The organism is Borborobacter arsenicus, assembly GCF_003934165.1.
Classification (GTDB): domain Bacteria; phylum Pseudomonadota; class Alphaproteobacteria; order Rhizobiales; family Rhizobiaceae; genus Pseudaminobacter; species Pseudaminobacter arsenicus.
Window position 1 is genome coordinate 56,771 of record NZ_RKST01000001.1, and the last position, 230,686, is coordinate 287,456.

The 230,686-nt window shown below is 60.9% G+C and carries 198 protein-coding genes, 1 tRNA gene, 4 pseudogenes and 1 riboswitch (2 of these 204 cut by a window edge); of the genes and pseudogenes, 72 read left to right on the top strand and 131 right to left on the bottom strand.

Features of this window, described 5'->3' with window-relative positions:
• Positions 1-464, top strand: partial view of a glycerophosphodiester phosphodiesterase gene (locus tag EET67_RS07945; protein ID WP_128625632.1) — the 3' portion only. The gene continues 265 nt to the left of window position 1, outside the view; 464 of the gene's 729 nt are visible here — the last part of the coding sequence; the start codon falls outside the window, past its left edge; its stop codon occupies positions 462-464.
• 46 nt (positions 465-510) lie between these two features.
• Positions 511-1,731, top strand: a complete 1,221-nt coding sequence (locus EET67_RS07950) for a GNAT family N-acetyltransferase (RefSeq protein ID WP_128625633.1) — start codon at positions 511-513, stop codon at positions 1,729-1,731.
• Here the strand turns inward: EET67_RS07950 and EET67_RS07955 are convergent.
• Positions 1,721-2,056 (bottom strand): DMT family transporter, encoded by a 336-nt coding sequence (locus EET67_RS07955; protein ID WP_128625634.1) that lies wholly within the window; start codon positions 2,054-2,056, stop codon positions 1,721-1,723. The two genes, EET67_RS07950 and EET67_RS07955, sit on opposite strands and share 11 nt — an antisense overlap.
• Before the next feature lie 78 nt (positions 2,057-2,134).
• Between EET67_RS07955 and EET67_RS07960 the strand changes: the two genes are divergently transcribed.
• Both EET67_RS07960 and EET67_RS07965 read left to right on the top strand, forming a co-directional pair.
• Positions 2,135-2,560 carry an HIT family protein gene (locus EET67_RS07960; RefSeq protein WP_128625635.1) on the top strand — a complete coding sequence of 142 codons (426 nt, stop codon included), beginning with the start codon at positions 2,135-2,137 and terminating at the stop codon, positions 2,558-2,560.
• Between the two features lie 44 nt (positions 2,561-2,604).
• Positions 2,605-3,024, top strand: coding sequence for a VOC family protein (locus EET67_RS07965; RefSeq protein WP_128625636.1), 420 nt, complete (start codon positions 2,605-2,607; stop codon positions 3,022-3,024).
• A 161-nt stretch (positions 3,025-3,185) separates the two neighbouring features.
• On the opposite strand, the gene clpA is transcribed toward EET67_RS07965, so the two are convergent.
• The 3 genes from clpA to EET67_RS07980 all read right to left on the bottom strand — a co-directional run bounded on the left by clpA (position 3,186) and on the right by EET67_RS07980 (position 6,578).
• Complete coding sequence (gene clpA / locus EET67_RS07970) at positions 3,186-5,645, bottom strand: ATP-dependent Clp protease ATP-binding subunit ClpA (RefSeq protein WP_128625637.1); 2,460 nt, start codon at positions 5,643-5,645, stop codon at positions 3,186-3,188.
• A gap of 8 nt (positions 5,646-5,653) precedes the next feature.
• Positions 5,654-5,983 (bottom strand): ATP-dependent Clp protease adapter ClpS, encoded by a 330-nt coding sequence (gene clpS, locus EET67_RS07975; protein WP_165899853.1) that lies wholly within the window; start codon positions 5,981-5,983, stop codon positions 5,654-5,656.
• A gap of 265 nt (positions 5,984-6,248) precedes the next feature.
• Positions 6,249-6,578, bottom strand: coding sequence for a phasin family protein (locus EET67_RS07980; RefSeq protein WP_128625638.1), 330 nt, complete (start codon positions 6,576-6,578; stop codon positions 6,249-6,251).
• Between the two features lie 274 nt (positions 6,579-6,852).
• Between EET67_RS07980 and EET67_RS07985 the strand changes: the two genes are divergently transcribed.
• Positions 6,853-8,214, top strand: a complete 1,362-nt coding sequence (locus tag EET67_RS07985; protein WP_425359516.1) for an SPOR domain-containing protein — start codon at positions 6,853-6,855, stop codon at positions 8,212-8,214.
• A gap of 43 nt (positions 8,215-8,257) precedes the next feature.
• Here EET67_RS07985 and EET67_RS07990 read toward each other — a convergent pair whose 3' ends face one another.
• From EET67_RS07990 to EET67_RS08080, 19 genes are all read right to left on the bottom strand, one after another.
• The gene (locus EET67_RS07990) at positions 8,258-8,956 is read right to left on the bottom strand and encodes a DnaJ domain-containing protein (RefSeq protein ID WP_128625639.1); all 699 of its coding nucleotides are present in this window, start codon (positions 8,954-8,956) and stop codon (positions 8,258-8,260) included.
• Positions 8,953-9,690, bottom strand: coding sequence for a vWA domain-containing protein (locus tag EET67_RS07995; protein WP_128625640.1), 738 nt, complete (start codon positions 9,688-9,690; stop codon positions 8,953-8,955). Before EET67_RS07995 ends, EET67_RS07990 begins: the two co-directional genes overlap by 4 nt.
• Positions 9,691-9,741: 51 nt before the next feature.
• On the bottom strand, positions 9,742-10,179 hold the full coding sequence (locus tag EET67_RS08000) for a DUF1489 family protein (RefSeq protein ID WP_128626122.1): 438 nt from the start codon (positions 10,177-10,179) through the stop codon (positions 9,742-9,744).
• A 92-nt stretch (positions 10,180-10,271) separates the two neighbouring features.
• A complete protein-coding gene (locus tag EET67_RS08005) occupies positions 10,272-11,675 on the bottom strand; it encodes an L-serine ammonia-lyase (protein WP_128625641.1) in 1,404 nt (467 codons plus the stop codon).
• A 559-nt stretch (positions 11,676-12,234) separates the two neighbouring features.
• On the bottom strand, positions 12,235-13,029 hold the full coding sequence (locus EET67_RS08010; RefSeq protein WP_128625642.1) for a YdcF family protein: 795 nt from the start codon (positions 13,027-13,029) through the stop codon (positions 12,235-12,237).
• Positions 13,030-13,062: 33 nt separating this feature from the next.
• The gene (gatA, locus tag EET67_RS08015; protein WP_128625643.1) at positions 13,063-14,544 is read right to left on the bottom strand and encodes an Asp-tRNA(Asn)/Glu-tRNA(Gln) amidotransferase subunit GatA; all 1,482 of its coding nucleotides are present in this window, start codon (positions 14,542-14,544) and stop codon (positions 13,063-13,065) included.
• Between the two features lie 49 nt (positions 14,545-14,593).
• A complete protein-coding gene (gene gatC, locus EET67_RS08020; protein ID WP_128625644.1) occupies positions 14,594-14,881 on the bottom strand; it encodes an Asp-tRNA(Asn)/Glu-tRNA(Gln) amidotransferase subunit GatC in 288 nt (95 codons plus the stop codon).
• Between the two features lie 136 nt (positions 14,882-15,017).
• Entirely contained in the window at positions 15,018-15,827 is an 810-nt protein-coding gene (locus EET67_RS08025; RefSeq protein WP_128625645.1) for an ABC transporter ATP-binding protein, read from the bottom strand.
• A 134-nt stretch (positions 15,828-15,961) separates the two neighbouring features.
• Positions 15,962-17,296, bottom strand: coding sequence for an ABC transporter substrate-binding protein (locus tag EET67_RS08030; RefSeq protein WP_128625646.1), 1,335 nt, complete (start codon positions 17,294-17,296; stop codon positions 15,962-15,964).
• A 100-nt stretch (positions 17,297-17,396) separates the two neighbouring features.
• Positions 17,397-18,473 carry a branched-chain amino acid ABC transporter permease gene (locus EET67_RS08035; RefSeq protein ID WP_128625647.1) on the bottom strand — a complete coding sequence of 359 codons (1,077 nt, stop codon included), beginning with the start codon at positions 18,471-18,473 and terminating at the stop codon, positions 17,397-17,399.
• 59 nt (positions 18,474-18,532) lie between these two features.
• Positions 18,533-19,426: a branched-chain amino acid ABC transporter permease gene (locus EET67_RS08040; RefSeq protein ID WP_210211114.1), complete on the bottom strand. Its 894-nt coding sequence runs from the start codon at positions 19,424-19,426 to the stop codon at positions 18,533-18,535.
• A 52-nt stretch (positions 19,427-19,478) separates the two neighbouring features.
• Positions 19,479-20,324, bottom strand: coding sequence for an ABC transporter ATP-binding protein (locus tag EET67_RS08045; protein WP_425359521.1), 846 nt, complete (start codon positions 20,322-20,324; stop codon positions 19,479-19,481).
• Positions 20,325-20,329: 5 nt separating this feature from the next.
• Positions 20,330-22,276 carry an AMP-dependent synthetase/ligase gene (locus tag EET67_RS08050; protein ID WP_128625650.1) on the bottom strand — a complete coding sequence of 649 codons (1,947 nt, stop codon included), beginning with the start codon at positions 22,274-22,276 and terminating at the stop codon, positions 20,330-20,332.
• An 89-nt stretch (positions 22,277-22,365) separates the two neighbouring features.
• The gene (gene meaB / locus EET67_RS25870) at positions 22,366-23,616 is read right to left on the bottom strand and encodes a methylmalonyl Co-A mutase-associated GTPase MeaB (protein ID WP_128625651.1); all 1,251 of its coding nucleotides are present in this window, start codon (positions 23,614-23,616) and stop codon (positions 22,366-22,368) included.
• Positions 23,616-25,304: an acyl-CoA mutase large subunit family protein gene (locus EET67_RS08060; protein ID WP_128625652.1), complete on the bottom strand. Its 1,689-nt coding sequence runs from the start codon at positions 25,302-25,304 to the stop codon at positions 23,616-23,618. Before EET67_RS08060 ends, meaB begins: the two co-directional genes overlap by 1 nt.
• 1 nt (position 25,305) lies before the next feature.
• The gene (locus tag EET67_RS08065; protein ID WP_128625653.1) at positions 25,306-25,737 is read right to left on the bottom strand and encodes a cobalamin B12-binding domain-containing protein; all 432 of its coding nucleotides are present in this window, start codon (positions 25,735-25,737) and stop codon (positions 25,306-25,308) included.
• Positions 25,734-26,390, bottom strand: a complete 657-nt coding sequence (locus EET67_RS08070; protein WP_128625654.1) for a TetR/AcrR family transcriptional regulator — start codon at positions 26,388-26,390, stop codon at positions 25,734-25,736. The genes EET67_RS08065 and EET67_RS08070 overlap by 4 nt, the downstream gene beginning before the upstream one ends.
• Before the next feature lie 454 nt (positions 26,391-26,844).
• Complete coding sequence (locus EET67_RS08075) at positions 26,845-28,095, bottom strand: M20/M25/M40 family metallo-hydrolase (RefSeq protein WP_128625655.1); 1,251 nt, start codon at positions 28,093-28,095, stop codon at positions 26,845-26,847.
• Entirely contained in the window at positions 28,092-29,000 is a 909-nt protein-coding gene (locus EET67_RS08080; protein ID WP_165899828.1) for a LysR family transcriptional regulator, read from the bottom strand. The genes EET67_RS08075 and EET67_RS08080 overlap by 4 nt, the downstream gene beginning before the upstream one ends.
• Before the next feature lie 114 nt (positions 29,001-29,114).
• On the opposite strand from EET67_RS08080, the gene EET67_RS08085 reads away from it, so the two are divergent.
• From EET67_RS08085 to EET67_RS08105, 5 genes are read left to right on the top strand one after another with little or no spacing between them, the layout of a single operon-like run.
• Positions 29,115-29,897 carry an amino acid ABC transporter ATP-binding protein gene (locus tag EET67_RS08085; RefSeq protein ID WP_128625657.1) on the top strand — a complete coding sequence of 261 codons (783 nt, stop codon included), beginning with the start codon at positions 29,115-29,117 and terminating at the stop codon, positions 29,895-29,897.
• Positions 29,898-29,919: 22 nt separating this feature from the next.
• Positions 29,920-30,729 carry an ABC transporter substrate-binding protein gene (locus EET67_RS08090; RefSeq protein ID WP_128625658.1) on the top strand — a complete coding sequence of 270 codons (810 nt, stop codon included), beginning with the start codon at positions 29,920-29,922 and terminating at the stop codon, positions 30,727-30,729.
• 60 nt (positions 30,730-30,789) lie between these two features.
• A complete protein-coding gene (locus tag EET67_RS08095; protein WP_128625659.1) occupies positions 30,790-31,455 on the top strand; it encodes an amino acid ABC transporter permease in 666 nt (221 codons plus the stop codon).
• A gap of 30 nt (positions 31,456-31,485) precedes the next feature.
• Positions 31,486-32,442 carry an arginase family protein gene (locus tag EET67_RS08100; protein ID WP_128625660.1) on the top strand — a complete coding sequence of 319 codons (957 nt, stop codon included), beginning with the start codon at positions 31,486-31,488 and terminating at the stop codon, positions 32,440-32,442.
• Positions 32,439-33,650: a M20/M25/M40 family metallo-hydrolase gene (locus EET67_RS08105; RefSeq protein WP_128625661.1), complete on the top strand. Its 1,212-nt coding sequence runs from the start codon at positions 32,439-32,441 to the stop codon at positions 33,648-33,650. Before EET67_RS08100 ends, EET67_RS08105 begins: the two co-directional genes overlap by 4 nt.
• Positions 33,651-33,769: 119 nt before the next feature.
• On the opposite strand, the gene EET67_RS08110 is transcribed toward EET67_RS08105, so the two are convergent.
• Positions 33,770-34,477: a metal-dependent hydrolase gene (locus tag EET67_RS08110; protein WP_128625662.1), complete on the bottom strand. Its 708-nt coding sequence runs from the start codon at positions 34,475-34,477 to the stop codon at positions 33,770-33,772.
• Between the two features lie 78 nt (positions 34,478-34,555).
• On the opposite strand from EET67_RS08110, the gene ruvX reads away from it, so the two are divergent.
• Positions 34,556-35,041 carry a Holliday junction resolvase RuvX gene (ruvX, locus tag EET67_RS08115; RefSeq protein WP_128625663.1) on the top strand — a complete coding sequence of 162 codons (486 nt, stop codon included), beginning with the start codon at positions 34,556-34,558 and terminating at the stop codon, positions 35,039-35,041.
• On the opposite strand, the gene EET67_RS08120 is transcribed toward ruvX, so the two are convergent.
• Positions 35,008-35,319 (bottom strand): DUF6105 family protein, encoded by a 312-nt coding sequence (locus tag EET67_RS08120; protein ID WP_128625664.1) that lies wholly within the window; start codon positions 35,317-35,319, stop codon positions 35,008-35,010. The genes ruvX and EET67_RS08120 overlap by 34 nt on opposite strands.
• A gap of 233 nt (positions 35,320-35,552) precedes the next feature.
• Positions 35,553-37,178 carry an acyl-CoA dehydrogenase family protein gene (locus tag EET67_RS08125; protein ID WP_128625665.1) on the bottom strand — a complete coding sequence of 542 codons (1,626 nt, stop codon included), beginning with the start codon at positions 37,176-37,178 and terminating at the stop codon, positions 35,553-35,555.
• A 168-nt stretch (positions 37,179-37,346) separates the two neighbouring features.
• Here EET67_RS08125 and EET67_RS08130 point away from each other — a divergent pair, with 168 nt between their 5' ends.
• The 10 genes from EET67_RS08130 to rpmG all read left to right on the top strand — a co-directional run bounded on the left by EET67_RS08130 (position 37,347) and on the right by rpmG (position 49,436).
• Positions 37,347-38,312 carry an aspartate carbamoyltransferase catalytic subunit gene (locus tag EET67_RS08130; RefSeq protein ID WP_128625666.1) on the top strand — a complete coding sequence of 322 codons (966 nt, stop codon included), beginning with the start codon at positions 37,347-37,349 and terminating at the stop codon, positions 38,310-38,312.
• Complete coding sequence (locus EET67_RS08135; RefSeq protein ID WP_128625667.1) at positions 38,309-39,595, top strand: dihydroorotase; 1,287 nt, start codon at positions 38,309-38,311, stop codon at positions 39,593-39,595. The genes EET67_RS08130 and EET67_RS08135 overlap by 4 nt, the downstream gene beginning before the upstream one ends.
• Before the next feature lie 13 nt (positions 39,596-39,608).
• Positions 39,609-40,202: a glycerol-3-phosphate 1-O-acyltransferase PlsY gene (plsY, locus tag EET67_RS08140; protein ID WP_128625668.1), complete on the top strand. Its 594-nt coding sequence runs from the start codon at positions 39,609-39,611 to the stop codon at positions 40,200-40,202.
• Positions 40,199-41,329 (top strand): DNA-processing protein DprA, encoded by a 1,131-nt coding sequence (dprA, locus tag EET67_RS08145; RefSeq protein WP_128625669.1) that lies wholly within the window; start codon positions 40,199-40,201, stop codon positions 41,327-41,329. Before plsY ends, dprA begins: the two co-directional genes overlap by 4 nt.
• A gap of 442 nt (positions 41,330-41,771) precedes the next feature.
• Positions 41,772-44,390, top strand: coding sequence for a type I DNA topoisomerase (gene topA / locus EET67_RS08155; RefSeq protein ID WP_128626123.1), 2,619 nt, complete (start codon positions 41,772-41,774; stop codon positions 44,388-44,390).
• Between the two features lie 6 nt (positions 44,391-44,396).
• Positions 44,397-46,718, top strand: a complete 2,322-nt coding sequence (rnr, locus tag EET67_RS08160; protein WP_425359517.1) for a ribonuclease R — start codon at positions 44,397-44,399, stop codon at positions 46,716-46,718.
• Entirely contained in the window at positions 46,718-47,140 is a 423-nt protein-coding gene (locus EET67_RS08165; RefSeq protein ID WP_128625671.1) for a DUF983 domain-containing protein, read from the top strand. The genes rnr and EET67_RS08165 overlap by 1 nt, the downstream gene beginning before the upstream one ends.
• Before the next feature lie 72 nt (positions 47,141-47,212).
• Positions 47,213-47,953 carry an NUDIX hydrolase gene (locus EET67_RS08170; protein ID WP_128625672.1) on the top strand — a complete coding sequence of 247 codons (741 nt, stop codon included), beginning with the start codon at positions 47,213-47,215 and terminating at the stop codon, positions 47,951-47,953.
• A gap of 64 nt (positions 47,954-48,017) precedes the next feature.
• Positions 48,018-49,163 (top strand): MFS transporter, encoded by a 1,146-nt coding sequence (locus tag EET67_RS08175; RefSeq protein WP_128626125.1) that lies wholly within the window; start codon positions 48,018-48,020, stop codon positions 49,161-49,163.
• Positions 49,164-49,268: 105 nt separating this feature from the next.
• Entirely contained in the window at positions 49,269-49,436 is a 168-nt protein-coding gene (gene rpmG, locus EET67_RS08180; RefSeq protein WP_128625673.1) for a 50S ribosomal protein L33, read from the top strand.
• Between the two features lie 384 nt (positions 49,437-49,820).
• Here the strand turns inward: rpmG and EET67_RS08190 are convergent, their stop codons facing one another.
• On the bottom strand, positions 49,821-51,194 hold the full coding sequence (locus EET67_RS08190; RefSeq protein WP_128625674.1) for a PleD family two-component system response regulator: 1,374 nt from the start codon (positions 51,192-51,194) through the stop codon (positions 49,821-49,823).
• A 36-nt stretch (positions 51,195-51,230) separates the two neighbouring features.
• Positions 51,231-51,587, bottom strand: coding sequence for a response regulator (locus EET67_RS08195; protein WP_281011059.1), 357 nt, complete (start codon positions 51,585-51,587; stop codon positions 51,231-51,233).
• Positions 51,588-51,841: 254 nt separating this feature from the next.
• Here EET67_RS08195 and EET67_RS08200 point away from each other — a divergent pair, with 254 nt between their 5' ends.
• The 3 genes from EET67_RS08200 to EET67_RS08210 are packed head-to-tail and all read left to right on the top strand — an operon-like array spanning position 51,842 to position 53,225.
• A complete protein-coding gene (locus EET67_RS08200) occupies positions 51,842-52,276 on the top strand; it encodes a hypothetical protein (RefSeq protein ID WP_128625676.1) in 435 nt (144 codons plus the stop codon).
• Positions 52,273-52,575 carry a DUF3572 domain-containing protein gene (locus EET67_RS08205; RefSeq protein ID WP_128625677.1) on the top strand — a complete coding sequence of 101 codons (303 nt, stop codon included), beginning with the start codon at positions 52,273-52,275 and terminating at the stop codon, positions 52,573-52,575. The genes EET67_RS08200 and EET67_RS08205 overlap by 4 nt, the downstream gene beginning before the upstream one ends.
• Entirely contained in the window at positions 52,572-53,225 is a 654-nt protein-coding gene (locus EET67_RS08210) for a hypothetical protein (RefSeq protein WP_128625678.1), read from the top strand. The genes EET67_RS08205 and EET67_RS08210 overlap by 4 nt, the downstream gene beginning before the upstream one ends.
• A gap of 10 nt (positions 53,226-53,235) precedes the next feature.
• Here EET67_RS08210 and EET67_RS08215 read toward each other — a convergent pair whose 3' ends face one another.
• Positions 53,236-53,811 (bottom strand): GNAT family N-acetyltransferase, encoded by a 576-nt coding sequence (locus tag EET67_RS08215; protein WP_128625679.1) that lies wholly within the window; start codon positions 53,809-53,811, stop codon positions 53,236-53,238.
• Between the two features lie 67 nt (positions 53,812-53,878).
• Here EET67_RS08215 and EET67_RS08220 point away from each other — a divergent pair, with 67 nt between their 5' ends.
• Positions 53,879-55,243 (top strand): DNA polymerase IV, encoded by a 1,365-nt coding sequence (locus EET67_RS08220; RefSeq protein ID WP_128625680.1) that lies wholly within the window; start codon positions 53,879-53,881, stop codon positions 55,241-55,243.
• 655 nt (positions 55,244-55,898) lie between these two features.
• Here the strand turns inward: EET67_RS08220 and EET67_RS08225 are convergent.
• The 4 genes from EET67_RS08225 to EET67_RS08240 all read right to left on the bottom strand — a co-directional run bounded on the left by EET67_RS08225 (position 55,899) and on the right by EET67_RS08240 (position 64,325).
• Complete coding sequence (locus tag EET67_RS08225) at positions 55,899-57,134, bottom strand: saccharopine dehydrogenase family protein (protein ID WP_128625681.1); 1,236 nt, start codon at positions 57,132-57,134, stop codon at positions 55,899-55,901.
• A gap of 46 nt (positions 57,135-57,180) precedes the next feature.
• Complete coding sequence (locus EET67_RS08230) at positions 57,181-58,284, bottom strand: carboxynorspermidine decarboxylase (protein WP_128625682.1); 1,104 nt, start codon at positions 58,282-58,284, stop codon at positions 57,181-57,183.
• 225 nt (positions 58,285-58,509) lie between these two features.
• Entirely contained in the window at positions 58,510-62,016 is a 3,507-nt protein-coding gene (gene dnaE / locus EET67_RS08235; RefSeq protein WP_128625683.1) for a DNA polymerase III subunit alpha, read from the bottom strand.
• Between the two features lie 296 nt (positions 62,017-62,312).
• Positions 62,313-64,325: an acetyl-CoA carboxylase biotin carboxylase subunit gene (locus EET67_RS08240; RefSeq protein WP_128625684.1), complete on the bottom strand. Its 2,013-nt coding sequence runs from the start codon at positions 64,323-64,325 to the stop codon at positions 62,313-62,315.
• A 193-nt stretch (positions 64,326-64,518) separates the two neighbouring features.
• On the opposite strand from EET67_RS08240, the gene EET67_RS08245 reads away from it, so the two are divergent.
• The 9 genes from EET67_RS08245 (at position 64,519) to parE (ending at position 75,200) form a co-directional block, all read left to right on the top strand.
• The gene (locus EET67_RS08245) at positions 64,519-65,643 is read left to right on the top strand and encodes an S-(hydroxymethyl)glutathione dehydrogenase/class III alcohol dehydrogenase (RefSeq protein WP_128625685.1); all 1,125 of its coding nucleotides are present in this window, start codon (positions 64,519-64,521) and stop codon (positions 65,641-65,643) included.
• Between the two features lie 10 nt (positions 65,644-65,653).
• On the top strand, positions 65,654-66,124 hold the full coding sequence (locus EET67_RS08250; RefSeq protein ID WP_128626126.1) for a YaiI/YqxD family protein: 471 nt from the start codon (positions 65,654-65,656) through the stop codon (positions 66,122-66,124).
• Entirely contained in the window at positions 66,121-66,777 is a 657-nt protein-coding gene (locus EET67_RS08255) for a DUF1345 domain-containing protein (RefSeq protein WP_128625686.1), read from the top strand. Before EET67_RS08250 ends, EET67_RS08255 begins: the two co-directional genes overlap by 4 nt.
• Positions 66,778-66,795: 18 nt before the next feature.
• Positions 66,796-67,632, top strand: coding sequence for an S-formylglutathione hydrolase (fghA, locus tag EET67_RS08260; protein ID WP_128625687.1), 837 nt, complete (start codon positions 66,796-66,798; stop codon positions 67,630-67,632).
• 177 nt (positions 67,633-67,809) lie between these two features.
• Complete coding sequence (locus EET67_RS08265; protein WP_128625688.1) at positions 67,810-68,199, top strand: helix-turn-helix domain-containing protein; 390 nt, start codon at positions 67,810-67,812, stop codon at positions 68,197-68,199.
• 209 nt (positions 68,200-68,408) lie between these two features.
• Positions 68,409-68,495: riboswitch (glycine riboswitch) on the top strand.
• A gap of 150 nt (positions 68,496-68,645) precedes the next feature.
• Positions 68,646-69,746, top strand: coding sequence for a glycine cleavage system aminomethyltransferase GcvT (gcvT, locus tag EET67_RS08270; protein ID WP_128625689.1), 1,101 nt, complete (start codon positions 68,646-68,648; stop codon positions 69,744-69,746).
• A gap of 7 nt (positions 69,747-69,753) precedes the next feature.
• Positions 69,754-70,122 (top strand): glycine cleavage system protein GcvH, encoded by a 369-nt coding sequence (gene gcvH / locus EET67_RS08275; protein WP_128625690.1) that lies wholly within the window; start codon positions 69,754-69,756, stop codon positions 70,120-70,122.
• A gap of 17 nt (positions 70,123-70,139) precedes the next feature.
• The gene (gene gcvP / locus EET67_RS08280) at positions 70,140-72,950 is read left to right on the top strand and encodes an aminomethyl-transferring glycine dehydrogenase (protein WP_128625691.1); all 2,811 of its coding nucleotides are present in this window, start codon (positions 70,140-70,142) and stop codon (positions 72,948-72,950) included.
• A gap of 201 nt (positions 72,951-73,151) precedes the next feature.
• Positions 73,152-75,200, top strand: a complete 2,049-nt coding sequence (parE, locus tag EET67_RS08285; RefSeq protein WP_128625692.1) for a DNA topoisomerase IV subunit B — start codon at positions 73,152-73,154, stop codon at positions 75,198-75,200.
• 87 nt (positions 75,201-75,287) lie between these two features.
• On the opposite strand, the gene EET67_RS08290 is transcribed toward parE, so the two are convergent.
• Complete coding sequence (locus tag EET67_RS08290) at positions 75,288-76,415, bottom strand: DUF2336 domain-containing protein (RefSeq protein WP_128625693.1); 1,128 nt, start codon at positions 76,413-76,415, stop codon at positions 75,288-75,290.
• Positions 76,416-76,563: 148 nt separating this feature from the next.
• Between EET67_RS08290 and EET67_RS08295 the strand changes: the two genes are divergently transcribed.
• Together EET67_RS08295 and EET67_RS08300 are read left to right on the top strand one after the other, a co-directional pair.
• Positions 76,564-77,016: a MaoC family dehydratase gene (locus tag EET67_RS08295; RefSeq protein ID WP_128625694.1), complete on the top strand. Its 453-nt coding sequence runs from the start codon at positions 76,564-76,566 to the stop codon at positions 77,014-77,016.
• 2 nt (positions 77,017-77,018) lie between these two features.
• On the top strand, positions 77,019-77,894 hold the full coding sequence (locus tag EET67_RS08300) for an HpcH/HpaI aldolase/citrate lyase family protein (protein WP_128626127.1): 876 nt from the start codon (positions 77,019-77,021) through the stop codon (positions 77,892-77,894).
• A gap of 1 nt (position 77,895) precedes the next feature.
• Here EET67_RS08300 and EET67_RS08305 read toward each other — a convergent pair whose 3' ends face one another.
• A complete protein-coding gene (locus EET67_RS08305) occupies positions 77,896-78,480 on the bottom strand; it encodes a nitroreductase family protein (RefSeq protein WP_128625695.1) in 585 nt (194 codons plus the stop codon).
• A gap of 104 nt (positions 78,481-78,584) precedes the next feature.
• Between EET67_RS08305 and EET67_RS08310 the strand changes: the two genes are divergently transcribed.
• On the top strand, positions 78,585-79,550 hold the full coding sequence (locus EET67_RS08310; protein WP_128625696.1) for a hypothetical protein: 966 nt from the start codon (positions 78,585-78,587) through the stop codon (positions 79,548-79,550).
• Positions 79,551-79,711: 161 nt separating this feature from the next.
• Here the strand turns inward: EET67_RS08310 and thrS are convergent, their stop codons facing one another.
• The 3 genes from thrS to EET67_RS08325 all read right to left on the bottom strand — a co-directional run bounded on the left by thrS (position 79,712) and on the right by EET67_RS08325 (position 82,668).
• A complete protein-coding gene (gene thrS / locus EET67_RS08315) occupies positions 79,712-81,691 on the bottom strand; it encodes a threonine--tRNA ligase (RefSeq protein ID WP_128625697.1) in 1,980 nt (659 codons plus the stop codon).
• Positions 81,692-81,844: 153 nt separating this feature from the next.
• Positions 81,845-82,183: a membrane protein insertion efficiency factor YidD gene (yidD, locus tag EET67_RS08320; RefSeq protein WP_128625698.1), complete on the bottom strand. Its 339-nt coding sequence runs from the start codon at positions 82,181-82,183 to the stop codon at positions 81,845-81,847.
• Positions 82,184-82,221: 38 nt separating this feature from the next.
• Positions 82,222-82,668 carry an iron-sulfur cluster assembly scaffold protein gene (locus tag EET67_RS08325; RefSeq protein ID WP_128626128.1) on the bottom strand — a complete coding sequence of 149 codons (447 nt, stop codon included), beginning with the start codon at positions 82,666-82,668 and terminating at the stop codon, positions 82,222-82,224.
• A 286-nt stretch (positions 82,669-82,954) separates the two neighbouring features.
• On the opposite strand from EET67_RS08325, the gene folE reads away from it, so the two are divergent.
• The 3 genes from folE (at position 82,955) to EET67_RS08340 (ending at position 85,245) form a co-directional block, all read left to right on the top strand.
• A complete protein-coding gene (gene folE / locus EET67_RS08330; RefSeq protein ID WP_128625699.1) occupies positions 82,955-83,599 on the top strand; it encodes a GTP cyclohydrolase I FolE in 645 nt (214 codons plus the stop codon).
• Between the two features lie 126 nt (positions 83,600-83,725).
• Positions 83,726-84,184 (top strand): phosphoribosyl-AMP cyclohydrolase, encoded by a 459-nt coding sequence (gene hisI, locus EET67_RS08335; protein WP_128625700.1) that lies wholly within the window; start codon positions 83,726-83,728, stop codon positions 84,182-84,184.
• A gap of 89 nt (positions 84,185-84,273) precedes the next feature.
• Positions 84,274-85,245 carry a patatin family protein gene (locus EET67_RS08340; protein WP_128625701.1) on the top strand — a complete coding sequence of 324 codons (972 nt, stop codon included), beginning with the start codon at positions 84,274-84,276 and terminating at the stop codon, positions 85,243-85,245.
• Positions 85,246-85,251: 6 nt separating this feature from the next.
• On the opposite strand, the gene recJ is transcribed toward EET67_RS08340, so the two are convergent.
• The 5 genes from recJ to EET67_RS08365 form a co-directional block, all read right to left on the bottom strand.
• Complete coding sequence (gene recJ, locus EET67_RS08345; protein ID WP_128625702.1) at positions 85,252-87,042, bottom strand: single-stranded-DNA-specific exonuclease RecJ; 1,791 nt, start codon at positions 87,040-87,042, stop codon at positions 85,252-85,254.
• 73 nt (positions 87,043-87,115) lie between these two features.
• Entirely contained in the window at positions 87,116-88,099 is a 984-nt protein-coding gene (glpX, locus tag EET67_RS08350; protein WP_128625703.1) for a class II fructose-bisphosphatase, read from the bottom strand.
• A gap of 130 nt (positions 88,100-88,229) precedes the next feature.
• Positions 88,230-89,543, bottom strand: a complete 1,314-nt coding sequence (locus EET67_RS08355; protein WP_128625704.1) for a homoserine dehydrogenase — start codon at positions 89,541-89,543, stop codon at positions 88,230-88,232.
• Positions 89,544-89,583: 40 nt separating this feature from the next.
• Positions 89,584-90,801 carry an LL-diaminopimelate aminotransferase gene (locus tag EET67_RS08360; protein WP_128625705.1) on the bottom strand — a complete coding sequence of 406 codons (1,218 nt, stop codon included), beginning with the start codon at positions 90,799-90,801 and terminating at the stop codon, positions 89,584-89,586.
• A gap of 69 nt (positions 90,802-90,870) precedes the next feature.
• Entirely contained in the window at positions 90,871-91,242 is a 372-nt protein-coding gene (locus tag EET67_RS08365) for an NADH-quinone oxidoreductase subunit E (RefSeq protein WP_128625706.1), read from the bottom strand.
• Positions 91,243-91,349: 107 nt separating this feature from the next.
• Between EET67_RS08365 and EET67_RS08370 the strand changes: the two genes are divergently transcribed.
• The 3 genes from EET67_RS08370 to EET67_RS08380 all read left to right on the top strand — a co-directional run bounded on the left by EET67_RS08370 (position 91,350) and on the right by EET67_RS08380 (position 94,754).
• Complete coding sequence (locus EET67_RS08370) at positions 91,350-93,182, top strand: PHA/PHB synthase family protein (RefSeq protein ID WP_128625707.1); 1,833 nt, start codon at positions 91,350-91,352, stop codon at positions 93,180-93,182.
• Positions 93,183-93,444: 262 nt separating this feature from the next.
• Positions 93,445-94,605, top strand: coding sequence for a YcbK family protein (locus tag EET67_RS08375; RefSeq protein ID WP_128625708.1), 1,161 nt, complete (start codon positions 93,445-93,447; stop codon positions 94,603-94,605).
• Between the two features lie 74 nt (positions 94,606-94,679).
• Positions 94,680-94,754 (top strand) — tRNA-Glu (locus tag EET67_RS08380).
• Positions 94,755-95,264: 510 nt separating this feature from the next.
• Here the strand turns inward: EET67_RS08380 and EET67_RS08385 are convergent.
• Positions 95,265-96,401, bottom strand: a pseudogene (locus EET67_RS08385) (recombinase family protein); the annotation flags it as partial.
• Positions 96,402-96,497: 96 nt separating this feature from the next.
• Positions 96,498-96,824 (bottom strand): hypothetical protein, encoded by a 327-nt coding sequence (locus EET67_RS26065; RefSeq protein ID WP_245450786.1) that lies wholly within the window; start codon positions 96,822-96,824, stop codon positions 96,498-96,500.
• A 404-nt stretch (positions 96,825-97,228) separates the two neighbouring features.
• Between EET67_RS26065 and EET67_RS08395 the strand changes: the two genes are divergently transcribed.
• Positions 97,229-97,912, top strand: coding sequence for a DNA methyltransferase (locus tag EET67_RS08395; protein WP_245450788.1), 684 nt, complete (start codon positions 97,229-97,231; stop codon positions 97,910-97,912).
• Positions 97,913-97,997: 85 nt separating this feature from the next.
• Here the strand turns inward: EET67_RS08395 and EET67_RS08400 are convergent, their stop codons facing one another.
• The 6 genes from EET67_RS08400 to EET67_RS08425 form a co-directional block, all read right to left on the bottom strand.
• Positions 97,998-98,510 (bottom strand): hypothetical protein, encoded by a 513-nt coding sequence (locus EET67_RS08400; RefSeq protein ID WP_128625709.1) that lies wholly within the window; start codon positions 98,508-98,510, stop codon positions 97,998-98,000.
• 117 nt (positions 98,511-98,627) lie between these two features.
• Positions 98,628-99,092 (bottom strand): hypothetical protein, encoded by a 465-nt coding sequence (locus EET67_RS08405; RefSeq protein WP_128625710.1) that lies wholly within the window; start codon positions 99,090-99,092, stop codon positions 98,628-98,630.
• Between the two features lie 266 nt (positions 99,093-99,358).
• Positions 99,359-99,694 (bottom strand): hypothetical protein, encoded by a 336-nt coding sequence (locus EET67_RS08410; RefSeq protein WP_128625711.1) that lies wholly within the window; start codon positions 99,692-99,694, stop codon positions 99,359-99,361.
• A gap of 128 nt (positions 99,695-99,822) precedes the next feature.
• A complete protein-coding gene (locus tag EET67_RS08415; protein WP_128625712.1) occupies positions 99,823-100,320 on the bottom strand; it encodes a hypothetical protein in 498 nt (165 codons plus the stop codon).
• Positions 100,321-100,378: 58 nt separating this feature from the next.
• Positions 100,379-101,089, bottom strand: coding sequence for a hypothetical protein (locus EET67_RS08420; protein WP_128625713.1), 711 nt, complete (start codon positions 101,087-101,089; stop codon positions 100,379-100,381).
• A gap of 3 nt (positions 101,090-101,092) precedes the next feature.
• Positions 101,093-101,734, bottom strand: coding sequence for a hypothetical protein (locus EET67_RS08425; protein WP_128625714.1), 642 nt, complete (start codon positions 101,732-101,734; stop codon positions 101,093-101,095).
• A gap of 279 nt (positions 101,735-102,013) precedes the next feature.
• Here EET67_RS08425 and EET67_RS08430 point away from each other — a divergent pair, with 279 nt between their 5' ends.
• Positions 102,014-102,412, top strand: coding sequence for a helix-turn-helix domain-containing protein (locus EET67_RS08430; RefSeq protein ID WP_165899829.1), 399 nt, complete (start codon positions 102,014-102,016; stop codon positions 102,410-102,412).
• A gap of 22 nt (positions 102,413-102,434) precedes the next feature.
• On the opposite strand, the gene mobF is transcribed toward EET67_RS08430, so the two are convergent.
• The 24 genes from mobF to EET67_RS08545 all read right to left on the bottom strand — a co-directional run bounded on the left by mobF (position 102,435) and on the right by EET67_RS08545 (position 130,960).
• A complete protein-coding gene (gene mobF, locus EET67_RS08435; RefSeq protein WP_245450790.1) occupies positions 102,435-105,182 on the bottom strand; it encodes a MobF family relaxase in 2,748 nt (915 codons plus the stop codon).
• A gap of 18 nt (positions 105,183-105,200) precedes the next feature.
• Positions 105,201-106,982 (bottom strand): helicase HerA-like domain-containing protein, encoded by a 1,782-nt coding sequence (locus tag EET67_RS08440; RefSeq protein WP_165899830.1) that lies wholly within the window; start codon positions 106,980-106,982, stop codon positions 105,201-105,203.
• Positions 106,979-107,614 (bottom strand): hypothetical protein, encoded by a 636-nt coding sequence (locus EET67_RS25605; protein ID WP_165899831.1) that lies wholly within the window; start codon positions 107,612-107,614, stop codon positions 106,979-106,981. Before EET67_RS25605 ends, EET67_RS08440 begins: the two co-directional genes overlap by 4 nt.
• On the bottom strand, positions 107,604-108,461 hold the full coding sequence (locus EET67_RS08445; protein ID WP_128625717.1) for a hypothetical protein: 858 nt from the start codon (positions 108,459-108,461) through the stop codon (positions 107,604-107,606). The genes EET67_RS25605 and EET67_RS08445 overlap by 11 nt, the downstream gene beginning before the upstream one ends.
• A 194-nt stretch (positions 108,462-108,655) precedes the next feature.
• On the bottom strand, positions 108,656-109,651 hold the full coding sequence (locus EET67_RS08450) for a DNA cytosine methyltransferase (RefSeq protein WP_128625718.1): 996 nt from the start codon (positions 109,649-109,651) through the stop codon (positions 108,656-108,658).
• A 120-nt stretch (positions 109,652-109,771) separates the two neighbouring features.
• Complete coding sequence (locus tag EET67_RS08455; RefSeq protein ID WP_128625719.1) at positions 109,772-111,319, bottom strand: hypothetical protein; 1,548 nt, start codon at positions 111,317-111,319, stop codon at positions 109,772-109,774.
• Positions 111,320-111,333: 14 nt separating this feature from the next.
• On the bottom strand, positions 111,334-111,774 hold the full coding sequence (locus EET67_RS08460; protein WP_128625720.1) for a hypothetical protein: 441 nt from the start codon (positions 111,772-111,774) through the stop codon (positions 111,334-111,336).
• Positions 111,775-112,195: 421 nt separating this feature from the next.
• Entirely contained in the window at positions 112,196-113,371 is a 1,176-nt protein-coding gene (locus EET67_RS08465) for an acetyl-CoA C-acetyltransferase (RefSeq protein WP_128625721.1), read from the bottom strand.
• Positions 113,372-113,396: 25 nt separating this feature from the next.
• The gene (locus EET67_RS08470) at positions 113,397-114,818 is read right to left on the bottom strand and encodes an aldehyde dehydrogenase family protein (protein WP_128625722.1); all 1,422 of its coding nucleotides are present in this window, start codon (positions 114,816-114,818) and stop codon (positions 113,397-113,399) included.
• A gap of 20 nt (positions 114,819-114,838) precedes the next feature.
• Positions 114,839-116,008, bottom strand: a complete 1,170-nt coding sequence (locus EET67_RS08475) for an MFS transporter (protein WP_245450792.1) — start codon at positions 116,006-116,008, stop codon at positions 114,839-114,841.
• 34 nt (positions 116,009-116,042) lie between these two features.
• Positions 116,043-116,498: a MaoC family dehydratase gene (locus EET67_RS08480; RefSeq protein ID WP_128625724.1), complete on the bottom strand. Its 456-nt coding sequence runs from the start codon at positions 116,496-116,498 to the stop codon at positions 116,043-116,045.
• 20 nt (positions 116,499-116,518) lie between these two features.
• Positions 116,519-116,929: a Zn-ribbon domain-containing OB-fold protein gene (locus EET67_RS08485; RefSeq protein WP_128625725.1), complete on the bottom strand. Its 411-nt coding sequence runs from the start codon at positions 116,927-116,929 to the stop codon at positions 116,519-116,521.
• Positions 116,926-118,008, bottom strand: coding sequence for a thiolase family protein (locus tag EET67_RS08490; protein ID WP_245450794.1), 1,083 nt, complete (start codon positions 118,006-118,008; stop codon positions 116,926-116,928). The genes EET67_RS08485 and EET67_RS08490 overlap by 4 nt, the downstream gene beginning before the upstream one ends.
• A 77-nt stretch (positions 118,009-118,085) precedes the next feature.
• Positions 118,086-120,041: an acetoacetate--CoA ligase gene (locus EET67_RS08495; RefSeq protein ID WP_128625727.1), complete on the bottom strand. Its 1,956-nt coding sequence runs from the start codon at positions 120,039-120,041 to the stop codon at positions 118,086-118,088.
• Positions 120,042-120,062: 21 nt separating this feature from the next.
• Entirely contained in the window at positions 120,063-122,063 is a 2,001-nt protein-coding gene (locus EET67_RS08500) for a heterodisulfide reductase-related iron-sulfur binding cluster (RefSeq protein WP_128625728.1), read from the bottom strand.
• Position 122,064: 1 nt separating this feature from the next.
• Positions 122,065-123,024 (bottom strand): electron transfer flavoprotein subunit alpha/FixB family protein, encoded by a 960-nt coding sequence (locus EET67_RS08505; RefSeq protein ID WP_128625729.1) that lies wholly within the window; start codon positions 123,022-123,024, stop codon positions 122,065-122,067.
• Entirely contained in the window at positions 123,024-123,794 is a 771-nt protein-coding gene (locus EET67_RS08510; RefSeq protein ID WP_128625730.1) for an electron transfer flavoprotein subunit beta/FixA family protein, read from the bottom strand. Before EET67_RS08510 ends, EET67_RS08505 begins: the two co-directional genes overlap by 1 nt.
• Positions 123,795-123,812: 18 nt before the next feature.
• The gene (locus EET67_RS08515) at positions 123,813-124,244 is read right to left on the bottom strand and encodes a hypothetical protein (protein ID WP_128625731.1); all 432 of its coding nucleotides are present in this window, start codon (positions 124,242-124,244) and stop codon (positions 123,813-123,815) included.
• Positions 124,241-125,881 carry a GMC family oxidoreductase gene (locus EET67_RS08520; RefSeq protein ID WP_128625732.1) on the bottom strand — a complete coding sequence of 547 codons (1,641 nt, stop codon included), beginning with the start codon at positions 125,879-125,881 and terminating at the stop codon, positions 124,241-124,243. Before EET67_RS08520 ends, EET67_RS08515 begins: the two co-directional genes overlap by 4 nt.
• Positions 125,882-125,913: 32 nt before the next feature.
• A complete protein-coding gene (locus tag EET67_RS08525) occupies positions 125,914-126,687 on the bottom strand; it encodes an ABC transporter ATP-binding protein (protein ID WP_210211106.1) in 774 nt (257 codons plus the stop codon).
• Between the two features lie 86 nt (positions 126,688-126,773).
• Positions 126,774-128,186 carry an ABC transporter substrate-binding protein gene (locus EET67_RS08530; RefSeq protein WP_245450798.1) on the bottom strand — a complete coding sequence of 471 codons (1,413 nt, stop codon included), beginning with the start codon at positions 128,184-128,186 and terminating at the stop codon, positions 126,774-126,776.
• Entirely contained in the window at positions 128,183-129,247 is a 1,065-nt protein-coding gene (locus tag EET67_RS08535) for a branched-chain amino acid ABC transporter permease (protein WP_210211107.1), read from the bottom strand. Before EET67_RS08535 ends, EET67_RS08530 begins: the two co-directional genes overlap by 4 nt.
• A gap of 6 nt (positions 129,248-129,253) precedes the next feature.
• Positions 129,254-130,135 (bottom strand): branched-chain amino acid ABC transporter permease, encoded by an 882-nt coding sequence (locus EET67_RS08540; RefSeq protein ID WP_128625734.1) that lies wholly within the window; start codon positions 130,133-130,135, stop codon positions 129,254-129,256.
• Between the two features lie 36 nt (positions 130,136-130,171).
• Positions 130,172-130,960 carry an ABC transporter ATP-binding protein gene (locus EET67_RS08545; RefSeq protein WP_128625735.1) on the bottom strand — a complete coding sequence of 263 codons (789 nt, stop codon included), beginning with the start codon at positions 130,958-130,960 and terminating at the stop codon, positions 130,172-130,174.
• A 470-nt stretch (positions 130,961-131,430) separates the two neighbouring features.
• Here EET67_RS08545 and EET67_RS08550 point away from each other — a divergent pair, with 470 nt between their 5' ends.
• A complete protein-coding gene (locus EET67_RS08550) occupies positions 131,431-132,006 on the top strand; it encodes a TetR/AcrR family transcriptional regulator (RefSeq protein WP_210211108.1) in 576 nt (191 codons plus the stop codon).
• A gap of 184 nt (positions 132,007-132,190) precedes the next feature.
• Complete coding sequence (locus EET67_RS08555; RefSeq protein ID WP_128625737.1) at positions 132,191-133,411, top strand: MFS transporter; 1,221 nt, start codon at positions 132,191-132,193, stop codon at positions 133,409-133,411.
• A gap of 21 nt (positions 133,412-133,432) precedes the next feature.
• Here EET67_RS08555 and EET67_RS26610 read toward each other — a convergent pair whose 3' ends face one another.
• The 3 genes and pseudogenes from EET67_RS26610 to EET67_RS26505 all read right to left on the bottom strand — a co-directional run bounded on the left by EET67_RS26610 (position 133,433) and on the right by EET67_RS26505 (position 134,944).
• Positions 133,433-133,753: a HupE/UreJ family protein gene (locus EET67_RS26610; RefSeq protein ID WP_128626134.1), complete on the bottom strand. Its 321-nt coding sequence runs from the start codon at positions 133,751-133,753 to the stop codon at positions 133,433-133,435.
• A gap of 40 nt (positions 133,754-133,793) precedes the next feature.
• Positions 133,794-134,628: pseudogene (locus EET67_RS26395) on the bottom strand (alpha-hydroxy acid oxidase).
• Positions 134,629-134,665: 37 nt separating this feature from the next.
• Positions 134,666-134,944, bottom strand: coding sequence for an alpha-hydroxy-acid oxidizing protein (locus tag EET67_RS26505; RefSeq protein WP_128625739.1), 279 nt, complete (start codon positions 134,942-134,944; stop codon positions 134,666-134,668).
• Positions 134,945-135,019: 75 nt separating this feature from the next.
• Between EET67_RS26505 and EET67_RS25875 the strand changes: the two genes are divergently transcribed.
• Positions 135,020-135,343, top strand: a complete 324-nt coding sequence (locus tag EET67_RS25875) for a hotdog family protein (RefSeq protein ID WP_210211109.1) — start codon at positions 135,020-135,022, stop codon at positions 135,341-135,343.
• A 94-nt stretch (positions 135,344-135,437) separates the two neighbouring features.
• A complete protein-coding gene (locus EET67_RS08590) occupies positions 135,438-136,205 on the top strand; it encodes an MFS transporter (RefSeq protein WP_342634664.1) in 768 nt (255 codons plus the stop codon).
• Between the two features lie 66 nt (positions 136,206-136,271).
• On the opposite strand, the gene EET67_RS08595 is transcribed toward EET67_RS08590, so the two are convergent.
• Both EET67_RS08595 and EET67_RS08600 read right to left on the bottom strand, forming a co-directional pair.
• Positions 136,272-136,538, bottom strand: a complete 267-nt coding sequence (locus EET67_RS08595) for an NAD(P)-dependent oxidoreductase (RefSeq protein WP_128625740.1) — start codon at positions 136,536-136,538, stop codon at positions 136,272-136,274.
• 393 nt (positions 136,539-136,931) lie between these two features.
• Complete coding sequence (locus EET67_RS08600; RefSeq protein WP_128625741.1) at positions 136,932-137,807, bottom strand: LysR family transcriptional regulator; 876 nt, start codon at positions 137,805-137,807, stop codon at positions 136,932-136,934.
• Between the two features lie 104 nt (positions 137,808-137,911).
• Between EET67_RS08600 and EET67_RS08605 the strand changes: the two genes are divergently transcribed.
• Together EET67_RS08605 and EET67_RS26615 are read left to right on the top strand one after the other, a co-directional pair.
• The gene (locus tag EET67_RS08605; RefSeq protein ID WP_128625742.1) at positions 137,912-139,033 is read left to right on the top strand and encodes an alkene reductase; all 1,122 of its coding nucleotides are present in this window, start codon (positions 137,912-137,914) and stop codon (positions 139,031-139,033) included.
• A 315-nt stretch (positions 139,034-139,348) separates the two neighbouring features.
• A pseudogene (locus tag EET67_RS26615) lies at positions 139,349-139,581 on the top strand (IS30 family transposase); the annotation flags it as partial.
• 56 nt (positions 139,582-139,637) lie between these two features.
• Here EET67_RS26615 and EET67_RS08615 read toward each other — a convergent pair.
• The 12 genes from EET67_RS08615 to EET67_RS08665 all read right to left on the bottom strand — a co-directional run bounded on the left by EET67_RS08615 (position 139,638) and on the right by EET67_RS08665 (position 153,129).
• A complete protein-coding gene (locus EET67_RS08615; RefSeq protein WP_128625743.1) occupies positions 139,638-140,627 on the bottom strand; it encodes a C-terminal binding protein in 990 nt (329 codons plus the stop codon).
• Positions 140,628-140,807: 180 nt separating this feature from the next.
• Positions 140,808-141,377, bottom strand: a complete 570-nt coding sequence (locus EET67_RS08620) for an OsmC family protein (RefSeq protein WP_165899835.1) — start codon at positions 141,375-141,377, stop codon at positions 140,808-140,810.
• Positions 141,378-141,463: 86 nt separating this feature from the next.
• Positions 141,464-142,891, bottom strand: a complete 1,428-nt coding sequence (locus EET67_RS08625) for an aldehyde dehydrogenase family protein (RefSeq protein WP_128625745.1) — start codon at positions 142,889-142,891, stop codon at positions 141,464-141,466.
• A gap of 37 nt (positions 142,892-142,928) precedes the next feature.
• Complete coding sequence (locus EET67_RS08630) at positions 142,929-144,821, bottom strand: (Fe-S)-binding protein (RefSeq protein WP_128625746.1); 1,893 nt, start codon at positions 144,819-144,821, stop codon at positions 142,929-142,931.
• 32 nt (positions 144,822-144,853) lie between these two features.
• The gene (locus tag EET67_RS08635) at positions 144,854-145,807 is read right to left on the bottom strand and encodes an electron transfer flavoprotein subunit alpha/FixB family protein (RefSeq protein WP_128625747.1); all 954 of its coding nucleotides are present in this window, start codon (positions 145,805-145,807) and stop codon (positions 144,854-144,856) included.
• Positions 145,800-146,570, bottom strand: coding sequence for an electron transfer flavoprotein subunit beta/FixA family protein (locus EET67_RS08640; RefSeq protein WP_165899836.1), 771 nt, complete (start codon positions 146,568-146,570; stop codon positions 145,800-145,802). The genes EET67_RS08635 and EET67_RS08640 overlap by 8 nt, the downstream gene beginning before the upstream one ends.
• Positions 146,567-147,052, bottom strand: a complete 486-nt coding sequence (locus EET67_RS25615) for a hypothetical protein (protein WP_165899837.1) — start codon at positions 147,050-147,052, stop codon at positions 146,567-146,569. Before EET67_RS25615 ends, EET67_RS08640 begins: the two co-directional genes overlap by 4 nt.
• Positions 147,052-148,719: a GMC family oxidoreductase gene (locus tag EET67_RS08645; RefSeq protein WP_128625749.1), complete on the bottom strand. Its 1,668-nt coding sequence runs from the start codon at positions 148,717-148,719 to the stop codon at positions 147,052-147,054. The genes EET67_RS25615 and EET67_RS08645 overlap by 1 nt, the downstream gene beginning before the upstream one ends.
• 37 nt (positions 148,720-148,756) lie before the next feature.
• Positions 148,757-149,851, bottom strand: coding sequence for an ABC transporter ATP-binding protein (locus EET67_RS08650; protein ID WP_128625750.1), 1,095 nt, complete (start codon positions 149,849-149,851; stop codon positions 148,757-148,759).
• Between the two features lie 10 nt (positions 149,852-149,861).
• Positions 149,862-150,746 carry a carbohydrate ABC transporter permease gene (locus EET67_RS08655; protein ID WP_245450800.1) on the bottom strand — a complete coding sequence of 295 codons (885 nt, stop codon included), beginning with the start codon at positions 150,744-150,746 and terminating at the stop codon, positions 149,862-149,864.
• A 5-nt stretch (positions 150,747-150,751) separates the two neighbouring features.
• Entirely contained in the window at positions 150,752-151,774 is a 1,023-nt protein-coding gene (locus tag EET67_RS08660) for a carbohydrate ABC transporter permease (protein ID WP_128625751.1), read from the bottom strand.
• A 23-nt stretch (positions 151,775-151,797) separates the two neighbouring features.
• Positions 151,798-153,129 (bottom strand): ABC transporter substrate-binding protein, encoded by a 1,332-nt coding sequence (locus tag EET67_RS08665; RefSeq protein ID WP_165899838.1) that lies wholly within the window; start codon positions 153,127-153,129, stop codon positions 151,798-151,800.
• Positions 153,130-153,361: 232 nt separating this feature from the next.
• On the opposite strand from EET67_RS08665, the gene EET67_RS08670 reads away from it, so the two are divergent.
• The 7 genes and pseudogenes from EET67_RS08670 to EET67_RS26620 form a co-directional block, all read left to right on the top strand.
• On the top strand, positions 153,362-154,552 hold the full coding sequence (locus tag EET67_RS08670) for a mandelate racemase/muconate lactonizing enzyme family protein (RefSeq protein ID WP_128625753.1): 1,191 nt from the start codon (positions 153,362-153,364) through the stop codon (positions 154,550-154,552).
• A 131-nt stretch (positions 154,553-154,683) separates the two neighbouring features.
• Positions 154,684-155,367 (top strand): GntR family transcriptional regulator, encoded by a 684-nt coding sequence (locus tag EET67_RS08675; RefSeq protein ID WP_128625754.1) that lies wholly within the window; start codon positions 154,684-154,686, stop codon positions 155,365-155,367.
• Positions 155,368-155,449: 82 nt separating this feature from the next.
• Entirely contained in the window at positions 155,450-156,583 is a 1,134-nt protein-coding gene (locus tag EET67_RS08680) for an alpha-hydroxy acid oxidase (RefSeq protein WP_128625755.1), read from the top strand.
• Positions 156,584-156,706: 123 nt separating this feature from the next.
• On the top strand, positions 156,707-157,135 hold the full coding sequence (gene tnpA, locus EET67_RS08685; RefSeq protein ID WP_128625756.1) for an IS66-like element accessory protein TnpA: 429 nt from the start codon (positions 156,707-156,709) through the stop codon (positions 157,133-157,135).
• On the top strand, positions 157,132-157,488 hold the full coding sequence (tnpB, locus tag EET67_RS08690; protein ID WP_128625757.1) for an IS66 family insertion sequence element accessory protein TnpB: 357 nt from the start codon (positions 157,132-157,134) through the stop codon (positions 157,486-157,488). The genes tnpA and tnpB overlap by 4 nt, the downstream gene beginning before the upstream one ends.
• Positions 157,489-157,557: 69 nt before the next feature.
• Positions 157,558-159,090: an IS66 family transposase gene (tnpC, locus tag EET67_RS08695; protein ID WP_128625758.1), complete on the top strand. Its 1,533-nt coding sequence runs from the start codon at positions 157,558-157,560 to the stop codon at positions 159,088-159,090.
• Positions 159,091-159,169: 79 nt separating this feature from the next.
• Positions 159,170-159,638 (top strand): annotated as a pseudogene (locus EET67_RS26620) (HAD-IA family hydrolase); the annotation flags it as partial.
• Positions 159,639-159,935: 297 nt separating this feature from the next.
• Here the strand turns inward: EET67_RS26620 and EET67_RS08700 are convergent.
• Positions 159,936-160,847, bottom strand: a complete 912-nt coding sequence (locus tag EET67_RS08700) for a LysR family transcriptional regulator (protein ID WP_128625759.1) — start codon at positions 160,845-160,847, stop codon at positions 159,936-159,938.
• A gap of 154 nt (positions 160,848-161,001) precedes the next feature.
• Here EET67_RS08700 and EET67_RS08705 point away from each other — a divergent pair, with 154 nt between their 5' ends.
• The 5 genes from EET67_RS08705 to EET67_RS08725 all read left to right on the top strand — a co-directional run bounded on the left by EET67_RS08705 (position 161,002) and on the right by EET67_RS08725 (position 166,665).
• Positions 161,002-162,387: an MmgE/PrpD family protein gene (locus EET67_RS08705; protein ID WP_128625760.1), complete on the top strand. Its 1,386-nt coding sequence runs from the start codon at positions 161,002-161,004 to the stop codon at positions 162,385-162,387.
• A 40-nt stretch (positions 162,388-162,427) separates the two neighbouring features.
• Entirely contained in the window at positions 162,428-163,600 is a 1,173-nt protein-coding gene (locus tag EET67_RS08710; RefSeq protein WP_128625761.1) for an acyl-CoA dehydrogenase family protein, read from the top strand.
• Between the two features lie 10 nt (positions 163,601-163,610).
• Positions 163,611-164,729 carry a CaiB/BaiF CoA transferase family protein gene (locus tag EET67_RS08715; RefSeq protein ID WP_128625762.1) on the top strand — a complete coding sequence of 373 codons (1,119 nt, stop codon included), beginning with the start codon at positions 163,611-163,613 and terminating at the stop codon, positions 164,727-164,729.
• Positions 164,730-164,731: 2 nt separating this feature from the next.
• Entirely contained in the window at positions 164,732-165,589 is an 858-nt protein-coding gene (locus EET67_RS08720; RefSeq protein WP_128626137.1) for an HTD2 family dehydratase, read from the top strand.
• Between the two features lie 182 nt (positions 165,590-165,771).
• Positions 165,772-166,665, top strand: a complete 894-nt coding sequence (locus EET67_RS08725) for a LysR substrate-binding domain-containing protein (protein ID WP_128625763.1) — start codon at positions 165,772-165,774, stop codon at positions 166,663-166,665.
• 163 nt (positions 166,666-166,828) lie between these two features.
• Here the strand turns inward: EET67_RS08725 and EET67_RS08730 are convergent, their stop codons facing one another.
• Positions 166,829-168,475, bottom strand: coding sequence for a hydantoinase B/oxoprolinase family protein (locus EET67_RS08730; RefSeq protein ID WP_165899839.1), 1,647 nt, complete (start codon positions 168,473-168,475; stop codon positions 166,829-166,831).
• A 1-nt stretch (position 168,476) separates the two neighbouring features.
• On the bottom strand, positions 168,477-170,516 hold the full coding sequence (locus EET67_RS08735; protein WP_165899840.1) for a hydantoinase/oxoprolinase family protein: 2,040 nt from the start codon (positions 170,514-170,516) through the stop codon (positions 168,477-168,479).
• Positions 170,517-170,741: 225 nt separating this feature from the next.
• Here EET67_RS08735 and EET67_RS08740 point away from each other — a divergent pair, with 225 nt between their 5' ends.
• Positions 170,742-172,034 carry an NAD(P)/FAD-dependent oxidoreductase gene (locus EET67_RS08740; protein ID WP_128625766.1) on the top strand — a complete coding sequence of 431 codons (1,293 nt, stop codon included), beginning with the start codon at positions 170,742-170,744 and terminating at the stop codon, positions 172,032-172,034.
• A gap of 61 nt (positions 172,035-172,095) precedes the next feature.
• Here EET67_RS08740 and EET67_RS08745 read toward each other — a convergent pair whose 3' ends face one another.
• The 17 genes from EET67_RS08745 to EET67_RS08825 form a co-directional block, all read right to left on the bottom strand.
• Positions 172,096-173,226, bottom strand: coding sequence for an NADH:flavin oxidoreductase/NADH oxidase (locus EET67_RS08745; RefSeq protein WP_128625767.1), 1,131 nt, complete (start codon positions 173,224-173,226; stop codon positions 172,096-172,098).
• 70 nt (positions 173,227-173,296) lie between these two features.
• Positions 173,297-174,241 (bottom strand): CobW family GTP-binding protein, encoded by a 945-nt coding sequence (locus tag EET67_RS08750; protein ID WP_165899841.1) that lies wholly within the window; start codon positions 174,239-174,241, stop codon positions 173,297-173,299.
• A complete protein-coding gene (locus EET67_RS08755) occupies positions 174,238-175,881 on the bottom strand; it encodes an amidohydrolase (RefSeq protein WP_342634659.1) in 1,644 nt (547 codons plus the stop codon). Before EET67_RS08755 ends, EET67_RS08750 begins: the two co-directional genes overlap by 4 nt.
• Before the next feature lie 54 nt (positions 175,882-175,935).
• The gene (locus EET67_RS08760; RefSeq protein WP_128625770.1) at positions 175,936-176,685 is read right to left on the bottom strand and encodes an SDR family NAD(P)-dependent oxidoreductase; all 750 of its coding nucleotides are present in this window, start codon (positions 176,683-176,685) and stop codon (positions 175,936-175,938) included.
• The gene (locus EET67_RS08765) at positions 176,682-177,698 is read right to left on the bottom strand and encodes a ketopantoate reductase family protein (protein WP_128625771.1); all 1,017 of its coding nucleotides are present in this window, start codon (positions 177,696-177,698) and stop codon (positions 176,682-176,684) included. The genes EET67_RS08760 and EET67_RS08765 overlap by 4 nt, the downstream gene beginning before the upstream one ends.
• 21 nt (positions 177,699-177,719) lie before the next feature.
• Complete coding sequence (locus tag EET67_RS08770; RefSeq protein ID WP_245450802.1) at positions 177,720-178,541, bottom strand: polysaccharide deacetylase family protein; 822 nt, start codon at positions 178,539-178,541, stop codon at positions 177,720-177,722.
• A gap of 98 nt (positions 178,542-178,639) precedes the next feature.
• Positions 178,640-180,247: an ABC transporter substrate-binding protein gene (locus tag EET67_RS08775; protein ID WP_128625772.1), complete on the bottom strand. Its 1,608-nt coding sequence runs from the start codon at positions 180,245-180,247 to the stop codon at positions 178,640-178,642.
• Positions 180,248-180,348: 101 nt separating this feature from the next.
• Entirely contained in the window at positions 180,349-181,380 is a 1,032-nt protein-coding gene (locus EET67_RS08780; RefSeq protein WP_128625773.1) for an ABC transporter ATP-binding protein, read from the bottom strand.
• Positions 181,377-182,363: an ABC transporter ATP-binding protein gene (locus EET67_RS08785; protein ID WP_128625774.1), complete on the bottom strand. Its 987-nt coding sequence runs from the start codon at positions 182,361-182,363 to the stop codon at positions 181,377-181,379. The genes EET67_RS08780 and EET67_RS08785 overlap by 4 nt, the downstream gene beginning before the upstream one ends.
• A gap of 1 nt (position 182,364) precedes the next feature.
• Positions 182,365-183,252 carry an ABC transporter permease gene (locus tag EET67_RS08790; protein ID WP_128625775.1) on the bottom strand — a complete coding sequence of 296 codons (888 nt, stop codon included), beginning with the start codon at positions 183,250-183,252 and terminating at the stop codon, positions 182,365-182,367.
• Positions 183,249-184,247, bottom strand: a complete 999-nt coding sequence (locus EET67_RS08795) for an ABC transporter permease (RefSeq protein WP_128625776.1) — start codon at positions 184,245-184,247, stop codon at positions 183,249-183,251. The genes EET67_RS08790 and EET67_RS08795 overlap by 4 nt, the downstream gene beginning before the upstream one ends.
• A 400-nt stretch (positions 184,248-184,647) precedes the next feature.
• Positions 184,648-185,007 (bottom strand): cupin domain-containing protein, encoded by a 360-nt coding sequence (locus EET67_RS08800; RefSeq protein WP_128625777.1) that lies wholly within the window; start codon positions 185,005-185,007, stop codon positions 184,648-184,650.
• Positions 185,008-185,192: 185 nt separating this feature from the next.
• Positions 185,193-185,969 (bottom strand): amino acid ABC transporter ATP-binding protein, encoded by a 777-nt coding sequence (locus tag EET67_RS08805; RefSeq protein ID WP_128625778.1) that lies wholly within the window; start codon positions 185,967-185,969, stop codon positions 185,193-185,195.
• A complete protein-coding gene (locus tag EET67_RS08810; protein ID WP_128625779.1) occupies positions 185,969-186,679 on the bottom strand; it encodes an amino acid ABC transporter permease in 711 nt (236 codons plus the stop codon). The genes EET67_RS08805 and EET67_RS08810 overlap by 1 nt, the downstream gene beginning before the upstream one ends.
• A gap of 80 nt (positions 186,680-186,759) precedes the next feature.
• Positions 186,760-187,617, bottom strand: a complete 858-nt coding sequence (locus EET67_RS08815) for a substrate-binding periplasmic protein (RefSeq protein WP_245450806.1) — start codon at positions 187,615-187,617, stop codon at positions 186,760-186,762.
• A 38-nt stretch (positions 187,618-187,655) separates the two neighbouring features.
• Positions 187,656-188,894, bottom strand: coding sequence for a M24 family metallopeptidase (locus tag EET67_RS08820; protein WP_128625780.1), 1,239 nt, complete (start codon positions 188,892-188,894; stop codon positions 187,656-187,658).
• 90 nt (positions 188,895-188,984) lie between these two features.
• Entirely contained in the window at positions 188,985-189,596 is a 612-nt protein-coding gene (locus EET67_RS08825; protein WP_165899842.1) for a cupin domain-containing protein, read from the bottom strand.
• A 125-nt stretch (positions 189,597-189,721) separates the two neighbouring features.
• On the opposite strand from EET67_RS08825, the gene EET67_RS08830 reads away from it, so the two are divergent.
• The 3 genes from EET67_RS08830 to EET67_RS08840 all read left to right on the top strand — a co-directional run bounded on the left by EET67_RS08830 (position 189,722) and on the right by EET67_RS08840 (position 193,621).
• A complete protein-coding gene (locus tag EET67_RS08830; protein ID WP_281011061.1) occupies positions 189,722-190,984 on the top strand; it encodes an NAD(P)/FAD-dependent oxidoreductase in 1,263 nt (420 codons plus the stop codon).
• A 51-nt stretch (positions 190,985-191,035) separates the two neighbouring features.
• Entirely contained in the window at positions 191,036-192,457 is a 1,422-nt protein-coding gene (locus EET67_RS08835) for an amidase (RefSeq protein ID WP_128625783.1), read from the top strand.
• A 63-nt stretch (positions 192,458-192,520) separates the two neighbouring features.
• The gene (locus tag EET67_RS08840) at positions 192,521-193,621 is read left to right on the top strand and encodes an NAD(P)/FAD-dependent oxidoreductase (protein WP_128625784.1); all 1,101 of its coding nucleotides are present in this window, start codon (positions 192,521-192,523) and stop codon (positions 193,619-193,621) included.
• A gap of 55 nt (positions 193,622-193,676) precedes the next feature.
• Here EET67_RS08840 and EET67_RS08845 read toward each other — a convergent pair whose 3' ends face one another.
• The gene (locus EET67_RS08845; protein ID WP_128625785.1) at positions 193,677-194,162 is read right to left on the bottom strand and encodes a hypothetical protein; all 486 of its coding nucleotides are present in this window, start codon (positions 194,160-194,162) and stop codon (positions 193,677-193,679) included.
• Positions 194,163-194,366: 204 nt separating this feature from the next.
• On the opposite strand from EET67_RS08845, the gene EET67_RS08850 reads away from it, so the two are divergent.
• Positions 194,367-194,945 carry a transglycosylase SLT domain-containing protein gene (locus tag EET67_RS08850; protein ID WP_128626140.1) on the top strand — a complete coding sequence of 193 codons (579 nt, stop codon included), beginning with the start codon at positions 194,367-194,369 and terminating at the stop codon, positions 194,943-194,945.
• 334 nt (positions 194,946-195,279) lie between these two features.
• Here EET67_RS08850 and EET67_RS08855 read toward each other — a convergent pair whose 3' ends face one another.
• The 14 genes from EET67_RS08855 to EET67_RS08920 form a co-directional block, all read right to left on the bottom strand.
• Positions 195,280-196,383 (bottom strand): NAD(P)/FAD-dependent oxidoreductase, encoded by a 1,104-nt coding sequence (locus tag EET67_RS08855; protein WP_128625786.1) that lies wholly within the window; start codon positions 196,381-196,383, stop codon positions 195,280-195,282.
• A 91-nt stretch (positions 196,384-196,474) separates the two neighbouring features.
• Positions 196,475-197,134, bottom strand: a complete 660-nt coding sequence (locus EET67_RS08860) for a YiaD family glycine zipper/OmpA-like lipoprotein (RefSeq protein WP_128626141.1) — start codon at positions 197,132-197,134, stop codon at positions 196,475-196,477.
• 95 nt (positions 197,135-197,229) lie between these two features.
• Complete coding sequence (locus EET67_RS08865) at positions 197,230-198,456, bottom strand: MFS transporter (protein WP_128625787.1); 1,227 nt, start codon at positions 198,454-198,456, stop codon at positions 197,230-197,232.
• Entirely contained in the window at positions 198,453-198,956 is a 504-nt protein-coding gene (nusB, locus tag EET67_RS08870; RefSeq protein ID WP_128625788.1) for a transcription antitermination factor NusB, read from the bottom strand. Before nusB ends, EET67_RS08865 begins: the two co-directional genes overlap by 4 nt.
• 2 nt (positions 198,957-198,958) lie before the next feature.
• Positions 198,959-199,414 (bottom strand): 6,7-dimethyl-8-ribityllumazine synthase, encoded by a 456-nt coding sequence (gene ribH, locus EET67_RS08875; protein WP_128625789.1) that lies wholly within the window; start codon positions 199,412-199,414, stop codon positions 198,959-198,961.
• Positions 199,415-199,466: 52 nt separating this feature from the next.
• Positions 199,467-200,081 carry a riboflavin synthase gene (locus tag EET67_RS08880; protein ID WP_128625790.1) on the bottom strand — a complete coding sequence of 205 codons (615 nt, stop codon included), beginning with the start codon at positions 200,079-200,081 and terminating at the stop codon, positions 199,467-199,469.
• A complete protein-coding gene (ribD, locus tag EET67_RS08885; RefSeq protein ID WP_128625791.1) occupies positions 200,081-201,193 on the bottom strand; it encodes a bifunctional diaminohydroxyphosphoribosylaminopyrimidine deaminase/5-amino-6-(5-phosphoribosylamino)uracil reductase RibD in 1,113 nt (370 codons plus the stop codon). Before ribD ends, EET67_RS08880 begins: the two co-directional genes overlap by 1 nt.
• 3 nt (positions 201,194-201,196) lie before the next feature.
• Entirely contained in the window at positions 201,197-201,664 is a 468-nt protein-coding gene (gene nrdR, locus EET67_RS08890; RefSeq protein WP_128625792.1) for a transcriptional regulator NrdR, read from the bottom strand.
• A 102-nt stretch (positions 201,665-201,766) separates the two neighbouring features.
• Positions 201,767-203,080, bottom strand: a complete 1,314-nt coding sequence (gene glyA / locus EET67_RS08895; RefSeq protein WP_128625793.1) for a serine hydroxymethyltransferase — start codon at positions 203,078-203,080, stop codon at positions 201,767-201,769.
• A 210-nt stretch (positions 203,081-203,290) separates the two neighbouring features.
• Positions 203,291-204,565: an ATP-dependent Clp protease ATP-binding subunit ClpX gene (clpX, locus tag EET67_RS08900; protein WP_128625794.1), complete on the bottom strand. Its 1,275-nt coding sequence runs from the start codon at positions 204,563-204,565 to the stop codon at positions 203,291-203,293.
• A gap of 283 nt (positions 204,566-204,848) precedes the next feature.
• Positions 204,849-205,490, bottom strand: a complete 642-nt coding sequence (locus EET67_RS08905; RefSeq protein ID WP_128625795.1) for an ATP-dependent Clp protease proteolytic subunit — start codon at positions 205,488-205,490, stop codon at positions 204,849-204,851.
• 146 nt (positions 205,491-205,636) lie between these two features.
• Complete coding sequence (gene cckA, locus EET67_RS08910) at positions 205,637-208,225, bottom strand: cell cycle histidine kinase CckA (protein WP_128625796.1); 2,589 nt, start codon at positions 208,223-208,225, stop codon at positions 205,637-205,639.
• A 136-nt stretch (positions 208,226-208,361) separates the two neighbouring features.
• Positions 208,362-212,528, bottom strand: coding sequence for a cytochrome P450 (locus tag EET67_RS08915; RefSeq protein WP_128625797.1), 4,167 nt, complete (start codon positions 212,526-212,528; stop codon positions 208,362-208,364).
• A 109-nt stretch (positions 212,529-212,637) separates the two neighbouring features.
• Positions 212,638-214,425 carry an adenylate/guanylate cyclase domain-containing protein gene (locus EET67_RS08920; RefSeq protein WP_128626142.1) on the bottom strand — a complete coding sequence of 596 codons (1,788 nt, stop codon included), beginning with the start codon at positions 214,423-214,425 and terminating at the stop codon, positions 212,638-212,640.
• Positions 214,426-214,687: 262 nt separating this feature from the next.
• Here EET67_RS08920 and EET67_RS08925 point away from each other — a divergent pair, with 262 nt between their 5' ends.
• The gene (locus EET67_RS08925; protein WP_245450810.1) at positions 214,688-215,461 is read left to right on the top strand and encodes a response regulator transcription factor; all 774 of its coding nucleotides are present in this window, start codon (positions 214,688-214,690) and stop codon (positions 215,459-215,461) included.
• Positions 215,462-215,734: 273 nt separating this feature from the next.
• Here the strand turns inward: EET67_RS08925 and EET67_RS08930 are convergent, their stop codons facing one another.
• From EET67_RS08930 to EET67_RS08945, 4 genes are all read right to left on the bottom strand, one after another.
• Positions 215,735-216,439 carry a response regulator transcription factor gene (locus EET67_RS08930; RefSeq protein ID WP_128626144.1) on the bottom strand — a complete coding sequence of 235 codons (705 nt, stop codon included), beginning with the start codon at positions 216,437-216,439 and terminating at the stop codon, positions 215,735-215,737.
• Positions 216,440-216,950: 511 nt separating this feature from the next.
• A complete protein-coding gene (locus EET67_RS08935; protein ID WP_128625798.1) occupies positions 216,951-217,682 on the bottom strand; it encodes a Crp/Fnr family transcriptional regulator in 732 nt (243 codons plus the stop codon).
• Positions 217,683-217,781: 99 nt separating this feature from the next.
• The gene (locus EET67_RS08940; protein WP_128625799.1) at positions 217,782-219,008 is read right to left on the bottom strand and encodes a polysaccharide pyruvyl transferase family protein; all 1,227 of its coding nucleotides are present in this window, start codon (positions 219,006-219,008) and stop codon (positions 217,782-217,784) included.
• On the bottom strand, positions 219,005-220,375 hold the full coding sequence (locus EET67_RS08945) for a hypothetical protein (RefSeq protein WP_128625800.1): 1,371 nt from the start codon (positions 220,373-220,375) through the stop codon (positions 219,005-219,007). The genes EET67_RS08940 and EET67_RS08945 overlap by 4 nt, the downstream gene beginning before the upstream one ends.
• Before the next feature lie 317 nt (positions 220,376-220,692).
• On the opposite strand from EET67_RS08945, the gene EET67_RS08950 reads away from it, so the two are divergent.
• The 3 genes from EET67_RS08950 to EET67_RS08960 form a co-directional block, all read left to right on the top strand.
• Entirely contained in the window at positions 220,693-221,487 is a 795-nt protein-coding gene (locus EET67_RS08950; protein WP_128626145.1) for a glycoside hydrolase family 16 protein, read from the top strand.
• Positions 221,488-221,898: 411 nt separating this feature from the next.
• Positions 221,899-223,770, top strand: coding sequence for a non-ribosomal peptide synthetase (locus EET67_RS08955; RefSeq protein ID WP_245450814.1), 1,872 nt, complete (start codon positions 221,899-221,901; stop codon positions 223,768-223,770).
• Positions 223,767-230,686: the 5' portion of a hybrid non-ribosomal peptide synthetase/type I polyketide synthase gene (locus tag EET67_RS08960; RefSeq protein WP_128625801.1), read on the top strand. It continues 1,141 nt past the right edge of the window; 6,920 of the gene's 8,061 nt are visible here — the first part of the coding sequence; it begins with the start codon at positions 223,767-223,769; its stop codon lies off the right edge, out of view. Before EET67_RS08955 ends, EET67_RS08960 begins: the two co-directional genes overlap by 4 nt.

A 230,686-nucleotide genomic window follows, 5' to 3' on the forward strand; every position in this document is an offset into this window, starting at 1 on the left:
CCGACCATGCGCCTTCGCTGCGAGAATTGCTCGACCTCGTGGGCGGGCGCGTACCGCTGGTGATCGAGCTGAAGGGCACTCCCGGACGGGATGAGGGCCTGGTGGAGCGGGTGTGCGAAACGTTGCGCGCCTATCCTGGCAAGGCCGCAATCATGTCCTTCGACCACTGGCTGATCCGGCAATTTCCTGCCCATGCCGGCGACATTCCAACCGGACTGACCGCCTATGGCACCAGGGATCAGGACATCGAGGCGCATTTCTCGATGCTGGCGCATGGCATTTCCTTCGTCTCCTACCATGTTGCGGACCTTCCCAACCGCTTTGTCGGCTTCGTTCGCGAAAATTTGAACATGCCGGTGATCACCTGGACGGTTCGGGACCAGGCCTCCGTGAAGGCGACTTTTGCCCATGCCGATCAGATGACTTTCGAGGGCTTCGAGCCACAGGCGCGCTTGACCGCGTAGGCCGCCGCCTCTTGCGCGCCACAACCAGCGGCGTATCTAAGACGTCATGGACAGCAGAAGCGATGGCGGCGGGAAACAGACGGATGGCGAATACGCCATCCGTATCGTGCCGACCCTTGGCGGCTTCACCAAAGCCGAGTGGAGCAGTTTCTCAGGCACATCGCGCGATAGTTCGGCTTCTCCATATAACCCGTTTATCTCATTTGACTTTTTGAGCATCCTTGAAGAGTCCGGCTGCGCTGTCAGGCGCACCGGCTGGCAGGCACATCATCTGCGGTTGGATGCATCCGACGGAACAGTGCTTGGCGCCGTGCCCTGCTATGTCAAATCGCACAGCCAGGGCGAATATGTCTTCGACCATGGCTGGGCCGATGCCTTCGAGCGCGCTGGCGGACGCTATTATCCAAAGCTGCAGGTTTCCGTGCCGTTCACTCCGGCGACCGGGCCGCGGCTTCTGGTCAATCGCTCGGCCAATGAGGAAGCGGTCAAAACCGCCCTCGCCTCCGGATTAAAAATGGCGACCGACCAGCTTGGCGTTTCCTCGGCTCACGTCACCTTCGCCGAGCATGCAGACATGTCGGCATTGCAGCAGGCCGGCTTCCTGCATCGGACCGACCAGCAATTCCATTTCTTCAACGAGGGCTATTCCACCTATGACGATTTTCTCGCCACGCTCGCCTCTCGCAAGCGCAAGGCGCTGAAGAAGGAGCGGCGCGAAGCACTCGCTGCCGGCATCTCTATCGACTGGCTGACGGGCTCTGACCTCACCGAGCGTGTCTGGGACGATTTCTTCGCCTTCTACATGGACACCGGCAGCCGCAAATGGGGCCGACCCTATCTCGACCGGACCTTCTTCTCGCTAATCGGCGAGCGCATGGCCGGCGACATCCTGCTGGTCATGGCCAGGCGCGGCGGTCGCTACATCGCCGGCGCCATCAATTTCATCGGCTCGCAAACGCTGTTCGGCCGTAACTGGGGCTGCATCGAGGACCACCCCTTCCTGCATTTCGAGGTCTGCTACCACCAGGCAATCGATTTTGCGATCCACAAGGGCCTGAAGGTGGTGGAGGCCGGCGCACAGGGCGAACACAAGCTCGCGCGCGGATACCGGCCGGTGACGACGCATTCCGCCCACTACATTGCGCATCCGGGCCTGAGGAATGCCGTCGCCGACTATCTTGCGCGCGAGCGGAGCGAGGTCGCGCAGATCGGCGAATATCTCGACGAGCGCACCCCGTTCCGCAAAGGCTCCGGGCTCAATGAATGAGCGTTTTTGAAAACAGGTTTATGATCATCACCCCCGCCATGATGAACCCCATGCCGATCAGCGCAGGCAGGTCGAGCGCCTGGCGGAACCAGACCCAACCGATCATGGTGATGAATATGATGCCCGCGCCGCACCAGATGGCATAGACCACGCCCACCGGCATGGTGCGCAGCGTCAGAGAGAGGAAATAGAAAGCCAGGGCATAACCCACAATCGCGACCAGCGAAGGGATCAGCCGGGTGAAGCCATATGTTTCCTTGAGCGCGGTGGTAGCGACGACCTCGAACAGAATGGCGACAAGCAGATAAACATAGTTCCAATACATATAAACCCCTCGGCTCTTGATTCGGCACCGACCCTTCGAGGACTATGGGGTAAGCGTGAAAATGGCGAGAGGCAGATTATGGCTTATGACGATACCAATGTGTTTGCGAAGATCCTGCGCGGCGAATTGCCCGCCCACAAGCTCTATGAGGATGACGATACATTCGTCATGATGGACATCATGCCGCGCGGCGACGGCCACTGCCTGGTCATCCCCAAAAAGCCATCCCGCAACATATTCGATGTCGAACAAGAAAGCCTCGCAGCCGTCATGCGCACGGTGCAGAAACTGTCGCGCGCGGTAATGAAGGCCTTCCAGGCCGACGGCGTTACGATCCAGCAATTCAACGAGCAGGCAGGAGGCCAGGTGGTGTTTCACCTGCATGTGCATGTGTTGCCGCGCTTTGAAGGCGTGGCGCTCAAACCGCACACGGGCGCTATAGAAAAGCCGGAGGTGCTTGCCGCCAATGCCGAAAAGATCCGCGCAGCGCTGGCCGGCGAATGAACGCCCCCTAAATTGAACGGGTGCGAAACGCAGGGAGTGACGCAATGCAGCAGCAAATCTCGGTTATCACGCTGGGCATCGCCGACCTTCCCCGGTCACGGCGCTTTTATGTGGAGGGCTTTGGCTGGGCACCCGTATTCGAGAATGAGGAAGTCGTCTTCTACCAGATGAACGGCCTGATGCTGGGGACCTGGCTGGAGAGCGCCCTGTCGGCGGATATGGGACGCAAGCTGGCGAGGCCGGGAGCGTTCGCCCTCGCCCACAACGTGCCCACCCGTGACGACGTTAAACCGGCGATGGACCAGCTCGTCGCGGCCGGTGGCAGCCTGCTCAGGGCGCCGGTCGCGCCGCCTCATGGCGGCTATAACGGCTATATTGCCGACCCAGATGGCCACGCCTGGGAAATCGCCTGGAACCCGGCCTGGACCATAAGCCCTGAAGGTTTTGTGACATTCGGCACATAGAGCAACGGGCATCCTGACGGATGCACAACCGTTGCTCTATCTATTTGTTTAGCCGCATTTCCGGACGCAAAACCGTTTCACACTTTTGCTGGAAATGCTCTAAGAAAAACCGCCGGCCAGATGGCCGGCGGTTTCTTAATCTTGCAATCGTTCGGGACTGATCAGCCCTTGCGCGGCAGTTGCGGCACGAGGCTGCGCTTGGCTCCATCCTTGCCCTTAGGCTTCTGCGCCGCGGGCTTCTTTGCAGCGGCTTTGCGTGCAGCCGGCTTCTTGGCCGCGGGCTTTCTGGCCTCTTCCTTTTTCGGCTTGACCGGCACCTCGTCGGCCAGGGCCTCAAGCTTCAGGCCGCTTTCGCCCGCCTCGTTCGTCTCCAGCGTCACGCGCACGGTGCCGCCCTTCTTGAGTTTGCCGAACAGCACCTCTTCAGCCAGCGGCTTCTTGATGTGCTCCTGGATCACCCGGCCAAGCGGCCGCGCGCCCATGCGCTCGTCATAGCCTTTCTCGGCAAGCCAGGCGATCGCTTCCGGCGACAGGTCGAAGGTGACGCCACGCTCCGAAAGCTGGGCCTCCAGCTGCATGACGAATTTCTGCACCACCTGATGCACCACCGGCACCGGCAGCGAGCCGAACGGAATGATCGCATCGAGACGGTTGCGGAACTCAGGCGAGAACAGCCGGTTGATCGCCTCCATGTCGTCGCCTTCGCGCTTGGACGAGCCGAAGCCGATGGCCGCCCTGGCCATGTCGGAAGCGCCCGCATTCGTCGTCATGATCAGGATGACGTTGCGGAAGTCGATCTGCTTGCCGTTGTGGTCGGTCAGCTTGCCGTGGTCCATGACCTGCAACAGGATATTGAACAGGTCCGGATGCGCCTTCTCGACCTCGTCGAGCAAGAGCACGCAATGCGGATGCTGGTCGACACCGTCGGTCAGCAGGCCGCCCTGGTCGAAGCCAACATAGCCCGGAGGCGCGCCGATCAGACGGCTGACCGTGTGGCGTTCCATATATTCGGACATGTCGAAGCGCAGCAGTTCGACACCGAGCGAAGCGGCAAGTTGCTTTGCCACCTCTGTCTTGCCGACGCCGGTCGGGCCAGAGAACAGGTAGGAACCGATCGGCTTTTCAGGCTCGCGCAGGCCCGCCCGCGCCAGCTTGATCGCCGAGGACAATGCGGTGATGGCCGTATCCTGTCCATAGACCACTCGGCGCAGTTCCGTTTCCAGACCAGCCAGAACCTGCTCATCATCGGCAGAAACCGTCTTGGGCGGAATGCGCGCCATGGTGGCGATGGTCGCCTCGATCTCCTTGATGCCGATCGTCTTCTTGCGCCTTGTTTCGGGCAACAGCATCTGCGAGGCGCCGGTCTCGTCGATAACATCGATCGCCTTGTCCGGCAGCTTGCGGTCGCTGATGTAGCGCGCCGACAGCTCCACCGCCGCCTTGATGGCGTCGTTGGTGTATTTCACCTTGTGGAACTGCTCATAGTAAGGCTTGAGGCCTTTCATGATCTCGATGGCGTCATCGACCGTCGGCTCGTTGACGTCGATCTTCTGGAACCGGCGCACCAGCGCGCGATCCTTTTCGAAGAACTGGCGGAATTCCTTGTAGGTGGTCGAGCCGATGCAGCGGATCGAGCCGGAAGAAAGCGCCGGCTTGAGCAGGTTCGACGCATCCATGGCGCCGCCAGAGGTGGCGCCGGCACCGATCACCGTGTGAATCTCGTCGATGAACAGCACCGCGCCCGGATATTCTTCCAGTTCCTTGACGACCTGCTTCAAACGCTCCTCGAAATCGCCGCGATAGCGGGTGCCCGCCAAAAGCGTGCCCATGTCGAGCGCAAAGATGGTCGCGTCAGCCAGCACGTCCGGCACATCGCCCTCGACGATGCGCTTGGCCAAGCCCTCCGCGATGGCGGTCTTGCCGACGCCGGGATCGCCGACATAAAGCGGGTTGTTCTTGGAACGGCGGCACAGCACCTGAATGGTCCGATTGATCTCGGACTCGCGCCCGATCAGCGGATCGATCTTGCCCGCCCGCGCCTTCTTGTTGAGATCGACGCAATAGGCCGTCAGCGCATCCTGCTGCTTTTTCTTGCCGTTATCCTCCGAAGAATCGCTGCCGCCCTGAGCGCCGGACTGGTCGTCCTCGGCGCCGCGCGGCGTCCTCGATTCGCCGGCACCCGGCCGCTTGGCGATGCCGTGCGAGATATAGTTGACCGCGTCGTAACGGGTCATCTGCTGTTCCTGCAGGAAATAGGCGGCATGGCTCTCGCGCTCGGCAAAGATAGCGACGAGCACATTTGCGCCCGAAACCTCATCGCGCCCGGAAGACTGGACATGAATGACCGCGCGCTGGATGACCCGCTGGAAACCGGCCGTCGGCTTGGAATCCTCGTCATAGCCGGTGACCAGATTATCGAGTTCGGTGTCGATATAAGTGAGGACCGTGTGCTTCAGGTCATCGAGATCGACATTGCATGCCCGCATGACGGCGGCGGCTTCCGCATCGTCGATCAATGCGAGCAGGAGATGTTCCAGCGTCGCATATTCATGATGGCGCTCATTGGCGAAGGTCAACGCCTGATGAAGCGCTTTTTCCAGGCCCTGGGAGAAAGCCGGCATTCAATACCTCATTTCTTCTCCATCACGCATTGCAGCGGATGTTGATTCTGGCGGGCGAAATCCATGACCTGAGACACTTTGGTCTCGGCCACCTCAAATGTATAGACCCCGCATTCACCGACGCCGTGATTGTGAACGTGCAGCATGATGCGAGTCGCCGATTCCCGATCCTTCTGGAAAAACCGCTCCAGGATATGGATGACGAATTCCATCGGCGTGTAGTCGTCATTGAGGATCAGGACCCGATAAAGACTTGGCTTCTTCGTCCTCGTCTTGGTTCGTGTAATGACGGCCGTGCCCCGGCCCGGACCATTGTCCCGACCTGCGCCGTTCTGCATGCGTGCCACTCGCATTTCCGTGGCTTCCCCGCCTTTCGTCACAAACACCATGCCTTTCGTCGGATCCTCACCCGAAGCTCGAATGTAGGTAGTCGATATTGGATTTTAAGCCCTTCTCGCACGGTGACAATACGCACCGCGGCGAGTGCCGGATGATTTCCGTTAATCGTGAACGCGGCCATGGTCCGGCTGCATACGAAAAACCCGGCTGCGCAGGGCAACCGGGTTTCAAATAAGCCGCAGGGGGCTCGATTGGTTCAGGAAGTTACTTCGACTTGGCGATGACCGATTCGAACGGGGTATAGGCTTCCTTGGCAAGATCGGCATAGAGCTCGCCGAGCTTGGTCGCCTCGGCCACGAAACCCTCATAGGACTTGCGGGCATAATCGGTTTGGATTTCAAGCGCCTTCTCAAGCGAGCCGGCCGACAAAACCTTCTCCAGCGCGGCAGTGCCGGCTTCGAACGACTTCTTGGTGTATTCGGTGGTTTCCACCGCAATGGCCTGGGCGCTCTTCGACACTGAAGCAAAGCTCTTCAGGCTGGTGTCGACGAATTCCTTGTTGAATTTGCTCGCATTCTCGAATGATTGCAGCATATGCGCGTTTCCCTTTCGACGTATTGACGGTCGCGGTACGGATTTGTGCGATGCATCTATCTATTGTGCGACGCACAAAAAGTCAATTCGGAAATGCCCTTGCGGAAGCCGCAGGCCGCCGTCGCAAATCTAAATTCATTCTAAAGGTCGAATAAAAAAGTGAACGTCCTGGTTACCATAAACGGATTGGTAACGCGGCACGCCTAGTGTCGGGGAATGTGAGGCTGGTGCCTTTGCCGCCTCGAACGGAACAAAAATCTCAAAGGGTGTGGCGGTGCGTCAGGCGTTAGCAGGCATTTTCCTTGGCAAAATATTTTGCGCAAAAACGGTGGTCGCCGGCATCATTGCCGTGGCGATGAGTATTGCCGCTACGGGATCGTCGGCTGCGAACTCGAAATATGCAGCGATCGTAATCGATGCCAACACCGGCAAGACGCTGTTTTCCGCAAACGCGGACTCGCGGCGCTATCCGGCCTCGCTGACCAAGATGATGACGCTCTACCTGACGTTCGAAGCGCTGTCGCGTGGCAAGATCACCAAGGAAACTCGCGTACCCATTTCCGCGCAGGCGGCCGCGGAGCCGCCGACCAAGCTGGGTGTCAAGGCCGGCGGGTCGATCACCGTCGAGACGGCAATCTATGGTCTGGTGACCAAGTCTGCGAATGATGCGGCCACCGCCCTGGGCGAAATGCTTGGCGGGTCGCAGGACCAGTTTGCCCGCATGATGACGGCCAAGGCGCGCAGCCTGGGCATGAACGGCACCGTATTCCGCAACGCGCACGGCCTGCCCAATACCGGCCAGTTCACCACCGCTCGCGACATGGCCACGCTGGGCATCGCGCTCAAGGAACACTACCCGCAATATTACGGTTATTTCTCTACCCGCTCCTTTACCTTCGGCCGTACCCGCATGCCCAATCACAACCGGCTGCTCGGGCGCGTGAAGGGCGTTGACGGCATCAAGACCGGCTACACCCGCGCTTCCGGTTTCAACCTCGCGTCCTCCGTCTCGGACGGCAATCGCCGTATCGTCGCGGTGGTGATGGGTGGAACCAGCGGTGCCAGCCGCGATAACCACATGGTGGAGCTGATCAAGAAATACCTTCCCAAGGCCTCCACCAGGGGCAAGAGCGAACCTTTGGTCGCCAGCGCAGGGGGCACGTCGTTCAACGTCCTCAATAAGCTGTTGCTGCCCAAGAAAGACGCTCCCACCCCGGATCAGCGGCCTGATACCGACGCGGCGGTTGCCGAAGTCGAAGACTCCGTCTTCGTTTCTGAAGCATCCGTGCAGGCCTATGCCAACCCGACGCCGCGGCCACAAATCAACATCGAGCAGAAGATCGCCCCTCAGGAGAAGGTCGATCCTGTCAGCACCGCTTCTCTGAACAAGTCCGGCTGGGTCGTCCAGGTCGCCTCCTCGCCCAGCCGCGCGGAAGCGCAGGCCTTTCTGGAGACGGCTTCCAAGCAGGCGCCGGCGGTCCTGGCGAATGCATCCGGATTCACCGTGCAGTTCGAGAAAGGCGGCGTCACCTATCACCGGGCACGGTTCGGTGGCTTTGAATCCAAATCCGCTGCCTGGGATGCCTGCGCGGCGCTGAAGAAGCAGAAAATCTCCTGTTACGCCGTCCAGAACTAGGCGGTGTCAGAAATCTCCCCGGTTTGTTTTGCGTCGAAGGAGACTAGTCGTGATTGGTGAGCAGGACGTCCTTGGCTTCGTTGATACGCGCCGCAAGGAAAGACGTGCCTCCGAGATCGGGGTGCAGGCGTTGCATCAGGCGGCGGTGCGCCTTGCGGATATCCGCCGCGGAGGCCCCCGCTTCAAGACCAAGGATCTTGTAAGCCTCCTCCTCAGTCATGGCGCCAGAACCTGGCGAAACTCCCTGCCTGTCGCTACGTTGCGCATCAAAGTCTTCGCGCCAGACGGGAAACCGGCCATCAAGATACGTCTCTAGCAGCTGCCGGCTTTCCGGATCGCCGGAAAGATCGATATAGAGTTCCCGCAATTCAGGCAGCGTCATATTTCCAAGCGTCTTTTGAACGTGGCGTCCGGCAAGGACCAGCCCTTCCAACTTGCCGCTGTCGTGGTCTAGTTCCATCTCCAGCGCTGCCGTGCGTACGGTCGAATGCTTTCCGGGTGTCTTGCCCCGTCTTGATCTGCGCACTCGTGCGGACGTGTACCAGGCCAGTGCCGCCGAGATCAGCATGCCGCCGATCCCTGCCCGCCCGAGAAGCAGAAGCCCGACACCGAGCAAGCCAACCAGCACGGGACCTATCAGGCGCGCATTGCTAGCAAGCCTGGCCGGGTCTGCTCTCAGCAGCACCATCGCCGCCAGCACGAGCAGGATGAGCACACCCAGGCCACCGAGGAGGACTGTCATCGGTTTCCACCCCCTCGCAAATGCTCGATCATCAGGAGGTCTTCGGCACGGCCTCGCGCGCTGAGCGCCTTGAGGCCGCCGGTGGCGAAAACGGCAACCGCAGACAGGAGTTTTGCCAGGGTCGTGGCAGCGTTGCGGTCGAACCGGAACCACGCGCCCCTGGAAAGACGCGCCAGTTCCTTGAAGGCGGCTTCGGCGACAGGATCGCGACCTTCCTGAAAAACGAAGATCGGCACGCCACGCAATCCGAGATTTCCTGCCTTGGCGGCAAGCTCGTCGACGTCTTCCTCCATGGCGTCGCCGATATAGACCAGCGCTCCAATCTTGCCGCGCTCGACTTCCTTCAGCGCATGCGACAGGACCTTGCCGATCTGCGTATAGCCGCCATGGCATTCAATGCGCGTCATCAACGCTTTCAAAGAAGCCGTGTCGGCGACGAATTTCGAGGCCCGGCATTCGCCTAGCCCGCGAAAATAGACCAGTTGCACATTGAGCGAAGAGGCACTTCGCACCGCGTCGAACATTTCCGCCTGCAGACTGCAGGCCAAATCCCAGGTCGGCTGACGGCTCATCGTAGCGTCAAGGGCAAGGATCAGCCGCCCGGCCCCGCCCTGTCTGGCCGCACCCACCGAACGCGCCTGCCGGACAAACGCATCAATGTCCTGCGTGCTCGACCGTGGCGAAGACGGAGGAGCCTTCTTCTCGACCCGGACCGGTGGCTTCTCGTTACTCATCTACCGAGAACATGTGGCCTGCCGATCAAGCTTGCAAGTGCTGTTGCGCTTTCAGAGAAGACCAAGCTCGGCAAGTTCGCGCCGCAGTTTTGGCGGCATCTCCATCAGTGCCGACCCGCCGGCCCCGAGATCGGCCGGAGCGTCGGCCGCCTTCAGGTAACGCCAGCCCTGGAATGCACGCCTTGGCTGCCATTGCGTGCGAATGACAACGGGATCAAGAATGAGACGGCAGCGCGATATCCCCTCGCCATCCACGAAGGGCCTGATCTCCAGCAACCGCTGGCGGCACTGGACATTGCCCTTGACGACCCAATAGAGCGATCCGCCATCGAGCAGTTCGGCGTCTCGCGTCGGCGTCATCCGGGTCGTGTGATAGTCCTCCACCGGCTTGCCCAGCCGGCGGCTTTCCTCCAGATCGGATGCGATCCAGGCCTCCAGGTCTTCGACGCTGTCGCAGCCGACGCAGAGCTTTATGAGGTTGAGGGCCATGGCCAAAGGTTTAGCGCCGGCAGCACGCCGGTCAACGGTCAATTTTTATTGTCCACCGGCGCAGGGATCATCCAGCCGCGCCGTTGGCGGGATCAGCACTCCACGACATTGACGGCAAGGCCGCCAAGGCTCGTCTCCTTGTAGCGCTCATTCATATCCATGCCGGTCTGGCGCATCGTCTCAATTGCCGCATCGAGCGGCACGAAATGCTTGCCATCGCCCTTGATCGCCAGCGAGGCCGCCGTCACCGCCTTGACGGCCCCAAGCGCATTGCGTTCGATGCACGGCACCTGTACCAGTCCGGCAACCGGGTCGCAGGTCATGCCCAGGTGATGTTCCAGCGCGATTTCGGCGGCATTTTCCACCTGCTCGGGCGTGCCGCCCATCACGGCGCATAAACCGGCTGCCGCCATTGCCGAAGCCGAGCCAACCTCGCCCTGGCAGCCGACTTCCGCGCCCGAGATCGACGCGTTGGTCTTGATGATGCCGCCGATTGCGGCCGCCGTCAGCAGGAAATCACGGATGCTAGCCTGATCGGCCTCGTCATGGAAATGCAGCCAGTAGCGCAGCACCGCCGGCAAGGTGCCGGCCGCGCCATTGGTCGGGGCGGTTACAACCCGTCCGCCGGCGGCATTCTCCTCGTTCACCGCCATTGCGTAGATTGACAGCCAGTCATTCGCCAGCAGCGGGTTGGGCCGGTTTTTGCGCCAGTCTTCCTGCAATTTCTCATGGAGCTGGCGCGCGCGACGGCGCACCTTCAACCCCCCGGGCATGATGCCTTCCTGCGACAGGCCGCGATCGATGCAGCTTTTCATCGCCTCCCAGATTCCGTCGAGGCCGGCGTCGAGTTCCTCGCGTGATTGCCGCGTCTCTTCATTGGCGCGCTTCATCTCGGCGATCGACAAGCCGCTGCTGGCGGCCATCGACAACATCTCGTCGGCGCTCTTGAACGGGTAAGGCACGGCGTTGCCCGATGCTTCTTCGTTGCCGCGCGTCTTCAGCCGCTGCAACTCCTCCTCGGAGACGACGAAGCCGCCGCCGATGGAATAATAGATCCGCTTCAACAGCAGCCTGTCGTCGGCATCATAGGCATAGAACGCCATGCCATTGGCGTGCCCCAGCAAGGGCGTCTTCTTGTCGAGCACGAGATCGATCGCCGGGTCGAAGCGATAGGACGGGTGGCCCGGCGGCAGGGTGCGCTTGTCCGCAGTGATTCGTTCGATGATCGCATCCGAGCGATCGGGATCGACAGTCGTTGGAATCAATCCGGCAAGGCCGAGAATCACGGCCCGGTCGGTGCCGTGGCCGACGCCGGTATAGGCAAGCGAGCCATGCAGGCTGGCAGCAAGGCGATCCACCTTGGCGCCGACAGGTCGCGGCCAATCGTCCTCAAGGATTTCCTTCAGGAAACGGGCGGCCGCCGTCATCGGCCCCATAGTGTGGGAACTCGACGGACCGATGCCAATCTTGAAAAGATCGAATACCGACAGAAACACGACTAGCTGGCCTCCACACGCGATGCGAATCCTACCGCATATTCCAGGAGAGATTATGGGTGTTTGGCGGGCAAACCTCTCGACCCTTGCCGACCTCCAATGCCTTCCCCCCGACATTTGCCGGATGCCTCATAAAGCAAAAGACACGGAGCGTGAACTCCGTGTCTTTTGCAGAATTAGAAATATCCTGAATTCAGTTTGCGGCCAGCATCGCCGAGGTCTCGGAACCGCCAACCAGCCAAACCAGAAGGATAAGGCCTGCAATCCCAATCACTGCCTTTGCTGTTAGGCTCCAGCAGGATTTCTGAACGCTATCGTCCATGATTTCCATCAAATCCCGTCGTCATGCGAGAGCAGCTTGGCGCTGCTTCTTTCTTATTCGCAGAGGGCCTGCTGGATACGCTTTTGCGCATCTTTTCGCAACTGCGAAAAAGGCGAAAGCAAGGCAGATTTCGCATAGCTGCCATGCAGCTAATGGCAGAATTTTAATAAAATCAGATATTTATGCGAGAACCGGCATTAATATTGGAGTAACGCATGTGACGGGACTGTGTCACACTCATGCCGGACCCGGAAAAGGCGTCTCGATCCGTCCGGATATCCAATAGGCGAGAAGTCCGACCCATTCTCGAATCGCCGTAGTCAGATTGCGCAGCGAATCCAGCGGATTGTCTCGGGCAAAGCCGATCCCTTCGGCACCGGACGTGCGGTAGTCTGCCGGCCAGGGCAGGACCGCGAAATCCGCCTTGCGAAATAGTGCCATCGAGCGCGGCATATGGAAGGCGGAAGTCACCAGCAGCCAGGTTTCACCCGGCTTGGGCGACACCATCGCCTTGGTGAATTGGGCGTTTTCGTAAGTGTTCCGCGATTTGTTCTCCAGAACCAGCCGTTCCGGCGCCACACCCAGTGCAGACAGAAGACGCGGCGCGGTATCGGCATCGCCCTCCCCGTCAAGGATCAGCGTGCCGGTGCCGCCAGAGACAACAATGCGGGCATCAGGAAAGCGGCGCGCCAGCACCGCCGTCTCGACCAGCCGGTCGCCGCCCGCGTTCAGTTCGTAGCCGCCCCGGACGAGATTGATGCCACCTTCCAGACCACCTCCAAGCAGGACAATGCCGTCGATCCGCTCAGGCAATGCCGGACGCTGAAAGCGCTCTTCAAGCGGATTGAGCATCAGCGCGCCGAGTGACGTCCACACGCCGAGAGCAAGGATAAGAAAGGCGCTGCAAGATACCGCCAACGACACGCGCTTTCGGCCCAAAAACAGGGCGACAATGCCGAACAGCAGCAGGAACAGAGCAAGATTCAACGGTTGAATAAAGAACCCGAAGATCTTGGAAAGATAGAAGAACATCCCGTCATCCAATCATTTGGCGGGGGATGCCTCCTACCACCATTTCGCAGGCTCGAACCGCCCCGCCGCCTGTTCGATGACATGGGCCGTCTGGAACAGCGTTTCCTCGTCGAAGGGCCGGCCGATTAGCTGAAGCCCAAGCGGCAGGCCGCGCTCGTCGAGACCAGCCGGCACGGAGATGCCCGGCAGTCCGGCCATGTTCACGGTGACTGTGAAGATGTCGTTCAAATACATCTTGACCGGGTCGGCCGCCATTTCCTCATCGGCGACGCCAAAGGCAGCCGAGGGCGTTGCAGGCGTCAGGATGACATCGACACCGGCGGCAAAGACATCCTCGAAATCCTTCTTGATCAGCGTGCGTACTTTCTGCGCCTGCAGATAATAGGCGTCATAATAGCCGGCCGAGAGAACATAGGTGCCGATCATGATGCGCCGCTTGACCTCGCGGCCGAAGCCGGCAGCGCGGGTCTGCTCATACATATCGGCAATGTCCTTGCCCGGAACGCGCAGGCCGTAGCGCACGCCGTCATAGCGGGCGAGGTTCGAGGAAGCTTCCGCCGGCGCAACGATATAATAGGCCGGCAAGGCATACTTGGTGTGCGGCAGCGAGATTTCGACGATCTCCGCACCGGCTTCCTTCAGCCAGGCGATGCCTTTCTGCCAGAGCGTCTCGATCTCCTGCGGCATGCCGTCCACGCGGTATTCGCGCGGAATGCCGACTTTCATGCCCTTCACCGACTTGCCGATCGCTGCCTCGTAATCCGGAATGGCCAAATCGACCGAGGTCGTGTCCTTCTGGTCGACCGAGGCCATCGACTTGAGCAGGATTGCGGCATCGCGCACGTCACGCGCGATCGGGCCAGCCTGGTCGAGCGAGGAGGCGAATGCGACCACGCCCCAGCGCGAGACGCGGCCATAGGTCGGCTTGATGCCGACGGTACCGGTAAAGGCCGCTGGCTGGCGGATCGAGCCGCCTGTATCCGTCGCGGTCGCGCCAGCACAAAGCCATGCCGAAACCGCCGCGGCCGAGCCACCGGAGGAGCCGCCGGGCACCAGCTTCTTGTTCGACCCGTTGGCACGCCACGGATTGGTGACTGCGCCGTAATACGATGTCTCGTTGGACGAGCCCATGGCGAACTCGTCCATGTTGAGCTTGCCGAGCATCACCGCGCCATCCGCCCACAGATTGGCGGTCACGGTCGACTCGTAGCGCGGCTTGAAGCCGTCCAGTATGTGGCTGGCGGCCTGGGTGTGAACGCCCTCGGTCGCGAACAGGTCCTTGATGCCGAGCGGAATGCCTTCAAGCGCGCCTGCCTCGCCCTTGCCCAAGCGCTCATCTGACGCGGCAGCCATTGCGCGTGCCTTGTCGTGGGTCACGGCGACATAGGCATTGAATGTCGGGTTGGCGGCGTCGATGGCGCCGAGATAGGCGTCGGTCAGTTCGAGCGCGGAAAATTCCCTGGCGCGAAGCCGGTCGCGGGCCGCAGAAATGGTCAGTTTAGTGAGTTCAGTCATCTTGGTTCCGTTCGGCCTGCATCATCAGTCGCGGTATGAGGTTGTGGTGCTATTCCACGACCTTCGGCACCAGGAAAAAATTCTCCTCGCTGGCCGGCGCATTGGCGACGATGTCGTCAGCCTTGCCGCCATCCGTCACGAGATCGGTGCGCTGCCGCATCGCCATCGGCGTGACCGAGGTCATCGGTTCGACGCCGGCAACGTCCACCTCGTTCAGTTGTTCGACAAAACCGAGAATGGCATTCAGTTCGCCGGTCATCCGCTCGGCGTCCTCATCGGTCACGGCGATGCGGGCAAGATGCGCGACGCGCTTGACGGTGGCTGTATCAACGGACATCAAAAACTCTCCGGAGAACCGGGCTGGTTGTCATGTCCGGGCTATAGCGGCGCAGCACGCGGCGTGCAACAGCGATGTCGGTTGAAGAGGACGTCCCTGTCCCGCCCGGATGCGCGGATGCGCGACCCGCCGCACCTCAAGTCAGCCAGCGCTTGCGGCGCTTGTAGCTCTTGAAGTTCCGGTAGGACTTGCGTTCCTCGCCATACATGCCGAGATAGAATTCCTTGACGTCCTCATTGTTGCGAAGCTCGTCAGCCGCACCGTCCATGACGATACGCCCCGATTCCATGATGTAGCCGTAATCGGCATATCTGAGCGCCATATTGGTGTTCTGCTCTGCCAGCAGGAAGGTGACGTTTTCCTTCGCGTTGAGGTCGCGGACGATCTCGAACACCTCCTCCACGATCTGCGGTGCAAGACCCATGGACGGCTCGTCGAGCAACACGACACTGGGATTGGTCATCAAGGCACGCCCGATGGCGCACATTTGCTGCTCCCCGCCCGACGTATAGGCGGCCTGAGACGTGCGGCGTGCCTTCAAGCGTGGGAAATAGTTGTAGACCTTCTCCAGATTGGCTGAGATTTCTCCCCTGTCCCTTCGGGTGTAAGCGCCCGCCAGGAGGTTTTCTTCAATCGTAAGATGAGCGAAACAATGCCGGCCTTCCATGACCTGCACCACACCGCGCTGCACCAGGTCGGAAGGCGTCATATTCTCGATGCGCTCGCCCCGCAGTTCAATACTGCCCTTGGTCACGGCGCCACGTTCGCCTTTGAGAAGGCTAGAAACCGCACGCAACGTCGTTGTCTTGCCGGCGCCATTGCCGCCGAGCAGCGCCACAACCCTGCCGGCCGGCACGGTCAGCGACACGCCCTTGAGCACGAGAATCACGTGGTTGTAGATCACCTCGATCCCATTAACGTCGAGGACGATGTCTTGATTGCTCATATCTTCTCTCAACTCGCTACGGCGTCGGCGGCTGGATGCAACGAACCATTCCAGCCGAGGCGGCTAGCATGCCGCCTCGGCAACCGGATCGCCCTAGAGACAAGTGCCTCGGGGAGATATCGGCCGCGGCCTGCTTACGATTGGCAGTCGTCCGCTCTGCGCCGCTCCAGCTTTTTCTCGGCCGCATAAGCGTCGGCCGACGTTTTCACGAGCGGGTCCAGAATGCTCATATCCGCCTGGAACCAGGTGTCGGAAGCGAGCTTCCATCTGGTGCCATCCCAGACATAGGCTCGCGCCCAGGAAGAGCCCATATGGTCGGCGCAGGAAGTTTTGACCTCGCGCATCACATCATGGAAACCCAGCGCATCGAGCTTCTCCTGGGTGAGATCGAGATGCTCATAGCCCCAGCGCGCCTGTTCACCGGTCACGGTCTTGCCGACACCGAATTTTTCCTGTGCCGCGCGCACCCCCTCAACCGACAGCATGGCATTGACCACACCGCGCATATAGACGGCCTCGCCAACCTCTTCCTTCGGCCCGGTGCCCTCGCCCTTGGCATGGACGAGTTCAAGGATGTCCTTGACCACCTGAGAATCCGGTCCCGAACCGGGCTGCAGCAGCACAGCGCTGTAGCCTTCGGCGCCGCTGATACCCTTGACATCGGATTCCGAGCCTGACGGCCACACGCCGACGATCTTGTCACGCGGGAAGCCCGTCGCCTGCGCCTCCTTGAGTGCGGTGCTGTTCATGACACCCCAGCCCCAGAGCAGCACAAAGTCGGGGCGGTTCTGGCGGATTTGCAGCCAAGCCGATTTCTGCTCCACTCCCGGATGGGTGACCGGGATCATCGACAGGTCAAAGCCGTGCATTTCCGCACGCTTCTGCAGGATCGGAATCGCTTCCTTTCCATAGGGGCTGTCGTGATAGAGAAGGGTGATCTTCTTGCCCTGGAGCTTGTCGAGGCCGCCGACCAGGCTGGCGACATATTGGAGTTGCGTATCGGCCGAAGCTGCATGGGTTCCCGTCAGCGGGAAGTTCCACTCGAAGACGCCACCATCGGCGCTGTCGCTACGGCCATAGCCGGGCGTCAGGATCGGAATCTTGTCGCCGGGAGCTTTTTCGGTCAGCGCAAAGGTGATGCCCGTGGACATCGTCTGAAAGAGCGTCGCGCCGCCGTTCTTGCCCTTCAGGCGCTCATAGCATTCCACACCGCGATCCGTCGCGTAGCTGGTTTCGCACTCCTCCCAGACCGCTTTGACACCGTTAATGCCGCCCCTGGCATTCACGAGCTTGTAGTAGTCCACGAAGCCGTTTGCCCATGGCACGCCGCTCGGTGCGTAGGGGCCGGTGCGAAACACCAGCAGCGGAAAGAACTGCTCTTGCTCCTGAGCGAATACCGGAGTCGTCAAAGATGACGAAAAGCCCGCTGTCATCACGACTGCGGCAAGTAGAGCATTTCGAACTCTCATGAATTTTCCTCCCGTTAGAAATTTGTCCGGTCTCTATCCATCCGGTGATTGCGAAGCGTCACGCGTCATGAATTCGCAGCTCAGGTCGGCCGACCTGAAATCAGTGTGGGAACGGCCATAGCCGCAGTTTCTGCTTGCCTGTGCTCCAGAGCTTGGCCAGGCCGTGCGGCTCCACGATCAGGAACCACACGATAAGGGCGCCGAAGATCATGAACTCGGCATGCGATATGGCGGCTGTCGACACCTCGAAACCGACCAGGTTGCCCAATGCCGGAAGCGTCTGGCTCAAGACGATTGGCAAGATCACGATGAAGGCAGCGCCGAAAAAGCTCCCCATGATGGAGCCCATGCCGCCGATGATGACGATGAAAAGCAGCTGGAACGAGCGATCCAGGCCAAACGCTGCTGGTTCCCAGGCGCCCAGATGCACGAAGCCCCACAGCGCTCCGGCCACGCCGATGATAAAGGAACTGACGGCGAACGCGCTGAGCTTTGCATAGGTGATGCGAATGCCGATAACGGCGGCTGCGACATCCATGTCGCGCACAGCCATCCACTCACGCCCGATCGCACTGCGCACGAGGTTCTTGGCAAGGACGGCAAACACGATGAGAAAGCCGAGGCAGAAGAGATATTTTTCCACGGCGGTGTCGATGCGCCAGCTGAACATTTGCAGTTCCGACACCATCACCGAGCCGGAGGTCGAGTTGTTGGTGAACCAGGGCACGCGCAGGAAGGCCCAGTCGGAGAGGAACTGGGCAGCCAGCGTCGCCACGGCCAGATAAAGACCTTTGACCCGCAGGCTGGGAATGCCGAAGAACATTCCGACGACCGTTGCAAAGAAGCCACCCGAAAGCAGCGCCAGCAGCAGAGGCATGCCGTCTATTCGCACCAGCGTGTTGTAGGCCGCATAGGCGCCGACGGCCATGAAAGCGCCCGAACCCATGGAGATCTGCCCACAATAGCCGACCAATATGTTCACGCCGAGCGCTGCCAGCGAGAGGATCAGGAACGGGATGAGAATTGCGCTGAACGTATATTCATTGGCCAGCAGCGGCACTGCGACTATCGCAAACAGCACCAGGCCGATGATCGCCCAGCGGTCCTGCGCAATCGGAAAAATCTGCTGATCCGCCTGGTAGGAGGTCTTGAGCTGACCGTTTTCTCTGTAGAACATTCGTTTTCCCTGTCCTTCTGGCAGGCATGGACCCGCCACACAGATGCAGCCGCCGGGTTTCAGACGCGGTCGATTATTTTCTCACCAAACAGGCCCTGCGGACGAAACAGCAGGAAGACCAGCGCCAGCACATAGGCAAACCAGATCTCGATGCCGCCGCCGATCAGCGGGCCGAGATAGAGTTCGGAAAGCTTTTCACCCACGCCGATGATCAATCCACCGACGATGGCGCCGGGAATGGAGGTCAGGCCGCCAAGGATGATCACCGGCAGAGCGCGCAGCGCAACCGTCGACAGGGAAAATTGCACGCCAAGTTTCGAGCCCCAGATCACGCCTGCGACCAGGGCGACACCCCCGGCCACGCACCAGACGATGACCCAGATGCGGTTGAGCGGGATGCCGATAGATTGCGCAGCCTGGTGGTCGTCGGCAACGGCGCGCAACGCCCGTCCGGTCGTCGTTTTCATGAAAAACAAGGTGAGCAGCCCGACCAATGCGGTCGCGATGACAGTAGCGATCAGGTCTTCCTTGTTGAGCAGGATTCCGCCCGGAAAGACCGATTCCAGCACGAAGATCGGGTCCTTGGGCATGCCGACATCAATCGTGTAGATGCCGCTGCCAAACCCGCTCTGTCCCAAACCGTCGAGGAAATAGGCGACGCCCAGCGTGGCCATCAGCAGCGTGGCATCGCTCTGATTGACCAGATGCCGAAGCACGAGCAGTTCCACCAGCCATGCCACCACGCACATTATCGCGCCGGCGATCAAGAAAGCGACGATGTTGGCCAGAAGCGCGCTTTCGAAGCCGAGCCACTGCGGCAGCCACTCAGCAAAGCGCGCCATCGCAAGTGCTGCAAACAACACCATAGCGCCCTGTGCGAAGTTGAAAACGCCCGACGTCTTGAAAATCAGCACAAAGCCAAGGGCAACCAGTGAATAGAGGACGCCCGACATCAGACCGGCAAACAGCGCTTCAAGAAAAAAACCCACGTCTACTCCCCCACCGTCAATGGCTGTTTCCCAGGTAGGCGTTGATCACATCTTCATTGTTGCGGACCTCGTCGGGGGTTCCGTCACCGATTTTCTTGCCGTAATCGAGCACGACGACACGGTCGGAAATGTCCATCACCACGCCCATGTCGTGCTCGATCAGCACCACGGTGGTTCCGAACTCGTCATTGATGTCGAGGATGAAGCGGCACATGTCCTGCTTTTCCTCGACATTCATGCCGGCCATCGGCTCGTCCAGCAGCAGCATCTTGGGTTCCATGGCCAGGGCCCGGCCGAGATCGACCCGCTTTTGCAGGCCGTAAGGCAATTGCCCGACCGGTGTGCTGCGATGTTGCTGGATCTCCAGGAAGTCGACGATGTGTTCGACGAATTCGCGGTGGCGAACCTCTTCCCGCCCTGCCGGCCCCAGGCGCAGCGCCTGGAGAAGCAGATTGCTTTTCATGAAGAGATTGCGGCCCGTCATGATGTTTTCGATCACGCTCATTCCCTTGAACAGAGCGAGATTCTGAAAGGTCCGTGCGATGCCCATCTCGGCCACCGCGCGGCTGTTCATGTGCTTGAAGGTCCGCCCCCGAAAGGTAATCGACCCCTCCTGCTGGGCATAAACGCCATTGATGCAATTGAGCATGGAACTTTTGCCGGCGCCGTTCGGCCCGATAATGGAGCGCACCTCATGCTCGCGCACGTCAAAGGAGATATCGGTCAAGGCCTTCACGCCGCCGAACCGTAGGCTGATGTTCCTGACGTCCAGAATGACGTCGCCGATTTTCTTGGTCTGGCCGGCTTCCTGTGGTGCCAGGAAGGCGCCGGCGGGCCGATCAGCGCAATTGACTGGGTTGATGTAGCTCATGCGGCTACCTTTGCGGGGGTATAGGTACGAACGTCGTCAATCCTGATATTTGCGCTGATGGTGCCGGTGCGGCCATCTTCGAACTTGATCTGCATCGAAATGAACTGCTCCGGCTTTCCGGTATAGAGCGCATCCACGAGTTCGTGATAGCGCTCCCCGATAAAGCCGCGGCGCACCTTGTTGGTGCGCGTAAGTTCGCCGTCGTCGGCGTCCAACTCCTTGGTCAACACCAGAAAGCGGTTGATCTGGTTGCCGGCGAGCAATTCGTCCCGGCTCAGGTCCAGATTGACCTTTTCGATGCACTCCCGAACCAGGGCATAGACTTCCGGCTTTTGGGCGAGGTCGGAGTAACCGGTGTAAGGGATATTGCGTCTCTCGGCCCAGTTGCCGACAGCTTCGAGGTCAATATTCAACATCACACATACCTTCTCGCGCTGATCACCGAAGGCCACGGCCTCCTTGATGTAGGAGAAGAACTTGAGCTTGTTCTCTACATATTTGGGCGCGAACATCGTGCCATCATATGGGCCGCCCTTCAGCCGACCGACATCCTTGACCCGATCGATGATCTTGAGATGGCCCGCAGCATCCAGAAGCCCTGCATCGTTGGTGTGATACCAACCATCGGCGGTCAGGACCTCGGCCGTCGCCTCGGGATTCTTATAGTATTCCTTGAACATGCCGGGCGACCTGACCAGTACCTCGCCATTGTCGGCCAGCCTGATCGAGACCCCTTCGCAAGGCACCCCGACCGTATCCATCTTCACTTCGTGATCCGGCTGCAAGCAGACAAAAACCGCCGTCTCGGTCGATCCGTAGATCTGCTTGAGATTGATGCCGATCGAACGGTAGAAGCTGAACAGGTCCGGTCCTATGGCCTCACCGGCGGTATAGGCGACGCGGATACGCGACATGCCGAGCATGTTGCGCAGCGGGCCATAGACCAGCACATTGCCAATACCGTAAAGCAGGCGATCAATGGTACCGACCGGTTTGTCGTCAAATTTCCGTGGGCCAACCCGGCTCGCTACACCCATGAAGTAGCTGAAAAGACTGCGCTTGATAAGGCCGGCGTCCTCCATGCGGATCATGACGCTGGTCAGCATGCCTTCAAACACGCGCGGCGGCGCAAAATAATAGGTGGTGCCGACTTCCTTGAAGTCGATGCCAATTGTCGATGCATCTTCCGGACAATTAACGACGTAACCCGCGACGAGCCACTGCGCATATGAAAAGATGTTCTGGCCGATCCAGGCAGGCGGCAGATAAGCGAGAACCTCGTCGGTTTCGTTGAGCTTGTCGAACTTCGTCACCACCGCGGCACGGTCGATCAGCGCATGATAGGTGTGCACCACGCCTTTCGGCACGCCAGTGGTGCCGGAGGTAAAAAACATCGCCGCGACGTCGGAAGGCTGTCCCTTTTCCACCTCGGAGAGGAAAAGGTCAGGATGGGTACGCGCGTGAGACCGCCCGGCTTCGATCAGACTGGTCAGTGAGGCGAGCCCCGGGCTGGAATAATTGCGCAGGCCGCGCGGCTCATCATAGTACAGATTTCGAAGCTGCGGACAGCGATCGGAAATCTCGAAAATCTTGTCGACCTGCTCCTGGTCTTCTACGATCGCGAAACGGACGTCGGCATTATTGATGGGAAAGACCCACTCCTCTGCCACCGCATCCTGATAGAGCGGGACGGGAATGGCTCTGAGTGCCTGGGCCGCCAACATGGCGGCATAGAGCCGAGGCCGGTTGTCGCCGATAATGACGACATGCTCGCCACGCCTGAGGCCCGCCTCATGCAGTCCGTGAGCAAGATGCTCCACCATTCGAGCCATGTCGGCCCATGTGGTCGTCTGCCAGATGCCGTAGGCCTTCTCGCGCATTGCCGGCGCACCAGGACGCTTGGCTGCATGTTCGAGCAAAAGGCGCGGGAACGTGGACTGCATTTTACCTCCCGTTTCAGTGTCCCTAGAGCTGTTACGAATATTCCAATGCGCTACTCAGTTAACCCTCGAATAATAATCTCTATGTAAAACTACTGTTTTATATAGACTGTGCCGGTAAAAGCAGAAACTGGCGTTTCTTTATTCTCTTTTTCTATACGTAAAACTTCGGTACGATAAACACCGATACGCTTACTTCTGCTGTATTCATAGGCGCGAGCGATCAACCTGTCGCCGGGTCGAACGCCAACCTGAAAGGTGATGTGCGCATCGATCCCGGACGCCAACGCGCCATGGGAGTTCGAAGCGAGGCCGAATGCGGCATCCGCGAGCGCGAAAATCGTTCCGCCGTGACAGCCGCCGTTGAAGTTCATGTGGCGGGCATCGACCGTCATGGCCACTTCCGCCCGCCCCGGACCACCCGCGACGACAGAAATCCCCAGCGTCGCGCACAGACCGTCACGCTCCGTCAGCGCCGACAGGCGCTCGCGCCAGACATCGGCATCGCCACTGTTTTCCAGTGTGCCATGCCCCTGCCGAATATCGAGCGCGGGGCTCTTCAGCCGACGGCCATGCCCGTTGACCCTGCCGTGCTCTTCCACGGCCTCGATAAGTTCGGCAATGCCCTTCATTTCCGGCGCACTGACCAGCATGACCCTGGTTTTCCAGGCCTGATCAGGATTGGCGCGCCGCAGCGTCAACATTTCGCGCAACTCGTGCGCCGTCTCCCCAGCCCGAGGCAAATCCGCCTTGCTGACCGCAAGGACGTCGGCAATCTCCAGGATGCCCGCCTTGATCGCCTGGATGCCGTCGCCCAGACCCGGAGGACACAGGACCACACGCGTATCGGCCATGGCAGTAATCGCCGTCTCGGATTGCCCGGCTCCGACGGTTTCAACGATCACGCGGTCGAAGCCGGCCGCATCGAAGCAATCGACGGCCGCGCGCGTGGCACGAGACAGGCCGCCCAATTCACCACGCGCGGAAAACGAGCGGATGAACGCATTGGGATGCGAACCATGTTCCCCCATGCGAATGCGGTCGCCCAGAACAGCGCCACCGCTGATCGGGCTCGATGGGTCGATCGCAAGTATTGCAACCTTGTGCCCACGCTCCAGCCAGGCCCCCAGCAGAGCGTTGACCAATGTGGACTTGCCCGCGCCAGGCACCCCGGTAATACCCACCACCAGGGCACGCCCGGCGTGGGCAGCCAAACTGCCGGCTGCCTCACGACTGCCGGGGCTGGCATCGTCGAACAATGTCAGCATCCGCGCGATGGCGCGACGGTCGCCATCGAGCACGCCTGCGACCAGGCCTGCGTGGTCCAAATCCAGCACCTCCATCAGACAATCGTCAGCGGCTGGCCGAAGCCGAGATCGCGGCGCAACCGCTCGCAAATCTCCCCATGCGTCAGATTGGCCCGCGCGCCATCGACAATGGCGCCGAACAGATTTCCGGACGGGTCTTCGGCCGTACGGGTCAGGTGATCGAGGGCCTTTTCGACCTCGACCGCAGAACGCTCGCGCTTCCACGCAGCAAAACCGTCCAGATGCGCTTGCATGGAAGCAGGATCAGGGCGCTCGACAATTGTATGTGCGCTGGCGTCTTCGTCCACCCGGTAGGCATTGACGCCGACCACAACCTGCTCGCCGGAATCGACCCGGTTCTGGAAGCGCTGGGCGGACGCGCCAAGCATGCGCTGCACCAGGCCGCTCTCGACGGCCTTGTACATGCCGCCGGCCTCATCGACGATCTTCATGATGGACAAGATCTTCTCTTCCATCTGATCGGTAAGCGCCTCGACATAGAAGGAGCCGCCGAGCGGGTCGATCACGTCGGTCAGATGCGATTCTTCGCGCAGGATATTCTGGGTTGCCACTGCGATGCGGGCGCCGAACTCACTCGGGCAGGCCAGGGCCTCATCATAGGCATCGGTGTGCAGCGATTGCAGGCCGCCAAAGATGCCGGCCATTGCCTGCACGGTGACGCGGGAAATGTTGTTGAGCGGCTGCTGCCGGGTCAGGTCGACGCCGGAGGTCTGCCCGTGGAACTTGAACCGGCGCGAACGCGGGTCCTTGGCGCCCAGACGCTCCTTGGTGATGCGCGACCAGATGCGGCGTCCAGCACGGAACTTGGCGATTTCCTCGAAGAAGTTGAGCGAAATATCGAAGAAGAAGGTGAAGCGCGGCAGGAAATCATCAGGCTGCATTCCCCGCGCGATGCAATCCTCGGCGTTCTGAATGGCCGTGGACAGGGTGAAGGCCATGGCTTCCGCAGGAGTAGCGCCGGCCTGCTGCATATGCTGGCCGACCACCGACATCGGGTTCCAGCGCGGCACATATTGCTTGCAATAGGCGATGTGGTCGAGCAGGACGCGGCGCGCGCCCGGCAGCGACAGCCGATAGAACATGTGGTTTGCGACGAAGTGGGAAATGTAGTCGCTCTGGTTCGACGTGCCTGTGATCGAGCGCCAGTCCGTTCCGCGCCGCTCGGCAGCGACCAGCAGGAACGCCAGCAAGGTGAATGGTGAAGGATCGTTCAGCGCACAGGAGATCTTGCCGACATCGACCCCCTCAAGGCTGCGCTCCATATGGTCGACATTGTTGAGAACAACGCCGCATGTGCCCAGCAGTTCGGCATCGACTGTATCCATGTCGTAGCCGCGGAAAACCGAGTTGCAGGGAATGAGCGAAACGGCCGTGGCGCCATCATCCATCAGCGAGCGCAGCCGGGCATTATAGTCGGCGGGCGTGCCAAGCCCGATCAACTGCCGCTGCGTCCAGGTGCGCCCACGATGCATGGTCGCGTAGATTCCGCGCGTATAATCGCTCTGCCCGGGATAGCTGAGCGGATTGTCGTGACCGTAGCGCTGCCAATCCTGCGGCCCATAGAGAGGTTTGATAGGAATGCCGGAGACATTCTCGACCGGGCGATCTTCGCCGATCGACTCGCGATATTCCTGCTCCCAGGCGAGATAAGGGGTGAGTTCGACAGCATCCTGCTCGATCGAGGATGAAAGGGATTTGTTCATGTCAAACTCCTGTCTCGGCGGCTGCAAGCCGCGCCTCGCTCGCATAGGTGGAAATCTGTGTGGTGATTTCGTCGAGGGTCGTGCCGGGATGGAATATCTGGCGTACGCCGCTTTGAAACAGTTGCGGCTGCTCGTTGTCGGGCACGATGCCCCCCACCACCACGCGAACCCGGTCGAGACCAGCCTCGCGCAGCGCTGCCATGAGTTTGGGGACGATCAGGTGGTCAGTCGCAAGAGACGAGATGCCGATGACATCGACGTCCTCCTCCAGCGCAAGCTTCACCACTGCCGGAATGCTCTGCCATGGCGGGGTATACACCACTTCCATGCCGGCATCCCGACAGGCCGCCGCGACAATGCGGCTGCCGCGATCATGGCCGTCCAGCCCGATCTTTGTCACCAGCACGCGAGGGCGAAAATCCTTTGCGGTCATGAGCCACCCTTATTTTCGATAGAATTGAGTTTGAGCAGGCCAACAAACCGACGCGCGATTTCTTCGGGCTCCAACTCGCCGCCCTCGCGATACCAGGTCTGGCTCCAGTTCATGGCGCCCATCAACAGCAGGCGCAGGTCGCGGCGATTTACCGAAGCATCCAGCGGAAGCTCGGCGACAAGCTTGTCAAACCGCGCCTCATAGGCATTTCGCAGAACTGAAAGCTCCGCGGCGGCGTCCGGCGCATCGCTGGGCCGTATCCGGATCACGACACTGGAATAATCCGTTCGATCGAGCACGGACGACAGATGCGCCACGCAGGCGGCCTCAAGACGCTGCCACGGCCCGTCCGCGGCTTCGATGGCGGCATCGACATTGGCGGAAATGCGCTGCACACCCTCGCGGTAGACTGCCGCCAACAAGTCTTCCTTGGTCTGGAAGTGGTAGTACAGCGAGCCCGGCAGCATCCCTATCGGGCGCACGATGTCGCGCACAGACGCCGCGGCGTAGCCATGCTTGGCAAACACCTGGGCAGCCTGGTCGAGCAGTTGGGGCAACCGGTTGTGTGCACGACGCGAGGCCGTTTCCTTGCTGCGGCCGGCTGAGTCCGCCTTGCTACGCACAGCCTTCTTTACAGTGACACCGTCACTCATGCCGTGACCCCGATTGTCGCGTAGCAAGCCATCTCCATCGGGCGGACACAGCCGGGGAACCCACGCCCAAACCGGATAGAAATTCGTCGCTCATCATGATCTTGCATCGGCCCGGATATCCATAAACAAAAACGAACGATTGTTTGGTTAAGTGAATTATGCACAACCTCGGATCCTTTGCAAGACACGACACAGGGCAAACCCCTTTACTTTTTCAGACCTGACTGAAGGTGATGGGGACGGCTGGCAGTTGTCGCGGCACAATCCACCCGCATCAAACGCCCTGCCCGCGTCTGACTCCGACTTTCAGGCACCCGCCATGAATTCTTTGAGTCACCCGAAGCGCGGAGAGCAGGTCCGACAAACGCTTTTGCTGAAACAAGGCATGCCATCACGCGGCAGGCGCATGACAACGCCCTACAGTAGTGCCGTCATCCGCAGGTCGCAGACGTTGTTAGCTGGACCTCTGGCGCCACGCTCGTGCCCGGCCGCTTTCAATGCTGGTTGCTTGCGAGACGATTTCCGCGGACAGGCGGGCAGTGCGGAGCAACTGATCTTCAGTTGCCAGATCACGCCGGTCACGCGGTGTCAGTACATATCTGGCATCGGCCTCATGGTCGTTGAAGCCATCCACCAGCCGGAAGGCTGGAATTCCAGCCCGCGCGAAATTGCCGTGATCCGAATTCATCTGCAAAGGCCGGAACAACCCGAGCGGAATGCTGACTTGCGCGGCACATCCGAGCAGGAAGGGTTCGATGGCATCGAAACCGGAGGTCAAAGCGGTCAGCCTTCTACCCCCGGCAACAGAGTCCAGATTGACGTTCAGCATGACGGAATCACGTTCCTCTGCCGTCATCGATTCGACATGAAAGGCCGATCCGGTCAGCGCCCACTCCTCGGCATTGAAGAAAGCCAGGCGAATTCCACGCCTCCTCTCCTGGCCTGACAAACGCAACGCTCGCGCAACCGCAAGCGCCGCCGCAAGACCGGAGGCATTGTCGAGCGCACTTTCCCCCAATGCATGACCATCGATATGCGCCGAAAGGACGACCCATTCGTCGGCGCGCCCCGGCAGGTCAAAGATCAGATTGTCGGCACTCTCGACGTGCTCGCGTCCCTCCACAAACAGTCTCACCCGGGTATACCCGGCTGCGGTGCGGGCGAGGGCCAAAGCCGTCTCCGGCGAGATACCTGCAGCAGGAATACCTGGCTCCTCCCCTCGCCCCGACGACCCGGCGACCAATTCGCCGGCCAAAGGACCCGCGATAAGAAAACCGGCGGCGCCTGCCTTGACGGCGGCCTCGTATTTCAACCGGCGGTGCACGGTGCCCGCTGCAAACATCAGTTCATGGCGCACGAGGACGATGCGACCGGCGATTTCATGGCGATGCGCCTCAAACTCGTCGGAAGTACCCCTTCCCAGGTCTATGACCTCGGCTTCCAATCCGCCACTTGGCGTGGAGGCAGAGCGCAGCAGAGGATTGGCCGGCAGCCGCTCCCCGGACGCCAGCACAACCTCGCCAGAGACGGCAGACCACCCGCTATAGGGGAAGCTTTCGGTGCGCGGCGCCACTCCAGTGGCCTCCTCACCCATTTTCGCCAGCAGCAAGGTGGCGGCCGCTTCCGATTCGGTGCCGGTCTGACGCCCCCCGCAATCACAGATGGCTGCGAAGTCTGCCCAAAGTCGCTCTCTGTCCAGGATCAACTGCTTTCCCCATGAATGCGTTCGTCGCGTAGGTTAAGTCTTTGATGAAGAAGGGCCGCCAGTTCATCCATCAGCGGCGTGGGCGCAGGATTGGCCCTTCGGAACACCCCGATTTCGTAGCTGATATGCGGTTGGAAAGGGCGGACCGCGAGCCCCAGCGGACGGAACGTCTCAGCCGACCAGCGATCCACGATCGCCACCCCGCAACCGGCCGCGACCATGCCGCAGATGGTGCTGAAATATTCGCTTTCCGCCACGGGCAGATAGTCGATGTGATGCTCGACGAAGGCGTTGCGTATCTGGTGCCCGATCAACCTGGCAACAGGCATTCCGACGAGCGGCACGCCCGACAGATCGCCGGGATTGATCACCGTTTTCTCAGCCAGCTCATGTTTTTCGGGCACGATTGCGACGCACGGAACCATATAGCGCTGCAAGTGAATGTCCGGGATATGGATCGGCCACTCCGCAATCGCGATATCTGCAGCCCCCGCTTCGAAAATCGCGCGCACCTCCTCGGAGGTGCGGTTGATCATGCGAATGCGCGCCAAGGGGCGCGTTCGCATCAGTTCGGCTATCACGCCCGGCAGGATCGAGATCGAACCACTGGGGTGGCTTGCTATGGTGACCGACTCTGCAACGCCCGCCCGGATATTGTCAGCTTCCTGCGCCAGCTGCTCGATCATCCCCAGCGCATTGCGAACCTCGGCGTAAAAAAGCCGCCCCTGGTGGCTGGCCTTTAGCCGGCCGTTCACCCGCTCGAACAAGGCGAATCCAACCTGCGATTCCAGCCGCGCGATCTGGGAACTGATCGCAGGCTGGGTCACCTCCAGCAGCCGTGCGGCGCCCGTCATCGACTGGGTCTCGATTACAGCCCGGAACGTTTCAAGGAGTTTTACGTCCATAACCATAAAATTTCTTTATTGACTTTCCTTTTGTTTTGCAGGTAATTTTTTTCTAAGCAAGAGAAAAAGATAAAACCCATCATAATATCTTATAGCTCTGCATAGGGAGGATACATGGCCGAACCCGCCATTCCGGCGCAGCCCGGCAAGAGCCTGATTGCCGCAAAAAACCTGAGCAAGAGCTTCGGGGCAATCGACGTGCTGAAGAACGTCAGCGTGTCGATCGATGAAGGAGAGGTCGTCTGTGTCGTCGGCCCGTCCGGATCGGGCAAAACCACGCTCTTGCGCTGCTTTGCCCTGCTCGAACAACCGACCGGCGGCGCTGTGATAATGCGCGGCAAAACCATTGCCGCGTCGGGTGCGTCGACCGAAGTCCGTCAAGCCGCAAAGCGTGTTCGCAGCGACATCGGGATGGTGTTCCAGCATTTTAACCTGTGGCCGCATTTCACCGTCCTGCAAAACATCATCGAGGCGCCGCGACGCGTAAAAGGAATAGGCCGCGCGGAAGCCGAGGCAGACGCTGTGAAACTGCTGGAAAAGGTCGGGCTTGCGGATAAACGCAACGAGTACCCATCCCGCTTGTCCGGTGGACAGCAGCAGCGTGTCGCCATCGCGCGCGCCTTGGCCATGCGGCCGAGCGTCATGCTCTTTGACGAGGCAACCTCCGCGCTCGACCCTGAACTCAAACACGAAGTCCTGCTGGTCATGCGTGACCTCGCGGCAGAAGGAATGACGATGCTCGTGGTCACTCACGAGATGGGGTTTGCCCGCAATGTCGGCTCGCGCGTCATATTCATGGACCAGGGCGACATCGTCGAAGACAGCAGCCCAACGTCCTTCTTCAGTGCACCGAAAACCGACCGAGCGCAGCGGTTCCTGCGTCAGTTGCAAGATTGATCATTGAGCCGGGAGTCCAACGATGAATAAGCCCCTTCAACTTTTTGCTGCAATAACCGCAACCTTGGCCGTCTCGTGGGCCGCTGCAGTGCCTGCAGCCGCCCAGCAGGTCGATTCTCGTCTCTACAAGGTCACGAGCAGCGGCAAATTGCGCGTCTGCCAGTATCCGCTCTATTACTCGATTTCCTTCCGCAATCCGGCGACCGGCGAAATCGAAGGCATCGATGCAGACCTGGCGAAGGAACTGGCAAAGGAACTGAACGCGGAACTGGAAATCGTGGAGTCCAGCTTCGGCACCTTCATCGCCGATCTCCAGGCCGACAAATGCGACATCGGCATGTTCGGCATTGGCGCGACCATGAAGCGTGGTGAAGCCGTCGCCTTCACCCAGCCTTACCTGATCTCCGGCCTCTATGCCGTGACGCGCTCGGAAGGCGAGATCAAGAACTGGGCCGATATCGATCAGCCTGGCCGTCGGGTCGCCGTGATGCTCGGCAGCTACATCGAGCCGTTCATGCGCGACTACCTCAAGCAGGCGGAACTGGTGGTCGTCGCGCCTCCTGCAACGCGCGAAGCGGAGCTGGTGGCCAACCGCGCCGATGTCATCATGACCGACTTTCCAACCGCAGTTAAGGTCACCGACGAGTTCGACTGGGCAGCCTCCATCGAACCCGATGAGAAACTGTTGCTGACGCCCTATTCCTATGTCGTTCCGCACGGTGACCAGATCTGGCTGAACCACATCAACCTGTTCATCGACACGATCAAGCGTGATGGCCGGCTGAAGCAATTTGCCGAGAAGAACAAGCTTGGCCCCATCGTGGCCCCATAACCGGCAATTGGTGTGCGCAGTCCGTTGATCGGCATGTCTTAACAGGACGAGGAATTTACGATGGGTGGATATCGTTTTCGTTGGGATGTCATTCCCCAGAACCTTGATTTCCTGCTGGCCGGACTGCAGCAGACGCTGACCATTTCTGCGATCACACTGTGCCTGGCCATGCTTGGCGGATTGCTGATCGCAGTCCTGGACATGTCGCGCTTTGCAGCGCTGCGCTTCCTCGGGCTGGCGTCGGGCGAGATCATCCGCAACACGCCGATCCTGGTGCAGTTGCTGTGGATCTACTACGTCCTGCCGGTCGTGATGGGCATCAATCTCGACGCGTGGTGGGCTCTGGTGATCGGCCTGAGCATCTATTCGTCCGCCTTCATTGCCGAAGCATATCGCGCAGGCATTCAGGCGGTACCGAAAGGCCATCGCGAGGCCGCCCAGGTGCTCGGCCTGTCTCCCCTGCAAAGCTTCGCACGGATCGTACTGCCTCAGGCCATCCGCCTGACTCTGCCGCCGCTGGCCGCGAATTTCGTGCAGTTGATCAAATACTCCTCGCTCGGCGCAGTCATTTCTGTTGGCGAGATCACCCGGCGCGGCATGGAGTTGTCGTCCTCCATCTTCCGTCCGCTCGAGGTCTTCACCTTCATCGCGGTGATCTACTTCCTGATCTGCTGGCCCCTCGCCATGGGTATCCGGCTTTGGGAACGCCGCCTGTCGCGCCGCTGATCCGCTTCTCCTTCCTGAACAGAGCATAGCATGACATCGAGCAGTCATATCCCTGCCGACGAGTTGTACGGCAGCCCGCCCACATTCATGGGAGTGCCCTTTAGCACCGACGCGACCGGGGCCAAGGCGGCGATCCTTGGATGCCCCTTCGATTGCGGGACACACAAGTTCCGCATTGGCGCAAGGCAGGGGCCGGCCGCGATACGCGCCCAGTCGGGCCTGGTGCGGCGCTATCAATCCGAAATCGCCGACTGCGATGCCATTGCAGAGCTCGGCGTCATCGATGCGGGAGACGTCGTCCTGACGCCATCGAGAGCCGAGGAAGCCTTCCCGCTCATCGAGGAAGCTGCCTACAGGATAGCCGCGGCCGGTGCGGTCCCTGTCGGATTTGGCGGCGACGGAAGCGTTTCCCTGCCTCTGATACGTGCTGTCGCACGGGTTCATCCAGGTGTCGCGGTACTCCATGTCGACAGTCATACCGACGCCTATCCGATCGACCCGGTACATCGCTACGACGCTTCCACGCAGTTTACCCATGCTGCCTTGGAACAACGCGTGCTGGCTACCGCTTCCTGGCACGTCGGGTTGCGTGGTTCGACCACGCGAGCCGGCGTCTACGGCCACACCAAGGAACTCGGCTACAACATCATGTCGATGACCGAGCTCCAGAAAATGGGCATCGAGGAAGCCGTCGGCGCGCTACGGCAATCGCTTGAGGGTCGGCCTGTATATTTGTCCTGGGACATGGACGTCTTCGACCCGTCATGCGCTCCGGGCGTCTGCACGCCGGTCTGGGGCGGCCTGTCGGCGCGCGAAGGCCTTGACCTGATCCGTATGCTCGAAGGTCTGAATATCGTCGGCGCCGACATCAACACGGTGAGCCCGCCGCACGATGTGGGCGAGATGACGGCTTTCCTTGCGGCCGCAGTGACTTACGAGATTCTACTTTTGATCTGGCGTGCTCAACGTGATGGCGGCGCCACATGATCACCAGTTGGGACAGGAAAGCACTGGTGGCAATGACGCAAGCGCTGGTGCGGATCGACAGCCAGACGCCGCCAAGCGCCACCGGCGCCACGATCGAGGCTGTCCAGGCGTTTCTCGCCGGCGTACCTGGTCTGACCTTCAGGCACTATGTCAGCGAAGCGCCGGTCGAAAATCTTGTGATTGAACTGGATGGCGGGACGCCCGGCCCCCGCACGATCCTCAACGGCCATCTCGACACCTATCCGATCGGCGATGTTTCGTCCTGGACGCACGAGCCGCTTGGTGGCGCGCTGGAAAACGGGCGCATCCACGGCCGCGGTGCCGCAGACATGAAGGGTGGCGTGGCGGTCCTGGTCGCCGCCCTGGCCCGGTTTGCGCAGCGAGGCCCCTTCCCCGGCAGCATTGTTCTAGCGCTCGCCGGCGATGAAGAGCGGATGGGCGAACTGGGCACCCAATGGCTGATCGACCATGCCGACGAAATCCATGGTGACGCGGTGCTGGTAGCCGATGTCGGCGGAGCCTCCACCATCCGCCTGGGTGAAAAGGGCATGCTCTGGCTCGATATTCATGCCGAGGGACGCCAGGCGCATAGCGCGCATGTCCACGCCGGCACCAATGCGGCAGACCAGCTCATCGATGCCCTGACCGCCTTGCGGGCGGTTGAAGACCTGATCCCGACACCTCCTGACGACGCCGTGCAGGTCATGCAGGCGGCAGGCAGGATCAGCGGGGAAAACCAGGAGGTACGCGACACGATGGGGCGTGTGACGGCCAATGTCGGTCTCGTCAGCGCCGGCACGTCGTCAAATCTTATTCCTGCCACCGCCTTTGCCGGGGTGGACATTCGAATTCCACTCGGCCTGACCACCGCCCAGGTTGAAGAGGCAGTGGCCAGGCAGCTTGATCACCGCGAAGCGATTTCGTGGACCGTGGTTCGACGCTATGAGCCGAGTTGGACGTCGTCCAGTTCGGATTTGGCCAAAGCCTGTCTCAAGGGTGCCAGCAGAGCGATTGGGCACGAAGCCTGGTTCGACAATCGGATTGGCGGCTCGGACGCCCGATTGTGGCGCCGTGCAGGCTACCCCTGCGTGGTGATCGGCCTGACACCACACAATCTGGGAGGACCGGACGAATCTTGTGAGGTCGATGAACTGGAAACGCTACTGGATGTCTATCTCGACATATTGGAAGAAATACACATAGGCTGAGCGCCTTTTTAGAGCGTCGTGCGTCTAATCAGACGCACAAAAGACGCTCTAACACTTTGATTGAACATCGGAATAATCCGAAAATCGATTCTACTTTTCGGTCCGATGCTCCAGGCCCGCTAAACCTCCTTCGTCTCGCCGACCTTCGGCACCACGACATTCACGCCGGACCCTTCCATGCCGGCGACGAATTTCTCCGCTGTCTGATCAAGCAGGGGGAAGGTCGCATAGTGGCAGGGGAATACCGTCTCGAACTTGAAGAAGCGCCGGCAGGCAAGGGCTGCAACCGCACCGCCCATGGTGAAGCGGTCGCCGACCGGCACCAGCCCGATCTTCGGTTCATGCAACTCGTTGATCAGCGCCATATCGGAGAAGATGTCCGTGTCGCCCATGTGGTAGAGCGTGGGGTCATTGCCGAAATGCAGCACAAGCCCGTTCGGGTTGCCGAGATAGGTGTTCGAGCCGCCGCCCGCCCCGAACGAGGAAGAATGCAGCGCCTGCACGAATGTCGTGGTGAAGGAGCCGCAATCGACCGTGCCGCCGGTGTTGCCCGGATTGATCTGGCTGTCGGACACGCCCTGCCCGACAAGATACATGCAGACTTCGAAATTGGAGACGAGCATGGCGCCCGTCTTCTTCAATATGGCGGCGGCATCGCCGACATGGTCATTGTGGCCATGTGTGAGGAGCAGATGCGTGAGGCCTTCGGCCGGCCCCTCCCAGCTTTTGCCCCATAGCGGATTCTGGCTGAGGAACGGATCGATCAGGATTCTGGCATCGCCCGTCTCGATGCGAAAGGCGGATTGGCCGTACCATGTCACTTTCATCGCTGTCGTCTCCTCGATTTCTTCATCGTTGAAGGATAGAAGGCGGCACATCCATGTCAAAGGAAAGCTGGACCGAGCTTGAACATCGTTGCCATCCAAGATCTGCCGCCGCTACTGCAAAAGGCAAAGACGCTTGCCGGTCTGGATCTCGGCGAAAAGACGATCGGTGTCGCCGTCTCCGATCCAGGGCTCTCATTCGCGCATCCGCGCCCTGTCATCATGCGGCGGAAGTTTTCACTTGATGCGGCAGCCCTCCTCGACCTGCTGGCCAGGGAAAACTGCGCCGCCGTCGTCATCGGCCTACCGGTCAACATGGATGGTAGCGAGGGGCCGCGCGCGCAGGCAACGCGGGCTTTCGTGCGCAACATTTCACGAATGACCGACCTGCCCTTCGCCTTCTGGGACGAGCGCCTATCGACGGTGGCGGCCGAGCGCAGCCTGATCGAAATGGATTTCTCGCGCGCCAAGCGCAAGACGAAGATCGATTCGGCCGCCGCCGCCTTCATTCTTCAGGGCGTGCTGGACCGCATTCATGCCCTGGGAGAAGACGCCTCCCCCGAATAGCGCGCCCTTTGTGCTTTCAGCCACTCGCTTATGCGGCGGCGCCGGCGAAATGCGAGGATGCCAGCAAGTAGGAAACTGTCGAATATGCATGCCTTGATGAGCATGGACGGAATGATGGCGGGGTCGATGCCCAGCATCTCGCCGTAGAGCTCGAAGATGAGGTCATGCGCCTGGCGCGTCAGCAGCACATAGCCGAAATTCATGTTGAAGTAAGACAGGCTGAACCAGCCCCAGAAGAGCACCAGCGGCGCCAGCCACAGCGCAATGAGATAACGCATCACAGCACCTCACGGGCTGCGAGAGCACAGCGCAGCGCACCCCACCGAGGCGTGGGCTGGGATTTGAAATCTATGAGCGGGTCGTGGCGCATGGAATCTCTGCCGATTTCTTTCGACAGTGGAACCAGCACGCCCGCGCTGCAATGGAAACCCTTTGTTAAGGTTAACGCGACGGCGCGGCCTGTTAACAAATCCGGCGCAGCAGGGCATGGCAGAGCCACGCCACCTTGCGCTCAAACGGCAGGAAAGAGGGTGTCGATGATCATGCGCGCATCATGGCGCGCATCGAGCATGCCATAGGTGCCGCGCCACTGTCCGGCAAGCCGTGTTTCGATGAAGGCGTCGGCAATGCGCCCTGCCCCGAGCCGCTTGAGTTCGGCGGCGGCGGCCGAAAGCGCAAGCTGCTCGGTCAATATGCGCGCAGAACCCTCATCGGATGTCGCCACCTGCATAGCGGCACGAAGCACGCCGATCGTGCCCGGCCCTCCTGCCCCGAGATCGCGCTCGATGCCGGCAAGCACATCGTCGAACAGCGACGGTGCCCGGCCGAGCACGCGCAATACGTCGAGCGCCATGACATTGCCCGACCCTTCCCAGATCGCATTGACCGGCGCTTCCCTATAATAGCGGGCAAGCGAGGTTTCCTCGACATAGCCATTGCCGCCCAGGCATTCCATCGCCTCATAGAGCAGCGCCGGCGCGATCTTGCAGACCCAATATTTGACCACCGGCGTCATCGCGCGGGCAAAGGCCGCCTCGCCGCGATCGCTTGCCGCCTCGTCGAAGGAGCGGGCTAGCCTGAGCGAAAGTGCGGTCGCGCCGGCGACATCGAGCGCCATGTCGGCCAGCACCCGCTGCATCAACGGCTGATCGACCAGATTGGCCCCGAACACCTGGCGGTGGCGGGTATGATGCACGGCTTCCGCTAGCCCCGCGCGCATGATTCCGGACGAGGCGACCGCGCAGTCGAGCCGGGTCAGCGTCACCATATCCATGATCGTCTTGACGCCGGCGCCCGGCTCCCCGACCATTTCGCCGATGGAACTGACCAGCTCAACTTCCGAGGACGCATTGGAGCGATTGCCGAGCTTGTCCTTGAGACGCTGAAAGTGCAAGCCGTTGCTGCTGCCGTCGCCAAGAATACGCGGCACAAGAAAGCAGGAAATGCCCTCGCGCACCTGCGCAAGCACCAGAAACGCATCTGACATCGGCGCGGACATGAACCATTTGTGGCCGGTGAGCTTATAGAAGCCGCCCGAGACACGCTCGCCCCTGGTGACATTGGCGCGCACATCGGTGCCGCCCTGCTTTTCGGTCATGCCCATGCCGAGCGTCAACCCGGTCTTTTCCACCGGCGGCTTTTGCGCCTGGTCGTATTTGCGGGTGGTGACACGCGGCGCCCATTCGCGAAACAGTTTCGGGCTCGCCATCAATGCCGCCAGCGAGGCACTGGTCATTGTGACCGGGCACAGATGACCTGATTCCAGCTGCGCCGTCAGGTAAAAACGGGCAGCGCGGACCTGATGGCGCTTGCCGGTTTCAGAGGCACCGTTTTCCCAGACCGAAGAGTGCAGGCCCAGGGCAACCGAACGCCGCAAGAGCGCGTGATAGGCGGGGTGGAACTCGACAAGGTCGATCCGCCGCCCCTGCCGGTCATGCGTCTTCAGCTTCGGTGTCTCGGTATTGGCAAGCCGCGCGAGATCCTGCGCTTCCGTTGTCAGGACGAAACGGCCGAGGCCGTCGAGTTCCTTGCGCACGGAGTCGGAAAAATCCTCCGCAAGCTGCACCAGCAACGGATCGCCCCGCCAGGCATTGCTTCCGGTCAGCGGCGGAGACTGGTTCGTTACCTCGTCGGTCACGCGGATTCCTTACTTTGTTTGGATCGCCCCTCGCGAATCCGATGCGGCCTCGCCGGCTTTATAGCGCAAGCTTCGGCCGCCGCACGATGAAAATCCCGGGGGAAATCGATGTGAGTCGGAGCGAGCGCTTGCGGTGACATTCGCGCACGCCTATAGCACGGCCTTGCGATGACAGACACCTCGTCCCTCCCCGTCTATCCACACCGCCACTTGCTTGGCATCAGGGAGCTATCTCCCGTCGACATCGAGCTTCTGCTCGACCGTGCGGACGCGGCCGTCGCGATTTCGCGCCGGCACGAGAAGAAGACCTCGACATTGCGCGGGCGCACGCAGATCAACCTCTTCTACGAGGCCTCCACGCGCACCCAATCCTCCTTCGAGCTTGCCGGCAAGCGGCTGGGCGCCGACGTCATGAACATGTCGGTGGCCAGTTCCTCGGTGAAGAAGGGCGAAACGCTGATCGACACGGCCATGACGCTGAACGCGATGCGGCCTGACATATTGATCATCCGCCACGCCTCGGCCGGTGCCGCCGCATTGCTGGCGCAGAAGGTCGGCTGCTCGGTGGTCAACGCCGGCGACGGCGCGCATGAGCATCCGACCCAGGCGCTGCTCGACGCACTGACGATCCGCCGCGCCAAGGGCCGGATCGCCGGTCTTTCGGTCGCCATCTGCGGCGATATCCTGCATTCGCGCGTGGCTCGCTCGAACATATTGCTGCTCAACGCGCTTGGCGCCGGCGTGCGGGTGGTTGCCCCCTCGACGCTTCTGCCTTCCGGCATCGCGCAGATGGGCGTCACCGTCTGCCCGACCATGGCCGAGGGCCTGAAGGGAGCGGATGTGGTGATGATGCTGCGCCTGCAGCGCGAGCGCATGCAGGGCGCATTCGTGCCCTCGATCCGCGAATATTTCCGCTATTTCGGTCTCGACGCCGAGAAACTGAAGGCAGCGAAGGACGACGCGCTGGTCATGCATCCAGGCCCGATGAATCGCGGCGTGGAGATCGCGTCTGAAATCGCCGATGGGCCGCAAAGCGTCATTCAGGAACAGGTCGAGATGGGGGTTGCCGTGCGCATGGCGGTGATGGAGGCGCTGCTCGACCCTCGCCGCCGACCCAGCGAGGACTATGCATGAGCGCCACGGTTTTCAGCCATGCCCGCATCATCGACCCGTCGCGCGGCCTCGATGAGATTGGAACCGTCATCGTCGATGGCAAGAAGATCGTCGCTGCTGGGGCCGCTGCACTGAACCAGGGCACGCCGGCCGGCGCCGAAATCATCGACTGCAGCGGCAAGGTCGTCATCCCCGGATTGGTCGATGCCCGTGTCTTCATCGGCGAACCGGGAGCCGAGCACCGCGAAACCATCGCCTCGGCCAGCATTGCCGCCGCAGCCGGCGGCGTCACCTCGATCGTCATGATGCCCGATACCCACCCGGTAATCGACGATGTCGCACTGGTGGAATTTGTGTTGCGAACGGCGCGCGATACCGCGATCGTCAATGTCCATCCGGCCGCCGGCATCACCAAAGGCCTTGAGGGCCGCGAGATGACCGAATTCGGCCTGCTGCGCGAAGCCGGCGCGGTTGCCTTCACCGACGGTCGCCGCACCATCGACAATGCGCTGGTGATGCGGCGGGCCTTGACCTATGCGCGCGACTTCGGCGCGACCGTCATGCATGAAACGCAGGACCGCGACCTTGCCGGCGCCGGTGTCATGAATGAAGGGCTCTATGCAAGCTGGCTCGGCCTTTCGGGCATTCCGCGCGAGGCGGAGGCCATTCCACTGGAGCGCGACCTGATGCTGGCGCGGCTGACCCGCGGCAACTATCATGCGGCCAAGATCTCGACCGCCATGTCGGCAAATGCCGTTGCCCGCGCCAAGGCGGATGGGGCGAAGGTCAGCGCAGGCGTCTCGATCAATCATCTGGCGCTCAACGAGAACGACATCGGCGAATACCGCACCTTCTTCAAGCTGTCGCCGCCATTGCGTGCCGAGGATGACCGGCTGGCGATGGTGGAAGCCTTGAGAGACGGCACGATCGATATCATCGTCTCCTCGCACGATCCGCAGGACGTCGACACCAAGCGACTGCCTTTCGCCGACGCCGCCGACGGCGCGATCGGCCTGGAGACACTGCTGGGGGTAGCACTTCGGCTCCATCACAATGGCGACGTGCCGCTGTTGCGGCTGATAGAGACGCTTTCGACCGCCCCGGCCAGGCTTTTCGGCCTGCCCGGAGGCACGCTGAAACCCGGCGCGTCCGCTGATTTTGTGCTGGTCGATCTCGATGAACCGTGGATCGTGCGCGAGGATGCCATCCGCTCACGCTCCAAGAACACCTGCTTCGAAGGCGCCCGGCTGCAAGGCAAGGTCTTGCAAACGCTGGTTGCAGGCCGCACAGTCTTTTCGGCCTGAGTTGGGGGACTGAATGGCTGGGTTTTTCACGCTGCTGCTTGCGCTGATCTTCGGCTATCTGCTCGGCTCCATTCCGTTCGGCCTGCTGATCACGCGCGCGGCAGGACTGGGCGACGTGCGCAACATCGGCTCGGGCAATATCGGCGCCACCAATGTGCTGCGCACCGGCAACAAGGGGCTTGCGGCGCTGACCCTTCTGCTCGACGCGCTGAAAGGCACGGCAGCGGTGCTCATTGCCGGCTTCTTTACACCCGAAGCAGCGCTAGCCGCCGGCTTCGGTGCGTTTTTCGGACACCTGTTTCCGGTCTGGCTCGGTTTCAAGGGCGGCAAGGGCGTTGCCACCTATCTCGGCGTGCTGACCGGCCTGGCATGGCAGGGGGCGCTGGTCTTTGCCATCGTCTGGCTCGGAGTTGCCTTCACCACGCGCTATTCGTCATTGGCCGCGCTGGTGGCTGCGGTTGCCGTCCCGGTCGCGCTTTATCTGTGGGGCATCAGCGCCATTGCAGCCCTGTTCACGGTGATGAGCATCATCGTGATCGCAAAGCACCGCAGCAATATTTCCCGCCTGCTTGCTGGCACCGAATCGCGGATCGGAGCGAAGGGATGAACGCCCCCGCCGGTCCTCGCCTCAGTGACCGGCAGCGGCTGAACTGGCTTCGACTCATCCGCACGCCGAATATCGGCCCGGCCAGTTTCCGCGATCTGATCAACCGTTTCGGCTCTGCAGAAACCGCCATCGAGATGCTACCCGAACTGATGCGGGCGGGCGGGGCGCGACGCATGGCACGCATTCCTTCCCTCGCCGAGGCGGAAGCGGAGATGGAGACGGCGCAAAGCCTCGGTGCGCGCTTCATCTGCATCGGCGAGCCGGAATACCCGCCGACATTGCGCAAAATCGACAACCCGCCACCGGTGCTTGCGGTCAGGGGCACGAGTGCCATTTTTGGCTTGCCGCCTGTAGCCATCGTCGGCGCACGCAATGCCTCGCTTGCCGGCATGAAGATGGCGCGCGGGCTGGCCGCCGATCTCGGCCGCGAAGGCTATTGCATCGTGTCGGGGCTGGCGCGCGGCATCGACACTGCCGCGCACCAGGGCAGCCTTTCCAGCGGCACGATCGGTGTGCTGGCAGGCGGCATCGACCGCCCCTACCCGCCGGAAAATGTCGGCCTGTGCAACGAGATTGCGCAGTCCGGCGGCGTGATCGTCTCCGAAATGCCTTTCGGCTGGGAGCCTCGAGCGCAGGATTTCCCGAGGCGCAATCGTATTGTCGCCGGCCTATCGCTTGGGCTCGTTGTGGTCGAGGCAGCCATGCGTTCCGGTTCGTTGATCAGCGCCAGGCTGGCGGGAGAAATGGGTCGGCTGGTGTTTGCGGTGCCCGGTTCGCCGCTCGATCCACGAGCAGCGGGCACCAATGGGCTTCTGAAGGACGGTGCCATTCTGGTTACGGACGCTGCCGACGTGACCGGAGCGCTAGCGCCTTTGACCAGCCTGCCCACCGCACCCACCTCCCTTGACGAGCCACCCGACTTTTCCGCCACACCGCCACCGGCTGACGATGAACGCTCACGGCTGATCGAGGCACTGGGGCCGGTTCCGGTTGGCGTGGACGAGATCATCCGCCACACCGGCCTTCATCCGGCCCAGGTCTTCATGATCCTGCTGGAACTCGACCTCGCGGGACGTCTGGAACGCCATTCAGGCGGAGCTGTTTCTCTTGTGCTGCCCGAGTCGTGACGGCCGCTCACCGCGCACGATGTCGCTTGCTTCGACATATGCCATCTCGATGAGGTAGGCCAGCATGTCACAGCGTTCTGCCTCTGCCATCGTACGCAACTGCCCCAGCATGGACTGCATGTAATCGAGCGAGTCGGTACGTCGCGTTGTAAAGACCTGACGCATGGGCAATACTCCGTCATGTTCCGCGCCACGCCGAACGGTTGGGCGAAACCGAGGGGTTCCTAATAGATAGAAATTTGCAAAAGTTACGTTAGGTGAATCATACTTCGTCCATTACAAATTGCAATCAGTTTTATATCTAACGCATAAGTTGTATTGGAGGTGAATTCCCCTCTCTCCCCTTGACCGGACGGAAAACGAAAGCCATGTGACGAACCGACTGCAAGGAACCGGCGCGTCACAGACTTCCTCTGGCGCCACAATGGAAAATCATACGCATATGGACGTCGTCGTCGTCGAATCGCCGGCTAAAGCGAAAACAATCAACAAATATCTGGGACGGAACTATAAGGTTCTGGCCTCCTACGGCCATGTCCGCGACCTGCCGGCAAAAGACGGATCGGTGAAGCCCGATGAGGATTTCGCCATGTCCTGGAGCGTCGACGGCCCCTCCTCCAAGCGCCTGACGGAGATCGCCAAGGCGGTCAAGGACGCTGACGGCCTTATCCTCGCCACCGACCCTGATCGCGAGGGCGAGGCCATTTCATGGCACGTGCTGGAGGTTCTGCGCCAGAAACGCGCGCTCAAGGACAAGCCGGTAAGCCGCGTCGTCTTCAATGCCATCACCAAGCAATCCGTTCTTGATGCGATGGCCAATCCGCGCCAGATCGACGCGCCGCTGGTCGATGCCTATCTGGCGCGCCGCGCGCTCGACTATCTGGTCGGGTTCACACTGTCGCCGGTGTTGTGGCGAAAACTGCCGGGCGCGCGCTCGGCCGGTCGCGTGCAGTCGGTGGCGCTGCGCCTGGTCAACGACCGGGAACTGGAGATCGAGCGTTTCATCCGCGAGGACTACTGGCAGATAGCCGCCGTTCTCGGTACGCCGCGCGACGATAAATTCGAAGCCCGGCTGACGGCCTTCGATGGCAAGAAGCTGCAGAAGCTCGATATTTCCTCGCAGGCGCAGGCAGACGACATCAAGGCGATGCTTGATGGGGCGACCTTCAAGGCGCTGTCGGTTGAAGCCAAGCCGACCAAGCGCAACCCCGCGCCACCCTTCACCACCTCGACGCTGCAGCAGGCGGCATCCTCACGCCTGGGCTTTTCGGCGAGCCGCACAATGCAGGTGGCGCAGCGCCTCTACGAAGGCATGGATATAGGCGGCGAGACGGCCGGTCTCATCACCTATATGCGTACCGATGGCGTGCAGATGGCGCCGGAAGCGATTTCGGCCGCCCGTAGCGCGATCGACAAGGAATTCGGTGCAAAATACCTGCCTGAAAAGCCGCGCTACTACACCACCAAGGCCAAGAACGCTCAGGAGGCGCACGAGGCGATCCGCCCAACCGACTTTTTCCGCACGCCGGATTCGGTACGCAAATATCTCGATGCCGATCAGGCCAGGCTCTATGAGATGATCTGGAAGCGCGCCATTGCCAGCCAGATGCAGCCGGCAGAAATCGAGCGCACCACGGTCGAGATCGAGGCGACCAACGCGGCCCGGACCGCAGGGCTTCGCGCCGTTGGCTCGGTGATCCGCTTCGACGGCTTTATCGCAGCTTACACCGACCACAAGGACGAGGATTCAGAGGACGAGGAAAACCGCCGCCTGCCCGAAATCCGCCAGGGCGAGCAGCTTTCCCGCGACAAGGTCGTCGCCACCCAGCACACCACCGAACCGCCCCCGCGCTATTCGGAAGCTTCGCTTATCAAGAAGATGGAAGAGCTCGGCATCGGCCGCCCCTCGACCTATGCATCGACGCTGAAGACGCTGGAAGACCGCGACTATGTGACGATCGACAAGCGCAGACTGGTTCCGCAGGCCAAGGGCCGGCTGGTCACCGCCTTCCTTGAAAGCTTCTTCCGCAAATATGTCGAATACGACTTCACGGCAGCGCTCGAAGAAAAGCTCGATGATATTTCCGACGGCAGGCTGGCCTGGCGCGATGTGCTGCGTGATTTCTGGAAGGACTTTTCGGCGGCGGTCGGCGAGATAAAGGAACTTCGCGTCACCGATGTGCTCGATGCGCTGAATGAAGAACTCGCGCCACTCGTCTTCCCGGCCCGAGAAGATGGCTCCAACCCGCGCATCTGCCCCAAATGCGGCAGTGGTAATCTCTCGCTGAAGCTCGGCAAATACGGCGCTTTCGTCGGCTGCTCCAACTATCCCGAATGCGGCTATACCCGCCAGCTCGGTGATGCTGCCAACGGCAATGGCGAGGCAGGCGGCGGAGAGGACGGCGTCAAGGTGCTGGGCTCCGACCCCTATACGTCCGAAGAGATAACGCTGCGCAGCGGTCGGTTCGGCCCCTATATCCAGCGCGGCGAAGGCAAGGAAGCCAAGCGCTCAAGCCTGCCGAAGGGCTGGACACCGGCAAGCATCGATCACGAAAAAGCGCTGGCGCTGCTGGCATTGCCGCGCGATGTCGGCAAGCATCCGGAAAGCGGAAAGATGATTTCGGCCGGCCTCGGCCGATACGGACCCTTCGTGCTGCACGAAGGCACCTATGCCAATCTGGAAAGCATCGAGGATGTGTTCTCGATCGGCCTCAATCGCGCCGTATCCGTGCTTGCCGAAAAGCAATCCAAGAGCAAGAACCGAAACGGCGGCACGCCGGCGGCGCTGAAGGACCTTGGCGAGCATCCCGATGGCGGCGGCAACATCACGGTTCGCGACGGCAGATACGGACCCTATGTCAATTTCGGCAAGATCAACGCCACCTTGCCGAAAGGCAAGGATCCGATGGCGGTGACCGTCGAGGACGCCGTTGCGCTGATTGCCGAAAAGGAAGCCAAAGGCGGCGGCAAGAAGCCGGCAAGAGCCAAGGCAGCCACCGCCAAAAAGCCCGCCGCCAAGAAAGCCGCGGCGAAGAAAACCGCAGCCAAGACAGAGGACTAGCGTAACTTGGCAAAAAGCAACTCCGGGCGCGGCAATGGTAGCGGCAAGAGCCGCCCGTCCCGCATGTCCGCCGCCGGAGGCGTGAAGGCTGACTTTCGGCCTTCGCGCGACGACATATTGCGCTACATCGCCGACAATCCCGACAAGAGCGGCAAGCGCGAGATCGCCAAGGCCTTTTCCCTGAAAGGCGACGCCAGAATCTGGTTGAAGGACCTGCTGCGCGATCTCCAGGACGAGGGCCTTTTGGAGAAGGACCGCAAGCGGCTGGTGCGCGCGGGCGCCCTGCCCCACGTCACCGTGCTCGACATCTTCTCGCGCGACGTGGACGGTGGCCTGCTCGCCCGCCCGGTGGAGCAACCTGAAGGCGCCGTGCCGGTGGTGGTTGCGATCAAGTCTTCGCGCAACGGGCCGAGCGCCGGCATAGGCGATCGGGTGCTGGCAAAGACGTTCCCGACACACGCCGAGGCAGGCCCCGCCTATACCGGGCGGGTGATGAAGGTTTTCGAAAAGCGCAACGATGCCGTGCTTGGCGTCTTTCGCATGCTCAAGGATGGAACTTTCCGCATCGAGCCGGTTGAGCGGCGGCAGCCTGAACTGGTCGTGGAGAAGGAGCATCAGAACGGTGCGAAGAACGGCGACCTCGTCGAGGTCGAACCGCAACGCGCTTCCCGCTACGGCCTGCCACGTGCCAGGGTTGTGACCGTCATCGGTTCGCTGACCAGCGAAAAGGCGGTCTCCATGATCGCCATCCACGCGCATGACATTCCGCATATTTTTCCCGCAGAGGTGATTGCCGAGGCAGAGGCGATGAAACCTGCCACGCTTGCCGGCCGCGAGGACTGGCGTAACGTGCCGCTGGTCACCATCGACCCAGCCGACGCCAAGGACCATGACGACGCCGTCTTTGCCGAGCCGGACACGGACGAGAAGAACCCCGGCGGAGTGGTTGCCATCGTCGCAATCGCCGATGTCGCCGCCTATGTCACCTATGGCAGCGCGCTCGACCGCGAGGCCTTGAACCGCGGCAATTCCGTCTATTTTCCCGACCGCGTCGTGCCGATGCTGCCCGAGCGTATCTCCAACGATCTCTGCTCGCTGAAGGAAGGCGTCGACCGGCCCGCACTCGCGGTTCGAATGGTGTTTTCGGCTCAAGGCCGGAAAATCCGCCACTCCTTTCACCGCATCATGATGCGGTCGGCGGCGCGCCTTGCCTATTCGCAGGCGCAGGCGGCAATCGATGGAGCGCCGGACGATGCGACCGGTCCGATCCTCGAATCGATCCTGAAGCCGCTCTGGACGGCCTATGGCGTGCTGAAGCGCGACCGCGACTCACGCCAGCCGCTGGAACTCGAACTTCCGGAGCGCAAGATCCTCCTCAACGAGGATGGGCAGGTCGACCGCGTGATCGTTCCCGACCGGCTCGACGCCCACAAGCTGATCGAAGAATTCATGATCCAGGCCAATGTGGCCGCCGCCGAGACGCTTGAGGCCAAGAAGCAGAGCCTGGTCTACCGCACCCATGATGCGCCGTCGCTCGCCAAGCAGGAATCCCTGCGCGAGTTCCTGGCGACGCTCGGGCTGTCGCTGGCACGCGGCGCGCAGATGAAACCGTCGCAGTTCAACCAGATCCTGAGCCAAGTCAAGGGCGCCGAGCATGAGGCACTGGTCAACGAGGTCGTGCTGAGGGCCCAGAGCCAAGCTTTGTATTCGCCGGAGAATCTTGGCCATTTCGGCCTCAACCTGCGTCGTTATGCGCATTTTACCTCGCCTATCCGCCGCTACGCCGACCTGATCGTCCACCGCGCGCTGATCGGGGCACTGCAGCTTGGCGCAGGCGGGATTTCCCGCTCCGAGGAAGAGCGGCTCGAAGATATTTCCGAGCTGATATCGGCAAGCGAGCGGCGCGCCATGGCTGCTGAGCGCGACACCGTCGACCGGCTGATTGCCGGTTATCTGGCCGGCCACATCAACGACACGTTCGACGCACGCATTTCCGGTGTCACCAAGGCAGGACTATTTGTCCAATTGCCGCAGTTCGGCGCAGATGGCTTTATTCCGGTGTCATCTCTCGATGGCGACTACTATATCTACGATGAAACTGCCCGCTCGCTTTTCGGAGAACGTACAGGAAAAGGCTATCAACTCGCTGATCGCGTCGAGGTACGCCTTGTCGAGGTCGCTCCGCTTGCCGGCGCCATGCGTTTTGAAATGCTGACCGACCCAAAGCCTCTGTCGGGATCGAAACGATCCTTCCACAAGGGCAAGACGCAGAGATCCCGGGCTCGCGCATCGCAATTGCGCCAAACCGCCCGCACCAGGAGACGATGATGGAACAACAGGTTTTCGGCGGCGAATACCAAACGGGCCGGCCCGCACGTCCCTTGTGGACGGCGATGAAGCGCGGCTTTCTCGGCCGCTGCCCGCATTGCGGCGAAGGCAAGCTTTTCGCGTCCTTTCTGAAAATCGCTGAAAAATGCGACCATTGCGGCGAGGAAATGTTCCACCATCGTGCCGACGACCTGCCAGCCTATCTGGTTGTGGTGATAGTTGGCCATATCGTGGTTGGCGCATTCATGGGTGTGGAAGCAAACTACATGCTCGAGACCTGGCAGCATCTGGCCATCTGGGCGCCGATGACGGTCATCCTCGCGCTCGCCCTGTTGCGCCCCATCAAGGGCGCTGTCGTCGGCCTGCAATGGGCGCTCTATATGCATGGCTTTGGCGGCGAAGAGGATGTGATCGAATCCTGACCTGCAGGTTGCTGTGACTGTCATCACAACCACCCTTTTCGCCCGGCCGTCGGTTGGCCTATAGAGGTTCGCATGGAAGGGATGACCAGATCACAGGTGGACAAGGCGGAGTCACGTGACTTTGCGCTTGGCCAAGGTCCGAAGCGGCCACGCGATGCCGCCACACTGATGCTGCTCGACCGCAAGGGCAATGATGTGCTCGTGCTGATGGGGCGGCGTCATTCCAGCCATGCTTTCATGCCGGGGAAGCTGGTTTTCCCGGGCGGCCGGACTGATCCGGCCGATAGCCGGATCGCTGTCGCCGACAGGCTTCCTGCCCCTGACGAAGCCCGGCTAATCGCCACGACTTCCCGCGCGAGTGCCGCCCGAGCCCGCGCGATAGCGCTTTCGGCAATCCGTGAAACCTATGAGGAAGCAGGCCTTCTGATTGGTCGCCGGACGCCGTTTGCCACCACCAAACCGGACTGGCAGGGCTTTGTCGACCACGAAGTCCAGCCGATGTTGGCGCCGCTGCGCTTCATCGCACGAGCCATAACGCCGCCAGGACGGGTTCGACGTTTCGACACGCGCTTTCTGTCGGCCTGGCGGGAAAGCGTCGCCGTCGAACTGCCGGATGGCGGGCCGACCAATGAGTTGGAAGAGCTGGTATGGCTGCCGCTTGAGGAAGCAAAACAGGCAGACGTGCCTGCCATCACCCGCACTGTGCTTGAAGAACTCCAACAGAGGCTGGCACAAGACCCTCACCTCCGACCGGGTGGGGCGGTGCCCTTCTATCGCATGATCCGCAATCGATTCGTGCGCGATCTCCTCTGATCTTTCTTCAAGCGCCGGACCGAAGATGACAGGCCTTTCCCAACCGACGGACGACGATACGCCAATGCTCTGGCTGCCGATCGCAGCCGCCATCTCCTCGATCAGCGTTGTCGGCATCGCAATCGGCCTGGGCATGCCGCTGCTCAGCATCATCCTGGAAACACGCGGCTATTCGGCCAGCATGATCGGCCTTAACACAGCCGTTGCCGGGATTGCCTCCATCGCAGCCGCTCCGTTGGCAACCCCGCTTGCGGTGCGCTTCGGAGTGGTCTGGACGATGCTGGCGATGATATTGCTCGGCGCGGCTTCCTTTGTCGGCTTCTATTTCGCGCCGTCATTCTGGATGTGGTTTCCGCTGCGGGTCACGCTGCACCTGTCGCTGACGGTTCTGTTCATCCTGTCCGAGTTCTGGATCAGCACCTCGGCTCCGCCGCATAAGCGCGGGCTGGTGCTCGGTATCTATGCGACCGTACTTTCGCTGGGCTTTGCCGCGGGACCCTGGCTGTTCGCGCAAATGGGAAGTTCGGGCTTCCTCCCCTTCGGTGTGGTTTTTGCCCTGGTCATGCTGGCTGCGATCCCGGTGCTGGCGGCTTGGCGCGAGAGTCCACAGATCGTTCCTGAAGGCGGATCAACGGGCTTCATTCGCTATATCTGGGCGGTGCCCACCGCAACCGCCGCCGTGCTGGTCTTCGGGGCGGTTGAAACCGGAGGCTTCGCGCTGTTTCCTGTCTACGGAAATCGCATCGGCTACTCCGAGGGCGATGCGGCGCTGCTGCTGACCATGGTGGGGCTGGGCAATGTCATCATGCAAATCCCCCTTGGCATGATTTCCGATCGGGTGCGCGACCGGCGCCATCTGCTGCTCCTATGCGCCGGCGTTGGCCTGGCCGGCATGATTCTGCTGCCTCATATACATCTCAACTGGCATGTGATGGCCGGCGTTCTTTTCATCTGGGGCGGTGTGGTGGCCGCTCTCTATACGGTTGGCCTGGCTCATCTGGGTTCACGCCTCTCCGGCCACGAACTGGCAAATGCCAACGCCGCCTTCGTGCTTTGCTATGGCCTCGGCATGGTGCTTGGGCCGCAGGCTATAGGCCTTGGAATGGACCTGTTCGGCACCGACGGATTCGGCTGGTCGCTCGCCCTGTTTTTCGCGATCTATATCGTTCTGGGCGGCAGCAGGCTGTTCGTCGGCGGCAAGCAGGGTTGACTTTCCGTGCGCGTTCTTTATGTGTCGCGGCAAGTTTCCCGCGTCCGGGCTGTTTTGCCGTGGTCAGGCGGTCCGAACTCATCAGAAATTTAACGGACGAAAATCATGGCCAAAGCCGCTAATATCAAGATCAAGCTTCTGTCGACCGCCGATACCGGTTTCTTCTATGTGACGAGCAAGAACAGCCGCACCAAGACCGACAAGCTGTCGTTCCGCAAGTATGATCCGATTGCCCGCAAGCACGTCGAGTTCAAGGAAACGAAGATCAAGTAATCTTCGGACCTTCTCGATGCATGAAGCGCCGCCCTCGGGCGGCGTTTTCGTTTCCGGCAACGGCGTGCGATGCCGTTGAATCGTCGATGTCAGGAAAAGGGGGCCGGTCGGCGTTCTGGCAGCGGTACGAGGAGGCCACTATGTGCCAGTGCCGGCCGGCCGACCCCATGGACCCAGGAGATGCGGCGGACCTGAGCATCATGGGGTTTCAACCGGAACTATCCGCTAATTCTCCTCGCGCGGACGTCCATGTGTACTGCCTCTAACAGTCGCGCAAGACCACTTCAAAATCAATAGTTTCTTAACCAAATCTGCCGAATCGGTTGGATTAAGGTAAATGGCTAACCATGCCGCCTTGACGCCGGCCGGCAGTGGATCGCCGGATCAGGCCGCTTTGGCGACCACGCGGTTTCGGCCGCCTGTTTTTGCTTCGTAAAGCGCAAGGTCCGCCCGCTTCATCAGATCCTCGACCGTATCGGCGCCACGGCGCAGCGACGACACCCCGATGCTGATGGTGATGTCCAGCGAGCGTCCGTCCTTTCCGATCACAAACGGCGTCTGAGCGATCTCGGCCCGGATGCGCTCGGCGACCTTTTCGGCGATGCCGGCTTCGGTATCGGGCATGACGATCACGAACTCCTCGCCACCATAGCGGCAGGCCAGGTCGATTCCGCGCACATTCTTGCGCAGGCGGCGTGCAAATTCGCGCAGCACGTCGTCGCCGCCATCATGCCCGTAAGTGTCGTTGACGGCCTTGAAGCGATCCAGATCGGTGATCATGACCGACAGCGCGCGGCGGCGGGCAACGGCACGGTCAAACAAGGTGTGAAGATGGCTGTCGAGATAGCGGCGGTTGTGCAGGCCGGTCAGCCCGTCCGTCACGGCCATCTCGATTGTCTGCGTAACGCTGGCGCGCAGATGGTCGTTATAGCGCTTGCGCCTGACCTGGGTGCGCAGGCGCGCGGTCAGTTCCTGCTGGTCGATGGGCCGGACCAGATAGTCGTTTACGCCAAGATCGAGCCCACGGATGATGCGCTCTTCCTCGCCCTCGTCGGCAACCAGGATGATGGGAAGGAATCGCGTGCGGTCCATAGAGCGCAGTTGCGAGCACAGGCGCAGCGGATCGAAATCGGCAAAACTCGTAGAGACGATGATGCATTCATAGGACTGCTCGGCGGCCTGGAAAAAGCCCTGATGCGGATCGGTGGCTAGCTCCACTTCGGCAACGGGACGGAGCATCTTCTGGATGCGCTCATAGGATGAAGGCCGCTCGTCCACCAACAGCACCTTGGGCATGGCGTCACCTGCCGGTAGCCGACGGCTCAACAGCTCCTCAATGCCGATATTGCGGGTGGTGGAGGCGCGCAGGCGCAATTCGTCAGTCAGCATCTTCAGCCGCACCAGGCTCCTGACCCGCGTCATGAGTTGCAGGTCGTTGACCGGCTTGGTCAGGAAATCATCTGCGCCGGCTTCCAACCCGCGGATGCGGTCAGACGCCTGGTCGAGTGCCGTGATCATGACGACGGGAATATGTGAGGTGGCCGGATCGCTCTTCAGCCGCCGGCAGACCTCGAAGCCGTCCATGTCCGGCATCATCACGTCGAGCAGCACGACGTCGACCTTGCCGTTCTCGCAGGTTTCGATGGCGTCCGCGCCATTACCGGCTGTCAGCACCTCGAAATATTCGGCAAGAAGCCGCACTTCGAGCAGTTTTACATTGGCGGGAACATCGTCGACGACGAGAATGCGCGCAGTCATGGCACTACCTGCTCTGAGAATGCGGGCGGAGAGGCATCACGCATCGCCCAGATAGGATTTGATCGTTTCGATGAAGCGCGGCACCGAGATCGGCTTCGAAATATAGGCCTCGCAACCGCCCTGGCGGATACGCTCCTCATCGCCCTTCATGGCGAATGCCGTAACCGCGATGACCGGTATAACATGGAGGTCGTCATCCTCCTTCAGCCACTTCGTCACCTCCAGGCCCGACACTTCCGGGAGTTGAATATCCATGAGGATGAGGTCCGGCCGCTCGGCGCGCGCCAAATCCAGCGCCTCGAGACCATTGCGCGTGCGCACCGTCTCATAGCCGCTTGCTTCGATCAGGTCGCGGAAGAGCTTCATATTGAGCTCATTATCCTCGACGATCATCACCTTCTTAGCCATAGATATCCCGTCCCAACTGCCGATCGCGCCGACTGCAAATCTATCGACGTGCCTGCCGATGGCACCAAACCCGTCGCGAGACTAACCCAAGATGATTGACGAAACGCAAACCGCCAATCCGCCAGGCGCAATGTTTCAACTGTCCGAAATCTGCCCCGTGCCATGCTGCGATGGTGCCACTGGACTCCGTCCTCCCGATAGATACGGTGTCAGCGGGGTATATCAGGGGATGGGCAGTTATGAAAATCAAAGCCGCTTGCGCCATGGTCGCGCTGACATTTGCATTGGCCGCGTGCGCAACGCCGCCAAAGCAGGTTTCCTTCAAGAATTCGGAGACATACAATCTGGGCAAGGACGAAACCTGGGAGAGGCTGCTGTCGTACTTCACCAGCAACCATGTACAGATCAAGACGATCGAAAAGGACAGCGGCGTCATCTATGCCGAGAGATCGACGATCGACGCCAGCATGGCCGATTGCGGGGAAGCGCCGCTGATGGCCGAAATAGCCCGGACGGGGACGCTCAATGTTTTCGTCCGACCGAAAGGCGGGCAGACAGAGGTCACCGTCAATTCCGAGTTCAAGGTGATTCGCATGTTCGACAACCAGACCTTCACTGTAGCGTGCTTCTCGACCGGTGTGCTCGAAACGTCGATCCTGGCGAGCATCCGATGAAGGCAACCGCGACATCGGGCCGCGAGGGCGCCGAGGCCATCGCGATACAGGCACTCGGCTTCATCGCTGCCGATCCGGAACTGCTGCCGCGGTTCCTGGCCCTCACCGGCATCGAAGCTTCGGCAATAAGGCAGGCGGCAATGGAGCCGGGCTTTCTTGCCGGCGTGCTGCAATTCGTCCTCGCGCATGAGCCGACGCTGATGCGCTTTTCCGAAGAATCCGGCATCGCGCCCGCGATCATTTCCGGTGCCCTGCGACACCTGCCTTTGGGCGACGACCACCACCAGACATCGATATGAGCGACGATCCCGAAACCGCCCGGCAGATCGCCGAGCTTGCACGCGATGACCGCCCGCTGCTGGCGCTGGACGTCGATGAAGTCGTGCTCGAATTCCTGCGGCCGCTCACCGGCTTCCTTGACGCGCAAGACCTCGAACTCAGGGTCAAATCCTTCCATCTGCACGGCAATGTCTTCGATCGCCAGAGCGGTGAAGCGGTGGAGGACGAGCGCGTGTCGGCCATGATGGAGCAGTTCTTCCTGGTGCAGGACGAATGGCAGACAGCCGCCGAAGGTGCCGCCGACGCGCTGGCGCCACTGGCCGAAAAGGCGGAGATCGTGATGCTGACCGCCATGCCGCACCGGCACCGGGCACGACGCCGGGCATTGCTCGACCAACTCGGCTTCCCCTACCCGCTGGTGACGACCGAACGCGCCAAGGGCCCGGCCATCCGCCAATTGCGCGGCCACCATTTGCGCCCGGTCGCCTTTGTCGACGATCTTGCCAACAATCTCGTCTCGGTACGCACCTCGGTGGCGGATGCGCATCTGTTCCACCTGATGGCGCATACCGGCTTCCGCGCCCTGATGCCGCCGCTGCCGGATGGGATCGAACCCGTGAAGAATTGGCGCGAAGCCGGTCCGCGGATCGCCGCCTCGCTCGGCATCTGAGACGGCCCGGTCAGATCGCAAGGCGCATCAGCGGCCGCCCTGGCTTGCGCTCGACCACCCGCTTGAAGCCGGCCTTTTCGAACACCCTGGTCGAGCCGACGAACAGGCCGATCGAACGCGAATCCTTCGACAAATCCATCGGGCAGGCATCGAGAGTAAGCGCGCCGTTCTGCCGGGCAAAATCGATGCCCGCGGCGACGAGACGGTGGGTAAGGCCATGCCCACGCGCCTTGCTGCGAATGAAAAAGCACGAGATCGCCCAGACGGCCGGATCGGCGGCTTCTTCAGCCAACAGGGGTGCGGAGCCCCTGCCCGCATTGTTCCACTCCGGCACATCGGCGCGCGGCCCGATCTGCATCCAGCCCACCGCCCGATCGTCCTCGAAGGCGAGCAGGCCCGGCGGCGGTCCTGATTCGATACGGGTGCGGATGAACTGCTTGTTGCTTTCGCGGTCGTTCTCGCGCCGCTTTGCCGGCGGCAGCCGGAAATGCGTACACCAGCAGCCATAGCAGGCACCCTGCTTGCCGAACAAATCCTCGAATTTCGGCCATAGGTCAGCCGTCAGCGGCACGATTTTCGATGTCATGGCTCACCTCTGCGCATCCTGCCTTGTGGGCGTCGAACGGGTAGCCTAAAATTGCGATGTTCTCATTATGTTCGCAGTCATGGCCGCTTCTGTCAACGATCCCAGCCAAGGTTTTTGCCGCGACTGCCTGGCATTGCAGCGCGATAGCCAGCCACGTTGCACGCAATGCGGCAGCCCCAGGCTGGCGCGTCATGCCGAGCTTTACCGGCTGCATCTGGCACATATCGATTGCGACGCTTTCTATGCGGCCGTCGAAAAGCGCGACAACCCGGAATTGCGCGACAAGCCGGTCATCATCGGCGGGGGAAAACGCGGCGTGGTTTCGACTGCCTGCTACATTGCCCGCATCAAGGGCGTGCGCTCTGCCATGCCGATGTTCAAGGCACTCGAGGCCTGCCCGGAAGCAACCGTCATCAAGCCCGACATGGAAAAATATGTCCGCGTCGGCCGCGAAATCCGCGCCATGATGCAGGCGCTGACGCCGCTGGTCGAGCCGATCTCCATCGACGAAGCCTTTCTCGACCTTGGCGGAACCGAGCGCCTGCATGGAAAGCCGCCGGCGCTGGTGCTGGCGAACTTCGCCGCCGCGGTCGAACGCGAAATCGGCATTACCGTCTCGGTCGGTCTCTCCTATTGCAAGTTCCTCGCCAAGGTGGCGTCGGACTTCCGCAAGCCGCGCGGCTTTTCGGTGATCGGGGAAGCCGAAGCGGTGGGGTTTCTTGCCGAGCAACCGGTGACGCTGATCTGGGGCGTGGGCAAGGCCTTTGCGGCAACCCTTGCCAATGACGGCATCCGCATGATCGGCCAGTTGCAGCGCATGGAGCGGGACGAGCTGATGCGGCGCTACGGCACGATGGGCAACCGGCTCTACCGCCTGTCGCGCGGCCAGGACGACCGCAGTGTGCATTCTGATCACGACGCCAAGAGCGTGTCGGCCGAAACTACTTTCGATACCGACCTCGCCTCGCCCGCCGATCTTGTGCCGGTGTTGCGGGCGCTGGCCGAAAAGGTCTCGGCGCGACTGAAGAAATCCGGCATTGCCGGGCGCACCGTGGTGCTGAAGCTGAAGACGCAGGACTTCAAGATCCGCACCCGCAACCGCCAGCTTGCCGATCCGACGCGGCTGGCCGACCGCATTTTCCTTACCGGGCTGCAGCTTCTGGAGAAGGAGACCGATGGCACCAAATACCGGCTGCTGGGCATCGGCGTCAGCGACTTGTCGAGCGTCGACAAGGCCGATCCGCCCGACCTGATCGACGTGCAGGCGCGCAAGCGTGCGCTGGCCGAAGGTGCCATCGACGCACTGCGCGACAAGTTCGGCCGCAAGGCGGTCGAGACCGGCTATACATTCGGCAAGGGACATCGCGGCCGCCCTGCCCGCCCCGACGAGGATGAGGGCCCGGAGGTGCAGCATCCCTGGGAGCGGAATTAGCAACCCACGTCCTGCGAGGCCCACAGTTTTCCGTTGCCCGCAAATGCGTCTGGTGGCCTTTGCCCCGCCCTTAGCTGCCTCGCTGCGCTCGTCGCTGGCGGGGGCCCGAATGGCCAGACGCAGGCCAAGGGTGCGGTTTTCCGTTGCCACGCCCGCTTTCGCGTCTGGCCATTGTCAAAGAACATGGGAAGCGGGGCGCGAGGGCCTTGCCGTCCTAAGTTATGTTATGTGGCGCGACCTTCGCGCCCCGCCGGTGTTCTTGCCTTGAGTCCGGGATGCCGGCTCCTGCCGGCAAAGCCGCCCTCCAAGGCCCGGACCTGAGGGCTCATCACCCAGCAACGCCACCATCGCGTCACCGATCCGGCACCGTCCCCTCCACGCTCATCCGGTTCATGACCCGTGTTCCCGCGAGGGCGATGCCAGGAGCATGGGGGCGCAGGCGCAAGGTGGGGATGAGAAAGTGCGGCTGCAATGCCGGAAAGCAGGCAAAGCAAGGGCTTGTGGGCCAAGGTGGATGGATTCTGTCCACGCTTTCGGGGCAGAAACCCTGCCCTTTGCTATGGCTCCGGGCGTTCGTCGCTTCAAGCGACGATTGATCGGCTGCGTCGGCAACTCCTCCCCCCACAGGGGAGAGGAGCTCCAGTTTCTGTCAGGCTCAGGCCAGAGGTTGGTCGTTCTCGCCTTCGCGGATGCGGGTGGGAAGGCCGATCCTGCCGAGCAGGTCGAGGAACGGGCGCGGCGGCAGCTCCTCGACATTGGCCATGGTCTTGACGTCCCATTCGCCCGAAGCAATCAGCATAGCGGCCGCCACTGCTGGCACACCCGCCGTATAGGAGATGCCCTGGCTGCCGACTTCCTCGTAGGCCTGCTTGTGGTCGGCAATGTTGTAGATGAAGATTTCGCGCTGCTTGCCGTCCTTCACGCCCTTGACCAGATCGCCGATGCAGGTCTTGCCGGTATAGTCGGGCGCCAGCGAGGACGGGTCGGGCAGGACCGCCTTGACCACCTTGAGCGGCACGACTTCCTGCCCCTCGGCCGTCTTGATCGGCTGTTCGGACAGAAGGCCGAGATTCTTCAGCACCGTGAAGACGTTGATATAGTGGTCGCCAAAACCCATCCAGAAGCGGATGGTGGGCACATCGAGGTGGCGCGAAAGCGAATGGATCTCGTCATGTCCGGTCAGATAGGTCGGGCTCTTGCCGACGACCGGCAGGTCCCAGTCCTGACGGACCTCGAACATCTTGTTGGTCTTCCACTCGCGGTCCTGCCAGGTCATGACGCGGCCGGTGAATTCGCGGAAATTGATCTCCGGATCAAAATTGGTCGCGAAATAGCGGCCATGGCTGCCAGCATTGACATCGATGATGTCGATGGAATCGACCCGGTCGAAATAATCGTCCACCGCAAGCTTGGCATAGGCATTGACGACGCCGGGATCAAAGCCCGCGCCGAGAATGGCGGTGACGCCAGCCTTCTTGCAGTCTTCCTGCCGCTTCCACTCATAATTGGCATACCACGGGGCGTTCTCGCAGATCTTCAGCGGGTCCTCGTGGATGGCGGTGTCGATATAGGCAGCCCCGGTCTCGATACAGGCCGAAAGCACCGACATGTTCACGAAAGGAGAACCGACATTGATGACGATGCGTGCATCCGTGCGGCCGATCAGCGCCTTGGTTGCAGCCACATCCATCGCGTCGAGTGCATGAGCCTCGATGACGCCCTTAACCTTCAGGCTCTTCTTTTCCTGCACTGAAGCGACGATCTCACGGCATTTTTCGACCGTGCGTGAGGCGACATGGATATCGCCGAGGACATCGTTGTTTTGCGCGCACTTATGCGCCACGACCTGCGCCACACCGCCGGCGCCGATAATGAGCACGTTCTTCTTCATTCGTTGTCAAACATCCTTGTCTTGAAGGGTGAGAGATTGCAGCGCCTTACGAAAGGTTCTGCTCGTAATCCGCATAGGTGAATTCGCGGACGAGATTGACCGATCCGTCGAGTTCGCGGATCGCGATGGCTGGCATTTTCACGCCATTGAACCAGTTCTTCTTGACCATAGTATAACCGGCGGCATCCTGAATCGAAATGCGGTCGCCGACCTTCAGTTCCCGCTCGAAGCGGAACGTGCCGAAAATATCGCCGGCCAGGCAGGACTTGCCGCACACCATGACCTCATGCGGTCCGGTATCCGGCTCGATGCGGGCGTTTTCACGATAGATGAGCAGGTCGAGCATATGCGCCTCGATCGAGGAATCGACGATGGCCAGATGCTTGCCGTTGAACAGGGTATCCAGGACCGAGACCTCAAGCGTGGTGCTTTTGGTGATCGAGGCTTCGCCCGGCTCCAGATAGACCTGAACGCCGTAGCGCCCGGCAAACGCCTTGAGCCGCTCGGCGAATGCATCCAGAGGATAATCATCGCCGGTGAAATGGATGCCGCCGCCAAGGCTCACCCATTCGGCCCGCTTGAGCAGCGCGCCGAACTTCTCCTCGATCTGCGACAGCATGCGATCGAACAGGGAAAAATCGGCGTTCTCGCAATTGTTGTGGATCATGAAACCGCTGATGCGGTCCATGACGGCCTCGACGCGCGCCACGTCCCATTCACCCAGACGGCTGAACGGGCGGGCCGGGTCGGCAAGATCGAAGGTGGAGGAACTTACCTGCGGGTTGAGCCGAAGCCCGCGCACGATGCCGGAGGCCTTGTCGGCGAAGCGCTCCAACTGACCGATGGAATTGAATATGATCTTGTCGGCGTGCGAGATGACTTCTTCGATCTCGTTGTCGGCATAGGCAACGCTATAGGCATGGGTCTCGCCGCCGAACTTCTCGCGACCAAGGCGAACCTCGTAGAGCGAGGACGAGGTGGTGCCGTCCATATAGTCACGCATGGTCTCGAAGGCCGACCATGTGGCGAAGCATTTCAGCGCCAGCAGTGCCTTGGCGCCGGATTTCTCGCGCAGATAGGCGATCTTCTCCATGTTTTGCAGGAGTTTGGCCTTGTCGATCAGGTAATAAGGGGTCGCAAGTGCGGTCATGGGCTCGGCGTCGTCAAAAGGTCGGGAACGGGCCTTATAGGCGACGTGGCCAAAATGGCAAATCCGGCGCTTGCGGCGGGCTTAAAGGCCGCAGTGCGATGGCTGTGAAATCAGCCAATTACTCTGAAGCAAGATGACTTCTCCCTGAATCGCCATCTCACTCCAAGTTTTTGTTTTTAGAGCATGATCTTATCCGAAAAGTCTGCAACTTTTCGGGATCATGCTCTAAACTAGCTCGACCTCGACCACGCCGGGCACTGCCTGCATCGCCGACGCGATCTGTTGTGAGATGCGGTAGCGGTCAGGCAGTCCGATCTCCACCTCGCCCTGGGCGCCGTCCTTGATGACGACGATGCTGACCTGACCTTCGCCGCGCTGGCCAAGCTGAGATTGCAGTGCAGCGACGGGCGCGTCGTTGCGCACGAAGATACGCAGGTGCTTCTGGACCTGGCTGGCGGCATCGTCCAGCGACTTCACGGTCTGGATACGCAAATTGATGCCTTCGGGCCGATCCTCGGCCGCGACCTCGATGACCACCGATTTGCCGGCCTCCAACAGGTCGCGATATTGCGCCAACGTCTCGGAAAACATCACGGCTTCGAACTGGCCGGTGGTGTCGGACAGCATGACCACGCCCATCTTGTTGCCGGTGCGGGTCTTGCGCTCCTGCTTGGAGGTGACGGTGCCGGCAAGCCTTCCGGCGGTGGCCCCGCGCTTGACCGCCGCGGAGAACTCCGTCCAGCTCTGCACGCGCATCTTTTCCAGCGCCGATTTATATTCGTCGAGCGGATGAGCCGAGAGGTAGAAGCCGACCACCTGAAACTCGCGATGCAGCCGCTCGGCCGGCAGCCAGGGATCTGTAACCGGCAGATGCAGGGTCTGCGCCTGCCCGCTGAAGGCGCTGCCAAAAATATCGACCTGGCCGGAGGCGGCGTTTTCCTGCGCGCGGGCAGCCATGCCCATCATGCGCTCCACGCCAGCCATCAGCGCGGCACGATCCTGGCCGAAACAATCGAAGGCGCCGGCCATGATCAGGCTTTCGAAGACGCGCTTGCCGACGACGCGCGGATCGATGCGCTCGCAGAAATCGGCAAGGCTGGCAAAGGGCTTTTCGGCGCGCTTGGCCACGATGTGCTCGACCGCCGCATCGCCCACGCCTTTCAGCGCCGCCAGCGAATAGAAGATGCGGTTTTCGCCGACCTCGAAATCGCGAAACGAGGTCATCACCGAAGGGGCGACGACATCGATGCCGAGCCGCAGCGCATCCTGGCGGAAATCAGCGAGCTTGTCGGTATTGCCCATGTCGAGCGTCATTGAGGCGGCGAGGAATTCGACCGGGTAATGCGCCTTGAGATAGGCGGTCTGGTAGGACACGACCGCATAGGCGGCAGCGTGCGACTTGTTGAAGCCGTAGTCCGCGAATTTGGCCAGAAGATCGAAGATGAAATCGGCCTGCGGCTTGGAGACGCCGCGCTCCACCGCACCGGAGACGAAGCGCTCCCGCTGCTTGTCCATCTCGGCGCGGATCTTCTTGCCCATGGCGCGGCGCAGAAGGTCGGCTTCGCCGAGCGAATAGCCGGCAAGCTCCTGCGCGATCTGCATGACCTGTTCCTGGTAAACGATGACGCCCTGCGTCTCCTTCACCAGATGGTCGATCTTGGGATGGATGGAGGCGATCTCCTCCTCGCCATGCTTGCGCGCATTGTAGGTGGGGATGTTCTCCATCGGGCCGGGCCGGTAGAGCGCCACCAGCGCAATCACGTCCTCGATGCGGTCGGGCTTCATGCCGACCAGCGCCTTGCGCATGCCGGCACTTTCAACCTGGAAGATGCCCACCGTCTCGCCGCGCGACAGCATGGCGTAGGTCTTTTCGTCGGCGAGCGGGATATGCGCCAGGTCGATGTCGATGCCACGCCGGCGGATGAGGCGCACGGCCTTGTCCAGCACCGTCAGCGTCTTCAGGCCGAGGAAGTCGAACTTCACCAGCCCGGCCTCCTCCACCATCTTCATGTTGAACTGGGTGACCGGCATGTCGGAGCGCGGATCGCGATACATCGGCACCAGTTCCGACAGCGGCCGGTCGCCGATCACGATGCCGGCGGCGTGGGTGGAAGCGTGGCGATAAAGCCCTTCCAGCTTCTGGGCCATGTCGAGAAGGGTCTGGACCGCCGGCTCTTTTTCCACCTCCTCGGCAAAGCGCGGCTCGCCTTCGATCGCCTGGGCCAGCGACACCGGATGCGCCGGATTCTGCGGCACCATCTTGCACAGCCGGTCAACCTGGCCATAGGGCATCTGCAGCACGCGCCCGACATCGCGCAGCACCGCGCGCGCCTGCAGCGTTCCGAAGGTGATGATCTGGCCGACCTGATCGCGCCCATAGCGACCCTGGACGTAGCGGATGACCTCCTCGCGCCGGTCCTGGCAGAAGTCGATGTCGAAGTCCGGCATCGACACGCGGTCGGGATTGAGGAAGCGCTCGAACAAGAGCGAGAAGCGCAGCGGGTCGATGTCGGTGATGGTCAGCGCATAGGCGACCAGCGAGCCTGCGCCGGAGCCGCGCCCCGGCCCGACGGGAATGTCATGCGCCTTGGCCCATTTGATGAAATCCGAGACGATGAGAAAGTAGCCGGGAAACTTCATGCGCTCGATGATGCCGAGCTCATATTCCAGCCGCTCGCGATATTGCTCCTCGGTGAAGCTTTCGGCGAGGCCGGCAGTGTCGAAGCGGTGCTGGAGCCCCTCGCGTGCCTGCCGGCGCAATTCCTCGGCCTCCGCCTTCTGTGCGGCTTCGGGATCGGCGGCGTCGCCGGTGAAATGCGGCAGGATCGGCTTGCGCTTCTGCGGATAATAGGAGCAGCGCATGGCGATCTCGACCGTGTTGTCGAGCGCTTCGGGAATATCGGCGAAAAGCGCGACCATTTCGGCCTGGCTCTTCAGGTAATTGTCGGGTGACAGGCGGCGGCGCTCGTCGGAGGCAATCACCGAGCCGTCGGCAATGGCGATCAGCGCGTCATGGGCCTCGTAATCGTCGCGGGAGGGGAAAAAGGCCTCATTTGTGGCCACCAGCGGCAGGCCATGGCGATAGGCCAGATCGATGCTCGCAGCCTCGACTGCGCGGTCATAGCCGCCAAGCCGCTCCAGTTCGACATAAAGACGGTCACCGAACAGGTCACGAAGCGTCAGAAGCCGGCTTTCGGCCAGTTCCGCATGGCCCGTCTTCAAGGCCGCACCGATCGGCCCGTGCGGACCGCCGGTCAGACAGATCAGCCCCTGCGACATAGGCTGCAAGCCTTCAGTAGTCATATGCACCGGCTCGCCGGGCGGCGTCTCCAGATAGCTGCGGCTGACGAGGCGCACGAGATTGGCATAGCCTTCCTGCGTGGCAGCAATCAGCACCACGGGATGAAGCTCCGGCCCCTGCCGGCGATGCCCGTTGCCGCGCGAGGAATCGTTCACTTCGCCGCTGAAGCACAGGCTGGCCTGGCAGCCGATCAGCGGCTGGATGCCTTCCTTGGTGGTCTTTTGGGAAAATTCGAGAGCGCCAAACAGGTTGTTGCTGTCGGTGATGGCAATCGCCGGCGCGCCGTCCTTGGCGGCATGGGCGATGATCTTGACGACCGGCAGCGCGCCTTCGAGCAGCGAATAGGCCGAGTGAACACGCAAATGGATGAAATTGCGCGGGGAGCTTCCTTCGCCAATCACAGCGCCATCTGTCGGCGCAAGCCTGTTCATGATCGCAAGACCTTTCGCTCGGCAGATATTTGCGGAAGCCTCGCCAAAATGGTTTCGAGACTCGCCGCTGCCCGATCCATTTTCCGGAAATGGACAGGTCGCGTCCAGTGCGCAGCGAGCTTGTCTTCAGCTATTTGCTCGCTAGCGGCGTTTCCATTGAATTTTGTCTGAAATGTTACGGAATGAGTCCCGGATAGCCTCCGCTACGCTCCGGCTTCCGCTGCACAGCGCAGCAAGCAGCGTATCCGGGACCCATTCCACTCCATATCAGCAACTGGCGACCGCCACCCTTCCCCTCAGGCGAATTCCATGATCACCGCATCAACGGCGAGGCTGTCGCCCGGCTTGGCGTTGATGGTTTCGACAACAAGGTCTCGGTCGGCGCGCAGCACGTTTTCCATCTTCATCGCCTCGACCACGGCGAGCGTTTCGCCGGCCTTGACTTCCTGGCCTACGATGACAGCAATGGACACCACCAGTCCGGGCATCGGGCACAAAAGCAGCTTCGACGTATCCGGCGCCACTTTCGCCGGCATAAGGCGGTCGAGCTCGGCCGTGCGTGGGAGCATGGTGCTGGCGGTAACCGACATGCCCTTCCAGGCGATGCGGACAACATTATCCATCGGCCTGATCTGGGCTGAGACTTCATGGTCGCCGACGCTGCCGCGCCAGACGGGTTCGCCCGGACGCCAGTCGGAAGCCACGGTCAGGGCCGCGTCGCCGTCGATGGAGAGGTCGATCTCCATTGGGATGGAAACCATGCCCTCGCCAATGGAAACGGGAATATAGGCGTCGCCCAGCTTCACCACCCAGTCCGGTTTGAGCACGCCGGAATGCGGCGCCAGCCGCCCCGTCAAACGGTCGAGCCGGTCACGCCGCAACAATTCGACCACGGTGGCGATAGCGGCAAAGACCTTGCGGTCACGCGCAGACGGCTCGATCGTGGCGAAACCGTCAGGATACTCCTCGGCAATGAAGCCGGTGGAAAGCCGACCATCGCGCCAGCGCGGATGCTGCATCAGCGAGGCGAGGAAAGGGATATTGTGCTCGATGCCATCGACCACGAAATTGTCGAGCGCATCCGACATCGCATCGATCGCTTCCTTGCGCGAGGGCGCCCAGGTGCAAAGCTTGGCGATCATCGGATCGTAAAACATCGAGATTTCAGAGCCTTCGCTCACGCCGGTGTCGTTACGGATGATGATGTCGCCGTGCCTCCCCTCCGCCGGAGGGCGATAGCGGGTGAGCCGGCCGATGGAGGGCAGGAAATTGCGATAGGGGTCCTCGGCGTAGAGCCGGCTTTCCACCGCCCAGCCGTTCAGCTTGACATCACCCTGCTTGAGGGTGAGCTTCTCGCCAGCGGCTATATGGATCATCTGCTCGACCAGATCGACGCCGGTGATCAATTCGGTTACCGGATGCTCGACCTGCAAACGCGTATTCATTTCAAGGAAATAGAAGTTCTTATTCGCGTCGACGATGAACTCGACGGTGCCGGCACTTTGATATTCCACCGCCTTGGCGAGCGCCACCGCCTGCTCGCCCATGGCGCGGCGCGTCTTCTCATCGAGGAAAGGCGACGGCGCCTCCTCGACCACCTTCTGATTACGGCGCTGGATCGAACATTCGCGTTCGCCCAGATAGATGCAATTGCCATGCGCATCGGCCAGAACCTGGATTTCGATATGGCGCGGATTGACGACGAATTTCTCGATGAAGACACGGTCATCGCCGAAGGAGCTCTTCGCCTCGGAGCGGGCGCGCTCGAAACCGTCTCGCACTTCATCACGCGACCAGGCTATGCGCATGCCCTTGCCGCCACCGCCGGCAGATGCCTTGATCATGACCGGATAGCCGATCTCGCCGGCGATCTTTTCGGCATGCTCGGCATTTTCGATTTCGCCGAGAAAGCCGGGAACGGTGCTGACCTTGGCGGCATTGGCGAATTTCTTCGATTCGATCTTGTCACCCATGGCGCGGATCGCCTTGGGCTTGGGTCCGATGAAGATGATGCCCTGTTTTTCAAGGTCCTCGCAGAAGCTGGCGCGCTCGGAGAGGAAGCCATAGCCCGGATGGACAGCCTCGGCACCGGTCTGCCTGCACGCCTCGATGATCTTTTCAGCGACCAGATAGCTTTGCGCAGCGGCGGAGGGGCCGATATGGACGGCCTCGTCAGCCATTTCGACATGCATGGCGTTGCGGTCGGCATCGGAATAGACCGCCACGGTCGAAATACCCATGCGGCGCGCGGTCTTGATGACGCGGCACGCTATCTCGCCACGGTTGGCGATCAGTATCTTCTTGAACATGAAAGCGACTTCCCTCCGGCAATGGTCTCTTTTATGGAGTTCAACGCCCCGGCTCAAGCAATGTGTTGGACGGGTTCCGCGGCACCGCTGCGCAAGTAGAATATGCACCCTTATCCTCCCTACTTTGGTCCGGGCTTGATAGCGTGGTGCAAACCTGAAAGTTTGGCGCCGATTTTTCTGCCAGGAGTTAGCAATGAAGACACGTGCAGCCGTAGCCGTCGGAGCTGGAAAGCCGCTGGAGATCATGGAGGTTGACCTCGAAGGGCCGCGCGAGGGCGAGGTTCTTGTCGAGATCAAGGCGACCGGCATCTGCCACACCGACGAGTTCACGCTGTCGGGCGCCGATCCGGAAGGCATCTTCCCCGCCATCCTCGGCCATGAGGGCGCCGGCGTAGTGGTCGATGTCGGCAAGGGGGTGACTTCCCTGAAGAAGGGCGATCACGTCATTCCGCTCTATACGCCCGAATGCCGCTCCTGCCCGTCCTGCCTGTCGCGCAAGACCAATCTGTGCACCGCCATCCGCTCGACCCAGGGCCAGGGCCTGATGCCCGATGGCACGTCGCGCTTCTCGATCGGCAAGGACAAGATTTTCCACTATATGGGCTGCTCGACCTTCTCCAACTTCACCGTGCTGCCCGAGATCGCGCTGGCCAAGGTCAATCCGGACGCACCTTTCGACAAGATCTGCTACATCGGCTGCGGCGTCACCACCGGCATCGGTGCCGTCATTAACACCGCCAAGGTCGAGATCGGTTCGACCGCGGCCGTCTTCGGGTTGGGCGGCATCGGCCTCAACGTCATCCAGGGACTGCGGCTTGCCGGCGCCGACATGATCATCGGCGTCGATTTGAACAACGACAAGAAGGCATGGGGCGAAAAGTTCGGCATGACCCATTTCGTCAACCCGACCGAGGTCGATGACGTCGTTGCCCACATCGTCAACATGACCAAGCGCGGCGCCGACACGATCGGCGGTGCCGATTACACCTTCGACTGCACCGGCAATGTCAAGGTGATGCGCCAGGCGCTGGAATGCGCGCATCGCGGCTGGGGCGAGTCGATCGTCATCGGCGTGGCGGGCGCCGGCCAGGAAATCTCGACGCGGCCGTTTCAGCTCGTCACCGGCCGCACCTGGAAGGGCACCGCCTTCGGCGGCGCGCGCGGCCGCACCGACGTGCCGCAGATCGTCGACTGGTACATGGAGGGCAAGATCGAGATCGACCCGATGATCACCCACACCATGCCGCTCGAAGACATCAACAAGGGCTTCGACCTCATGAACCAGGGCAAGTCCATCCGATCCGTCGTGGTGTACTGATGGGGTGACGGTGCCGGCCCCGATCCTCTATGTCGATGCCGACGCCTGCCCGGTGAAGGCAGAGGCCGAGAAGGTCGCCGACCGGCTCGGCCTTGTGGTGGTCTTCGTTTCCAATGGCGGCTTGCGCCCTTCGCGCAACCCGATGGTGCGCCATGTGGTTGTCACCAAAAGCGCGGACGCCGCCGACGACTGGATCGTGGAAAATGCGCGCGAAAACGACATCGTGGTGACCGCCGACATTCCGTTGGCGGCAAGGGCGGTGACATTGGGAGCGCATGTACTGGGGGTGACCGGCAAGCCCTTCACCAGCGAGTCGATCGGGATGGCGGTGGCGATGCGCGACCTGAAACAGCATCTGCGCGAAACCGGCGAGAGCAAGGGCTACAATGCCGGCTTCACGCCGGCCGACCGCTCGCGCTTTCTGGGGGCATTGGACCAGATGGCACGCAAGGCGCTGGCTTCTGCCGGCGGCAAGCCATGAAAAAGCTCGTCCAGCACCGGCACTTCCCCTTTGCCGCCGGCGCGGTGCTGGGGCTTGCGGCATTCGTGCCGGCTTTCCTGGCCGTGCCGCGCCTTGCTGTGGTGATCGCAGCCGATCTGTTCTTTGCCGCCTATCTGATCCTGACGCTGATCAGGGTGCCTGATTTGACGGCGAGCTATCTGAAAAAACATGCCGAAAGCGCTGACGAGCCGATCGGCATCATCTTTGCGGTCACGCTCCTCACCATCTGCGTGGCCACCGCCTCGCTGTTCATCATCCTCAACGGAAAGCCGGCGGTAGGCGTGCTGTCGCTGGTGATCGCCGGCATCGCGGTTCCGCTCGGCTGGCTGACCATCCACATGATGGCCGCACTTCACTATGCGCGGCTCTACTGGCGACCGGCAACCAGCAGCGACGGCCGCGCTTCAGGCAAGCCCGGCAGGGGGCTGGAATTTCCCGGCGGCGGCGAACCCGATGCGGCCGACTTCCTCTATTTTTCCTATGTGGTCGGCATGACCGCCCAGACCTCGGACGTGGCTATCACCAGCGCGCAGATGCGGCGTATCAACCTCATCCACGCCATCGTCTCTTTTTTCTTCAACACCGTGATCGTGGCGGCCGCCGTGAATGTGGCCGTTTCGTTCGGCGACTAATCAGGAGAATTCCTCGCCATGAAAACCATCTCCACCGCAAAGTCCCATGGCGGCGTCCAGGGCGTCTATTCGCATCGATCCGAGGCCTGCGACTGCGACATGACCTTTGCGGTCTTCGTGCCGCCGCAGGCCAAGAAAGCCCCCTGCCCGGTCGTCTGGTATCTGTCGGGCCTGACCTGCACGCATCAGAACGTCATGGACAAGGGCGAATATCGGCGCGTGGCGGCCGAGGCAGGCCTGATCGTCGTGTGCCCCGACACCAGCCCGCGCGGCGAAGGCATTCCGGATGAAAAGGACAATTGGCAGTTCGGCTCGGGCGCCGGCTTCTACCTCGACGCCACGCAGGAGCCGTTTGCGAAGAACTACCGCATGTATTCCTATATCACCGAGGAACTTCCGGCACTGATTAAGGAAAATTTTCCCACCGACATGGACCGACAGGCGATTTTCGGCCATTCGATGGGCGGCCACGGCGCACTCACCATCGCGCTCAAGCATCCGGAACGGTTCAAGAGCTGCTCGGCCTTCGCGCCGATCGCCAATCCGATGACGGCAGGCTGGTCGAAGCCCGCTTTCGAGAAATATCTCGGCGCCGACGAATCGTCCTGGCGCGAATATGATGCCTGCGCGCTGATCGAGGACGGCCATCGCTTCACCGAATTTCTGGTGGATCAGGGCAAGGCGGATGGATTTCTCGATGACGGCCTGCGCCCCTGGCTGTTGGAAGCGGCCTGCAAGGACGCAGGCATTCCGCTGACCCTGCGCATGCGCGACGGCTACGACCACTCCTATTTCTTCATCTCCACCTTCATGGAAGATCATCTGCGCTGGCATGCCGAACGGGTCGTCCTGTAGCCGGGACGGCCTGGGCGAACACCCTCGACGCACCGGTAAAAATCTGACTGCAACTACAAATGGTTAGGCGAAACTTGCCGCCAAAGCCTTGCCATTGAGCCACCCCTTCGTCATCCTTGGACCAGCTGCCGCCATCCGGGCGGCGGCGCATTTTTTGAACCACAGGAGGCCGATCGGGTGCCCAACACCACGAACATTTACGAAGAAATTCCGGATATGGACACGATGGGCGGGCGGCTTTCGCGCGCTCGCGAGGCAAGCGGGATCAGCGTCAAGCAACTGGCCTGGCGCCTTGGCGTGAAGATATCGACCATCCAGGCCTGGGAGAGCGACCGCTCGCAACCGGGCGCCCATCGCATGAACATGATGGCAGGCATGCTCAATGTCAGCCTGTCCTGGATCCTGCACGGCGTGGGGATAGCGCCGACCGAACATGAATTCGACGATAGCGACGGCGAGACGCTGGAAGCGGTCGGAGCGCAGATCATCCGGCTGAAGCGGCTCCATGCCGAAACAGGTAATCTTATCGACCGTCTCGAAGACGGCATGGCGCGCCGCGCCGGTTGATAAATCTGTAGACAACTCCGTCCCAGCAGCCGGTTTGCGCGATATTCCGTGCATCCGGCGCCTGCGCAACAGACGGAAATCCGCCCCGCACGCGACAGATTTGCGGGAACCGGTGAAAATTTCCTCCCTGCGACATCTTGTGTCGCGGGGGAGTGACAAAGCGTTGCGCCTAGGCTAGCTATACACCCGTCGAGGATCCATTTGGATTCTACCTGTTTGCGGGAGAGAGCAGCGCGAGCTGCCGCCGAAGGGGAAATCGCCCGAAATCTCTCAGGCAAAAGAACCGTAGGCAGGACAGACAACTCTGGAAAGTCGGGGCCGATCCCCCGCGCCGAAGGTGTAAGCGCAGCCGACAGAGTTCCGGTTGCGCGAGTCTCTCAGGCTTCAGACAGAGGGGCACGGAATGGCTGCGAAAGCGGCAGTGTACGTGCGACTCTGGAGAAGACATGACGGGCGATGCATTAAAGCGACTTCCCCTTGAAAATCTGCATATCGAAGCCGGTGCGCGCTTCGGCCCGTTCGCGGGCTGGTCGATGCCGCTGACCTATCCGGCCGGGGTGATGGCCGAACATACCCACACGCGAGAGCATGTCGGCCTGTTCGACATCTCGCATATGAAGCTGATCGAACTGGATGGAAAGCAGGCTGCCGACCTGCTGGCCGAGGCCTGTCCGCTCGATGCCGAGGCACTGGCGCAGAGCCAGTCCAAATATACTTTCCTGCTCAATGACAAGGCCGGCATTCTCGACGATCTGATCGTCACGCGCCTCGGGCCGCAGCGTTTCATGGTGGTGGCCAATGCAGGAAATGCCGAGGCCGACCTGGCGCATCTGAATGCGCTGGCCAAAGGGCTGGATTGCACGGTCAAGCCGCTGGAACGCGTGCTCCTGGCCATACAGGGGCCGGACGCCTGGGCGGCACTGTCGCGGGCGGGCGTGGAAACCGGCACGCTGGTGTTCATGCACGGCATAGAGCCCCACGAAAACTGGTTCATGACCCGCTCCGGCTATACCGGCGAGGACGGTTTCGAGATCGGCCTGCCGGAGAAGGATGCGCGCGAACTGCTGGACAAGCTGCTCGCCGACGAACGGGTGAAATGGGTCGGCCTTGCCGCACGCGACAGCCTGCGGCTGGAGGCCGGCCTGTGCCTGCATGGGCAGGACATCACCCCTGAAATCGATCCTGCGACGGCCGGCCTAATGTGGGCGGTCTCAAAGGACGTGCGCGCGGCGGGCCGGTTCATCGGCGCGGAGGCGCTTGCGGCCATCGTGGCGCAGGGCCCATCGCAAAAACGCGTCGGGCTGAAGCCGCAGGGCCGCCAGCCGGTGCGCGCCGGAACCAGGCTTTTCGACGAGGCCGGCAACGAGGCCGGCCATGTTACCTCGGGCGGCTTCGGCCCTTCCGTCGGTGGCCCCGTCGCGATGGGCTATGTGGCCACGCCGCTTGCCAAGCCGGAAACCAGACTTTTTGCCGATGTGCGCGGGACCAGGATTCCCGTCGACATTCACCCCCTACCCTTCACGCAGCATCGCTACCGCAAAGGATAAATTTTTCATGGCAAAGCTCTATTTTACCGATGACCACGAATGGCTGAGCGTCGAGAACGGCGTCGCCACCGTCGGCATCACCGACTATGCGCAGGAACAGCTTGGCGACCTGGTTTTCGTCGATCTGCCTGAAGCCGGCCGCGCGCTCAAGAAGGGCGATGTCGCCGTGGTGGTCGAATCGGTCAAGGCCGCATCCGATGTCTACGCTCCGGTCGACGGCGAGATCATCGAGGCCAACCAGGCCCTCGGTTCCGAGCCAGCGCTGGTCAATTCCGCCGCCACTACCGATGGCTGGCTGTGGAAGATGAAGCTTGCCGATGAGGGCCAGCTTTCCGGGCTTCTCGACGAAGCCGGCTACAAGGCCCTGATCGGCTGAAGACAGGAGTTGCCTCGATGACAACCGCTCCCTACCCGTTCTCAAGACGCCATATCGGACCGGGCACGGCCGATATGCGCGCGATGCTCGCGGTGCTCGGCGTACCCTCCATCGAGACGCTGATCACGCAGGCAGTGCCGAAGTCGATTAGGCTGGACGGCGAGCTCAAGCTGCCCGCGCCGGCAAGCGAGGCTGACGCGCTTGCCGAGCTTGGCGAGAAGATGGCCCGCAACATCGTGCTGAAAAGCTTCATCGGCGCCGGCTACCATGGCTGCCGCGTGCCGCCGGTGATCCAGCGCAATCTGTTCGAGAATCCGGCCTGGTACACGGCCTATACGCCCTACCAGTCCGAGATCAGCCAAGGCCGGCTGGAACTGCTGTTCCATTTCCAGACGCTAGTGACGGAACTGACCGGCCTACCGGTGGCGTCGGCTTCGCTGCTGGATGAGGCGACTGCTGTTGCCGAGGCGGTCGGCATCGCCGCGCGCCATCACCGCGACAAGCGCAGCGAGGTCGCGCTGGCCGGCGAGTTGCACCCGCAGACGCTCGACGTGCTGAAGACGCGGGCCGAGCCGCTCGGCTTGACCATCGGCGCCGGAGAGATCGGCGACAACACCGCAGCGCTCGTCGTCTCCTGGCCAGATACGCTGGGCGTCTATGGCGACCACGCAGCTTCCATCTCCAGGGCGCGTTCGGTCGGGGCCATCGTGATTTTCGTTGCCGACCCGCTGGCGCTGACCATTTCGGAACCGCCGGCCAAGCTTGGCGCCGATATCGCGGTCGGCTCCATGCAGCGCTTCGGCGTGCCGATGGGCTTCGGCGGCCCGCATGCCGCCTATTGCGCCGTCTCCGACAGGCTGACGCGGCTGATGCCGGGCCGTCTGGTCGGCCAGTCGGTCGATGCGCATGGCCGCCCCGGCTACAGGCTGGCGCTGCAGACGCGCGAGCAGCATATCCGCCGCGACAAGGCGACCTCCAATATCTGCACCGCGCAGGCGCTGCTGGCCAATATGGCAGCGGCCTATGCGATCTGGCACGGCCCGCAGGGGCTGCAGACGATCGCCTCGCAGGTGCAGGCGCTGGCGGAACGGCTGGCCAAGGGGCTGATAGATGCCGGAGTGAAGGTGGCGGGTAAGCGCCGCTTCGACACCGTGACGGTGACGACATCGGACAAGGCCGAGGAAATCGCGGCAGCTGCCGAAAAAAGCGGGCGGCTGGTTCGCGTCATCGACAAGAACCGCATCAGCATCGCCTTCGATGAAACCTCGACCGAGGCTGATCTGGAAGCCATTGCCGCCCTGTTCGGCGCAAAGCCGGCACCTGCCGACAAAATGGCGCAGCCAGCCGATCCGCGCGGCAAGGGGTTCCTGACCCAGCCGGTGTTCCATGAAAACCGGTCGGAAACGGAGATGATGCGCTTCCTGCGCCGGCTCGCCGACAAGGACCTGGCGCTCGACCGGGCAATGATCCCGCTCGGCTCCTGCACCATGAAGCTCAATGCGGCTGCCGAAATGATGCCGGTGAGCTGGCCATCGGTTGCCAATCTGCATCCCTTCGCGCCGGCCGCGCATTCCAGCGGCTATCGCGCCATGATCGACGATCTTGATAAGTGGCTTTCCGAGATCACCGGTTTCGACGCGGTGTCGCTGCAGCCCAATGCCGGCAGCCAGGGCGAATATGCCGGGCTTCTGGCCATCCGCCACTATCACCAGACGCGTGGCGACAAGCACCGCGACATCTGTCTGATTCCATCCTCGGCGCATGGCACCAACCCGGCCAGCGCCAGCATGGCGGGCATGAACGTCGTCGTCGTGCGCTGCACCGATGACGGCAATGTCGACATCGACGATCTCAAGGCCAAGGCGGCGGAGCACGCCGACCGGCTGGCAGCGCTGATGATCACCTACCCATCGACGCATGGCGTGTTCGAGGAAGGCATCCGCGACATCTGTGCGGCGATCCATGAGCATGGTGGACAGGTCTATTTCGACGGCGCCAACCTCAACGCGCTGGTCGGGCTGGCGCGGCCCGCCGATATCGGCGCCGATGTCTGCCACATGAACCTGCACAAGACCTTCTGCATTCCGCATGGCGGCGGCGGGCCGGGCATCGGACCGATCGGCGTCAAGGCGCATCTGAAGCCTTATCTGCCCGGCCATGTCACCGAGGGCAGCAAGCACGCAGTGTCGGCCGCCCCGTTCGGCAGCGCTTCGATCCTGCCGATCACCTGGATGTATATCCGGATGATGGGCGCAAGCGGCCTGAAGCAGGCGACCGAGATGGCGATCCTCAACGCCAACTACATCGCCACCCGGCTGAAGGCGCATTATCCGGTGCTCTATCAGGGCCGCAACGACCGCGTCGCGCATGAATGCATCCTCGACACCAGGGTGCTGAAGGATCGTGCCGGGGTCAGCGTCGAGGATGTCGCCAAGCGGCTGATCGACTATGGCTTCCATGCACCGACCATGTCATGGCCGGTGGCGGGCACGCTAATGGTCGAGCCGACCGAATCCGAGCCCAAGCACGAGATCGACCGCTTCTGCGAGGCGATGATCTCGATTGCCGGGGAAGCCGCGCGCATCGAAAAGGGCGAGTGGCCGCAGGACGACAATCCGCTCGCCAACGCGCCTCACACGGCTGCCGAGGTACTGGCCGACAAATGGGAGCATCCCTATTCGCGGCTGGTCGCGGCCTATCCGGGCGGCAACGCCGACACGGCGGCGAAATACTGGCCGCCGGTCTCGCGCGTAGACAATGTCGGCGGCGACCGCAACCTGGTCTGCTCCTGCCCGCCGCTGACGGAATATCTCGGCGCAGCGGAATAGCTAAACAGCCCGGCCGCATCCGCATGCGGCCGGGCATTTCACATCGGATTTGCGTGTACACGCCGTGATGCCTTGAAGGTTTGGTCACCAAACGCCTATAGGAACAGGTGACTGCCCCGAACGGAACGGGAACCCTGTCGCCCGCACCGCAAAGCATGGCAGTATCACGACGAACCGAATCACTGGAACCTCGCGGCCAATATGGATGACAACCACGACCTCTTCGCCAATCTCGACAAACCTGTATCGCTGAAGACGTCGCGGCCTGCCGATCCGCTGGTGCAGGCGGCACGGCGTGCGAGCGCGCCGCAGGCGAAGGACGGCAGCGAGAGCTACAGCGCTGCCGACATCGAAGTGCTGGAAGGACTGGAGCCGGTGCGCCGGCGGCCGGGCATGTATATTGGCGGCACCGACCAGAAGGCGCTGCACCATCTGTTCGCCGAAGTCATCGACAATTCGATGGACGAGGCGGTGGCCGGCCACGCCACCTTCATCGAGGTGGAGCTTGGAGCCGACGGCTATGTGACCGTGACCGACAATGGCCGCGGCATCCCCATCGATCCGCACCCGAAGTTCAAGAAGCCGGCGCTGGAAGTCATCATGACTACGCTGCATTCAGGCGGAAAGTTCGATTCCAAGGTCTATGAGACCTCCGGCGGCCTGCATGGCGTCGGCGTCTCGGTCGTCAACGCGCTGTCGGATTCGCTCGAGGTCGAGGTGGCGCGCGGGCGCCAGCTTTATCGCCAGCGCTTCTCGCGCGGCAAGGCGCAGGGCGAACTGGAAAAGCTTGGCGAGATCCACAACCGCCGCGGCACGAAAATCCGTTTCCACCCCGACGCGGAGATTTTCGGCAAGACGGCACATTTCGAGCCGGCGCGGCTGTTTCGCATGACGCGCTCGAAAGCCTATCTGTTCGGCGGGGTGGAAATACGCTGGTCGTGCGACCCGCTGCTGCTCGACGGCAAGGACGATACGCCGGCCAAGGCGGTGCTGCATTTTCCCGGCGGACTGAAGGACTATCTTGCCGAATCGCTGGGCAGCGATTTCCAGGTCACGCGCGAAATATTCGCCGGCAGGAGCGAACGCCCCGGCGGCCACGGCTCCATGGAATGGGCGGTCACCTGGTATGGCGGCGACGGCTTCCTGAATTCATATTGCAATACCATTCCGACCGGCGAAGGCGGCACGCATGAAACCGGCTTCCGCAATGTGCTGACGCGGGGCTTGCGCGCCTATGGCGAACTGACCGGCAACAAGCGCGCAGCGGCGATCACCAGCGAAGACGTGATGATCTCGGCAGCGGGCATGCTTTCCGTCTTCATCCGCGAACCGGAGTTCGTCGGCCAGACCAAGGACCGGCTGGCCACGATCGAGGCGCAGCGGCTGGTCGAGGCGGCGATCCGCGATCCGTTCGACCTGTGGCTTGCCGCCAACCCGCAGGAAGCCTCCAAGTTGCTGGAATGGGTAGTGGCGCGGGCCGATGAGCGCGTGCGCCGGCGCCAGGAACGCGAAGTGTCGCGCAAGAGCGCCGTGCGCAAGCTGCGCCTGCCCGGCAAGCTGGCCGACTGCACGCAAAATGCGGCCGCCGGCGCCGAACTTTTCATCGTCGAAGGCGATTCGGCCGGCGGTTCGGCCAAGCAGGCGCGCGACCGCGCCATGCAGGCGATCCTGCCGCTGCGCGGCAAGATCCTCAACGTCGCCAGCGCCGGCCATGACAAGCTGACCGCCAACCAGCAGATCTCCGACCTGATCCAGGCGCTTGGCTGCGGTACGCGTTCGAAATATCGTCAGGAGGACCTGCGCTACGACCGCGTGATCATCATGACCGACGCCGATGTCGACGGTGCGCATATCGCCTCGTTGCTGATCACCTTCTTCTACCAAGAGATGCCGCAACTCGTTAAAGGCGGCCATCTCTATATGGCCGTGCCGCCGCTCTATCGCATCAGCCAGGGCGGCAAGGTGATGTATGCGCGCGACGATGCGCATAAGGACGAGTTGCTGAAGACCGAATTCACCGGCCGCGGCAAGATCGAGATCGGGCGGTTCAAGGGCCTTGGCGAGATGATGGCCGGCCAGCTCAAGGAAACGACGATGGACCCCAAGAAGCGCACGCTTCTGCGAGTCGACGTATCGGACGAGGAAGCGGCCACGAAATCGACCGTCGACGCGCTGATGGGCACCAAGCCGGAACTGCGCTTCCGCTTCATCCAGGAGCGGGCCGAATATGCGCAGGAACTCGATATCTGAAATTCATCAACGGCGCTTGATCACCGGTCGAGGGGACGGCAGGCGAAGAATTTCGTACTCTGACAGCAGGCCACACTTGGCCTGCGCCTAAGCAGCCTCGGATGCAATGGCGAGCGCATGACCACGCGCGTTTTCGCGCAGCGCGTCGAGGTGGATCGCCTTGACCAGGCCGGCAAGGTCGCCGGGGGCAGAAGCTCCGCCCAATTCCTTCAGCATCAGCCAGCTCACTTCCTGAACACCGGCCATGCGCTTGCCATTGGCGACCTCGCGCCAGACCTTCAGCGCCCGCAAAAGGACCTTATGGGTGGCGACGGCAAGGCCGGCCTTGCCGAACAGCGCTACCAGCGCTACGTCCTGGCCGCCGGCCAGAAGCGCCCTCACCCGCGTGGCGGCCTGACCCGTCAGCACGACAAGGGCGGCGCCGAAGAAATCGACCTTGCCATGCGCAACCGTGCGGACCAGGAAGCCTGTTGTGAGATCTCCCCGCAAGCGCAGATGCTCGACCAGCGCCACATGTTCTTCGGCATTGGTTGCTTCGATCAGCGTGAGTGACGCCTTTATGCAGGCATCGCGCGTCACCCGCTCCACACGGTTGCGGCCGATAAGGGCAGCGACCAAGGGCGAGCGCGCCAGCGCTTCGCCGACCTTCACCAGCAGGGTGTGGCGGCAATCCGAAGGCAAACGCGGATCGCCGATGAGGGCTTCGCGCACCAGCGCAATGTCGCCATGGCGCTCGGCCATGCGCCGGAAGCTCAGGGAAGCGATTTCAGCACCGCTATTGGCAAGCAAGGCAATGCACGCCTCCGGCTCGCCCGTCTCGGCAATTGCGGCCGATACCAGCATGGAAAGCGCCGGACGGCGGGCAATAAGCACCTGCACGGCCTGCTGCCCGGCAGCCACGCGATCGACCAGATCGGTATCGGTGAGAAGCGGTGAGCGGGCAAGCACAAGCCCAGCCACTTCCGGCTGATCACCTGCAAGCGCGCTGATAACCTGCAAAGGCGCGTGACGGCTCATGGAAAGCGCCTCGGCCATAGCCTGGCGTACCTTCCAGGACGGATCGTCAAGCAGCAGCGTCAGTGCAGCTTCTGCGGCACAGCGCTCATCGAAAGGCAGTTCCTTCAGCACATAGGCTCGCGCCAGCGCGCCGGCTGCTGCAGCCCGTTCGGCGACACGCGCAGTGTCGATCCATTTCAGGAAATGCCCCACAACCATCGACGCCCGCCTTCCCGCCGGGGATGGACCCCAACCCCCATGGAAAGACGCTAAGGCGAAATGGTTTACGAAGCGTTCACCATGTTTGGTGCCTTGCCGTGGCAATAGGCAGCGACTATCAAGCGAAGGCAAAATCGAGGGAGAGAGTATGGCCGGGCTGTATCTTGAAGAATTTGTCGTCGGCAATGTGATACGCCACCCGCTGACCAAATCGGTCACCGAAAGCGACAACATGCTGTTTTCGGTCATGACCCTCAATCCACAGCCGCTCCATATCGATTTCGACTTTGCCGCCAAGAGCGAATGGGGCAAGCCGCTGGTGAATTCGCTGTTCACGCTCGGGCTGATGATCGGCATATCGGTTCACGACACCACGCTCGGCACCACGATCGGCAATCTCGGCATGAGCGAGACGGTGTTCCCGCATCCGGTGTTTCATGGCGACACGATCCGGGTCGAAACCGAAGTCGTTTCGGTGCGCGAATCCAAATCCAGACCCGACCGCGGCATCGTCGAATTCCAGCACCGCGCCTTCAACCAGGACGGCGTGCTGGTGGCGAAATGCACGCGCCAAGCCATGATGATGAAGAGGCCAGCCTGACCATGCGTTCGATGTTGTTTGTCCCAGCCGATTCGGAAAAGAAGCTGGAGAAGGGCTTTGCCTCCGACGCCGATGTGGTGATCGTCGATCTGGAAGATTCGGTTTCGCTTGAAAACAAACCGGCCGCGCGCGCCACCGCAGCCGCCTTCCTGAGCGGACGCCGGGAAGGCGGCCCCGCCGTCTATATCCGCGTCAACGATCTTTCCACCGGCCTGACCGACGACGACCTCGCAGCACTGGTTCCGGTACGCCCGGACGGTATCATGCTGCCGAAGTCGAATAGCGGCGCCGATGTGCAGCATCTGGCGGTCAAGCTGCGCGTGCAAGAGGCTGAAAATGGCTTGGCGGATGGCGGCATCAGGATCGTGCCGATCATCACCGAAACGGCCAGCGGCGTTCTTGCCGCAGGCAGCTATGGCGATGTCGGCCCGCGGCTTTCCGGCATTACCTGGGGGGCCGAAGACCTTTCGGCAGCAATCGGCGCACGGGTCACGCGCGACGACAATGGCCGCTACACCGACGTCTTCCGCCTCGCCCGCGCCATGACCATCCTGGCGGCGTCACATGCCGATGTCGCGGCAATCGACACGGTATTTCCGAATTTCCGCGACATGGATGGCTTTCGCCTCGAATGCATCGAGGCCGAGCGCGACGGCTTCACCGGCAAGATGGCGATCCATCCGGCGCAGGTGCCGGTGATCAACGAGGCCTTCACGCCCTCGCCCGACACTGTCGCTCATGCACAAGCCGTGGTGGCGGCGTTCGAGGCGGCCGGCAATCCGGGCGTGGTGGCGCTGGACGGCCAGATGTATGACCGCCCGCATCTGCGCCGCGCCGAGCGGCTGCTGGCGCGGGCACAGGCGGTACGGAAGACTTAGTCTAGCCTTCCCAAGGGCCGGTGTAATCGCCGTAAAGCCCGGTGACATCCGGGCGCGGCCGCTGCTGGACCTCGCCCTCGAACGAGCCGATATGGACGAAGCCGACGACGCGCTCATGCGGGGCAAGGCCGAGAAGCGCGCGGCCTTCCTCAAGATCGGAATACCAGTTGGTGATCCAGTTGGTGCGGTAGCCAAGCGCATTGGCGGCGAGGACAAGGTTCATGGCCGCCGCTCCGCCCGACAGGAGCATTTCCCAGTGAGGAATTTTGATGCTCTCGCGCGGGCTGGAAACGACGCCGATAACGAGCGGCGCACGCGAAAACCGCGTCAACTCCTGGACGCGGCGATTTTCGCTGAGAGGCCCTTCGCGCTTTTCGGCAAGCGCGGCCAGTTTCTCGCCGATCTGTTCACGTGCTTCCCCGCGATAGAGGATGAAGCGCCACGGCGCCAGGCGGCCATGATCGGGAACGCGCGATGCGATGCGGATCATGGTTTCGATCTCCGCATCGTTCGGCGCCGGCGCGCGCAATTCCGCAATCGGCGCCGAGCTTCTGCTCAGCAGGAAATCAATGATAGGCGACGTCATGAAAGCTATTCTCCTGATGGATGGATTGCTTGGGAGGGAGGAGGCGCAGAGCCTGCGCAAATTGAGCCTTGAAATTGCCACCGCATTGGGTTTCAAAGCAAGCCATGCGCGCCGGATTCCGCCGACATTTCATCTCCCTAGCCGTCCTGGCCCTGATGCTGCCGGCCGCTGCCGCATCGGCACAGGAAGGCACCGATGCGCTGCCCGACCTCAAACTGCCTGACATTTCAGGCTTTGCGGAGCCCAAGGACGACACACCGCTGGCGCAGCGCGGCGGCGGTGAATTGACGCTGGCGGCAAAGCTGACCGACGACGGCGAGGATATAGGCCGCGGCCTGATGTGGCGCGTGTTCCGGCCCGAACCCGGACCGGACGGCAAGCTGCCGCTGGTCGCCTCCGCGCAGGGCGGTACCAGCCTGTTTCATCTGGAACCCGGCAGCTATCTCGTCCATGCCTCCTTTGGCCGCGCCGGAGCAACCAAGCGCATTACCGTCACCCGCGACCCAAAGCAGGAAAGCGTGGTCCTCGATGCCGGTGGCCTGAAGCTCGATGCGGTGCTGGAGGGCGGCCTGAAGATTCCGCCCAAGAAGCTACGCTTTTCAATCTACGAAGCCCAGCCGGAAGCCGATGGCGACCGCGCGCTGATCATTCCTGATGTGCGGCCCAATGTGGTGGTGCGGCTCAATTCGGGCGTCTACCACATCGTCTCCACCTATGGCTCGGTCAATGCCGTCATCCGCTCCGACATCCGCGTGGAAGCCGGTAAGCTGACCGAGGCGACGGTCGAACATCGCGCGGCCGAACTCACCCTGAAGCTGGTGCGCGAGGAAGGTGGCGAAGCCATCGCCGATACCTCGTGGTCGGTGCTGACCAATTCCGGCGACCCGGTGCGCGAAAGCGTCGGTGCATTCGCCTCCATGGTGCTGGCCGAAGGCGACTACACCATCGTCGCCAAGAATCGCGACCGCATCTACCAGCGCGAATTCACCGTCGTCGCCGGGCGCAACCAGGAAGTCGAAGTGCTCGCCAACGAGGCCAACTCGACCGATGCCAATGAAGGGGCGGACTGATCCGCCACTGGCGAGATGACTTCGCCTTGAATCGCCATTTCACTCTAAGTCTTTGTTTTTGGAGCATGATCTTATCCCAAAAGTCTGCAACTTTTCGGGATCATGCTCTGCACCCGGCATTCAGGCCGGAGCGAACTGAATGCCGGTGCCATCTCAAAAGGTCACGCGCGCCGCAGATCCGGCGGGACTGCCTCGCCGCTCAGCACCGCCACTGCTTCATCCAGCGTCATGGAATGCTGGTCGCGCGAGCCGAGCCGGCGGATATTGACGGTATCTTCTTCCGCCTCGCGCTTGCCGCAGACGAGAATGACCGGAACCTTGGCAAGGCTGTGCTCGCGGACCTTGTAGTTGATCTTCTCGTTGCGCAGGTCGACTTCCGCAGACAAGCCGGCGGCCTTGAGCCGCGCCGCCACCTTGCGCGCATAGTCGTCGGCATCGGAGGTGATGGTCGCGACCACCGCCTGCACCGGCGCGAACCACAGCGGCATCTGGCCGGCATGGCTCTCGATGAGGATGCCAAGGAAGCGCTCCAGCGAGCCGCAGATAGCGCGATGGATCATGACCGGCTGCTTCTTTTCCGAATCGGCGCCGATATAGAAGGCGCCGAAGCGCTCCGGCAGGTTGAAATCCACCTGCGTGGTGCCGCATTGCCATTCGCGGCCGATGGCGTCCTTCAGCGTGTATTCGAACTTGGGCCCGTAGAACGTGCCCTCGCCTTCGTTGATGCCGGTCTTGATGCGGTTGTCCTCGCGCGCCATACGGGCGAGCGAGCGCCGAAGAATCTCTTCGGCATGGTCCCACATGGCATCGGTGCCGACACGCTTTTCCGGGCGGGTGGCAAGCTTCACCACCACCTCCTCGAAGCCGAAATCCTTGTAGACCGACATCATCAAATCGTTGATCTTGAGGATTTCCGCCTCAAGCTGGTCCTCGGTGCAGAAGACATGCGCATCGTCCTGCGTGAAGGCGCGCACGCGCATCAGCCCATGCAGCGCGCCCGATGCCTCGTAGCGATGCACATTGCCGAATTCCGCAAGCCGGATAGGCAGATCGCGGTAGGACTTCAAGCCGTGCTTGAATATCTGGACGTGGCCGGGGCAGTTCATCGGCTTCAGCGCAAAGATGCGCTGGTCGGCTTCGGGATCATCAGGATGAGTGAAGGCGTGAGCCGACTTCACCGCAAACATGTTCTCCTGATACCAGCCCCAGTGGCCGGAGGTTTCCCACAGCGACTTGTCGAGGATTTGCGGGGCATTGACCTCCTGATAGTCGTCGCCGAGGCGGCGGCGCATATAGGAAATCAGGTTCTGGAACATCTTCCAGCCCTTGGCATGCCAGAAGACGACGCCTGGCCCCTCCTCCTGGAAGTGGAACAGGTCCATCTCGCGGCCGAGTCGGCGATGGTCGCGCTTCTCCGCTTCCTCCAGCATGTGGAGATACTGGTCGAGCTGGGCCTGGTCTGCCCAGGCGGTGCCATAGATGCGCGTCAGCATGGGATTGTTGCTGTCACCGCGCCAATAGGCACCGGCCACCTTCATCAGCTTGAAGGCGTTGCCGATCTGGCCGGTGGAGGCCATGTGCGGGCCGCGGCAGAGATCAAACCAGTCGCCCTGCGCATAGATCTTGAGGTCCTGATCCTCTGGAATGGCATTGACGAGTTCGACCTTGTAGGCCTCGCCCTTCTCGGCAAAGACCGCCCTCGCCTTCTCGCGGCTCCAGACTTCCTTGGTGAACGGCTTGTTGCGGGTGATGATCTCGCGCATCTTCTTTTCGATCGCCGCGAAGTCATCGGGCGTGAAAGGCTCATTGCGGGCGAAATCGTAATAGAAGCCGTTTTCGATCACCGGGCCGATGGTCACCTGCGTTCCCGGCCACAATTCCTGCACGGCTTCTGCCAGCACGTGAGCTGCATCATGGCGGATGAGTTCCAGCGCACGCGGATCGTCGCGGGTGACGATTTCGACCTTGCCGGACGTGCCGATCGGGTCGGACAGGTCGCGCAAGGTGCCGTCCAGCGCGTAGGCGACGGCCTTCTTGGCAAGCGACCTAGAAATGGATTCGGCAAGGGCTGCACCGGTCATCGCCGCGTCATATTCGCGGACGGAACCATCAGGAAATGCAAGGGAAACGGAATTCGACAAGATACTTCTCCTATCCAGTCCTGCATACGAGCGCAGGTGGGATTGTTGATCGACGCATGATCCAACTGCCTGAGCAGCAAGCATGCATCGGCCGGCCAATGCCGGCGAGCGGTCTTTTAGGATCAGTTTGCCGTGCCGTAAAGCCTTGGCAGTTCAGGGCTGCCCGGCCTTGCGCCGTTTGCCGACGAGCCAGTAGCGCCAGGGCGTGAACCAGCGGTAGCGTGGCTCAAGGGCCTCCGGCACATTGTCGATGCCGTGCGTGCCGCCGGGGCCGCAGCGCAGCACGCGGAACAGGCCCATCCAGCCGCCGGCCCACAGACCATGACGGGCAATCGCCTCATAGGCATATTCCGAGCAGGTCGGCAGATGGCGGCAGGAATTGCCCACGAAGCCAGAGAGGGTCAACTGGTAGAGACGGACGAAGGACGTTCCGAAAATACGTCCGGGCGTCTTGCGCCACGGGCCGCTCCAGTTGCGGGACCGTGTCGCCATGTGCTGGCTGGAATGATTTTTGCCCACGTCCGTGGAAATCACGCCGCCTCGCCGGCGCGCTTCTTCTCGATCTGGCCGATCGCGTCGACCACCGCGTCGAAGGTCAGCATGGTTGAGGCGTGGCGCGCCTTGTAGTCGCGCACCGGCTCCAGATATTTGAGGTCGGCGAAGCGCCCCCGCGGCGGCGGACCGTTTTCCTTGAGCATCTTGCGCATGGTCTCGCGTACCTCACGCAGCTCGCCGGCATTCGCGCCGATCACATTGGCGGCCATGATTGAGGACGAGGCCTGGCCGAGCGCGCAGGCCTTCACGTCATGGGAAAAATCGGTGACGGTGTCGCCTTCCATCTTAAGATAGACGGTGACTGTCGACCCGCACAGTTTGGAATGGGCCGTGGCTGAGGCGTCGGGCCCATCGAGCCGGCCGATCCGTGCGATATTTCCTGCAAAACCCAGAATCTTCGCATTGTAGACGTCGTCGATCATGATTTCCCAGCCCGCCGCGTTTCGAGGATGGATCGACCGAAATACAGGCATGAAATGCCTGCAATTTTTCTCCGATCCGCCCCTTTGCCCATTGGTACATCTTTCAATTGCGGCGCCAAGGCTTATATAATGCTCACGTTTCGGGAACGGCAAGGCAACTGATGCATCTAACTTCCCGGAACCACGTCACGCCGCTTTCGGGCCGGACTTTCCGACGATCCCGCAAAAAGGCTGTGGTCCGTTCAACTCGTTCCTCCTTTGAGGGGAACTACGGGAGACACCTTTCATGGACGCCGTGATCAAGAAACTGATGCCCAAAGCCGACTATATGGAAAAGCCGGCAACCGACCGACCCAGCCAGGCCGAGGTCGAAGCCGCCGTGCGCACATTGCTGCGCTGGACCGGGGACAATCCTGACCGCGAGGGACTGGTCGACACGCCCAAGCGCGTGGCCAAGGCCTTTCGCGAAATGTTTTCGGGCTACGACATGTGTCCGTCCGAAGAGCTTGGCCGCACCTTCGAGGAAGTGGCCGGCTATGACGATCTCGTCCTGATCAAGGACATCAACTTCCATTCCCATTGCGAGCACCACATGGTGCCGATCATCGGCAAGGCGCATGTCGGCTATCTGCCGGACGGCAAGGTGGTGGGCCTGTCCAAGATCGCGCGCGTGGTCGACATCTTCGCCCACCGCCTGCAGACGCAGGAGGCGATGACGGCGCAGATCGCAAATGTGATCCAGGACGTGCTCAATCCGCGCGGCGTTGCCGTGATGATCGAGGCCGAACATATGTGCATGGCCATGCGCGGCATCCGCAAGCAGGGCTCCACCACATTGACCTCGACCTTCACCGGCGCCTTCAAGGACAGCCCTGAAGAACAGATCCGGTTCCTGACAATGGTGCGAAGCGGCAGCGCGCACGGCTTCTAGCGCTGATGCTTCAGGCGCATGCATCTCCAGGGCTGAAGGCCTTGGCAGGTAGAACATGCGCCTTTAAAAAAATCGTGTGGGCGCGCCGGCACGGCTCGGCTGCCCCGCCTCGGCAAAGGATCGGCAATGGTCACGATCGCGTTTCAGCAACCCGCTTCCGACAAGGCAGCCCTCGAGGAAGGCGCGGCTTTCACACCGCGCTTCGACGCCAACGGCCTGATCACCGCCGTGGTGACGGATGCCCGCGACAATATGCTTCTGATGGTGGCGCATATGAATGAAGAGGCTCTTGCGCTCACGCTGGAAACGGGCATCGCCCATTACTGGTCGCGCTCGCGCCAGGCGCTGTGGAAGAAAGGTGAGACCTCGGGCAACCTGCAACATCTGGTCGAACTGCGTACCGATTGCGATCAGGATGCGGTGTGGTTGCGGGTAAATGTTTCCGGCCATGATGCAACCTGTCACACCGGCCGGCGTTCATGCTTTTATCGTACCGTAGAGGCAAAAGAGGCAACTGCCATACTATCAGATGATGGCAGCACGCTAATGTTTGACGCGAAAAAGACATATCGGCAGGCGAAATGAGCCGGCTCTGTTTGTAGGATAGTATCTATTCACCATTTCGATACGCCAAGTGCCTATCGTCCGGTGTGGGACAGTGGGAGATATTTCAGATGCTCGAATGGGCGTCACTGCGTAGCCGGCCCGATGTGCACGAGGCGAACGGTCCTGCATCCTCAGGCGGCGTAAAGGACGTGCAGCCTGAAAAGAAGTCCGGCATCTCGCTTGCGCTTGGCGGCGGTGCCGCACGCGGATGGGCCCATATCGGGGTGCTGCGTGCATTGGATGAAGCCGGCATCGAAATCGACATGATCGCAGGCACCTCGATCGGCGCGCTGGTCGGCGGTTGTTACCTGGCCGGCAAGCTCGACGAACTGGAAGAGTTCGCCCGCAGCCTGACCAAGCGCCGGCTGTTCGGCCTGCTCGATTTGCATTTCGGCGGCAGCGGGCTGTTCGGCGGCATGAAGCTGACCGCGCGCATGCAGGAACATATGGCCGGGTTGCGCTTCGAGGACCTGGAAAAGCCGTTCGTCTGCGTGGCCGCAGAAATCAATACCGGTCATGAAATCTGGCTGTCGAAAGGCTCGCTGATCACCGCCATGCGCGCCTCTTATGCCCTGCCTGGCGTGTTCGAGCCGGTGGTGGCCAACAAGCGGGTGCTGATCGATGGCGCGCTGGTGAATCCGGTTCCGGTTTCCGTCTGCCGCGCCTATGAGCAGCCGCTGGTGGTCGCCGTCAACCTGCACTACGACCTTTACGGACGCGCGGCGGTGATCAAGCACAGCGCGGGCGAATTGCTGATCGAGAAGGATGCCAAACCGGCCGACAAGCATGATCCGCATGCGCGCACCAGGGAAAGCCGGCTCGGCATAACCGGCGTGATGGTCGAGGCGTTCAACATCATCCAGGACCGCATCTCGCGGGCAAGGCTTGCAGGCGATCCGCCGGACCTTTCGGTACAACCGAAGCTCGGCCATATCGGCCTTTCGGAGTTCCATCGCGCCGACGAGGCGATCCAGCTTGGCTATGACGCGACCAAGGCGCGGATTGCCGAGCTGGAGCGCCTGCAAACGGTGTTGGTGTAGAGCCTTTCAGGGCTGCGCCGGCGCGGCATCGATGATGCGGAACTGCACGGTCCTGTTGCCATTCCAGTGATTGGCCGAGAGCGAACCGGCAACATGCACCGTGGCGCCCCGATTCTTGAACAGGAAATCCCCAAGCACACTGTCAGCCGCGCGAAAGGCAATCGCCTGAATGCGGCCGCCACCATCCGAGCGCAGATCGGCCCTGACATGCGAGGTGCCGACCAGCCTTGCATCAACCAGCCGATGCCGTGGCAACACGAAGACCGGCGAGACGTGGCCCATGCCGAAGGGGCCGGCTTTTTCGAGCGCGTCGAGCAGATCGCTGGTGGCGCCGTCGGCGGCAAGTGCCGCATCGATGCGCAGGCTTTCCTCGTTGCGCAGCCGGAACACGTCTTCGGCGGCGCGCTCTTCGAAGAAGGCGCGCAGCGCACCGAGCTTGTCTTGTTCGACGGTGATGCCGGCGGCCATGGCATGGCCGCCGCCCTTGACGATCAGGCCACGTTCAACCGCCTCGCGCACCAGACGCCCGAGGTCGAAGCCCGACACCGACCGACCGGAGCCGGAGCCAACGCCATTTGCATTGAAGGCGATGGCGAAGGCGGGTCGACGCGCATGGTCCTTCAGGCGCGAAGCGAGAAGGCCGACAATGCCGGGGTGCCATTTGCGGCTGGCAGTCACAATCACCGCCGGGCCTGAGCCGCCGGCCAGTTCCATATCCGCCTCGGCCCGGGCTTCAGCCAGCATCTCGTTTTCCATCGCCTGACGCTCCTGGTTAAGGCGATCGAGCGTCTCGGCAATCTTTCCGGCCTCGACCGGGTCATCCGTGGCAAGCAACCGGCTGCCCAGCGCCGCATCGCCGATGCGACCGCCGGCATTGATGCGCGGACCGATGAGGAAGGCGAGGTGAAAGGCATTTACCGGCTCGCCAATGCGCGATACCCGGGCAAGGGCGGCCAGCCCGGCATTCTCCTGTCGCCTGATCGCAAGCAGTCCCTTGACCACGAAGGCGCGGTTGACACCGGTGAGCGGAACGACATCGCAGACGGTGGCGAGCGCCACGAGATCGAGCAGCGCGAGAAGGTCCGGCGGCGGCCGATCCGGCAACCTTTCGCGCAGCACGCGCACGGTCTGCACCAGTGCCAGGAAAACAACGCCGGCAGCACAGAGATGCCCCTGCCCCGACAGGTCGTCCTCGCGGTTGGGATTGACGATCGCGGTCGCCACCGGAAGTAATCCGCCAACCTGATGATGATCGAGCACCACGACTTCCGCCCCGGCACGCAATGCCGCATCGATGGCCGCAGCGCTGTTGGTGCCGCAATCGACCGTGACGATCAGGCGCGCGCCGCGTGCCACCAGCTCACGCATCGCATCCGGATTGGGGCCATAGCCTTCGAAAATGCGATCGGGAATATAGATTTCGGCGTCGAGGCCGTAATGGCCAAGAAACCGCTTCAACAAAGCCGATGAAGCCGCCCCGTCGACATCGTAATCGCCGAAGATCGCGACTTTCTCGCGCTTGATGATGGCCGTGGCGATACGGCTGGCCGCCGCTTCCATATCGGTCAGGGTAGCGGGGTCGGGCAGCAGGTCGCGGATGGTCGGGTCAAGAAAGCGGGCGGCATCTTCGGCAAGCACGCCACGGCCCGCGAGGATGCGGGCAACGATGTCGCTGATGCCCTGCCCTTGCGCAATTGCCAGCGCCGCCATCTCCTGGCGCTCGTTCAGGCGATGCTCCCAGACAAGGCCGGTTGCCGAGCGGCGCACGTCAAGGAAGATGCGCTTGTCCGAACTCATCCCGATCTGGCCGCCTCACCCGTGACCGCGGCAAAAGCGGCCACGGATGGGGCCTGTGGTGAAAAATCGCGCGTCACGCGTCGAATTTTTCAAGGTCCTGGTGGCGAGCCTTGATCGAGCGCACCGTACGCGAGGACGACCGCAGCACGATGGTGTCGGTGGTGATGAAGTTGCGGCCGAACTTCACGCCCGCCAGCATGTTGCCGTCGGTGACGCCGGTTGCAGCAAACAACACGTCACCGCGCGCCATTTCCTCGATTGTGTAGACCTTGCTCGGGTCCGAAATGCCCATCTTGGCGGCACGCGCCACCTTCTCGGGCGTATCGAGCAGGAGACGCCCCTGCATCTGGCCGCCAATGCAGCGCAGCGCGGCAGCAGCCAGCACGCCTTCTGGCGCGCCACCGGTGCCAAGATAGATGTCGATGCCGGTTTCGTCCGGATCAGTGGTGTGGATGACGCCTGCGACATCACCGTCTCCGATCAGGCGAATGGCCGCACCGGTGCCGCGCACGGCTTCGATCAGTTTGGCGTGACGCGGCCTGTCGAGGATGCAGGCGGTAAGTTCACCGACCGGCACGCCCTTGGCTTCGGCGACCTTGCGGATGTTTTCTTCCGGGGCGGCATCGATGTCGATGATGCCGGCGGGATAGCCCGGGCCGACCGCGATCTTGTCCATATAGACGTCGGGGGCAAACAGCAGGCTGCCCTTTTCCGCGATTGCGATGACGGCAAGCGCGTTGGGCAGGTTCTTGGCGCAAATGGTTGTGCCTTCAAGCGGATCGAGCGCGATATCCACTTCCGGTCCTTCGCCGGTGCCGACCTCCTCGCCGATATAGAGCATCGGCGCCTCGTCGCGCTCGCCCTCGCCAATGACGACGGTGCCCTTGATCGCCAAGCGGTTCAGTTCGGCGCGCATGGCGTCGACCGCGACCTGGTCGGCCGCCTTCTCGTCACCCCTGCCCCGCAGCCTTGCCGCAGCCACCGCAGCGCGTTCGGTGACGCGAACCAGTTCCATGGTGAGGATGCGATCCAGACCACCCGCAATTTTCTTCGCCATATCGAGTATTCCCGTACAAATTGGACGTGCCGCACCATCAAGCGCGGCGACTGGCTTCTTGTGTCAAACGGCGGTGACAACGGCAAGACCCGCAAGCGCAGTTCTTGTCGATTGGCAAAAGATGAATCGATTAGTCCGCCCGTTCGATGCGGATAACCTGCGGCTTGTCCACCAGATGGCCGTCCTTGGTGACGCCCTCCACCGCCTTGCGCACCGCTGCCTCGGTGGTGGCGTGAGTGACCAGGATGACGGTCTTTTTCGTGCCGTTCATGGATTTTGGTGCACGCTGGACGATCGATTCCAGGGAAATCTCGTTGTCGGCCATGCGCTTGGCGACGGCAGCGAACACGCCGACACGGTCATGCACGGTCAGGCGGATGAAATAGCCGCCCTCATGCGAGCGCATGCGCGCCTTCCGATAGGGATTGAGCTCGCGCGCCGGACGCCCGAACACCGGCCCGTGCTGGAAGCCGGGGCGGCTCTTGGCGATATCGGCGATGTCTCCGACCACGGCAGAGGCCGTGGCGTTGCCGCCGGCACCGGGGCCGGAAAGGAGCAGTTCGCCCAGAATGTCGGTCTCCACCGCCACCGCATTGGTGACGCCGTGCACCTGCGCGATCACCGAGGCGGTCGGCACCATGGTCGGGTGGACACGCTGCTCGATGCCGCTTTCGGTCTGCTGGGCAACGCCCAACAGCTTGATGCGGTAGCCGAGTTCGCCGGCGGCCTGGATATCGGCCTGCGAAATGTTGCTGATGCCTTCCATATAGATGTCGTCGGCTGAGATTCGGCAGCCAAAGGCAAGGCTGGTCAGGATCGCCAGCTTGTGCGCGGTGTCATGCCCCTCGATGTCGAAGGTCGGATCGGCTTCCGCATAGCCGAGCCGCTGCGCGTCCTTCAGGCACTCGTCGAAGGAAAGTCCTTCGGCCTCCATGCGGGTCAAAATATAGTTACACGTGCCATTGAGGATGCCGAACACCCGCGAGACGGTGTTGCCGGCCATCGCCTCGCGCATCGTCTTGATGATCGGGATGCCGCCTGCGACCGCCGCCTCGTAATTGAGCAGAACACCCTTGCTCTCGGCGATTTCGGCAAGCGCTACGCCATGCTTGGCCAGCAGCGCCTTGTTGGCGGTGACCACGTGACGGCCTGCCTCGAGCGCAGCCTTGACGCAGGCATGGGCTGGCCCCTCATCGCCACCGATCAGTTCGACAAAAACGTCGATATCAGCGGTTCGGGCCATGTCGACCGGATCGTCAAACCATTCGGCCGCGCCAAGCTCGATGCCGCGGTCGCGCGAGCGATCACGCGCCGAAACGGCAGTTACGACGAGATCGCGCCCGCATTGGCGAGTGAGCTCGGCAGCCTTGCCGGCGAGCACACGCATCGCCGATGCGCCGACCGTTCCCAGCCCGGCAATCCCAATACGCAACGCTTCGGCCATGTTCCGCTGTCCCTAGAATTCTCGATGATTGGTTGCCGCGTCAGCGATGCGCCGCCAGCGGCACCACATTGTCGGACTTGCCGCCGGCAGAGCCCAGGAAACGCTTGATGTTGCGTGCCGCCTGCCTGATCCGGTGCTCGTTCTCCACCAGCGCGATACGCACATAGTCGTCACCATGCTCGCCGAAACCTATGCCCGGCGCGACGGCGACGTCAGCCTTCTCGATCAGGAGCTTGGAGAATTCAAGCGAGCCGAGTGCCCGGAACGGCTCGGGTATCGGCGCCCAGGCAAACATCGTCGCCGCGGGAGCCGGAACCGCCCAGCCCGCACGGCCGAACGCATCCACCATGACGTCACGGCGCTTGTGATAGACCTCGCGCACCTCGGCAATATCGCTGCCATCGCCGTTCAGCGCCGCGGTGGCGGCAACTTGGATGGGCGTGAAGGCGCCATAGTCGAGATAGGATTTCACCCGCGTCAACGCCGCGATCAGCCGTTCGTTGCCGACCGCAAAGCCCATGCGCCAGCCGGGCATGGAGAAGGACTTCGACATCGAGGTGAACTCCACCGCAATATCGATGGCGCCCGGCACCTGAAGGATGGAGGGCGGCGGATTGCCGTCGAAATAGATTTCCGCATAGGCGAGATCGGACAGGATGATGATCTCGTTCTTTTTGGCGAAGGCAACGACTTCCTTGTAGAAATCGAGCGTCGCGACATAGGCCGTCGGGTTCGACGGATAGTTCAGGATCAGCGCCAGCGGCTTGGGGATGGAGTGGCGCACACCACGCTCCAGCGCGGGGATGAAGCCGTCGTCCGGCTCGACCTGCAGCGAGCGGATGACCCCGCCCGACATGATGAAGCCGAAGGCATGGATCGGATAGGTCGGATTGGGGCACAGCACCACGTCGCCGGGGGCGGTGATGGCCTGGGCCATATTGGCAAAGCCTTCCTTGGAGCCCAGCGTCGCAACAATCTGCGTATCCGGATTGAGCTTCACGCCGAAGCGGCGGGCATAGTAATTGGCCTGAGCGCGCCGCAGGCCGGGGATGCCGCGCGAGGAGGAATAGCGGTGGGTGCGCGGATCGCGCACCACTTCGCACAGCTTGTCGACGATGGCCTTTGGTGTCGGCAGGTCCGGGTTACCCATGCCAAGGTCGATGATGTCGGCGCCACGGGCTCGCGCGCTGGCCTTCAGGCGGTTGACCTGCTCGAATACATAGGGCGGAAGGCGGCGGACCTTGTGAAACTCTTCCATGTCAAACCCAGCAAATGGCGTGTGAAATCCTCACGCGCTATATACGCATTCGCAGGCCCGGTCGAGGCGTCACTGACCCTCAATTTTAGCAAGAGTTTCGGCGGCATGGGTGGCCGCGATTTTCTTCAGCCGGCTCTGATCGGCCGTGGCGCCACCACCGGGCGGAGCTGATTGCGTGGCTTTCGCCGCTTCTAGTTCGGAGAATTTCTCCGCCTTTTCCTCCGGCGTGATCTGGGCTGCAGCCGTTTGCGGCGGAATGTTCAGATTGGGAAAGGTGCCGGTATCGGTCGGCTGGCCGGACGACAATCCCGAAGGGGGTGCTGACGCGACCTCGGGCACGGTGGAACAGGCCGGAAGCTGAATGAAGGCAGCAGCCGCCAGGCCCAAACCTGCCGCCAGCCGCAAACGGGAAAAAATGCCTGCGCCAATTCGCTCTGTCATAAAATTTCCCCTGACGCGCTACTAAGCATGGCCTGACTATGTTGGACCCGTTTTGACGTCCCATGCTAGGATGTCAAGAATATGCTGCCGGGAGGACGCGCGCGAACATGTCGAAGGCACCCGATTCGGGCAAGATGGACGCGGATGCACCCTCCCCCGTCGAACAATATCTCGTAAAAGACCCTGAACGCTTCGCGCTCAACCTTGCCCGCATGATCGAGCAGGCCGGCAAGGCCGCTGCCGCCTGGGCCGAGCCACGCGAAAAGGGGGAAGTGCGCGATCACGTCGGTGAGCCGATGGCCGACATGGTCAAGACCTTCTCCAAGCTGACCGAATACTGGCTTTCCGATCCCGCGCGCGCCCTGGAAGCGCAAACGCGGCTGTTTGCAGGCTATATGAACATCTGGGCGAATGCGATCCACCGGGTCGAAAACGGCGCAGATGCTGACCGGGCCTCGCAACCGGAGCGCGGCGATAAGCGCTTCGAGGACCCCGACTGGGGCCGTAATGCCTTCTTCGACTTCCTGAAACAGACCTATCTCGTCACCTCGCGCTGGGCAGGCGAACTTGTCGAGCACGCCGAAGGGCTGGACGAGCACACGCGCCACAAGGCGGGGTTTTATGTCAAGCAGATCTCCAACGCGATCTCGCCGTCGAATTTCATCCTGACCAATCCCGAACTGTTTCGCGAGACGGTGGCCAGCAGCGGCGAAAACCTCGTGCGCGGCATGAAGATGCTGGCGGAGGACATCCAGGCCGGCAAGGGCGACCTGAAACTGCGGCAGGCCGACTATTCGCAATTCGAGGTCGGCCGCAACCTGGCAACGACCCCCGGCAAGGTCGTCGGCCGCAGCGATGTCGCCGAAATCATCCAATATGAGCCCGCAACCGACAAGGTTCTCAAGCGCCCACTGCTGATCTGCCCGCCCTGGATCAACAAATTCTACATCCTCGACCTCAATCCGAAGAAGTCCTTCATTCGCTGGGCTGTCGAGCAGGGCCACACCGTTTTCGTCATCTCCTGGATCAATCCCGACGAACGCCACGGGCTGAAGGATTGGGAAGCCTATATCCGCGAAGGGCTGCAATATGGGCTCGACACGGTGGAGGCCGCAACCGGTGAGAAGGAAGTCAACGCCATCGGCTATTGCGTCGGCGGAACGCTGCTGGCCGCTGCCCTGGCACTCCTGGCGCAGGAGGGTGACGAGCGGGTGAAATCGGTGACCTTCTTCACCACCCAGGTCGATTTTACCTATGCCGGAGATCTGAAGGTTTTCGTCGACGAAGAGCAGATCGCTGCGCTGGAGCGGTCGATGCGCGGCAAGGGCTATTTGGAAGGCACCAAGATGGCCACAGCCTTCAATATGCTGCGCTCGGGCGACCTGATCTGGCCCTATGTCGTCAACAACTACATGCGTGGCAAGGAGCCGACGCCCTTCGACCTGCTCTACTGGAATGCCGATTCGACGCGCATGGCCGCCGCCAACCATTCCTTCTACCTGCGCAACTGCTACCTGGAAAACAACCTCTCGCAAGGGCGCATGGAGCTTGCCGGACGGACCATCTCGCTTAGGGACATCACCATTCCAGTCTACAATCTAGCGGCCCGCGAAGACCATATCGCGCCGGCAAGGTCGGTGTTTCTCGGCTGCGCCTATTTCAGCGGCAAGGTCGATTACGTGATGGCCGGATCCGGCCATATCGCTGGCGTCGTCAACCCGCCTTCAGCCGGGAAGTATCAGTACTGGACCGGCGGCAAGCCCACCGGCGATTTCGACGAATGGATCGCCAAAGCCAAGGAAAACCCGGGTTCCTGGTGGCCGCACTGGCACGATTGGATTCTGGAGAAGTCGCAGACTTGGGTAGAAGCCAGAATTCCAGGCGAGCGGATGAAAACACTTGGCGAAGCACCGGGAAGCTACGTCAAGGTTCGTGTGTAACATATTGTAATGTGTGGTGAGTTGACCATGAGTGAAAACGGGGCGAAATAGTGGCCCCGTGGCTGACTCTTATCTGGATTCGATCATTCTGACGATTCGGCGGTGGCGCTCACAGGTTCTGTTTTCGCACGCGGAAGCACAATCTTTTCAGTTTGGATTTTGATTGCTGCGAACCAAATCGCGGTGACGTGAAAAAGACGTGAAGGGGGACGGTTTGATTCCAGGAGGCTCGCGCTTTGCGAAACGAGGGGGCGGCGCCATCATGGCGGCACTCGTTTCGGCGTTCCTGGCGTCCTGCTCCTCCACAACCGACCCCAATCTCGACATCGGCACGCCGGGCTTTGCGCAGGCCGGCCCCTCCATCTCGACGGACGCCGCCGCTGATATCGAGCAAATCCAGACCGCCAGCACCGGAGATTCGCAGGACGCCGACGCGCAAACGCCGGTCTCGGCCACCGAGACGGTGATGGATGAAGGTGATGCCGAGTTGCCGGCGCAGGTGGCGTCTGTCCCCTCTGCCAAGCCGGGCGCCGAAGGCGTAGCTGCAACGCAAACGGCTGCCGCTGTCCAGCCAGTTGTTGCCGAAGACGGCGCAACACAGCAACAAGCGGCAGCCACGCAGGCGCCGGTGCCGGCATCCGAACCGGAGGCGACCCAGGCGGGTGACGCAAAACCGGCCGAAGCCGCAGATACCCCTGCCGGAATGGACAATCCGGTTTACGCCACCGCGGGCGAACCGCCCAAAACCGAGACGCTGGCGCCGAAGAAAAAAGGCTTCCTTTCCGCCTTCTTCGGCTCCTCCCCTGCCCCGGCTGCGCCCTCTCCGGTGCGCGAACAGAAAGCCAAGCCGATCGTGAATCTCGCCTCGGCTACCCCTTCCGAAAAACCTGTCGTCATGGCCTCGCTCGGAGGCGAATTTGGTAGCGAAAACGCGCTGCCCGGCGTGCGCCAGAGCGCCCTTTTCGAGATAAAGCGCAAATCCGGCATCGATGACGACAGCGATGTCGACCTTCATGAAGAAGATGACGGCTCCTACGAGGTTGCCTCGGCCGCGGGCCTGGCACGGCTGGCGCCCAACGGCCTGCTGAAGCAGACCGACCGGGTTGACGTTGGGTGCCTGAAGCCGTCACTGGTGCGCGTCCTGAAAAGCGTGGAGCAGCACTACGGCCAGAAGATCGTCGTGACCTCCGGTTACCGCAATGCGTCGCGCAACCGCCGCGCGCGGGGAGCCAAGAATTCACTGCACATGTATTGTGCGGCCGCCGACGTGCAGGTTCCAGGCGTCAGCAAATGGGAACTGGCCAACTATGTCCGCTCCATGCCGGGGCGTGGTGGCGTGGGAACTTATTGCCACACCAATTCGGTCCATATCGACGTCGGCCCCGAGCGGGATTGGAACTGGCGCTGTCGCCGCCGCAAATAGTGTGAAAAAGTTTGTGCTGCAGCGCTTTGACGGGTTGCCCCCTACAAACAAGCTGCTATAAGCGCCACCACTACGCGCCCATCGTCTAGCGGTCAGGACAGCGCCCTTTCACGGCGCAGACAGGGGTTCGATTCCCCTTGGGCGTACCACTTCCGTGCAAAACTGCGAACACCGGACCCGGCAAAGCCTTTGCCAGCGACAGCTTGTTCGAGCGTGGTCTTGTCGCCGACGATCCTGATCACATCGTCATCGACTTCGATGCGGTCGATGACTGAACGCAGGTAACCCTTCCGGAACGGGACTTCGCCGGTTGCGATATTTTCCCGCATGGCGCGGCCGAACCGCTCAATGGTTTCCGGCGGTATGTCGGTCGCAGGAGCGGCATTGGCTTTGATGCGGTCCAGCGCCGCCTGCGCCCGTTCCCGATCCAGCTTCAGACTACCGATCCGCTCCTTCAGGATGTCGTCCATTTCAGCGATGCCGTCCTCTACCATCTTGTAAAGGCGCTTCAGCTTGTCCTCGGCGTCCGATACCTCGCGCTGGAGCGTGGCAATGCGCCCGTCGACTTCGGCAGCGCGACCCGCGCGACGCGCAGTCAGCGAGGCGAGCATCTCGGTCAGACGCTCAGCAGTGAAGAGCCGCTTCGACAGATGGTCGACAACCAGCGTATCGAGCTTGTCCATGGGGATCGAACGGCCCTTGCAGGCGGTCTTGCCCTTTCGGTTGCAGGTCGAGCAGCTGTAGTAGCGGTGGACGGTCCCGCTCTTGGACGTGCCGGTTCGCAGCGTCATGCCGCCATTGCAACTTGCGCAGACCGCCAGGCCGGTCAGTAGAATCGGCCCACTGACGACGCGCGGCGGCGTGACGCGCGGATTGCGCGATTTCAGCGTCGCCTGCACCGCATCAAATTCCGTACGCTCGATGATCGCCGGGACTTCGATGGCAATGTGTTCGGATACGGGCTTCTGACGGCCCGTCTTTGACTCCGCGCGGTTGAAAACCCATTCACCGACATAGACGGTGTTGGTCAGGATCTTGTGAAGCGTGCCGACGCCGAAACGAGCGTTGCGCTTCGTCCTGTAGCCCTGCTCGTTCAGCCGCTTGACGATCTCCTTCATGCCGATCGGGCCGGACTTGCCATCGCCGTGAAGATAAAGCCTGAAGATCCGCTTGATGATTTCAGCTTCGACCAAATCGATGGCTAGCCGCTTCTTGATTCTGACACCCCGCTTCTCCACCTCCTCTGCCCGGTAGCCGAGCGGCACGGGCGCGCCATTCCAGAAACCCTGACGAGCATTTTCCTTCATGGCGCGCAGCACGTGTTTTGCGATCTCTCGGCTCTGATACTCATCGAAGAGCGCGATCACCTGCCGCATCATGATCTGGGCCGGATCATCGCCCAGTTCCTGGGTGATGGAGATCAGCCGCACCCCCACCTTGGTGAGCTTGCGGATATACATTTCCAGACCGAAGGAATCACGGAAGAAGCGGCTGTAGCTGTGGACGAGGATCACGTCGAAAGGCTTGTCCCCGTCGGCCGCGCGCTCGATCATCTTCTGGAACTCCGGCCGGTTATCATCCGTCGCGGACGCGCCCGGCTCAACGAACTCGCAAACAAGAGACCACCCCCGTGCGGCGCAGAAGGCGGCAATCTGCTTCCTCTGGTCAGGGATGGACAAATCGCTTTCCGCCTGCCTTCCGGTCGAGACGCGCAGATAGGCGCAGACGCGAAGCGCGCCGGTGGCCAGAGGTTCGGTAATGCCGAAATCGATTCGAGTGGTCGCATTCATTGCCATTCATTCCTTGCTGTTCAAGGGAAACCATAGCATCGCTGGAGGGGGACCGGAGCCCGCCATCTGCAAGTGCGGGCGCCGATGTCGAGCGGATGCTCATCATGCAGCTGGTCGGAAACTCAGGAGTTCGTTCAGCAGGTCGCCGAAATATGTCTCGATCACCTCAAGCTCAGCCTGGATAACCGGCAGCGGCTCCGGCAGGTCGTCGACAACAGCCCAATGATGCTCGTTGCGACGTCGAGCGTGTTGGGCTGCCGAACGGCGGGCGCGGCCCCACAGCCGTTCTGCCCCTGCGGATGGAGCTGTGGCGTCGGTAGGGTCTGCCGAGGCGTCCCCGGCTATCCTGATTTCTGCTGCGCCGGCTACCGCGCGTGACTTCGACGTGCCGCGGCGACTATCGCCAGCGGCCGGTACTCGTTTTGACATGACGGAGGTCCGCCCGCACCAGCCGACGACCTACGACAGCGGGGTCGGTCGCCGACCGGTGCGGACATTTTCCTCACCTTCCCCGAGCGGCCCGCTCGCCCGATCGCAAGGGGCGCGATGGGAAAGCGGACATCAAAATGCTGACGCCGATTTCCACCCGGCGCAAGCGTCGATTTGCAATCAGCCGAAGCAGGGATTCCTTTTGCCTGGACGCTGCTGTGCCGTTCGCTTGTGAGGTGCTTCTCTCCGTCTTCGGTTTCGCCCCTTGGCCTCTTCGTCGGTTTTGCCTGACGCGCCGTCCCGTCAACGGGCGAGCCGTTCCCCTTGCGGTGACAGGGCGGCTTTCGCGTCCGGCCATTTTCCTGCGCGTCCCACGGGACGAACGAGAAACAGGAGAAAAGAAAATGACCATCACCAGCAATCAAAGCATGCAGCAGCCGATCGACACCGTCATCCATGGCGACTGCATCGACGTCATGAGCCGGATGGAATCCGGGTCGGTCGACATGATCCTGACCGACCCGCCCTACATCACCCACTATCGCTCGCGGGATGGCCAGACGGTGCGGAACGACGACAACGACCGCTGGCTCGCGCCGGCCTTTGCCGAGGCCCATCGCGTCCTCCAGCCGGGCGGGTTCTGCATCAGCTTCTACGGCTGGAACCAGGCCGACAAGTTCCTCGGCGCCTGGCGCGCCGCAGGGTTCCGCCCGGTCGGCCACATCATCTTCCGCAAGCGATACGCCTCAGCCGGTTGTTTCCTGCGCTATCATCACGAACAGGCCTATCTCTTGGCGAAGGGCCGCGTGGAGCTTCCGGCTATTCCGATCCCGGACGTGATCGACTGGCGCTACGAGGGAAACCGACTCCACCCGACCCAGAAGCCGGTATCGGTCCTGACGCCGCTGATCGAAGCCTTCAGCAAACCCGGCGAGATCGTCCTCGATCCATTCTGCGGGTCCGGCTCCACGCTGGTGGCTGCACAGGAGCTCGACCGCCGCTTCATCGGCATCGAACTGGACGTTGCCCATCACGCCACCGCAACCCGCCGCGTCTCGGGCGCCACGAACAGGATTCTGGCCGCGTGAGCGGCCACTTTCTCCCGAGCATCGTGCAGGGGACCGGCCGTGCCGCTTCCCTCTCAGCATCGGCTGGCGCACTACAGGCGCGTGTTCAGGTATCGGCCTGCAGCGCGTTCTCGAAGGGCTGCTTGTAGACGCGCTCAAAGACCTTCCTGCAGTCGGCATTCTCGTCGAAAACGGCATCATCGCCGACGATCCGTCCCGTAACGGCCCACCACGCCCCCGGATCGATGGCGGCGATATTGAATTCGAGCTGAGGAAACTGTCGGCCAAGCTCACGATAAACCGGCTCAGGGAAGGCGGATGCCGTGATGAACTCAAAATGCAGATATCGGGGCCGGCGAACGATAATCGCAGTGTCGAGTGCATCCCGTTTCGTTCCCCAGTGGCGCCTGTATAGCGTGTCCCGGTCGCCAGCGCCGGCCGCAGCATCGAGGACCGTGGCGTCGATCGGGATCACCGCTTCGAAGTCGAGCTCAAGCTCATCCGCGTTGTTATCCTCATCGTCGTGACATCGCTCGACGTGGAAGCATTTTGAGATGAACCGGCCGATCTCGTTCTCCGGTCCCCTCACGACTACAGTGTTGGCCACCCAGTTGGGCATGTCTTCAGTTCCTTCCCTTTCGCAGGCTGATGCGGCCTCTGCGATCGCGCGACTGGTATGACCCCGCACGATGGCCGCATATGACCGGCCTGCGCGACGCGATCACCTGAAAGCGTATCATCCCATCAGCACGGGACCTCCCGCATCAATTCGGTCCCGCATGCCGCTTTCGACAAAAAGGCAGTTCGCCATATGATCAGCCATGAATTCGGTCCCTTCCCTGAGTGCTCCATTCAGAATCTGTGCCCACGCCATGGCCGAGTGGCGACAGACGGCTTGCCTGTAGGCCGTCCATGCAACCGTCGTGAAGCGTCCGACTCCGTCAGGGGATGACAGGCACTCGTGGAGAACGACGTAGGCTATGTGGAACATCGAAGGCAGCAGCCACCATTTTGCGAGGTCGCGATCTTCGAGTTCTGCTGCGGATACGACGAACTCATTGTAGACGATGGCGGGGCCTTCCAGGCCCGTCGAAGCCCTGATCGCAATTGCCTCGTCATCATTGGCCTGGATGAAAGCCATGAATTCCCAGCCGTGCAGGAAGTAGGGTCGCGGGACGGGGTTGCTCGTCGGGCGGGCCAATATCATGTCAGCCTCCATGGCGCGGAGATGGAGGCTGCAGTGACAGTACGAAGTCGGGCGAAATGGAACGGCCAGCCGACACACGGCCACCGTGTGAGCCGGTGCCCGTGGGAAGTTGACATATTTGGCAACGCATTCATGCAAACCTCGGATTCTTGTGGATCGAAACGCTCGGGCCAGCAGGCGAGACCTGCGGCCAACAGGGCGGAAACATCTGCCATGCGGCGTCGAGGTTTCTTACGGGTCGAGCGACGCCGCCGGGAGCGTCAGCCGGCGCGCTCCAGTCCCGGCGCTTTCGCCATGCCCTCGCCATCGCCGAAGACGTGCCGCATGGCGATAGCTTCTTCGGCGCAGGACACTGAGATTGCTCCTTGAATGAGGCGGCGCGGCCTGCCGCTTGCGACGATGTCCTCCAGGATAGCCCGGCCCTTCACGAGGATCCGGTGCTCTCCGTCGCCTTCCAGGACGACTCCCAGAAAGACGTCGCAGACTTCGATGTGGCGCTTCAGCGCAGCCGTCTGTTCTTTGGCGGTCGGCAATGTCGAAATGCGTAGTGACGTGGTGGCGGCCAGCCTGATGATGTCTGAGCTTTTTGCATTCATCGGTATTTCCTCTCGATTGTGTGGACCAGGATTCCGGCATCGCAAATTCGCAGCCGGCTGCATGGCCATTGCGGCGATGTTCTCAATCCTGGCGGCGAGCAGTCACCCGCCACCAGGATCGCTGCGCGTCAGGCGTAGGTCTGCCAGATGAACTCGCCCCGTTCTTCGAAGAACGCTGTCGTATCCTTCGAGTAGTCGCCGATGGGGAGCCGGTAGATCGAGAACCGCGTCCGCTTGGGCGGGTGGAGACGGACGACGTTGTCGGGCAGGCTTTCGATCTCAGCGGCCTTGTCCCTCTCGCGGTATTCTGCGAGCCGCGCGGAAAAATAGGCCCCGGCTTCCTCGGGCGTAATATCGCCCCCGAAATGCTCCATCATGGAGACGTAGCGTCCGCCGTTTTCGTCGTCGGCCATGACGAGGCAGCCATGGTCGCAGCCATAGTCGCGCAACGCCTCCTTGTAGTCACGCCACGGATCGCTTCCATAGCGGGCGCACAGGTCGGCAAGCGTGGTCCTGACGGAAATCTCGCCTGCGACAAGATCGCGGTAGATGTCGTCAATCTTGGACAGACGGAACGCCTTCCTTCTGATGCGGTTGTTGGCGGCAGGCACTGTGGTGTCGATCATGATGAACTCCTGACTGATCGGTAGAAAACTGAAGGTGGCTGGGCAAAGGGCGGTACGGTCACGGCGGCGCCTCCTCCTCATGCGTCTCATCGAAACGGGATGTTCCGGCGCAGCCATCGTAGATATCGGCCATGCTCATACGCTCCAGGCGCACCTCGTCTCCGAGAACATGGCCCTGGATACCGATGCCCAGATCCGGATTGGCCGCTGTGATGTCGAAGCAGAGCGTCGGATAGATCAGGCCAAGCCTGCGAAACGCCGGTTCCGGAAAGCACCATGGCGTCTCGAACCCGAATTCCAGCAGCTCCGGCGTCTGCGCAACGATGAAGGTGGATGTCGGGCTCCATTTGACGCCCCAGTTCGCCAGGCGCCAGACATGGCCGTCGTGGTAGCCCGTCTGCTGAAATGCTGCGACGCGCTTCCGTGCAGCCGAAACGGCCGCCGGCGTCCGCTCATTGAGATGGGCGAGAAGCTCCTGCCGCGAACGGATGCCGGCAGCCTTCACCCAGTCGAACTCCCGCACGCGGTCAAACGTGAGCGACCAAGGATCTGCCGTCTGGTCGAGGTCGGCGCCCAGTGCGAGGAGAGCGAGGTCCGACTCGGAATCGCCCTCGATATCGCGCAGGACATCGGGCATCGGAACAATCGAACCGAGATCGAACTCGACCCTGCCGGTGCGCTTGTTGCATGCGAAGTGCGACTGACGGAAAGTCCCGAGATCCTTTTCCGGTCCGGTGACGAAGATATGGTTGTCGATGAAATCGGGCATGGCTCAGGCAGCCTCCCGTTCAGTTTCGGCGATCTGCGCAAGGCGGATCGCGATCGCCTTGCGGACGAGCGCCTGACGCCGTTTCGGGCGAGCATCCGGAGCGTTGCGCCATTTGCGGGTGCGCAGGTCGATGGTACGCGGGAGCTTGAAATAGGCGATCTGGTAATCGTGGCCGCTCTGTGAGTACTGATGCAGCGTGGTCGAGGGTGCTTCACAGTCAGTGCTGATGTCGACCATATGGCCGTCCGGCGCGCCGATCAGGAAGGCCGCACAGTGAGGTGAGTGGTTCCAAGGTCGTTTCGTCTGCCCGAAACTGGGATCGAGGAGGATGTCACCAAGCTGAACCGCAAGGTGAGCGGGCCACTTGCCCTTGATCCTGGGTGAGGCGGGGTCGCCAATGGTAAGGATGTGGGGAAAGTCGCCGGTCAGCCGCCTGACATCGAGTCCGCTCCTGACCGCCACGGCGTCGGGGCGGCCGGACCGGTGGAGGATGTCGCGCAGAGAGAAGGCGGAGAAAATGCAGCGGTAGAGCGGCCACTCGTCCTCGCTATGCAACTGTGGTTCCGCCCGAATAGCGCTCCCGAATGCCTCCATCGCGGCAAGCCCGTCATTGAGATCGACAAGCTGCCCTTGCTGACAGCTCATCGATGTTCATGAATGCAGTAGACGTGTACTTTTCCGTCGTCGGACGTTTCTCGATGGTGGGCAAGAGTGCGGGGAGAACAGGCAAAGAAGCGTGGAACTGCCGTTCCAGCGCTTTCGTCATAGCCAGATTGTTGTTCGCCCAAATTCTCATTGCGCCCTTCCTTTCGATTGTCTAAATATAGCTTTAGATAATCTGAATAGCAGAGTCAATGTGTTTTTTCAATTATCTGAATGTATTGTTCGATAATCGAAATTACAACGCAGCCAAAGGAGACGCGCGTGGAAGAGGACGTAGGACATTTCATCAAGGAATGGCGGATGGAGGCTGAGCTGTCGCAGGGCGAGTTGGCCAAGCTGGCCGGCATGTCGCCCGCTGCCTTGAGCATGCTTGAAGCTGGCAAGGCCAGCTACTCGAAGCGGACGCTGGTGCCTATTGCGAAGGCGCTAGAGGTAACGCCAGGAATGTTGCTCGACAAGCATCCGCGACAAGTCGAATCCGAACGGGGATCAGAATTCGCCGAGAGCATCCTGATGCTGCTCGAAAAGATCGAACCCGAGGATCGGGAACTGGCCTATGAGCTGCTCAAGTCAGTCGCCAGGCACAAGCCGAAAATCAAAAAGCCTGGTTTGGCAGGCTTGAACGAGCATCCGGTCTATGGGCTGAAGCGCAACGACTGATGACGGGCGAACGTGCGAATGTTCAGCTACCGTGCTCCAGCACGACGCCCGATCGTACGAATGCAGTGTCAAGGTGCGGCCGTCTTTCAACGGCCGAATGCGCACGGTTTGGCAGAAACGTGTCGAAGGTGGAGGCCTTGGCCTGGGCTCTCGAAAGCCTCTCCGCCAGCCACTTCCGTCGCTCTTCTTCCGAAGAGTCGAGCGGATCGTCCTGTCGGTCGAGGGGGCGGTCGGCGGCGAGCCGCATATCGATGGCCGATCGGTCCATGATCAGCGTTGTGGCGTCCCGCGCTCTGCTGGACGCCACGTGGATGGCATGGCGGTCGAATGCCGGATCGAGAAGGACGACGGCGCGATCGACGGTCATCCCCTGAGAGCCGTAGACCGTCGTGGCGTAGGCCCAGCCCAGACGCGCCCGTCCCTTCTCGTCGGCCAGATCGTCGGGGGTGAAGCAGATGCGCCGGCCTTCGACGGTCGCCTCGATAGTCAAGGCTGTTCGCCCACCAGCTTCATGTTCGGCGTCGGTGATTTTCGTGACGGTGCCGGTCGTGCCGTTCACGACGCCGAGTCTGTCACTGCGCGCGAGGAACCGGATGCGGTCGCCGGCCGCCAGATCGATCTGCGTTTCGTGACCTGACGGCGTTGCCGTACGAATGGCTGCATCCGGGCCCGAGATCTGGCCGGCCTCTCTCAGATCGTTGCGTATGGCGCGCGAGATGATGGCGACCTGGGCGTTGGTTCGGGCAATGATCAGGAACTGGTCCTGCGCTGCCGCTGCCATATGTTCCCGCCGCAGGGCCACGATGCGATCGAGGGCTGCCGCGTTCGTCTCCGTCTGAATCAGCTGCCCGCGATCGGCAAAGGCTGCCAGCGCGCTTTCGGCGTCGCCGCGGCCGAACGCCATGACGGCCTCCCGCGCCCATTCCTCGCGCTGACGGACAATGGTGTCGATGCGGTTCGCATTGATGGCGCGCGTAACCAGATCGAGACCCGGACCGGCGCCGATCGCCTGAAGCTGCCGCCGATCGCCGACAAGGATCAGCTTGGCATCCGTGCGATGGACCTCTGTCAGAAGAGCATGCATTTCGCGGGAGGACAGAAGTCCCGCTTCGTCGACGACGAGAACGCTGCTGCGATCGAGGAACGGCCTGCCCTGCTTGAGGCGTTCCATCCAGGAGGCCGTTGCGCGCGACTCTATGCCGAGTTCGTCGCGCAGCGCATTTGCGACCCGCCAGGCAGTCGCTGCGCCGACCACTCGCAGACCGGTAGCGGAATGGGCGGCGACAATGGGAGCGAGCATCGTGGTCTTGCCGGAGCCCGGCGCGCCCTCCACGATGACAATCGCCGAAGACCCGGTCGCGGCCAGGGCAGCCTCCTTCTGTTCTGCATTGAGCGTCAGACGATTGCTTTCGTCGAACAACGCTGACTGATCTGCAGGATGCCATGCCCGCGTTGCAAGATCGGCAGCAAGGCGGACGATCTCTCGCTCGATCGCGATCATTTCTGGCGTGGAATAGCGCGGCAGGCCGAGCGCATCCTTGCCGAGCTCCACGACAGCGCCATCGGCAAGCAATCGCTCCACTTCGGCATCGGCACGTTCGGCGGCAAGCCCGGTGCCGACAAGTGAGGCAGCGACTGACCCCAACAGCTCACGCCGGTCGATGACGCTCTCATGCTCGGTCAGATCTCGCGGCAGTGCAGCCATCTTCTCCTGAAGCAGGAGTTCGGCCTGCTCCGACGTAAGCGTGTTTCCATGGACGAACAGGCCTTGCGTAAACTGCTGCCCATCGAGGCCGATACCGACGGCAACCTCCCGCCAGGTCTCTTCCCGGGCCGAAGCTGAGCCTCCATTCTTGGCGTTGCGGGTTGCTCTGGTCACTGCGGCGGCGAGCGCTGCAGCCTCTGCGCTCGTCGTGCCGGCCAATCCCAGTTCCGCCTCGATCTCGTTGCGCCGGGCAGAGAAGTAGCGGATTGCGTCATCACCGACGCCGCGGAGCTCGAAGATACCGTTGCGGCCGATCCGATCGATGCCAAAACCGATCGCCTGGAGTTCTGCGGCAAGCGCTGCGTGGTAGGTTGCGCCGGCCGCCATTTTCCAGTCACGCAGGATCTTGGAATGGAGCGCCCCGACACTGCCATCGGTGCGTGTCGCCATGTTGAGGACGACGCAATGGGTATGCAGATTGGGATCGGCAAAGATTCGCTCGTCGGCATGGGCCGCCGGCCTGCTTTCGCCGTGCTGGAAGCATGCGGCAGACAGCGCAACATGTTCGATAATGGCGCCGTTCCTGCCACGGCGGGCGAACGCCGCCTCACGCTCCAGCAGGCCGAGCGTGACGCGAGCGGCCTTTGCCTGCGCGTCCTCGATCAGCGCCCGTGTTGCGGGATCGGCAAAAGCCCAGGCGAGCGAGACCGAGCGTGGCGCCGACAGCGTAACATCGAAAGCAGGCGTTCTGTCGAGGCGCCTGCCGGCCTTTGAGAGCAGGGAACTGCCATTCTCGTCATGCCCGAGGAACAGCCGTTCGAACTCATCGCGGTCGACCGACGCGCCATCCGCAAGGCCGAAGTCCTCTGCCGGCGCATACCAGATGCCGGCTGGTTCCTGTCCGCCGAGATAGTAATCCGACTGCCGCAGATAATAGCCCGATGCCGCCGCCGGGTTCCAGGTCGCCACCATCGCCGCCTCCACCATTGCTCCGGAGCCAGTGTGGCGGCCGATGGCGTGGCCGCTGCCGTAACGACCTTGCAGATCAGCGGCGCGAACGGTCACCGTGGCAGCGGATTGGCCTCAGCCGCGCGCTGATGTTGACGCAGGCTGACGGGACCTGGCGATCGTCGAGGGCCGCCGGTCGCGCCACAACCCGACCGGCCATTCCAGAAGGCACACATCACCATGCCCAAGAACGAGCGCGCGCACGATCGGCCTCCCGTCGCTGGCGCTGCCAAGCCCGAGCCCATCGGACAGGAACGCCGGCTCTACGACCGCAACCTCGTCCGTCTGGCGTTCGCTCCGGATTGCGCCACTGCCGTCACGCGCGCCCCGCTCCCAATATTCGACCGTTCGCTTGCCGGTCCAGTGCTCGGAGATCTCCGACGCCGTCTTGCCCGAAGAGGTTCTGCCGACGATCTTCGTGATCAGGTTGTCCAGGAGATGCTGGCAGCCCTCGGCTCCATAAATCTCCCGCAGTTGGGCGGGGCTCTGGACCGTAACGACGAGACGGATGCCGGCGGAACGGCCGATCGCCGCCAGTCGCGGAACCGCCGGCGTCTTGCCGATCTGCGGCAGTTCATCGAGCATCAGCCAGACCGGCGCCGGAGCGGCTTGCGCCGTGCGATCTGCCGCTGCGTCCGCCACGAATTTGAGACCAAGTCTGGCAATGGTCGCAGAAAGTTCGGGATAACGCTGCGACTGGCGCAGGATGAGGACCTGCGGCGCGTTTCCGGCCGAGACCCATTGCCGGAACGATATCCCCGGCCCCCTCGATGAACCCATTCTCGCACAGGCTGAAACCACTGGCAGCGCGTTGGCGATCAGGACGAGATAGAACGACATCGCCTGCTTGCGGGTCTCGTCCTGGCTGGTGTCGAGGAAGATGGCGGTCGCCGGATCGCGCTCCAGAACCGCGCCATAGAGCACCTCGATCGGGCTCATGAGCAGCCGCTCCAGTTCAGCCCAGGACCAGTTCCGGGCCGAGGGGCCATATTCGTCCTGCAGATAGCCGACCAGGCAGGCAAGCACCCGCCGCGCGCCCGCGCTCCATGACGGGTCGCTGGTTTCCGGGATGAGTTCGATCGCCAGTTCCTCGGCATCTTCCCGGCTCACGACGTCGAGCCCCAGATCCCAGCGCCGGCTGCGCGCATCGTCCAGCGACAGCAGTGCCGCATTGCGGGTCGGCAGCCGGGCAGTGACATCGCCTTTCACGTCGAGCGCGAGCATGCGGTCGCCGCGCCCGATCACGCCGTGCATCATCGACTGCAGGATGGTCGTCTTGCCGGCGCCGGTGCCGCCGGCAATCAGAAAATGTTCCGTTTCCAGCTGGCGCGGCATCGGGATTCCCTTCGCTAACTCGATGCCCTGTTCGGCCACGCCATAGCGGCGATGCCAGGCTGCCAGAAGCGCCGATCTTGCCGCCCGCCCGTCGAGCAGGCGCGGTCCCTTGATATGCCGCACCGATGGTTGCGCCAGCGTCCGGTGAAGGACCAGCCTGTGCGCGGTCATTCCGGCCACCATCGCCGCAAGGATGATTGCCGCCGTCCGGATGGCAAGTGAGACATGCAGATCAAGGAACCGCAGCGTGTCCAATACCGTCCAGGGCAGCGTCAGAACGCCGTCGATCCGCGAGTACAGGTCCGACCGGAAGACGGCTTCATCAAAGAGCGTTCTGAGCATCAGGAACAGGAAAGCAGGATCGGCAGTGCGAGCCTCATCGGCAGCCGGCAGCCATGCCACAGGCGGTATCACGACGAAGTGAATCGCGATGCCAAGCAGGAAGATGACGGCAAACGTGACAATGGACGCGAGCGCCGCAGGCAGCTGCGGTTTGCGCGGTGTGAGAGGATGGAGATTCATTGCGGGGCTCCCGACAGATTGAGCCGGCCGCGCCAGATGACGATCCGGCTGCTTCGCGGCAACGCGGTCTCCAGCGAGACAGAAAGATGACGATTGGCGCCGATCACCTGATCGACCGGAATCCCGGTGAGCGATGCGACCCGATGGAGCGACAGGGTTGCGCCGCCGCTGATGTAGACGCAGCCGTCGACATGGACGTCGAGACGCGGGCATTCCGGCCAGCGCGAGGTTTCGCGCGGGCGGATGCCGGGATCGAGGAAGGCGGAAACCAAAACCGGCCGCGCGAGGTCCGTCACCAGGCCGATGGCAATGATCGAAAGCACCATCACCAGCGCCGAGTGGATCGGGCGCACCTTCGCGGCGGATCCAGCTTTGCCGCTGACCTGCGCTTGCGACCTTGAGCTCGCAGCAACAGGCCGGCGCGCAACTCCGGCGAGGCCTTCGCGCATCGCTGCCAGTCGCGCCAGCCCATGTGGTCCGAGGATGGCGAGCGAGCTGGCCGGCAGCGCAATCACCTTGTCCATCGGCATGCGGGCCAGCCGGTGAAGAAGTTCTTCCCGACCTGCCTCACCTTCCCTCCTGGCGGTCTCCAGCCTCCTCTCGAACTCTGTGGCAACCGTGTTATTCTGCATCGGAGCCATCACGATCGAGACCGATCAGATCACCGAGCGCCTCCTGCGCCGCCGAGAGAAAGAAGGCGACATCGCCGCGCAGCACCTTGGCCGCAGGGCGGCTGCGCCCGGTCCAGCGCTGGATTTCGGGAATCTCGGCGGCTACCACGTCGACAAAGCGCTTTCCCGCCGCCTCGAACGGAGCCCATGAACCGGGCGCGATGGCCGGAAGCCTGGCGCTGGCGAGCGTCCCCGCCAGTGGCTGCAGCTCGGCGCTCCAGATGCGATCAGCCGGCGAGCCGGGATAAAACCGGAAACTCCCGTCGCGCTCGTTGAGAACCAGCGTACGGCGCACGGACGGCAGCACGCGTGCTATCGCAGTACTCGTGCGAACCGCGCCCCGCATCGCTTCGGGCTCGGCGGTCGCCGGCACCAGCCAGACGGCGCTCAACCCCGCTTCTGCAAGATCGGCATCGAGATCGACCAGACCACAATATTCCTCCACCGCCGTCTGCTGCGGCCCGCCGATATCGACGATGGTCGGAACGCGATCGCCGATCGTCCGCTCGATCGCGGCATAGAGCGGATCGAAGGCGGCGACGATCGCGCCCGGATCGCGGCGCACGTCGTCCATGCTGGCGAGCGACAGCGTCGTCACGCGGTCGGGATAAAGCGCTGGCAGCCGCTCCTGCTCGTCAATCTGGACGATACGCGGGGCAGTGCCGGCGACATCCAGCAGATCGGCGGCAAGCGCGGTGACAAAACTCTTGCCGATGCCGCCCTTGTCGGAGCCGACGAAGATCAGGGATGGTGGACTTGCCGGAATGGCTGCCGTTTCCGCCAAACGGCTGGTTCTGGTTCTGGACATGGAAAAAACTCCTCGTGTTGATTGCATGCCCATTGAGCCGCAGCATTCGCCGCCGACTGCCGTAACGACATCGAGTTCTGGTAGATGCCGGCGCGCCTGCCGCCGGATCGGGCCGGGGAAACTCCCGCGCCCCGAACGCAGAAGGCCGGCGCTGCTCGCGCCGGCCTTGTGATTGCGGACAGGACGGTTTGCCGTCAGGCGGCTGCCGCCACCTCTCCGGTCCTCGCCTTCTGGATTGCCGTCAGGATTGCGGCTGCAACCGGAACCGGCCAGGCGTTGCCGACGAGCTGGCAGATGCGCGGATAGCTCAGCGCCTTGCCCTTGAACGTGATCCCGTCGAGCCAGTCGTCCGGAAACCCCTGCGCCCTCAGCGCCTCCAGCGGCGTCGGGCGGCGTACGATGAGGCCGGATTCAGGATCGACCTGCACCACGAGGAAGTGAAGATCGGCGCCCGTCATGCCCGGTTTGCAAAGCCCGGAGCCGCTCGCAACCAGCGTGCCTAGCCGCGGCGGATAGAGGACAGAAGACCTTCCAGCAGGATCGGCGACAGCTTCTTGCCGTTCCGGCTCGCCGACTCCAGAACCCGCAGCGCCTGCTGCGGCTTGAGCCAGTACCGCTTCAGGTGAGATGCCGGCGCTTCCGCGATGCGCGAGAATCCACAACCGCTTTCGCCGCTGCGGGACGAAGTCGGCGGCGTCGATAACCCGGTCTGCAACGACATAGCCTCCGGCCCGCAGACGGCGATGGAGAGTACGCCAGGCCTTGCCGTCTTCCGAACTTCTGTAGCCTTCGACGTTCTCGACGAGGACCCATTCCGGATGGACTTGCTCGACGATGTCGCAGAACGGGCGCGTGAGGTCCCGGACGTCGTCCGTCCCCTTGCGCTTGCCGGCGATGGAGTGAGGCTGGCACGGAAGGCCTGCGGTGAGGATGTCGATCTTGCCATGGAAGGCGCTCCAGTTGATGTCGGGGTTGGTGATGTCGCCGAGATTCGGCACCATCGGAAACTTCTGTGCGAGAAGCGCCGAGGCGAGCGGATTGATCTCGGCCACCGCGACCATCTCGCAAGGGATGCCGGCTAGCTGAAACGCCGCCTTGTCGCCCGCCATTCCCGTGCAGAAACTCAATCCCCGAAGCGGCGGCGGACCGCCGGCCATCGCTGCCGGTGTTGTGTTGCCTGTAAACGTCACTGCCGAACTCCTGTGGTTGAACACAGGATCAGCGTGACCGGAGCCGCAGCCGAAACCGCCGTAACGACATCAGAATGTAAGAATGGGGGATCGACGAGGTCGTCGTTCCGCTCAGGAATTCTAGGGAATCAGCACCTGGGCTGCGGCCACGATCTTCCGGATCGCCGGCTCGTTGTCGGCAAGCCCTTCGGCCTTCACCTGCGGCATGCGCGGCAAGGCGATCCGGGCACCGGTCGCACGCGACTCCGATAGAGCGTCTCTTTCATACTCACCCCGCTGCCGCTTGTGTGTGAGCTCGCGCCGCCAGAGCTGGACAGCGCCGATCGTGCGCCGCAGCTCGTCCAGTTCCTGTCGGGCTTCGGGGTCGGTACGAGAATTCGGCTCGAGTTCGAACAGTGCCCTGCGGTCAAGAATACCGAGCACGATGTCGAGCTTGTGGATTGCCGAACGCAGCGAGGCCAGCACTGCGACGTGCTCACCGTTGACAGAGATGTTCGCAACGTTTGCGACGTCGACGCTTTCCAGGCCTTCGTCGGTCACTTGACTGCGCGTCCGGGAACCGCGCTTCGCTGCATTCTTTCCGGCCGGCCCCGATTGATCACCACCATTGAAGAACGCGATGATCGCCCGGCCGATTTCAACGACGGCATCACGCTGCCGGGGACCCATCTCCTTGCCTGCATCTGGCCAGACGACCTCAAGAACGCCGTCGATCAGTTTCCATCCGGCATGCGCCTCGTGCCAGCGTCTGGCATCGCGCCGAGCCGAACGCGCATCGTTCTTCAGCCGATATTGGCAGTCGATCTGCTCCGCCAGAACCCTCGCAAACCCTGCAAACGCGTCCGGAAAGCAGCGGGCGAACAGCCTCAGAACCGGACGTCGTTCGCTCGGAGGGAGGGAACCCAGGAACTCCACGAAGATAAGACGCACAAGGGCGTGTGACAGGCCTCCGGCTACACCTGCGTCCTCGAAGCATGGACGAGCGATCTCCTCGATGAAACTGGCCTGCCCATGGAGATCAAGCCCGGCAAAGTGCGTGTCGAGCGCCGAGGACACGGATGTATCCCCGAGGCTGCCCACTGCTACGAGGCGGCCGGCGATCAATCCGATCCGCCGTCTTTTGCGCGCCTGCGTGCCGAAGCCTTCCAGAACGATGGTCGCAAGACCTGTAACGAAACCGGCCAGTTCCCCGATCGACGCATCAGGCGGAATCTGGTCGGCGATCGTTTCGGCACGACGCCGGTAAACCAGGCCGGTCGACGCCACCTCATCGTCGCCCAGCCGGGAAAGAGTCTTGAACGCGGCCCCAAGGAGAGCGTCGTCATCCGGCAGAACGCGCCGATGTTGCTCGCCACCGCCAATCGACAGTTCCACGCCCGCGCCGGGCATCTTGCCGAAGAATACACCGAGCACGAACTCGTCCATAATCGTCAACTTGCCGTCGATTCTGGAGCCGGACGCCAACTCCAGCAGTTCTCGCTTGAGAGAGCCGGCCGTGCGGGACTGTTCGTCGAGCTTCCGGTCGTGCAGGAAGTCAACCATGGCCACAGCCAGTTCATCGACGACGTCTCCGGGGAACAACTCGAGAATGTTGAGCCACGGCGCGATCTGGTCACGAAGCTCTGGCAGATAGTCCACCCGAAGCGGCTCAGATCCAGCCGCCTTCATGCCGCGACCTGACATCAGGATTGACTACGCAGCGCAGATGCCCGCCGAATCCGCTCGGCGACATCCGTCAAAGCAGCATGATCGGCGCTGCTTGACTGCCGTGCTGCGGGGCGCGGCGAAGGGGTTTCCGGTGCCCCTGCATGACGTACCGGACGATGTCCTTCCATCGCAGGCATCTTCCCTTCGCCGGCAGATGCTGGTGACGATGCGCGTTCCGCGCGCGACACCATGGCGCGCAGGACACCGTCGGTGAGAGGCTGCCCCGAGCCGGAGCGTACGCCGGCGGCCGCGAACAAGGCAGCGATCTGGCTCCAGTTCGCGCCCGAGGAGCGCAAATCCCGGAACAACGGAAGGAACTCGCGGATGACAGGCTGCAACGGACGCCGCCCGAGCGGCCCTTCCAGTGCAACCGCGAACTTGCCAGCTTCCTTCAGCGCTGTCTTTTTCGTGATCATGCAATGAGGCTGTCACGTCGGCCAGACGACCGCAACAGCCCGAAACACTCCGCAACGAATCCTAGCTTACCGAAGCGTTACGCTTCGTCGCAATCCGTCGCTTTTTGTTTCATTCACACCTGTGCATCTCACTGATGCCTACCAGACAGAGTTTTTTTCTTCGTTTGACTGGACGGTCGGTTGCGGTCATCCCTCCGACCTCTTCACGTGGCTCGATACCAGCCGGGCTTAGTGGCAAGTCCGCTGGCCCGGCTCCAATAACAGCGTCACACGAAAGGTGCCCGCACAGGTTTGGGTTCTCCGCATCGTTGGACAAAAGCGCTTGACTTGAACACGCCGAATAGAAGTTGTGTTCTACACGAAATGCCGGGTCCCGATTCCCCTGTCATTGTCACCCCGATCGCTATCGTGCCGATACACTTCAGCAACGTTCCAGACAAATCGCGACGCCCTGACCGCCACCGATGCATAAGGTCGCCAGTCCGCGCTTAGCTGTTCGGCGCATCATTTCATGGATCAACGTCACGACGATACGGCAACCCGATCCGGCCAACGGATGTCCGAGCGCAATTGCACCGCCGCTGGGGTTGACTTTGTGCGGATCGACACCGAGGGCTCTAATGACCGCAATGGATTGCGCGGCGAACGCTTCATTGATCTCGAACAGATCGACGTCGCCAACGCTCCAGCCTGCGTTTTTCAGAGCCAACTCCGAGGCGTGAATCGGTCCAAGTCCCATATCTATCGGGTCGAGCGCAACGGAAGCGTAGGAGGCAACCCGTGCAGCAGGCTCAAGCTTGAGTTCTTTAAGTTTCGCCTCGTTCGCGACCAAAACAGCGGCTGCGCCGTCGTTCAGCCCGGATGAGTTTCCGGCGGTGATCGTGCCGGTTTTCGAAAAAACGGGCTTCATCCCGGCGAGCTTCTCAACCGTCACGCCGGGGCGAGGATGCTCATCCTCAGAGACAATTCTTTCGCCCTTGCGGTCGCTGATGATAATCGGGACGATCTCGTCCTTGAAGCGACCGGCCGCCAGGGCCTTGGCGGTCTTGGCCTGTGACTGTGCGGCGAACTCGTCCTGTTCTTGACGGGTGATCTGGAACCGTTGGGCGATTTGCTCGACAGTTTCCCCCATATGGATATCGTTGAAAACGTCCCACAGGCCGTCAACGATCATCGTGTCCGCCATGCGGGGCGCATCAGTTTGGCCATTGCGGGTGTTGTAGATGACTTGTGGCGCTTCAGTCATGGAATCCTGCCCGCCAGCAACGATCAGACCGGCATCCCCGCATTTGATGGCCTGCGCCGCAAGGTGGATCGATCGCTGCCCCGCCCCGCAGACTTGGTTGAGCGTGATGGCGGGAATTGTCGTCGGCAACCCCGCATAGATTGCGGACTGACGCGCCGGATTTTGCCCAGCCCCTCCCGTCAGAACCTGTCCCATCATCACGTCATCAATGGAGCCGGGATCAATGTTGAGTTCCCTGACAATCGCTTCGATGACGGCTGCGCCTAGACGGGTCGCGGACACACCGGTTAGAGCGCCGCTCAGTTTCCCGATGGGCGTGCGTTTCGCGGCGGCAATGAAGACTTCAGTCATGACCTGATCATACCCTTCTGCATTCCTACAGATAGCCAGCGGTGGATTTTATTTCGAGGTAGTCGTGTAGCCCCCATTCGCCATGTTCACGCCCGTTGCCCGATTGCTTGTAGCCGCCGAAGGGTGCCTCGGCCTGCCAGTCGGCCCCATTTATCCAGATGGATCCCACCCGAAGACGGCGGGCAATCTTGCGCGCGCGCTCCAGGTCGGGACACTGAACGTAACCGGAGAGGCCGTAGACCGTGTCATTGGCAATCCGGATCGCGTCGTCCTCATCTTCATACCCGATCAGGGCGATGACGGGCCCAAAGATTTCCTCACGAGCGATCACCATGTCATTCGTGACATCGGCAAAGACCGTTGGCTGAACGTAGTAACCCACGTCGAGGCCGGCGGGCCGGCCGACACCCCCCGTCACCAACGTCGCCCCCTCATCAATGCCCGCCTGAATCAGCTTGTTGATGCGATCGAATTGCAACTTATTCACGACCGGGCCAAGCGCCACATTCGTCAGCGGATCGCCCACCGAATGGGCTTCAGCGGCCTCCCTCGCCCATCTCTTGGCGTCTTCCATGGCGGCGGCGGGGATTAACAACCGCGCGGGTGCTCGACATGCTTGGCCACAGTTCACGAAGCAGGCATCCACCCCATCGCGCACCGCTTTCTCGATATCGGCATCATGGGTAACGATATTGGCGGACTTGCCGCCCAGTTCCTGCGCAACCCGCTTTACAGTGTCAGCCGCGGCCTTGGCCACCGCCACACCCGCCCGGGTCGAACCCGTTACCGAAACCATGGCGACATCCGGATGACGCGACAGAGCCTCACCGACCACCTCGCCAGCTCCCGTAATGTGATTGTAGACACCCGGCGGAAAGCCTGCCTCATGAACCAATTCCGCGAAACGGATTGAAGATAAGGGAGAATATTCTGATGGCTTTGCCACCATGGTGCAGCCTGCCGCGAGCGCAGGGGCGACCTTTACGACCAACTGGTTCATAGGCCAGTTCCACGGCGTGATCAGTGCGCATACGCCGATCGGCTCTTTCGAAATCATCGTTGTGCCGCGCAGTTCTTCGAACGTCTCGTTTTTCAGAGCGGCGATGGCATTTTCCAGATGCGCCACACCGACCCAAGCCTGGGCCGCCTTGGAGAAGGCGAGGGTCGTGCCCATTTCACGGGTCATCAACTCGGCGATTTCGTCATAGTTTTCATTATAAAGGGCCAACAATCGCTCAAGCAGCACCAGCCGCTCTTGCTTGCTGGTCATTGACCAGTCATCGAAGGCGGCGGCGGCCGCTGCGACCGCTGCGTTCACATCGTCGATATTAGCCATGGGAATGGTCGCGGTGTGGGTCTCATCCGCTGGGTTGATCAGCTCGAACGTCTCAGTCGATCGGGGCGCGATCCATCCACCATCGATATAGAATCTTCCGACATTTTTCATTTTAGTATCTCCTGAAACGGTTAGCGCCTGCCGTTGGCGATTTTGATGGCGTCGGGATGTCTGCGCAGGGCAAGCATCGACCAGATACCCAATGCGGGGCCGATGGCGAGTACCGAAAAGGCCCACTGCCAACCGCCGATAAACTCGACGATCTGCGGGATCAGCCAGACCGCGACGATAGTGATGGCAAAGCCGATGCCCATCTGAAACGCGAGGTTTGCACCGATCAGCGTCGGATCCGATATTTCGGTGACGGCAGCGGAAAACTGGGCGCTGTCGGCGATGGTGGAGAAACCCCAGATCAACGCCACGACCACAAACAGTGTGACGGGACCGCTATAGAGAAATCCGATCAGTACGGCGCACCCGCCGGATACCGCCATTGCCAGAGCCGACGTGAGGCATCGCCCCACTCGGTCCGCCATCCAGCCACCAGATATGCATCCTAATGCCCCCGAGGCGATGGCTACGAAGGTCAGGAGCGATGCATTTCCTACACCCAGTCCTGCAGTTTGCGCGGCGCTGATATAGGCAAGAAGCCACCCCCACAGCGCGTAAAGCTCCCACATATGCCCGAAGTAGCCGAAGTTGGCGAGCATGACTGCACGGTTTCGCACTATCCGCTTCAGGTGCCCAAGTTCGAACTTGGCGGACTTGAATTGATTCGGCCCGTCCTTGAGGGCCATAAAAATAGCGGCCGCAACCAGACAGATCAGTGACGTCGCACCAATAACAAAACGCCAGTCGAACCCGACCCCGATCGCTCGGACCAGATGGGGAAAGGCCGATCCCATCGTCAATGCGCCGACGACCACTCCCATCGCCAAGCCGCGCCCTGTAACGAACCAGGTGCCGATATATTTCATCGCGGTGGGATAGACCAACGCCAATGACGCGCCGGTCGCAAATCTAGCGAAAGCCACACCCGTTGGACCAATGTCGAAAAGGATTATTCCGTTGGCCAACCCGGCACAAAGCGTACCGATGACCAGAAGCCGCTTCATCGGCCAGACGTCCATAAGCGCGAAGAAGCTGGCAATAAGCGCACCGACAACGAATCCGCCCTGGACCGCATTTGTCAGCCACGACATTTGAGCCAGGCTCAATGACAGGGCACGACTGATTTCCGGTGCGACAGCGGTGACAGAGAACCATGTGGACAAGGTCAGCACGACCGCCAGACTCGTCATCGCCAAAGCCTGCCACCGTCGCATGGCTCGCATCTCATAGTCCTTCCAACGGCATCGTGTAGGTTGTGGCGGTGCCTTCGACGCAAATGTCGCCCACACTGTCACGTACCGAGACATTGAGCTGGCAGATGGGTTTGTCGTCGCGCACGGAGATTACTTCGACCCTGCCGGTAATTTTTTCACCGATGCCGACTGCCTTCTTGAATACAAGGTTTGTTCCCAGAAAGACGGTTCCAGGGCCGGGCAAGTCTTCGGCCACACAGGCATTGAGGATGCCAGTGGTGACCCCGCCCTGAACAATCAGTTTGCCGAACGGCGTCTTTCTGGCCAATTCCTCATCATAATGCACGGGGTTGCGGTCACCGGTCATTTCAGTGAACGCATGGATGTCTTCCATTTTGGTGACCCGGCTACGCTCAGACGACTGATGCAAGGCTGGCTTCCCGTTTGTAACGTTGGTCCAGCCGTTCTTTTTGTCGGTTTCGGACATATTCAGCGACCTCTTGTGGGTTAGATTTTGTGAAAAAAGGGCAAGATGCGGGACCCTGTCGGGACAGACTTGAAGACAAGCTGATCGCCCACGCGGATCGAGCGTCGTTCGTCAACAATGTGGCTCAACATCGTAGGGCCTTCGCTGAGCTGGACCAGTCCGACATAGTAAGGCACCGCAGGCAGCCAACCGGGATGACCTGGTTTCCATATCTGTGAAAAGGAAGTGAGAGTGCCCTTGCCGCTGGCGTCGCGCCATTCCAGCGCGTCCGCCCAGCAATGAGGACAGAGGGGGCGTGGGTAGAAGACCCCCCTGTTGCACGATGTGCAATGTTGGATCGTCAACCGGCCGCGGGCCGCAGCTTCCCAGAATGGACGAGAGAGGTCTGTGATCGTCGGACCGGGAACGTCGAGTGTGCGGTAATCAATCATAGATCTGCCCCCAGGACGAGCACCACGGCCTCGGACATCGTCGCGCCGTTGCCGGTCACCAGCGCGCTTCGGCAGTTTTTGATCTGACGGTTGGGCGCGGTGCCCCGGATTTGGCGCACCGCCTCGACCACGTGAGTCATTCCTCCCGCAAGATCCGGCTGACCGAAGCCTAACTGACCGCCATGCGTGTTGATGGGCTGGCGCGCCTCGCACGACATGCCCCCATTGTCCTTCAGCCATTCCGCAAACTTGCCTGGCGCGCAAAGCCCGGCATCCTCGATGGTCGCGGCAACCATGATCGTGTAGCAGTCATACAAGGATAGAAAGTCGATATCCTGTATGCGCATTCCGGCTTGCGCAAGAGCTCGGCTGATGGACGGCTTGAGCGGACCTGACGTCAGGCTTGGGGCCTGACTGACTGCCCGGTGAGTGATTTTCTCACCGGCGCCGTTCAGAAACACCGGTGGGTGGCGCAACCTGGCTGCTTTCTCAGCAGTGGTCACGATCACCGCATCGGCGCCGGCTACCGGCATCACGATCTCGAAAAGGTGCAACGGAGATGCAACCAGCGGCGAGGCCAAGACCTCTTCGACCGAAGCCGGTTTGCCGTGAAAGATCGCCTTATCGTTGTTCTGCGCATTGGACCGCGATCCGGCGGCGATCGCCGCATAGTCCTCGGCACGGCAACCATAAGCGGCCATGTGCGCCTGCATCAGCAAGGCATAGGACGTATTTGCCCCCGACGCGCCGAATGGCGTGTCGAATTCGCGGGCCGGATTGCGATTGGGTGACCGCGGTGGCGGCATGTTGCGGTGATTTCCGATCACGCAAAGAACCGTTTCGCACTGCCCCGCGGCAATAGCGGCGGCCGCGCGCCAGATCATTCCCGGGCCAGAGGCACCACCCAGATCGACCATGTTCGACATGCTCGGCTGCATGCCGAAATACTCGGCAACCGTTGCAGGCACATGCTGGGGCGTTTCACCAACCTGCGGCCCCACCAGCAACCCGTCAATTTCCTGAGGCGCCACCCCGGCATCGGCAATAGCCTCTGCCGACACCCGCATCAGCAGTTCCATTGTCGTTACGCCGTGAGTGTTTCTCTCCGGCTTCAATTCACCGATGCCGGCCAGAGCGGCCCGCGGGCTCATATGTCTCATAGAGCCGCCTCTCGGGTCAGGGCTCTGTATTCCTCCAGGCATTGTGGGTTGGCGAGCGACCCGACGTTCTTGACCGGTAGCCCAGCCGCGGTTGTGCGGGCAGCGCTCTCAACACGTTTGCCGTTGATCGTATAGGGTACGTCCTGAACCAGATGGATACGCGCCGGGACGTGGCGGGGGGATGCTTGAGTGCGGATATCCATCCGCAATGCGTTCAAGATGTCCTTCGAAATTACCGTCCCTTCGGCTGGCTTCAGGCACAAGACCACCTCTTCGTCGCCCTCATGAATAGCTCCGAAGACGACAAAGTCTTCAAACTGGCTGTACTTCTCGCAAACCGCATAGATTTCCGAAGTGCCAATCCGCACGCCGCCGGGTTTGAGGGTATTGTCCGAACGGCCATGGACATAACCACTGCCCGTACAGGTAAGCTCCGCAACGTCCCCATGCGTCCAGATTTCGGCACGGTCGCTGAAGTAAGTGTCATGATACCGTTTCGCGCCGCCTTCTCCCCAAAAGGTCAGCGGCATCGAGGGAAAAGGCTCCGTGCAGACCAGTTCGCCACGCTGGCCTATGACAGGCGCACCCCGATCGTCGAAGACGCTAACCGCATGACCGAGCGCCTTGACCGTCAACTGCCCCCGCCTCACCGGATGTAAAGGCGAACCGATCAGGAATGAGCCGAGGATTTCGGTGCCGCCGGAAATAGAAGAGAACGCCATGTCGCGCTTGATCGCCTGATAGACCCAGTCGAACTGGTGCGGCAGTGTCGGCGCGCCGCACACCAGCAGGTTGCGAAGGTTTGTCAGATCAGCGTTTTCGCGCGGGCTGAAGCCCTCGGCGGCCAGCGTCGCCAGATATTTGGGACTGATCCCCAGATGCGTCGTTCCGGCCAACTCGGCCAGTTTCCAAAGAGGGCTGCAATCCAGCCCATCGTCGGGTTTCAGGATCGGCGCGCCATCATAGAGGATAATCGTGGCGTTGGCCGCCAAGGCGGAAACCAGCCAGTGATACATCATCCACGCGGTGTTACAATACCACATGACGGTGTCACCTGGGCGTACATCGCCATGCAGCACATGTTCCTTGAGATGCTGCAACAACACACCGCCCGCGCGGTGAACGATGGCTTTGGGCGCGCCCGTGGTGCCAGAAGTATAGAGGATATAGGCCGGATGGTCGAAAGGCATCCGCTCGAATTCCAGATTGGCCTGCATGCCGAAATCGTCTTGGTGCACAGCTTTTAAAGCCGGGTCGACCGCGCCCTCGCCGCTGACTATCAGTGTAGTTACCGATGGCAGCTTGCCCATGATGGCGCGAATACGGTCCGATACGTCATGTCGCTTTCCGCCATATCTGTAGAGGGGCGTGGCGAAGAGAACCTTGGGCTCGACCTGCCCGATCCGGTCGATAATCGCGGCCTCGCCGAAATCGGGCGAGCAGGATGTCCAAGTCCCGCCGATCGAGACTGTCGCCAACAACGCGACAAGCGCATCGATATCGTTTGGTTGTACGCCCGCGACACGATCCCCGGGCGTGACCCCGGCCGCACGCAGACCTTGCGCCACTTTGGCCACTCTGACCTTCAATTCACGGCGCGTCAGGGTTTGCACCTGCCCCAGTTCGTCCATCGCAAAGATCGCACGGGCCGCGTCATCGCCGCGAAGCAGGTTCTCGGCCAGATTCAGACGCGCCTGCGGAAAGAACCTTGCGCCAGTCATCCAGGCGGTTTCGTCGGGTTGGAAATAAATCTCGCCCTTGTCGCCGATCACCTCGCAGAAATCCCAAACCGCCGACCAAAAATCACCCTTCTTGTCGATGGACCAGCGGTGCAAGGTGTCATAGTCTGACGGATCAAAGCCGTTGAGCTCCGCGAAGCGCCACAGAGCCGCAGCCCTTTTCTGGGCTTCACTCGGCGTCCAGAGAACATCGTCGTATGGGGTGTCCCTCATCGTTGTTCCAATCTACTTTTGTTAAGCATTGTCGTGTGTCGCCACCTCGGTTGGCACGACCACGCTTTCAGATATCAACTCTGCAAGATCGCGAACCGCGATCTTGTCCTCAGCGCCGACTGCCTGGATGGCTGCCGTGTACATCACCACATCTTTGGGACAGGACACGACGAAGTAGCTGACACCGCCCAGGCCCAGCGCTTCATGGATACGGTTCTCGCTGGGCCGTTCGCCCGTCGGATTGTCTTCCATGAAGATGCGCCCGCCGCCTGCACCGCAGCAGAAGGAATTCTCGCGGTTGCGCGGCATTTCCTTCAGGGTATGACCCATGGTTTCTATCAGCTCGCGCGGCGCATCGAACCCGCCATTGTAACGCCCGAGATAGCACGGGTCATGATAGGTGACAGTTGCGCCGGCGGAAGGCTCCACTTTCAATTTGCCTTCCTTGATCAGTTCCAGAAAGAGTTGCGAATAGTGCACAACTTCATATTTGGCCCCAAAGGCCGGATATTCGGATTTGAGCGCATTCAGCGAATGCGGATCGGTGGTCATGATCCGGTTAAACTGACAATCCCGGAGTTGTTCGATGTTGTGGGTAGCCAGCAATTCAAATAGCCCTTCATCCCCCACCCGGCGGATGTCATTGCCGCTGTTGCGCTCCCCGTCGTAGAGGATGCCGACATCCACACCGGCCAGGGCGAGTAGCTCGCCCACTTGCACCGTCAGCTTCTGAGCGCGCTCATCGAAGCTCGCGAAGTCGCCGACAAACCAGAGGATATCGACGGGTTCTTTGCGAGCGTCCTTGATCTTGTAGGAGAGATCCTTAGTCCATCGAGCTCGCTGCTTGGGTGGTTTGCCAAAGGAATTCCCCTGACTTTGGAAGTTTGTCAGCGTGCTCTGCAGCAGAGGCTCGATCGTGCCCTGCTCGATCATCGAGCGACGCAGCTTCACGATCTTCGGGACATGTTCGATATGGACCGGACAGACTTCCATACAAGCGCGACAGGTAGTGCAGGACCACAAGGTTTCGGGAGCAATGACGCCTCCGACAATCGGCATGGCATGATCGGGACTGTCCAAGAGGCCCTGATCAGTCAGCATGCCGTCACGCAGATTCATGATCAGCTTTTTGGGGCTAAGTGGTTTGCCCCCGGCATAGGCCGGACAGACGGATTGGCAGCGTCCACATTCAGTGCAGGACAGCGTGTCCAGGAGATCTTTCCAAGTGAAGTCTCTATACTCGGTAACGATTTCCGGCGCGGATTCCTCAGTCTGCTGAGGGGGCGGCAACTGGCCTTTGGGCGTCAGCGGACGGAAGAAAATATTCGGAGCCGCCGTGAACATATGCCGGTGTTTCGACCCCGGAATATAGATCAGAAAGCCCAAGATGGCGGCGATATGGGCCCAGTAGAACACGTGCTCGGCGACGATTGCTCTATCTCCGGTGATGTTCAGTCCCACCAAGAGATACATGCCAAGACTAGACAAAGGTCGCCACGGCGAAGGCTCTGCCAGAATGGCCATGCGCGCGGCAGCCTCAAGAAGCATCGTGAGGACAATCGCCAACACAAGGACGTAGATGACGGTCGCATCGTATTGGTTCGAGCCTTGGAACCGGAGGGGCTTGACGACGAACCGCTGATAGGCCGCCATAACGAGGCCGACGATGATCAGGATGGAAAAGATATTCTGCAGCAACGCGATCCAGGTATCTCCACCGATCACGTGCAGGCTGAAGCCCGGGAACAGTCCCGAGCCGAAAGCCTCGATGATAGCTGTGAAGAGGACTAGAAAGCCGGAGAAGATCAGAGCGTGCAGAACGCCGGAATAGGTGAATCTCAACAGGCGGCGGTGCAGGCCAATGTCGCCGATGACGCCTCTGAGGCGTTCGCCTAGCCGATCTGTCCGATGCGCCGGGCGAGCGCTCAATAAAGGTCTGAACAGCAGCCAGAAACGCCAACCGCTGATTGCGAAGGCGAGCAGGGTGACCACCCAGAGCACGGGTGTCGTCGTTCCACCCATCTCACGAATTCCCTGAATTCAAACGCTCGGTCAGGGCCGGTATGAGTTGGAACATGTCGCAGGCCGTTCCGTAGTGCGCCTTACGGAAGATCGGAGCTTGTTCATCGGAATTAATCGCGATGATCAATTCGCTGCTTTCCATACCCTCCAGATGCTCCGGCGCGCCCGAAACACCTGCCATGAGGTAAAGCTTTGGCTTAACCTTGGTACCTGATTTGCCGACCTGACGTATCTTGGGCAACCAGCCCGCGTCGATCACCGGGCGAGAGCCCGCGAGTTCGGCCTTGAGGGCTGCTGCAAGTGCTTCGGCCAGCGGCAGCTTTTCAGTTCCGCCAAGTGCGCGGCCAACGCAGAAGATCATGTCGGCATTGCCCAGATTAACTCCCGACGAGTTGTCCGGCGTAATAATCTCGCGCACCCTGGTGCGTGCGCCCGATAGATCGGGTTTCAGCATGGTGACCGCAGGCGCCGCGCCAGACAGGCTGCCGGCCTTGCGCGCACCGGGCATGACGGTGGTTACCGCCGGCAAGGGCAGGTCTGTTTTCGCGGTCAATTTCCCGCCATAGACTTGTGAGGTCGCAGATAGGCCGCCGCTATTGAGTTCCAGATCAGTCACATAGCCCAGCATCGGACGTTCAGAGCGCACCGCCAGCCCTGCCGCCAGATCGACACCGGCAGTGCTGTAACTGGTCATCACCACATCGGGAGCCTGCGTCTCCACGGCCGCTTTCAGGGCGATGAGAACAGCTTCCGGGTTATAGTGCCCGACAGTCGGATCCGCGACTGCTGACACAGCGTCAAAGCCTGTCAGCTGTGTCCCGAGCGCCTGTGCGGCCCCTGCATCACCTGTGCAGATCAAACCATGGCATTCCGCGCCGATAGATTTCGCCAGCAGCAACATCTCGAAGGCGTTTTCGGAAACTACGCCGTTACTATGTTCGACAAATATGAGAGCACGCATCACACCAGCCCTCTTTCCATCAAAATCTCATGGATTCTTGCAGCAACAGACTTTGCGTCACCTTCGATCATCTCGGCGCCGCCGCTGGTATCGGGGAGATTGAGAGTAGTGGCCTCTGAGAGATCTTCAGCGAATTCGGCGGATGCTTCCATTTCGGGAACCTTGGTATTCAGCAAATCTCGCAGCTTGGAGCCAGCGACATAGCGCGGCGGGCTTGCAGCCGTTTGCAGGCCGATCACCGCCGGCAGGTCCATCTCGATAAGCGCGGCCATTCCGCCGGCATATTCCTGCCGGACGGTCAGGACCATGCCATCGAGACGAACGTCCGAGACCGCGGAGGCTTGGGGCCAGTTCAGACAGGCTGCAAGCTGAGGTGCCAGTTCACCGTAGAGATCGTCAGTCGATAGAATGCCCGTAATCACAAGATCCGGCTTCACCTGTTTGATAGCCTCGACAAGAAGCGGCGTGCGCGCCCGGGATGACGGCGGCGGAGCGTCATCATCCTTTTTGTTGGAAATAAGCAGAACGTCGTCCACGCCCCGGGCGAGAGCGGTTCTTAGCAACCGCTCTCCACCTTCCGCTTCCGCCGCGATTGCCGTGACTTTGGCGCCATGAGCCTCTTTTAGAAGGACTGACTGCTCAAGCGCCTGATCGTCCATCGGGTTCAGCTCGAAGCCGATCCACTCCCGATCGATGTCCTTGCCGCCCTCCGTCAATTCCAGTTCATCTGTCAGTACCGGATTGAGCCGCAAAATTACCGCAATATGCATAGGACTGATCTCCTGCAACTAGGAAAGATGACGCGTGTCACGGAAGATGGGACCTCGGGCTTTGACCCTGTCCAACATGCCGTTGGTGACGTATTCCGGCGTCTCGTTCGGGTCATAGGGCGGCGCCACCTGGCCCGGATAGCCGACCGCGGCGCGAGCCTCGTCAGTCATCATGTAACCACCGGTCGTCACGGTGGTGAGCGCAGTCCAGGCCGCATTATCCTCGCGCGCCAGCGCGTTCAGTTCCTTGGATATATCCTGGCCGGGACAGCGGGCGATTGCGCGCTGGAACGCCGCCTCCAGATCGGGGCGGATCCGCAGCACCTCGTCCAGCATATGCCGATGGACTCCGACCGATGTCGCCGCGGGCCTGTCTTTCCACGATGGGATCAGGTAATCCGCCAGTTTTCCATAGATCTCTCGCTCTGCATCAGAAAAGTTCGCCATCATGCCACCTCCACATTGCGGGCTTCATTGACCAGATGAGTAGCCTGCCGATGCGCAACCGCCATCAGCGTCGCCGTCGGGTTTGCACCAGCACCGGTGGGAAAGGCGCTCAGATCGAAGATGAACAGGTTAGGAATATCGTGGCTCTGACCGTATTGGTTGAGCACCGACTCTTTTGGATCATTCCCCATCCGCGTGGTTCCGAGCAGATGCCATCCACTTTCGCGCATCTGCGGCGCGACCGATGTCGATTTGGCGCCTGCCGCCTCCATCGACTCCTTTGCGCGCTCGGCATGGAAGTCGAGCAGCCGTCTGGAGTTCTCGGACGTCTTATAAATTATCTTCGGCGCGGGGATGCCATCGCTGTCGACAAGATCGGCGTCGATTTCGACTCGGTTCGATTCCTCGGGAAGATCTTCTCCAACAATAGCCCAGAGCGCTGTGCGACCGAACTTGCTTTCGATCATCTTGTGCCAGTTTTCTCCCCAGTGGTCTTCGATCCTGCCGTTATCCGAAAAGACCTCAGAACCCACGAAGCCTTTGGACGACAGAGGTCCGCCTCCTGACATCCCACCCCATTTGGCACCGCGCACGAAACCGCGGGATTCGTCGGTTTCATAGAACTGCAGCGTGTTGATCAACTGACCGGACGGGCCATACCAGCTTTCGAGATTCTCCTCGAAATGGCCCATGACCAGGCCAAACGGATGCATCATCAAATTCCTGCCGACCAGGCCGCTGGAATTGGCCAACCCGTCGGGGAAGCGTTTCGATTTTGAATTCAGCAGGATGCGGGGGGTTCCGATGGCATTGGCACAGAGGATGACGATCTTAGCCATCTGTTTACGCTCGCGCCCGTTCTGATCGATATAGACGGCTCCTGTGACACGGCTCAGATTGTCGTCATAGATAATTTCGCTGACGCGTGCGCCCGCGATCATACGGTGACCGTATTTCTTGGCCTCCTTGAACAGCACCAGATCGGGCGACCACTTTGCCGCCTCCGGGCAGCCAAACATACAGGTGCCGCGCCGCGCGCAGGGGTTCTGGCCCTGCCATGGAATGGACGGCATGGCATTCAGGCCCGGCCACCAATGCCAGCCAAGCTTGTCCATCCCTTCGGCCAGTTTCATGCCCGCCTTGCCGATCGGGATCTGCGGGGTGGGATAGCCCGCCTGTTCGGGATAACCCGGGTTTCCCCTCGTTCCCGATGAACTGACAAGCTTTTCGACTGCTTCCAGATGCGGCAGAACCTCATAATAATCAAACGGCCAGTCCACGGCGACGCCATCGAGTGAGCGCACTTTGAAGTCCGAGGGCAGGAACGGAACCCAGTGCCCTGCCCAGATCGTGGCACTACCACCGACGGCCGACTGCATCAGCGGCTCGACATCGCTTTCGGATGTATTGATCGGGTAGTCCCGCTCCCGGTCCCGCACGTTCGGAGCGGGATGCCACTGTTTTCCGGCGGCAAGTTCGAATTCCTTCTTGTCGCCAGGATAATCGCCGGGATCGAACCAGGTGCCCTGCTCAAGGGTAACAACAGACATTCCGGCCTCGGTGAGCAGTTTCGCCGTCACCGCGCCCGATGGCCCGGACCCAATGATCAGAACATCGGCCTCTTGATCAGCACGCGCCATATCGTTTTCCTTTCCTGTTGAGTTCTCGGACCTCAGGCGGCCTCTGCAATTCCAAGATAAATGTCGTGAAGATCGTCCCGCGCGGCCAGGTCTTCAGCAGATCCTTGCAAGACGACATGCCCGTTAGCGACCACATAGGCGCGATGAGCATGAGCAAGCGAAACACGCATGTCTTGTTCCGCAACAAGAAATGACATGCCAAGCTCGCGGTTCAGTCGCGAAATGATTTCAAACACTTCATCGACGATGATCGGCGCCAGCCCCATCGACGGCTCGTCAAGCAGCACCAGTTCGGGTTTGGTCAGCAGGGCTCGTCCGATCGCCAGCATCTGCTGTTCTCCGCCCGAGCACAAACCGGCGGCGATTTTGCGTTTGTCCTTCAGGCGCGGCAACCAAGAGTAGATCTCCTCGATATCGGCCTCCATCTGCCGGCGGCTAGGCTTGCGCAGGAAAGCGCCGCTCCGCAGATTCTCCTCCACGGTCAGATGCGAGAACACATGACGGCCCTCAAGCACATGAACGACCTTTTTGCTTTTGGTAAGCCGGTGCGGGGCCATGCCGGCGATGCTGACTTGATCCAGCAGAATGTCGCCTTTAGTGATCCGGGCGCGTTCGGTTCCGGCAATCCCCGAGATCGCCTTGAGCGTCGTGCTTTTGCCGGCTCCGTTGGCCCCGATGAAGGCGATGATCTCACCTCTGTCGACATGCAACGACACGTCGGCCACACCGAGAATGGATGGATCGTAGACCACCTCGATACCGTCGATCGAGAGAAGGGGGTGCGAATTTTTCGATCTATCGCTCACAGCAGTCTCCAAGTACCTGCGTGCGGTTGTCAGAGGGCGAAGCGCATTGCGCTCCCCGCCCCCCCGCGTACATCTGGTGTCGGTCGTTACTCGCTGGAGAGATCGCGCGGCGTGATGCCATTTTCCGCAGCGAATTTGGCCGAAACCTCAGCCACCAGCGGCTTGATCACTTCGGCGTCGCCGGCGATCCAATCGGTAACCAGATTGAACTTTTTGCCATCCCAGCACTGGATGCGCGCGGCACCGCCACCTTCGTGGTCCGCGGCGCTGACGTGAAGCTCCTGCAAGAGACCGGTCATGCCCATCTCTTCCAGGCGCTTGCCGTCGATCTTCATGTTTTCCAGACCCCACCGCATTTCATCGCCGGTCAGGGGGCGGTTACCGAACTTCTGCATCGCGGTACGCATGCCCTCGACGGACAAAGCCGCATTCACCATGCCGATATTGTAATAGACAGTACCGAAGGTGCTTTTGTCCTGCAGATCGGACATACCGGTATCCAGGATCTTCTCCTGCAGGCGCTTATGGATGACGAAATCTGTCCCAGCCGGATATGGTGCCAAGCCGCAATAGCCGACCGCCGCGTCCTCGGCGGGGATCAGGTCCGTCTCAGAGCTAGCCCAGACGTCGCCAATCATCTTGCTGATGTCTATACCGAAACGCTTGGCCGTCTTGATAGCAACCGGCGTCCCCACGCCCCAAGTGCGCAGGACCACGAAATCCGGCTGAATGCCCCGCACTTGCCGCCAGATAGCGGATTGTTCGGATCCCGGATGAGCTACGGGAATCTGAATATCTTCAAACCCGTATTTCGCGGCCAGAACCGTCATCACCGGTTGTGACGAGCGTCCATAGCCAGAGTCGTGATAAACTGTGACGATCTTCTTGCCCTTGAGATTCTCGAATCCGCCCATTTGCTGGGCAATATAGTTGATCGCCACAGACCCTTGGGAATAGTAGGTGAACAGTAGCGGGAATTCGTACTCAAACACCAAGCCGTTCAGTGACTCCGGACGCCCGCCCGCCGGGTCGATCAACGGAATTTTGTCTTGGCGTGCCCGTGGCCCGAGAGCGTAGGTGGCCGGTGTCGAGTGGGTGATGAAGAAGGCCATTGGAGACGAACCGTTCACGCCATCCTTGACACGCTCGTAAACCTCCACCGCACGGTCGGGGCTGTATTCGGTTTCGAACTCCTGAACGTCCAGCTTGACGCCGTTTACCCCGCCTTCGACTTCATTGATGTACTTGAAATAGTCGAGTTCCCCAGCGAACCACGGGGCTCCGGACGAGGCATATGGCCCCACCCGATAGGTTGGCAGCGGCACGAATTGTGTATCTTCCGCGTTCGCTGCCGTGGCGCCGAACGCGCCTATCACAATGACTGCGGCCAGTGCTGATGTCAGGGACGATTTTCTAATCCTGGATATCACGGTACGTTCCTCCTTCCTTAACGTTATGTATTGGTTGGTGGGTTGAAACAAACGTCGGGTATTGGTCACGACTTTCGCCGCTTTATGTACCCCGTCAGGTTCCGGAGCATTTTGTCGAAACCTTCGGGTTCCTTGATCAGCAGAATGATGATGAGGCTGCCAAAGATGACTTTATTCATGTTGGACAGGAAACCCGGGTTTAGCGCGCTGCCCAGCGTGGCCTTGACCATATAGTCGATGAGGATGGGCAACAGCAGAATGAAAGCCGCCCCTATGAAATTCCCGCGGATCGAACTCAGGCCGCCGATGATAATGATGAACAGGACCTGGAAGGAACGGTTGATGTCGAAGCTGAGCGTGCTGGCCGTGCCGAGGAACAGGAATGCCCAGAGCGCGCCCGCGATCCCCAGATAGAAAGAGCCGATAGTGAAAGCCAAGCGCTTATAGCGAGCAGAGTCGATGCCGATGACACCGGCCGCGGTGTTCATGTCGCGGATCGCCATCCAGTTGCGCCCGACGTGGCTATGGATGATATTCTTTGCAGCCAAAGTCATTAACAGGACAATGATAACGACAACGTAATAGCGTATAGTGTTGTTCCCATTAATATCCAGATCAAATAAGGTCATTGGAGGTAACGTAATTGTAGGAACCGATCCGTAATTGTAGAAATAGGCATTCTTAGTGAAGAGCCACTCCACAAAGAATTGCGCAGCAAGGGTTGTTACCATTACGTAGAACCCTTTGATCCGCGAACTGGGCAGGCCAAAGAGATAGCCCGCAATTGCCGCGGAAATGCCGCCCAATAGCAAGGCAAGGGGAAAGTTCGTTATTCCCCCATGCGCCGCGAAGTTGAACATCCCATAGGCCCCGACCGCCATAAAGGCGCCCGCCCCCACCGACACCATCCCCGCATAGCCGGTCTTGATGTTCAGCCCGATCCCGGCCAGGGAAAGAATCATCACAGGCGTAATAATGGCCATAAGCCAGTAGTGGCTCGCAAAGAGCGGGGCCGTCAGGACCAGGATAACGAAAGCAATCGTCGATGCACTGGGCAACTTGCGTGTTTGCGGTTTCGCATTGATTTGAAGGCTGGTCTCTACGGTCATCTGCCCGGCGTTGGTTTTCATGGCACGTCACACCCTTTCGATTTCGGCGTCGCCGAACAGACCAGTCGGGCGGATAAAGAGGAAAATCAAAGCGAGGAAATAAGCGAACCAGAACTGAATCCCACCGCCAACAATTGGACCCAGGTAAGTCTCGGCCAGAGCCTCGGCCGCTCCCACGATAACGCCCGCGATGATCGCGCCTCCGATGGATGTAAAGCCGCCGATAATGAGCACCGGCAGTGCCTTGAGAACCACCAGCGACAGGTTGAACGACACCCCTTGGCGGGCGCCCCATGCCAGACCGGCAACCAGCCCGACCAATGCCGACACCGCCCAGACCACCTGCCAGATAAAATTCAGATTGATGCCGATGGATTGCGCCGCGCCGGCATCGTCAGCGACGGCCCGCAATGAGACACCAATCCGTGTCTTGTTGAAGAACAACGCCAGCAACAGAGTCAGCGTGATGGCGACACCCGCGGCATAAAGATCAAACTGGCTGATAAGGATGTCCCCCCAGAAGATCGGCAGATCTTCGACACCCAGATTGAGCGCATGGACTTCGGTGCCCATGATCCCTTGCGCCAAGCCCTCGATGACGAAGGACAATCCTAAAGTGGCCAGGAACAGAGTCATCGTCGATCGGTTGGCCAAAGGCCGCAATACGATCCGCTCTATTGCGAGCGCGCCGATCACCGTCACGACCATGGTTGCGAACAGCGCCAGCGGAATCGGCCACCCCAGTTTCAGCAAGGTTACGAACAGCAAGGCTGAGAATAGAAGCATCGCACCCTGAGCATAATTGAAGACTCCGGACGCCTTGAAGATCAGCACAAAGCCGATGGCGACCAGGGAATACATCGTACCGGCCAGCACGCCGCCAATCAGTGTTTCAAGAAAGAGAGCCATGAATCCCATCTTTCGTTTGCTAGAGCACAGCCGACATCAGTGAACTGTCCCCAGATAGGCGCTGATCACTTCGGGGTTCTTCGCGACATCCTCGGGCCGACCGTCCGCCAGTTTGCGCCCGTAGTCGAGGACGACGACGCGGTCGGACAGGCTCATGACGACCGAGATGTCGTGCTCGATCAGAATGATCGTGATCCCAAGCTTCTTGTTGATGTCCAGAATGAATCCAGACATCTCCTGCTTTTCCTCTTTGTTCATGCCGGCCATCGGCTCGTCCATGAGGATCATTTCGGGATCAGACACTAGGGCACGGGCAAGTCCGACCCTTTTCTGAATTCCATAAGGTAAGGCTTCTACAACAAGGTCTCGATAGGGGTTCAGGTCCAGGAAATCGATCGCCTGATCGGACTTCAGCTCGAACGATGCCGACTCCTGTCGGGCACGAGGAAGTCCAAGCGCGTGTTCGATTACGGTAGTTTTGGCTTTACGTGACAAGCCTGCCATCACGTTTTCCAGAACCGTCATCTTGCCGAAGAGAGCGTTGTTCTGAAACATGCGGGCGACGCCCATCGCAGCCACTTTCAGCGGCTCCATCCGCTCAAACGTGGTGCCGTTGTAGGTGATCAACCCCTCTTGCGGAACATAGACGCCATTCAGAATATTCAGCATCGAACTCTTGCCGGCCCCATTCGGGCCGATCAACGAACAGATCGAGCGGCGCTCAACCTCAAACGAAAACGAATTGATCGCCTTCGCACCACCAAAGGACAGGGACACGTGGCTGACGGCTAGAAGTATGTCTTTGGAAGATGCCCCCGCGGTCATTGAGGCATCCCGCCCTGTCCGGCAGACCGACCCAGCGCATGCATGGTCTCATCGCATGTTGCCAGACATTGGCGCAGTGTGGATGAAATGCCCACTTTTGACCCCCCATTGGTCGATACTAATAAAATTTTTGTATCGTTCGGTCGGTATAATCAGCGCTTGCCTTCTCGCCTGTCAAGGGGGCTTCTTAAAAAAATGTCGGGACTTCGCCTCCCGCGTCACCAACTGCCGCGAATAAGCATCCGTCGAATAAATACGGCGTTATTGTTGTATATGCCATTGCGGTACGCTAGGTTCGCACGACAAACCCTCACTAAATGGGAGCCGTCCGATCATGGCTGTCCGGATTTTGGGAAAAAGCTATTTGTGTACTGATCGATCCATGGGTTTGACATTCCGGGAAGAATGTTGGACCTGTTTATCGATACGATGGTCAGTGGCGCATATCTATGTGGAGGGGTCTCTACCGGATGAAGACGAAACGATCTGATGGGATTCGTGCGGTCGCCGCAGAGCTATTCGCCAAGCACGGCTACGGCGCGGTTGGCGTTGCCGATCTAGGCGAAGCGGTCGGGCTGGGCAGAGGTGCCCTCTACTATCATATTTCAAGCAAAGAAGACCTGCTCTACGACATCTCATCACATTACGTGCAGTTGTTGATCGATGACGGCCGCAACATCATCGCGCGTGAACTCGATCCCGTTGAACGGATTAGATTGTTGAGCCGCGCGATGATCGGTGCCGTCTATAATCATCGCGCGGCGATGACTGTGTGTTTCCGCGAAATCCATGGGCTTTCAGGCGACAGATATCGTAACGTCAACCAGCTGCATCAGGACTATCAGCAGCTATGGGCCGATACCGTCTCGATGGGTGTCGCACAGGGCAAATTCAGATCGATCGAGAAAGTGGCCATCAAGGGTCTCATGGGAATGTTCTTCTACAGCTTCTTATGGCTGAATCCGGAAGGCCCGCAAACCGCTGATGAAATCGGTGATATTTTCAGTGACCTAATTCTGCACGCTCTTGTCCCTTGGGAAAAATGACGACCCATCCGATCCGCATCATGAAAGCTCCGCCCTATATAGGCGGGACATGAAGCGGTCCTGCGGTCGGTGCCATGAGCGCAAGCTACGATCAGACGATACCGGTCCATATCACCGGTATCTTGACTACGTCAGCCGAACCCGAACATTCCTCGGGCTGCGGCAGCCCGGTCGAAGGTTTTGAATGCCGCACCGGCGTATCGTGAAGCCCTGTTCAATCCCTGTCTTGCTGTGCCTAGCGGGCTACCTCTTTGCGATCGCATATGGAGTTACTTTTCTTTTGCCATCGATGGTGATGGCTCGCGGCGCTGATGAGATGCTCGCGGGTTATGTTATCTCGGCAGCCGCGATAAGTTCCGTCATTGCGGTTATACTCTCCGGTCATTTCTCGGATTGGCTAGGTACAAGTCGGGCTGTGATCCTGTCGGGAGCGGTTTTGACAATCGCTTGTATTGGTTTTGCGTTTGACCAGGGAACGTCATGGAGCATTATCTGCATTGGCCTCGTATTAGGCCTAGGGTGGGGCACATTTTACACACTCGGCCCCTTGCTGATGGCAACAATTGTGCCCTCAGAGCAGAGAACCCGCGGATTTGGGATGCTCGCAGGTGCGATGATGGCAGGCATCGGCACCGGCCCGATCCTCGGTCGGGCCGCTTCCGCTGCAAACCTTCCGATCGAAAGCACCTTCCTGGCCTCAGGTATTGCGAGCCTATTCGGGATGGCTATGTTTGCTTTCCTGAAAGGCCGCATCGCCCGTAATGGCATAGAAGAAATTCAGGGCGCACGACTGTCTTGGAACGCTGTTCATCGCCTGGCTAAGTCACTTGCCTGCTATCCGATCATCATGGTCGGGATCAGCGGCGCCATTTTCGGCGGGCTGTCCAGTTTTCAAACGAGTTACGCATCCATTCGCGGTCTCGATTTTTCCATCTATTTCATCGGTTTCATGCCAGCAGCCATTGTGACCCGTTTATTTTTTGTCGGCTACGCCGCCCACTGGTCGCCATCCCTTTCCAATCTACTGCTGACAGGCCTGATCACCGGGTGCATCGGGCTATTCCTCGCAAATACAGGAAACACGGCGCTTTATTTTTCGGCCTCTGCCATGTTTGGAGGGGGATACGGGCTTTTCTACTCATTGATCAACGCACAGGCCGTAAATCTGGCGCCCTCGGGTCTGGTCCCCCAAGCATTGCTTCTATTCAGCCTATCGTATTTTTTGGGCGCGTTCGGTTTCCCTGTTATAGCGGCACGCATTATTGTTACGTCAGGCATCGATAGCCTGCTTGTGTTACTGGGCGTGCTAGGTGCAATAAACTGTAGCGTTGCCCTAACCTATCATATGATCACTCGGACCATCCCCTCAAGCAAAGCCGCAAGCGACAGAAGACGCCGGCTTTGACTGGCGTTGCTATCGCCATCGCTACGACTGCCGGCGCCTTGATAGCCAGCGCCACGAGCATGCCAAGTACCAAAACGGACAAGGCCATGGCTCAACCATCGAAACGTCAAGCCCCCTCAGACCGAGCGCGCCGCCCGCTGCCATTGCGGCCACGAAACTCGCCGGCACTTGCCAGAGCGCGTGCCCTCCTATCTGGAATGCGAACAACTCTATAGCCACCATCGCAAGCACGTGGTCCAGTCCAGAGAAGGGGTGAGCAAACCCGTGTATAAAGGCGCCTGTCTCCCCTATGCCCGCATGCGCCAAAGCGGCGGTCGGGACGGTTGCCAGGAAAAGGACCAGGAAAGGAGTAGAAAAAGGGGTTCATAGTGGTACTCGTCGTTTAACGCCCAAGGTCATGAAGGTTGTCGGAGCAAAGCTGGTTAACATTGGCACAGCCGATCTGCCCCATCACCAGATCGAGTTCTTGTGCCAGCGGGTCGACGACGCGGGTTGCCCCCGCTTCGCCGGCCGCCGCCGTGGCGTACAGGGTGACGCGGCCAATAAAGGCGAAATCAGCGCCCAGACAGCGTGCAATGGCGATGTCGGCGCCTCGACGAATGCCGCTGTCGATTACCAGCGTCGCGTCCTTGCCAACGGCGGCGCGGATGGCGCGGAGCATGTCGATGCACGGGACGATGCGGTCAAGTTGGCGTCCGCCATGGTTGGAGATCCAGATGCCGTCAACGCCCAGACCCAGCATCGCAACGGCATCGTCCGGGTGCAGAACGCCCTTCACAAGCATCCTGCCCTTCCATCGGGCACGCACATCCGCAATGTCCTTCAGTGTCTGAGTTGGGTCAGGCGTCTCCCGTGTGAAGACGTGGGCAATCTCTAGGGCTGAAGCGCCGTGCGGTGCATAGGGCTGCCAGTTGCCGAGCTTTGGCAGTCCGCCATTGGCGAGATAGCCGGTCGCCCATGCCGGATGAATCAGCGCCTGGACGATTGTCGAAAGCGACATACGCGGCGGCAGGCCGAAACCGTTGCGGATGTTGCGCGTGCGCTTCGGCGTCACCGGCACGGGTCAGCACCAGCGTCTCGACGCCCGCGCCAGCAGCACGGTCCAGAAGGTTGGCGGTGATGTCGCGATTGCGGGCGCCATAAACCTGGAACCAGCTATTGCCGGGCGCAACCTTCGCGACAAGCTCGATTGGGCTGTTGCTCGCCCCAGAAAGCACAAACGGATTCCTGCCCTGGCCGCCGCACGCGCCAACATCAAGTCCGCGCCCGGTCGAAAAAGCGAAGCGAAGCCCGTGGGCGAAATGCAAAGCTAAGCTCGTACTGCCTGCCGAACAACTGGGTGCTATGAATGCGATTTTCGACGTTCACTGGATAGCGGGGCACGAATACGCGCCGACGAAAGGCCATTTGGTTGGCCGCCAGCGCGTCTTCATCTTCGACCCCGCCATCGACATAGTCGAAGACGACCTTCGGCATCCGTGCCTGAGCCATTAGCCTGACATCATCAACGGTCAACGCATCGCGCAATCTCATTGGCGCTACGTCGTTTCAGCGACCGGCACAGGATCAGCGACAGAGGCGGCGCTTTCGAACATGCGGCAAATTTTCATGGCGGCCACCGCCGCTCCAAACCCATTGTCGATATTCACGGCCATTATCCCCGGCGCGCAGCTTGCTAGCGCGCTGCCGAGGGCTATCTTGCCACCCGAACCGACCCCGTATTCCCGGCCCCGGAACGGTTTCCTCGGCGTCGAATGGAAGTTCGTCAAAGCGGTCGGCGTTGACGATGAAATCATCGGACGGGTAGAAGTCACGGAAGTGCGGGGCGACAAGCCGATCCGCAAGCTCGCCACGAGCGTGCGCAACGCAGCCGGTGAGATTTGCCTGACAGGCACAGCAACGGTTTACACCGTGCCGCTTGTTAAGGACTGACCAGGTGCCGAAAGCCTCTAGAGCGAGCCTGCGCCTAACCTCAGCTTCCGACTGCGGACGCTGGCAGGCGCTGTCGGTTATAGCGATCGCCGTTGTGTTGTCCCTGACCACATGGTTCTCGGCTACCGCAGTGACGCCTGAACTGAAGAGGGTCTGGAACCTGTCGGACACAGAAGTGGCCTGGCTCACGAATGCCGTGCAGATATGCTTTGTTGTTGGCGCCCTGCTAGCAAGCCTCGTAAACCTGCCCGACCTGACCAGGCTCAATCGGCTGATGGCGGCCGCAGCCGCGACCGCCGCGCTGGCCAATGCCGGACTGCTCTTGGAACCTGGGGCAGCCAGCGTCATCGTCTTACGCATGATTACTGGACTTTCGCTTGCCGCCGTCTATCCGCCGGCCATGAAGATGGTTTCCACTTGGTTTCTCCGCGATCGCGGGCTGGCGTTGGGCGCCGTCATCGGTGCGCTCTCGCTCGGCTCCGCGCTGCCACATCTTTTCCGCGCCTTGGGCCAGACATTGCCGTGGCAACTCGTCGTGGGCGCCACCAGCATCATGGCCTTCGCCTCGGGATTGATATTTCTCCTGCTCTGCCGAGAAGGTCCCTATCTTTTCAGCAAGGCCGTATTCAATCCCAAAGAAATCGGGATGGTGTTCCGGCACCGGAATCTGCTGCTCGTCAATATCGGCTATTTCGGCCATATGTGGGAACTCTATGCTATGTGGGCATGGCTCCTGACGTTCCTGGGAGGCGCCTTCCTGTATATGGGCGATACAGGCTTCGGCTTTGCCTCGGCATTTACGTTTCTGGCCGTAGCAGCGGGTAACCGACAGCGCCTGCCAGCGTCCGCAGTCGGAAGCTGAGGTAATGTGCGGGCCCGCTTCTACCAAATCAACAAGCTTTTGGTCACGACGATCACATCGCTCAGCCTATCTGATCCCTGCCCGACTATTTCTTCTCACGGCTGGATTGACCACAGTCTCCGGCCAAACACCTTCCAAGACACACCTCACCTCCGGTGGCGCTCCGGCGTGCAAGGCGTGTTTGGATTCCTCGCTGTACGAAGCGACATGCGACGTCAGAATCACGGAGTCGCGCTTGCGCAGTGGATGGATCTCCGGCAAGGGCTCGGGATCGGTGGTGTCGAGCGCGCAGCCAGCAATGGCTCCGCGGTCCAGCGCCCGCACGAGCGCCATGCGCCTGGTGCAGGCGGTCGGTAACGCGCGTTTCCCGGATCAGGTCGCGGATAAGGGATTGCCGCTCCCGCGTGTCAATGCTGTCGAGGCCTGCGCGTTTGCGGCCATGACGGGGCTTCAAGGCCTCCTGTTCGATTTGACGGCTCTCGCGGGATTGCGCCGCAGGGGCGCAAGAACCAGACCTTAACCCTGGCATCGGTGTCGCGGTCCGTACCGGCGAACATCGAGACTCGTCCATAGTCAGGTCCGTTCTCGCCCGCATCTGCCGCATCCTTTGCGCCGCTCCAGATTATCTCCTGAGGAGAGGCACGCCCGGCGGCGTGGACGACGTAATGATTGTGTCGCCACGACCGGCCCCATCTGCAGTGCCTCCCTCGGAGTTGCCACGCGGGTTCACGGGATCAAAGCCGTTTGGAACTTGTCCAGAAAGACCCTAAGCTTAGGCAGAACTTGACTTCGCGAAGGAAACACGGCCCAGATCGCCAGATCGCGCGGCGATGCGCCTTCGATGGGAACGGGGATTAAGCGGCCACTCTCCAGTTCGTCTTTCACGTCCCAAGCGGAGAGCTGGGCAAGTCCGAGGCCAGAGACGCAGGCCGCTAGAAAGCCGTCTACTCCGCTTGACGAGAACCGGCTGCTCACCCGGACCGATCTTTCCTTTCCATCGACTAGGAATTGCCAGTGCGTGAAGTTGGAGAACGTCAGGCATTCATGATACTCGAGGTCTTCGATTGTTTTCGGAGCGCCATTTCTCTCGATATACGAAGGCGCGGCATAAATAAGCTTGGAATTGTCCGCGAGGCGTCGCGCAATAAGACCTGAGTCCTTCATCGGGGCGATCCTGATCGCAAGATCGATGCCCGAAGCGACGATGTCGATGATCGCGTCACTGAGTTCTAGGTCAATACGCAGACGAGGGTTTTCATCGAGCAGTTCGTGGACGATCGGCATGATCCGCTTGCGACCCAGGGTGATCGGAGCCGTGACCCGCAGAAGGCCGGTCGCTCCGCCTTCAGACGGCTGCAGCGTCGCGCGCGCGGCTTCCTGCGTGTCTATCATTTCGGCGGCAAAGGGCTGGAAGGCCTCGCCCTCAGGCGTAAGTGACAAGGACCTCGACGACCTATGGAAAAGTCGAACGCCTAGCTCGTCCTCAAGGGCGGCCAGCCTCCGCGTTGCGGACATCGGCGTCAACTTGAGGTGCCGTGCGGCACCCGAAAGGCTTCCGGTCCTTACGGCGCTCAAGAAAACCTCCAGGTTTTGGGTGTCCATTTTTGAACCTAACGATATTCGTTATTGAGCTTCACAAGTAGCGAATATAGTAACATGCAGTGTGATCTTCTACATCTTATTCATTGCAATTTTCAGAGGCTCCAATGGCACAAGACCCGCTCTTCAAACCACTCATACTCGGCGCGTTGGCACTCAAGCACCGCATCGTAATGGCGCCCTTAACCCGCATGCGGACCAAGCAGCCAGGCAACGTCCCGTACGCACTTAATGCCGAGTATTACGGCCAGCGTGCCAGCGACGGCGGACTGCAGATCACCGAAGCAACAGACATCAGTCCGCAGTCCCAGGGCTATCGCTGGGTGCCAGGTATTTACACGCCCGACCAAATCGCGGGCTGGAAAGAAGTCACCGAGGCCGTTCACGCCAAGGGCGGGTTCATCGTGAATCAAATCTGGCACGTCGGCCGCATCTCCCACTCGTCCCTGCAGCCCAATGGTGCGCTCCCAGGGGCCCCTTCGGCGATCGCTCCCCCCGGCGAACACTATGATGCAGACGGCAACACCGTCCCCTTCGAAACACCACACGCCCTGACCCTCGACGGGATCGCGGCTATCAAGGGCGACTTCGTTCAGGCCGCCCGGAACGCCCGGCACGCAGGCTTTGACGGTGTCGAGATCCACGGCGCGAATGGCTACCTGCTCGACCAGTTCCTGAATGACGGCAGCAACAAGCGGACAGACATCTATGGCGGCTCGATCGAAAACCGCTCTCGTTTCCTTCTCGAAGTCGCGGACGCAGTTGCAGCCGTAACCGGTGCGGGACGGGTCGGCGTCCGTCTTTCTCCGTGGAGCAATATTCAGGGTATGACGGATTCGGATGGTGTCAAACTCTGGGAATACGTCATCACCGAGCTGGGCAAGCGGGACCTGGCCTACCTCCATCTCATCGAACCGCGGGCCGACTTCACGAATGACGAGAAGCCGCTGAACATGGATGCTCCCGATGTCGCGGCCCTCTTCAAGAAGGGTTTCGGCGGACCGATCATCTCGGCCGGCGGCTTTCAGCCGGATACGGCACGCGCGGCCATTTCGACCGGAAACTCAGACGCTATCGCGTTCGGTCGTCCCTTCATCGCGAACCCGGACCTGCCCGAGCGCATTCGACGCAACGTGCCGCTCAACAAGCACGTGCGAGTTACATTCTACGGCGGTGCGGAGGAAGGCTATACCGACTATCCGTTCCTAGAGCAGGCAGCAGCAGAGTAACGGTGCGAACGAGGAGCGCGGGACATCGCTACCGACAAACGGCTGTGGATCGGATACGGGCTCCTGCTCTTCACTGTACGTGGCGGGGCCTTGAACTAACCCGCCATGAAGATGCTCATCCAGCGGTGGCCGCCGCTCTTCGCGGCCTCGCTGGCACCGCGATCGTACTTGTCGGCATCGTCTTCTCACACCCGCAGATCAGATTGCGGGAAATGCCACTTGGCCAAACAATAGAGGCCTCACCGGAAAGATATTCCTGTACAATCTGGCGTTTGAATTCGTGCTGTGATTGCGTTGTCGCTTACGTATCAACGTATCAACTTTCCGGACAACAAGACAATGCGTATTAATCACGAAGCCATTTATATGAGGCACTGTTCGTCCAAAGCCGAGGAGCGCTACGCCGTAAACTAACGGTCTGCTTGCGAACAAGGCGTGTGTTACCGGTCACGAGTGCGCGCGTGGGTAGCCGCGGCAAGGGTTTTGTCTCGCCCGAGATCATGATCAGCCAGTGCCTTGCCGAAGCAGCTGATCGGGCGGTGCCAGGTGCAGCCCGCCCTACCAAATCAACAAGCCTTGGGTCGCGAGGATCACACCGCTCAGCCTATCTGATTCCGGCCCGATTGACGCCCCTCACTGCGGGGTTCACGACATTTGCCGGCCAAACGCCTTCTAGGACGCGTCTCACCTGGGATGGAGCGCCTGACTGCAAATCGCGCTTGGATTCCTCACTGTACCAGGCGACGTGCGGCGTCAGTACCACGTTGTCGCGCCCATACAGCGGATGCGCCTGCGGCAACGGCTCGGGATCGGTTGTGTCGAGCGCGCAGCCAGCAATGGCTCCGTGGTCGAGCGCCCGCACGAGCGCCATGGTATCGACGATCGGCCCGCGCGAGACGTTGAGCAGGAACGCGGATGGCTTCATGCGCGCGAAGGCGTCGTCGCCGATCAAGCCACGTGTTCCCGCTGTCAGCGGGACATGCACAGAAATCACGTCGGATTGCTCGAGGAGTTCGTCGAGGTGACATTTCTCCGCTTGACCAGAGGCATCATTGTCGACAAACGGATCGAAGAAGACCACCCGCATGTCGAACGCCGTCGCACGCTTGGCGACAAGACGCGCGATATTGCCAAAACCGACCAGTCCGAGCGTCTTGCCCGCCAGCCGCAGGACAGGGGCTCCCGCCATGCCGTTCCAACCGGCAGCCCGGACCTGGCGGTCATAAAGAGGGACTTTGCGAACGGCCGCGAGCATCAGGCCAACGGCATGTTCGGCGACCTCCTCCAGGCAGTAGGCAGGGTTGTTGGTGACGATGATCCCCGCGCGCGTGGCCGCCTCGAGATCGATCGTGTCGACGCCGATGCCATAGCGTGCGATGATCTTGCAGCGTGGCATGGCTGCCATCGTTTCAGAAGTGATTGGGCCGGCAAGGAGGTTGATCAGGCCATCGCAATCGGCGGCGTCATTGAGAAACGCTTCGGGGATCGCCGTATCCAGGACGACGAGTTCGGCCAGATCGCTCAGAATACCTCGCTCGACGTCGTTTCCCGCACCTATGTGATCGGTGATGACGACTTTCGCCTTGCTGGTCATGATCGCTCCCCCTTATGAATACAGATGATTTAGACCGTCCTGCGTCTTATAGGACGCACAAAGGACGATCTAAAACTTTGATTGAGCATCGGATCGAACTTTTCGATCCGATGCTCTAGTGGAAACCGGAGACACCTTGCGCCGGACGCAAAACCGGCGGCAATGCCACTGGCGTCGCGCTCATTTTACTCCGACCGCATCGGTAACAGGCCGTACCACTGTCATCTTGCCGCTGACGGGGATGCCGTGCACGACCGTCATGGCATTCGGGCTGAATGCGAAAGCCTTTTCGGCAATCTTGTCCAGCGTGGCTTGCGGGGCATTCGCCGTCACGTTGATTTCATACGAAAGACCGCCCATCTTGATCTCTGCATCCGGGCGCAGGTTGAGAAAACCTGCAAGGTCCAGATTGCCGCTCATACGAACCGAGAGCTTCTCAAGCGCAACGCCTTCGATCGCGGCATTCACCACAAAACCGACCATGATGCAGGCCCCTACCCCCGACATGAGGTATTCCTGGGGGGTCGGGCCGGTGCTGCTGCCCAAAAGCTGCGGCGGTTCATCGATCGTCCAGGTGAAATTGCGCTCGATTTTGTCAGTACCGACACTCATTGGCAGCGTCTTGGCGATCATTTTGACACCGCCCTGCCAATCGAGTTCGACGCCATAGCGCGCGATTCCCGCTTCGGGCAGCGCAGTGATCGCTTGTTTGGCGCTATTGAGGCCGTCCAGATTGATACCGTTTAGCATGATTTTAGCTCCTTGTTGAAACGAGTTCCAAGCCCGTCTCGGCGTCGAACGCCGAAACCGTTCCCGGATGACTGCATGGCGGAAAATTAGGCGGCTTCGTAGCCGACCACCCCCTTGATCTCGAGAAAGTCGTTCAGGCCGTACTCGGCGTATTCGCGACCATTCCCGGACATCTTGTAGCCGCCAAAGGGCGCACTCGCATCCCATGCGGGACTGTTGAGATAGACGTTGCCGGCCCGAATGCGCGCTGCCACTTTGCGGGCGGCATCGAGATCCCGGCCATGTACATAGCCGGCTAGGCCATATTCGGTATCGTTGGCGAGTTCGATTGCGTGGTCGACGCTGTCGTAAGCAACGATGGAAAGCACAGGACCGAACACTTCCTGGCGAAACAGCGTCATGTCGGACGTCACGTCGCTGAACACGGTTGGCCGTACGAAATAACCCCGGTTGACTCCTTCCGGCAGTCCGGTGCCTCCGAGCACCAGCTTCGCCTTCTCGTCGATGCCGCTCTGAATGAGGTCCTGGATGCGACTGTGCTGGGCCTCGCTGATGACAGGCCCGAGAACCGTCCCCACGTCGTCGGGCATTCCCACCTTCTGCTTCTCGGCAATTGCACGGGCAACTTCCTCCGCGCGGGAAAGCCGCAACCGCTCGACCAGGAGGCGCGTCGGCGCATTGCAGGACTGACCCGCGTTGAGATAGCACCCGGTTACAGCATCACCGACGGCCTTGTCGAAATCAGCATCTGGCAGCACGATGAATGGCGATTTCCCACCCAATTCTTGGTGGACACGCTTGACTGTATCGGCCGCTGCCTTGGCTACTGCAATGCCTCCGCGCGTGGAGCCGGTAAACGAAACCATGTCCACGTCGGGATGTGAGGACAGATGTGCCCCGCAATTCGGGCCGTCTCCGTTGAGAAGATTGAAAACACCAGCCGGAATGCCGGCCTCTTCCATCACTTCCGCGAAAATCAGAGCATTGAGAGGCGACAATTCGCTCGGCTTCAAAACCATGGTGCATCCCGCAGCCAGCGCCGGCGCAACCTTGCAGGTGATCTGGTTCATTGGCCAGTTCCACGGTGTTATCAGTGCGCAGACACCGATCGGCTCGCGCCAGACCATGGTGCTGCCCTTTGCTTCCGCGAAGGGGAACGTACGCAAGACCTCAATCATTTTGGTGAGGTGGGCGGCGCCGATGCCGGCCTGCGCCCCGTAAGCCAGTTCGCGAGGGAAGCCGCATTCATCCATCATTGCCTTGGCGATGTCGTCGCGCCGCCGCTCATAGGCCACCAGCACGCGCGACAGAAGATCGATACGATCGTCGCGCGTCGTCTGTGAAAAGCTTGCGAAGGCTTTACGGGCAGCTGAGACAGCCTTCACGACATCGGCCGCGCCTGCCATCGCGACAGTCGCGAACTCTTCGCCCGTGGCGGGATTGACAATGGCTTTCTTCGCCGAGCTTTCGGGCGCTATCCACTTTCCGTCGATGAAGAATTGATGTGTTCTCATATGTGAGCCCTCTCTATGGGATGCATGCGCGCCGAGGTCAGACCACCGCGAACAGATCGCTGATTTCCTTAACTTTTATCTTATCGGATGCGTTGATATTCTCGATCGCGGCGGTGTACATGACGATATCCTTGGGGCAGGCGACGACAAACAGAGAAATATCGCCGAGCGCAAGCGCCTCGCGGATACGGTTCTCACTTGGGCGTTCGAGTGTGCTTTCGTCTTCCATGAAGATGCGGCCGCCGCCCGCGCCGCAGCAGAAGCTTTTTTCCCGACACCGCGGCATGTCGTGCAGGTCGAAGCCGAGATCGCGAATGATGGCACGCGGCGCATCGTATCGACCATTGTAGCGGCCGAGATAGCAGGGGTCGTGATAAGTCACCCGCTGGCCGGTGCCGGTCGGTCGAAACCGAAGCCTGCCGTCACGCATCAGTTCGTGAAGAAGTTGAGTGTGGTGAACGACATCCTTCCTGAGCCCGAGGGCCGGATACTCGTTGACGAGGGTATTCAGCGTATGCGGATCAGTCGTGAAGATGCGCTGGGCGTCACACTCGTTGATAGCTGCAATGTTTTCTTCAGCAAGATCCTGGAAAAGACCCTCCTCCCCGATCCGACGCACATCATTGCCGCTGTTCTTCTCGCGGTCGTAGAGGATGCCAAAGCTGACGCCGGCCTGATGCAGGAGCTTTGCCACGTTGCGTGTCCGCTCGGCGACCAGCGGATGGAAGGATGCATAGTCTCCGACATACCAGAGATACTCGACCGGTTCGTCACGCGCGTCGGGCACTTGGAACGGCAGTTCCTTGGTCCAGGCCGGGCGTTGCCGCGCAGGCTTCTTGAAGGAATTGCCGTATTTCTGGAAATTGACGAGGGTCGCCTGCAAGAGAGGGGACATCTCGCCTTCGTCGACCAGCGCCCGGCGCATATCCACGATGCGGGGCACGTGCTCGATATGCAAAGGGCATTCCTGCATGCAGGCCATGCAAGTCGTGCAAGCCCATAGCGTCTCGGCGGAGATGACCCCGCCCGCAAGCGGGATTGTCGCTGCGGCCGGCGTTCCAAGAGCGGTATCGACCAGATTATTACGCAGATCCATGATCAGCGTCTTGGGGCTCAGGGGCAGGCCAGCGGCATATGCCGGGCAAACCGACTGGCAGCGACCACACTCGGTGCAGGAGTATAGGTCGAGCATTCCCTTCCAAGGCAATTCTGTGATGCGCGTGGGCGGTGCAGGTTCAGCCCCGCTGGTGGGCAAGCGCCCGCGCGGCTCGCGGCTGCGCAGATACACGTTCGGGAAACCCACAACCATGTGGAAGTGCTTGGAACCCGGCAGATAGACGAGAAAGCCGAGGATCGACGCGATATGCGCCCAATAGAACACCTGTTCGGCGATTTGCGCCGCCGAGACGCTCGGCATCAGGGGGGTCAGCCCCGTGGCCAACAGGCCCGCGACCGGCCGGTATGGGCTGTTTTGGCCGTCGGCGATGATATGGAACGCAAACTCCAATTCCATGGTCAGCACGATCAGGGAAATCATACCGAGAATGACAAGGGCGTCTCGCTTGTTGGACCCTTTGAATCGGGCAGGCCGCAGCACCAGCCTGTTGTACAGTGCAAGACCTATTGCCGAGAGCATGAGGATGGCCGCCAGATCCTGGACCACCGCGATTGCGTCCCACCCCCGAAAATCCGGAAAGAACGCTTTCGAATAGGCTTGCAGAATACCGCTCAGAAGAATGACGAACGCGACAAGGATCGCGGCGTGAATGATGCCGGATAAACGAAATCGTAAAAGCCGCCGGTGAAGTCCGATCTCGCGCAGCAGGAAGCCTGCGCGCCGAACAGGGACATCCTTACGAAGGCTCGGCCGTCCGGAGAGGAGCGGCCTCAGCCGTATACTCGCCCGCCAAGCGGCGGCGCCAGCCGCCAAAAGTGTGACCAGTGCGAGACTTAATGCCGAGATCACGCAATCGCTCCCTGAAGTTTCTCGGTAAGGAGCGGCAGGAATTCAAGCACGTCGCAGCGGGTGCCGAAATGAGCAGCATCGAAGATTGGCGCATTGGCGTCTGTGTTGACGGCAATGATCAGCCCGGCATCACGCATGCCCTCCAGATGCTCCGGTGCGCCGGACACGCCAACGGCAAGATAGAGCTTCGGCTTGACCGTTTTACCGGATTTTCCGACCTGGCGGCTCTTTTCCACCCAGCCCTGGTCGACAACCGGCCGGCTGGCGACAAGTTCCGCGCCGAGCGCATCGGCCAACTCCTGGGCGAGGGCCACGCCGTCCTCGTCGCCGACGCCGCGCCCCACACAGACGAGCAGATCGGAGGCAGTGATGTCGACACCCGTATCGCTTGCGCTGCTTGTCGACTGGACCATTGTTCGAGCCGTGAACACAGGGGCGGCTGCCTGGACTATCTCTCCGGCGCCACGCGTTTCGGAAGCCTGAAACACCCCGGGATTGACGGCGGCGATCGCCGGCAGGTTGCACTCGACATCGGCTTCCAATTTACCGCCATAGATCTGGCATGTGGCGCGAAGCGTATCGTCGCCGAGGGCAAGCGCGACGCAGTAGGCCAATAGCGGCTGGCCCACGCGCGCCGCCACCGATGTGGAGATATCCAGTCCGACATAAGAGTTGGCGATCAGAACGATGCCAGGCTTGTCGCGCTCAATGGCTTCGCTTAGCGCTGCGAGGTGGCGTTCACCTGTGTAACCTTTCGCATCCCCGCTCACGAGCACTATACGGTCGGCGGCCCCAAGTTTGGCGGTATCGACGGCGCTGTCATCCTCCACTGCGAGAGCGGTGACGCGGCCGCTGGTTCCGGCAAGATCACGCGCACCCGACAGGAGGTCGAGCGAAGCCTGTGTCGGCTGGCCGGAGACGAGTTCGATATAGACCAGTATGTCAGCCACGGCCGCCTCCCACGATGCCGCGCTGTCTGAAAATTTCAACGATCTGGTCGACGGCAGTGACCGGATCGTCGTCAAGGAAGGAGATCGCCGTCGTCTTGTGCGGGGAATGCAGCGTCACCAGTTTGCCCGGCTCGTCGGCAAGTTCAGCGGCAACATCGAGCTTTTCGATGGACGCGGACTGCACAGCCTGGCGCAGCTTGCTCCCCGAAACATAGCGCGGCGGACGTCGTGCTGCCTGAACCCCGACGACGGCAGGAAGCGTGACCGAAATTTGGGCACTGCGACCGCCACCAAATTCCTGGGCGACGATGGGCGCATCCGCGGAACAATCGATGCCGACCGCGCCGCCGAGCAGCGGCCAGGCGAGTTCGGCAGCCGTAAAGGGAGCCAACTGCCCAAAAATGTCGCCCGGCGCCTGAACCCCGGTCACAACCAGATCGGCCCCCAGCTTGCGCGCAGCTTCCGCCATCAACGGCGCCACCATCCGTGCGGACGCATCGAGCGGAACCTCTTTGATCAGCTTGACGGCCCGGTCGGCGCCTCGGGCGACCGCGGTCTGGAGAACGCGGTCGCCCGCGCTTTCGAGGGCCAGTGCGATGACTGTGGCCCCGGCTTCTTCCTTGGCGAGCACGGCTTCTTCCAGCGCATGATCGTCAAATTCATTGAGCCTGAGCGGCGCCTCGTCCCAATCGAGCACACCATCGGCGAGCGTCAGTTCTTCGGCGCTGTCCGGGACCGTTTGAAGAATAACGACAATGTTCACAACGTGTCTCCCTTGGCGAAGGGGGCCGGATGAGAAGCGACAGCAACACCCGGGCTGGGAACGTAGATCGGACCGCGCTCGAACACGCGGCGGAGTGACCCGTCGAGTACGTAGCTCGGCGTTTCGTAAGGGTCCGGCGTGGGGATATTCTCCTGCCCTGGATAGCCGATCAATTCTCGGATGGCGGGGATCATGTAGTAGACGCCGGACGCGAGCGTGGCGATCGCTTCGAAGGCTTCCTGGTCTTCAACGTAGAGCCTGGCAATGCCTTCGGCCGCCGGCACGGCGGACTGCGCTTCCAGTCCGCGTATCAACGGCTCAAGCAGATCCTCGCGGGCGCCAATCGCCTTATCGAGGAAGGGGCCCGCGACATCGACAGCCGAGGCTGCTGGCATCTGTTTATAGGCAGGGATCAGCACATCCGCCATCCCGGCGAAGCACGCCCTCAGTTCTGCGGTCAAGGCGTTACGCATCATGGTCATCAAGCTGCCTCCTGATTGCGCCGCTGTTCGGCGATGTGTCTTGCCGTGCGCATCGACAGCGTCATGATCGTGGCCGTAGGATTGACGCCGCCGGATGTCGTGAAAACGCTGCCATCCACGATGAAAAGGTTTGGAACGTCGTGTGTGCGCCCCCATCGATCGACGACCGAGGAGCCCGGATCATTGCCCATGCAGGCAGTGCCCAGGAGATGCCAGCCGGAATCGCGGATCTGGTGCACGATTACGGTCTCCACCGCTCCCGCCGCCTTCAGGAGTTCAAGCATCTTCTCTTCATGGAAGCGAAGCAGGCGCCGTGAGTTCTCGTCCATCCGATAGATGATTTTAGGCGCCGGTATGCCATCGCTATCGGTGAGCACCGGGTCGAGTTGGACCTGGTTACTTTCTTGCGGCAAATCCTCGCCGACGACGCTGATGACAACGCAACGGCCCAAACGTTGTTCGACATTGCGGTGCAGGTTTTCACCCCAAACTGCGCTCATGTCACCGCTCTCGAAAACCTTCGATCCGGCGATGCTGCTGACACCGAGTGGTCCGCCGTTGGCCAGGATCGCCCATTTGGCCCCACGCACGAATCCACGACTCTTGTCGGTCTCGTAGAACTGGTAGGACTCGATCATCTGCCCGTATGGCCCACGCCAGGAATGAAGGTTTTCCTCAAACACCCCAAGTCCTGCCGAATAGGGGTGGAACATGAGTCGCTTCCCGACAAGGCCGGAAGAATTGGCGAGCCCATTCGGAAAGCGGCCGGATTGCGACAGGAGCATGAGGCGCGGCGTGCCTACACCGTTCGCTGCCAGGATTACCGTCTTGGCAAGTTGACGTCTTTCTCGTCCGTTGCGGTCGATATAGACCGCACCGGTGGCCAAGCCCCGGGAATCTACCTCAATCTCACGGACGCGAGCACCCGTGACAAGCTTGGCGCCGGCCTTCAGCGCATGCGGCCACAAAGTGATGTCAGTCGTAGACTTCGCGCCTTCCGGGCATCCATAGGCGCAAGTACCACGTCGCACACAAGGGTTGAGACCATTATGGGCGACCGATGCAATGGCGTTGGTGCCAGGCCACCAATGCCAACCGAGCTTGTCGAACCCCTCTATCGCCTTGCGGCCGACATCGCCAACGGGCAGCGGAGGCGTGGGAAAGTCGCGTCGCGGTGGGTGAATGGGATTACCCCTATACCCGGAAACGCCGACGAGTTGTTCGACGTCCTCAAGATGCGGCAGGAGTTCTTCATAGCTGACCGGCCAATCATCGGCGACGCCATCAAGCGTCTTGACACGAAAATCAGATGGCAACATGGGCGCCCACTGGGCATTGAATAGGGTAGCGCTACCGCCGACGCCGGCGAACATCAATGGATTGATATCGGATTCCGATGTGTTCACCGGATAGTCCTGCGGATTATCGCGAGTATTGGGATTTGGGTTCCAGGTCTTCCTTGTCGTCAGTTCCCATTCCGGATCACGGCCGGTATATTTGCTCGGATCAGGCATGAAGCCCTGTTCCAGACAGACGACGGATAGCCCCTGCCGGCTAAGTTCATAAGCGGCCATCGAGCCTCCCGGGCCCGCACCGATGATCAATACATCGGGGATATCCTTCTTGGTGCTTGAGGCCGGGCCTCGCAGCGTTGTGGCTTCTCTCATATCCATGTCCTCACTATTGCCACGATACTTGCGTCGTTCAGTTCAGCCGGTCGCCTGAAGCCGCTTCAAAAAGATGCACGTCGTCGACGGTCGAAAGCAGTTGTAGGTTTGCCCCCAGTTCTCCGGCGAAGCGCCCGGGGACCAGCGCGTTGGCATGAGCCGTGCCGCTCGGATTGCCGACCTCCACTCTGATCTGGGTCTGCGCACCGGTCGGCTCGAGCAGTTCGACCCGCGCGGCAATTTCCGGCGCTCCTTCACCGCCCGATCGCAGCGACAGCGCTTCGGGACGAATGCCAAGGACGAAGTTTCCAGTATTGAGTCGCTGCGGTTTGGGGATACTGAAGGTGACACCTGCTGCGACGCTCACCAGAATCCGACCGCCATCCTCCCCGGTCACTTGGGCCGGCCACAAATTAATCTGCGGCGTACCGAAAAAAGTCGCCACAAATTGGTTTCGCGGACGCGAGTACAGATCGTCGGGCGCACCGTATTGAACGATCTTTCCATTCTGCATGATGGCGATGCGGTCGGCCATGGTCATCGCCTCGACCTGGTCGTGAGTGACATAAACCATGGTCCGACCAAGGCGCTGGTGAAGTGTCTTGATCTCGCTTCGCATGACCGTGCGCAACGCCGCGTCCAGGTTCGACAGCGGCTCGTCAAGCAGGAACGCCTGCGGCTCGCGAACCATCGCCCGCCCCATTGCGACGCGCTGGCGTTGGCCGCCTGAAAGCTGACGGGGACGGCGGTCGAGCAGCGCGCCCAATCCCAGCGTGTTGGCGACTTCGGTGATACGGCGTTCGATCTCGGGTTTTGTGAAGCCCTTCACCTTCATGCCGAAGGCCAAATTCTGCCGGATCGTCATTTGCGGATACAGCGCGTAATTCTGGAAAACCATCGCCAGATCGCGCTGCTGCGGCGGCACATTGTTGACCACTCTGCTGGCTATCCGAATAGAACCGGAACTGGCGGCCTCAAGTCCGGCTATGATCTTGAGCAGCGTCGACTTTCCGCAGCCGGAGGGGCCTATCAGGGTGACGAATTCCCCATCCTCGATGCGAAGGTTCACGCCGTTCAGTATGGCAAGATTGCCATAGTGCTTGTGCAGGTCGGTGATTTCGATGCCGGCCATAGCGGCTCTCCTATTTCTCTGCGCCGGCGGTCAATCCACCGATCAGCCACCGTTGGAAGAACAAGATTGCGATCGCGATAGGCAAGATGCCGATAAGCGAAGCGACCGCCATCTGGCCAAAATTGACAATCTGGTCACCTTGGAAGAGCGCCAGCGCGATCGGCATCGTGCGGGTCTCGCTCGCCGTCATAAAGAAGGCAAACAGGAATTCATTGTAGGAAAGGACCGCGCAGATGATGCCAGTCGCAACGATGCCGGGCATCATTGTAGGCAAGATTACGGCCACCAGGGTACGGATCGGACCCGCTCCATCCATTGCGGCCGCCTGGTCGATTTCTCGCGGGATGCGATGCATGAAGCCCTGGAGCAGCCAAAGCGCGACCGGCACGTTCATCAACGCATAGACAAAGGTCAATCCACCCAGCGTGTGCAGGATTCCAGTTGCCCTCAACAGGAAGAACAGCGGAAGCAAACTGACAATCGGCGGGGCCATGTAGATACCCAGCGTAAGCGAAGGCAGTGCGTTGCCGCCCATATTGTAGCGGCTGATTGCATATACCGCCGGTACCGCGATCAGGAGTGTTCCCAAGCTGCTGACAATAGCAGCAAAAGCGCTGTTTCCCAGAAAGCCGAATATGGGGAACGTGCCCAATATCGCGTACCAATTGGCGAGCGTCGGCTCGGACGGGAAGAAGATGCTGGTGGCGACTTCACTTTGCGTCTTGAAGCTGACCGCCACGAGATAGACGATAGGCAGCACGAAAAAGCCAAGCACCGCGATGATCGCCACTGTCTGCAGCAGCCAGCCGACCATGCTGCGCAAACCGATCGAGGATGGTGCAGCTTCTGCATCACGCTGCGAAGGCCGGGACGTGGAAGGGGGGGATTGTGTCATGGCGCTCATGCTTCCGTCACCTCTGAAAGACGCTTGTGAAGGCGCAGCAATGGAAGGGTTAGGACTGTAACCAGTAACACCAGCAGCAGAACTTGCGCCGCAGCCAAACCGACGTCGTAATTTTGCAGGAGCGTGCGGAAAATCGCATAGCTGGCCAGCGTCGTACCGGTGCCCGGCCCTCCGGTTGTCAGCACGAAGATCAGGTCAAAGACCTTGAAGGAGATGATCAGCTTGATCAGAAAGATGCCGAGCAGCGCAGGCATCAGGATCGGCAGTTGCACCTGAAAGAAGGTTCGAAACTTGCCGGCACCATCCATGTAGGCTGCCTGGCGGATATCGTCGGGCAGCGCACGCAGGGCAGCATAGGCAAGCAGCACTACAAATGGCGTCCACTGCCAAGTATCCGCAAGCGCGATGGAGATGAGCGCCCATGGCATTTCGCCCAGAAAGGAACGCGGAGCCGAGATGAGGCCGAAATGCATGAGCGCGCCATTGAGCAGCCCGCCCGAGGGGAGCAGCATAAGCTTCCACGCTATACCGATCATCACCGGCGGCGTCATCATCGGCAGGAAGATAAGCGCCCGCCAGATTGATCCAAACCGGGAGACACGGACTAGAAGCAGTGCGATGGCGACACCAAGGAGCATCTGCAGCAGGCTCGACGGAATCGCGAAGACCACGGTGCGCCATAGCGCGTCGGCGAAGTCGCCACGCATGGCGAAACTGTAATTGGAAAGGCCGACGAACGACTGGAAGGGCTTGCCCAACGTGCTCTTGGAGAAAGCGGCAGCGAGTGTGTAAAGGCCGGGATAAAGGCCGATAATGAGCAGAGTCGCGACCAGAGGGGCCGCCAACAGCCAGGCGGCGCTGCGTTCCAGGAGGAGTCTGGAGGCCAGCGTGTCTGACGTTGCTGCTTTTGTCATAGAGCTACTCATTCGGACCCGGTAACTGAGAAAGGGATGGAGATTGCAGGGAGCGGCCATGCCTTGCGCGTACCGCTTCCCTTTGCCGAGTGACGCTTCGCCCACCTAGGCGAAGCGTCCTTTCCGCCTTAACCGAGGAGGCGCTGCCACTGTGCGTCGGCGTTTTCCAGCGTTTGCTCTGGAGTCTGCTGCCCCGCCATCATCTTGCTGAGCTCGTCCGTCAGCGTTCGCATCATCACCGGGCTTTGCGGTATCGTCGGCCAAGGCAGAACGCTTTTCGAAGCGCGCTCGAAGGCTGCCTGCACCAACGGGGCATAGTCCTTGTATGCTTGGGATTCGAGGACGGAACTGCGCACTGGATCCGAGAAAGTTTGTGGGGTGGTGCTCACTTGAAGCTGCGTTTCAGGAGCGGTCGCGAACTTCATGAACTCCCAGGCCAGATCCGGATCCTTGCTGCCTGCTGACAAGGCGAGCCCCCATCCCGCGTCCATGGCCGCCCGCGGCGTCATCGACGAATCGCCAACAGGAAGGCTGGTGACGCCCCACTGATCGACAATCTTGGATTGCGCGGGATCCTGGGCCGAAATGCCCAGATCGGTCCAGAACTCGATCAGCGCGCCACGGCCGGAAATAAAGGCCGGTATGCCATTCTCGAAGCCAATCTCCGACGGCGTGGGCAACGCATACGGGATTACGTCGTGCAGAGAATTCGCAGCCTTGATGGAGGCATCGAGAAGCAGCCCCGATTTGCCATCGTCCGTCAAAAGCGACCCGCCGAAGCCAGCGAGGCGATTGACGTAGAGCGAACCCAGCGCAACGGGAATATTGACGCCCATGACAATGGCGCCATAAATGCCCGCAGCTTTTTCTGCCTCGGTGATTGTCTTGGCGACGTTCAGGTAATCGTCCCAGGTTACCGGGACCGCAAGCCCATGCTTATTCAGCAGCGCCTTGTTGTAATAGAGAGAATGCGTATCGCCATCCCAGGGCAAACCCCAACGGCGACCATCGTAAAGCGTATAGACGTCATAGAAAGCTGACAGGAAGTCGTCCTGCTTGATCTCGGAGCTGTCCCGTTCGATGCGGTCGGTGACATCCTGAATAATGCCGTTCGTAGAAAGAGCGCCGATGCTCGCATACCAATAGTCAAAGACATCGTAGCGATTCGCGCCGGAATTGACATCCAGAGTCGCCTGGGATTCGGCCGCATCATATGGGATAGCTGTGATGTTCAGCTTGCACCCGGTGCTCGCCTCGAACATCTCCGCCAACTTGTTTGCAGCCCCGATCCGGGGCTGGGTGACCAGAAACTCCAGGACCTTGCCTTCAAGTCGCTTGCTCTGGGCACGAGCCCCAAACAACGTCGCCCCGGACATGGCGCCAAATGCAGCCCCGGCGACCGTAGCCTGAAGAACGCTACGGCGCGTGACACCTCGATTGCCACTTCTCTTTTCGATCATTAGCCAACTTCCTCCCAGAAGCATCTTCCGGCTTGCGCCCCGGATTTCTCCAAAACTGCATTGCCGTTAAGAACATCAATCAATTGTTGACAATCAATTAGTGGCAGACCACATTGCCTCTGTCAACAACGCTGTCGATCGAATTTTCATTCGGCAGTCTGGGTCACGGCGAAAGAAGTGTGTCGCAGCGAATAAGGACGGCCGGTATCGCCGGCCGAGTGCGGAGGAATGAATGATTGCCGATTTTGAAGTGCTTTCCTGCGATGCAGGTTGGCGCAACTATTATTTCTTGAAGCTGATCGACGACAGCGGCCACGTTGGATGGGCCGAGTTCGACGGCGCGTTCAGCCCTCCGGGCGTTGCCGACGCTATTCCCTACTATGCACAACGTTTGCGGGGCAAGTCTCCGCTCGACCATGAGCGCATCTTCGCCGAACTCTACGGAATGAGCAGGCCGGCGCCCATCGGGCTGACGGCCGAGGCGATGGGCGCCATCGAGAACGCGCTTCTCGACCTGAAGGGAAAAATCCTCGGCATGCCCTGCTATCAACTTCTTGGCGGCAAGCAGCGCGAGGCTGTGCCAGTCTACTGGTCGCATTGCGCAAGCTGGCGCATCAATCACCCGACATTTTACAAGCCGCCGATCACCGATTTGGAAGGTGTGCGCCAGGCCGGGCGCGATGCGCGTGCGGCCGGCTACAAAGCGGTCAAGACCAACATGTTCAAATACACCGATGGCCGCCCGAAAGCCTGGATGTCAGGCTTCGGCGTGCCCTGGAACCCAGGCCTGACAATCTCGCCGGCACTGATACGCGACGTCTGCGAACACCTCCAGGCGCTGATTGAGGGCGCCGGCCCTGACGTACAGGTGATGATCGACCTGAATTTCAATGCGCGAACAGAAGGGTATCTGCAACTTGTGCGAGCGCTTGGCGACTTCCCTCTTTATTGGATCGAACTCGACAATCACAATCCTGAAGCCCTGGCGCTGATCCGCCAGCAGAGCGCTTCTCCAATCGCCAGTTGCGAAACCCTTTTCGGCACGCGGCAATTCTTGCCCTACTTCCAGCATCAATCTATGGACGTGGCTATCGTCGACGTGATTTGGAATGGGGCTTGGCAATCGATGAAGATCGCCAATGCCGCGGACGCGTTCGACGTGAACATCGCCGGCCACAACTTCTATGGTCATCTGGCCACGATGATCAATGTGCATTTCCTGGCAGCGATGCAGAACGTCAAGGTTCTCGAACTCGACGTGGACCGCCTCAAATGGGACAACGAGTTTTATCCGAACTCCTTCGAGATGAAGGACGGGGCGATCGTGGTCCCCGATACGCCAGGCTGGGGAATCGAACCCGACGAGGAAGCGATCCGCGCCCGCCCGGCGCGGGTGATTTCGAAATATCTGGGATTCGACTAAACCTTCTTGGTTACAAGCGCTGAAGGTGCGGCTTCTTTACAACGTATCGGAGCCACTTCGCTGGAAGCTCTACGACTCAGGGTCCAGATTCCGGTCAAATTCTGGACCCAACTACAACAAGGCGCAGCGTCATGTCGGATGGAATTACTCTTGGCCGAACTCCGGTGGTTCGCGAAAGCCTCGATCGCAAGGCTGCAAATCGGTTGCGCGATGCGATCGTTACTGGTTCCCTTGCCCCGGGCACGCGTCTGACCGAAATGGCGATTGCTGCGGATCTTGGGCTTTCGCGCGGGACAATCCGCGCCGCCCTACACCGGTTGGCGTCAGAGGGTTTGGTAGTCCAGCACATGTATTCTAGCTGGCAGGTCGTACCGCTTTCCAGTCATGATGCCTGGGAGCTTTATACCCTTCGTGCGAGCCTCGAGGGCTTGGCCGGCCAGCTAACCGCCCAAAAGATGAATGCCCAGACGGAAAAGAGCATTTCGCAGGCATTCACCGAACTGATCGCCGCATCGAACAACAATTCCCCGGCCGAGCTCGCCGACGCCGATCTCAATCTTCATCGGACTATTGTCGCGGCGTCGGGGCATCGGCGGCTGATCCAGCACTACCAGCAGGTGGAAACGCAACTGCGGCTCTATATCGGCTCTGTCAACGGCTTGCTTCCCAGCCCTCAAGATGTAGCCGCCGAGCACCGCAATATCGTGGAAAGCATCTTGGCTGGGAATGCCCAACAAGCCGAAAAAGAGCTTCGTGACCATAGTCTGTTCTATGGCAACAAACTTGTCGCTTTGCTGGATTCGCATTGCGAATAAGCGAACTCCTGTTGGTTTCCCGCGAGGGCTCGCCTCAAACCTGATCCTAGCCGGCGGGCAGGCTCGTCGATGGAGAAGTCACATGCGCACTGTTGCGAATCTCAGCGATCTCGAAAGGATTGCCCGTAGGAAGATTCCAAAATGGGTCTTCGAATATGCGCACGGCGGATCCTATGACGAGCGCACGATGAACGCGAATCGTGACGATTTGCTGGCAATTAAACTGGAGCAACGCGTCCTCGTCGACGTGTCAAGTCGCCAATTCGAAACCTCAATCGCAGGCATGCCGATGGCGCTGCCGCTGGCGATCGCACCGACAGGGCTTGCTGGCTTTTTTCATCCAGATGGCGAAATCCATTCCGCCCGCGCGGCAAAGGCCGCGGGAATCCCGTATTGCCTCAGCACTGTGTCAATCTGCTCGATTGAAGACGTTGCCGAAGCCACGGGTCCATTCTGGTTTCAGATCTATGTCATGCGCGATCAAGGTTTCACCCGGTCATTGATCGAGAGGGCAAAAGCAGCGGGCTGTCCCGCGCTCGTGCTCACCGTGGATCTGCCCTTGCAGGCGCAGCGGCACAGAGACATCCGCAACGGCCTAGTTGTACCGCCCCGCCTGACTCCTCGGAATTTAATGGAGATGGCACTGAAATATCGCTGGTCGATCGGAGTGGCGAAAGCGGGCCGGTTCAGTTTCGGCAATTTCCGCGATGTGAAGACGAGTGGCATGACGACCTTTGCTCAATGGGTCGCCGATTCTTTCGATCCATCCTTCACATGGGACGACGTGGGTTGGATTCGCGAGATGTGGCAGGGCAAGTTGATTGTGAAGGGCGTACTCAACGTGAACGATGCGCGTATGGCGTTGAAAGTGGGGGCGGACGCCGTCGTTGTATCCAATCATGGGGGGCGCCAGCTCGACGGCGCACCGTCATCAATTTCCGTCTTGCCGGCGATCGCCGACGCGCTGGATGGAACTGAGCTGATACTCGACGGTGGCATTAGAAACGGTCAGGACGTTCTGAAAGCCTTGGCGCTCGGTGCTAGAGCCTGCCTGATTGGCCGCGCTCAACTCTATGGGCTAGCCGCTGCCGGCGAGGTTGGCGTGAGCAAGGTAATCGATCTCATCCGCAAGGAACTCGATACTAGCATGGCACTGACAGGATGTATAGACGTTCGCAAGGTATTCCGCTCGGTTATTCATGCCCCATCGAAGTAGAGTTGCGTGTGGTGCTGGATGCTCGACAACGAAATATTTGTAAGCGGTGTTTCGGGGCCACCTTTCAAGAATGATCGCGATCTGTGAGGTTGCCGATCCTGTATTGGGATCGGAGATAGGCTTGTGTCTGGACTTGACCTTACGCTTGACCCGGAGCGGCAGCCTCGGCGTTTCGAGGTGATCAACGGTGCTGGCGGCCGGCGTCACTGGTCGCTGGATGACAAGGCGCGGATCGTCGCGGAGACGCTGGAACCGAACGCAATCATTTCGGAAGTCGCCCGGCGTTATGGTCTCAGGCCACAGCAGGTGTTCGCCTGGCGGCGTGAAGCGCGCAAACAGGTCGCTTCGGTGCAGCAGGAATCCCCGGCCTTCGTGCCGGCGGTGGTGCCGCCTCCGGAACCCGCGCCGACGCGTCCATCACGGAAGCGAAAGACTCCCCGAGATGCTGGCGTGATCGAGCTTGAGATTGACGGTGTCGCCATGCGGGTCGGCCGGGGAGCCGACGCCAAGACGGTTGCGGCGGTGATCCGTGCGCTGAAGGCAACGTCGTGATCGGGCCGACGGGCGCCGTCAAGGTCATGGTGGCGACGAAGCCGGTGGACTTCCGCAAGGGTGCGGAGGGGCTGGCTGCGTTGGTGCGCGAGACGATGGGCGCCGATCCGTTCAGTGGCGCAGTCTATGTGTTCCGGGCGAAACGAACGGATCGGATCAAGCTGATCTTCTGGGACGGCACCGGCGTCTGCCTCTATGCGAAGCGGCTGGAGGATGGCGAGTTCCGCTGGCCGAAAGTGCAGGGTGGCGTGATGCGGCTGACGGCCGCGCAGTTATCGGCGCTGCTTGAAGGGCTTGATTGGCGGCGTGTCCATGAAGCCCGCCGGACCCGCGCTCCGGCGCAGGCAGGTTGATCCGCGACCAAATGAATCAGTCTCGATTCCGCTGTCGCCCGGAACTGGCGAATATGGTCTCATCCGATCATGGCAATGACGGCGGACCAGCTTCCCGACGATCCGGATGTGCTGAAGGCGATGGTCCTGGCGCGCGATGTCGAGAATGCTCGCCTGACCCAGATCATTAAGGAATTGCAGCGTCACCGCTTCGGCCGCCGGGCCGAGAGCCTGCCCGAAGATCAACTGCTTCTTGGCCTCGAGGAGGCTGAGCAGATCGAGGCGGCAGGCGAGGAAGAGGCCGAACGTGCCGATCCTGCCGCACGCAGGGAGCGTACCGCAAAGCGGCGGACGAACCGGGGGGCGCTGCCGCCGCATCTGCCGCGCATCGAGATGGTCGTCGACATCGAGGACCATGCCTGCCCATGCTGCCGCAACGGACTTCATCGGATCGGCGAAGACGTCAGCGAACGGCTCGACATCGTGCCGGCGCAGTTGCGCGTGATCGTCGTGCGCCGGCCCAAATACGCCTGTCGTGCCTGCGAGGACGTGGTCGTGCAAGCTTCGGCACCCGCGCGGCTGATCGAAGGCGGTCTGCCAACCGAGGCGACGGTCGCCCAGGTTCTGGTCTCCAAGTATGCCGACCACCTGCCGCTCTATCGTCAGGCGCAGATCTACGCCCGGCAGGGCATCAACCTCGACCGCTCCACGCTCGCCGACTGGGTAGGCCGCGCGGCCTGGCATCTGCGTCCGGTCCACGAGCGGTTGCTGGAAAAGCTGAAAGCCTCGCCGAAACTCTTTGCCGACGAGACCACGGCGCCGGTGCTGGATCCCGGCCGCGGCAAGACCAAGACCGGGCAGCTCTGGGCCTATGCCCGTGATGATCGACCGTGGGAAGGCGACGATCCGCCGGGCGTGGCGTATGTCTATGCGCCGGACCGCAAAGCGGAGCGACCGATCGCTCATCTGGCGGGCTTTGCCGGAATTCTGCAGGTCGACGGATATGGTGGCTATCGGGTGCTCGCCGACAAGAGCGGCGCGACGCTCGCCTTCTGCTGGGCACACGTGCGCCGGCGCTTCTACGAGCTCGCCGCAGCCGGCCCAACACCGATCGCGAGCGAGGCGCTCCGGCGCATTGCAGAGCTCTATCGCGTCGAGGACGACATCCGCGGCCAGCCAGCAGACGCTCGTCGTGCCGTGCGCCAGGAAAGGAGCCGGCCGATCCTGGCCGAGTTCGAGCCGTGGCTGCGCGAGAAGCTCGGCCTGATCAGCCAGAAGACGAAGCTCGCCGAGGCGATCCGCTATACGCTGTCACGCTGGGACGGGCTCGCTCGCTTTCTCGACGACGGCCGCATCGAGCTCGACTCCAATACCGTCGAGCGGTCGATCCGCCCGATCGCGCTCAACCGAAAGAACACACTCTTCGCGGGCTCTGACGGCGGTGCCGAGCACTGGGCCGTCGTCGCTTCGCTGATCGAGACGTGCAAGCTGAACGACGTCGAGCCGCTCGGCTACCTCGCCGACGTGCTCGCCAGGATCGTCAACGGCCACCCAAATAGCCAGATCGACGATCTCCTGCCCTGGGCCTACATCGCCACTCCCCAGCTTGAGGCCGTGGCCTGAGAACACCGCTTACAAATATTTGATGCCTTTAAGCGTGCGGACGATGTCTACCGGGCGTTCACGGCCGAGTTGGTGAAACGACGAATTAAGCGGCGAGCGCTTTCAAGCGTCAGTTCCATTCTGGCCAGCATTTTCCGATTCGGTCGATACACTGTATCGTTTGCGCAAGACCTTCCGCCTTTCGATGACTAATGTCGATCGAACCTCCTTGTCAGCGTACCATACTGCATCGGGATTCCCGTTCCATGACACGCTGACATCAGAGGAAACAGGAGTTCACAAGCCCGACTCGCTCTACTTCGCGTACGATTTGGGCCTCCAATTCGCCTTCGGCTACAACAGTCGGAGATCCTGCATGTGGCGCAAAGCCAGTGGCACGATATTGGTGTTGCCACAGAGCTCGGCTATTCGACCTGCTGGATCGAACGCCGGGAGGGCATGGAAGGTTTTGGAGCCACTCCGGTGCCGGAAAGGTTGACCAAGCCCACTTTCCACTCAAGCCGATGAAGGATTTTGCAGACGCCGTCGACGCCAAGCGTGCCGAATAACAGAGCTATATGACCTCTGGCGGACGCAGATCGCCCGCCAGAGAGTTGGCCAGTAGGTTTTGCTGTATCAATGATTGATTTCAACAACATAGACGTTCGCATATTCGCCTCGGTTGGCGTACCACCTTCATTTAATTCTCCCCTTCAAAGCTTCGGCTGTGTTTTCCTGACCTTCGATGCGGTTGGACAATCTCCGTCCAGTATTTGCCGGAATGCGAGGGTCGCAGATGGTCGTCCTTCGAACGCATCAGAGGAAATGTTGATTCGACCTGCCGGCTGAGCACCTCGTTCGGTCGTCTACCGGGCGAAGTGGTTTGCTTGAGCGACCAGATGGTCGACCAGCTCGCGGCCGAAAGAAGGCAGATCTTCCAGCCGCTGCACGCAGATCTTGAGTTCGCGTACTGCCCAGGGGTTCGAGAGCCGCACCACCGCGATCGCATGGCTCGTCTTCAGCCGGTTTGCAACGGAACCGGGAAGTATGCCGACACCGACACCGGCCTCGACCATACGGCAGAGCGACTCGAAGCCCGAGACCTTGATGCGGATGTCGAGGCTGCCACCCATTTGGGCGACGATGTTGCCCATGAAGCCGTGGATGGCGCTTCCCTGCTGCAGCGAGACGAAGCTTAGCGTCGCTGCCTCGGCAAAGTCGACCATGCCCAGCGAGGCGAGCGGATGGTCCAGCGGTACCGCCAGCACAAGGCTGTCCTTCTGGTAAGGAATCACCTCCAATTCGTCGGTGCGGATATTGCCGGCGAGGATGCCTATATCGGCACTCCCATCCGCGATCGCGCGCGCGATCTCCGGGCTCAGCCGCTCTTCGAGTTCGATATCGACATGCTGGTGGGAAGCCAGGAACGAGCCAAGGGCGGCCGGCAGGATTTCGGTGATGGCGGTCGTATTGGCGAGGATGCGCACATTGCCCTTGAGGCCACGCGAATAAATTTGCAGGTCGCCATGGAGCCGCTCAAGATCCCGGAATACCCTGCGAGCATGGGTGAGCAAAGTTTCCCCGGCGGGGGTTAGCGTCACGCCCTGGCTGCGCCGGACAAAAAGCAACGCACCGAGCGCTTCTTCCAGGTTCTTCACGCGCAACGACGCGGCCCCGACCGAAAGATGGGCGCGCTCTGCCCCGCGTGTCAGATTGCCTGCTTCGGCAATGCAGACGAACAGGCGTAGATCCACGAGATCGTAGCGAAGGCTGGCCATAGGATTTCCTTGCAAGCTGCCGTGTTTGCCGCTGCTGAATGCACCCTTTCCGAATAACAAATTGCGGATGGCGGTGCCACATGCTGGATAGCGGACTTAAGCCGCGTGCTGCTACCGCGCCAGGAACAAGCTCGCCGGCGCACAAGGAAAAACAATGGACAAAACCTCGCAGACCTCGCCAAGCGCGGAACTTGCCGCATTCGCCGCCAACCTGCGGTTCAAGGATATTCCAACCCCGGTCGTGGGCCGTGCCGTCGATCTCTTCGTCGATTGGGTCGGATCGGCGCTGGCCGGCAAAGGCGCACGTCCGGTCGAAACGATCGCCGCTTTTTCCAAGAGCATGGGGCCGTCGGAAGGCTTGAGCGAAATCCTCATCGACGGCAGCTTTTCCTCGCCTTTCTTCGCAGCCCTCGTCAACGGTGCGTCCTCGCATATCGCCGAGCAGGACGATGTCCACAACGGCTCGGTCTTCCACCCGGCCGCCGTGGTGTTTCCGGCCGCTCTTGCTGTCGCGCAGGCAAATCGAGCTTCAGGGCAGGACTTCATCGCCGCCGTGACGGCCGGCTATGAAGTGGGCATCCGCGTCGGAGAATTTCTCGGTCGTTCCCACTACAAGATCTTCCACACCACCGGCACGGCCGGGGCATTGGCGGCGGCGGCCGCGACCGGGCGGCTGCTCGGCCTGTCGCCCGCTTCGATGCTCGATGCCTTCGGATCTGCCGGAACGCAAGCGGCCGGCTTGTGGGAATTCCTGCGCGACGCCGCCGATTCCAAGCCCCTGCACACCGGCAAGGCCGCCGCCAACGGCCTGGTCGCGGCCTACCTCGCGAAGGACGGCTTCACCGGCGCAAAGCAGATCCTCGAAGGCCGGCAAGGTATGGCCGCCGGCATGTCGAGCGACGCCGACCCGGCGCGCCTGACCGATCGGCTGGGAGTACGCTGGACGCTGGCGGAGACGTCGTTCAAGTTCCATGCATCCTGCCGCCACACTCATCCTGCGGCCGACGCGCTTTTGAAGGCCATGCGCGACAACGATCTCGGCATGGCCGACATCGGCAGCGTGACCACCCTCGTCCACCAGGGGGCCATCGATGTTCTGGGGCCGGTCGTTTCGCCGTCGACCGTCCACCAGGCAAAGTTCTCGATGGGAACCACGCTCGGCCTTATTGCCGCCTATGGCCGTGCCGGCATGGATGAATTCGAGAAGGGCTATGCCCGCCCGGAAGTCACCGCCTTCCGCGACCGCGTCCGCATGGTACTCGACGACGAGGTTAACACTGCCTATCCTGCTTGCTGGATCGGCAAGGTTCTGGTCGAGACCACCGACGGGCGCAGGATAGAGGCGCGTGTTGACGAGCCGAAGGGCGATCCCGGCAACACACTTACCCGAGACGAGATCGACGGCAAGGTACGCGGTCTTGCAGCCTTCAGCGGCGCCGCCGACGTAAATGACATGGACGCCATGCTGCCTCGCCTGTGGCAGATCGACCGCGCCAATTCGATCGGGCCGCTCATGCCGGCCCGGCCGGACGCAGGCTGAGCGGTTCCCCACACACCAGACAAGAGACCAGGACACCCCCATGAGCATCAGAGACATTCCACAAGGCGAGGAAATCGGGCAGATCAGGCAGAGCGTAAGGAAGCTCTGCGAATCCTTCCCGCCGGAATATTGGCGTCAGCTCGATCGCGATCACGCCTACCCGAGCGAATTTGTGAAGGCGCTATCCGATGCCGGCTATTTGTCGGTGCTCATCCCGGAGGAATATGGCGGCTCCGGCCTGCCGCTCTCTGCCGCCGCAGCTATCCTTGAAGAAGTGCAGCACGCCGGCGCCAACGGTGCAGCCTGTCATGCGCAGATGTATATCATGGGCGCGCTTCTGCGGCACGGCAACGAGGAGCAGAAACAGAAATACCTCCCCGGCATCGCTTCCGGTGAACTGCGCCTGCAGGCCTTCGGCGTCACCGAGCCGACTAGCGGGACAGACACGACCTCGATCAAGACCTTCGCCAGACGAGACGGCGACCACTATGTGGTGAACGGCCAGAAGGTATGGACCTCGCGTGCCGAGCATTCAGACCTGATGCTGCTGCTTGCCCGCACCACGCCAAAGGAACAGGCGGCCAAGCGCACCGACGGCATGTCGGTCTTCATCGTAGACATGCGCGAAGCGCTGAAGAGTGGCATGACGATCAAGCCGATCCGCACCATGATGAACCACGCCACGACGGAAGTGTTCTTCGACAATGTGCGGGTGCCCGCCGAAAACCTGATCGGCGAGGAAGGCAAAGGCTTCCGCTACATCCTGTCGGGCATGAACGCCGAGCGTATCCTGATCGCGGCCGAATGCATCGGCGATGCCAAATGGTTTATCGAAAAGGCCTCCGCCTATGCGAGCGAGCGTCAGGTGTTCGGCCGTCCGATCGGTCAGAACCAGGGCGTCCAGTTCCCGATTGCACGCTCTTATGCGCAGATGCGCGCAGCCGAACTGATGGTCCACCAGGCCGCATCCCTGTTCGAGAAGGGGCAGGACTGCGGCGAGCAGGCCAATATGGCCAAGATGCTGGCGGCCGAGGCCTCCTGGGCGGCGGCGGAAGCCTGCGTGCAGACGCATGGCGGCTTTGCTTTTGCCGAGGAGTACGACGTGGAACGCAAGTTCCGCGAGACGCGACTTTACCAGGTCGCGCCGATCTCGACCAACCTCATCCTCAGCTATGTCTCCGAGCACGTGCTCGGCATGCCACGCTCCTATTGAGGCCTCGCCGATGCTTCCGCTCCAAGGATTGCTGGTTGTCTCCATCGAGCAGGCCGTTGCCGCACCGACCTGCACCCTGCGCCTGGCCGATGCCGGCGCGCGGGTGATCAAAATCGAGCGCGCGGAGGGTGAGACCGCTCGCCACTACGACAAGGCCGTGCACGGCACGAGCGCCTATTTCGCCTGGCTGAATCGCGGCAAGGAGAGCACCGTGCTCGACATCAAGGACACGGCCGACCGCGCCTTGGTGGAAAGGCTGGTCGCCAAGGCGGACGTGTTCGTGCAGAACCTTGCTCCGGGCGCAGCGCAGCGGCTCGGGCTTGGCTCTGCCGATCTTGCGGCACGGTTCGAACGGCTGATCGCCGTCGATATCGTTGGCTACCGGCAAGATAGCGTCGCCCGCGACATGCGCGCCTACGACATGCTGATCCAGGCCGAAAGCGGGATCTGTGCCGTCACCGGTACGCCGGAAACACCGGTCAAGGTCGGGGTTTCGATGGCAGATGTGATGACCGGCGTCAACGCCCATGCCGCGATCCTGGAGGCGCTGATCGAGCGCTCCCGGACCGGGAGAGGCAAGGCGATTGAAATCGCCATGTTCGACGCCATGGCCGACATTATGAGCGTCCCGCTGCTTCACCACGACTATGGCGGCAGGGCAACACCGCGCACCGGCCTCGCCCACGCCGCGATCTTTCCTTACGGCAGTGTCGCCTGTCGCGACGGCGAGACCGTCATAGTGGTCCAGAACCCAGGCGAATGGCGCCGCTTTTGCGAAGGCGTGCTCGATCGGCCGGACCTCATCGACGATCCGCGCTATTGCGACAACCCGAAGCGTGTCGAAAATCGCCTGGCGCTGGGCAAGATACTGGCCGCGATATTCGGACAGCTGACGCGGGCGCAGGCAATCGAGAGGCTGGAGGCAAACAAGCTGGCCTGGTCCAATGTTTCCACGGTCGCCGACCTTTCCAACCATCCGGCGCTGCGTCGCGTTTTGGTGGAGATACCGGGTGGCTCCTTCGACGGCGTCGCTTCGCCAGTGCGCCGGGAGATCAAGGGCGGGCCGGTGCCAGCACTCGGCGCGCATACGGATGAAGTGCGACAGGAATTTGCGGAGGGAACGTCGTGAGCATGGTAGATACCGATTATCTTCGGCAATGGATCGGCCGCAAGGAGCGGATTTGCGAAACCATTACGCCAAATCTGGTTGAACGGTTCGAGGCGACGCTGGGCAGTTCGGCGCACCGCATGCCCGATGCCGCGCCGCTTGCCATCCACTGGTGCCTTGCACCGCCGGCCGTGCCTTCGGATGAACTCGGCTCCGACGGACACCCAGCGCGCGGTGGCTTCCTGCCGCCGGTGCCGCTGCCGCGTCGCATGTGGGCCGGGGGAAAAATGGCCTTTCACCATCCGCTGCGTGCTGGCGCAGAGGTGACGCGCGCCTCGCGCATTGCCGATGTGACCCACAAGACCGGGCGTAGCGGAGAACTCGTCTTCGTGACCGTCGAGCATTCCATCGAGAGCGACGGGAAAACCGCCATTACGGAGCGCCAGGACATCGTCTACCGGAACATGGAGGAAGCAGCGAAGGGCCCTGCCCCTTCGCGGCGCCTCGATGCGTCGGCGCCGAAACCTGCACAGACTGCCGATCACACAGAGACGGTCGAAGCCACCACGACGCTGCTGTTCCGCTATTCGGCGCTTACCTTCAACGGTCACCGCATCCACTACGATCTCGACTATGCGCGCGATGTGGAAGGCTATCCGGGTCTCGTCGTGCATGGCCCCCTCCAGGCGACGCTGATGCTGCACATGGCAGCGCGGCTCCACGAGGGGCAACAGCCGCGGGAAGTCTCGTACCGCGGAGTATCGCCGCTGTTTCACGGCGCGGCTTTCACCGTCAATGCGAACCGTACGGCCAATGGCATCGATCTGTGGTGCGCCGACCGGCAGGGTATCGCGACGATGAACGCTTCAATTCAATTCTAGCAAGGCAGGACCATTTGGGCTGAGCCTTGACAGATCATGCCCAAGCGGTAATTGACAGTTGCCGACGATTGCTTGACCGTTGGAAACGGTAGCAACTGGCGCCCGAGGAACATTCCCGTTCCCGTCTGCTCGGGCCGTTCAGATGACCAGTCATCTGCAATGGAACTGCAAGCAAGAACACTATGAATTTTCGAGAAATCGTCGCTTTTCGCGCTGTCATTTTCACGAACTCGATAACCCGTGCGGCAGAGGTGCTCAATGTCACCCAGCCGGCGGTGAGCATGCTCATTTCAAATCTCGAAGAGTCCTTGGGGTTCAAACTTTTCGAGCGACGCCAAGGCCGGATATTTCCCACGCCCGAAGCGCTGCTGCTTGCCGACGAAGCCGAGAAAACCTTCGAGAGCCTTTCCAATCTGAAGCGTCGCGCCGACCAGATCGCCCGGCGTGGCGTCGGCAGCCTGCGCATCGCTTCCATATATGGACCGGCAATGCATCTGCTGCCGTGCGTGGCGGCTGCTTTCTCGCGCAGCCATCCCGAGGTGAACGTCTCCATTGTCACGCGCGAATCCAAGCGTATCCAGGAATGGATGGCAACACAGCACTACGATCTCGGCATAGCGGAGATGCCAACCGAACCGAATCCGCTCCTGCATTTCGAGGCGTTACCGCAGCGGCTTGTCTGCGTCCTTCCGGCAGGACATCCCCTCGCCGACAGGGAAATCCTCACGCCCGGCATCCTTGACGGCCAGCCCATCGTGACCATGCCGGTCTGGCATCACTCGACCGTTTCCCTCGAACGGGCCTTCGCCGAGGCTGGAGCACGGTTCAACCGCGCCTTCGAGGTCGATATGTTTTCGGTGGCTCTGGAACTCGTTGCCCACGGCGCAGGACTGGCGCTGGCGGACCCGATCAACCTGCTGGCCGCGCAGAGCGACGCAATCGCCGTCCGGCCGTTCGAGCCGGTAATCCATTTCGATCTTGCACTTTTCTTTCCTGCCCAGCGTGCCCGCTCGCTGGTAGCAGAAGAGTTTGCGCATTTGCTGCGCAAGGAACTGGCCTCGGTTCCTGGGCTTTAGAGAAGTTGCAGCCAAGTGGACTCAACTGGCGTCGAACGAATCCGGCAACACAAACAGATGGAGCGGCGACCCGGATTTATCCCCGGTCCGCCGCTCCAGCTATGAGTTTTGATGGATTGTCCCCAGTCAGCCCGAAGACAATCCATGAGGCTTTGCCTCTGGGCTAGGCGCTTTGTCCCTCTACCCGATCGGCGGGATCGCCCCAGCCGCCGCCGCCCGAGCTTTGGAGGCGGATGACCGCGCCCTTGCCGGGCGTGAGAGCCAACGCCTTTGGCGGCAATGCGGTTTCCCGGTCGGTTCCCGGATTAAGATGGGAGCCGGCCGCCTGCCCCGGAGCACCGCCGGCCTCGCCCCACGGGCGGGCATAGTCGCGCATCTGCTGGACATAGACGTTCACGTTGACGCCGTCGCACAGCAATTCATATTCACGCCTCAGCGCCATGCCGCCCTCATGAGCACCCTTGCCGCCGGAGCCCTCGACCAGTTCCGTGCGAAGGACGCGGACAGGGCTCGCCGTCTCCATGATTTCAGCCGACAGGATTGAGCAATTGCCACCATGTGTATCGATGGCATTGAGGCCGTCGCCCTGGGCAGTCGCACCGCTGCCGCCCCCCATGATGTCGGTGATGATGAAATAGGGAGCCTCACCATTTGCATTGCGGCGTTCCGGCCTGGTGTCGAAACCGCCCGCTTTGACGGCGGGGAAGGATATCTGCGAACCGGCATAGCCAGCCACGCCGGGCATCCGGCAAAGTGCGCGCAGCACAACTTCGGCGACCGCCTGCGCGGCATAGTGCCGGCTGCCGACCGCAGCGGGGCGCTTGGGGTTCAGCACCGAGCCACGCGGCGCGATGACATGGATGGGGCGCATGAAGCCGCCATTTTGCGGACTATCGGGGGCAAAGGCTGTCTTTACCGCGTAGCTGGCCAGCGACACTGTCGAGGCATAGGGACAGTTGAGCGCATTGGCCCGCTGGTCGCTGGTACCGGAGAAGTCGACCTGGATGCACCCATCCGAAACGCTGGCACGGCAGACCATCGTGATGGGTTCGTCAGAGGCAATCTCATCCTCGATCTGCACCGTGGCGCTGACGACGACGCCTTCGCGCTCACGAAGGGCGGCGGTCATGTAATTTTCGCCATAAGCGAGAACGGCATCGTTCAGTTGCAGGAACAAATTCGTTCCGTAGCGTGCCGCAAGCTCCTTCAATCTTCTCTCGGCAGTCCGGCAACCCGCGATCTGCGCGCGCAGGTCTCCGAGCGAGGATTGCGGATGTCGCACATTCGCCGCCAGCATGCGGAAAAGATCGTCGTTGGGAACGCCTTTGCTGACAAGGCGCAGCGGCGGGAAGATGAGGCCCTCCCCAAACACTTCAGTGTTGTCCGGCGCAGTCGTGCATGGCGTCTTGCCGCCGATATCGACGTGATGGGCGATGGTCGCGGCGATCGCCACCAGTTTTCCATCATGAATCACCGGGCTGAACAGTACGATATCCGGAGTATGCGTGCAGCCCTGATAGGGGTCATTGCAGATAATGGCATCGCCGTCTTCCCACGTCTCCAGCGGGATGACCTTGACGACGTCGCGGCACGCAACCTGCAGGATGCCGAGTTGCGCGGGGATCGTCTCTGCCTGGGCCAGGATTTCGCCGTCCGGCGAAAGGATGGCGCAGGAATAATCATACATGTCCCAGATGATCGAGGAGTAGGAAGCCCTGCGCAGCGACGCGGACATTTCCTCCGCGATGCCGATCAGCCGGCGCTGGAAAATATCGCGGGTCAGCGCGTCGAATGTCGTTTTCTCGTTCATGTCAGGCTGCCTTGATACGAATGAAACCATGCTCGACCCCCTCGGCAACCTGCCCAGGCAACACCACGGTGGTGGAGTCATATTGCTGAATGATGGCCGGTCCCTCGACGGTCGAACCGGGGCCAATATCGTCCCGGAGATAGATGGGCGTGGGATGCGCCGCTCCGCCGATCTCAAAGAACAGATCTCGCGTCCCGGCAGGCTGCGGGTTGCCGGCCTCGCCATGCTGCCCAAGGGTCGGCTTATCGAGAACGCCTATCGCATCGATACGCAGATTGGTGATCTCGACGGTCGCGTCCGGGTTGGCATAGCCATAGGCCAGGTCATGCGCCTCATGGAAGCGCGCAGCGATGCCACGGGCATCCGGCAGCGTGCTGACCGAACCGTCAGCCAACACCACGTTGATCTCGTGATACTGACCCTGGTAGCGCTGGTCCGCCGAAAACAGGATGCGCTGCCGATCAGTTGCGATACCGTCACGCGAAAGCTGCTCGCGCAGTTCGTTCTCGGCCGCCAGAAGTATTCCCGAAAGGGCGGCCGGATCGAGGTTGGCGAGCTGTGTGGGGAACGGGATCTGCTTGTGGTGGCGGATATCGGCGAATTGCAAGCCGATTGCCGCGAATACGCCGGGCGTCGGCGGCACGATGAGTTCGCGCAGGCCGAGATCCTGGACGAGGAAGGAGCCGAACAGCCCACCCGCCCCGCCAAAGGCCAAAAGCGCAAATTCGCGCAAATCATACCCGCGCTCCATGGCCAGGGTGCGGATTGCTTCGCCCATATTGGCATTGGCAATAGCGAACATTCCGAGTGCCGCGTCCTGAGTGGAGCGGCCCAGCGGCCCGCCGACCTCCTGGTCGATGGCTTGTGCAGCAGCTTCCACCGACAACTCGATGCCGCCAGCAAAGGCCTTCGAGTCCAGATAGCCCAGCACCAGGGCGGCGTCGGTCAGGGTCGGCTTGGTCCCGCCCCGGCCATAGCAGGCCGGGCCAGGCACTGAGCCGGCCGATTGCGGCCCGACATGCAGCGCGCCGCCACGATCCACCCGGCCGATCGATCCACCGCCAGCCGAAATGGCCGTGATGTCGAGCGTCGGCGATCGCAACGGAAGCCCGTCCACGTCGCGGCCACGGCTCAACATCGCAGCACCCCGCGAGATGGTCGCGATGTCGGCAGAAGTTCCGCCAATATCGAGCGTAACCAAGTTCTCGACGCCGAGCGCCCGACCGGCCTCGACGGCAGCGATCACGCCTCCTGCCGGGCCGGACATCAGCATTGCACAGGGATTCTGGCGCGCCGAATCTGGTGTGGCGACGCCGCCATCGCTGCGCATATAGACGAGTTTTGCATACATGCCCGCCTTCGCGACGGCATCCTCGAGTGCCTTGGTATAACGCGCAACGGGCGGCCCGACATAGGCGCTGGCAGCGCTGGTATTGGCGCGCGGATATTCCTCGATCTGCGGATTGACGTCGCAGGAAAGGAAGATCGGAATATCCGGGAAGCGCTCGCGGATAGAAGCCGCCAGCGCACGCTCATGAGTGTCGTTTGCGAAGCTGAAAAGAAGCGATACTGCAATCGCCTCCGGGCGCCGGGCGGCGATCTCAGCCAGAATGCGCTCAATCTCGTCAGAAGACAGCGGCTCGACAATCTTGCCGAAAGCATCGATGCGCTCGCTCACCTCCGCCACCTGCGAACGAGCGACCAGCGGCACCGGCTTCTGCGCAGTCAGGCTGTAGATATGCGGGCGCCGCTGGTGGGCAACCTCCAATATGTCGCGAAAGCCGCGCGTCACCAGGAGCAGCACATCAGCGCCGGTGCGCGTGATCCAGGCATTGGTGGCGATGGTGAAGCCGTGGACGAACAGGTCGATATCCTCGATTTTAGCCTGTGCCCGAGCAGCAAGCTGCTTCAACCCATGCATGACGCCCTCGGCAGAGCCTGGGGTCGTTGGCGCCTTCTCCATCCAGCGCTGGCCCGAGCCGTCGTCCACCAGAACGAGATCCGTGAAAGTTCCGCCAACGTCTACCGATAATCTGAGCATACGTGTCCCATTCCGATCGTTGCAAAGGCGGCAGGACGCCGCATCGAGACACAACGCTAAATCGACGGGCTCCATAAGAAAAATCGAATAAGCTGATCAGAACATCAGGAGCACTTATGTCCTTGACGACATCATAAGCTCCCCTGATCAAGGCATCAGAATGCACGATTTCTGCTGATCGCTGGGCCTGACTATCATGTGCCCCGAAAAGGGAGGCAGACATTCATGGGCCAGATCAACCTCAAGATGCCGAACTCGTTGTGGGCATCGACCGCCACGCCGGCAACGGAACGCGCACAGTTGCGGGGGGAGCATCGGGCCGATATCGCGATCATCGGTGCGGGTTTCTGCGGTCTTTCGGCTGCGCTGCATTTGGCGGAAGCGGGAATCGAACGGATCGTTCTGCTCGACGCGGCCGAACCCGGTTGGGGCGCTTCCGGTAGAAATGGCGGCCAGGTGGTTCCCGGTTTTCGTTCGGATCCCGACGACATCATCGCGCGCTATGGATCGGAAACAGGCAAGAAGCTGATCGCCGCGTCGGCCGAAGCGGCCGATCTCGTCTTCGAACTCATCGACAACTACGGCATCGATTGCGATGCTCGTCGTAACGGCTGGATCCAGTGCGCGGCCGGCCCGCGTGGGCTGGAAGCTGTACAGCATCGTGCCGCGCAATGGCAGCAGCGTGGCGCCGACATATCACTGTTGACTGAGCGGGATTTGACCTCGCTGACCGGTGTTCATGGATATGTCGGAGGCTTCATCAATCGGCAGGGCGGCCAGATCAACCCGCTCTCTTATGTGCGCGGCCTCGCCGTGGCCGCAGAAAGCCTCGGCGTCTCGATCTTCTCCAGTAGCCCGGCGCGGCGACTTGAACGCGTCGGGACACGCTGGGAGATTGCTACACCAGAAGGCGTTGTCAGGGCACATCGGGTCATTGTGTGCACGAACGCGCATACCGACGGGTTGTGGCCAGGGCTACGACGCACTCTCATCCCGATCGTGAGTTCCGTTGTTGCCACGGAGCCCCTGCCCGCCAGCCTCAGGGCGACCATACTTCCCGGCGGACATTCCGTGGCCGATACCAGACGACTGATTTCATGGTTCGGCATCGATCGCGACGGACGGGTGATCCTTGGCGGGCGCGGCGCCCAATCCGGCAAGGACAGGCCTAATGAATTCCGAGCGGTGGAACAGCGTCTATACAGGGCGTTCCCCGCATTGCGTGACGTTGCAATTTCCTTTCGCTGGAGCGGCCTCGTCGCCCTGACGCTTGATCACCTGCCGCATGTGCATGAGTTGGCTGCCGGGCTTTTCGCCGGGATCGGCTTCAACGGACGCGGTGTGGCCATGGCAACCATGATGGGCAAGTCGCTTGCCGAGCGTGCGATGGACCGGCACCCGGATTCGCTGCCCCTGCCCGTTGTGCCGGTTAGCGGCATACCCTTCCACGCCTTTCGGGCGCTCGGCCTCGCCGCCGCCCTTCAAGGCAAGAAGCTCCAGGATATCTTCCTGCCCTAGCATTTTGCAGCAGGTGCCAGGAGACCTGGCGCCTGCCGATACCGGGTGTGCAGAGAGTTCGCTATTCCGCTGCCACCAAGGATTTCTCCAGTATTTCCGCATAGGCAGCGCCCGGCCAGAACTTCGGGGTCGCCCGCTGGTATTGGAGCGGCCGCTCGACATCGGCGCCCAGCGTACGCGCTGCAAGCCAGCCCCAGTGCGGATTGTCAAGGAAGGCGCGTCCCAGCGCCACCATGTCCGCCGTGCCTTCCGCGATCACTGCTTCGGCCTGCTGCGGCGTGGCGATCAGCCCCACCGCGCGTGTCGGAATGTCCGCGCCCAGCTTCACAGCATCGGCGAGATGGGCCTGATAACCGGGACCGATCTGTGGGATGGCCGTTGCCGCCAGTCCGCCGCTGGTGACGCAGACATAATCCACGCCCTCTGATTTCAGCGCCTTTGCGAAGGCAATCGCTTCGTCGAGATCGATCCCGCCCTCCAGCCAGTCGCGGCCAGTGATCCGGACGCCCAACGGCCGCTCCTTGGGCCAGACCGCGCGCGCGGCACGAATGACCTCCAGCGGATAACGCATCCGGTTCTCCAGGCTGCCACCATATTCATCGGTGCGTCGGTTGGAGGTGGCCGAGAGGAACTGGTGCAGCAGATAGCCGTGCGCGGCATGGATCTCCAGCAGATCGAAGCCGATGCGCTGCGCCCTGAGAGCGGCATCCGCATGCGCCATGCGCACGCGATCGAGATCTTCGACCTGCATGGCGGAAGGCGTATGCCAGCCATCGGCAAAAGCCAATGCGGATGGCGACACCGTCGCCCATGGGGACTCGGCGGCTCCCAGTGCCTTGCCGCCTTCCCACGCTTTTTGCGACGAAGCCTTACGGCCGGCATGGCTGAGTTGGATGCCGAGTTTGGCCGAACCGTGGGCTCGACAATGGGCAATGACTTTGGCCAGCGCCGCCTCGTTCTCGTCGCTGTATAGACCCAGGCAGCCATGGGTGATGCGCCCGATGCGCTCCACGGCGGTCGCCTCGACGACAAGCGCGCCCGCACCCGAACCGGAGAGCGTGCCCAGATGCGCCAGATGCCAAGATGAGGCACTGCCGTCATCGGCGCTGTACTGGCACATTGGCGATACCGCGATGCGGTTCGGCAATTCCAGGCCTGCCAGCCGGATCGGCGAGAACAATTTGCTCGTCATGGTACTTCCTTCACTGCTTTATTCGGATGTGGTGTGAACACGGCGAATGTCCGCCGCGTGAATTGACAGATCAATCGGCAAGCGCGCAGGCAAAGCGCTTCTGCAGTGCTTCCCTGTCCAGGGTTCCTTTTACGGCGATCAGCACCAGCCGGATGGCTGGGGTCCCTGCTGGCGCGGCATGCCAGGCAATCTCCCAATGACCGCCGACCAGATGCAGGATCCCTGTCTGTCCAGGCTTCTGCTGCGTCCGCAGAAAACCCTTTGCCCGCAGGACACCTGCAGGAAGCGAACCGAGCAATTCTCCCAGCTTCCCGCCGTCAAACTCCTGATCGCTCACAAATGCCCAGGTTTCAAACTGGTCGTCATGGGCGTGATGATCGTGATGATCGTGGTGCGCGACCGTCGCGCCGGCGCCGGGCTCCTCGAAATCGGTATCGAAGAGAACATCCATCGGCACCGCACCATGGACGGTCTCGACAATCCTTTTGACGCCGATCGCGTTCCGGAGCCAGGCATGCAGGTCGGCCTTCCGCTCTTCCAAAACGCGGTCGACCTTGCTCAACAGGATCATGTCGGCAGCGCAAAGCTGGTGGCGCACCGTGTCGCCGACAAATTTGTCGCCCGCCAGTTCCTTTACGCGCTCGGCGTCTGCCATGACCAGGATGCCGCTGAGCCGCAATCCCGGATCGAGGCGAGCGATCTCGGCAATATTCTGCGGTTCCGCGACACCGCTGGCCTCGATGACGATATGTTCCGGCGGCGGCGTCATGCGAACGACCTCCACCAGCGCCTCAACGAGGCTGTCGCCTATGCTGCAACAGATGCAGCCATTGCTGAGACTGATGGTGCTACCCTCATGCCCCGTGATCAGTTCGGCATCGATATTGATGTCGCCGAAATCATTGACCAGAACAGCGATACGCCGACCGGCGCTGCCACGCAGCATGCGGTTGAGCAGCGTGGTCTTGCCGGACCCGAGAAATCCCCCGATGATTGTGAGCGGGATCCGTGTCACGGCAAAACGCGCGGATTGGCGAAGATGCGCCCGCCGAGTACCGTTCCCCAAACGCGGACGTCTTTCAGCGCTTCGGGCGCGACTTCGGTCGGGTCGTCCTCAAGCACTGCAAAGTCGGCGTATTTACCTACTTCGATACTGCCGACCTCGCCCTCCATCTTGAGCGTGTAGGCCGCACCGAGCGTGATGGCGTGCAGCGCCTCATCGACCGAGATGCATTCACTCGCCCCAAGCACCCGCCCCGACGAGGTCCTGCGGTTGACCGCGCACCAGGCAGTGAACAGCGGCCCCAGCGGCGTGATCGGCGCATCCGAATGGATGGCAACGGGCACGCCGCAACGCATGGCCGACGCCACCGCATCCATGCGCTCGGCGCGGTCCGGCCCCATGGTCAGCGAATAATGGGCGTCGCCCCAATAATAGATGTGGTTGGAGAACAGGTTCACGCAGGCACCAAGCTTCGCCATGCGGCGGAACTGAGCGGCATCCGCCATCTGGCAATGCTGCAAAGTGTGCCGGTGGTCGGGCCTCGGCTTCTCGATCTGCACCGCCTCGATAGCCTCGATAGCGGCCTCGGTGGCCTCGTCGCCATTGGTGTGGATATGGACCTGGAAACCCGCCTCATGAAAAGCGCCGAGCACGCGCTTGATCTCTTCGGGCGGCGTGTACCACAGCCCATTCGGGCGCCCGTTGAAATAGCCCGGCCAGCGCAGCCTGGCGGTAAATCCCTGGATGGAGCCGTCAACCGTCATCTTGACGAGGCCGAAGCGCAGCCTGTCCGAATTGAGTTCGGTGAGACTGCGCAGATAGCCGACCGGGTCCTCCCGCTGCGCCGTGCCGCGCATCGCCGGCATGAGCCGCACAGGAAAGTCGTCTTCGGCCGTAACCTTGACATAGCTGTCGACCGTCGGTTGCAGAAGGTCGTTGTTGAGGTCGGTGACCGTGGTGACGCCTGCCATTTGCGCGCTTTTTGCATAGCGCCTCACCGACTCCGGCGTATTGCCCGGTACTGCGAACTCGCCACTGCCCACCGACTTGTAGAGCAGGTAGCGTCCGACATGGCCCGCCAGTTCGCCCGTAATCTTCCCGGCTTCGTCGCGCAGGATGAATTCGGAATCCGTGTCGAGCGTAACCCCGGCGCGCTCCAGCACGAAGGAGTTCACGTTAATGATGTGAAGGCTCGCATGGTATATGAACACCGGACGGGTGGTAGAAACCTTGTCCAGGTCGCTGGCAACCATCCTCCGGTCAACAAAAAGCGGGTCAAAGCCCCAACCGATCAACGGTTGCTCGGGGTCATCGAGCTTGCCGCAGGCCTCGGCCAACCGGCCGACGATCTGATCGATCGTACCCAGCCCGGTCCAGACCTTCCCATCCGGGTCCCGCCGATCGTAGGAGCCGGTATAGATATTGTTCCAGACCATGCCCTCATAGACATGGGCATGTCCTTCAATGAGACCGGGCATCAGAACCTTGTCGCTGAAGGTTCGGTCGATCTCGGCCGCCCCCCAAGCCTGCACCTCATCAAGGGAACCAACAGCCAGGATGCGGCCATCGCGAACTGCCACATGCGTCGCGGTGGGCTTGCCCGGGTTCATGGTGAGGATCTTGCGTGCCTCGTAGACAACGGTCGTGGTCATCATCTTTCCTTCGGCAGATATCAGGTAGAGGCAGCCAGGCGGCGCCTTGACCTGTCAATAAAAAGCACGACCACCGTCCACCACGAGGGTGGAACCCGTGGTGTAGCGGGATTCAGTGCTTGTCAAATGGAGCGCCGCATAGGCGATGTCCTCAGCTTCGCCGAGACGCGCCATGGCAGGCCGGTTGCGCGCCTCGCTGCGTGCCGCGTCCGGATCGCCGGTCTTGTCGTACCAATCCCGCAACAGCGGCGTATCTATAACACCGGGGCAGACGACATTAACGCGGATACCATCCTGGGCAAACTCCAGCGCCAGCGCCTTGCTGAACATGGCCAGTCCGGCCTTGGACGCGCAATAGGCGGTACGGTTGACGAGAGGACGCAGCGCCGCCCCCGAGGCGATATTGACGATCGCGCTTTCAGGCGACTGCTTCAGGAACGGCAAAGCCGCGCGGCAGACGACCATCGGGCCTGTGAGATTGACGGCAAGTACCCGCTCCCACTCCCCGGTCGACATTTCATCGAACTTCTTGAACAGGTCTATGCCGGCAACGTTGACGATGCCATCAAGACCGCCGAGCCTGGCTGCCGCATCCTTCACCACGGCTTCTACCTGATCGCCGTCAGCGACGTCGCATGCAAGCGGCTGTGTGCCGGGCAGACCGGCCGCTACCGTTGTGAGAGCTGGCTCGTCGCGATCAAGCAGTGCCAGCCTGGCGCCTTCGCGATGGAAGAGTGCCCCAATCGCGGCGCCAATGCCCGAGGCAGCACCGGTGACGAGAATTTTGCGTCCTTCCAGCCTCATGATGCCATCGCCTCCTTGGCAAGTTCGGCGACCAGCGAAGACCCCTGCTTCGCCCGGCCAGCCTCCAGGTTTTCGATAAGCTGCACCAACTTGCGGCTTATGGGCACTTGCAGGCCGTGCTTTTCGGCGATTGCGAATACCGGCGTCAGCTGAGCAGGTGCGTCAGTCTTCTGCCCAAATATGGCAATGTCGCGCCAGGCGCTGCTATGTGTCTTGGCCGAAGGGCGATAGAATTCGGCCATATCGGCCAGATTGGCGTAAGCGGCTTCATCGTCGCGCTCAAAGGCACGGGGATCAAAGCCGTTGAACCCCAGCGGCTCTACGCCTTCGGCCCGAGCGACCGCAAGCAGTTCGCGCACGAGCTTGACGTGCACCTCCCGCAGGTCAGGATCACCGATGAAATCGACCATGGTCTGGTCGCTCAGCGCCTCCGCCTTGAGAAGCGAGCTATAGGCCGTCTTGCCCCATAGATAACCCCAGATATTGTCCGTGGTCGCCGCGTCGGGCTCGAACGGCCGGAGCAGTTCGACAATGCGCTGGGTGCGCGGCCGCATCAGTCCGTCGATCTCGCCGATGATCACCACGCCCCGATTGGCAAATAGCAAATGCCCCGGTTCGACATAGTCCGCGCCGAAATTGATGAAGGCACCGACCGTGCGTTCGCGCCCTACCAACTCCGCGATGCCAATTTCGCACAGGCCGTTCTGCAGCGAAACCACGCATCCATCGGGCGTGAGGAACTCCCTCGCCCGCTCCAGCGCTATCTCCGTGTGGGTGGCTTTCACCGCCAGAAAGATGACGTCGAAGACGCCGCTCACCTGTTCGGGAGCCAGTGCGGTAAGGCGCTCCGTGAACTCGCCATCGGGAGACGAAATCCGCAACCCGTCGCGATTGATCGCATCGAGATGGGCTGCGTTGACATCGACCAGGGTCGGAGATTTTCTGGCCCTGGAAAGATGGGCCGCAACCGTGCCGCCGATCGCCCCGGCGCCCCAGACCAGGATACGTTTCATGTCAGAATTCATTTGCTATGCTCAAAGGGAAATAAAGGGAGTGTAGCGCGGATCATCCGCATCGAACGGGACCGCGCCTTGCCAGTGAGACGCGACCTGTTCGCAGGTCGCATACCAGACACCTTCAAACTGCCGCGTGAAGGCAATGAACTCACGCAGCATTTCCACCCGGGACGGCCGGCCGATGGCCTGCGGGTGCATGACGATGTTACACAGCAGGCCGCGCCGATACATTGCGGTGAATTCCGCCTTCCAGATGGAAAGGATGTGTTCGTTGGTGAAGATCGGTCGCGGACTCTTGATGGCAAACAACAGAAACGGCGCGTCGTCCAGGCTCCAGTGCCAAGGCAGCTCAATTGGGCCGCGCTGCTTGTTTTCAACCATGTGATAGTAGGGATCGACACTGTCCATCAAAGAGCTGTCGTAGAGAAAGCCTCGTTCATTCAACAGCTTGATCAGATTGGAGCTGGTTTCTCCGGCAGGCGAACGGTATCCCTTCGGCCGTACGCCGAGGTGCCGCTGGAGCGCATGGAGACCCTTTTCGAGCTCCTCCACTTCCTCGTCGGGAAAATCGGGATCTACCCAGCGGTGGAGATATCCGTGATGGGCAACTTCATGCCCGGCGTGCAGGATCGCTTCCGCCTGCCGCGTTCTGTTTTCGACGACCCAGCCGGGGATGAAGAAGGTTGCCGGCAGATTCTCCTCGCGCAACAATTCGAGGATATTGGGAACACCGACATTGGCGCCAAATGTGCCCTGGGAGAGTGTCCCAGGGCGCTTGATATTTTCCGGATCGCGCGAAATCCAATTGGTTTCGGCATCGAAGTCGAAGGTCAGCGTCAAGGCGCATCGTGCGCCGTCGGGCCATTTACTCATTTTCTTTCCCTTCACGACGAAAAAATGCGCTGGTTCGCGCGATCCGGATCATGTCGAGCTACTAGTTAAGCCCAATGCATCTCGTCGTAGGGCGCCAACGCTCCCCACACGGTCAGCGGAAGGCCCTGCAACTTCTTGTCGTACAAGGTGAAGAGCGGTTCTTCGTTCGTCCAGAGAAGCGGAAGTTCATCCGTCAGGATGGCCTGGAACTCGGCATAGAGCTCCTTGCGCTTTGCAGGATCGGATTCGCCGCCGGCTGCGATCATCAATTCATCCACACGCGGATTCACATAGCCTTCCGTGTTGGTGAATATGGCGCCCTTCTTCTGGTTCGTGCTGAGATAGGCGCGGTTCACACCGATCACGGGGTCAGGATAGTTCCAGATACCGTTCATCGTGAGCTGGTGTTCCCAATTACCGATGCGGGTCGCAAAGCTGCCGAAATCAGGATTGGGCCGCAGGACGATGTCGATGCCGATTTGGCGCAGCTGCGCCTTGAGATACTGCGCAACCGGCTGCTGGCTGTTGATATTGGCATCTGGGAGCCATTCGAGCGTCAGCGAGAAACGCATCCCGCCGTCCTTGACCGGATGGCCTGCTTCGTCGAGCAGGGCCTTCGCCTTTTCAAGGTCGAGTTCATATTTCTTGAGGCTCTCAGCGGAATAGAACGGGCTCGACTCCGTGAGCGGTCCATCAAGGCGCTTCGCGTGACCGGCGAGGATCTTGTTCTGGATGAAGTCCTTGTCGACCGCATGGGCGATCGCCTTGCGCACGCGAACATCGTCCAGCGGCGCATGGCGCAGATTGAACTCCAGATAGTTGGTAGCGCCGAACGCCTCATAGCCATCGGTGGTCACCGTCAGGTTCTCGTTGGCTTTGAGACGATCGATGTCGCTGACGCGCACCAGCGCGAATGGCAGGTAGTTGATGTCGCCGCGCTCGAGGCCGAGAACATTGACCACCGGGTCTTGCGTGATGCGGAAGATCAGCCGATCGAGGTAGGGGCGGCCAGGACGAAAGAAATTCTCGTTGCGATCGAGCACGAGAACCTCGCCAGGGCGGTATTCGCTGAACTTGAACGGGCCCGAGCCGACCGGCTTGAGGTTGGCCGGATTTTCGCGGATGTCGCCTTCGCCATATACGTGCTTTGGCAGGATCGGCAGCAGCAGCGGCGAAAGCGCGCTCATCAATGCAGGATGCGGGCGCTCCAGCACGAACCGCGCCGTCTTGGCGTCGGGCGTTTCAACCGCCTTGACGGTCCCGAACATCGGCTTTCCGAACGGATGGTTGGCCTTGACCACGTCAAGCGAGAAGGCGACGTCTTCCGAAGTGATCGGCTTGCCGTCGTGGAAGACCGCATTCTCCTCAAGATGGAAGGTATAGGTCAGGCCGTCCGGCGAGACTTCCCAGCTTTTGGCGAGATAGGGCTGCGCCTCGAACTTGTCGTTGAGCTGGGTAAGGCCGGCAAAAATCTGCGTACCGGGGATGCCGGTAGCCTGGCCGGACTGGATGGCGGGGTTCAGGTGACGCAGCGTGGTGTGGCCGATAACAACCGTGCCGCCCTTGGTCTGAGCATAAGCTTCAGGCAATCCGCCCAGCATCATGGAAGCTGCCGTCAGGCCTGCTCCCTGGACGAATCTGCGACGGTTTAATGAGAAAACAGATATGGTCATGGTGGTGTCCCATTGTTGGTTAGGCACTGGATTTTTATTGTTAGGCACTGAGTTTCAGTCTGTCTCAGGGCAGTAAGCGCGATGACCGTAATGACAACGCGTCACGCCTCGACTCGGGAAACAGCTTCCCCGAATTCATGATGAGGACCAATGCCCTCGTCGTTGACCCGATGGCAGGCAACACGCCGCCCACCGGAAACCGCACGCAGTTCCGGCCGGACATTGCGACACTCATCCTGCGCGAAAGGGCAGCGCTGCGCGAAGCTGCACCCCTTTGGCAGGTCAAAAGGGCTTGGCGGATCGCCCTTGAGGCGAATGCGGTTCTGCCTTCCCGCGGCACCCCGGCCAGGAACGGCCGAAAGAAGGGCCCACGTATAGGGATGCAGCGGTTGGCGAAACAGCGACTGGCGGTCATTGTGCTCGACAATCTTGCCCAGATACATGACCGCGATCTCGTCGCACACATAGTGGACGACACCCAGATCGTGGGAGATGAACAGATAGGAGAGCCTGAACTCTTCCTGCACCTCGACGAGCAGGTTGAGGATCTGCGCCTGGATAGCCACGTCCAGGGCAGAAACCGGCTCGTCGCAAACCACAAGGTCCGGCCGGGTGGCGATGGCGCGTGCGATGCCTATGCGCTGGCGCTGGCCGCCGGAGAACTGGTGCGGGAAATTGAGTTTCTGGTCGTCGCGCAAACCGACGCGCGCAAACAGTTCGTCAACTCGCTGCCGCCTTTCAGCTTCCGTGCCGATGCCAAGCAGGTCCATGGGCTCGCGAACAATGGCGCCTGCCCGCTTGCGTGGCTCAAGCGAGCTGAACGGGTCCTGGAAAATCATCTGGAAACGCGGACGCATCCGCCGCAAGCTCTCGCCCTTTGCCTGGGTCAGATCGACACCGTCAAACAGGATCGAACCGCCGCTTGGCTCAACCAGGCGCATCACAGCCAGCGCGGTAGTGGTCTTTCCCGATCCGCTTTCGCCGACGATCCCCAGGGAGCGGCCGCGTCGAAGCGAGAAACTGACGTCATTGACGGCATGGACCATGCGCTTTGCGCCGGCACCGTGTCGGCTGGGGAACGAGACGCGGAGATCCTTGACCTCGAGCAGATTTTTTTCGGCTTCTTTGCTCACTGGGAATGTTCCTTGGAGGCCAGCCAGCAGGCGGCGCTCCGCCCTTCGGCAACCTCAAACAGAGGGGGCCTTTCGGCCCGACACTTATCGAATGCAAAGGCGCAGCGTGCCGCATAGGCACAGCCGGCCGGACGCGCTGAGGCCGCAGGTACGATACCCGGAATGTCGAGCAGCTTCATGCGCGTGGTCGCTTCCGGGTCAGGCCTGGGAATGCATGCCAACAGCGCGCTCGTGTAAGGATGGCGCGGGTCGGCAAGCACCTCCGCAGCCGGCCCCTCCTCGATCTTGCGCCCACAATACATGACGACGACGCGGTCGGCCACATCGGCCACGACGCCCATATCGTGAGTGATGAGCAAGATAGTGGTGCCCAACCGCTCCTGTACCTCTTCCAGAAGGTCCAGGATTTGCGCCTGCACGGTCACGTCGAGCGCAGTCGTGGGTTCGTCGGCGATCAAGATTTGCGGAGAACAGGCAAGCGCAACCGCAATCATTGCCCTTTGACGCATGCCCCCCGAAATCTGGTGCGGATATTCGTGCACGCGCTGCTCCGGCTCCGGAATGCCGACGGCGCGCAGCAACTCGACCGCCCGCTCGATGGCAGCCTTCCTGCCGAGGCCTTCGTGATAGCGGAGCATCTCGGCTATCTGCTCGCCAATCGTGAAGACCGGATTGAGCGCCGTCATCGGCTCCTGGAAGATCATGGCGATATTCTTGCCGCGGATTTCCGCTGCACGGTTGCGCCCGGCAGCAATCATCTCGCGACCCTCGAACGAGATGGCGCCGTTCGAAATAAATCCGGGGCTGGGCACCAGCCCCATCAAGGCAAGACCGGTCATGGTCTTACCGCTTCCCGATTCGCCTACCAGGCAGACCGTCTCGCCCTTCTGCAAGTCGAGATCGAAATCTTCCAGGACCGCGAATTGGCTTGTCCGGCTGCGGAAGGATATCCGCAGGTCTTTGATCGACAGTAAAGGCTGCATGTTATCGCTCGCGAAGCTTCGGGTTGAAGGCCTCATTGAGACCATCGCCGATCAGGCTGACACTGAGGACAGTGGCAAAGATCGCAATGCCCGGGATGGTCACGGCCCACCATGCGCTCAGCATGTAGTCGCGGTTCTGACCGATGATGACACCCCAACTCATGACATTGGGGTCGCTGAGCCCGAGAAAGCTCAACCCGCTCTCAAACAGGATGGCGATACCCACCGTCAGCGTGGCGGTGACGATCAGCGGCGGCAATGCTGCGGGCAGAATGACCAGCCAGATGATCCTGCGGTTACGGGCGCCCATGGCGCGAGCCGCCTGGACATACTCAAGGTTGCGGATACGCAGGAACTCCGCCCGGGTAAGCCGGGCGACACTTGTCCAGCTTACGATGCCGATGGCAACGGCAACCGTGGTCAGCGTCGGCGAGAAGAGCGTGATGATCGTCATGGCCAGCAGCAGCGCGGGAAGGACCTGGAAAAATTCGGTCACGCGCATGAGGGCCTGCCCGATCCTGCCGCCATAGAACCCGGCAATGGCCCCAACGGAGATACCGATAACCATGGTGAGCGCGGCCGCCGTGGCGCCAACGATCAGGCTTGCCTTTGCGCCGACAAGCATTCCGGCCAGTATGTCACGGCCGATGCCATCGGTGCCGAGCGGCGCGTCGGGATCGCCCGGCGGCAGCAATGGACCAGAGACGATCGCAAACGGATCGACGCCATAAAGGGCCGGCCCGGCGAGAGCCGTAAAAAGGATGATGAGCAGAATCACCAACCCCGCGACGGCCGAGCCGTTGCGCGAGAACATGCGCCAGGCTTCCCTTCCCGCGCTTGGCGCGCGGGGGGCCGACATCGGCTGGGAGGATGAAACGCCGGCGTTCATGCCCTGGCCCCGATACGCGGATCAATCATACGATAAACCATGTCTGTCACGATATTGGCGACGATCACGATGACGGCAGAGAACAGAAGGATGCCGAGCATCGTCGGGGAGTCCCGCCGCAGGATCGATTCATAGGCCAGCCGGCCAAGACCCGGCCAGGCAAACACCGTCTCGACCAGCACGGCGCCTGCGACCACCTGCCCGAATTGCAGCCCCGCAATGGTGACCACGGGAAGGACCGCATTGCGCAGGGCATGCTTGTAGACCACGAGCCGCTCAGGCAACCCTTTCGCACGCGCGGTGCGTACATAGTCGGCAGACAGGACCTCAAGCATGCTCGACCGGGCCAGGCGGCTATACTGCGCCAGATAGACGGTTGCCAAAGTGAAAGCCGGCAGCACGAGATGGTAGGCGACATCGACGGTGTCACCCCATATTCCAGCACCGATATTGGTTACATCGCGCATGCCGCTGGTCGGGAAAATCGGCAAGGCAGAAGCGAGCCCGATGATGAGCACGATGCCCACCCAGAACACGGGTGCAGAAAAACCGGCGATCGAGATCACCGTGATGAGATGGCTCAGTATGCCGCGGGGCCTCTGGGCAGCAACCACACCTAGCGCCGTTCCGATCACGATGGCAAGGCAAAGCGCAGAGACCACCAGCAGAAGGGTAGCAGGCAAACGCTGCAGGATAAGATCCAGCACAGGCATGTTGTAGTAGAATGAAAAACCAAGATCGCCGGTAAGCACCGACAACACATAGGTGAAAAGCTGCTCGGCAAACGGCCTGTCCAAACCATATTGCTGCTGGAGCCGCGTGATCAGTTCGGGGTCGCCCCCGCCCATCTCGCCGACCATTACGGTAACGGGATCGCCCGGAGCCAGATGGATAAGCGTGAAATTAAACACGATCACGGCCAAAACCGTGACGATCGATGTCAACAAATTTCGTGCCAGCGCACTAACCGGAACCACGAACCCTCCCTGAGTCATTTCGACTGAACTGCTACTTTAGCATTAGCTACCAGGGCGGGTTTCGATATATCCAGTAGTGAGATTCAATATATCCAGATTTTTGAGCAAGGGAAAACACCTACGCAGTCTCCAGAAAGGCGGGAGCGCGGGGCCGTGGTCCTAAAATCTTGCACCCGAGCGACGGAGAAGCGCTAGGCCAGCGACCTATCCGAACTTGCGCGCCTCGCGTGCGGTTTCAGGGGTCGCATGGATCATATTCATGAATTCACGACGTAGAGCGGCGGGCGCCCGCCGCTCTATCTACTTGTTCTTGCTGTATTTGCACGACGCTGGCGCATGTGACGCCGCAAGGCCGCTGCCTAAAATGGCGAGCGCAATGGGGCCGTGCTGCGCACGCTAGAGGGCAAGCTCCTGCAGGCTAGCGATACTTGATGATCGCATAGTGCTTGATCGTGTGCTCCACAATTTCCCAGCAACCGGAGAAACCATTCGGGATGACAAAGGCATCGCCTGCCCGGAACTCCGAGACTTCGCCGGAATCGCTGATGAGCCGGGCGTGGCCTTTGACGAGATAGCAGAATTCGTCTTTGTCCGAACCCGCTCGCCACATGCCAGGCGTACTCTCCCAGGTTCCGGTGACGAAGTTGCCCTCGCCGTTGGCAAAAAACAATCGCGTCGTGTTTTGCGGCGATCCCTTAAGCACCTGCGCCGGATCCGGAGCACCGTCCTGGACGCGCAAGGGTTCGTCCGCAAAGGAGATGACTGAAACAGCGGTCATAGCATTCTTTCCTGATTATCCGTCGGGAGCATCGCAATGACGGCTAGCTCCACCATTATGTTAAAACAAACAGGGCAAAACCAGATTTGCCCCGAAGCCGGGCAAGAGGGGGACGGGTCGCCCACGCCTGCCACCACATTCACGTCCTGCACACATGCCGACGAGGCCACAACCCGCGGCACGGTTCATCTCAAGATCGATGACATGAACCGCTTCAACTGGTCGGTCTGCGGGTTGTTGAACAGATGGTCTGGCGGACCTGATTCCCGAACCACGCCGTCCGCGACAAAATAGACCTGATCGGCCAGGCTCCGCGCAAAACCCATCTCATGCGAGACGACAACCATCGTCCTGCCCTTTTGCGCCAAAACCCTTATGGTTTCCAGGACACCGGAAACCAACTCCGGATCGAGCGCCGAAGTAGGCTCGTCAAAAAGGATGACCTCGGGATCCATGGCCAGCGCCCGCGCAATGGCAACCCGCTGTTTCTGGCCACCCGAAAGCTGGGCCGGATATTTCTCCATCTCAGCCGAGAGGCCTAAGGACCGGAGTATTTCCTGCGCTTCGCCGATGGCTTTCTCGCGATCCTGCTTGAGCACCCGGACCGGACCTTCGATGACGTTCTGAAGAACGTTGCGATGGTTGAAAAGATTGAAGTGCTGGAAAACCATCGGCATCTTGGCACGGGCCTGCCTGATGGCGCTCTCCGGCTTGATGCGGATGCTGCCATTCTCCTCGTGGCAAAGAGCCTCGCCCCTGAACTTGATGGTTCCGCCAGTCGGCGTCTCAAGGAAGTTCATGCAGCGAAGCAGGGTGGACTTTCCACCGCCGCTTGGCCCGATGATGAAGGCGACCTCCCCTGCCCGAATGGAAAGATCGACACCCTTGAGGACCTGTACCCCGTTGAATTCCTTGCGCAGTCCTTCAATGCGAACGACTATCTGATCATCGTGCCGGTCCATTACCTGCCTCCCGCATGCGCAGCGCCGTTTCCGCGCCGCAACTCCTCAAGCAGGTATTTGGGCGTCAGTTTCCGCTCGATGCGGATGACAATTCGGGAAGCCACAAAGCTGAGCACGAAATAAATGATCGCGACCATCATATACACTTCCATGCTTTTGAAAGTGGTGGCGATAATCATCGTGCCTTTCCTGAGAAGCTCGTTAACCGCGATAAACGAGACCAGCGAGCAGTCTTTCAGCAGCGATATGAAATAGCCGCCCATGGTCGGGAGCGCGATCCGCAGCGCCTGTGGCAGGATGATCCTGGTCTGGATGGTATAGGCGGACATTCCGATGGAAAGGCCAGCTTCTCTCTGCCCCTTGTCGATCGACATGATCGCTGCACGGAACACCTCTGAAAGATAGGCCGACAAGTTAAGCGTCAGACCCAGGACTCCGGCCCAAAATGCTGGCAGCGATATGCCGAACTGCGGCAAACTGAAATAGATGACGAGCAATTGAACAATCAGCGGGATGTCCCGGAAGACCTCGACATACGCGTTGAGAACCATCCTGACCAACCTGAACCTGCTCATCCTGCCCAGTGCGACCAGCAATCCGCACGCGATCGATGCAGCCATGCTCAGGATCGACAGGGTGATAGTCATCACCGTGCCTTCGAGCAGACTTGGCAAGTAACGTGGAAACAGGACAAAGAAGAAGTCGTACATAACGTCGAAATCCCTGCACGCTGCTGCAGCGCCATCGGCGCTGCAGCAGTGTCATTTCGCTGTGCGGTGAAGTCCGGTGATTATTTCGCGAAATTGGTCTGGGATTCATCCCAGAGGCCGTATTTGGACAGGATCTTCTGCCGCTCGCCCTGCTCGTCAAGCTTCTTCAAGCCACTGTTGAAGGCGATGCGAAGATCGTCGCATTCCGGGCGGAGCGCCACACCGGTCGATCCAAGGCGGTAATCCGCCTTGTTCTGCACCTCGGCCCATTCAGCGCTGGGAACGAAATACAGGGGCTCCCCGACGATGCGCAGATCGTCCATTTCCGACATCTGGGCGACGAGGACAGCCTGATCCATGACAACGGCATCGACCTGGCCATTGCGCAACGCCACGAAAGGCTCGCCGAAATTGTTGTAGTCCATCACCTTGTCGGCAACACCCTTTTCGACCAGCGAATGGGCGACCAGGGAGTCGTTCGAGCCCATCGTGGAGGCTAGTGTCTTGCCCTTCAGATCTTCGATGTTCTGGATCGGCGAGTCCTTCTTCACCACGATCCGGTCGTGATACATGAAGTAGAAGTCGGAGAAGCTGATCTTGCCTTCCGCGACCCGTTGCTCGGTCTTGCCCATGCCAGACATGACGATGTCCCAACGCTCCGCCTTCAGGCCGGGGATAAGCGTGGTCCATTCGGTGATGACATATTCGTATTCGAGGCCCATATCCTTGGCCACGAATTCAAGGATTTCGTTTTCGAGCCCGGTATAGGCGCCGTCCTCCTGCTGCCAGATCCAGGGCTTGAGACCCATAACCCCGACGCCGACACGAAGTTTTCCGGCAGTACGGATGTCATCGAGACACCCGGCCGCAGCTTGAGCGATACCAGCAAATAGAATCGAAGATGCAAGCGCCAGCTTGCAGAAGCTTTTCATGCGCATGTGAGATCTTTCTCTGTTTTTAGGGTAGTCGTTCTTGGTTAGTCGATTACGATCAAGGGGAACGGCTGCTCGGAGAGCATCAACGCCTCATCCTGCTTGAACAGGAAGGATTCAATCGTGAAGTACTGCCCCACGAAGCGTGGCAGGAAGAACTGATTTTCGTAGTTCACCGCAGTGCCCGGCTCAAACAGCCGATCCGCATTAATCTCGGAGAGCGGGTCAAAAATGAAATTGCCGACCCAGTCCGGCGGGAAGGAAATTCCCATTTCGTAGCCGCCGATCCAGCCACGCTCACCCCAAAGCCCTTCCTCGATGAAGTAATTCATCATCGTTTCGTTGAACTCGCGTACCGGCAGGTTTGGACGCAGGACGCCGCGTATCAACTCCATGGAGTGAGCCACCCTGTTGGCGACATCGGCCACATCCGCATCAGGCTCGCCGGTCGAGAAGGTTCGCGCCATGTTGATGTGATAGCGCTTGTGCACGCCGCAGAGGTCCACGAGGACCAGCTCGCCCTTGCCGATCTTCCTGCGCGTGGCAAGGCCATGATGCGCATTGGTCTTGGACCCGGACAGGACAGGCATCGTAATGCTAGGGTTTTCACCGCCGGCTGCCGCCATCGCCCGTACGATCTCGCCATAGACCTCGAGTTCGGTGACTCCTGGACGGATCGTAGCTTTGGCGGCCGCCATGCCGATATTCGCGATTCTGGCAGCCTCTTCCAGGCAGGCGATCTCGGCCGGCGATTTGACCCAGCGCTGCTCGCGCAGGATATCGGTCCCGTCGACAACCTTCACGCCCGCAGCCTCGAAGGCGGCCTGATGCTGCCCTCCAATGACCCTGTTTGGCCGGTAGCTTCGATATTCAAGCCCAACGGTTCCCTTCAGCCAGCCTTCGGCTTTGAGCTGATCGACAACAAAATCGATGCTGCCGCGCAGAATGTGACGCGGGAAAAACCGGGTGTCGGTCGAGCGCGTGAAAACGCGGCCGAGCACGGCCTCACGCTCGCTGTCGAACAGAATGTATTTGTCGTGATCGACGTGAACGGCAATGCCTGAACTGGCCGGCCACTGGCTTGGCGATTGCGCCTGATACCAAAGTGCCTGGTAGCCCGACATGTAGAACATGCTTTCCGGAGCAGTGAGGAACAGCATGTCGACACCCGCCGCAGCCATGCGGCCACGCAGCTTGGTCAGACGGTCACTGAACTCCTGATCCGAGAACGGCGCTTCATTCTCTGGCTGACTCTTGAGGTAGACCTCGTCACGATATTCCACTGCGCTTCCTCCATGCAACTTTTCACAGGACTACAATTTCTGTTTAAAATTGCAAGAGCATTAAACGCAAGAGGCACACTTTATGCGCAATTAATAATAGGGCGGCGTATCCACCCACAGAACCTCGGTAACTTCATCCGATGCGCTACAATAGCGGTGCGGCAAGGTGCTCTTGAAGCGAAAGCTGTCGCCGGCCTTCAGAATGTAGCTGTCCTCCTCCACCCACAATTTTATGGCGCCGCACAGAACCAGGCCTGCCTCCTCACCCTTATGCGTATAGTATTCCGGCCCTGACGTGCCACCCGGCTCCAGCCGGATCAGCAACAACTCAACCGTCCCGCTGAAATCGGGAGTGAGCAGCTCCTTGGAGACCCCATTTTGGCGTAACATCATGATTCTACGTGCATTATTCCGGACAATCCGGCCGATTTCATTAGCTGGGGGGATGTCTCCCTCTTGAAAAAAGAGCGACGTCGGCACCTTCAGCGCCTCGCTGATCTGTCGCAGGGATCTGATCGACGGCGATGCCGCCCCCCTCTCGATCTGGCTGATCATTCCGATCGAAAGGCCGGCTTTCTCGGCCAACTCCTTCAATGAAAGGCCAGCCGATTTCCTCATGGCGCGCACCTGCAGCCCAAGCCAGAGATCAGCCGAAGCGGGATTCGAAACCTCGGTGCTGGCCTGTTTCGGCGTTGATTTCATACTAGCGTTCTTGGACATACCGCTCCGCTTTCAAATTATAATAGGATTGCAATCCAATCCATCAAATGCAACAGTGATGCTCACAGACAGGTACCGTACGGACTTATTCGATGCAAATACCCGAGATGGGAGATTCCCTATGGTACCGTACAGTCGGCGAGCCCGTAGTCATCGACCCTGACCTCACCGAGAATCTGCAATCCGATGTAGTGATAGTCGGAGCGGGGTATACAGGATTGAGCACAGCCCTTCACCTGGCTGAAGGCGGCTATTCGGTCGCCGTGATCGAGGCGAAGCAGGTTGGGTGGGGCGCTTCAGGCCGAAATGGCGGCCAGGTGATACCGGGACTGAAACTCGACCCGGATGACCTGGAGCGACGGTTCGGCGCCGCTCTCGTGGAGACAGCCGGCGCCACGGCCGATCTTGTATTCTCCCTCATCGAAAAACATAGCATTCAATGCGAGCCGAGGCGTGCAGGCTGGATACAGGGTGCACATTCGCCACGTGCGCTCAAGGCACTGAACGGGCGGGCAGAGCAATGGGCCCGCAGGGGAGCTTCCGTCGATTTTCTCTCGGCAGCGGAGACTAAGGCGCTGACCGGGACTGACGTTTATTGCGGCAGCCTGATCGACAGGCGAGCAGGAACCATTCAACCCCTTGGCTATGCCAGAGGCCTGGCACGCGCTGCGCGGCAGGCAGGCGCTCAGATCTTCGGCAAGTCGCCAGTGCTTTCCATCAGCAAGGTACCGGGCGGCTGGCGCTCGAATACCGCCGGCGGGTCTGTCTCATCGACTCATGTCGTAATCGCCACCGATGCCTACAGCGACCGGCTATGGCCCGGCCTGGCAAATTCCTTTCTTACGGTAAGAAGCATCCAGATGGCGACGAAACCGCTCGGCAAGATCGCGGAAGAGATCCTGCCGACTGGCGCCTGCGTTTCGGAGAGCCGCAAGCTTTCCTATTACTTCCGGCGGGATGCGGCAGGGCGCTTTCTCATTGGCGGTCGCGGCCCGATGCGGGAGGAAAAAAGCGCGGAAGGCATGTTTACCGCGCTGCGGAGCGCCATCCAGCAAAGATATCCAGCGATCGCCGATTGCGAAATCGAACATCAGTGGTCGGGCAAGGTCTCGCTCACCATCGACCAGTTGCCGCACATCCATGAGCCGGCCCCCGGCATTCACATCGGCCACGGCTACAATGGCCGCGGTATTGCTGTCTCAACCTTGATGGGCGCTTTGCTGGCCGACCGAATCGCCGGCGGCCCGATGCACTCATTGATCCCGCCATCGCCATTGCAGGCAATCCCCTGGCATAGAATCCGTCAACCATTGCTGACGGCTGCCATCGGCTATTACCGTCTCAAGGATGCCCTTGGTTTTGGTTCCTGATGACGGCCGAGCCAGTATATTTCCGAAGCAAAAGAATAGCAGGACATTTCGATGACGCAGAATCTGGACTTCATGTCGGCGACCGAGCTCGCTGCGCGGATTCGCAACGGTGATGTGTCGCCGGTCGATGCGGTCGACGCATCACTCGCGCGAATCGACGAGATCAATCCGCGCCTGAACGCGTTTTGTGCCGTCTATGCAGAAGAAGCCCGCGAGCAGGCACGCGGTGCCGAACGCGCCGTACGGGAAGGCCGCGAACTCGGCCTGCTTCACGGCGTCCCCATCGCTTTCAAGGACCTCACGCCGATGCAGGGCAAGGTCACCACATTGGGATCGCGCGCCTATAGTTCCTGGGTTCCCGACGAAGATGCCGTAATCGTGCAGGCGGCGAAAAAGGCCGGGGCCATCATCGTTGGAAAGACGACCACGCCGGAGTTTGCCTACTCAAGTTTCACCCAGAGCCCTTTATTCGGCGTGACCCGCAACCCGTGGTCTGCCGACCGAACGCCCGGCGGCAGCTCCGGCGGCGCGGCTGTTGCGGTCGCAACCGGCTGCGTTTCCCTTGCCGAAGGATCGGACATGGGAGGTTCGGTCAGGATACCGGCAGCGCTCTGTGGCATCGTCGGCTTGAAACCCAGCCTGGGTCGCGTCCCCTTCACGATATTACCCAGTGTCTATGACACGCTCTCGCATTTCGGCCCCCTCGCCCGGGATTGCGATGATGCGGCGCTGTTTCTGGCTGCCCTCCAGGGACCCAACGACACCGATGTCATGTCGCTGACCGAGAGGCTGGACCTTCCTGCCAAGCTCGATTGCGATCCTGCCAGGTTCCGAATCGCCGTCTCGCGAAATCTCGGCTTCTACGCCGTGGATCCGGACGTGGAACGAAACCTGCTCCAGGTCGTAGCCCATCTTGAGAGCCTGGGCGCCGAAATCATCGAGGTCGAACTTCCCTGGACCAAAGATATTCTCACGGTTTGGCAGGACTATTGGAAGGTCTTCATGGCTGCGTTCTTCGGCCATGCCTACGACGCCATGGCAAGCGAGCTCGACCCCGCGGTCGCCAAGCTTATCGAGCAGGGACGAACCATCTCTGCCGTCGACTACAAGCGCCTGGAGATACCGCGCACAACATGGTGGCACCAGCTTGCCAGCATTCTGAAGGATTGCGACTTCCTGTTGTGTCCAACCATGGCATTGCCGGCGCCGTTGGCGACGCAAAGCGATCGCGACTTCGGTTGGACCGACGACCGGGGCCTGCATCACGGGCTCGACATGACGGCCCCCTTCAATCTTTTCGGGCAGTGCCCCGTGCTCTCGGTGCCAAGCGGCCTTTCTCAAGGCGGACTGCCGACTGCCGTGCAAATCGTCGGGCGCAGAAATGACGACCTGAGCGTTCTGAGGCTGGGCAACCTCATCCATGAAAAGGTGGGCAGGCTTGTTCCTCCTGAACTGCCCAAGGTGAGTGGTTAATTTATCGTGCCTCGACAGGACCAGATATCCCCGGCAGGAGCGATCTGATGGAGCGCGTCGACTGTGTTCATTGCGGGCGCCGGTGTGGTCGGTCTGGCCGTGGCGCGAAGCCTTGCACTTGCCGGGCATGAGCCACTCGTCCTCGACGCCGCTTACCATATCGGAACCGGCACAAGTTCAAGGAACTCCGAGGTCATCCATGCCGGGATCTACTATCCGCCCGGCAGCCTCAAGGCGAAATTGTGCCTGGAAGGGCGCCAACTGCTTTACGACTTTCTCGCCGAGCGCAAAATTGCCCATTCAAGATGCGGAAAGCTCATCGTCGCCACGAGCGAAAACCAGATTCCTGCGCTGGATGGAATCCTACAACGCGCCAATGCGTGCGGCGTGGACGACCTGTCGTTGATTTCGGTTTCGCAGGCCAAGCAGATGGAGCCAGAGCTCAATTGCTCGGCCGCGCTCTACTCGCCGTCGACTGGAATCGTCGATAGCCACCAGTTGATGCTGGCCTTGCAGGCGGAGGCGGAAGCCAATGGAGCCCAGCTCGCATTCGGCACGAAGGTTCTCGGCGGCAAACCGGATGCCAACGGAATCGTCCTGACCACGGAAGATGTCGAAACCGGCAAGCAATTTGAGCTGTCGACGCGCCATTTCATCAATGCTGCGGGGCTGCACGCGCATGATATCGCCAACGCGATCGCAACCTGGCCGGCCGACAGCATCCCGCAGCGGCGGATGGCCAAGGGGAGCTACTTTTCACTCGTTGGCAGATCGCCTTTTTCCCGCTTGATCTACCCGCTGCCGTCCGAAGCCGGCCTTGGCGTTCACCTGACGATCGATCTCGCCGGCCAGGCACGTTTCGGGCCGGACGTCGAATGGGTAGACGAGATCGACTACACGGTCGATCCGGCAAAAGCAGACCAATTCCAATGTGAGATCCGAAATTACTGGCCCGGCCTGACCGATGGTGCACTTCTGCCGGCTTACAGCGGCATCAGGCCGAAGCTGAGCGGTCCCGGCGAAATCGCTGCGGACTTCACCATCCAGGGGCCAGAGGCTCATGGCATTGACGGGCTGATCAATCTTTTCGGCATAGAGAGCCCCGGGCTGACAGCCTGCCTGGCAATCGCCACCCATATCCGCAAGCAATTCTTCAGCTCGTGAGGATGAGGATGGCCTGCCGCCCGATGAGAGGCGGCAGGCCTGTCCGTCTCGCCGATTACTGTACGAAAACGGTGATCGAGCCGTCAGCCTCGGTTTTGGCAGCAACCACGCTGGAAGCCTGGACCTGTTGCTTTTCAAGTTCAGCCTTCAGCGCGGTGTTGGCCTCTACCGCGGCCTGCAACTCGGTCACCTGCTCCTTGTTTTCACTCAAAGCGGTTTCCAGTGCAGTCGCATTCTCGCCCGTGGCGAGATCGCCGACTTTCACCACCTTGACGTTGGATGCTTCCGTCAACGTGCCAATCTGATCCGCGTCGCTCTTGGCGTTACGGATCGACGAGATGACATCATCGAAATTGACATCTGCCGAGACGCTGCCCGTGGTACCGGCGTCGGGTGCGATCGTCGTCGTTCCCGTCGCACCGCTTTCAGCGCCGGTGGTAGCGCCGGCGGCAGGCTTCATCGCATCTTCGGCATAGGAGGCACCGGAAAGCCCGGCGATGGCGATCATCGATGCGGCTGCTAGTGTCAGCGTGCGTTTCATCACTTCATACCTCTTGGTAGCTGTCCCTTCGGTGCGCAGAACAGCGTCAGGCAGCGATGGTTCCTGCCTCATATGAGGTCATTTTGTGAAACAGATGGCAGCGGGCTGCCGGCCGCCTGGGGAAGCAGCAGCAGGGTCGTTAAGATTTGTGCAAGTTTCCTGTTAATGTTTAAGCATTATCACACTCGCTGAAAGCGAGAGATGATGACGCGCACCCTGTTTTTCGTAGCGCTCCTGATGCTCGGGAGCTGCGCAACCGCTCCAAATCGGATCAACAATGCCTGCGCGGTTTTCGACCAGCGCGACGGCTGGTTTACCAACTGGCACCGCGAGGCCAAGCAGGCCGAGCGGGAATTCGGCGTTCCCGTCCCCATACTGATGGCTACGATCTATACCGAATCCGGCTTCAATCCGCGTGCCAAGCCACCGCGAACCAAGCTTCTCGGCTTCATTCCCTGGAAGCGGCCATCCACCGCCTATGGCTATTCGCAAGCGCTCGACGGCACCTGGACAACCTATCAGACCCACACGGGGCGATGGGGCGCAAGACGATCGAATTTCGCCGACGCCATCCATTTCATCGGCTGGTATCATAATCGAAGCCACCAGCTGAACGGTATCGCGCTCAACGACGCCTATAGTCTTTATCTCGCCTATTATTCGGGGCATGCTGGCTATTCGAAAGGGGTGTGGCGAAACAGCTCGGTCGCGCAGCGCGGTGCACGCCGGGCAGCGGATATGGCAACCAGATACGCCGAGCAACTGCGCGCCTGCGGACGCTGAGGCAATCAACCACTCTAACGGTTTACGAAGCTCGTGCCGCTGCAGTTGATTGAGGCTGCGCGTTTTTCGGGCGGAAACCGATCCCATTCGAAGGACAAGAAGCTTGGCGGTGGGGGCAAAGCCGAACCAAGACATATCATGACCTTACGCCTGATACTGATGCTGATGCTCATTACCGCCTTTGCCGTTCTTTTTTCAGAACTGGCCAAGCGCTCGGACGGCCCGACTACCCCCTCGCCCTGTGAGGAATGGTCCAATCCCGATTGCCGGCAGCCGGCAACACCGCCACGGCAATAAGGCGTGTTCTCTCCAAAAAGCGGGAACGGACAGATGCTCACGCCGTTTCGGCCCGCAGCCAGGACAACAGCCCGTCCATATCGCCATCCTCAACCGCTTTGGCCACCCGGCGTCCGACGGCCGCGCCGAATTTATAGCCATGGCCGGAACAGGCAGACACCATGAGGCACCTGCCACTGCTGCGCGCAGTAAAGCGCTCGTCGGTGGTGAAAGTATAGGCGCAGGTGACGACCTCCGTCACCTTATACTCCTCGACACGGGCGATGGGCGGCGAAAACAGATTGCGGATTGCCTCGCCCTCGCCTGCCACCGGCTGCCGGTTCCAGTCGGCATCGCTGGTCTCCACCCGGTGCAGATTAGAACCGAATTTCAGGCCGGCGCCGCCTGTCGGCGGAATGATGTAGCCGTCCGTCTTGCCGCCGACATCGAGGATGACTGGTGCGGCTTCCCAGGCCGATCTGAGATCTGCCGGAGGTTCCAGATAGGCCAATGCGGTGCGATAGGTCGTCAGTTCGAAACCAAGCTCGGGAAAGAGCTTGAGGACCCAGGCGCCGGCGGTGACGACCACCTTGTCGGCCTGCATCCTTTGGCCACCCTCCAGTTCGACGATGCCTCGCTCTTCATCGACCGAAACCACCTTGCTGTTTTCATAGAGATTGGCGCCATGCGTCCGCAGCCAGGCTGCCAAATCGGTCGCTATCCTGCGGCAATGCAGCGCCCCGCCCTCGGGCGAGAAATAGGCATAGCGAAATGTTCCGGGCTGCAGGAACGGCCAGCGCCGGGCAGCTGTTTCGGCATCGAAAAGCTCGAAAGGAAAGCCACCGGCCTCAAGCCCTTCGCGGTATTCCTCGGCTTCATCCCCCGGCTCGCGCGAAACGCAAAGAAAGCCGCGCGGATCGAGATGTGTCTTGCCAAGATCGGCCCAAAGCTCGTCCCATGCCTCATAGGCCTCGGTGATCAGCTGGCCGTAACCGGTGGATGCCCGATAGGCACGGCGGATGATGCGATGATGATCGCCGGACGCCGCCAGCGGGTTGGGGATCGGCCCTTGCTCCACAAGGTTGACGCTGTGGCCCGCCTTGACCAGCGCCCAAGCGGTCGAAAGGCCGGCTATTCCGGCGCCGACGACAATCACATTCATGCAAGGTCCCTTCCGCGCACAAGGCCGGTCAGCCGACAACAAAAAGCCCGCCGCAAGAAGCAGCGGGCTTCTTGATTTGAGCGAAGGCGCCTTATCGGGTCAAGGGCGAGAGCTGGATTTCGACGCGGCGGTTCTGTGCGCGGCCGGCGTCCGTGTCGTTGGAGGCGATCGGGCGGGTCTCGCCGAAGCCGGTGACGGCAAAGCGGCGCTGATCCACGCCCTGCGCGTTGAGATAGTTGGCGACCGAAAGCGCGCGGCGCTGCGACAGGTCGAAATTGTGCTGGTCGCTGCCGGTCGAATCGGTATGGCCATAGACGTCGACCAGCGTCTGGTTGAACTTCTTCAGCACCAGCGCAACCGAGTTCAGCGTCTGGTAGAAGCCGGGCTTGATGTCGTCCTGATCGATGCCGAAAGTGATGTCCGACGGCATATTGAGGATGATCTGGTCGCCTGCGCGCGTTACGCTGACACCGGTTCCCTGTAGCTGTGCCCGCAATTCGGCTTCGTTGCGGTCCATGGTGGCACCGATGGCGCCGCCCGTCAGCGCACCGACGCCCGCACCGATCAGCACGGCGTTACGCTGCGCGTTCTTGCTGCCGCCGACAGCCATGCCGGCAAGCGCACCGAGGCCCGCGCCGATGGCGGCACCGCCGGCCGTGTTGGAGACTTTCTGCTCGCCCGTATAGGGATCGGTGGTGCAGGCGCCCAGAAAAACGGCAGCGGTCAGCGCTGCCATCAGCTTCAAGTTCATTCTCATTTTTCCCTCTCCAAGCAATGTCTTACGATGCAACCCTTCACAGTCGTTCTAACATGAATTGCGGCAAAAAGCCGAGCAAGGGTTAAAGGTCAGCCCTCGGCATTGGCGGGAAGCGCGAAGTGCTTGCGGATAAGCACCAGCCAGCCAAGCGCCCCGAGGCACAGGAAGGTGACGGGAAACACGATCCAATTCAGCATTTCCCAGCCATAGGCGTTGTAGATACCGCCCGACATCAGCGAGGCGAAAGCCACGCTGGAGAACAACACAAAATCGTGGAAACCTTGTGCCCGTGCTTTTTCCGACGGACGATAGGTCTCGGCCACCAGGGCGGTCGCGCCGATGAAACCGAAGTTCCAGCCAAGGCCGAGCAGGATCAGCGCGAACCAGAACTGCCAAAGCTGTATTCCCGAAAGCCCCGCCAAGGCACAGCCGATCAAAAGCACAAAGCCTATAGCCACGATCGTCGGAGCCCCGAAACGATGGATGAGGCGGCCGGTCACGAAGCTGGGCCCGAACATGGCCATTACGTGCCAGGAAATGCCGAGTGTCGCCTCATCGGAGGAGAAACCACAACCGACCATGGCCAGTGGCGCGCCGGTCATGACGAATGTCATGAGCGAATAGGAACCGACCCCGCACAGAAGCGCTATGGCATAAAGCGGCTGCGAAACGATCTGCCGCAGCGACCTGCCGCTGCTGGCTGATTCGGCTTCCTGTCGCCTCTCGGAATGCCCTTCGGCCCGCAGGAAGGACAGGATGACACCACCGGCCGCAGCCAGGACGATGATTGCTGCGAAAGACCCTGCAAACGCGACGGGCGCCAGAAGGTCATGTGTGAAGATGACGATCTGCGGCCCGAGCACTGCCGTGACGATGCCGCCGGCAAGAACGAAGGAGATCGCACGCGCCTTGAATTCAGGCGGCGCATTGTCAGCTGCGGCAAAGCGAAACTGCTGGACGAAGGCTGCGCCGACGCCCACGGTCAACAATCCGGCTGCAAACAGCCAAAAGCCCTGTTCAAACAGAGCAAGCGTCGCGACCAACCCGCCAAGCGCGGTGATCAGCGTTCCGGCAAAGAATCCGTTGCGTTGTCCCAACGTGCGGATCAGGGCTGCCGCCGGCAATGCGCCGAGCGCCAGGCCGACGCTGTACCCGGTGATCGGAGCCGTGGCCAGCGACTTGTCGGCGTCGAGAAGCTGGTAGCCGGCCAGTGCACCAAGCGCAAAGCAAATTGGTCCCGCCGAACCAATAATCGCCTGAGAAGCCGCAAGGATGATCGCCGTGCGCCGCGCGTTCCTTTCTGCGGCAGCGGTCATGAAGCGCCCTTGCCTCGCCCCTCACCACGCAAGCGGCGCGAGACACGGTCCAGAACCGCATTGACCAGCTTTGGCTCCTCCTCGGTGTAGAACGCCTTGGCGATGTCCACATATTCCGAGACAATGACGGCGACCGGTACATCGGCGCGCTTCATCAACTCATAGACGCCGGCCCGCAGGATCGCCCGCAAGGTCGAATCGAGGCGCGACAGCGGCCAGTCCTCGGTCAGCGCCTCGCGGATGACCGGATCAACCACCTTCTGGTTTTCCACCACACCGGCAAGGATAGCCCGGAACCACTGGGCATCCGCCTCGCGATAGAGCGCGCCGTCCACCTCCTTGCCGAGGCGGAAGGCCTCATATTCGGCGGTGATTTCAAGCAGGCCGCTGCCGGCCACATCCATCTGGTAAAGCGCCTGCACGGCGGCGAGACGGGCGACGCCACGCTTATTAGCCTGGCGAATGACCGGCCTGTCCTTGCCCGAGGGGTCGGTGACCATTTTCAGGCTCCGAGTTTTTCGCGCAGTGCAATCATGGTCAAGGCGGCACGGGCAGCAAAACCGCCCTTGTCACCCTCGCTGCGGCGGGCGCGTACCCAGGCCTGCTCGTCATTCTCGACCGTCAGGATGCCATTGCCGACTGCCAGCGATTCATCCACGGCCAAATCCATCAGTGCCCGGCAGGACTCATTGGCGACAATGTCGAAATGATAGGTTTCACCGCGAATGACCGTACCGAGAGCAACGAATCCGTCATAGTCGACGCCGCCATCGGCGGCACCATCCAGCGCATAGGAGATCACGGCCGGAATCTCCAGCGCGCCGGGCACCGTCACGACATCATAGGCCGCACCGGCTGCATCCAGTGCGGCCTTGGCTCCGTCGAGCAGGGCATCGGCCAGTTCGTCGTAGAAGCGCGCTTCGACGATGAGCAGTTTCGGCGCGTTGGGGCTGGTCATGAAGTCTCTCCGGATGCGGGGGAGCGAGCCCCCTGAAATCAGAAGCGGTGGTCTAGGCTTCTTTGGCCGCTTCCGCAAGCCGTGCTGCGTAGCGCGCCATCGTGTCCACCTCCACATTGACGCGGTCGCCCACCTTGCGTTCACCCCATGTGGTGACGGTCAGCGAATGGTGGATCAGGAGCACGTCAAATTGGGTGCCTTGTACCTGATTGACCGTCAGCGAGGTGCCGTCCAGCGCCACCGAACCCTTGGGCGCAATGAACTTCGCCAGTTCGCGCGGTGCGGCGAGGCGAAAGCGCACCGCATCCCCCTCATCCTCACGCGCAACGATCTCAGCCAGGCCATCGACATGGCCGGAAACAATATGGCCGCCAAGTTCGTCGCCGATCTTGAGCGCACGTTCGAGATTAACTTGCGTGCCGGCCTCCCAGGACGAAGCAGTGGTGAGCCGCAATGCCTCCTCCCATGCCTCGACCTCGAACCAGCGCTGGTTTGAGCCCGCTTCCGGCAGCCCCACCACCGTCAGGCAGACGCCCGCGCAGGCGATCGAGGCACCGATGTCTATCGTTTTCGGGTCATAGGCGGTTTCGATGCGCAGCCTGACGCCCTTAGACAGCGGTGCGAGCGAGGCGACCTTGCCCACATCGGTGACAATTCCGGTAAACATCAGCTATCCCTTATCCATTCGCCATAGGCGTCGTCGCCGAAGCGTGCCTCGCGCAGCAGACGAAATCCCTCCGGCATATGGTCGCGGGACACAGGCGACGCAATGCCCCCAGCGCCCAGAGGCTGCGGCCCCTGGAAGAGCACCAGCCGGTCGACCATGCCGTCTTCGAGAAAAGCCCGCGCCGTCCCTGCTCCGCCCTCGACCAGCACGTCCATGATGCCTTGTGCGGCGAGGTCCTCCAGCAATTCGGGCAGCGCTATACGGCCCTCGAACGTGTCCGTCGAAATGAACTTCACGCCCAGTGCCTCAAGCTTGCCGCGACGGCCGGCGTCGGCCTCGGCGTCGATCGCCACGAAAACCGGCACGCTCTGCGCCGACCGCGCCAGTTTCGAGGCGGGATCAAGCCGCGCCAGACGATCCAGAACGATGCGGGCAGGCGAACGGCTCTCCAGCCCCGGCAGGCGAACGGTCAATTCCGGATCGTCGGCGAGCGCTGTGTTGATGCCGATCAGGATAGCATCGGCCTCCGCGCGCATCAGATGCACCTGCCGGCGCGATGCCGCACCCGTAATGGCAATTTGCCCCTCGCCCATCCGGCCGATCATGTCGTCGGAGGAAAGCGCAAGCTTCAGCGTCACTTGGGGTCGCTTGCTAACCGAGCGCATAAGGTAACCAGCAAGCTGATCGGCGGCCTGGTCGGCCAGGACGCGCTCCACCACTTCGATGCCGGCCTGGCGCAGGATCGCATAGCCCTTGCCCGAAACGCGCGGATCGGGATCGCTCGCCGCACCCACCACGCGGGCAATTCCGGCGGCCACCAGCGCATTGGCGCAAGGCGGCGTGCGGCCATGGTGGGCGCAGGGCTCGAGCGTGACATAGGCGGTGGCACCACGCGCCAGATCGCCCGCCTCGGCCATAGCCTCGGCCTCGGCATGGGGCCGGCCACCGACAGCGGTAACACCCCTGCCGACGATGACGGGACCATTGCCGTCGTCGCGCACGATAAGCGTGCCGACAGCCGGGTTGGTGGCAGTCAGACCGGCATGCTTGCGCGACAACCGCAGCGCTGCCGCCATGAAACGCCGGTCTGTGGCCTCGTCAACGCCGCTCATGGCTCAGTTGAGATCCTCATCCTCGCCTTTAAGCTCGCCCAGGACCTCGTGGAAATCCTTGGCTTCACGGAAGTTGCGGTAGACCGAGGCAAAGCGCACATAGGCGACATCGTCGAGCGACTTCAGCGCCTCCATGACCAGCCGCCCGATCTCGCCGGTGGTCACCTCGGTTTCACCGGAGCTTTCAAGCTGGCGCACTATACCGGTGACGGCGCGGTCGATGCGCTCGGGGTCGACATTGCGTTTGCGCACGGCGATTTCCATTGAGCGCAGCAGCTTGTCGCGGCTGAACGGAACCTTGCGGCCGGATTTCTTGACCACGACCAGGTCACGCAATTGCACGCGCTCGAAGGTGGTGAAGCGCCCGCCACAGTCGGGGCAGACACGCCGCCTGCGGATCGCCGCACCATCTTCGGCAGGGCGGGAATCCTTCACCTGGGTGTCTTCAGACTGGCAATAGGGGCAGCGCATGGAAAGCCTTCATCCTTTCGCGATTCCTCTCGCGAAAGGATTAGAGCCTTTCAGGCGGGAAGCAAAGCGCATCCCGCAGTCATTGGAAGGAACCGATGTGCCTTATCCCAGATAGGGGTAGAGCGGGAAGCGGTCGGTCAGTTCCACAACCTTCTTCTTCACCGCAGCTTCGACCGCCGCATTGCCTTCGTCGGAGTTGGCGACCTTCAGTCCGTCCAGAACCTCGGCAATCAGATTGCCGATTTCGCGGAATTCAGCCTGACCGAAGCCGCGCGTGGTGCCGGCAGGCGTACCAAGCCGCACTCCGGAGGTGACGAAGGGCTTTTCGGGGTCGAACGGAATGCCATTCTTGTTGCAGGTGATGTTGGCGCGGCCGAGCGCCGCCTCGGCGCGCTTGCCGGTGGCGTTCTTGGGCCGCAGGTCGACCAGCATCAGATGATTGTCGGTGCCGCCGGAAACGATATCGAGGCCGCTTGCCTTCAGGCTCTCGGACAATGCCTTGGCGTTGGCGACGATATTGGCGGCATAGGTCTTGAATTCCGGCTTCAGCGCCTCACCCAGCGCAACCGCCTTGGCGGCAACCACATGCATCAGCGGCCCGCCCTGAAGTCCGGGGAACACCGCCGAATTCATCTTCTTGGCGATCTCCTCGTCGTTGGTCAGGATCATGCCGCCGCGCGGACCACGAAGCGACTTATGCGTGGTCGTCGTGACGACATGCGCATAGGGCAGCGGCGACGGATGCTGGCCGCCGGCAACCAGGCCGGCAATATGGGCCATGTCGACCATCAGATAGGCGCCGACCTCATCGGCGATCTCGCGGAAGCGCTTCCAGTCCCATACACGCGAATAGGCGGTGCCACCGGCAAGGATCAGCTTCGGCTTGGTCTCGCGGGCAAGGCGCGCCACTTCATCCATGTCGAGCAGATGGTCGTCCTTGCGCACACCATAGGAGACGACCTTGAACCACTTGCCGGACATGTTGACCGGAGAACCGTGGGTCAGATGGCCACCCGAATTGAGATCGAGGCCCATGAAAGTGTCGCCCGGCTGCAGCAGGGCGAGGAACACCGCCTGATTCATCTGGCTGCCCGAATTGGGCTGCACATTGGCAAAGTTGCAGTCAAACAGCTTCTTAGCGCGTGCGATGGCCAGCTCCTCGGCAACGTCGACGAATTGACAGCCGCCATAATAGCGCTTGCCCGGATACCCTTCCGCATATTTGTTGGTCATGATCGAGCCCTGCGCCTCCAGCACGGCCCGGCTGACGATGTTTTCGGAGGCGATCAGCTCGATCTCATGGCGCTGGCGACCCAGCTCGTTGCGGATAGCGCCGAAAATCTCGGGATCGGCATCGGCCAAAGTCGTGGAGAAAAAGGATTCGAAATGTTGCGAATCGGCCGAGTCTCTTGCCATGTCGGGTCAATCCTTGCTGTCTGGAACGGTCAGGGGCGGTGCCCATCATTCCCCAACGGACACCAGTCACGGCGGCCCTTAGCACAGTTGTTCCACTGCCGCCACGCTCGCATCTCGAAATTTGATGGCTGCCTTGCGCCATTAGCCCAACATATATGAAAAAGGCCGCCCTCGGGCGGCCTTCAACGATTAAAGAGAAATCAGGCCGGATCAGGCGCTGACATTGCCCTTCTTTTCCTTTTGCTCGGAATAGATGTAGAGCGGCCGTGCACTGCCGGTCACCACTTCCTCCGAAATCACCACTTCCTGCACGCCTTCCAGCGCCGGCAGCTCAAACATGGTGTCGAGCAGGATGGCTTCCATGATGGAACGCAGGCCACGCGCACCGGTCTTGCGCTCGATGGCGCGCTTGGCGATAGCCGAAAGCGCGTTCTCATGGAACGACAGCTCGACATTCTCCATTTCGAACAGGCGCTGATACTGCTTGACCAGGGCGTTCTTTGGTTCGGTCAGAATCTGGATCAGCGCCGGCTCGTCCAGATCCTCCAGCGTCGCCAGAACCGGCAAACGGCCAACGAATTCCGGAATGAGGCCGAACTTCAGCAGATCTTCCGGCTCCACCTGGCGGAAGAGGTCGCCGGCACGGCGGTCCTCAGGCGAAGCAACCGTCGCGCCGAAGCCAATCGAGGTCTTGCGGCCGCGATCCGAAATGATCTTGTCGAGGCCGGCAAAGGCGCCGCCGCAGATGAACAATATATTGGCGGTATCCACCTGCAGGAACTCCTGCTGCGGATGCTTCCTGCCGCCCTGCGGCGGAACGGAAGCGACCGTCCCTTCCATGATCTTGAGCAGAGCTTGCTGCACGCCCTCGCCCGACACATCACGGGTTATCGACGGATTGTCCGACTTGCGGCTGATCTTGTCGATTTCGTCGATATAGACGATGCCGCGCTGGGCGCGCTCGACATTGTAGTCTGCCGACTGCAGCAGCTTCAGGATGATGTTTTCAACATCTTCACCGACATAGCCCGCCTCGGTGAGCGTGGTGGCATCCGCCATGGTGAACGGCACATCGATGATGCGCGCAAGCGTCTGCGCAAGCAGCGTCTTGCCGCAGCCGGTCGGGCCGATCAGCAGGATGTTGGACTTCGCCAGTTCGACGTCATTGCTCTTGGAGGCATGTGCCAGGCGCTTATAGTGATTGTGGACCGCCACCGAAAGGACCCGCTTGGCATAGGGCTGGCCGATGACATAGTCGTCCAGCACCGCCAGGATCTCCTGCGGGGTGGGCACGCCTTCGCGCGACTTCACCATCGAGGTCTTGTTCTCCTCGCGGATGATGTCCATGCACAGTTCGACGCACTCGTCGCAGATGAACACTGTCGGGCCAGCAATCAGCTTGCGGACCTCGTGCTGGCTCTTGCCGCAAAACGAGCAGTACAGCGTGTTCTTGGAATCACCGCCGCCGTTGCTGACCTTGCTCATTGTCCAAGTCCTTTCAGTCCTGCCCGGCCGGTAGTCCGGCCAAACCCCGTATGATGATGCCTTCCATGGGATGCATCACCATCGGTGCCCTCCATCAACGCTCAACTCTGCACTGATGGAACGTCACTCGATTCACGGCAGCCCCCGCATAAAGCTAAGCCGCCGAAACTCAATACAAACTTAACGTAGGTCGTAGACGCCGTCGAGGGAACAGCAAATTGTGACGGAAATACCGCAGAGGTGCCTTAAAAGTGCGCCATTCCACATTTCCCGCCACAAAACCTCACTTCACCGGCGTCGACTCGGGCCCTTCCACGGCTTCGCGCGTCGAAATGACCCTGTCGATCAGCCCGAAATCAAGCGCCTCGTCCGCGGTCATGAAATGGTCGCGGTCGAGCGTCCTTTCGATGGTTTCATAATCTTTTCCGGTGTGCTTGACATAGACCTCGTTGAGGCGGCGCTTCAGCTTGATGATATCCTGAGCGTGCCTTTCGATGTCGGAGGCCTGCCCCTGGAAACCACCAGAGGGCTGATGGACCATAATGCGGGCATTCGGCGTGGCAAAGCGCATGTCCTTGTGGCCGGCGCACAGAAGAAGCGAGCCCATCGAGGCCGCCTGCCCGATGCAGAGCGTGGAGACAGCCGGCTTGATGAACTGCATGGTATCGTAGATCGCCATGCCGCTGGTGACCACGCCGCCCGGCGAATTGATGTAGAGATTGATCTCTTTCTTCGGATTTTCCGCCTCAAGAAACAGAAGCTGTGCACAAACCAGCGTGGCCATGCCGTCTTCGACAGGGCCGGTAATGAAAATGATGCGCTCCTTGAGCAGGCGCGAGAAGATGTCGTAGGCGCGTTCGCCGCGATTGGTCTGCTCAACGACCATCGGCACCAGGTTCATGTAGGTTTCGACGGGGTTCTTCATAAAACGTCCCTTTGGGTCAGGAGGGGATTGCGGCGCCGGATGGCAGATTCGATGAGTGTATGTCTCCCGATAAATAGGATGTCCACTCCCCCTTGCGCAAGACCGGCACCGGTCCGACCTCGCGCGTGGTAAATGGTGGCCATCGGCTATTTTTCGAGCACTTCCTTGACGACGGTTGCCAGCTGCTTGAGCGAGAACGGCTTGGGCAGGAAGCCGAACTGGGCATCGGCTGGCAGGTTGCGGGCAAATGCGTCTTCGGCGTAGCCGGAAACGAAGATGAACTTGATGTCCGGCTGCAGCTTCCTTAGCTCGCCAAGCAATGTCGGCCCGTCCATTTCAGGCATGACCACGTCGGAAACCACCACATCGACCTGGCCTTCGAGTTCGTGGTAAATTTCCAGCGCCTCCACACCCGACGACGCTTCGTGCACGGTGTAGCCGCGCGAGGTCAGCGCCCGCATGCCGCCCATGCGCACGGCGTCCTCGTCCTCGACCAGCAGCACGGTCGCCGAACCGGACAGATCGCGCACGGCTTCCGGCGCCTTTGCGACCGGCGCCTCGGTGCCGGCACCGTTGGGCTTCTGCTCGGCTTGAGCCGGCTGCGCCTCGCTTGCATGACGCGGCAGCAGGATGCGGAACACCGTGCCTTTGCCCGGCTCGGAGTCGCAGAAGATGAAGCCGCCGGTCTGCTTGATGATGCCATAGACCATGGACAGGCCAAGCCCGGTGCCCTTGCCGACTTCCTTGGTGGTGAAGAAGGGTTCGAACACCTTTTTCAGCACGTCCGGCGGGATACCGGTTCCGGTGTCCTCGACCTCGATCATCACATAATCGGCCGGGACGAGTTCGCGGTAGCCAAAGGCGCGGCAGTCTTCTTCCGCGACATTCTTGGTGCGGATGATGAGTTCGCCGCCATCCGGCATAGCGTCACGGGCATTGACGGTGAGATTGACGATCACCTGCTCGAACTGGCCCAGATCGACCTTCACCGGCCACAGGTCGCGGCCATGATCGACCTTCAACGACACGGATGTGCCGACGAGGCGGGCAAGCAGCATGCGCAGATCGGCAAGCACATCGGTCAGGCTGAGCACCTCCGGACGCAGCGTCTGCTTGCGCGAGAAGGCGAGCAACTGGCGGACCAGCGAAGCAGCGCGGTTCGCGTTCTGCTTGATGTTCATGATGTCGGGGAAAGACGGGTCAGACGGCCGGTGGTTGGTCAACAGGAGGTCTGACGCCATGATGATGGCAGTCAGCACATTGTTGAAATCATGCGCGATGCCGCCGGCAAGCTGGCCGACCGCCTGCATCTTCTGGCTCTGTGCCATCTGGCTTTCCAGCGCCTTCTGCTCCGTGGTCTCGACCGCGTAGACGATCGCCGCCTCCTCCGCGTCCTGCCCGCCTGTGCCGTCGGCCACCGCGTTCACATAGACGCGGATATGGCGCTCCTCATCGTTGGGCAGGACCGTGTCGATCGGGGCGATATCGGCCTGTTGCAGATGCGCCTTCTCCAGTGCGGTGGCAAGCGCGGCACGGTCGCGCTCATGAATGACGGTGTCGAGACGAACGCGCCGGTCCACCGCGTCGCGGTCGACGACATTGGCAAACAGCGAGAGGAACGGGGCATTGGTGCGCAGGATGCGGCCGTCCTGATCGACGCCGGCAATGGCCATCGGCGTGGAATTGAAAAACCGCGTGAAGCGCACTTCGGCGGCGCGCAGATCGGCCGAGGAATCCTCGCCCTCGGTGCGGTTGAGCACGATGGTGCGCGTGGGACCATGCAGCCCCTCGCGGCTAGCCGAAACCCGATGCAGGAAGCGCACCGGCAATGCCTCGCCATTGACCGTCGTGAGATCAAGATCGATCACGGCGTTCCGCGTCGTGCCCGGATCGGCCTTGACCGAGCGGATCAACGCCATGCCGTCACCGGCCACGATCTCATGCAGGGTGGTCGCACCCGGCGTGAAACTGGCAAGGTCGATCCCAAGCCATTCGGCAAGGGTGGCGTTGATATAGGTGACGCGCCCTTCCTGATCGGCGGAGAAGAAACCGGCAGGAGCATGATCAAGGTGGTCGATAGCCTTCTGCAGATCGAGGAAGAAGCGTTCCTGCTCGGCTCGCTCCTTGGAAATGTCGGCAAGCTGCCATGCAAACAAAGGCTGGCGATGGCCGGGAATATTGAAGGTGCGGGCCCTGGCGCGATACCAATGGGCACCGGGCGCCGAACCCGGACGAACCGCTTGCGACAACCGAAACTCGCCATCGCCGGCCTGGCCGTCGCGCAGGCCGGACGCAAGGCGATAGATCGTCGGCGACGCCTCGGCAACATCAGACAGCAACCCTTCCACCGTCTTCAGGTCTGCCGGTGTCGAAGCTCCGGTCATGTCGGCATAGGCACGGTTTGCGTAGACGATCCGCCCCTTGGTGTCGGTGACGACGAGCCCCTGCGCCATTGAATCCACAAACGCCCTGGACAGATCGTCCGTGGATGAACGCCGTGCGAATTCGATAAAGCCGATGGCAGTGGCAAAAAGATAGCCAACACCGATCATCGCCAGGATGCCGAGCATGCCGAGCAGGAAGGGATCGCCGAAGCGCTCGCGGAAAATACCGAAAACAACCGCAGCCCCGGTGAGGACCACGGTGAAGATGATCAGCCGCGTGATCGTGCCGGGGCGCGAATTGTGGTCGACCATCGGTATGGGATAGAATTCACCCCGCTTTTCGTTTCCCATCCGTCTCTTGCCCGTGTTCCCGCGCTCTCCCGGCGCCTGAATGGGCGCCTGTCTGCTTGAATCACATTCTGGCAGACAGGCATAGGCCTAGAACAAGATGAATTCAGATGGAACCGGTTCTGTGTATCGGAAGCGTCTAAAGACGCGACATCATATAGCGCAGCGCCGATCGGCTCGGCATGAAGAAATAGCCGCCGCCTCGCGTGGTGACGAAACTGGGCAACCCGCTCAATATGACCGCGCCATCATGGGTGGGAATGGAAAAACGGCCGCTGCCATTCTGATAGCCGATCGTAGGGTCCTTTTCCTGCGGCAACCCATGGAACGAACCGGACGACACCCAGGTCTGCTGCATGAACTCATATTGCCTTTCGATATCGGCATTGAGGCAGATGAACAGCAGCCCTTTTTCGCCGTCCTTCTCATAGGTGCGGCCACGGCGTAAAATCCGGTGCCGTTTGCTGATCCTCAGTTGGGTTTCGCGATCGGGACCGAGTGAATCGCGCGGATTGGCGCGCCGCACATGCGATCCCAGCGGACAGAAAAGCCCCTGCGGGTCTTCCGCACCATAGGTGAAATCATTGTCCGGCTCGCGTGCCGGACGGCCGTTGGGGTTGCGCACCAGCGAGGTTCCATCCCGCCAACGTCCGACCATCTTGGCGGCGACCCACTCGGCATCGATCGCCTCATTGCCGGTCCTCTGCCGCACCTGCGCTGCCGCCGAACAGCAGAAATTGTCAAACTGCTCGACATGCTGCTCCAGTTGCCGGATGACGACAAAGCTTCCATTGCGGCCGAAGTCGCGCAGATGCGCTTGCGAACTGGGCAAAGGCTCGCCCTCCCCGCTGACCGACGACAGCAGGCCTTCCTCGTCGCGCGAAGCAGGTATCGTCGGTGTCGGTGGGTAGCGGCCGTATTCGTCCTTGTAGCCGAAGATAAATTCCCCCGGCGCGATATTGTGCATATCCGGCCCGGAAGCGCCGCCACGCAGCCCCTTGATGGTAGGTTGCGAGACGCCGTCGGCAAAGCCGAAATGCTCAAGCGGCAGCTTGCCCCTGCGCCGAACGATCAACGGCAGACGCGCGGTGATGCCCATGCCCGCGGCCTTGGTGACATGTTCCAGCTCAGCCACATGGGCAACCAACGCATCGAGGTCTGCCGCATAGCATATCACCATTGCGTCGACGGGCTTTGCGGCCGAACCCCATTCCCAGCGCTCCGGCGCGTTCGGGCCGATATCGTCCAGCATCCGGCTTCGGGCCGCATTGCCCATGCCCTGCCGGAACGCCAGTGGAAATGTGGCGAGCGGGTCGCGGCCATCATCATCCAGGCCGAGGCGCCTGAGTCCCTCCGGACCGAACACCGCCATCATTGCGCGGCCTTGCGGCAGGCGATCCCCGAAGCTGGTATGGGCTGTGACGAATTCCAGCCAGGCTCTGCGCCCGGCATGCGCAAGGCCATCCGGGATATTCACCGCCACCATTGCGGCATGCTTCAACGGGCCAAGCGCACCGAAGATGATGGACTGCATTTCCTCGGTTTCGATGGCTCCGGCTGGCCGTGGAAGCGAGCCGAAAAGCGCCAGCCAGTCGCGCGCCTCGCTTTCCGTGTGGCCCCTGGCGATACCTTGGCGGATCATCGAATTGATGCGGATGCGCAAAGTGTTGATTTCGGGATAGGCCCGATACCAGAACAGGGTCGGTATCTGCTGCGCCCTTGCCCAGCGCTTGAACCGGTCGCCGTCGGTCGCCCCTTCGAAGAACAAGGCTCGGGTCTTGGGGAATCCCAATGTGTTGCTCCACACACTGGTCAGGCCGGCATGCGCCTTGACGATGAAATCCTCCAGGTAGCTTTCCCAGCCGCCGCCGAAATTGCTGAAGAACATCAGCTGGTTGGTGCCAGGCAGAAGCACCCATCGCGCAAAATGTATGGTGTCGATGCTGGCAAGCATGCCGGGGCGAAAGACGTTGCGGGCCGAAATCGAAATCAGATAGAAGGCAACGCGCAATGCAAGCCTGCGCAGCGAGCCGGGTTTTACGCTGGAAATGGCAGTGAGATTATTTTGCGCGCCGCGATTTTCGCGCGCAAGAATATCGTTGAGCCGATCCATACTGACAAGATCCGCGCCCGAAGGATCACGCTTTTCCAGACGCCGCAATGCAAAAAAGAAAAGCAAGGCGACAAAAGCAAGCAAAAGGGTCAAGCCGGCCAATGTGAGCACCAGCGCGGAGCCGCCCACCAGCAGATTGCGCAAGATGCCCGGCCGATAGTCGAAAACCACCGTATAGGTGATCCACCAGAAGACGGCCAGCACGAGAATGACGACAGCCAGAATCGGCGGCGCCATCAATGTCGCCTTGACGGCCCGCCACACGCTGCCCTTGGGCTTTTCCAGCAGGCTGTCGGCCGGCTCGAATGCCCAGGCGCGATCCTCGTCGGACGCCAGCCGCCGCCGTACCAGTGCAAGCAACGCGCCGGCGCGGCTTTCCTTGGCGGGCCCGGCCTCATCGATCATCGCGCGCACCGCATCGGCGAGGTCGGCTTCAGCCTGGATGCGGGCAACCGAATGGCCCGGCGTCCCCGAAAACACCAGACCTGAATTGCTGCCGAAAGAAGGAGATATCTTGAGCGCATGCCGCCGGAGGAATTTCTCCAGCGGCTCGGCACCGTCAAACCCGGCGGCCGCTTCAAATATTTCGCCGATGAATGGGCCAGCCTGGTGGGTGAACTCCTCCAGCACCTCGTCCTGGGAGCCATCGCCCGACAGTTCGAGCACGAGATGCGCCACATCGTCCGGCCCCTCGTCAGCCGGGTCAGCCTTGCAGGCCACCGCGAGACTGGCAAAGTGAATGATGCCACTTGCATCGAGCGCATTGTCAATTTCGTGGATGGCAGGGTTGCCGAGCCGCTCGACCTTGGCGCGCAACTCGGCCAGCGACGTGCCGCGCCTGATTTCGCAAACCACCGTGACCATCGACTGCGATACCGTCTTGCTCAACGGCGATTGTTCGAACTCGATCTTGAGATGCTGCGGATAGGCCCCGAGGCGGACAAGACGGCCCGCCCTGCCCTTCGCGCGCCTGACCCCAACCTTGGCAAACAGGGCACGGAAGCACTCGCCGATCTGCACCTTGGCAATGGCCGCACCGATGCACAGATGGATGCCGTGGCCGTAGACCAGATAATCGCGCGCCGGGCGATCCGGGTCGAACATCTCGGGATCGGACACCGCGTCGGCATCGAACATGGCGGACAGGGTGGAAGGCATCACCGTGGTTCCTGCCTTGATCAGGCGTTCGCGGCTCGTTCCCCGTGCGATCAGCGCATCGCGCGTGACATAGCGGAATGGTCCGATCCAGATCGGCTTGAAGCGCATTGCCTCCCTGATCGCCCGGTCCAGCGCTTCGATATCCCCTGCACGCACCGCCGTTTCGATGGCGCTTTGCGCTTCCGGCCGCGACAGGACCACATCCAGGCAATTGGCGGAGGCAAGCAGGTTTGTCGGGGTGAAGCCGGCAATCATGCCCATCATGATCGAATGAAGCTCGCCAAGACTGAGCAGCGGCGACGGCGCATCGAGCATCGCAACCAGGCGCCCGAGTGGCGTTTCGGCATTTATCCGGCCTGCGCGCACCGCCTCGACGGATCGGTCTATCGCCTTGGTCATTCGATCGGCCGCAACGACCGCCAATTCCCGCACCACGGGGCTGGCAAAGGGATCGGCAAAGAAAATCCCGCTCAAGGCGTTGGCCCAGTCGCCGAATTCCCTCTCATCGTCGATCAGCATGCCGAAATAGTCGCGGCAGATACGCACCGGCACGACCCTGAGCAGACCATCGACCACGTCGAAACCGGGGGCTGCCCCGCGCATGATCTCGACCGCGTGGCGTGCCGCAATCGGCCGGACCATCTGCTCGACCTCATCGACCGGAAAAGCGCTGAGCACAGTGGATTTCATGCGTCGATAGGCGGGCCCGTCGCGCATGCCGAGGATGAAATTCGCGCCGCCCGCCATTTCGGCCATTTCAGAACCGTAAGGCGTCTCAAATTCGTCCTGCCGCTCCAGTATGTCGCGCACATCCTGGCTTTTGGTGACCAGCAGGAAGCGGCCGATTTTCAGGTTCGGCCAGAACCGTCTGAGCAGGGCGAGCGCCCAGCGCGGATTTTCGAGAAAATGGCTGGTGAGCCGGGCGCCGAGGCCTTTCGACCGAAGGCGTTGAATGTCGAAATCCGGCAACTCTTCCAAAGGCGGTTGAGTGGCCTGGGCCTTATGGATTGCCGCATAGTATTTTGTCGTCGTCATCGGCGTTCCGACCGAGGCGCGGCCCGGTGCTAGGTTTCTTTCTCAAGGCACTGCGATCTGCTCACTCAACATCGTCGGGGTCTGTGAACGGCTTCACAAAGGGCGATGGTCACGGTCCCTTGAGGTCGGTGCCCCGTGCCAATTCGAAACTGGCGATAATGAATGCGTTGGCCGATTTATGGGCGTAGGGGATCCACTCGATCCGCTGGTTCGAGAATTCCGGATGCCTGGCCTGGAAAATGGCAAATTCCTGCCTTCCCTCCTCGGTGCGGCCGCTGCGCATCAGCGCCCCCACCTTGAGATAGCGCGAATAAAAATAGCCCGGCGACAGACTGAGGGAACGATCGGCTATGGCGATTGCCGTGTCCCAATCGTTGATGAAGCAATGGGCGGCAGTCAGCTCGCCAAGATTGTGGAAACGATAGATGTCGAACGGGCTCAGCCTTTCGGCATCGAGCAGGAACGGTATGGCCGCCTGCGCCTCCCCAAGCAAAAGATGGGCACTGCCAATGCCCGAATGCGCGAAGGCGAAGCTCGGATTGATGTGAAGCGCCTCGCCGAGATGCTCCAGCGCTGCTTTCGGCCGGGCGCGCATGATCTCGGCCACGCCCAGATAGGCATGCGGACGTGCATCCTGGCTGTCCATCAGCAATGCCTTGCGAGCATAGTCCTCGACCTTGTCGAGGTCACTGCTGTCGCCGGAACGAAGCCACGCCCGCCAGAAATACCACCAGGCAAGCTCATTGAGCACGGCGCTCGAATTGGGGTCCTCCTGATAGGCTTTCTGGAAGAATTCCAGCGCAAGCGCCGTATCCTCCCGGGTACGCCGCTGCATATGCCAGCGCCCACGCCGGACCAGTTGCCAGGTCTCGAGGCTTTCCCATGGCACCTGAAAGGTCCTGACTTGCTCGACCCGGTCGACCTCCTTTTCCAATATCGACACGATCTCGCCACCAAGTTCGTCCTGCAGGTCGAAGATGTCGCTGAGCGGCCGCTCGAACCGCCGCGACCAGACCAGTCGGCCGTTGGAGGCATCGGCAAGGACGGCATTCACGCGTATGCGCGAATCGTGGCGCATGAGGTTTCCGCTGACGATGTAGCGCGCGCCGAGCGCCATGCCGACGGCCCTGGTTCCCAGCGCGTCGTCGCGGAACTGGAAGCTTGAACTCTTGGCGATGACCGAAACTGATCGTGTATTCGACAGACCGTGAATGATGTCCTCGGCAATGGCATCGGCCATATAGTCGATGTCGTGCTCGCTGCCATCGTTGCGGAATGGCAGGACGGCGATTGTCGGCAACCCGCCGGAAGGGGTGTTCTGCTTGCCTACTGCCTGCGCCAGCATTGCCGGGCGGCTGGTAGTCGCACGCCCCTCCCCGCCGGCAACCAGCACGCGAACGGGTAGTGCGATATTCTTCAGGGTGAACTCGCCAAGGTCGGTGAATTGGGTAGCGGTCTTGTCCTTGACGTGGTGCCATGTGGTTTCCGAAACGGCTACACCGTCTTGCGGGGCGAATTCCTGGATCCGCGCCGCGATATTGACGTCATCACCATAAAGGCTCTCGTCGCGAACGATGACATCGCCTGTGTTGAGCCCCACGCGGAAAGGCATGCGCATATTTTCGCCGACAGTCTGATTGAGAGCGGCAATCTTTTCCTGGAAGTCAAACGCGGCGCGCAGAGCCTCGATGGGATTTCCGAACTCGGCCATGATGCTGTCGCCGGCAGCACCGAATGTCCGCCCGCCATAAGCTTCGCAGGATTCGGCGATCAACGTCCGTCGTTCCTCGAAGGCCGTGACAGCCGCCTCGTCGTCGAGACCCATCAGGCGTGAGAAACCTACCGCATCAATAGAAACGATCGTCGCAAGCTGACGGGTGTAGCGCCGCTCAGCCATCATCCCCATCGCACCCCCGCCTTGCAGAGCCTGAAGCGGGTCGTTTGACCGACCGTCTTCAGTTTTTCCGCACGGCACCAACCTTGTCGACCATTCCGCATGGTCGCCGGGCGTCACCATAGCGGAATTATCGGTTGCGCGCAAAAGTTGAGATCGAGTGTAATTTCCTTCACAGACCCGCGCTACATCCGACTGCAGCATGCGGCATCGTTCGAGAGTCTTGCTCGACGAAACCATCATCCTGTTGAGAGGAGCAACCGCAATGATGACGGGCACCACGACACCCACACATTATAGCCATATCAACGATATCGGCGATGCCAGTGCACCCATAGTCATGCCGCCAGGTGAACCGAAAACGACCAGAACGATATGGGAGCAATCGCTGGTCGTCGTGGACAGCCGCGCCCTCGGACGGCAATGCCTGACCCAGAGCCTGAGATCGAGCGGCATCTGCCTGAACGTCGTGGCGGTCGGGTCGATGGAGGAATGGCGCAGCCAGGAGGCTCAACATCCGCCATTGTCGGCCATTCTCGTCAATGTCGGCGGTCGCAGGCTTACCGATCCCGATATTTCGGAAGACATAACGCGACTGGTATCGAAATTCCATTCGGTCCCGGTCATCGTACTGGCCGACAATGACGACCTCGCCCAGATATTGAAGGCGCTCGAATGCGGCGCGCGGGGTTACATTCCAAGTTCCGTGGGAATTGAGATCTGTGCCGAAGCCATCAGCCTGGCTCTAGCTGGAGGTACTTTCGTGCCTGCGAGCAGCGTCGTGGCGATGAAATCAGCCATTGACAGCGGCATGCAGGAAACCCACCCGATATTAAGCATGTTCACACCTCGCCAAGCAGAGGTGGCGAATGCGCTTCGGCGTGGAAAAGCCAATAAGATCATAGCCTACGAGCTCGATCTTCATGAGAGCACCGTCAAGGTCCATATCCGTAACATCATGAGAAAGCTGAAGGCCACGAACCGCACCGAGGTGGCCTACAAGATCAACGACCTGTTCCCACTGGACACGAGGTCATAGGGTAGCGGGCACCGATCCCGCTTCCCTCCTATACTTCCTGGGCCTTGCAGCCGCCTGCGCCTATGCGCAGTTGATGCCCCTGCGGCAGCGCCCCGCCAGCCTTCGAACAGGCCGCGCGCATTAAATTCCGCTTCGATACATGATGCCGGAAATAGGGACGGCCGTTCCAAGTACCTCAGGCGTTCGCTTCACGTCGCTATAAAGACAAAAAAACGTACCGGACTGCGTCTCCACAGCCCGATACGTTGGAGAGGTCAATAATTTTTACCCGGATCAGCTGCGGAAACCGAGAGGATCTTCTTCCATCGGGAAAAGATCATTGATCTTGTAGGCCACCTCGGTGCGGTTCGTGGCCTTCAACTTCTTCATGATATTGCGGATATGAACCTTGACCGTGCTTTCGCGCAGGTTGAGTTCATGCGCTATGATCTTGTTGGCCTTGCCGCGCCGCAGCGCGCCGACCACTTCTGCCTGGCGCAAGGTGAACATTCCCGCCATGGGGTGCGCTTGCTGGTTGTTGGATTCGACAACCTTTCGCATGGCCAGCAGGCTGCTGGCCGGAACGAACACCCCGCCCACCAGGGCCAGACTGATCGCCTCAGCGCAAACGCCGATGCCAACCGATGAGGGGATATAGCCGCGAGCCCCGCAATCCAACGCCTTGACGACATGGGAAAGGTCATCCGTGTCTGCCAGCACGACCACAGGCACCGGGCTGAGGTGTGTTACAAGCTGCGTGATTTCATTGGCTACAGCCTGGTCAGTAACTTTGCGCCCGCCCACATTGTAAAGGACTGCCGAAAGCGGCGGATGCGATTTTTCAATTGCCCTCCACTGCTCGATCGATCCGCAGGCGACGACATCCATTTCGATATCGTGGGAAGCAAGGCTTTCTGCCAGGCATTCCCGATCCAGCGCGCGATTGTCGATGATGACGAGTGAGGAACCATAGTCGAATGGCCGGTTGTGCAGGGCCATGTCCGCCCGTGCATTTTGACCATCGATCCCGTCAGACTTCGGAATTCTGATGGGTACCTGCTCTCCGTTCGATTTAGCCATAGTCTCCATTGTAAGACTCCACCCAATTGGATGCCGTTGACCTAACGACGTGCCCACGACCCCTAATGAATTTTTACGCCATTATGTTCTTCATGCGCCCACACCCTAAGCCGGTCGCGATTCTGCATCGCGACATGCCGCCCTTCAGCACGGCTAACGCATTGACGAGTCAGAACAATGATGATGATAGGTGTCCCGAAAACTTTTACGCTAATCCAGGTTAGCCCTTCCCTAACAAATCGTTACCCACCGGCTTTTCGAAAAGTATTGATGCAAGTCGGCAACATCTGAAAATTTTTTTTCCTGCGATCCAGACGAAGAAGCTGCACCTTTTCGTGCACATATAGTACAGCAAGAATTGTCGGGGTCAGCACAATGTTAACCATACTGGTCAACGCGGCTCTGGCAGCAAAACCAGGCAGCCTCATACTCAGGAAAGCGTTTTGAGCACCAGATAATCCGGATCAAAGTTCGACAGCGCTGCCAGTTCGTACCAGTCGTGGATTTTCACGACGCCGTTGCGGAAGGATACAAGTTTTCGCTCCCGCAATTCCCTCAGCATTCGATTGATATGGATGGGTGTAAGCCCGACCGCATCCGCCAGTTCATATTGCGTTAGCGGACACTCATAGCTGTTTTCGCTAAGCGAACCGAATGCATCCAGCCTGGAGGCGAATTCCAGGAACAGATGAGCTGTTCGTGCAAGCGCGCTGCGCCGTCCGCAATTCGTTAGATGTTCGATGATGATCGAACGCTGACGACTTGTCACCCGCATGAAATAGCTGCTTAGCCGCGGCGATTGCTCCAGCATGGCATAGAAAGCTTTCGCCGGAACTTCGAACACCGAAACATCTGCTACAGAGGCGAACGAATTGTAGTTCGGACCTTCGGCAGAGCGCATCCCCATGATGTCGCCCCGCAAGGGAAAATCGATGATCTGCCGGTCGCCGTTAGCAAGGTCACGATAGATGCAACCCCAACCGGAATTCATGAAAAATATCCGGTGCTCGAATTCACCCTGCCCGGTCAGCAATGTATGTGGGGGGTAATATTTCTGTGTGACATTGAGTGACTGGATGCTTGATATTTCAGCGCTATTCAACTCTGCTCCGATCGGGAGCGACTGCAAGAAGAACTGAAATGTCTGAGCAGAGAACGTCATGGAATCTATGCCACCTGCGTTACCTTCACGTAAAAAGGTAAATGAAATTTTAGATCGATTTCCTTCATCCTCTATGAACAATGACACAGTGGGAGAGAATTAAGACACTTTTGAGGGTAATCTGGACAGCGGCCCGGCAAAGGCGACGGAAAGATTGTCCAAGAGACGATCAATACCCTGTCTGGCCTGTTCCAACTGATGAGCGTGAAGCGCCGGGTCGATACCCTCGGCGATGGCAGCAGCGACACTCGCGGCAATTTCCGGTGGGCGATGATCGCCCTCGACGAGGAAGCGATCGCGCCCGACAGCCTTGAAAAACGACTTCACCTTGCTGTCCCAACCAAGCCCTACATGGGGTATCCGAAACGAATATGCGACGATACTGGCGTGAAGCCGATGGGCGACGATCGCAGACAGAGGTTGCAGAATGGCGAGCAATTCCGCCGGCTCGCGCGGCCGCGGCGCTGCCTGCAAATGCCCGGAAGCAATCAGTTCCGCACTCGCCGGATCCTGCATCACCTTATCGAGGAAACTCTGGTCTTCCCGCGCCCCATTGGTGAACAGCAAGACCTTGTAGCCGCGTCTTGCGAGGTCGCGGGCCAGGTCGCGGTAGGCCGAAACGCTCCGCAGCGGCACTTGCGAAAATGAAATGCCGGCATGCCGCCGCAGGATCACCGGATGCGTGACGCAGATGCCGACAGTCGGTTCCCGGTCAAGCGGTGGTACGGGCTGGATTCCCAGCATCTCGGCTGCCAGCAATCCAGGGTCCGGGCAGATTTCGACGTCGAAAGTTTCACCGAAATATCCTCGCCAGTTTTGCCTGGACCCCTCGTCGCGGACAGAGACATGCACGACCCTGTTGCCGAGAAGGCCGGCGAACAGTTCCCTTGCGCGCAATGACCAATGGCGACTGGCGCCGACGGCATGGACTGCAACGGGAAGTCCGGCGCCGCGCAGAATTCCCAGGACTGTTCCAATCTTGAGAGGAAAATTCAGGTCGTCGTCCTGAAACAGATTTCCGCCGCCGATCACGGCAACATCGGCTTGATCGACACGCTGCCGCCAAAACCCGCTCCAACGCGGCAGAGAGCGAGCCAATGCCGCACTCACTGCAAGGCGCCTGAGCGAGGTCGGCATCAATTCCAACAGGCGCAGTAAGAATCGACGTCCCTCCCTCACCTCGCCGAAGGCTTGCCTGCCGGCGACGTCGACGGTTTCAACCTCAATGTCCTCCCGCGCTCGCATCAGTCCACGCTCAAGGCACATCGCCAAAATGCCATCGCCAAGATTTTCGCTGAACTTGACGTTGAAAATAAGGATTCTCATGTGCCTGCCCTCTTGGTCCCGGCCGCAAAGCGGCGGCTGCCAAAGCAGGCCAGGGCAGATAATTGCGGGCTGGCGCGCAGCAGTAACTGATTGGCCGCAACCGCGCCGGCCAGCACATAAAACAGCAAGCCGAGATCATAGACCGTGCCGGAGGTCATGGCCTCCGCCATGCCCGCCAGAACACCGGCGCGCGCGGCACGAAACACGCCGCGCCCAAACTCATCGACATGTTCAGCCGGCCCGATGAATAGGATCGAGCCAAGGAACAACACAAACAGCATCAATCCCGGGGCACCTACATTCGATAGCAGCACCAAAAGGTAACTCGATGCGCGGGCGCTGCCGATGCCGGCCCCCAGCCATCCGGTATCCTGGAATGTCTGATAGGCTACCGCATTCCACATCATCCGCTCTTGCCCGGACTGGCTGTCGAGTTTGTTGAACAGCATCTCGTCAAGAAAGCCCGCAACCACGTCCGCAACCCCTGGCAAGAGGATCATGCCGACGCCAAGCAGGACGGGTGCGGACACCAGCAGGCCGACCAGCAAGACCGGCCGCTGCGCTTCGCGCCCGAAGACCGGCGCGCTCAACGACCGCAGCGTGAGGAAGCCCAGCATCGAGATCAGCCCGACATAGGCCGTGGCCGACGTCGAGAGCGCCAGCGCCAGCAGCAGCGCCAATGTCACCGGCCCCGTGACATGCGGCTTGATGCGATCGAGCCAGAGGCTGGCATTCACGGAAAACAACGCCAAGGTGTAGCCAGCAAAAGCCGATGCTTCCGGAAACGAACCCGAAATCCGCTTCAATCCGCCCTTCTCTGCGGCGGTCAGGAACGCGTAATTGGCGGTGTGGACGAAATCCAGCACGAACTCCGCGCCAATCGCCCAGGTAGCGACATCGATCACCGCGAATGAAAGATTGACGATGGTGACGACAATAACGGCCTTGTACAGGTCCTCCAGCGCTCCGGGACGGCGGTAATAAGCCACCGATGCCGCAAAGCAGACCAGCCCTCCCGCGGCGTAGACCGATTGCGTGATGTTGTTGCCAGACGGCTCCAGCGGGATCAGTGAAATCGAACTCAGGCCGCCGACCAGCCGCGTCACGAGCATCGTATCGGTGATGCCCTCCATGAGGCGGGGAAAGAAAAAAGCCGCCACCAGGCCATAGGTGGTCAGGAGCAGCAGCCAGAACCCGGCACCGAAGGGCTTGAAAGACCCGAAAATAGGACCTTCGCCCCAGGCCATGAAGACGCGGACCGCATAGAAGATGAGGAACATGCTTGGGACCAGGACAGATGCGCCGCCGAGACCGGGCACGCTGAAAGCCGCCGCCGCGCCGAACACCGTCGACGTCAGCATGAGCATTGCTGCCCATCTCGCCTGCACCACCAGGACGGCCAGACCCGCCACTATCGCAATTAGACCAAGCCCGCTGAGCCCCATCAGGAATCCCTTTTGCGTACTCCCCGTGCTGGGTCGCTCCAGAAACGACCAACGCTTATTCTTTGTGATTTTTTTATATGTATCTTTGTCTTTAGAATGAACGCGAGACACGCAGGGGTAAAGATCGAATTTACTCAAGGTGTATTGGTCATATTAAGGTATAGACGGAGTAGAATTCCATGAAACGTCTACGTAGATCGTACGGGACGATTATCCTGATGCTGTGCATATTTCTCACGATGGGTATGCTGGCTACCGCTTTCGGCGTAGCCCCGACCGCATTGGGCTTACGCTCCGCCCAATCGGCCCCGGCTGCCGAGCCGGGTGACAACCTCGATCTGGATGCCATGACCCTGACTTTCGAGGAGAATTTTGACACGCTCGATGTCTCGGCCTGGGGACCGGGCACGAAATGGATCGCCCACACGCCATGGTCGGGAGATTTCGGCGCCGCCAGATTCGCCAACCCCACCAAGACCTACCCTTTCACCGTCAAGGACGGCATCCTGAAGATCGAGGCCACGAAAGATAAGGAAGGCGACTGGCGGTCCGGCCTGCTTGCCTCGGTGGACCCCAAGGGCAACGGCTTTGCCCAGCAATATGGCTATTTCGAAATGCGGGCCCGGCTGCCGATCGGTGTCGGCGTATGGCCGGCATTCTGGCTGATCGGCAAGGACCGGTCGAAATCGACAGCCGAAATCGACATTCTTGAATATTATGGGCACAAGCCCGATGGCTATTCCTCGGGCGTGCATGTCTGGCACCGCGACGGTCGCCACTATTCCACCTTCAACCGGGTCGAGGTTTTCCCGGAAGCCGATCCAACCCAGTTTCATACCTATGGCCTTGCCATCGACCATGACTGGATCCGGTTTTATTTCGACCGCCGATTCATCTGGAAGACACCGACACAGCCAGAGCACCGTCAGCCCCTTTATGTTCTGCTCAACCTCGCCCTTGTCGAAGAAATGACGCAGGACACACCCGACCCCTCCGAAATGTTCGTCGACTATGTCCGGGTCTACGCTCCCTGACCCGGATCAGGCATGGGCAAGAACCCCGATAGCCCCCTCATCCGCTCCGCTGCCTTTGGCGAGGCGGACTGCACGCCGATTCAAGGCGTTACCGTACCTTTTGCACGTCCGGCCGAAGTCATGGCGCCGTTATGCCCCTCGAACGGCGTAGCCCGATCATACCTTGATGGTATCGGCTACCGAAGTTTTCCAACTCACTGAACGCGCAAAAGCGCGGTCTATTTCCATAATCCAAACGGCGCCCGGGGCGGCTTTCCGAGAAGACGGCCCCAGACTTGCCTGCAGAAAATGCAGGAATGAGCGGTGCGAAACGGGGTGGTGGCGCTGATGCATATGCAAGCGATGGGGAATGGGGGGCCGCAGGCGACATCTGCTCGAAACCAGGTTCACAACACACAGGAGGGTGCAGGCTTGCGATATGAGCGCGACCGACCGATCCATGATCTCGTAACCGAACTCGCCACCCTCCAGCCTGACGCCACAGCCATTTCCTTCGGCGACAAACGGCTCTCATATCGCCGGCTCGACATCATCTCATCGGCGCTGGCGCATGAACTCGCCCGCCAAGGCGTCGTCAAAGGCGATGTCGTCGGCCTGTTTCTGCCGCGCTCGCTCAACACGATCATAGCGCAACTGGCAATCCTCAAGGCGGGCGCCGCCTACGCGCCTTTCGATCCGACCTATCCCGTCGAGCATCTGCGCTACATGATCGGTGATTGCGCGGCAAAGCTGATTTTTTCCGAGCACGAGTCTCTGGACAGGCTGGCCTCGATCGCTGGCGAGACCGGCAATCTCGTTGATCTCGACCGGCTGGTAGCCTCAATCGAACAGACGCAGGAAGCTCGGGGGCCTGTATGCCTGGTGTCAGGTGGTGATGCCGCCTATGTCATGTACACGTCGGGCTCCACGGGACGGCCGAAGGGAGTGGTCGTCCCCCATCGCGGCATCGCGCGCCTGGTCCGAGACCAGAACTACATCCGATTCAGGCCGGATGATGTGGTGCTTCACACCGCGACAATCTCTTTCGACGCCTCGACATTTGAAATCTGGGGGGCGCTGCTGAACGGCTGCCGTCTCGTGGGTATCGGCGACCGCCAGCTCTCGCTCGAGCAATTGACGCGCACCATCGCCAATAACCGGGTGACGGTGACCCTGCTGACGACCGGCCTGTTCCATCTGCTCGTAGACCATCGGCTGGAGGGACTGCAATCGCTGCGTCATGTGCTGTTTGGCGGCGATGTGGGCTCGGCATCCCATGCAAGGCGGTTCCTGCGTTTTTATCCCGACTGCCTGCTGACTAATGCCTATGGCCCGACCGAGGTGACGGTGATGGCCTCCGCCTATACGGTCCCGCCGGGTTTTGCCGGCGACACGCTGCCGATCGGCAAATCGATCGCCCATAGCGAAGTCCATATATTGGACGAACAGCTCCAAGAAGTGCCGTTCGGCAACGAGGGACAACTCTGTGTGTCCGGTGACGGACTGGCGATCGGCTATTTCAACCGGCCAGATCTGACGGAGGAACGTTTCGTCACCGTCACGCTGGCGGACGGGCGGCAGGTCCGGGTCTACCAGACTGGCGATATGGCACGCATGGACTTCGAAGGCTCGCTGGAATTTCTGGGACGGCGCGACCGCCAGGTCAAGATCGACGGCAAGCGCATCGAGCTCGATGAGATCGAAAGCGCCTTGCGGCAGGACGAGCGGTTGGCCGATGCCATCGTCATGTGCCACCAGGATGACACTGGCAAACGGATCGTTGCCTATCTGAAGCCGCTCCAGCCAAGCGCGGATGGCAAGCTCGCATCGGAAGTGCTTGCAGCCCTTCGGACAAGGCTGCCAGCGCATATGATCCCCGGCCAGACGATGGTGCTCGACATCTTCCCGCTTACCGGCGCCGGAAAGGTCGATCGGGCGAAGTTGCCGATCCCTTCGAGGGAAGCCGCCCCCTCCGCCACGGACGAAACCGCGGCCCACGATGAAACGGAACGGCTGCTGGCAGCCCTTTGGGGCGAGGTGCTTGGCATACAGAATGTCGACGCCACCAAGAACTTCTTCGACCTCGGCGGAACCTCGCTGCAACTGATCAAGGTGCACGCGACGCTGCAGGAGAAATACGACCAGCTGATCGACGTGGTCGCCCTGTTCCAGCACGCCAATATCCGCGACTTTGCCCGCTATCTGAACGGCGAGGCAGACGCATCCGACAAGGTCGCCCGGATCAATTCAAGGGCGCAGCGCCAGCAGCAGATGCTCGCTCAGATGCGCCGGAGGGCGATATGACCGACACGCTTCTCTCCTCGGACTTCGATGCCGCCTTCGCTGAGGACGACAGTCTTGGCCGGATCGCCATCGTCGGCATGTCCGGGCGTTTTCCAGGCGCCAGAACGATCGAGCAATTCTGGAGCAATATAAGGCAAGGCAAGGATTCCTTTGTCACTTTCGCTTCCGACGAGATCGAGGATGCCTTCGGTGACGAAACACGCGCATCGCCCGAATACGTTGCCTCCCGGCCCTTCCTCGAAGAGGTCGACAAGTTCGATCCCGAGTTTTTCGGCATGTATCCGAGGGAAGCGGCGCTGACCGACCCACAGTTCCGGGTGTTTCTCGAAATCTGCTGGGAGGCGCTGGAGAATGCCGGCTATGACCCGCAGAAAGTGGGCGGGCCGATCGGCGTTTTCGCTGGCAGCGCCATGGCGACTTATCTCATCAACAATGTGCTGTCGGACCGCGAAAAGGTGGAGGAATTCACCTCCAACTATCAGATCGGCTGCTTTTCCGAACTCGTCGGCGCAATCAACGACACGCTGGCCACCCGCGTCGCCTACAAGCTCAATCTGCGCGGGCCCGCCGTCACGGTTCAGTGCGCCTGCTCGACCTCCCTGGTGGCGGTGACGCAGGCCTGCCAGAGCCTGCTGACCTATCAGTCGGACATGGCGCTCGCCGGTGGCGTCTCCATCACCTTCCCGCAGAAGCGCGGCTATATCTACCAGGAAGGCGGCATGGCATCGCCTGACGGGCGCTGCCTGCCTTTCGATGCGCAGGCGGCCGGAACGGTGTTCGGCAGCGGCGCCGGTGTCGTCCTGCTCAAGCGGCTGGAAGACGCGCTTGCCGAGGGCGACCATATCTATGCGGTCATTCGTGGCTACGGGCTGAACAATGACGGCTCGCACAAGGCCGGCTATACGGCTCCGAGTGTCGATGGCCAGGCCGAATGCATCCGCACCGCGCATGCCAATGCCGGCATAGATGCCGCCACCATCGGCTATGTCGAATGCCACGGCACCGCCACGCCCCTTGGCGACCCGATCGAATTCAGTGGATTGCTCAGCGCCTTCGGCGATCAGGACCGCAAGGGCCGCTGTGCGCTCGGTTCGGTCAAGGCCAATGTCGGCCATCTCGATGCCGCAGCAGGTGTAGCCGGTCTGATCAAGGCCGCCCTGGTGCTGCATCACGGCGAAATTCCTGCTTTGCCGAATTTCCACACTCCCAATCCGCGTATCGATCTCGCCAACAGTCCATTTTTCATTCCGACCGGCCTCGTCGAATGGCCTCGCAGTGCCGAGCCAAGGCGGGTCGGTGTCAGTTCCTTCGGAGTCGGAGGAACCAATGCCCATGTCGTCATGGAAGAGGCACCATTGGCGCCTGATGCCAATGACCGGGGGGAGCAGGAGGAAATCCACATCCTGCCGCTTTCGGCACGAAACGAAGCCGCATTGACGACGATGCGGTCCAACCTTGCCGAATGGCTGAAGGAGCAGCCCGGCATCTCGCTTTCCAGGATGGCGCACACCCTTCAAGTAGGGCGCCGCGATTTTCCGCACCGGACGACGATCGCTTGCAGAAATGTCAATGAGGCGATCGCAAGACTGCAGCAAGACAGACTGGTCTCAGGCAACGCTGACAGCCAGCCGCCATCCGTCATTTTCATGTTCCCGGGACAGGGCGCCCAGTATGTCGGAATGGCCGGCGATCTGTATGCGCGAGAACCAGAATTCTCGCGCTGGATCGACCGTGGTGCGGACTTTTTACAACCGCTGATCGACACGGACATCCGTGATTTCATCTGCAGCGACCGCACCAGCACGGATGAGGAGAAGGCGCGGATGCTTCGCGACACGAAGCTCGCCCAGCCCGCGCTTTACCTGATCGAATATGCGCTTGCACGGTTCTGGATGTCACGCGGCCTCGTGCCGGATGCCATGATCGGCCATAGCGTCGGCGAATTCGTGGCGGCCACACTTGCCAACACCATGTCATTCGACGACGGTCTGCGCCTGGTCGCCGCGCGCGGCAAGCTGATGCAGTTGCAGCCGGCCGGTGCGATGATCTCGGTGCGCGCGCCGGTCGAAACCGCGATGAAATTCGTAGGCGACGGTATCGATCTCGCTGCCGTGAACGCGCCGAAGCTCTGCGTTCTTGCCGGTTCCTTCGACGCGATCGATCGCGTATCGGCGCAGCTTGAGCAGGAAGGAATAGCATCCAGCCGCCTGCACACCTCCCACGCCTTCCATTCGGCCATGATGGACAACGCAGTCGTCGCGCTGCGCCGTGAGACCGAAAAGGTGGCCTTCGGCAAGGCGATCATTCCCTATGTGTCCTGCGTGACCGGCGATTGGCAGGACGATCAGTCTGGCTCCTCACCCGAATATTGGGCGCAGCACTGCCGGGCAGCAGTGCGGTTCGCCGACGGCATCGCCAGGATCTGCGAGGGGCGCAAGTCGGTTCTGATCGAAGTCGGGCCGGGTCAGACCCTGTCGGTACTCGCCACGCAGACGGTCAAGCGCGAGGCAATTGCGGCAATCGTCCAGTCGCTGCCGCTGCACGACAGCGAAACGAGCGCCAGCGAAACCGTCGCCGAAACGCATGGCCGGATCTGGAGCGTCGGCGTCGACCTCCCTTGGCCGGCCTCACGTGCGGTCAGGCGGATTGCCCTGCCGACCTATCCCTTCCAGCGAGAAAGCCACTGGATCAAGGCACCGGCACCGATCCGGCAACAACTGCTCCAGCAGTCTGCACACCACCCGCCCGCAGCCTCCCAATCCGTCGACCCAACACCTGCTTTCCCATCCGTCGAAAATGGAACTTCCGTCATGAATGCTTCTGCGCAGCCAATCGTCGCCAGCCGCGTGCCGGCGTTCGAGACCTCACTTCTGACGCTCCTGGCGGAGATGGCGGGCGACGATCTGGGACCGGATTCGATCCAGTCCACATTCCTCGAACTTGGTTATGACTCGCTCTTCATCGGGCAGTTCGCTCAGCGCATCGAAAAGCAATACAAGACCAAGCTTTCGTTCCGGCAGTTGCTGAGCAGCATTCCCACGATCGCCGCTTTGGCGCGGTATCTCGATAGCGAACTGCCTCCTGAGCCGGCACAGGCGGCCGCACCGGTTGCGGCTGCGGCGCAGATGCCGGCACCGGCGACCCAGTCCCTCCCCGCTACGATGCCGGCCCAGCCGGTCGCGATGCCGGTGGCGAATGGTACTGCGGGCGATCTCGGCGCCCTGCTGCAGGTGCAGATGCAGGCCATGCAGCAATTGTTCGCCCAACAGCTCCAGGCGGTCCAGCATATGACCGCCACTCCCGCACCGATGCCGGCGCCAGCAGCGACGACATCGGTGGCCCCCGCAAGCCCCCCCAAGCCTGAACCTGCCGCAGTCGCGAGCAAGCTGGCGGACGATGCCGATATCGGCGGTGGCCGCATCAAGCTCTATCGTCCTGGCGCTGCTGATGCGCAACTCTCCCCGCAAAAGCAGCGTTTCATTGCCGACCTGGCCGAAAAATACAGCGAGCGAAACAGCAAATCGAAGGCCTTCACCGAGCAGCATCGTGGCCAATTGGCCGATCCGCGCGCCGCCTCAGGCTTCCGCCTGGACCTGAAGGAAATCGTCTTTCCGGTGGTCTCCGACAGGTCGAAAGGAGCGCGTATCTGGGACATCGACGGCAACGAATATATCGATCTGGTCGATGGCATGGGTCAGACGGCCTTCGGTCATGCGCCTGATTTCGTGCTCGACGCGGTGAGTGCACAGCTGAAAGCAGGTTTTGCGATTGGCCCGCAGACGCCGCTTGCCGGCGAAGTGGCAGCCCTGATTGCCGAAATAACCGGCCATGAGCGCGTCACCTTCTGCAACACCGGCTCGGAAGCCGTGATGGCAGCGATGCGCGTGGCCCGTGCCGTCACCGGGCGCGACCGTGTCGTGGTGTTTGGCAACGACTATCACGGCCAGTTTGACGAAGTGCTGGTGAAGGGCCGCAACAAATCCGGCACGCCGGTCGCGTTGCCGATCGCTGTCGGCATTCCGCAGGGCTCGGTCTCCAACATGACCGTGCTGCGCTATGGCGAACAGGAAAGCCTCGACTGGATCCGCGACAATGCCGACGACATCGCTGCCGTCATCATCGAACCGATCCAGAGCCGGCATCCGGAATTCCAGCCGGTGGAATTCGTGCGCTCGTTGCGCGAGGTCGCAACCGCCTCGGAATTCGCGCTGGTGTTCGACGAGGTGGTGACGGGCTTCCGCGTCCATCCCGGCGGCATCCAGGCCGTGTGGGGCATTCGCGGCGACATGGCCACTTACGGCAAGGTGCTGGGCGGTGGCATGCCTATCGGCGTTTTGGCCGGAGATGCGCGATTCATGGACGCGCTTGACGGCGGCCAGTGGCAATATGGCGATGAATCCGTTCCCATGGTGGCGCCGACCTTCTTTGCTGGCACTTTCGTGCGCCACCCGGTGGTGCTTGCCGCGGCCAAGGCCGTGCTCAACCATATCAAGGGTGAAGGCACTGCACTTTATGGGCGGGTGGCAGAGCGCACACAGAGCCTCGTAGCCGAGATCAACGAGCATCTTGGCAAGCGCGGTGTGGCCGACAGGCTGGAAACCTATAAGAGCTGGTTCGTAACCAATTTCAGCCACGGCGATCCGCTCGGCACGCTGATCTATCCGCTGCTACGCATGCAGGGCATCCACATCCAGGACGGCTATCCCTGCTTCCTGACGACCGAGCATTCGGAGGCCGATTTCAGGCATATCGCCGATGCGTTCAAGTCAAGCGTCGATACGCTGCAGGCAGCCGGCATCCTGACCTCTGACGGCGAAAGCGTCGCTGCGTCCGCCATCGCGCCTGCCGGCGAACCACCGGCACAGGAAGCGGCCATACGCGAAGCGCCGCTGACGGAGGCGCAGACCGAAATCTGGCTCTCCGCACAGCTCGGCGACGAGGCGTCATGCGCCTTCAACGAATCCTTCCGGCTGACGCTGGACGGCGTACTGGATGAAGGCGCATTCCGGGCAGCACTCGATGAGGTGATCGCCCGCCATGATGCGCTGCATATCCGCTTTGCGCGCAGCGGCGAGAGCTTCGAGATCATTCCCGATTTCAAGCTCGAGCTGGAAAACCTCGATTACTCCAGCGATGAAACCCGCGTTGCCAGGCTGGGCAAGCTGATCGTCGAGGATGCCCACCAGCCCTTCGATCTGGTCGAAGGCCCGCTGGTGCGGGCGCGGCTTATCCGCATGTCGCCGGCAAACCACGTCTTCATGCTCAGCGCGCATCACATCGTCTGCGACGGCTGGTCGATGAACGTCATTCTTGAAGAGCTTTCGGCTTGTTATGCCGCGCGCGTGACCGGCTCCGGTTCGGACCTTGAGCCGGCGATGTCCTTCGCCTCTTATGCGGCCGGCCTCGACGCCGCCGTGCCTTCGGCGGAGACGGAAAACTACTGGCTCGACCAGTTCCGCGAGATACCGGACCTGCCTGACCTTCCGCTGGACCGCCCGCGCCCCGAGCGGCGTACCTTCGGCGGCGGCACGCAGACCGTCCATATCGAGCCGGAAATCTGCAAAGCGGTGCGTGCTGCCGGCGCGCGCAATGGCGCGACGCTGTTTTCCACCCTGCTGGCAACGCTGCAGATCATGATCTCACGGCTGTCGGGCAGTTCCGACATCGTCATTGCCGTGCCTTCGGCCGGCCAAAGCCTGGTCGAGGACAAGATCCTGGTTGGCCACTGCGTCAACCTGCTGCCGATCCGCCAGACGGTCAGCGCCGACACCAATTTCAGCGACCACCTGAAAGAGACGCAGAAACTGGTGCTGCAGGCCTTCGAGCATCAGGACTACACCTATGGCACGCTGGTGCGCAAACTCGGTCAACAACGTGACCCCTCGCGCCTGCCGTTGACGGAAATCCAGTTCAACCTGGAGCGGGTGGCGCGCAATCTCAACTTGCCCGGCCTGAAGGCCGCGGTAACGCCCAACCCCAAGGCCTTCTCCAATTTCGATATGTTCCTCAACATGATCGACGGTGACAACGGGTTGCGCATCGATGTCGATTTCAACCGCGATGTTTTCGACCCGCACACCATCGAGCGCTGGCTGGACCATTTCCGGACCATGCTGATCTCGCTCGCCGCCGATACCGGCCAACAGGTCGCAGCGATCCCGCTGCTGAATACGCAGCAATCCGATTGGCTCGCCCACGGCTTGAACAAGACGGCTGCGGATTACCCGCGCGACAAGTTCATGTTCGACCTCTTTGCCGAACAGGCGAAAGCACGCCCGGATGCCATCGCAGCCGAGCACAACAGAACTCCGATGAGCTTCCGTGAGCTTGACGAAAAATCGAACCGGCTGGCGCGTCATATCCAGGCGCAACTGCCCGCCCCCGGCCAGCGCATCGCCATCGCCATGGATCGCTCGCTCGACATGCTGGTGACCCTGCTTGCGGTGATGAAGGCGGGGCACACCTATGTGCCGCTCGACGCCGGTCACCCGGCAGTGCGCCTACGCCAGGTCATGGAAACGGCGCGCATAGCCGGCCTGGTCTGCAATTCGAGCGCGATCGCCGAAATCGCTATGGAGGGAACGAGCGTCGTCCGTATGGATCTGGATGCGGACACGATCGCCGCGATGGATGGCGGGCCGCTGGAAAAACGTCCTGCCAGCGTGGAGATGGGTGCCTATGTGATCTTCACCTCCGGTTCCACCGGTACGCCGAAGGGCGTTGAGGTCTCGCATCGCGCCCTGGTCAACTTCCTGACATCAATGGCGGCAAAGCCGGGCTTCACGGCCGAAGACACAATTGTCGCGGTGACGACAATCTCCTTCGACATCGCAGCACTTGAACTCTATCTGCCGCTGGTCACCGGCGGCAGGACGATCATCGCCGACCGCATCGAGGTTCAGGACGGCTTTGCGCT

What these genes read in the sequence shown, in the direction of transcription:
- EET67_RS07950 (WP_128625633.1), top strand. Translation starts at nt 511, where the DNA reads ATGGACAGCAGAAGCGATGGCGGCGGGAAACAGACGGATGGCGAATAC.
- EET67_RS07955 (WP_128625634.1), bottom strand. Translation starts at nt 2,056, where the DNA reads ATGTATTGGAACTATGTTTATCTGCTTGTCGCCATTCTGTTCGAGGTC.
- EET67_RS07960 (WP_128625635.1), top strand. Translation starts at nt 2,135, where the DNA reads ATGGCTTATGACGATACCAATGTGTTTGCGAAGATCCTGCGCGGCGAA.
- EET67_RS07965 (WP_128625636.1), top strand. Translation starts at nt 2,605, where the DNA reads ATGCAGCAGCAAATCTCGGTTATCACGCTGGGCATCGCCGACCTTCCC.
- clpA (WP_128625637.1), bottom strand. Translation starts at nt 5,645, where the DNA reads ATGCCGGCTTTCTCCCAGGGCCTGGAAAAAGCGCTTCATCAGGCGTTG.
- clpS (WP_165899853.1), bottom strand. Translation starts at nt 5,983, where the DNA reads ATGCAGAACGGCGCAGGTCGGGACAATGGTCCGGGCCGGGGCACGGCC.
- EET67_RS07980 (WP_128625638.1), bottom strand. Translation starts at nt 6,578, where the DNA reads ATGCTGCAATCATTCGAGAATGCGAGCAAATTCAACAAGGAATTCGTC.
- EET67_RS07990 (WP_128625639.1), bottom strand. Translation starts at nt 8,956, where the DNA reads ATGACAGTCCTCCTCGGTGGCCTGGGTGTGCTCATCCTGCTCGTGCTG.
- EET67_RS07995 (WP_128625640.1), bottom strand. Translation starts at nt 9,690, where the DNA reads ATGAGTAACGAGAAGCCACCGGTCCGGGTCGAGAAGAAGGCTCCTCCG.
- EET67_RS08000 (WP_128626122.1), bottom strand. Translation starts at nt 10,179, where the DNA reads ATGGCCCTCAACCTCATAAAGCTCTGCGTCGGCTGCGACAGCGTCGAA.
- EET67_RS08010 (WP_128625642.1), bottom strand. Translation starts at nt 13,029, where the DNA reads ATGTTCTTCTATCTTTCCAAGATCTTCGGGTTCTTTATTCAACCGTTG.
- gatA (WP_128625643.1), bottom strand. Translation starts at nt 14,544, where the DNA reads ATGACTGAACTCACTAAACTGACCATTTCTGCGGCCCGCGACCGGCTT.
- gatC (WP_128625644.1), bottom strand. Translation starts at nt 14,881, where the DNA reads ATGTCCGTTGATACAGCCACCGTCAAGCGCGTCGCGCATCTTGCCCGC.
- EET67_RS08025 (WP_128625645.1), bottom strand. Translation starts at nt 15,827, where the DNA reads ATGAGCAATCAAGACATCGTCCTCGACGTTAATGGGATCGAGGTGATC.
- EET67_RS08030 (WP_128625646.1), bottom strand. Translation starts at nt 17,296, where the DNA reads ATGAGAGTTCGAAATGCTCTACTTGCCGCAGTCGTGATGACAGCGGGC.
- EET67_RS08035 (WP_128625647.1), bottom strand. Translation starts at nt 18,473, where the DNA reads ATGTTCTACAGAGAAAACGGTCAGCTCAAGACCTCCTACCAGGCGGAT.
- EET67_RS08040 (WP_210211114.1), bottom strand. Translation starts at nt 19,426, where the DNA reads ATGTCGGGCGTCCTCTATTCACTGGTTGCCCTTGGCTTTGTGCTGATT.
- EET67_RS08050 (WP_128625650.1), bottom strand. Translation starts at nt 22,276, where the DNA reads ATGCAGTCCACGTTCCCGCGCCTTTTGCTCGAACATGCAGCCAAGCGT.
- meaB (WP_128625651.1), bottom strand. Translation starts at nt 23,616, where the DNA reads ATGGAGGTGCTGGATTTGGACCACGCAGGCCTGGTCGCAGGCGTGCTC.
- EET67_RS08060 (WP_128625652.1), bottom strand. Translation starts at nt 25,304, where the DNA reads ATGAACAAATCCCTTTCATCCTCGATCGAGCAGGATGCTGTCGAACTC.
- EET67_RS08065 (WP_128625653.1), bottom strand. Translation starts at nt 25,737, where the DNA reads ATGACCGCAAAGGATTTTCGCCCTCGCGTGCTGGTGACAAAGATCGGG.
- EET67_RS08070 (WP_128625654.1), bottom strand. Translation starts at nt 26,390, where the DNA reads ATGAGTGACGGTGTCACTGTAAAGAAGGCTGTGCGTAGCAAGGCGGAC.
- EET67_RS08080 (WP_165899828.1), bottom strand. Translation starts at nt 29,000, where the DNA reads ATGGACGTAAAACTCCTTGAAACGTTCCGGGCTGTAATCGAGACCCAG.
- EET67_RS08085 (WP_128625657.1), top strand. Translation starts at nt 29,115, where the DNA reads ATGGCCGAACCCGCCATTCCGGCGCAGCCCGGCAAGAGCCTGATTGCC.
- EET67_RS08090 (WP_128625658.1), top strand. Translation starts at nt 29,920, where the DNA reads ATGAATAAGCCCCTTCAACTTTTTGCTGCAATAACCGCAACCTTGGCC.
- EET67_RS08095 (WP_128625659.1), top strand. Translation starts at nt 30,790, where the DNA reads ATGGGTGGATATCGTTTTCGTTGGGATGTCATTCCCCAGAACCTTGAT.
- EET67_RS08100 (WP_128625660.1), top strand. Translation starts at nt 31,486, where the DNA reads ATGACATCGAGCAGTCATATCCCTGCCGACGAGTTGTACGGCAGCCCG.
- EET67_RS08105 (WP_128625661.1), top strand. Translation starts at nt 32,439, where the DNA reads ATGATCACCAGTTGGGACAGGAAAGCACTGGTGGCAATGACGCAAGCG.
- EET67_RS08110 (WP_128625662.1), bottom strand. Translation starts at nt 34,477, where the DNA reads ATGAAAGTGACATGGTACGGCCAATCCGCCTTTCGCATCGAGACGGGC.
- EET67_RS08120 (WP_128625664.1), bottom strand. Translation starts at nt 35,319, where the DNA reads ATGCGTTATCTCATTGCGCTGTGGCTGGCGCCGCTGGTGCTCTTCTGG.
- EET67_RS08130 (WP_128625666.1), top strand. Translation starts at nt 37,347, where the DNA reads ATGACAGACACCTCGTCCCTCCCCGTCTATCCACACCGCCACTTGCTT.
- EET67_RS08135 (WP_128625667.1), top strand. Translation starts at nt 38,309, where the DNA reads ATGAGCGCCACGGTTTTCAGCCATGCCCGCATCATCGACCCGTCGCGC.
- plsY (WP_128625668.1), top strand. Translation starts at nt 39,609, where the DNA reads ATGGCTGGGTTTTTCACGCTGCTGCTTGCGCTGATCTTCGGCTATCTG.
- dprA (WP_128625669.1), top strand. Translation starts at nt 40,199, where the DNA reads ATGAACGCCCCCGCCGGTCCTCGCCTCAGTGACCGGCAGCGGCTGAAC.
- topA (WP_128626123.1), top strand. Translation starts at nt 41,772, where the DNA reads ATGGACGTCGTCGTCGTCGAATCGCCGGCTAAAGCGAAAACAATCAAC.
- EET67_RS08165 (WP_128625671.1), top strand. Translation starts at nt 46,718, where the DNA reads ATGGAACAACAGGTTTTCGGCGGCGAATACCAAACGGGCCGGCCCGCA.
- EET67_RS08170 (WP_128625672.1), top strand. Translation starts at nt 47,213, where the DNA reads ATGGAAGGGATGACCAGATCACAGGTGGACAAGGCGGAGTCACGTGAC.
- EET67_RS08175 (WP_128626125.1), top strand. Translation starts at nt 48,018, where the DNA reads ATGCTCTGGCTGCCGATCGCAGCCGCCATCTCCTCGATCAGCGTTGTC.
- rpmG (WP_128625673.1), top strand. Translation starts at nt 49,269, where the DNA reads ATGGCCAAAGCCGCTAATATCAAGATCAAGCTTCTGTCGACCGCCGAT.
- EET67_RS08190 (WP_128625674.1), bottom strand. Translation starts at nt 51,194, where the DNA reads ATGACTGCGCGCATTCTCGTCGTCGACGATGTTCCCGCCAATGTAAAA.
- EET67_RS08195 (WP_281011059.1), bottom strand. Translation starts at nt 51,587, where the DNA reads ATGATCGTCGAGGATAATGAGCTCAATATGAAGCTCTTCCGCGACCTG.
- EET67_RS08200 (WP_128625676.1), top strand. Translation starts at nt 51,842, where the DNA reads ATGAAAATCAAAGCCGCTTGCGCCATGGTCGCGCTGACATTTGCATTG.
- EET67_RS08205 (WP_128625677.1), top strand. Translation starts at nt 52,273, where the DNA reads ATGAAGGCAACCGCGACATCGGGCCGCGAGGGCGCCGAGGCCATCGCG.
- EET67_RS08210 (WP_128625678.1), top strand. Translation starts at nt 52,572, where the DNA reads ATGAGCGACGATCCCGAAACCGCCCGGCAGATCGCCGAGCTTGCACGC.
- EET67_RS08215 (WP_128625679.1), bottom strand. Translation starts at nt 53,811, where the DNA reads ATGACATCGAAAATCGTGCCGCTGACGGCTGACCTATGGCCGAAATTC.
- EET67_RS08220 (WP_128625680.1), top strand. Translation starts at nt 53,879, where the DNA reads ATGTTCGCAGTCATGGCCGCTTCTGTCAACGATCCCAGCCAAGGTTTT.
- EET67_RS08225 (WP_128625681.1), bottom strand. Translation starts at nt 57,134, where the DNA reads ATGAAGAAGAACGTGCTCATTATCGGCGCCGGCGGTGTGGCGCAGGTC.
- EET67_RS08230 (WP_128625682.1), bottom strand. Translation starts at nt 58,284, where the DNA reads ATGACCGCACTTGCGACCCCTTATTACCTGATCGACAAGGCCAAACTC.
- dnaE (WP_128625683.1), bottom strand. Translation starts at nt 62,016, where the DNA reads ATGAACAGGCTTGCGCCGACAGATGGCGCTGTGATTGGCGAAGGAAGC.
- EET67_RS08240 (WP_128625684.1), bottom strand. Translation starts at nt 64,325, where the DNA reads ATGTTCAAGAAGATACTGATCGCCAACCGTGGCGAGATAGCGTGCCGC.
- EET67_RS08245 (WP_128625685.1), top strand. Translation starts at nt 64,519, where the DNA reads ATGAAGACACGTGCAGCCGTAGCCGTCGGAGCTGGAAAGCCGCTGGAG.
- EET67_RS08255 (WP_128625686.1), top strand. Translation starts at nt 66,121, where the DNA reads ATGAAAAAGCTCGTCCAGCACCGGCACTTCCCCTTTGCCGCCGGCGCG.
- fghA (WP_128625687.1), top strand. Translation starts at nt 66,796, where the DNA reads ATGAAAACCATCTCCACCGCAAAGTCCCATGGCGGCGTCCAGGGCGTC.
- gcvT (WP_128625689.1), top strand. Translation starts at nt 68,646, where the DNA reads ATGACGGGCGATGCATTAAAGCGACTTCCCCTTGAAAATCTGCATATC.
- gcvH (WP_128625690.1), top strand. Translation starts at nt 69,754, where the DNA reads ATGGCAAAGCTCTATTTTACCGATGACCACGAATGGCTGAGCGTCGAG.
- gcvP (WP_128625691.1), top strand. Translation starts at nt 70,140, where the DNA reads ATGACAACCGCTCCCTACCCGTTCTCAAGACGCCATATCGGACCGGGC.
- parE (WP_128625692.1), top strand. Translation starts at nt 73,152, where the DNA reads ATGGATGACAACCACGACCTCTTCGCCAATCTCGACAAACCTGTATCG.
- EET67_RS08290 (WP_128625693.1), bottom strand. Translation starts at nt 76,415, where the DNA reads ATGGTTGTGGGGCATTTCCTGAAATGGATCGACACTGCGCGTGTCGCC.
- EET67_RS08295 (WP_128625694.1), top strand. Translation starts at nt 76,564, where the DNA reads ATGGCCGGGCTGTATCTTGAAGAATTTGTCGTCGGCAATGTGATACGC.
- EET67_RS08300 (WP_128626127.1), top strand. Translation starts at nt 77,019, where the DNA reads ATGCGTTCGATGTTGTTTGTCCCAGCCGATTCGGAAAAGAAGCTGGAG.
- EET67_RS08305 (WP_128625695.1), bottom strand. Translation starts at nt 78,480, where the DNA reads ATGACGTCGCCTATCATTGATTTCCTGCTGAGCAGAAGCTCGGCGCCG.
- EET67_RS08310 (WP_128625696.1), top strand. Translation starts at nt 78,585, where the DNA reads ATGCGCGCCGGATTCCGCCGACATTTCATCTCCCTAGCCGTCCTGGCC.
- yidD (WP_128625698.1), bottom strand. Translation starts at nt 82,183, where the DNA reads ATGGCGACACGGTCCCGCAACTGGAGCGGCCCGTGGCGCAAGACGCCC.
- EET67_RS08325 (WP_128626128.1), bottom strand. Translation starts at nt 82,668, where the DNA reads ATGATCGACGACGTCTACAATGCGAAGATTCTGGGTTTTGCAGGAAAT.
- folE (WP_128625699.1), top strand. Translation starts at nt 82,955, where the DNA reads ATGGACGCCGTGATCAAGAAACTGATGCCCAAAGCCGACTATATGGAA.
- hisI (WP_128625700.1), top strand. Translation starts at nt 83,726, where the DNA reads ATGGTCACGATCGCGTTTCAGCAACCCGCTTCCGACAAGGCAGCCCTC.
- EET67_RS08340 (WP_128625701.1), top strand. Translation starts at nt 84,274, where the DNA reads ATGCTCGAATGGGCGTCACTGCGTAGCCGGCCCGATGTGCACGAGGCG.
- recJ (WP_128625702.1), bottom strand. Translation starts at nt 87,042, where the DNA reads ATGAGTTCGGACAAGCGCATCTTCCTTGACGTGCGCCGCTCGGCAACC.
- glpX (WP_128625703.1), bottom strand. Translation starts at nt 88,099, where the DNA reads ATGGCGAAGAAAATTGCGGGTGGTCTGGATCGCATCCTCACCATGGAA.
- EET67_RS08355 (WP_128625704.1), bottom strand. Translation starts at nt 89,543, where the DNA reads ATGGCCGAAGCGTTGCGTATTGGGATTGCCGGGCTGGGAACGGTCGGC.
- EET67_RS08360 (WP_128625705.1), bottom strand. Translation starts at nt 90,801, where the DNA reads ATGGAAGAGTTTCACAAGGTCCGCCGCCTTCCGCCCTATGTATTCGAG.
- EET67_RS08365 (WP_128625706.1), bottom strand. Translation starts at nt 91,242, where the DNA reads ATGACAGAGCGAATTGGCGCAGGCATTTTTTCCCGTTTGCGGCTGGCG.
- EET67_RS08370 (WP_128625707.1), top strand. Translation starts at nt 91,350, where the DNA reads ATGTCGAAGGCACCCGATTCGGGCAAGATGGACGCGGATGCACCCTCC.
- EET67_RS08375 (WP_128625708.1), top strand. Translation starts at nt 93,445, where the DNA reads ATGGCGGCACTCGTTTCGGCGTTCCTGGCGTCCTGCTCCTCCACAACC.
- EET67_RS26065 (WP_245450786.1), bottom strand. Translation starts at nt 96,824, where the DNA reads ATGTCAAAACGAGTACCGGCCGCTGGCGATAGTCGCCGCGGCACGTCG.
- EET67_RS08395 (WP_245450788.1), top strand. Translation starts at nt 97,229, where the DNA reads ATGACCATCACCAGCAATCAAAGCATGCAGCAGCCGATCGACACCGTC.
- EET67_RS08400 (WP_128625709.1), bottom strand. Translation starts at nt 98,510, where the DNA reads ATGCCCAACTGGGTGGCCAACACTGTAGTCGTGAGGGGACCGGAGAAC.
- EET67_RS08410 (WP_128625711.1), bottom strand. Translation starts at nt 99,694, where the DNA reads ATGAATGCAAAAAGCTCAGACATCATCAGGCTGGCCGCCACCACGTCA.
- EET67_RS08415 (WP_128625712.1), bottom strand. Translation starts at nt 100,320, where the DNA reads ATGATCGACACCACAGTGCCTGCCGCCAACAACCGCATCAGAAGGAAG.
- EET67_RS08420 (WP_128625713.1), bottom strand. Translation starts at nt 101,089, where the DNA reads ATGCCCGATTTCATCGACAACCATATCTTCGTCACCGGACCGGAAAAG.
- EET67_RS08425 (WP_128625714.1), bottom strand. Translation starts at nt 101,734, where the DNA reads ATGAGCTGTCAGCAAGGGCAGCTTGTCGATCTCAATGACGGGCTTGCC.
- EET67_RS08440 (WP_165899830.1), bottom strand. Translation starts at nt 106,982, where the DNA reads ATGAATCTCCATCCTCTCACACCGCGCAAACCGCAGCTGCCTGCGGCG.
- EET67_RS25605 (WP_165899831.1), bottom strand. Translation starts at nt 107,614, where the DNA reads ATGCAGAATAACACGGTTGCCACAGAGTTCGAGAGGAGGCTGGAGACC.
- EET67_RS08445 (WP_128625717.1), bottom strand. Translation starts at nt 108,461, where the DNA reads ATGTCCAGAACCAGAACCAGCCGTTTGGCGGAAACGGCAGCCATTCCG.
- EET67_RS08455 (WP_128625719.1), bottom strand. Translation starts at nt 111,319, where the DNA reads ATGAAGGCGGCTGGATCTGAGCCGCTTCGGGTGGACTATCTGCCAGAG.
- EET67_RS08460 (WP_128625720.1), bottom strand. Translation starts at nt 111,774, where the DNA reads ATGATCACGAAAAAGACAGCGCTGAAGGAAGCTGGCAAGTTCGCGGTT.
- EET67_RS08465 (WP_128625721.1), bottom strand. Translation starts at nt 113,371, where the DNA reads ATGACTGAAGTCTTCATTGCCGCCGCGAAACGCACGCCCATCGGGAAA.
- EET67_RS08470 (WP_128625722.1), bottom strand. Translation starts at nt 114,818, where the DNA reads ATGAAAAATGTCGGAAGATTCTATATCGATGGTGGATGGATCGCGCCC.
- EET67_RS08475 (WP_245450792.1), bottom strand. Translation starts at nt 116,008, where the DNA reads ATGACGAGTCTGGCGGTCGTGCTGACCTTGTCCACATGGTTCTCTGTC.
- EET67_RS08480 (WP_128625724.1), bottom strand. Translation starts at nt 116,498, where the DNA reads ATGTCCGAAACCGACAAAAAGAACGGCTGGACCAACGTTACAAACGGG.
- EET67_RS08485 (WP_128625725.1), bottom strand. Translation starts at nt 116,929, where the DNA reads ATGATTGATTACCGCACACTCGACGTTCCCGGTCCGACGATCACAGAC.
- EET67_RS08490 (WP_245450794.1), bottom strand. Translation starts at nt 118,008, where the DNA reads ATGGAACTGCTGATGCGGGTGTCGGCAGAGGCTATTGCCGATGCCGGG.
- EET67_RS08495 (WP_128625727.1), bottom strand. Translation starts at nt 120,041, where the DNA reads ATGAGGGACACCCCATACGACGATGTTCTCTGGACGCCGAGTGAAGCC.
- EET67_RS08500 (WP_128625728.1), bottom strand. Translation starts at nt 122,063, where the DNA reads ATGGGTGGAACGACGACACCCGTGCTCTGGGTGGTCACCCTGCTCGCC.
- EET67_RS08505 (WP_128625729.1), bottom strand. Translation starts at nt 123,024, where the DNA reads ATGCGTGCTCTCATATTTGTCGAACATAGTAACGGCGTAGTTTCCGAA.
- EET67_RS08510 (WP_128625730.1), bottom strand. Translation starts at nt 123,794, where the DNA reads ATGCATATTGCGGTAATTTTGCGGCTCAATCCGGTACTGACAGATGAA.
- EET67_RS08515 (WP_128625731.1), bottom strand. Translation starts at nt 124,244, where the DNA reads ATGATGGCGAACTTTTCTGATGCAGAGCGAGAGATCTATGGAAAACTG.
- EET67_RS08520 (WP_128625732.1), bottom strand. Translation starts at nt 125,881, where the DNA reads ATGGCGCGTGCTGATCAAGAGGCCGATGTTCTGATCATTGGGTCCGGG.
- EET67_RS08535 (WP_210211107.1), bottom strand. Translation starts at nt 129,247, where the DNA reads ATGAAAACCAACGCCGGGCAGATGACCGTAGAGACCAGCCTTCAAATC.
- EET67_RS08540 (WP_128625734.1), bottom strand. Translation starts at nt 130,135, where the DNA reads ATGGCTCTCTTTCTTGAAACACTGATTGGCGGCGTGCTGGCCGGTACG.
- EET67_RS08545 (WP_128625735.1), bottom strand. Translation starts at nt 130,960, where the DNA reads ATGACCGCGGGGGCATCTTCCAAAGACATACTTCTAGCCGTCAGCCAC.
- EET67_RS08550 (WP_210211108.1), top strand. Translation starts at nt 131,431, where the DNA reads ATGAAGACGAAACGATCTGATGGGATTCGTGCGGTCGCCGCAGAGCTA.
- EET67_RS08555 (WP_128625737.1), top strand. Translation starts at nt 132,191, where the DNA reads ATGCCGCACCGGCGTATCGTGAAGCCCTGTTCAATCCCTGTCTTGCTG.
- EET67_RS26505 (WP_128625739.1), bottom strand. Translation starts at nt 134,944, where the DNA reads ATGAGATTGCGCGATGCGTTGACCGTTGATGATGTCAGGCTAATGGCT.
- EET67_RS25875 (WP_210211109.1), top strand. Translation starts at nt 135,020, where the DNA reads ATGGCGGCCACCGCCGCTCCAAACCCATTGTCGATATTCACGGCCATT.
- EET67_RS08595 (WP_128625740.1), bottom strand. Translation starts at nt 136,538, where the DNA reads ATGGCGCTCGTGCGGGCGCTGGACCGCGGAGCCATTGCTGGCTGCGCG.
- EET67_RS08600 (WP_128625741.1), bottom strand. Translation starts at nt 137,807, where the DNA reads ATGGACACCCAAAACCTGGAGGTTTTCTTGAGCGCCGTAAGGACCGGA.
- EET67_RS08605 (WP_128625742.1), top strand. Translation starts at nt 137,912, where the DNA reads ATGGCACAAGACCCGCTCTTCAAACCACTCATACTCGGCGCGTTGGCA.
- EET67_RS08615 (WP_128625743.1), bottom strand. Translation starts at nt 140,627, where the DNA reads ATGACCAGCAAGGCGAAAGTCGTCATCACCGATCACATAGGTGCGGGA.
- EET67_RS08620 (WP_165899835.1), bottom strand. Translation starts at nt 141,377, where the DNA reads ATGCTAAACGGTATCAATCTGGACGGCCTCAATAGCGCCAAACAAGCG.
- EET67_RS08625 (WP_128625745.1), bottom strand. Translation starts at nt 142,891, where the DNA reads ATGAGAACACATCAATTCTTCATCGACGGAAAGTGGATAGCGCCCGAA.
- EET67_RS25615 (WP_165899837.1), bottom strand. Translation starts at nt 147,052, where the DNA reads ATGACCATGATGCGTAACGCCTTGACCGCAGAACTGAGGGCGTGCTTC.
- EET67_RS08645 (WP_128625749.1), bottom strand. Translation starts at nt 148,719, where the DNA reads ATGAGAGAAGCCACAACGCTGCGAGGCCCGGCCTCAAGCACCAAGAAG.
- EET67_RS08650 (WP_128625750.1), bottom strand. Translation starts at nt 149,851, where the DNA reads ATGGCCGGCATCGAAATCACCGACCTGCACAAGCACTATGGCAATCTT.
- EET67_RS08655 (WP_245450800.1), bottom strand. Translation starts at nt 150,746, where the DNA reads ATGACACAATCCCCCCCTTCCACGTCCCGGCCTTCGCAGCGTGATGCA.
- EET67_RS08665 (WP_165899838.1), bottom strand. Translation starts at nt 153,129, where the DNA reads ATGATCGAAAAGAGAAGTGGCAATCGAGGTGTCACGCGCCGTAGCGTT.
- EET67_RS08670 (WP_128625753.1), top strand. Translation starts at nt 153,362, where the DNA reads ATGATTGCCGATTTTGAAGTGCTTTCCTGCGATGCAGGTTGGCGCAAC.
- EET67_RS08675 (WP_128625754.1), top strand. Translation starts at nt 154,684, where the DNA reads ATGTCGGATGGAATTACTCTTGGCCGAACTCCGGTGGTTCGCGAAAGC.
- EET67_RS08680 (WP_128625755.1), top strand. Translation starts at nt 155,450, where the DNA reads ATGCGCACTGTTGCGAATCTCAGCGATCTCGAAAGGATTGCCCGTAGG.
- tnpC (WP_128625758.1), top strand. Translation starts at nt 157,558, where the DNA reads ATGGCAATGACGGCGGACCAGCTTCCCGACGATCCGGATGTGCTGAAG.
- EET67_RS08700 (WP_128625759.1), bottom strand. Translation starts at nt 160,847, where the DNA reads ATGGCCAGCCTTCGCTACGATCTCGTGGATCTACGCCTGTTCGTCTGC.
- EET67_RS08705 (WP_128625760.1), top strand. Translation starts at nt 161,002, where the DNA reads ATGGACAAAACCTCGCAGACCTCGCCAAGCGCGGAACTTGCCGCATTC.
- EET67_RS08710 (WP_128625761.1), top strand. Translation starts at nt 162,428, where the DNA reads ATGAGCATCAGAGACATTCCACAAGGCGAGGAAATCGGGCAGATCAGG.
- EET67_RS08715 (WP_128625762.1), top strand. Translation starts at nt 163,611, where the DNA reads ATGCTTCCGCTCCAAGGATTGCTGGTTGTCTCCATCGAGCAGGCCGTT.
- EET67_RS08720 (WP_128626137.1), top strand. Translation starts at nt 164,732, where the DNA reads ATGGTAGATACCGATTATCTTCGGCAATGGATCGGCCGCAAGGAGCGG.
- EET67_RS08725 (WP_128625763.1), top strand. Translation starts at nt 165,772, where the DNA reads ATGAATTTTCGAGAAATCGTCGCTTTTCGCGCTGTCATTTTCACGAAC.
- EET67_RS08730 (WP_165899839.1), bottom strand. Translation starts at nt 168,475, where the DNA reads ATGAACGAGAAAACGACATTCGACGCGCTGACCCGCGATATTTTCCAG.
- EET67_RS08735 (WP_165899840.1), bottom strand. Translation starts at nt 170,516, where the DNA reads ATGCTCAGATTATCGGTAGACGTTGGCGGAACTTTCACGGATCTCGTT.
- EET67_RS08740 (WP_128625766.1), top strand. Translation starts at nt 170,742, where the DNA reads ATGGGCCAGATCAACCTCAAGATGCCGAACTCGTTGTGGGCATCGACC.
- EET67_RS08745 (WP_128625767.1), bottom strand. Translation starts at nt 173,226, where the DNA reads ATGACGAGCAAATTGTTCTCGCCGATCCGGCTGGCAGGCCTGGAATTG.
- EET67_RS08755 (WP_342634659.1), bottom strand. Translation starts at nt 175,881, where the DNA reads ATGACCACGACCGTTGTCTACGAGGCACGCAAGATCCTCACCATGAAC.
- EET67_RS08760 (WP_128625770.1), bottom strand. Translation starts at nt 176,685, where the DNA reads ATGAGGCTGGAAGGACGCAAAATTCTCGTCACCGGTGCTGCCTCGGGC.
- EET67_RS08765 (WP_128625771.1), bottom strand. Translation starts at nt 177,698, where the DNA reads ATGAAACGTATCCTGGTCTGGGGCGCCGGGGCGATCGGCGGCACGGTT.
- EET67_RS08775 (WP_128625772.1), bottom strand. Translation starts at nt 180,247, where the DNA reads ATGACCATATCTGTTTTCTCATTAAACCGTCGCAGATTCGTCCAGGGA.
- EET67_RS08785 (WP_128625774.1), bottom strand. Translation starts at nt 182,363, where the DNA reads ATGCAGCCTTTACTGTCGATCAAAGACCTGCGGATATCCTTCCGCAGC.
- EET67_RS08790 (WP_128625775.1), bottom strand. Translation starts at nt 183,252, where the DNA reads ATGAACGCCGGCGTTTCATCCTCCCAGCCGATGTCGGCCCCCCGCGCG.
- EET67_RS08795 (WP_128625776.1), bottom strand. Translation starts at nt 184,247, where the DNA reads ATGACTCAGGGAGGGTTCGTGGTTCCGGTTAGTGCGCTGGCACGAAAT.
- EET67_RS08800 (WP_128625777.1), bottom strand. Translation starts at nt 185,007, where the DNA reads ATGACCGCTGTTTCAGTCATCTCCTTTGCGGACGAACCCTTGCGCGTC.
- EET67_RS08805 (WP_128625778.1), bottom strand. Translation starts at nt 185,969, where the DNA reads ATGGACCGGCACGATGATCAGATAGTCGTTCGCATTGAAGGACTGCGC.
- EET67_RS08810 (WP_128625779.1), bottom strand. Translation starts at nt 186,679, where the DNA reads ATGTACGACTTCTTCTTTGTCCTGTTTCCACGTTACTTGCCAAGTCTG.
- EET67_RS08815 (WP_245450806.1), bottom strand. Translation starts at nt 187,617, where the DNA reads ATGCGCATGAAAAGCTTCTGCAAGCTGGCGCTTGCATCTTCGATTCTA.
- EET67_RS08825 (WP_165899842.1), bottom strand. Translation starts at nt 189,596, where the DNA reads ATGAAATCAACGCCGAAACAGGCCAGCACCGAGGTTTCGAATCCCGCT.
- EET67_RS08830 (WP_281011061.1), top strand. Translation starts at nt 189,722, where the DNA reads ATGGGAGATTCCCTATGGTACCGTACAGTCGGCGAGCCCGTAGTCATC.
- EET67_RS08835 (WP_128625783.1), top strand. Translation starts at nt 191,036, where the DNA reads ATGACGCAGAATCTGGACTTCATGTCGGCGACCGAGCTCGCTGCGCGG.
- EET67_RS08845 (WP_128625785.1), bottom strand. Translation starts at nt 194,162, where the DNA reads ATGAAACGCACGCTGACACTAGCAGCCGCATCGATGATCGCCATCGCC.
- EET67_RS08850 (WP_128626140.1), top strand. Translation starts at nt 194,367, where the DNA reads ATGACGCGCACCCTGTTTTTCGTAGCGCTCCTGATGCTCGGGAGCTGC.
- EET67_RS08855 (WP_128625786.1), bottom strand. Translation starts at nt 196,383, where the DNA reads ATGAATGTGATTGTCGTCGGCGCCGGAATAGCCGGCCTTTCGACCGCT.
- EET67_RS08860 (WP_128626141.1), bottom strand. Translation starts at nt 197,134, where the DNA reads ATGAACTTGAAGCTGATGGCAGCGCTGACCGCTGCCGTTTTTCTGGGC.
- EET67_RS08865 (WP_128625787.1), bottom strand. Translation starts at nt 198,456, where the DNA reads ATGACCGCTGCCGCAGAAAGGAACGCGCGGCGCACGGCGATCATCCTT.
- nusB (WP_128625788.1), bottom strand. Translation starts at nt 198,956, where the DNA reads ATGGTCACCGACCCCTCGGGCAAGGACAGGCCGGTCATTCGCCAGGCT.
- ribH (WP_128625789.1), bottom strand. Translation starts at nt 199,414, where the DNA reads ATGACCAGCCCCAACGCGCCGAAACTGCTCATCGTCGAAGCGCGCTTC.
- EET67_RS08880 (WP_128625790.1), bottom strand. Translation starts at nt 200,081, where the DNA reads ATGTTTACCGGAATTGTCACCGATGTGGGCAAGGTCGCCTCGCTCGCA.
- ribD (WP_128625791.1), bottom strand. Translation starts at nt 201,193, where the DNA reads ATGAGCGGCGTTGACGAGGCCACAGACCGGCGTTTCATGGCGGCAGCG.
- nrdR (WP_128625792.1), bottom strand. Translation starts at nt 201,664, where the DNA reads ATGCGCTGCCCCTATTGCCAGTCTGAAGACACCCAGGTGAAGGATTCC.
- glyA (WP_128625793.1), bottom strand. Translation starts at nt 203,080, where the DNA reads ATGGCAAGAGACTCGGCCGATTCGCAACATTTCGAATCCTTTTTCTCC.
- clpX (WP_128625794.1), bottom strand. Translation starts at nt 204,565, where the DNA reads ATGAGCAAGGTCAGCAACGGCGGCGGTGATTCCAAGAACACGCTGTAC.
- EET67_RS08905 (WP_128625795.1), bottom strand. Translation starts at nt 205,490, where the DNA reads ATGAAGAACCCCGTCGAAACCTACATGAACCTGGTGCCGATGGTCGTT.
- cckA (WP_128625796.1), bottom strand. Translation starts at nt 208,225, where the DNA reads ATGGGAAACGAAAAGCGGGGTGAATTCTATCCCATACCGATGGTCGAC.
- EET67_RS08915 (WP_128625797.1), bottom strand. Translation starts at nt 212,528, where the DNA reads ATGACGACGACAAAATACTATGCGGCAATCCATAAGGCCCAGGCCACT.
- EET67_RS08920 (WP_128626142.1), bottom strand. Translation starts at nt 214,425, where the DNA reads ATGGCTGAGCGGCGCTACACCCGTCAGCTTGCGACGATCGTTTCTATT.
- EET67_RS08925 (WP_245450810.1), top strand. Translation starts at nt 214,688, where the DNA reads ATGATGACGGGCACCACGACACCCACACATTATAGCCATATCAACGAT.
- EET67_RS08930 (WP_128626144.1), bottom strand. Translation starts at nt 216,439, where the DNA reads ATGGCCCTGCACAACCGGCCATTCGACTATGGTTCCTCACTCGTCATC.
- EET67_RS08935 (WP_128625798.1), bottom strand. Translation starts at nt 217,682, where the DNA reads ATGACGTTCTCTGCTCAGACATTTCAGTTCTTCTTGCAGTCGCTCCCG.
- EET67_RS08940 (WP_128625799.1), bottom strand. Translation starts at nt 219,008, where the DNA reads ATGAGAATCCTTATTTTCAACGTCAAGTTCAGCGAAAATCTTGGCGAT.
- EET67_RS08945 (WP_128625800.1), bottom strand. Translation starts at nt 220,375, where the DNA reads ATGCTCATGCTGACGTCGACGGTGTTCGGCGCGGCGGCGGCTTTCAGC.
- EET67_RS08950 (WP_128626145.1), top strand. Translation starts at nt 220,693, where the DNA reads ATGGGTATGCTGGCTACCGCTTTCGGCGTAGCCCCGACCGCATTGGGC.